Source organism: Kitasatospora sp. NBC_01560 (assembly GCF_045208415.1).
Classification (GTDB): domain Bacteria; phylum Actinomycetota; class Actinomycetes; order Streptomycetales; family Streptomycetaceae; genus Kitasatospora.
This window is the reverse complement of the sequence record NZ_CP109364.1, coordinates 3372031-3602716: the sequence shown is the minus strand read 5'-3', so window position 1 is coordinate 3602716 and position 230686 is coordinate 3372031. Positions and strand designations below refer to the sequence as shown.

Annotated in this window: 177 protein-coding genes, 10 tRNA genes, 3 rRNA genes and 3 pseudogenes (1 of these 193 cut by a window edge); 116 read left to right on the top strand and 77 right to left on the bottom strand. The window is 73.1% G+C overall.

The features are described 5' to 3' along the window. Nucleotides 1-215, top strand: partial view of a DUF4097 family beta strand repeat-containing protein gene (locus tag OH807_RS15440; RefSeq protein WP_406198835.1) — the 3' portion only. Its footprint begins 622 nt before the window's first position; 215 of the gene's 837 nt are visible here — the last part of the coding sequence; the start codon falls outside the window, past its left edge; it ends in the stop codon at nt 213-215. Between the two features lie 300 nt (nt 216-515). On the opposite strand, the gene OH807_RS15435 is transcribed toward OH807_RS15440, so the two are convergent. The 3 genes from OH807_RS15435 to OH807_RS15425 all read right to left on the bottom strand — a co-directional run bounded on the left by OH807_RS15435 (nt 516) and on the right by OH807_RS15425 (nt 2495). Then, on the bottom strand, nt 516-1025 hold the full coding sequence (locus OH807_RS15435; RefSeq protein WP_406198832.1) for a class I SAM-dependent methyltransferase: 510 nt from the start codon (nt 1023-1025) through the stop codon (nt 516-518). Between the two features lie 98 nt (nt 1026-1123). Beyond that, nucleotides 1124-1552, bottom strand: a complete 429-nt coding sequence (locus OH807_RS15430) for a hypothetical protein (protein WP_406198830.1) — start codon at nt 1550-1552, stop codon at nt 1124-1126. Between the two features lie 172 nt (nt 1553-1724). Then, entirely contained in the window at nt 1725-2495 is a 771-nt protein-coding gene (locus OH807_RS15425) for a CDP-alcohol phosphatidyltransferase family protein (RefSeq protein ID WP_406198827.1), read from the bottom strand. 93 nt (nt 2496-2588) lie between these two features. On the opposite strand from OH807_RS15425, the gene OH807_RS15420 reads away from it, so the two are divergent. Next, nucleotides 2589-3005: a GNAT family N-acetyltransferase gene (locus OH807_RS15420; RefSeq protein WP_406198825.1), complete on the top strand. Its 417-nt coding sequence runs from the start codon at nt 2589-2591 to the stop codon at nt 3003-3005. A gap of 34 nt (nt 3006-3039) precedes the next feature. Here OH807_RS15420 and OH807_RS15415 read toward each other — a convergent pair whose 3' ends face one another. From OH807_RS15415 to OH807_RS15395, 5 genes are all read right to left on the bottom strand, one after another. After that, nucleotides 3040-3744, bottom strand: coding sequence for a YidC/Oxa1 family membrane protein insertase (locus OH807_RS15415; RefSeq protein ID WP_406198823.1), 705 nt, complete (start codon nt 3742-3744; stop codon nt 3040-3042). 108 nt (nt 3745-3852) lie between these two features. Continuing rightward, nucleotides 3853-4146 carry a DUF6412 domain-containing protein gene (locus OH807_RS15410; protein WP_406198821.1) on the bottom strand — a complete coding sequence of 98 codons (294 nt, stop codon included), beginning with the start codon at nt 4144-4146 and terminating at the stop codon, nt 3853-3855. 76 nt (nt 4147-4222) lie between these two features. Further along, entirely contained in the window at nt 4223-4690 is a 468-nt protein-coding gene (locus tag OH807_RS15405; RefSeq protein WP_406198819.1) for a hypothetical protein, read from the bottom strand. 53 nt (nt 4691-4743) lie between these two features. After that, nucleotides 4744-6213 carry a hypothetical protein gene (locus OH807_RS15400; protein WP_406198817.1) on the bottom strand — a complete coding sequence of 490 codons (1470 nt, stop codon included), beginning with the start codon at nt 6211-6213 and terminating at the stop codon, nt 4744-4746. A gap of 3 nt (nt 6214-6216) precedes the next feature. Continuing rightward, nucleotides 6217-6636 (bottom strand): WXG100 family type VII secretion target, encoded by a 420-nt coding sequence (locus OH807_RS15395; RefSeq protein WP_406198815.1) that lies wholly within the window; start codon nt 6634-6636, stop codon nt 6217-6219. A 133-nt stretch (nt 6637-6769) separates the two neighbouring features. On the opposite strand from OH807_RS15395, the gene OH807_RS15390 reads away from it, so the two are divergent. Both OH807_RS15390 and OH807_RS15385 read left to right on the top strand, forming a co-directional pair. Beyond that, nucleotides 6770-7054, top strand: coding sequence for a type II toxin-antitoxin system Phd/YefM family antitoxin (locus OH807_RS15390; RefSeq protein ID WP_406198813.1), 285 nt, complete (start codon nt 6770-6772; stop codon nt 7052-7054). Beyond that, nucleotides 7047-7469 (top strand): type II toxin-antitoxin system VapC family toxin, encoded by a 423-nt coding sequence (locus tag OH807_RS15385; RefSeq protein WP_406198811.1) that lies wholly within the window; start codon nt 7047-7049, stop codon nt 7467-7469. The genes OH807_RS15390 and OH807_RS15385 overlap by 8 nt, the downstream gene beginning before the upstream one ends. Before the next feature lie 113 nt (nt 7470-7582). Here OH807_RS15385 and OH807_RS15380 read toward each other — a convergent pair whose 3' ends face one another. Together OH807_RS15380 and OH807_RS15375 are read right to left on the bottom strand one after the other, a co-directional pair. Further along, entirely contained in the window at nt 7583-8680 is a 1098-nt protein-coding gene (locus tag OH807_RS15380; protein WP_406198808.1) for a Gfo/Idh/MocA family oxidoreductase, read from the bottom strand. A gap of 138 nt (nt 8681-8818) precedes the next feature. After that, the gene (locus OH807_RS15375; RefSeq protein ID WP_406198806.1) at nt 8819-9931 is read right to left on the bottom strand and encodes a lytic polysaccharide monooxygenase; all 1113 of its coding nucleotides are present in this window, start codon (nt 9929-9931) and stop codon (nt 8819-8821) included. Between the two features lie 485 nt (nt 9932-10416). On the opposite strand from OH807_RS15375, the gene OH807_RS15370 reads away from it, so the two are divergent. The 4 genes from OH807_RS15370 (at nt 10417) to OH807_RS15355 (ending at nt 14628) form a co-directional block, all read left to right on the top strand. Beyond that, nucleotides 10417-11196 (top strand): HAD-IIA family hydrolase, encoded by a 780-nt coding sequence (locus tag OH807_RS15370; protein ID WP_406198803.1) that lies wholly within the window; start codon nt 10417-10419, stop codon nt 11194-11196. Nucleotides 11197-11284: 88 nt separating this feature from the next. Then, a complete protein-coding gene (locus OH807_RS15365; protein ID WP_406198800.1) occupies nt 11285-12490 on the top strand; it encodes a low temperature requirement protein A in 1206 nt (401 codons plus the stop codon). Between the two features lie 121 nt (nt 12491-12611). Next, nucleotides 12612-13340, top strand: coding sequence for a uracil-DNA glycosylase (locus OH807_RS15360; protein ID WP_406198798.1), 729 nt, complete (start codon nt 12612-12614; stop codon nt 13338-13340). 175 nt (nt 13341-13515) lie between these two features. Next, nucleotides 13516-14628 carry a glycoside hydrolase family 6 protein gene (locus OH807_RS15355; protein WP_406210993.1) on the top strand — a complete coding sequence of 371 codons (1113 nt, stop codon included), beginning with the start codon at nt 13516-13518 and terminating at the stop codon, nt 14626-14628. 60 nt (nt 14629-14688) lie between these two features. On the opposite strand, the gene OH807_RS15350 is transcribed toward OH807_RS15355, so the two are convergent. From OH807_RS15350 to OH807_RS15335, 4 genes are all read right to left on the bottom strand, one after another. Continuing rightward, the gene (locus OH807_RS15350; RefSeq protein ID WP_406198795.1) at nt 14689-16620 is read right to left on the bottom strand and encodes a galactose oxidase-like domain-containing protein; all 1932 of its coding nucleotides are present in this window, start codon (nt 16618-16620) and stop codon (nt 14689-14691) included. 149 nt (nt 16621-16769) lie between these two features. Beyond that, complete coding sequence (locus tag OH807_RS15345) at nt 16770-18824, bottom strand: glycosyltransferase family 2 protein (protein WP_406198793.1); 2055 nt, start codon at nt 18822-18824, stop codon at nt 16770-16772. A 531-nt stretch (nt 18825-19355) separates the two neighbouring features. Then, nucleotides 19356-20135 carry a 3-oxoacid CoA-transferase subunit B gene (locus OH807_RS15340; protein WP_406198791.1) on the bottom strand — a complete coding sequence of 260 codons (780 nt, stop codon included), beginning with the start codon at nt 20133-20135 and terminating at the stop codon, nt 19356-19358. 5 nt (nt 20136-20140) lie between these two features. Continuing rightward, nucleotides 20141-20902, bottom strand: a complete 762-nt coding sequence (locus tag OH807_RS15335) for a CoA transferase subunit A (RefSeq protein WP_406198789.1) — start codon at nt 20900-20902, stop codon at nt 20141-20143. A 277-nt stretch (nt 20903-21179) separates the two neighbouring features. Between OH807_RS15335 and OH807_RS15330 the strand changes: the two genes are divergently transcribed. The 6 genes and pseudogenes from OH807_RS15330 (at nt 21180) to OH807_RS15305 (ending at nt 27444) form a co-directional block, all read left to right on the top strand. Next, nucleotides 21180-22496, top strand: a complete 1317-nt coding sequence (locus OH807_RS15330; protein ID WP_406198788.1) for a substrate-binding domain-containing protein — start codon at nt 21180-21182, stop codon at nt 22494-22496. A gap of 5 nt (nt 22497-22501) precedes the next feature. After that, on the top strand, nt 22502-23425 hold the full coding sequence (locus OH807_RS15325; protein ID WP_406198786.1) for an ABC transporter ATP-binding protein: 924 nt from the start codon (nt 22502-22504) through the stop codon (nt 23423-23425). 155 nt (nt 23426-23580) lie between these two features. Continuing rightward, nucleotides 23581-24270: pseudogene (locus OH807_RS15320) on the top strand (ABC transporter ATP-binding protein); the annotation flags it as partial. A gap of 149 nt (nt 24271-24419) precedes the next feature. Continuing rightward, a complete protein-coding gene (locus tag OH807_RS15315; protein ID WP_406198784.1) occupies nt 24420-25286 on the top strand; it encodes a branched-chain amino acid ABC transporter permease in 867 nt (288 codons plus the stop codon). A gap of 164 nt (nt 25287-25450) precedes the next feature. Then, entirely contained in the window at nt 25451-26545 is a 1095-nt protein-coding gene (locus tag OH807_RS15310) for a branched-chain amino acid ABC transporter permease (RefSeq protein ID WP_406198782.1), read from the top strand. After that, entirely contained in the window at nt 26542-27444 is a 903-nt protein-coding gene (locus tag OH807_RS15305) for an alpha/beta fold hydrolase (protein ID WP_406198780.1), read from the top strand. Before OH807_RS15310 ends, OH807_RS15305 begins: the two co-directional genes overlap by 4 nt. Before the next feature lie 148 nt (nt 27445-27592). Here the strand turns inward: OH807_RS15305 and OH807_RS15300 are convergent, their stop codons facing one another. Continuing rightward, entirely contained in the window at nt 27593-28876 is a 1284-nt protein-coding gene (locus OH807_RS15300; protein WP_406198778.1) for a hypothetical protein, read from the bottom strand. 515 nt (nt 28877-29391) lie between these two features. After that, nucleotides 29392-29991: a DedA family protein gene (locus OH807_RS15295; protein WP_406198776.1), complete on the bottom strand. Its 600-nt coding sequence runs from the start codon at nt 29989-29991 to the stop codon at nt 29392-29394. A 649-nt stretch (nt 29992-30640) separates the two neighbouring features. On the opposite strand from OH807_RS15295, the gene OH807_RS15290 reads away from it, so the two are divergent. Beyond that, a complete protein-coding gene (locus OH807_RS15290; protein WP_406198774.1) occupies nt 30641-31741 on the top strand; it encodes an LLM class flavin-dependent oxidoreductase in 1101 nt (366 codons plus the stop codon). Between the two features lie 68 nt (nt 31742-31809). Here the strand turns inward: OH807_RS15290 and OH807_RS15285 are convergent, their stop codons facing one another. Together OH807_RS15285 and OH807_RS15280 are read right to left on the bottom strand one after the other, a co-directional pair. Next, nucleotides 31810-33972, bottom strand: coding sequence for a putative bifunctional diguanylate cyclase/phosphodiesterase (locus tag OH807_RS15285; protein WP_406198771.1), 2163 nt, complete (start codon nt 33970-33972; stop codon nt 31810-31812). Nucleotides 33973-34632: 660 nt separating this feature from the next. After that, nucleotides 34633-35058 carry an OsmC family protein gene (locus tag OH807_RS15280; protein WP_406198769.1) on the bottom strand — a complete coding sequence of 142 codons (426 nt, stop codon included), beginning with the start codon at nt 35056-35058 and terminating at the stop codon, nt 34633-34635. A 295-nt stretch (nt 35059-35353) separates the two neighbouring features. On the opposite strand from OH807_RS15280, the gene OH807_RS15275 reads away from it, so the two are divergent. Together OH807_RS15275 and lepB are read left to right on the top strand one after the other, a co-directional pair. Continuing rightward, nucleotides 35354-35716 (top strand): chorismate mutase, encoded by a 363-nt coding sequence (locus OH807_RS15275; RefSeq protein ID WP_406198767.1) that lies wholly within the window; start codon nt 35354-35356, stop codon nt 35714-35716. 702 nt (nt 35717-36418) lie between these two features. Continuing rightward, nucleotides 36419-37027, top strand: coding sequence for a signal peptidase I (lepB, locus tag OH807_RS15270; protein ID WP_406198765.1), 609 nt, complete (start codon nt 36419-36421; stop codon nt 37025-37027). Between the two features lie 364 nt (nt 37028-37391). Here the strand turns inward: lepB and OH807_RS15265 are convergent, their stop codons facing one another. The 3 genes from OH807_RS15265 to OH807_RS15255 all read right to left on the bottom strand — a co-directional run bounded on the left by OH807_RS15265 (nt 37392) and on the right by OH807_RS15255 (nt 41470). Beyond that, nucleotides 37392-38426 carry an EamA family transporter gene (locus tag OH807_RS15265; protein WP_406198763.1) on the bottom strand — a complete coding sequence of 345 codons (1035 nt, stop codon included), beginning with the start codon at nt 38424-38426 and terminating at the stop codon, nt 37392-37394. Nucleotides 38427-38657: 231 nt separating this feature from the next. After that, complete coding sequence (locus tag OH807_RS15260) at nt 38658-41174, bottom strand: transglycosylase domain-containing protein (protein ID WP_406198761.1); 2517 nt, start codon at nt 41172-41174, stop codon at nt 38658-38660. Nucleotides 41175-41396: 222 nt separating this feature from the next. Then, nucleotides 41397-41470: transfer RNA gene (locus OH807_RS15255), tRNA-Lys, on the bottom strand. A 134-nt stretch (nt 41471-41604) separates the two neighbouring features. Between OH807_RS15255 and OH807_RS15250 the strand changes: the two genes are divergently transcribed. Next, nucleotides 41605-41841 carry a hypothetical protein gene (locus tag OH807_RS15250; RefSeq protein ID WP_406198759.1) on the top strand — a complete coding sequence of 79 codons (237 nt, stop codon included), beginning with the start codon at nt 41605-41607 and terminating at the stop codon, nt 41839-41841. After that, complete coding sequence (locus tag OH807_RS15245; protein WP_406198756.1) at nt 41838-42704, top strand: alpha/beta fold hydrolase; 867 nt, start codon at nt 41838-41840, stop codon at nt 42702-42704. The genes OH807_RS15250 and OH807_RS15245 overlap by 4 nt, the downstream gene beginning before the upstream one ends. A 147-nt stretch (nt 42705-42851) precedes the next feature. On the opposite strand, the gene OH807_RS15240 is transcribed toward OH807_RS15245, so the two are convergent. The 5 genes from OH807_RS15240 to OH807_RS15220 form a co-directional block, all read right to left on the bottom strand. Continuing rightward, nucleotides 42852-43529: a GPP34 family phosphoprotein gene (locus OH807_RS15240; protein ID WP_406198754.1), complete on the bottom strand. Its 678-nt coding sequence runs from the start codon at nt 43527-43529 to the stop codon at nt 42852-42854. A 130-nt stretch (nt 43530-43659) separates the two neighbouring features. Then, a tRNA-Lys gene (locus tag OH807_RS15235) sits at nt 43660-43733 on the bottom strand. 126 nt (nt 43734-43859) lie between these two features. Then, nucleotides 43860-45935, bottom strand: coding sequence for a dipeptide ABC transporter ATP-binding protein (locus OH807_RS15230; protein ID WP_406198752.1), 2076 nt, complete (start codon nt 45933-45935; stop codon nt 43860-43862). Continuing rightward, nucleotides 45932-46891 carry an ABC transporter permease gene (locus OH807_RS15225; RefSeq protein ID WP_406198749.1) on the bottom strand — a complete coding sequence of 320 codons (960 nt, stop codon included), beginning with the start codon at nt 46889-46891 and terminating at the stop codon, nt 45932-45934. The genes OH807_RS15230 and OH807_RS15225 overlap by 4 nt, the downstream gene beginning before the upstream one ends. 16 nt (nt 46892-46907) lie before the next feature. Further along, the gene (locus OH807_RS15220) at nt 46908-47891 is read right to left on the bottom strand and encodes an ABC transporter permease (protein WP_406198746.1); all 984 of its coding nucleotides are present in this window, start codon (nt 47889-47891) and stop codon (nt 46908-46910) included. Nucleotides 47892-48210: 319 nt separating this feature from the next. On the opposite strand from OH807_RS15220, the gene OH807_RS15215 reads away from it, so the two are divergent. Both OH807_RS15215 and OH807_RS15210 read left to right on the top strand, forming a co-directional pair. Further along, a complete protein-coding gene (locus OH807_RS15215) occupies nt 48211-49914 on the top strand; it encodes an ABC transporter family substrate-binding protein (protein WP_406198744.1) in 1704 nt (567 codons plus the stop codon). Nucleotides 49915-50462: 548 nt separating this feature from the next. Continuing rightward, the gene (locus tag OH807_RS15210; protein WP_406198741.1) at nt 50463-51659 is read left to right on the top strand and encodes a low temperature requirement protein A; all 1197 of its coding nucleotides are present in this window, start codon (nt 50463-50465) and stop codon (nt 51657-51659) included. A 140-nt stretch (nt 51660-51799) separates the two neighbouring features. Here OH807_RS15210 and OH807_RS15205 read toward each other — a convergent pair. After that, nucleotides 51800-52798: pseudogene (locus OH807_RS15205) on the bottom strand (LysR family transcriptional regulator); the annotation flags it as partial. 222 nt (nt 52799-53020) lie between these two features. On the opposite strand from OH807_RS15205, the gene snpA (OH807_RS15200) reads away from it, so the two are divergent. The 5 genes from snpA (OH807_RS15200) (at nt 53021) to OH807_RS15180 (ending at nt 58155) form a co-directional block, all read left to right on the top strand. Continuing rightward, entirely contained in the window at nt 53021-53674 is a 654-nt protein-coding gene (gene snpA / locus OH807_RS15200; RefSeq protein ID WP_406198738.1) for a snapalysin, read from the top strand. Nucleotides 53675-53831: 157 nt separating this feature from the next. Beyond that, nucleotides 53832-54458 (top strand): snapalysin, encoded by a 627-nt coding sequence (snpA, locus tag OH807_RS15195; protein WP_406198736.1) that lies wholly within the window; start codon nt 53832-53834, stop codon nt 54456-54458. A gap of 112 nt (nt 54459-54570) precedes the next feature. Further along, a complete protein-coding gene (locus OH807_RS15190; RefSeq protein WP_406198734.1) occupies nt 54571-55227 on the top strand; it encodes a pentapeptide repeat-containing protein in 657 nt (218 codons plus the stop codon). A gap of 260 nt (nt 55228-55487) precedes the next feature. Beyond that, a complete protein-coding gene (locus OH807_RS15185) occupies nt 55488-57569 on the top strand; it encodes a phosphocholine-specific phospholipase C (RefSeq protein WP_406198731.1) in 2082 nt (693 codons plus the stop codon). Between the two features lie 319 nt (nt 57570-57888). Further along, nucleotides 57889-58155 carry a hypothetical protein gene (locus OH807_RS15180; RefSeq protein WP_406198729.1) on the top strand — a complete coding sequence of 89 codons (267 nt, stop codon included), beginning with the start codon at nt 57889-57891 and terminating at the stop codon, nt 58153-58155. A 125-nt stretch (nt 58156-58280) separates the two neighbouring features. On the opposite strand, the gene OH807_RS15175 is transcribed toward OH807_RS15180, so the two are convergent. Further along, complete coding sequence (locus OH807_RS15175) at nt 58281-61586, bottom strand: S41 family peptidase (RefSeq protein WP_406198727.1); 3306 nt, start codon at nt 61584-61586, stop codon at nt 58281-58283. 136 nt (nt 61587-61722) lie between these two features. Here OH807_RS15175 and OH807_RS15170 point away from each other — a divergent pair, with 136 nt between their 5' ends. Continuing rightward, entirely contained in the window at nt 61723-63432 is a 1710-nt protein-coding gene (locus OH807_RS15170) for a chitinase (protein WP_406198724.1), read from the top strand. 177 nt (nt 63433-63609) lie between these two features. Further along, complete coding sequence (gene hemC, locus OH807_RS15165) at nt 63610-64545, top strand: hydroxymethylbilane synthase (protein ID WP_406198721.1); 936 nt, start codon at nt 63610-63612, stop codon at nt 64543-64545. A 103-nt stretch (nt 64546-64648) separates the two neighbouring features. On the opposite strand, the gene OH807_RS15160 is transcribed toward hemC, so the two are convergent. Further along, a tRNA-Lys gene (locus OH807_RS15160) sits at nt 64649-64722 on the bottom strand. 68 nt (nt 64723-64790) lie between these two features. Beyond that, on the bottom strand, nt 64791-65699 hold the full coding sequence (locus OH807_RS15155; RefSeq protein ID WP_406198719.1) for an NADP-dependent oxidoreductase: 909 nt from the start codon (nt 65697-65699) through the stop codon (nt 64791-64793). Nucleotides 65700-65940: 241 nt separating this feature from the next. Between OH807_RS15155 and OH807_RS15150 the strand changes: the two genes are divergently transcribed. Continuing rightward, nucleotides 65941-67524 carry a Na+/H+ antiporter gene (locus OH807_RS15150; protein WP_406198716.1) on the top strand — a complete coding sequence of 528 codons (1584 nt, stop codon included), beginning with the start codon at nt 65941-65943 and terminating at the stop codon, nt 67522-67524. A gap of 203 nt (nt 67525-67727) precedes the next feature. Next, the gene (gene pgi, locus OH807_RS15145) at nt 67728-69404 is read left to right on the top strand and encodes a glucose-6-phosphate isomerase (protein WP_406198713.1); all 1677 of its coding nucleotides are present in this window, start codon (nt 67728-67730) and stop codon (nt 69402-69404) included. Nucleotides 69405-69528: 124 nt separating this feature from the next. On the opposite strand, the gene OH807_RS15140 is transcribed toward pgi, so the two are convergent. From OH807_RS15140 to OH807_RS15115, 6 genes are all read right to left on the bottom strand, one after another. Beyond that, nucleotides 69529-69602, bottom strand: a tRNA-Lys gene (locus OH807_RS15140). Nucleotides 69603-69766: 164 nt separating this feature from the next. Continuing rightward, on the bottom strand, nt 69767-70318 hold the full coding sequence (locus tag OH807_RS15135) for a bifunctional DNA primase/polymerase (protein ID WP_406198711.1): 552 nt from the start codon (nt 70316-70318) through the stop codon (nt 69767-69769). Between the two features lie 269 nt (nt 70319-70587). Continuing rightward, the gene (locus tag OH807_RS15130; protein ID WP_406198708.1) at nt 70588-70995 is read right to left on the bottom strand and encodes a hypothetical protein; all 408 of its coding nucleotides are present in this window, start codon (nt 70993-70995) and stop codon (nt 70588-70590) included. Nucleotides 70996-71262: 267 nt separating this feature from the next. Next, complete coding sequence (locus OH807_RS15125; protein ID WP_406198706.1) at nt 71263-72624, bottom strand: AAA family ATPase; 1362 nt, start codon at nt 72622-72624, stop codon at nt 71263-71265. Next, nucleotides 72621-74309 (bottom strand): hypothetical protein, encoded by a 1689-nt coding sequence (locus OH807_RS15120; protein ID WP_406198703.1) that lies wholly within the window; start codon nt 74307-74309, stop codon nt 72621-72623. Before OH807_RS15120 ends, OH807_RS15125 begins: the two co-directional genes overlap by 4 nt. After that, nucleotides 74306-75568: a hypothetical protein gene (locus OH807_RS15115; protein WP_406198701.1), complete on the bottom strand. Its 1263-nt coding sequence runs from the start codon at nt 75566-75568 to the stop codon at nt 74306-74308. The genes OH807_RS15120 and OH807_RS15115 overlap by 4 nt, the downstream gene beginning before the upstream one ends. A gap of 342 nt (nt 75569-75910) precedes the next feature. Here OH807_RS15115 and OH807_RS15110 point away from each other — a divergent pair, with 342 nt between their 5' ends. Further along, nucleotides 75911-76561, top strand: coding sequence for a histidine phosphatase family protein (locus tag OH807_RS15110; protein WP_406198698.1), 651 nt, complete (start codon nt 75911-75913; stop codon nt 76559-76561). Nucleotides 76562-76657: 96 nt separating this feature from the next. On the opposite strand, the gene OH807_RS15105 is transcribed toward OH807_RS15110, so the two are convergent. Further along, the gene (locus tag OH807_RS15105; protein ID WP_406198696.1) at nt 76658-78388 is read right to left on the bottom strand and encodes a hypothetical protein; all 1731 of its coding nucleotides are present in this window, start codon (nt 78386-78388) and stop codon (nt 76658-76660) included. Between the two features lie 326 nt (nt 78389-78714). Between OH807_RS15105 and OH807_RS15100 the strand changes: the two genes are divergently transcribed. From OH807_RS15100 to OH807_RS15090, 3 genes are all read left to right on the top strand, one after another. Then, complete coding sequence (locus OH807_RS15100; RefSeq protein WP_406198693.1) at nt 78715-79239, top strand: hypothetical protein; 525 nt, start codon at nt 78715-78717, stop codon at nt 79237-79239. Nucleotides 79240-79430: 191 nt separating this feature from the next. Beyond that, entirely contained in the window at nt 79431-80369 is a 939-nt protein-coding gene (locus tag OH807_RS15095) for a spermidine synthase (RefSeq protein ID WP_406198690.1), read from the top strand. Between the two features lie 193 nt (nt 80370-80562). Further along, nucleotides 80563-81024, top strand: a complete 462-nt coding sequence (locus OH807_RS15090; RefSeq protein WP_406198688.1) for a GNAT family N-acetyltransferase — start codon at nt 80563-80565, stop codon at nt 81022-81024. Between the two features lie 44 nt (nt 81025-81068). Here OH807_RS15090 and OH807_RS15085 read toward each other — a convergent pair whose 3' ends face one another. The 6 genes and pseudogenes from OH807_RS15085 to OH807_RS15060 form a co-directional block, all read right to left on the bottom strand. Continuing rightward, nucleotides 81069-82043 (bottom strand): hypothetical protein, encoded by a 975-nt coding sequence (locus OH807_RS15085; RefSeq protein ID WP_406198686.1) that lies wholly within the window; start codon nt 82041-82043, stop codon nt 81069-81071. Between the two features lie 115 nt (nt 82044-82158). Further along, nucleotides 82159-82605, bottom strand: coding sequence for a DUF4442 domain-containing protein (locus tag OH807_RS15080; RefSeq protein ID WP_406198684.1), 447 nt, complete (start codon nt 82603-82605; stop codon nt 82159-82161). Between the two features lie 275 nt (nt 82606-82880). After that, nucleotides 82881-82956, bottom strand: a tRNA-His gene (locus OH807_RS15075). A 242-nt stretch (nt 82957-83198) separates the two neighbouring features. Next, nucleotides 83199-83801 (bottom strand): oligoribonuclease, encoded by a 603-nt coding sequence (gene orn / locus OH807_RS15070; RefSeq protein WP_406198682.1) that lies wholly within the window; start codon nt 83799-83801, stop codon nt 83199-83201. Between the two features lie 845 nt (nt 83802-84646). Beyond that, nucleotides 84647-85663 (bottom strand): annotated as a pseudogene (locus tag OH807_RS15065) (helix-turn-helix domain-containing protein); the annotation flags it as partial. 1878 nt (nt 85664-87541) lie between these two features. Continuing rightward, a complete protein-coding gene (locus OH807_RS15060) occupies nt 87542-88429 on the bottom strand; it encodes an HAD family hydrolase (RefSeq protein WP_406198680.1) in 888 nt (295 codons plus the stop codon). Between the two features lie 887 nt (nt 88430-89316). On the opposite strand from OH807_RS15060, the gene OH807_RS15055 reads away from it, so the two are divergent. Beyond that, complete coding sequence (locus OH807_RS15055) at nt 89317-89796, top strand: universal stress protein (RefSeq protein ID WP_406210991.1); 480 nt, start codon at nt 89317-89319, stop codon at nt 89794-89796. Nucleotides 89797-90017: 221 nt separating this feature from the next. On the opposite strand, the gene OH807_RS15050 is transcribed toward OH807_RS15055, so the two are convergent. The 4 genes from OH807_RS15050 to OH807_RS15035 all read right to left on the bottom strand — a co-directional run bounded on the left by OH807_RS15050 (nt 90018) and on the right by OH807_RS15035 (nt 96715). After that, nucleotides 90018-91208 carry an acyl-CoA dehydrogenase family protein gene (locus OH807_RS15050; protein WP_406198677.1) on the bottom strand — a complete coding sequence of 397 codons (1191 nt, stop codon included), beginning with the start codon at nt 91206-91208 and terminating at the stop codon, nt 90018-90020. A 287-nt stretch (nt 91209-91495) separates the two neighbouring features. Continuing rightward, nucleotides 91496-92482 carry a hydroxymethylglutaryl-CoA lyase gene (locus tag OH807_RS15045; RefSeq protein ID WP_406198675.1) on the bottom strand — a complete coding sequence of 329 codons (987 nt, stop codon included), beginning with the start codon at nt 92480-92482 and terminating at the stop codon, nt 91496-91498. Continuing rightward, nucleotides 92479-94812: a biotin carboxylase N-terminal domain-containing protein gene (locus tag OH807_RS15040; RefSeq protein ID WP_406198673.1), complete on the bottom strand. Its 2334-nt coding sequence runs from the start codon at nt 94810-94812 to the stop codon at nt 92479-92481. The genes OH807_RS15045 and OH807_RS15040 overlap by 4 nt, the downstream gene beginning before the upstream one ends. A 175-nt stretch (nt 94813-94987) precedes the next feature. Then, nucleotides 94988-96715: a carboxyl transferase domain-containing protein gene (locus OH807_RS15035; protein WP_406198671.1), complete on the bottom strand. Its 1728-nt coding sequence runs from the start codon at nt 96713-96715 to the stop codon at nt 94988-94990. Nucleotides 96716-96846: 131 nt separating this feature from the next. On the opposite strand from OH807_RS15035, the gene OH807_RS15030 reads away from it, so the two are divergent. After that, nucleotides 96847-97485 (top strand): TetR/AcrR family transcriptional regulator, encoded by a 639-nt coding sequence (locus tag OH807_RS15030; protein WP_406198669.1) that lies wholly within the window; start codon nt 96847-96849, stop codon nt 97483-97485. Between the two features lie 599 nt (nt 97486-98084). Next, nucleotides 98085-102002 (top strand): ABC transporter ATP-binding protein, encoded by a 3918-nt coding sequence (locus OH807_RS15025; protein WP_406210989.1) that lies wholly within the window; start codon nt 98085-98087, stop codon nt 102000-102002. Nucleotides 102003-102076: 74 nt separating this feature from the next. On the opposite strand, the gene OH807_RS15020 is transcribed toward OH807_RS15025, so the two are convergent. Then, nucleotides 102077-103039: an ATP-grasp domain-containing protein gene (locus tag OH807_RS15020; RefSeq protein ID WP_406198667.1), complete on the bottom strand. Its 963-nt coding sequence runs from the start codon at nt 103037-103039 to the stop codon at nt 102077-102079. Between the two features lie 169 nt (nt 103040-103208). Here OH807_RS15020 and OH807_RS15015 point away from each other — a divergent pair, with 169 nt between their 5' ends. After that, complete coding sequence (locus tag OH807_RS15015) at nt 103209-103745, top strand: NUDIX hydrolase (protein WP_406198664.1); 537 nt, start codon at nt 103209-103211, stop codon at nt 103743-103745. 78 nt (nt 103746-103823) lie between these two features. On the opposite strand, the gene OH807_RS15010 is transcribed toward OH807_RS15015, so the two are convergent. Continuing rightward, complete coding sequence (locus tag OH807_RS15010) at nt 103824-104984, bottom strand: hypothetical protein (RefSeq protein ID WP_406198662.1); 1161 nt, start codon at nt 104982-104984, stop codon at nt 103824-103826. Nucleotides 104985-105483: 499 nt separating this feature from the next. Between OH807_RS15010 and OH807_RS15005 the strand changes: the two genes are divergently transcribed. The 11 genes from OH807_RS15005 to OH807_RS14955 all read left to right on the top strand — a co-directional run bounded on the left by OH807_RS15005 (nt 105484) and on the right by OH807_RS14955 (nt 121101). Further along, a complete protein-coding gene (locus tag OH807_RS15005; protein ID WP_406198660.1) occupies nt 105484-107109 on the top strand; it encodes an APC family permease in 1626 nt (541 codons plus the stop codon). 251 nt (nt 107110-107360) lie between these two features. Then, a complete protein-coding gene (gene trpS, locus OH807_RS15000) occupies nt 107361-108455 on the top strand; it encodes a tryptophan--tRNA ligase (protein WP_406198658.1) in 1095 nt (364 codons plus the stop codon). A 141-nt stretch (nt 108456-108596) separates the two neighbouring features. Then, entirely contained in the window at nt 108597-109616 is a 1020-nt protein-coding gene (locus OH807_RS14995; protein ID WP_406198656.1) for an LD-carboxypeptidase, read from the top strand. Between the two features lie 32 nt (nt 109617-109648). Continuing rightward, nucleotides 109649-110401, top strand: coding sequence for a nucleoside/nucleotide kinase family protein (locus OH807_RS14990; RefSeq protein ID WP_406198655.1), 753 nt, complete (start codon nt 109649-109651; stop codon nt 110399-110401). A gap of 492 nt (nt 110402-110893) precedes the next feature. Beyond that, nucleotides 110894-112417, top strand: a 16S ribosomal RNA gene (locus OH807_RS14985). A 278-nt stretch (nt 112418-112695) separates the two neighbouring features. Next, nucleotides 112696-115818 (top strand): 23S ribosomal RNA (locus OH807_RS14980). Between the two features lie 85 nt (nt 115819-115903). Then, a 5S ribosomal RNA gene (gene rrf, locus OH807_RS14975) occupies nt 115904-116020 on the top strand. The 16S, 23S and 5S rRNA genes sit together here, the layout of an rRNA operon. A gap of 317 nt (nt 116021-116337) precedes the next feature. Then, the gene (locus tag OH807_RS14970; protein WP_406198653.1) at nt 116338-118974 is read left to right on the top strand and encodes an ATP-binding protein; all 2637 of its coding nucleotides are present in this window, start codon (nt 116338-116340) and stop codon (nt 118972-118974) included. 193 nt (nt 118975-119167) lie between these two features. Continuing rightward, nucleotides 119168-119848, top strand: a complete 681-nt coding sequence (locus OH807_RS14965; RefSeq protein ID WP_406198651.1) for a response regulator — start codon at nt 119168-119170, stop codon at nt 119846-119848. Nucleotides 119849-119947: 99 nt separating this feature from the next. Further along, nucleotides 119948-120355 carry an OB-fold nucleic acid binding domain-containing protein gene (locus OH807_RS14960; protein WP_406198649.1) on the top strand — a complete coding sequence of 136 codons (408 nt, stop codon included), beginning with the start codon at nt 119948-119950 and terminating at the stop codon, nt 120353-120355. A gap of 2 nt (nt 120356-120357) precedes the next feature. After that, nucleotides 120358-121101, top strand: a complete 744-nt coding sequence (locus OH807_RS14955; protein ID WP_406198647.1) for a DUF3159 domain-containing protein — start codon at nt 120358-120360, stop codon at nt 121099-121101. A gap of 79 nt (nt 121102-121180) precedes the next feature. Here the strand turns inward: OH807_RS14955 and OH807_RS14950 are convergent, their stop codons facing one another. After that, nucleotides 121181-121852, bottom strand: coding sequence for a potassium channel family protein (locus tag OH807_RS14950; protein WP_406198645.1), 672 nt, complete (start codon nt 121850-121852; stop codon nt 121181-121183). Continuing rightward, the gene (locus OH807_RS14945) at nt 121852-122520 is read right to left on the bottom strand and encodes a potassium channel family protein (RefSeq protein WP_406198643.1); all 669 of its coding nucleotides are present in this window, start codon (nt 122518-122520) and stop codon (nt 121852-121854) included. The genes OH807_RS14950 and OH807_RS14945 overlap by 1 nt, the downstream gene beginning before the upstream one ends. Nucleotides 122521-122755: 235 nt before the next feature. Between OH807_RS14945 and OH807_RS14940 the strand changes: the two genes are divergently transcribed. Beyond that, nucleotides 122756-124843, top strand: coding sequence for an APC family permease (locus tag OH807_RS14940; protein ID WP_406210988.1), 2088 nt, complete (start codon nt 122756-122758; stop codon nt 124841-124843). Between the two features lie 356 nt (nt 124844-125199). Continuing rightward, nucleotides 125200-126558, top strand: coding sequence for a class I SAM-dependent RNA methyltransferase (locus OH807_RS14935; RefSeq protein ID WP_406210986.1), 1359 nt, complete (start codon nt 125200-125202; stop codon nt 126556-126558). Between the two features lie 134 nt (nt 126559-126692). Here the strand turns inward: OH807_RS14935 and OH807_RS14930 are convergent, their stop codons facing one another. Next, entirely contained in the window at nt 126693-126887 is a 195-nt protein-coding gene (locus OH807_RS14930) for a hypothetical protein (RefSeq protein ID WP_406198640.1), read from the bottom strand. A gap of 256 nt (nt 126888-127143) precedes the next feature. On the opposite strand from OH807_RS14930, the gene OH807_RS14925 reads away from it, so the two are divergent. After that, nucleotides 127144-127380 carry a toxin-antitoxin system HicB family antitoxin gene (locus tag OH807_RS14925; protein WP_396323133.1) on the top strand — a complete coding sequence of 79 codons (237 nt, stop codon included), beginning with the start codon at nt 127144-127146 and terminating at the stop codon, nt 127378-127380. After that, the gene (locus OH807_RS14920) at nt 127377-127799 is read left to right on the top strand and encodes a fic family toxin-antitoxin system, toxin component (protein ID WP_406198638.1); all 423 of its coding nucleotides are present in this window, start codon (nt 127377-127379) and stop codon (nt 127797-127799) included. Before OH807_RS14925 ends, OH807_RS14920 begins: the two co-directional genes overlap by 4 nt. A 58-nt stretch (nt 127800-127857) precedes the next feature. Here the strand turns inward: OH807_RS14920 and OH807_RS14915 are convergent, their stop codons facing one another. Beyond that, on the bottom strand, nt 127858-128781 hold the full coding sequence (locus OH807_RS14915; RefSeq protein WP_406198636.1) for a GNAT family N-acetyltransferase: 924 nt from the start codon (nt 128779-128781) through the stop codon (nt 127858-127860). Between the two features lie 289 nt (nt 128782-129070). Between OH807_RS14915 and OH807_RS14910 the strand changes: the two genes are divergently transcribed. From OH807_RS14910 to OH807_RS14885, 6 genes are all read left to right on the top strand, one after another. After that, nucleotides 129071-130045, top strand: coding sequence for a RimK family alpha-L-glutamate ligase (locus OH807_RS14910; protein ID WP_406198634.1), 975 nt, complete (start codon nt 129071-129073; stop codon nt 130043-130045). Next, nucleotides 130042-130962 carry a RimK family alpha-L-glutamate ligase gene (locus OH807_RS14905; protein WP_406198632.1) on the top strand — a complete coding sequence of 307 codons (921 nt, stop codon included), beginning with the start codon at nt 130042-130044 and terminating at the stop codon, nt 130960-130962. Before OH807_RS14910 ends, OH807_RS14905 begins: the two co-directional genes overlap by 4 nt. A 51-nt stretch (nt 130963-131013) precedes the next feature. Further along, nucleotides 131014-131844, top strand: a complete 831-nt coding sequence (locus OH807_RS14900; RefSeq protein ID WP_406198630.1) for a putative RNA methyltransferase — start codon at nt 131014-131016, stop codon at nt 131842-131844. A gap of 155 nt (nt 131845-131999) precedes the next feature. Then, nucleotides 132000-133496, top strand: a complete 1497-nt coding sequence (locus OH807_RS14895) for an AAA family ATPase (protein WP_406198628.1) — start codon at nt 132000-132002, stop codon at nt 133494-133496. After that, nucleotides 133489-133905: a nucleotide pyrophosphohydrolase gene (locus OH807_RS14890; protein ID WP_406198626.1), complete on the top strand. Its 417-nt coding sequence runs from the start codon at nt 133489-133491 to the stop codon at nt 133903-133905. Before OH807_RS14895 ends, OH807_RS14890 begins: the two co-directional genes overlap by 8 nt. A gap of 166 nt (nt 133906-134071) precedes the next feature. Next, nucleotides 134072-134851, top strand: coding sequence for a DUF6099 family protein (locus OH807_RS14885; protein ID WP_406198623.1), 780 nt, complete (start codon nt 134072-134074; stop codon nt 134849-134851). Nucleotides 134852-135208: 357 nt separating this feature from the next. Here OH807_RS14885 and dapD read toward each other — a convergent pair whose 3' ends face one another. Then, the gene (gene dapD, locus OH807_RS14880) at nt 135209-136198 is read right to left on the bottom strand and encodes a 2,3,4,5-tetrahydropyridine-2,6-dicarboxylate N-succinyltransferase (protein WP_406198620.1); all 990 of its coding nucleotides are present in this window, start codon (nt 136196-136198) and stop codon (nt 135209-135211) included. Between the two features lie 171 nt (nt 136199-136369). Between dapD and OH807_RS14875 the strand changes: the two genes are divergently transcribed. From OH807_RS14875 to argF, 3 genes are all read left to right on the top strand, one after another. Further along, nucleotides 136370-138013, top strand: a complete 1644-nt coding sequence (locus OH807_RS14875; RefSeq protein WP_406198618.1) for a 3' terminal RNA ribose 2'-O-methyltransferase Hen1 — start codon at nt 136370-136372, stop codon at nt 138011-138013. Next, the gene (locus OH807_RS14870; protein WP_406198616.1) at nt 138010-140676 is read left to right on the top strand and encodes a polynucleotide kinase-phosphatase; all 2667 of its coding nucleotides are present in this window, start codon (nt 138010-138012) and stop codon (nt 140674-140676) included. Before OH807_RS14875 ends, OH807_RS14870 begins: the two co-directional genes overlap by 4 nt. Before the next feature lie 209 nt (nt 140677-140885). Continuing rightward, nucleotides 140886-141887: an ornithine carbamoyltransferase gene (gene argF / locus OH807_RS14865; RefSeq protein WP_406198614.1), complete on the top strand. Its 1002-nt coding sequence runs from the start codon at nt 140886-140888 to the stop codon at nt 141885-141887. 48 nt (nt 141888-141935) lie between these two features. Here the strand turns inward: argF and OH807_RS14860 are convergent, their stop codons facing one another. The 3 genes from OH807_RS14860 to OH807_RS14850 all read right to left on the bottom strand — a co-directional run bounded on the left by OH807_RS14860 (nt 141936) and on the right by OH807_RS14850 (nt 143706). Further along, nucleotides 141936-142586 (bottom strand): superoxide dismutase family protein, encoded by a 651-nt coding sequence (locus OH807_RS14860; protein WP_406198612.1) that lies wholly within the window; start codon nt 142584-142586, stop codon nt 141936-141938. 220 nt (nt 142587-142806) lie between these two features. Then, complete coding sequence (locus OH807_RS14855; RefSeq protein ID WP_406198610.1) at nt 142807-143220, bottom strand: type II toxin-antitoxin system VapC family toxin; 414 nt, start codon at nt 143218-143220, stop codon at nt 142807-142809. Nucleotides 143221-143355: 135 nt separating this feature from the next. Beyond that, nucleotides 143356-143706, bottom strand: coding sequence for a hypothetical protein (locus tag OH807_RS14850; RefSeq protein WP_406198607.1), 351 nt, complete (start codon nt 143704-143706; stop codon nt 143356-143358). A gap of 29 nt (nt 143707-143735) precedes the next feature. Here OH807_RS14850 and OH807_RS14845 point away from each other — a divergent pair, with 29 nt between their 5' ends. The 4 genes from OH807_RS14845 to OH807_RS14830 all read left to right on the top strand — a co-directional run bounded on the left by OH807_RS14845 (nt 143736) and on the right by OH807_RS14830 (nt 149393). Then, nucleotides 143736-144782, top strand: a complete 1047-nt coding sequence (locus OH807_RS14845) for a hypothetical protein (protein ID WP_406198605.1) — start codon at nt 143736-143738, stop codon at nt 144780-144782. Beyond that, nucleotides 144779-145021: a hypothetical protein gene (locus OH807_RS14840; protein ID WP_406198603.1), complete on the top strand. Its 243-nt coding sequence runs from the start codon at nt 144779-144781 to the stop codon at nt 145019-145021. Before OH807_RS14845 ends, OH807_RS14840 begins: the two co-directional genes overlap by 4 nt. Before the next feature lie 253 nt (nt 145022-145274). Next, nucleotides 145275-147920, top strand: a complete 2646-nt coding sequence (gene acnA / locus OH807_RS14835) for an aconitate hydratase AcnA (protein WP_406198601.1) — start codon at nt 145275-145277, stop codon at nt 147918-147920. Between the two features lie 165 nt (nt 147921-148085). Then, complete coding sequence (locus OH807_RS14830; protein WP_406198599.1) at nt 148086-149393, top strand: glycoside hydrolase family 18 protein; 1308 nt, start codon at nt 148086-148088, stop codon at nt 149391-149393. A gap of 72 nt (nt 149394-149465) precedes the next feature. Here the strand turns inward: OH807_RS14830 and pepN are convergent, their stop codons facing one another. Beyond that, nucleotides 149466-152039 (bottom strand): aminopeptidase N, encoded by a 2574-nt coding sequence (gene pepN, locus OH807_RS14825; RefSeq protein ID WP_406198597.1) that lies wholly within the window; start codon nt 152037-152039, stop codon nt 149466-149468. 220 nt (nt 152040-152259) lie between these two features. Here pepN and OH807_RS14820 point away from each other — a divergent pair, with 220 nt between their 5' ends. Continuing rightward, on the top strand, nt 152260-152892 hold the full coding sequence (locus tag OH807_RS14820; protein WP_406198594.1) for a DsbA family protein: 633 nt from the start codon (nt 152260-152262) through the stop codon (nt 152890-152892). A 182-nt stretch (nt 152893-153074) separates the two neighbouring features. Here the strand turns inward: OH807_RS14820 and OH807_RS14815 are convergent, their stop codons facing one another. Both OH807_RS14815 and OH807_RS14810 read right to left on the bottom strand, forming a co-directional pair. Beyond that, nucleotides 153075-154319 (bottom strand): acyltransferase family protein, encoded by a 1245-nt coding sequence (locus tag OH807_RS14815; RefSeq protein ID WP_406198591.1) that lies wholly within the window; start codon nt 154317-154319, stop codon nt 153075-153077. Nucleotides 154320-154460: 141 nt separating this feature from the next. Further along, nucleotides 154461-155870, bottom strand: coding sequence for an amino acid permease (locus OH807_RS14810; RefSeq protein WP_406198589.1), 1410 nt, complete (start codon nt 155868-155870; stop codon nt 154461-154463). Nucleotides 155871-156164: 294 nt separating this feature from the next. On the opposite strand from OH807_RS14810, the gene OH807_RS14805 reads away from it, so the two are divergent. The 4 genes from OH807_RS14805 (at nt 156165) to OH807_RS14790 (ending at nt 159674) form a co-directional block, all read left to right on the top strand. Beyond that, nucleotides 156165-156779, top strand: coding sequence for a biotin transporter BioY (locus tag OH807_RS14805; protein WP_406198588.1), 615 nt, complete (start codon nt 156165-156167; stop codon nt 156777-156779). Nucleotides 156780-156903: 124 nt separating this feature from the next. Beyond that, on the top strand, nt 156904-157392 hold the full coding sequence (locus tag OH807_RS14800) for a ribose-5-phosphate isomerase (protein ID WP_406198586.1): 489 nt from the start codon (nt 156904-156906) through the stop codon (nt 157390-157392). Nucleotides 157393-157784: 392 nt separating this feature from the next. Beyond that, complete coding sequence (locus OH807_RS14795; RefSeq protein ID WP_406198584.1) at nt 157785-158939, top strand: PP2C family protein-serine/threonine phosphatase; 1155 nt, start codon at nt 157785-157787, stop codon at nt 158937-158939. Nucleotides 158940-159479: 540 nt separating this feature from the next. Further along, nucleotides 159480-159674, top strand: a complete 195-nt coding sequence (locus tag OH807_RS14790) for a hypothetical protein (protein WP_406198582.1) — start codon at nt 159480-159482, stop codon at nt 159672-159674. Nucleotides 159675-159716: 42 nt separating this feature from the next. Here OH807_RS14790 and OH807_RS14785 read toward each other — a convergent pair whose 3' ends face one another. Then, a complete protein-coding gene (locus OH807_RS14785) occupies nt 159717-160511 on the bottom strand; it encodes a DUF6348 family protein (protein ID WP_406198579.1) in 795 nt (264 codons plus the stop codon). Nucleotides 160512-160724: 213 nt separating this feature from the next. Between OH807_RS14785 and OH807_RS14780 the strand changes: the two genes are divergently transcribed. Next, nucleotides 160725-161279, top strand: a complete 555-nt coding sequence (locus OH807_RS14780; RefSeq protein WP_406198577.1) for a hypothetical protein — start codon at nt 160725-160727, stop codon at nt 161277-161279. 71 nt (nt 161280-161350) lie between these two features. On the opposite strand, the gene OH807_RS14775 is transcribed toward OH807_RS14780, so the two are convergent. Next, a tRNA-Gly gene (locus OH807_RS14775) sits at nt 161351-161424 on the bottom strand. Between the two features lie 143 nt (nt 161425-161567). Between OH807_RS14775 and OH807_RS14770 the strand changes: the two genes are divergently transcribed. The 6 genes from OH807_RS14770 to clpX all read left to right on the top strand — a co-directional run bounded on the left by OH807_RS14770 (nt 161568) and on the right by clpX (nt 168040). Beyond that, nucleotides 161568-161641, top strand: a tRNA-Pro gene (locus OH807_RS14770). A gap of 120 nt (nt 161642-161761) precedes the next feature. After that, complete coding sequence (locus OH807_RS14765; protein ID WP_406198574.1) at nt 161762-163231, top strand: MDR family MFS transporter; 1470 nt, start codon at nt 161762-161764, stop codon at nt 163229-163231. A 256-nt stretch (nt 163232-163487) separates the two neighbouring features. Then, the gene (gene tig / locus OH807_RS14760) at nt 163488-164885 is read left to right on the top strand and encodes a trigger factor (RefSeq protein WP_406198572.1); all 1398 of its coding nucleotides are present in this window, start codon (nt 163488-163490) and stop codon (nt 164883-164885) included. A gap of 280 nt (nt 164886-165165) precedes the next feature. Next, entirely contained in the window at nt 165166-165780 is a 615-nt protein-coding gene (locus tag OH807_RS14755) for an ATP-dependent Clp protease proteolytic subunit (RefSeq protein ID WP_406210982.1), read from the top strand. Between the two features lie 58 nt (nt 165781-165838). Then, nucleotides 165839-166501: an ATP-dependent Clp protease proteolytic subunit gene (locus tag OH807_RS14750; RefSeq protein ID WP_406198570.1), complete on the top strand. Its 663-nt coding sequence runs from the start codon at nt 165839-165841 to the stop codon at nt 166499-166501. Between the two features lie 249 nt (nt 166502-166750). Beyond that, nucleotides 166751-168040 (top strand): ATP-dependent Clp protease ATP-binding subunit ClpX, encoded by a 1290-nt coding sequence (gene clpX, locus OH807_RS14745; protein ID WP_406198567.1) that lies wholly within the window; start codon nt 166751-166753, stop codon nt 168038-168040. 115 nt (nt 168041-168155) lie between these two features. On the opposite strand, the gene OH807_RS14740 is transcribed toward clpX, so the two are convergent. Then, nucleotides 168156-168962, bottom strand: a complete 807-nt coding sequence (locus OH807_RS14740; RefSeq protein ID WP_406198564.1) for a hypothetical protein — start codon at nt 168960-168962, stop codon at nt 168156-168158. Nucleotides 168963-169128: 166 nt separating this feature from the next. Further along, complete coding sequence (locus OH807_RS14735; protein ID WP_406198562.1) at nt 169129-170016, bottom strand: hypothetical protein; 888 nt, start codon at nt 170014-170016, stop codon at nt 169129-169131. A 191-nt stretch (nt 170017-170207) separates the two neighbouring features. Between OH807_RS14735 and OH807_RS14730 the strand changes: the two genes are divergently transcribed. Beyond that, the gene (locus tag OH807_RS14730) at nt 170208-172847 is read left to right on the top strand and encodes a valine--tRNA ligase (protein ID WP_406198559.1); all 2640 of its coding nucleotides are present in this window, start codon (nt 170208-170210) and stop codon (nt 172845-172847) included. Between the two features lie 264 nt (nt 172848-173111). Continuing rightward, entirely contained in the window at nt 173112-173639 is a 528-nt protein-coding gene (locus tag OH807_RS14725; RefSeq protein ID WP_406198557.1) for a hypothetical protein, read from the top strand. A 10-nt stretch (nt 173640-173649) separates the two neighbouring features. Here the strand turns inward: OH807_RS14725 and OH807_RS14720 are convergent, their stop codons facing one another. From OH807_RS14720 to OH807_RS14710, 3 genes are all read right to left on the bottom strand, one after another. Next, the gene (locus OH807_RS14720) at nt 173650-175197 is read right to left on the bottom strand and encodes a chitinase (protein WP_406198555.1); all 1548 of its coding nucleotides are present in this window, start codon (nt 175195-175197) and stop codon (nt 173650-173652) included. A 172-nt stretch (nt 175198-175369) separates the two neighbouring features. Beyond that, nucleotides 175370-176530, bottom strand: coding sequence for a non-hydrolyzing UDP-N-acetylglucosamine 2-epimerase (gene wecB / locus OH807_RS14715; protein ID WP_406198552.1), 1161 nt, complete (start codon nt 176528-176530; stop codon nt 175370-175372). Nucleotides 176531-176658: 128 nt separating this feature from the next. Further along, the gene (locus OH807_RS14710; RefSeq protein WP_406198549.1) at nt 176659-178104 is read right to left on the bottom strand and encodes a glycosyltransferase family 2 protein; all 1446 of its coding nucleotides are present in this window, start codon (nt 178102-178104) and stop codon (nt 176659-176661) included. A 195-nt stretch (nt 178105-178299) separates the two neighbouring features. On the opposite strand from OH807_RS14710, the gene OH807_RS14705 reads away from it, so the two are divergent. The 8 genes from OH807_RS14705 to rodA all read left to right on the top strand — a co-directional run bounded on the left by OH807_RS14705 (nt 178300) and on the right by rodA (nt 187150). Then, complete coding sequence (locus tag OH807_RS14705) at nt 178300-179691, top strand: bifunctional folylpolyglutamate synthase/dihydrofolate synthase (RefSeq protein ID WP_406198547.1); 1392 nt, start codon at nt 178300-178302, stop codon at nt 179689-179691. A 2-nt stretch (nt 179692-179693) separates the two neighbouring features. Next, a complete protein-coding gene (locus OH807_RS14700; RefSeq protein ID WP_406198544.1) occupies nt 179694-180041 on the top strand; it encodes a DUF4233 domain-containing protein in 348 nt (115 codons plus the stop codon). Nucleotides 180042-180212: 171 nt separating this feature from the next. Next, nucleotides 180213-180626 carry a nucleoside-diphosphate kinase gene (gene ndk / locus OH807_RS14695; protein WP_406198542.1) on the top strand — a complete coding sequence of 138 codons (414 nt, stop codon included), beginning with the start codon at nt 180213-180215 and terminating at the stop codon, nt 180624-180626. A 313-nt stretch (nt 180627-180939) separates the two neighbouring features. Beyond that, on the top strand, nt 180940-181965 hold the full coding sequence (locus tag OH807_RS14690; RefSeq protein ID WP_305067939.1) for a rod shape-determining protein: 1026 nt from the start codon (nt 180940-180942) through the stop codon (nt 181963-181965). A 92-nt stretch (nt 181966-182057) separates the two neighbouring features. Continuing rightward, nucleotides 182058-182990 carry a rod shape-determining protein MreC gene (gene mreC, locus OH807_RS14685; protein ID WP_406198540.1) on the top strand — a complete coding sequence of 311 codons (933 nt, stop codon included), beginning with the start codon at nt 182058-182060 and terminating at the stop codon, nt 182988-182990. 3 nt (nt 182991-182993) lie between these two features. Beyond that, the gene (gene mreD / locus OH807_RS14680) at nt 182994-183635 is read left to right on the top strand and encodes a rod shape-determining protein MreD (protein ID WP_406198539.1); all 642 of its coding nucleotides are present in this window, start codon (nt 182994-182996) and stop codon (nt 183633-183635) included. Between the two features lie 57 nt (nt 183636-183692). Continuing rightward, nucleotides 183693-185954 carry a penicillin-binding protein 2 gene (mrdA, locus tag OH807_RS14675; RefSeq protein ID WP_406198536.1) on the top strand — a complete coding sequence of 754 codons (2262 nt, stop codon included), beginning with the start codon at nt 183693-183695 and terminating at the stop codon, nt 185952-185954. Further along, entirely contained in the window at nt 185951-187150 is a 1200-nt protein-coding gene (rodA, locus tag OH807_RS14670) for a rod shape-determining protein RodA (protein WP_406198534.1), read from the top strand. The genes mrdA and rodA overlap by 4 nt, the downstream gene beginning before the upstream one ends. A 94-nt stretch (nt 187151-187244) precedes the next feature. Here rodA and OH807_RS14665 read toward each other — a convergent pair whose 3' ends face one another. Continuing rightward, the gene (locus tag OH807_RS14665) at nt 187245-188528 is read right to left on the bottom strand and encodes a M14 family zinc carboxypeptidase (protein ID WP_406198531.1); all 1284 of its coding nucleotides are present in this window, start codon (nt 188526-188528) and stop codon (nt 187245-187247) included. A 72-nt stretch (nt 188529-188600) separates the two neighbouring features. Further along, nucleotides 188601-188816 carry a hypothetical protein gene (locus OH807_RS14660; protein ID WP_406198529.1) on the bottom strand — a complete coding sequence of 72 codons (216 nt, stop codon included), beginning with the start codon at nt 188814-188816 and terminating at the stop codon, nt 188601-188603. A gap of 309 nt (nt 188817-189125) precedes the next feature. On the opposite strand from OH807_RS14660, the gene OH807_RS14655 reads away from it, so the two are divergent. The 6 genes from OH807_RS14655 to obgE all read left to right on the top strand — a co-directional run bounded on the left by OH807_RS14655 (nt 189126) and on the right by obgE (nt 198529). Further along, the gene (locus OH807_RS14655) at nt 189126-191051 is read left to right on the top strand and encodes a TIGR03960 family B12-binding radical SAM protein (protein ID WP_406198527.1); all 1926 of its coding nucleotides are present in this window, start codon (nt 189126-189128) and stop codon (nt 191049-191051) included. 234 nt (nt 191052-191285) lie between these two features. Beyond that, on the top strand, nt 191286-192086 hold the full coding sequence (locus OH807_RS14650) for a TIGR03936 family radical SAM-associated protein (protein WP_406198525.1): 801 nt from the start codon (nt 191286-191288) through the stop codon (nt 192084-192086). A gap of 395 nt (nt 192087-192481) precedes the next feature. Beyond that, a complete protein-coding gene (locus tag OH807_RS14645) occupies nt 192482-196141 on the top strand; it encodes a ribonuclease E/G (protein WP_406198524.1) in 3660 nt (1219 codons plus the stop codon). A 221-nt stretch (nt 196142-196362) separates the two neighbouring features. Continuing rightward, nucleotides 196363-196680 (top strand): 50S ribosomal protein L21, encoded by a 318-nt coding sequence (rplU, locus tag OH807_RS14640; RefSeq protein ID WP_406198522.1) that lies wholly within the window; start codon nt 196363-196365, stop codon nt 196678-196680. Between the two features lie 12 nt (nt 196681-196692). Further along, a complete protein-coding gene (gene rpmA / locus OH807_RS14635; protein ID WP_329487622.1) occupies nt 196693-196950 on the top strand; it encodes a 50S ribosomal protein L27 in 258 nt (85 codons plus the stop codon). Nucleotides 196951-197050: 100 nt separating this feature from the next. Beyond that, nucleotides 197051-198529: a GTPase ObgE gene (gene obgE, locus OH807_RS14630; RefSeq protein WP_406198519.1), complete on the top strand. Its 1479-nt coding sequence runs from the start codon at nt 197051-197053 to the stop codon at nt 198527-198529. A gap of 73 nt (nt 198530-198602) precedes the next feature. On the opposite strand, the gene OH807_RS14625 is transcribed toward obgE, so the two are convergent. Beyond that, on the bottom strand, nt 198603-199397 hold the full coding sequence (locus tag OH807_RS14625) for a hypothetical protein (RefSeq protein WP_406198517.1): 795 nt from the start codon (nt 199395-199397) through the stop codon (nt 198603-198605). A 307-nt stretch (nt 199398-199704) separates the two neighbouring features. Between OH807_RS14625 and proB the strand changes: the two genes are divergently transcribed. The 5 genes from proB (at nt 199705) to OH807_RS14600 (ending at nt 204832) form a co-directional block, all read left to right on the top strand. Then, a complete protein-coding gene (gene proB / locus OH807_RS14620; RefSeq protein ID WP_406198515.1) occupies nt 199705-200841 on the top strand; it encodes a glutamate 5-kinase in 1137 nt (378 codons plus the stop codon). Nucleotides 200842-200974: 133 nt separating this feature from the next. After that, complete coding sequence (locus OH807_RS14615; protein WP_406198512.1) at nt 200975-201502, top strand: hypothetical protein; 528 nt, start codon at nt 200975-200977, stop codon at nt 201500-201502. 161 nt (nt 201503-201663) lie between these two features. After that, complete coding sequence (locus OH807_RS14610; RefSeq protein WP_406198510.1) at nt 201664-202986, top strand: glutamate-5-semialdehyde dehydrogenase; 1323 nt, start codon at nt 201664-201666, stop codon at nt 202984-202986. Nucleotides 202987-203075: 89 nt separating this feature from the next. Beyond that, nucleotides 203076-203669: a hypothetical protein gene (locus OH807_RS14605; RefSeq protein ID WP_406198507.1), complete on the top strand. Its 594-nt coding sequence runs from the start codon at nt 203076-203078 to the stop codon at nt 203667-203669. Nucleotides 203670-203773: 104 nt separating this feature from the next. Further along, a complete protein-coding gene (locus tag OH807_RS14600; protein WP_406198504.1) occupies nt 203774-204832 on the top strand; it encodes a hypothetical protein in 1059 nt (352 codons plus the stop codon). Nucleotides 204833-204995: 163 nt separating this feature from the next. Here the strand turns inward: OH807_RS14600 and OH807_RS14595 are convergent, their stop codons facing one another. Further along, on the bottom strand, nt 204996-206108 hold the full coding sequence (locus OH807_RS14595) for a M48 family metallopeptidase (RefSeq protein ID WP_406198501.1): 1113 nt from the start codon (nt 206106-206108) through the stop codon (nt 204996-204998). A 270-nt stretch (nt 206109-206378) separates the two neighbouring features. On the opposite strand from OH807_RS14595, the gene OH807_RS14590 reads away from it, so the two are divergent. From OH807_RS14590 to OH807_RS14555, 8 genes are all read left to right on the top strand, one after another. Next, a complete protein-coding gene (locus OH807_RS14590) occupies nt 206379-206525 on the top strand; it encodes a hypothetical protein (RefSeq protein ID WP_406198499.1) in 147 nt (48 codons plus the stop codon). A gap of 219 nt (nt 206526-206744) precedes the next feature. Continuing rightward, complete coding sequence (locus tag OH807_RS14585) at nt 206745-206903, top strand: hypothetical protein (RefSeq protein ID WP_329487613.1); 159 nt, start codon at nt 206745-206747, stop codon at nt 206901-206903. 236 nt (nt 206904-207139) lie between these two features. Beyond that, on the top strand, nt 207140-207772 hold the full coding sequence (gene nadD, locus OH807_RS14580) for a nicotinate-nucleotide adenylyltransferase (protein WP_406198496.1): 633 nt from the start codon (nt 207140-207142) through the stop codon (nt 207770-207772). Between the two features lie 19 nt (nt 207773-207791). After that, nucleotides 207792-209732, top strand: coding sequence for a LytR C-terminal domain-containing protein (locus tag OH807_RS14575; protein ID WP_406198494.1), 1941 nt, complete (start codon nt 207792-207794; stop codon nt 209730-209732). Between the two features lie 248 nt (nt 209733-209980). Further along, the gene (rsfS, locus tag OH807_RS14570; RefSeq protein ID WP_406198492.1) at nt 209981-210451 is read left to right on the top strand and encodes a ribosome silencing factor; all 471 of its coding nucleotides are present in this window, start codon (nt 209981-209983) and stop codon (nt 210449-210451) included. Then, a complete protein-coding gene (locus OH807_RS14565) occupies nt 210448-211095 on the top strand; it encodes a histidine phosphatase family protein (protein WP_406210980.1) in 648 nt (215 codons plus the stop codon). Before rsfS ends, OH807_RS14565 begins: the two co-directional genes overlap by 4 nt. A 178-nt stretch (nt 211096-211273) precedes the next feature. Further along, nucleotides 211274-211346 (top strand) — tRNA-Ala (locus tag OH807_RS14560). 37 nt (nt 211347-211383) lie between these two features. Further along, a tRNA-Ala gene (locus OH807_RS14555) sits at nt 211384-211456 on the top strand. A gap of 160 nt (nt 211457-211616) precedes the next feature. On the opposite strand, the gene OH807_RS14550 is transcribed toward OH807_RS14555, so the two are convergent. Further along, nucleotides 211617-212642 carry a helix-turn-helix transcriptional regulator gene (locus tag OH807_RS14550; protein WP_406198491.1) on the bottom strand — a complete coding sequence of 342 codons (1026 nt, stop codon included), beginning with the start codon at nt 212640-212642 and terminating at the stop codon, nt 211617-211619. Nucleotides 212643-212743: 101 nt separating this feature from the next. On the opposite strand from OH807_RS14550, the gene OH807_RS14545 reads away from it, so the two are divergent. The 8 genes from OH807_RS14545 to OH807_RS14510 all read left to right on the top strand — a co-directional run bounded on the left by OH807_RS14545 (nt 212744) and on the right by OH807_RS14510 (nt 225506). Next, nucleotides 212744-214183, top strand: coding sequence for an MFS transporter (locus tag OH807_RS14545; protein ID WP_406198489.1), 1440 nt, complete (start codon nt 212744-212746; stop codon nt 214181-214183). 221 nt (nt 214184-214404) lie between these two features. Continuing rightward, nucleotides 214405-214477: transfer RNA gene (locus tag OH807_RS14540), tRNA-Ala, on the top strand. Between the two features lie 180 nt (nt 214478-214657). After that, nucleotides 214658-216079: a hypothetical protein gene (locus OH807_RS14535; protein WP_406198488.1), complete on the top strand. Its 1422-nt coding sequence runs from the start codon at nt 214658-214660 to the stop codon at nt 216077-216079. A gap of 276 nt (nt 216080-216355) precedes the next feature. Next, nucleotides 216356-219253: a leucine--tRNA ligase gene (gene leuS, locus OH807_RS14530; protein WP_406198487.1), complete on the top strand. Its 2898-nt coding sequence runs from the start codon at nt 216356-216358 to the stop codon at nt 219251-219253. Between the two features lie 364 nt (nt 219254-219617). After that, nucleotides 219618-220412 (top strand): hypothetical protein, encoded by a 795-nt coding sequence (locus OH807_RS14525; protein ID WP_406198485.1) that lies wholly within the window; start codon nt 219618-219620, stop codon nt 220410-220412. Nucleotides 220413-220603: 191 nt separating this feature from the next. After that, nucleotides 220604-221449: a DegV family protein gene (locus tag OH807_RS14520; RefSeq protein ID WP_406198484.1), complete on the top strand. Its 846-nt coding sequence runs from the start codon at nt 220604-220606 to the stop codon at nt 221447-221449. 172 nt (nt 221450-221621) lie between these two features. Further along, a complete protein-coding gene (locus OH807_RS14515) occupies nt 221622-222674 on the top strand; it encodes a helix-hairpin-helix domain-containing protein (protein ID WP_406198482.1) in 1053 nt (350 codons plus the stop codon). 285 nt (nt 222675-222959) lie between these two features. Beyond that, a complete protein-coding gene (locus OH807_RS14510; protein ID WP_406198480.1) occupies nt 222960-225506 on the top strand; it encodes a ComEC/Rec2 family competence protein in 2547 nt (848 codons plus the stop codon). 398 nt (nt 225507-225904) lie between these two features. On the opposite strand, the gene OH807_RS14505 is transcribed toward OH807_RS14510, so the two are convergent. Both OH807_RS14505 and OH807_RS14500 read right to left on the bottom strand, forming a co-directional pair. Continuing rightward, on the bottom strand, nt 225905-226684 hold the full coding sequence (locus tag OH807_RS14505; RefSeq protein ID WP_406198478.1) for an HAD hydrolase family protein: 780 nt from the start codon (nt 226682-226684) through the stop codon (nt 225905-225907). A 154-nt stretch (nt 226685-226838) separates the two neighbouring features. Next, nucleotides 226839-227132 carry a hypothetical protein gene (locus tag OH807_RS14500; RefSeq protein ID WP_406198476.1) on the bottom strand — a complete coding sequence of 98 codons (294 nt, stop codon included), beginning with the start codon at nt 227130-227132 and terminating at the stop codon, nt 226839-226841. A gap of 233 nt (nt 227133-227365) precedes the next feature. Between OH807_RS14500 and holA the strand changes: the two genes are divergently transcribed. Next, nucleotides 227366-228361 carry a DNA polymerase III subunit delta gene (gene holA, locus OH807_RS14495; protein ID WP_406198473.1) on the top strand — a complete coding sequence of 332 codons (996 nt, stop codon included), beginning with the start codon at nt 227366-227368 and terminating at the stop codon, nt 228359-228361. Nucleotides 228362-228455: 94 nt separating this feature from the next. Here holA and OH807_RS14490 read toward each other — a convergent pair whose 3' ends face one another. From OH807_RS14490 to OH807_RS14480, 3 genes are all read right to left on the bottom strand, one after another. Continuing rightward, the gene (locus OH807_RS14490; protein WP_406198472.1) at nt 228456-229325 is read right to left on the bottom strand and encodes a hypothetical protein; all 870 of its coding nucleotides are present in this window, start codon (nt 229323-229325) and stop codon (nt 228456-228458) included. A gap of 402 nt (nt 229326-229727) precedes the next feature. Further along, a complete protein-coding gene (gene rpsT / locus OH807_RS14485; RefSeq protein WP_329487599.1) occupies nt 229728-229994 on the bottom strand; it encodes a 30S ribosomal protein S20 in 267 nt (88 codons plus the stop codon). A 270-nt stretch (nt 229995-230264) separates the two neighbouring features. Beyond that, a complete protein-coding gene (locus OH807_RS14480; RefSeq protein WP_406198469.1) occupies nt 230265-230570 on the bottom strand; it encodes an antibiotic biosynthesis monooxygenase family protein in 306 nt (101 codons plus the stop codon). Nucleotides 230571-230686: the final 116 nt, after the last annotated feature.

The following is a 230686-nucleotide window of genomic DNA, read 5'->3' as shown; positions in this document are numbered from 1 at the left end:
GCGAGGTCGTCCGCGGGCGCGTCGTCCTGCAGACCGGCGTCGGCGAGTTGGAGGTCGGCATCCGTGAGGCGACGGCCGCCTGGCTCGACGTGCACACCAAGCTGGGCACCGTCCGCAACGCCCTCGGTGCCACGGACGGTCCCGGTGGGGCCGCCGAGACGGTCGAGGTCCGGGGCCGCACCCAGCTCGGCGACATCCTGATCCGGCGGTCCTGAAGCGATGTTCGTGAACCGGGTTCTTGCGCCGCTCTTCCTGATCCGGCTCCTCACACCGGTGTTCCTGATCGGCGGTCCCGATCGACCCCCGCAGAGTCCCTGATCCGCCGCAGCGTCCGCACCCGTCCGGAGCGCCCTGTCCTCGGGTGATGCTCGTGAGGGTCGGCTCAGGCCCGGGGCGCGATCTCCTGGAGGTCGTCGATGGTGCCGGACAACCCTGTGCAGGCTGCTGATGGGCACCGGTGGGTGCGGCGCCTTCTGCAGCATCGGGCACCGTTTGCGCCCCGGTGGATCGGCAGCTCACGCGAGGACCAGCAGGTCCATCCAGCTGACGGCCGGCTCCTCGGGAGCGGCCGCGGCGGCGGCGCGGAGGCGGGTCAGCCCGGCGGCGTACTCGATGTCGGTGAGCGCGCGGAGCTTGGAGTCGGCGTCACGGCGCAGCCCGTCGGCGAAGTCCCCGAGGGTCGGCGCGCTCTGCTGGGGGAGCGAGCGGAGGGAGACGCGGGCGAAGCCGGCGGCGGCGAAGGCGGCACAGACCCGGTCGACGCTCGGGTACCCGTCGATGCTCCGCGCGGTCTCGGGGAAGAAGCGGACACGGAGGTCCCGGTCACTGCGGCCGGGGAAGGTGTTGCGGATCAGCACCGGCGCGCCCGGCCGCAGGGCACGCCGCAGTTCGCGGGCGGCGGCCTCCAGGTCGGCGAGGTGGTGCAGGACGGAGCCGAGCCAGGCCGCGTCCGCGCAGGCGTCCGGCACGGGGAGCGCCTCGGCGGTTCCGGCGAGTACGTCGATGCCGGGCGAGGTGGGGATCAACGCCCAGTGAGTCGACGGATCTGCGGGTCGCGCCCTGTCCGGGACAGGGCGCGACCGCTCGGCTGAGTGCGAGGTGGTGGTCGAGCGGCGGTCTGCGGCTACCGGCTCATGTGCGGGCCGGACTTCCCGGTGAAGGGGAAGAGCGGATAGCCCTCGAAGCAACGCCCGTCGGGCTGGAAGTAGGGCCAGTCCATTCCCGCTCGGTACAGCGCCGTCAGGGCGACGGCCGCGAAGACCGGCGCCAGCCAGTTGACGGCCCGGCCACCCGGGAGCGGGTGTCTGCGCAGGAGGGCCATGAGAAGGACGAGAATGACGGTCATGGCCAGCCACACCGCCGGCATCGTGCCGAAGTTCAGGCCGATGTTGTTGCTGAAGTTGTTTCCGAGCGGGCAGTCGTTCCAGGCCCGAACCGTGAACCACGTGCCGACGATCACGCCGACGGTGGCCAGTGCGGGTGCGAGGAGGTATTGGCCGCAGCTGGCTCGGTCGGAGGCGGAATCCTGGCTTGGGTGATCCGACTTCTCCATGGTCCGTCCCCGGGTCCGGGGCGGCAGGGGAGCCGCCGCAGTCAGTCACGCCGGACTCGGTCCGGACGGTTCCGCTCCGCCGCCGAGTGTTCGGGCTCGGAGTGTCGGAAGGGTGGGCGGGTCCGTCCGGCCCCGGCCGCCCTGTCATCGGCGGCGTGAAGGAATCTGCTGCTCAGCGCAGGCGTGAGGAGGAGAGGATCGACGCCAGGTGGGCGACGACCATGCCCCAGGTGATCACCGCGATGGCGGCGAGGGCAATCCGGGTCGGGCCGATGTTCCCGACGGCGGCGTCCGCGACCGCCGTCGCCAGCAGCACCAGGGAGGCCTCGATGCCGTTGGTCACCCGGTGGATCTTGAACACGGAAGCGAGTCGCCGGGCCGTCGCGATGCCCTGCGAACGCGGCTGGGTCGACTCCTCGTCGGCCGGCAGCAGGCCGCTGCGGGCCCGCGCCACGTCCACCAGGTCCGTCGACGCCTTCAGTAGCACCACACCCAGCGCCGTCGCCAGCCCGACCGACACCCACAGCTCCGAGCCGCCGCGCGCCGCCCGCACCCCGGCCCCGATCATCAGCGCCGCGTCGGCCAGGTAGGCGCCGAGCCGGTCGACGTACACGCCCGCCGTGCTGAACTGACGCTTCCAGCGGGCCACCTCGCCGTCGACGCAGTCGAACAGCAGGAAGCCCTGGAACAGCAGCGCCGCCAGCACCGCACCCGTCAGCCCGGGGATCAGCAGAGCGGCCCCCGCGCCGACACCGCAGACCACCATCACCCAGGTCAGCGTGTTCGGCGAGACGGACGTCCGCACCAGCTGCCGCGTCGTCCGCAGCGAGATCGCCCGCATGTACAGGCGGCCCGCCCAGTGCTCGCCGTTGCGGCTCTGCAGCTTGGCCTGCGGCTGGCAGACCTCTCGGAGCTCGGCCAACGGCGGGGCAGCGACCTTCACGAATTCCTCCACCTGTCCGGCCGGACCAGAACGATCACCAAAGGCTACGACCTGCCTTGACCGGCGTCCGGGCCGGGGCTTCGATATCCGGATATGGAGATTCGCCGCGTCACCCGGGCCGCCGACGTCGCCGCCGCCGGACACCTCTTCGACAGCCCCCCGCTGCCGGAGGCCACCGCCCGCTTCCTCGCCGACGACCGGCACCACCTGTTGATCGCCTACGTCGACGACGTGCCGGCGGGCATGGTCACCGGGGTCGAGATGACCCACCCGGACAAGGGCACCGAGCTGTTCCTCTACGAGCTGGGCGTCGACGAGCCGTTCCGGGGCCGCGGCATCGGGCGGGCCCTGACGGCCGCGCTCGCGGAGCTGTCCCGCGAGCGCGGCTGCCACGGGCTGTGGACGGTGACCGAGGAGGAGAACACCGCCGCCCGCGCCACGTACCGCAGTGCGGGCGGCGAACCGGCGCCGGGCCAGGCGGTGTACGTCTGGGACTTCGAGGAGTCCTGACCGGCGTGCGCCGCCACCTGGCGGCACCGGGCCCTCAGACGAGTGCGGGCATCGCCGGCACCGGTGCACCGCGGTGCAGCCAGGCACGCTCGGCGGCGGACCAGGCGGACGTGGTCAGCAGGTAGACGGCGGCCGCCAGCGGCACCAGCGCGGCGAACAGCACCGTGCCGAACGACAGGTACGGCATGAACGCCAGCGCGGGCTGCGCGGCCTGCCCGGCCTGCTGCGGGGCGGCGGCCTGCGCCCGACGGGCCCGCCGGAAGTTGACGTACCCCACCGCGGCCAGCCCCGCGTAGAGGACGCCGAAGACCACCCACTGGGCCACGTCCTGCGCACCGCCCACGTGCAGGCCCAGCGGGACGCCGAACAGGGTGTGGCCGAGCAGGTCGTTCGGGGTGGTGAACAGCCGGTACATCACCGAGAAGAACGGGATCTGCACCAGCATCGGCAGGCACCCGGCGAACGGCGAGGCCTTCTCCTCCTTGTACAGCTCCGCCAGCGCGGCCTGGAGCTTCTCCGGCTTGCCCTTGTGCTTGCGGTTCAACTCGGAGACCTTCGGCGCGAGCCGCGCCCGGGCCTTCTCCCCGCGCGCCGCCGCCCGCGCCAGCGGGTGCAGGGCGAGCCGGACGCAGACGGTGAACAGGACGATCGCCAGGGTGGTCGGCACCAGCTGGGCGAGAGCGGCGACGACATCGTGAGCCAGGCCGACGGCCGGGTCGAGGACAGCGAAAAGGGACATGGTGAAGCGAGCCCTCCGGGGTCTCAGCGTCTCGTGACATGAGTGATCACACGAGTGATCGACGGAGGACGGCCGCGTTCAACGGCTCTGGGAAACAAGCAGATGGAACTACGCGGCCGCCGGGGCCGCTCCCGGCGCCCTGGGGCGTCGCTTGCCCCTGGCGTCCGGGTCACGCTGCGGAAGGAATGCCGTCCGGAACGCGCGTCTGCGCAGCGTCCCGTCCCGCACGGCGGCCGGTGCCCGCGCGCCGAGCAGCCGGGCGACGACCATCGTCCCCGCCACCGCCCCGGCCAGCAGCACCACCGCGGCGGCAGCAGCCACCGACGTCAGCGACCCGCCCTCGGCGAGCGCCTCCCCGGTCAGCACCCGGAGCAGCCCGAGCAGCATCGCGACGAATCCCACGGTGCGCTCCTCTCTGCTCTCCCCGGTGACCGGCATCAGCCGTTGACGACGATGGTACGGCCTCCGGGGCCCGGAGTCAGGGGGTGTTCATGGCGTACACCCACACCTGGGTGGATCCGTCCGCCGCGGGCGCGAGCCAGACGGTGGTGCTGACAGCCTCGTGCGCGGGGGGCCGCAACTCGAATTCGCCCTCACGCAGTGAGGACGAGGCGGCGGGGTCCGGCGCCCCGACGCGCCGAAGCCCCTCCAGTGCGACGTTCTGTACGGAGCTGGTCCCGGTCCACCGTTCGATCCCGAGCCCTGCCGCGAACCCGTCGACCTCGCCGGGCGGAAGTCGGAAGGAGAGGACGGCCGCATCGTCCTGCAGACCGTTCAGGTATCCCCAGCGGAGGTCGACGGCCGTGGCGGGCGTCCGGAGGCCGGCGAAATCCACGACCTGGGTCGATGCCACCCCGCTGTCCCAGGTGGCCGACGCCTGTTCGAATCGGGAGTACATGCGGATGGACAGCGCCAGCAGGGTGATGACCGCCACGGTCGTGCTCACGACGAGCCCGATGACCAAGCGGCGCCGCCGCGTCCCGCGTCGGGGCCGGGTGCTCACCGTGGCTGCCGTCCCGGGTCGGTGGCCGTGCCTTCTCGATCGGTGTGGCGCTCACCGGTTCCGGCGGGCGGCGTGGCGGAACCGTCACCGACGGATCGGCTCGACACTGTGCTGTTCCCCTTGATGTCGAACTCCCGAGCCATGCCGGTCTGGTGCAGCTTGGCCATGTCGCTGTCCGTGATGTTCGTGCCGGCGATGTCGGTCGACTTGCCCGGGTCCCAGTTGTACCGGTCCCAGACGTTGACCTGGTACTGCATGGAGACCACCGGTTCGCCGTTCGACCCGGGCTTCACCGTGACAAGGCCCGAGACGACGCAGGCTTGGCTCCCTATCGCGGTGAACCAGTTCGGCTGTGCGTCCTGGTCGAATGTGTAGTCGTTCTCCTGGGTCCGCGCGGTCTCCACCGGCACGGCCACCGGTGATCCCCCGGCCTTCCGATAGGCGTCCAGGGCTGTCTGTCGCCAGGCGGCGTCGTTCGTGGTCAGCAGTCCTTGCACGTGGCTACGGAACCTCGCGTCCTCTCGCAGCATGCGATCCACGTCGACGCCGACCGGCGTGCCGCTTCCGTCCAGGTAGTGCTGCATGTGCCGGGCCGCGTCCTCCCGGCCGGAGAAGGTACCGCCGAGGACCAGCCCTTCGGCCAGGGCGGCGATCCGCACTTCGTCGACGCCGGACGTTCGGGAGTTGAACGGCCCTGCCCCACTGTCCGGTGCCCTCCACCGGTACGTCGGGTCCAGCACACCCGCCTCGGCCAACTGTGCCGGTGCCATCTCCATGAGCTGCGCCCGGACTGCGGGATCGACGGTCGCCCACCAGGCCGGGACGGCGTTGCGGTCCTTCGGCATGCCGACCGCGCCCATGACGTCGGCCCGGGCGTCGGCGACGGCGGTGGTGCGGGTGGCGGGGTTCACCTCGTCCGGGTTGATCGTGCGCAGTGACGCGGCGGCCGTCGCGTCGGCCTCGGTGGCGGCGGCGACCGCCTTGCGCATGGTTTCGACGTGCTGCTGGACTTCGTCCCACGTCCGTTTCCGGTAGGCGATCGCGTCGGGGTCGTTGCGTTCCCCGGGCGGCAGGTCGGGCAGGGTGACCGTGCCGTCCTCGGCGACGGCCGCGCCGAGCGACTCGGTGTCGGTGATGGCCCGGAGGAGGTTCTGCCGGGCCTCGGCGAAGGCCGACCGGGCACGGCGCAGGGTGGCGGTGACGGCCAGCGCCTCGTAGTGGAAGGCGCTCAGTTCGTCGGCGAGCAGGCCGATCTCGCGGGTGGCCTCGTCCGCGGCGGCACCGGTCCAGGGCCGGTGCCCGGAGGGGGCGTACGGGTTCGGTCCGGCGCCGGTCAGTGGCCGGAGGATCCCGGACCGCACTTGCGTGGCGACCTGCTCGACGTGGCCGGACACGCTGTTCCAGGTGTCGCCGGCGCGGTCCATCGGTTCGACGCTGGTGTGGCGCAGCTGCGCGAAGGTCACCACGGTTCACTGCGCCTTGAACGGGGCCGCGGCGGAGCCGTCGGTGGCCCGGTAGCCGGCGGCGGTGGCGTCCAGGCGGTCGGCGGTCATGCCGAGCCGGTGGTCGAGGCTCGTCCAGCGGGCCTTCCACCAGGTGAGGACCTGGGACAGCGCGGTTCCCGTTCCCCAGCCGTCGGCGAGGGCCCCGACCGCGGCCGTGGTGTCGGTCTCGACGTGGCCGAGGGAGTACCTGAGCTCTCCCTGGAGGTGCCGGGCGGTGCCGGCGGCCTGCCGGAGCGCGTCCGGTTCGACGTGCAGTGCCGGGCCGGCCGCTGGTGTGCCCGACCACGGTCCCGTCCCCCCGACGGTGCCCGGAACGGCGGCCGACGGCGGGCCGTCCTGGCCGTAGAGCCACGGGTTCTGTTGGGCTTCGGTGCGGTCGGTCATCCAGGCCCCCCTGTGTGATGAGTCGATGGTCGGACGTTAACGCACCGTCCGTGCGGGCGTAGGGCGATTTGCCGATGTCGATGCCGATGTCGGCGCCGTAGCCAGCAGTGCTACACGGGGCTACCTTGGAAGGGTGAAGACGATTACCCAGCGGGAGTTCCGGAACAACTCCGCCGCGGTGATGGACGCGGTGGAGGCGGGCGAGACCTTCCACATCACCAGGAACGGGGTCGAGGTCGCCGAGCTGCGCCCGGTGGCGGGGCGGCGGCGGCTCACGGCGGAGGAGCTGGTGGCGCGGCACGTGAAGCTGCCGCGGGTCGACCACCAGCAGATGCGCAAGGAGGCCGAGGAGTACTTCGGGCCCGAGGAGCTGGTGGGGGACGAGGGCGACGACCCGTTCGAGCGGCGGCGTGGCTGAGCGGCGCAGGGCGTCCCGGCGGCGGCCGGCCGGGGTGCTGGACACCTGCGTCTACATCGATCTGGCGCTGCTCAACCCGACCGAGCTGCCGGCCGTCCCCGAGCTGACCGCGATCACCTTCGCCGAGCTGCAGCAGGGCGTCTCGATGGCCCGCGACCCGGCGAGCCGGGCCGCGCGGCTAGAGGTGCTGGGGGCCGCGATGGCGGACTTCGACCCGCTGCCGTTCGACGCGGCGGCCGCCGCCCGGTACGGGACGCTGGTCACGCTCACCATCGCCGCCGGGCGCCAGCCTCGCCCGCGCCGGATCGACCTGATGATCGCCGCCGTTGCCTCCGCCCACGGGCTGCCGCTGTACACGCGCAACGTCGCGGACTTCCGGGGGCTGGGCGCGGCCGTGGAGATCATCGGGATCTGAGCCGGGGCGGGCCCGCCCGTCCGCCCGCCCCGGTCCGCGCGCCCCGGTCCGCCCGGCCCGGTCCGCCCGGCCCGATACGCCCGCCCCCGGGCCGGGGACCGCAGGGACGGGGGTCAGCCGAGGTCGAGGCGGACGGTCGTCCCCGTGGCGGCGGAGGTGCGGGCGGCCTCCAGGACGGTGAGGGTGGCGACGGCGTCGTGCGGGTCGACCGGGGGCGGGGTGCCGGGGGTGGCCAGGGCGGCGGCGATCCCCGCGTAGTAGGCGGGGTAGTCGCCCGGGTCGGTGGGGATCGGGGTCGCGGACTCGTCGGTGCCCAGGGTGCCGTACTGGGCAGGCGTGTCGGCACCCCAGGGACGGGCGCCGCCCGGCCGCTGTCCGGCGCGGAGGTCGCCCTCCTGCGGGTCCATGCCGGACTTCACGTAGCCGGCGGCGTCGCCGAGCACCCGCAGCCGGGGGCCGACCAGCGGGGTGATGGCGCTGGTCCACAGGTGCGAGCGGGTGCCGGAGGTGTGGGTGAGGGCGAGGAAGGCGTCGTCGTCGACCACCGCGCCGTCCCGGCGGACGTCGATCTCGGCGTAGACCGTCTCGACCGGGCCGAACAGGGCGAGTGCCTGGTCGACGAGGTGGCTGCCCAGGTCGTACAGCGTGCCGCCGACCTCGGCCGGGTCCGCCAGCTCGCGCCAGCCGGCCTTGGGCTTGGGCCGGAACCGTTCGAACCGGGACTCGAAGCGGTGCACGCGCCCGAGTGCGCCCTCGCGGACCAGGCGGGCGGCGGTGAGGAAGTCGCCGTCCCAGCGGCGGTTCTGGAAGACGGAGAGCAGGACGCCGGCGGACTCGGCGAGCCGGCAGAGCTCCAGCGCATCGGCGGCGGTGGCGGCCAGTGGCTTGTCGACCACGGTGGGCAGCCCGGCGCGCAGCGCGGCCCGGGCGAGCGGCACGTGGGTGCGGTTGGGGGAGGCGATGACGACGAGGTCGAGCGCGTCGGCATCGGCGAGCAGCTGCTCAGGGGTGTCGACGGCGCGGGCGTCGGGGTGCTCCCGGTGCAGCTGGGCGCGGCGGTCGGGGTTGGCGGTGACCACTGCGTCCAGCCGGAGCCCGGGGGTGGTGGCGATCAGCGGGGCATGGAAGGCGGAGCCGGCCAGGCCGTAGCCGATCAGGCCGACGCGGAAGGGGCCGTCGTGGTGGCGGGGAGGGCGCGAGGAGGGGCTCATGCGCCCTACTCAATCACGCGGTGCCCGGTTGGCCCCGGTTTCGGTACTGCTGTGGTGACGGGTCAGCAGGGCGGCATTCGGGCCCGTCCGGTGGGGCGTGCCGGGGGCCCAGGGTGCCGTGCGCCCGGTGCCCCGGGGTCAGCGGGCGTGTGTGCCGCGGCTGCGGCTGCTGCGGCGCTGGCGGTGGAGGACGGCGACGGTCGCGCCGGCGAGCAGGAGGGCGGAGCCGACCGAGGCGAGGATGCCGAGCGAGCGGTCGGACCCGGTCTGGGCGAGACGGTCCGCGGCTGCGGGCGCGACGGTGGAGGGAATGGCGGCGGTGGCCGCGACCGGGGCAGTAGTGGCCGGAGCGGACGGGGGCGCGGTGGTGACGGCGGCCGTCGGGGCGGGGGTGGCTGCTGGGGCGGGGGTGGCTGCGCCGCCGTGGTCGTGTCCGGTGGGGTGGCCGGCCTGGCCCGGGTCGGCCGTCCCACCGGGCGCCGGTGCGGACGGGCCCGTGGGCGAGCCCGCGGACGAGCCGGTGGACGGGCCGGTGGACGGGCCGGTGGACGGGGCTGCGGGCGTCGACGTCGGTGCGCTGCCGCTCCCGTCGAAGACGACGTCCGAGCAGGAGTAGAACGCCTCCGGACTGTCCGAGCGCTGCCAGATCGCGTAGACCAGCTGGCGCCCGGTCCGCCCGGCCGGCACCCTGCCCGGCAGGACGTAGGAGCCGTCCACCAGCTGCGGGTCGGTGACCGTCAGGAAGGGCTGCGGTTCCAGGTTCGCCCAGGTCAGGGGCTTGGTGGGGGAGTAACTGCCATTGGTGATGAAGAGCTGGAACGTCCCCTTGTGCGGGGCGGTCGCGCGGTAGCGGAAGGTGAAGTCGGCGCCCGCGGTGAGGTTGGTGGCGGGCCAGTCGGCGCGCGGCAGGTCCAGGCCCTTGTACGTCTCGGAGCCGGCGCTGCACAGCTTGCCGTCCGGGATCAGCTCGCGGTGGCGCCCGGCGGCGTCGCCGATCCGCAGGCTCATCCAGTCGTACAGCGCCGCGGTGCCGCCGGCTGCCACGGCCGCCCGGCAGGCCGCCGACTTCGGCTGCTCGGCGCCCTCCAGGTAGCAGCCCTCGACCCGGCTGAGCGGGTTCTGCAGCGAACCGTGGGCGGCGGCCGGGGTGCTGCCGAGGCCGACGGTGAGGCCTGCGACGGTCAGGACGGCGAGGGTGGTGAGGGCGGCGGGGGCGCTGGGGGCGCTGGGGAGACGACGGCGCACGGGCATGGCGGGGGGACTCCTTCGAGGGAGTGCGGTGAGGGTGGTGCCGTTCACGCTAGCCGTGCGGTGCGGGCGTGCTGAGGGGCAATCAGTGCGGTTAGGGGCGTCTTAAGGAGCCGTTGAGACGGGTGTCGCGACGGTCCGGCGACGGTCCGGCGACGGTGCCGGGGCGGCGCGGGGGTGGTCCGGTGACGGTCCGACGGCGGGTCGGTGGTGGTCCGGGGGCGGCCGTGTCCCGCCCCACGGTCCGTGCCGGGCCTGCGTCCCGGTGGGCGGGACATGCTGCAGTCGACCTGGTGTGCGGATTAGGCTGTGTCCCGTTGGGGCAGCCAGCAGTACCCCCGGCGGTCCGGTGTCCCGAGGAGGGGCCGGCCGGTGGGAGGCGCAACGGTGACGGCGGTGCGCCGCAGATTTCGTACGACCATCGCAAGTCGTCGCAAGGGCGGGAGACGGCCCGGGCGACACGTCGCAAGACTTCGGGAGACACGCACGTGGCAGACCGCAAGCCCATCGAGTCCTGGCTGACCGACATGGACGGGGTCCTCATCCACGAGGGCACGCCGATCCCCGGCGCGGAGGAGTTCCTGCGTCGGCTGCGGGAGTCCGGCAAGCCGTTCCTGGTGCTGACCAACAACTCCATCTACACCCCGCGCGACCTCAGCGCCCGCCTGGCCGGCATGGGCCTGGAGGTGCCGGAGGAGTGCATCTGGACGTCGGCCCTGGCCACCGCGAAGTTCCTCAAGGGCCAGCGCCCGGGCGGCACCGCGTACGTGATCGGCGAGGCGGGCCTCACCACCGCGCTGTACCAGGCCGGCTACGTGCTGACCGACAACAACCCGGACTACGTCGTCCTCGGCGAGACCAGGACGTACAGCTTCGAGGCGCTCACCAAGGCGATCCGCCTGATCAACCAGGGTGCCCGCTTCATCTGCACCAACCCGGACGAGACCGGCCCCTCCACCGAGGGCGTGCTGCCGGCCACCGGTTCGGTCGCGGCGCTGATCACCAAGGCGACCGGCGTCGAGCCGTACTTCGTCGGCAAGCCCAACCCGCTGATGATGCGCGAGGCGCTGAACTCGGCCGGGGCCCACTCGGAGACCGCCGTCATGATCGGCGACCGGATGGACACCGACATCGTGGCGGGCATGGAGGCCGGGATGGAGACCATCCTGGTGCTCACCGGCCTCACCGCCGCCGCCGACGTGGAGCGGTTCCCGTACCGGCCGACCCGGGTGGTCAACTCGATCGCGGACCTCGTCGAGCTGATCTAGCCTCGGCGCAGCTGTACCGGGCCCCGCCCTGGCCGACGGCCGGGAGTGGGGCCCGTCTTCGTGCTCATCGCAGAAGGGGGCGGACGAGATGAGCAGTCCTGTCGGTGACGGGGCAGGAGCGGAGGAGAAGCGGGTCACCTGGGCCGAGCTCTACTTCGACCTGGTCTTCGTCTTCGCGATCACGCAGGTCTCCGGCCTGCTGCACCACCACCACGACCCGGGCGGCATCGCGCGGGCCCTGGTGGTCTTCGTGCCGGTCTACTGGTGCTGGGTCGGCACCACCGTGCAGGCCAACATCCGGGACGTGGACACCCCGCGGGACCGTCTCGGCATCCTCGCCGTCGGGCTGGCCGGCCTCTTCATGGCCCTGGCCGTGCCCGGCGCGTACGAGGGCCGGGGCGTGCTGCTCGGTGTCGGCTACTGGGCGGCCCGGGTGGTGCTGTTGCTGATGCTGATCCGCGTCCCGGGCGTCTGGCGCGGGCCCTACGGGGTGGGCGTGCTGGTCAGCGGGCCGCTGCTGGTGGCGGGCGGCCTGCTGCCGGAGGGCCCGCGGCTGGTGCTCTGGTCGCTCGCGGCGCTCTGCGACCTCTCCGGGCCGGTGCTGTTCCGCAGCCGGCTGGCCCGGGTGGCCTACCACCCGGCGCACATGCCGGAGCGGTTCGCGCTGTTCCTGCTGGTGGCGCTCGGCGAGTCGATCGTCGGGATCGGCGCCACGGCCGCCGGTGCCCGGCTCGACGCCGCCGAACTGGTCTCGGTGGCGGCGGCGTTCACCATCTCCGGCGGGCTCTGGTGGCAGTACTTCGTCTTCGCGGCGGATGCCATGCGGCACGCCGTCACCGTCGCGGACTCGCGCCGGGACGTGATCCGGCGGGTCTTCCAGTACGGGCACCTGGCGCTGGTGGCCGGGGTGATCGCGGTCGCGGTCGGCTTCGGCGAGACGGTCGCCGACCCGCGGCGGGCGCTGGGCGCGGGCTCGGTGGCACTGCTGTACGGCGGTTGCGGGCTCTATCTGCTGACCTTCGGCTACACCCGGTGGATGATGTTCCGCGCCGTGTCGACGACGCGGATCGTGGCGGCGGTGGTGGTGCTGGGGCTCGCCCCGGCGATGGTGCGGCTGCCGGCGATCGCGGTGCTGGTGGTGCCGGCGGTGCTGCTGGTGGCGCTGAACGTGGTCGAGCACCTGCGGGTGGGGCGCGCGGCGGCCGGGGCGGCGGCGCCGGTTCCGGCTCCGGCGGTCGAGACGGTTGTGGTGGGTTCTGTGGAGGCCGTCCCTGCTCCGGCTCCGGCGGAGTGAAGTGTCGGTGGGCCTGTGTAGCGTTCGGGGTGGAAAGAGGGCGTGCGGCGCAAGGGCCGCGGTGCGCCCGCGGGTCGGGGCGGTGCGGCGGTGAGCGGCCGTCCGGTGGGAGGTTGATGTCGTGACGGACACGGTCGAGGCGGGCGTGGGCGAGGTCGGAGAAACGGCCGGGCTGGAGCTGCCCGAGTCCTGGCACGAGGTGCTGGGTGCCGAGACGGAGAAGCCGTACTTCGCCGAGCTGGCGGCCTTCGTGGCGGGCGAGCGGGCGCAGCACCAGGTCTTCCCGCCGAGCGGGCAGGAGTTCTCCGCGCTGGAGGCCACCCCGTACGAGAAGGTCCGCGTGCTCGTCCTCGGCCAGGACCCGTACCACGACGACGGCCAGGCCCACGGCATGAGCTTCTCCGTGCTGCCTGGCACCAGGACGCCGCCGTCGCTGCGCAACATCTTCAAGGAGCTGGACGCCGACCTCGGCATCCCGGCCCCGGACAACGGCTACCTGATGCACTGGGCCGAGCAGGGTGTGCTGCTGCTCAACGCGGTGCTCACGGTGCGCGCGCACGAGGCGAACTCGCACAAGGCCAAGGGCTGGGAGAAGTTCACCGATGCGGTGATCAAGGCGGTGAGTGCGCGCGAGGAGCCGGTGGTCTTCGTGCTCTGGGGCAACTACGCGAAGAAGAAGCTGCCGCTGATCGACACCACCAAGCACGTGGTGGTCCAGGGCGCGCACCCGTCGCCGCTCTCCGCCAAGCTGTTCCTCGGCAGCCGCCCGTTCTCGCAGATCAACGAGGCGCTGGACGGCTTCGGCGTCGACGCGATCGACTGGCGGGTGCCGGACCTCAAGCAGGGCTGACCGGCCCGGCGGCGGGCCGACGCTTCGTCCGCCCGCCGCCGCCCGCCGTTCACCGGCCACGGCCGCCGGCCGGTACCCGGTGTGCGAAGCTGGGGCCTGACCAGGTCGCCGGACCAGGTCAGGGGAGGGGCGGCACGTGCGCCGGGTAGGGCGAGGAGTCGGGTTCCGGTTGGCCGTGGGGGCGGCAGCGCTGGGGCTGACGGCAGTCATGGCCGGCTGCAACGGCAGCGGGACGGCCGGGAGTTCGGGCAGCGGATCCGGTACGACGGCGGGTACGGCTGCGGCCGGATCGGGTGCGTCGCCGGGAGCGTCCGGTACGTCGGGCGGTACGGGGGGCGCGAGTGGCGCGGGTGGCGCGAGTGGTGCAGGCGGGGCGTCCGGGGGGACGGCCGGGGGCGGGCTCGCCCAGCTGCCCGGGCAGACCTTCTACGTCTCCGATCAGACCTCCGCCGCCCGGCAGTTCGTCGCCCTGCGCGACCAGGGCCGCACGGCCGAGGCCGATACCCTGCTGAAGATCGCCGCCCAGCCCTCCTCGCAGTGGCTCGGCGACCAGGCGGCCAGGGGCATCGCCGAGCAGGTGAGCCGCCGCGCCGCCGCCGCGGACCGCACACCGGTCTTCGTCGCGTACAACATCCCGCACCGCGACTGCGGCCAGTACTCGGCCGGCGGGGCGGCGGACGCCGAGGCCTACCGTTCCTGGATCACCGGGCTGGCCGAGGCCCTCGGCGACCGCAGGGCGTGGGTGGTCCTGGAGCCGGACGCCGTCGCCCACACCCTGGACACCTGCGGCGTGAAGGGCACGGCCGCGGCCGAACGGTACGGCCTGCTGGCCTTCGCCGTGCAGGAGTTGAAGAAGCGGCCCCAGGTGCGGGTCTACCTCGACGCGGGCAACCCCGGCTGGGCGCAGGACCCTTCGGCGATGGCGGAGGCCCTGCGCAAGTCCGGGGTCGCGGTGGCGGACGGCTTCGCCGTCAACGTCTCCAACTTCTACGGCACCGACCGGAACGCGGCGTACGGCGCCGAGCTCTCCGCCGCACTGGGCGGGAAGCACTTCGTGATCGACACCAGCCGGAACGGCAACGGCCCGCTGAGCAGCGAGGCCTGGTGCAACCCGGCCGGCCGCGCGCTCGGCGAGCCGCCCACCTCCGGGACGGGACGGGCCGGCGTCGACGCCTACCTGTGGATCAAGAACCCCGGCGAGTCCGACGGCGAGTGCGGCCGCGGCGAGCCCCGGGCGGGCGAGTTCTGGCTGTCGTACGCGCTCGGGCTCGCCCGCGGCGGCGCGTGACCGGCCGGGCCGGAGCTGTGCGGGCGCCGGGGACGGGGTCCGTCACGCGGTGACCTTGATTCACGCGGTGACCTTGATCCAGCGGGCGACGGACGGAGTGCCCGCGCTGTCCGTCACGAACAGCATGTACCAGCCCGGCGGGAGCAGGTCGGGATTGGCCGGCAGGGTGAGCGCCACGCCGCCGTCCGCGCGCGCACCCACGGTCAGGGCCACCGAGCGCTGCTCGACGTCGGTCGCGTGCGTCACCGAACTCGGCCGGATCACCTTGGCGGTGGCGATGCCGTCCGCCGCGGGGGACTTCACCGTGATGGTGGAGCCGAGCCGGGTCACCGCCGGGGCGTCCGTCAGCTGCGGGCGCGCGCCGTGGAACAGGTACGGCGGCGTGTAGATCTCGATCCGCTGCTCGAAGGTGCCCGGCTCGGTGTCGGCCTTGTCGGCGAAGAGCGGATCGGAGCCGAGCACCACCACCCGGCCGTCGGGCAGCAGCAACGCCTCGGAGTGGTAGTCGCGTCCGACGGTCGGCTCGGCGGCGGTGCTGAAGCTGTTCGTGTCGGGGTGGTAGACCTGCGCCTTCAGCAGGTCGCTGCGGTGCTTCCCCCGGTAGTCGCCGGAGCCGCCGGTGGTGAACACGGTGTCGTCCGGCAGGATCACGCTGTTGAGGTACCTCGTCCCGCCGGCCGGCAGGTCGGGGCCCGGGGTGAAGGCCGGCCGGGCGGCGGAGAGGTCGGCGATGTCCGTGCGGGCGGTGGAGAGCGGCGACTCGCCGACCCCGCCACCGCCCAGCACCATCACCTTCTGCGCCTGGGCGGGCGGCAGCAGCACGGAGGACGAGGTCTCGGTGAGGGTGGGGTCCCGAAGGCCCGGGACGGGGTGGAAGCTGTTGTCCCGCAAGTCCCAGAGGCCCGGCTCACGGCCCTTGTCGGCGGGGCCGTAGCCGGCGTTGGAGCCGGAGTAGAAGAGCTTGCCGGACGCGGTCAGGAAGATCGACGGGTAGGTGGGGAAGTACCGGTCGGGCGCCTTCGACCAGGTCTTGGCCGCCGGGTCGTAGATCTCGTTGTCGTTGCCGCTCAGGATCTGCCCTGTGTCGTCCAGGCCGGAGACGGTGACCACCCGCCCGTCGCCCAGCCCGGTCAGCGTCGGGTACCAGCGGGCGTACGCCATGTCGGTGACCTGCTCGTACAGTTCGGTGTCCGGGTTGAACTCGAAGGCGGCGCGGATGCCCTGGAAGTCCTGCTTCTCCAGGGTCAGGTGGTCGGCCGTGCCGTAGAGGTTGCGGGCGTCGGCGCCGCTCAGGCCCTTGATCGTGTACTGGGCGGGGGAGTTGTTCACGGACGCGCCGCCCTGGGCCACCGCCTCGACGAACACGTGCTGCTCGCCGGCACTGACGACCGTCCGGTCCCCGGCGCCGGTCTTCACCGCGGCCGGCACGGTCACCTCGGCGGTGGACGCGTACTCGCGGCCGTTCGGCCCGGTGAACACGGTGCCCTTGGGAAACGTCCTTGCCGCCTCCGGGTTCTCGTTGCGCACCCGCATGGTGCCGGCGGCCTTCTTCACCGCGCCGTCCAGCGCCTCGTAGCGCCGGGTACCGCCGGCCACCAGCAGCCGGCCGTCCGGCAGCGCGGTGTGGCCGCCGCAGAACATGTCCGCAGGGGTCGGGACCGGCTTGTAGGTGTTCTTCACCGGATCCCAGAGCAGGCTCTTGAAGCTGCCCGCGTCGAAGTTGCGCTGGTTGTTGCCGGAACCGGCGACGATCAGGATCTTCCCGGTGCGCAGCAGGCTCGCATGGATCGCGTTGATCCGGAACTCGGCGGGGAGGACGACGGTCTGCCAGTGGCCGTACGCGGCCTTGTACTCCGGGCGGCTGATCACGTACGCGTGGTACTGCTCGTTGGCGAAGCCGAGGACGGCGGGCGCGTTCATCCCGGCCACGGTCAGCGCGACCGTGCTGCCGAGGGCGAAGCGCCTGGTGCGTCCGGCGTTGCGGATCTTCACGGTGGTGGTCCCCTCCTGCGGTGCGGTGTTGCCTGCGGGTGCGGGTGCGGGTGCGGGTGCGGGTGCGGGTGCAGTGTTGGTGCGGTGCGGTGCGGTGCGGTGCGGCGTGTGGGTGTGGTGCTGCCTGCGGTTGGGTGCGGGGCGGCGGGTCAGCGGGTGGCGGTGGGGGCCGGGGTGGGGCCGGTGCGGTGTTGCGGTGGAACGGTCGGCGCTCCGGGTACCCCGTGGCCCGGCGTGGCGGCGGCGGTTGCCGTGGTTGCCGCTGTGGGCGTCGCTGTGGGCGTCGCTGTGGTCGTCGCCGTCGTCGTGGTGCCGGTGACGGAGAGGGTCGACGTCGGCCGGGCCCGCCGGCGCCGGACGGCGTCCGCGGCGAGCACGAGCATCGGCAGCAGGCTGAGCAGGAGCGCCAGGCAGGCCCAGGTCCGCATGGCGACGTGGTCGTACCCGGTGAAGAAGGAGGCGGCGACCGCGCCGCCGAAGACCAGCGCCCAGAACAGGTGGATCCGGAAGGTCCGCAACCGGTCGGCGCTGGCGGAGTCGCCCTTCGGGGTCACCACGAAGCGACTGCGGAGACGAAGCGCCGCTTGCAGAAACGATGCTGCATAGATGGGCCCGCAGAGCGCGGACATCACCATGCCCGCCACACCCGACGACCCGGCCGGCTCGTGCGGGCTCACGTTGTGCTTCCGGTTCCACGTGTAGAGCAGGACCTGCAGGGCGGCCGCGTCGCTGTACAGCATCATCCAGATCTCGGACGACACGTGGACGCCCGACGCCCCGAACCCCAGGTAGAGCACGCTGGACACCCCGCCGAGCAGCCAGGTCAGCGCCGCCATCGGGTAGAAGCAGAGCATCAGCGTGTAGTTCAGCAGCCGTCCGGGTGACAGCCGCCAGGCCGCTCGCCAGTACTGGCGGAGCAGTGTCTCGTAGGTGCCCCGGCTCCAGCGCAGTTGCTGGGAGAAGAAGTCGGTCCAGGACGACGGGCCCTCGCCGACCGCCAGCACGTCCGGCGTGTACACCGACCGCCAGCGCGCGCCGGTGGCCGGATTCCGGCGGGAGTGGAACTCCAGGCCCGTCGCCATGTCCTCCGTGATCGAGTCGGAGAGCCCGCCGATCGACTGCAGGGCGCTGATCCGGACGGCGTTGTTGGTGCCGACGAACATCGGTGCGCCGTAACGGTTCCCGGCCCGCTGGATCAGCGCGTGGAAGAGGAACTGCTGGCTCTCCGAGAGCTTGGTGACCGCCGACCCCGAACTGCGGTAGTTCCCGTACACCTGCGGCCCGACCACGAACGCCACGTCCGGATCGCGGAAGTAGCCGAGCATCCGCTCGCAGAACTCGGGCAGCGGGACGTGGTCGGTGTCCACCGAGACCCAGAAGTCGTAACCGCCGCCGTGGGCCTGCAGCCAGCTGTTGTAGTTGCCGTGCTTGGTCCGGGCGCGGAAGCGCCCCTCGGCCCGGTTCCACCCGTCGACGTCGCGGCGGCTGAAGTGCTGCACACCCAGATCGGCGCAGAGCGCGCGCATGGCAGGATCGTTTCCCTCGTCGAGCAGCCACACGTCGTACGGGCCGTCGTGCCGGACGGCCAGCGCGGCGGCGAGCGTGGTGCGCACCATCTCCGGCGGCTCCTTGCCCGGCACACAGGTGGTGAGGAAGGCGACCCGGGTGCCCGCCTCGGGCGTGACCGGCACGGGGTCGCGGGCGACCAGGGTTGCGTGGGTGTTGGAGACGACGTTGACCAGCCGGAACGCCTCGACCACCGCGATGATGCCGATCATCACCTTGTCGCCGATCAGCAGCCAGGCGTGCGTCTCGCCGGGGCGCACCGGCCAGTGGTCCGGCAGCAGCAGCCAGACCAGCAGCACCCCCTCCACCAGCGGAGCGGCGAGCAGCAGCAGCGCCGCCCTGATCCGGTGCGGCTCGCGGCGCAGCAGGCTTCGGTACTGGACGCGGTAGGGGTCGGCGGACGTCGCCGGCTCCCCGGGCGTGCCGGCCGGTCCGGCCAGACGGCTGAAGTGGGCGTAGTCGTACGGGGCTTCGGGGACGGCTATGGAACGCAGGTCGTCCGCGTGGGCCGAACGCAGGTCGTTCGCGTCGGCGGAACGCAGGCCCGGCGCTCCGGCGCCGGGGGCCCGGGTGTGTGCTTGCGCTTCGGCGAGTGTCCGGGCTTCGGTGTCCGGCCGGCGTGAGAACGGCTTGACCATGTGCGGCTCCCCCCGTGGGCCGGCCGTGCGTACCGGCCCGTTCGTCCGTGCTCCGACCGGGGGTGTACGACGCGAGGTGCCCGCGCCGCGTGTCGCGCGCGGGGATCGACCGCTCCCCCCGGAGCTTTGCTTTCGCAGCTTTCGAAGCAGAACACCGTCCGGTCGGCTGTGCCGTTTCCGGACGGTTTCCGGACTGTCAATCAGTAAAACGTATACGATCGATTGTGTTGCGCGGACCTGTCGCTGCCTCGAATGCCGGATCCCGGTGCGCTCTCCGGACTCCCTTCCGGGGGCGCGGGATCCTCGGCGACCCCAACTCTCCCGGGTCGCCGGTGTGATCGCAACCGATCCGGGAAATGATCATTGCACAAGCATGAAGATATGACCGTTCCCGGCCAATCACCCTGCAGCTGATGCTATTGAGTGGGATTCACGCGTCAGTCATTCGGCGCAAATCGAATGAATGCGCGAAAGCCGGACCGCCGCGCAGGGCAGTCCGGCTCTCCGGGCAGTCGCTCCACTCCGCTCAGCTCAGCCCATGGGCAGAAGGGCAGGCCCGGTCGCCGCCTGTACCTCGTCGACGCCCACGCCCAGAGCGGTCTCCACCAGGCGCAGCCCCAACGGGGTGACGTCGATGACCGCCAGGTCGGTGACGATGCGGTCGACCACCCGGCGGCCGGTGGCCGGGAGCGAGAGCTCCTCGACGATCTTCGGTGAGCCGTCCCTCGCGGTGTGCTCCATGACGACGATCAGCCGCCGGGCGCCGTGCACGAGATCCATCGCGCCGCCCATGCCCTTGACCATGCGGCCGGGGATCATCCAGTTGGCGAGATCGCCGCCGGCCGAGACCTGCATCGCCCCCAGCACCGAGACGTCGATGCGGCCCGCCCGGACCATGCCGAAGGAGAACGCCGAGTCGAAGTACGAGGCTCCGGCGGCGACCGTCACGGTCTCCTTGCCCGCATTGATCAGATCGGGATGCTCGCTCCCCTCCTCCGGGTACGGGCCGACGCCCAGGATGCCGTTCTCCGAATGCAGCACCACGTGCACGCCGGGCGGGAGGTGGCTGGGGATCAGGGTCGGCAGCCCGATGCCCAGGTTCACGTACTGCCCGTCCCGCAGCTCCCGGGCGGCCCGCGCGGCGAGCGCGTTCCTGGGGTCGAGGGCCGCGGCACGGCCGGTGGCGCCGACGCCTGTGCCGGCAGCCGTGCCGGTCGACGTGATGGGAGCGGCAGGCGTGGTGGGGGCGGTCGAGGTGGTGGGAGCGGCGGGCGTGGTGGGGGCGGGGGGCGTGGTGGGGATGGCGGGCATGGCAGTCAGGCCTCCTGGGCTGCGGCGAGAACGGTCCGGCGCTCGATGCGGCGGTCCGCGGGGTCGGCGGCGACGACCCGGTCGACGTACACGCCGGGCAGGTGGACGGCGTCCGGGCCGAGTGCCCCGGCCTCGACGATCCGGTCCGCCTCGACCACGGTGATCCGGCCGGCCGCCGCGCAGAGCGGGTTGAAGTTGCGGGCGGCGGCGTGGAAGACGCAGTTGCCGTGCCGGTCCGCCACCTCGGCGCGCACCAGCGCGAAGTCGGCGGTGATGGCCTCCTCCAGCAGGTAGCGGCGGCCACCGAACTCCCTCACCTCCTTCGGTGGGGAGGCCAGTGCCACCGAGCCGTCCGCCCCGTACCGCCAGGGGAGGCCGCCTTCCTCGACCTGGGTGCCGACCCCGGCCGGGGTGAAGAAGGCCGGGATGCCGGCGCCACCGGCCCGCAGCCGCTCGGCGAGCGTGCCCTGCGGCGTCAGCTCCACCTCCAGTTCGCCGGACAGGTACTGCCGGGCGAACTCCTTGTTCTCACCGACGTACGACGCCGTCATCCGGGCGATCCGCCCGGCCCGCAGCAGCAGGCCGAGGCCCCAGTCGTCCACCCCGCAGTTGTTGGACACGACGCGGAGACCGCCGGTGCCCGTTGCCGCCAGGGCGTCGATCAGGGTGCTGGGGATGCCGCAGAGGCCGAAGCCGCCGACGGCCAGCACGGCTCCGTCGGGAATGTCCCCGACCGCGTCGGCGGCGGAGTCCAGGACCTTGTCCAAGGGGTTCACCTCGTGAGGGGAGAGAGCGTCCGTTCTGCTGTTCCACCGTCACCGTGCAGGGCCCGCCCGTGCCATGGCGGCAGCCGCCACGCGGGCGGGCGAGCGCATGGCAGGCGGCCACATCGGCCGGGCGCCGCCCGGGTGCCGGCCCGGCGGTATGGGGAGCGCAGCCACATCGGAGCGGGCCGATACGTCACCCGGGCACATGTCGCCGCCTCCGGACCGCACCTACGGTTCCGGCATCCATCCCCCGAAGCACCCTCAGGAGTCGGTCACCATGCGCAGCTCGACAGCCCCCACCAGGACCTCTCCCGGTGCCCCCGCGGGCGCGGGCGTCGTCGCAGCCGCCGGCCGGGCCCGCACGTCAGCCGCCGGTCGGGCCCGCCGGCTCGCCGCGCTCGCGTCCTGCGTCCTCCTGGCGGCCGGCTGCGCCGCGGCGGGCACCGCGGGGACCGGTGCGGCGGGCGGTGGAGGCTCCGGGGCCGGCACCAAGAACCCGGTCAAGGTCGGCCTGGTCTATTCGAAGACCGGGCCGCTGGCCGCGTACGGCAAGCAGTACCTGGACGGCTTCAAGGCCGGCCTCGCCTACGCGACGAAGGGCACCGGCGCGGTCGACGGCCACCGGATCGAGTTCGAGGAGCAGGACGACGCGGGCGACCCGGCCAAGGCGGTGTCGGCCGCCAAGGACCTGATCGGCAAGGGCCACCGGATCCTGGCGGGCTCCACCGCGTCGGGCGTCGCCCTCCAGGTCGGTCCGATCGCCGCCCAGAACAAGGTGCTCTTCATCAGTGGCCCGGCAGCCGCCGACAAGGTCACCGGCCTGAACACGTACACCTTCCGCTCCGGGCGGCAGTCCTACCAGGACATCAGGACGGCAGCCTCGTTCATCGGCGACGCCAAGGGCAGGAAGGTCACCGTACTCGCGCAGGACAGCGCCTTCGGCCAGGCCAACGTGGCCGCGGTGAAGGCCGTGCTCGGCGCCCAGGGCGCCATCGTCGACGCGGTGCTCGCCCCGCCGAGCGCCACCGACCTGACCCCGTTCGCCACCCAGGCCAGGAACGCCAAGCCCGACCTGCTGTTCGTCGCCTGGGCCGGCGACACCTCGGCAGCCCTGTGGACGGCGCTGAGCCAGCAGGACGTGTTCGCCGACACCAAGGTCGTCACCGGCCTCGACCTCGCCGCCTCGTACCCGCTCTTCGGCCCGGCGGGGGAGAAGATCTCCTTCCTGAACCACTACTTCGCCGGTGCCGCCGGGACTTCGGTGGAGAAGGCCATGAACGAGGCCGTCACCGCAGGCGGCGGCAGCTCGGACATCTTCACCCCGGACGGCTTCACCGCCGCTCAGATGATCGTGCACGCGATCGAGGCCAACCACGGGTCGGCCGACGACACGTCGGCCCTGGTGAAGTCGCTGGAGGGGTGGAGCTTCGACGGGGTGAAGGGCCGGATCACGGTACGCGCCGAGGACCACGCCCTTCTCCAGCCGATGTTCCAGGTGAAGCTGACCGGCTCCGGTGCGGCGGCCAAGCCGTCCGTGGAGAAGGCGCTGACCGCGGACGAGGCGGCGCCCCCGGTCGCCCCGATGGCGGGCTGAGCCGGATGACCGGCCCCACCAGTCCCGCCGAGGACGGACCTCCGCGCGCTGCCGCCACCGCTGCCGCCACCGACGTCGCCGCGTCGCCGGTCGGTGCCGCAGCTTCGTCCACGTCGTCCGGCGCGGCCGCGGCGGCGGGCTCGATCGCCTCGGTCGTCGGAGCCGTACCGGTCGTCGAGGCCGTACCGGTGTTGCGACTCACCGGCCTGGGCTGGTCCGTGCGCGGTGTGCCGATCGTCGAGGATGTCTCCTTCTCGGTCGGGGAGGGCGAGTTCATCGCCTTCATCGGTCCCAATGGTGCGGGAAAGACCTCCCTCTTCAACCTGATCTCCGGTATCCACCCGGCGAGCCGGGGCACCCTCGAACTCGACGGCGCCGACATCACGGCCGAGGCCGTCCACGCCAGGGCGCGCCGCGGACTCGGCCGGACCTTTCAGACCTCCTCCCTCTGGCCGGGTATGACGGTGGCCGACCACGTTCGGCTGGCCGCGCAGGCGGCGGCCGGGCCGCAGGCCTCGTACCGGATCTGGCGCCGCGCCGACCGCTATCCGGGTCAGGTGGCCGAGACGCTTGAGCGCACCGAACTGGCGCACCGGGCCGACACATTGGCGAGCGCGCTCTCCCACGGTGAGAAGCGCAAGCTCGAACTCGCCGTCCTGCTGGTCTCTGACCCGCGGCTGATCCTGCTGGACGAGCCGATGGCCGGAGTGAGTGCGGAGGAGGTGCCGGCGCTGACCGAGCTGATCCGCTCGGTGCACCGCGACCTCGGCCGCACCGTACTGATGGTGGAGCACCACATGGACGTCCTGCTCGGCCTGGCGGACCGCCTCGCCGTGATGCATCACGGCACGCTGCTCGCACTGGACACTCCTGGGGCAGTGATGGCGGATGCCACCGTGCAACAGGCCTACCTGGGCGAGGCGCTGTGACCGACGCTGCGCTTCCCGGCCCTCTCCCTACTGCCTCCTCGGATGTCGCCGGATGTGATGGTCCGGTCGGTGCGGTCGGTGCGGTCGGTGCGGTCCTTGCTGCCGGTGCTGCCGGTCGCTCCGGAGCGCCGGTTTCCGGTGGCTCTCTCCTCTCGGTGCGCGGCCTGCGGGTGGTCGTGGACGGGCTGCACATCCTGCACGGGGTCGACTTCGATGTGGCGCCGACCGGTGTCACCGCGCTCCTGGGGCGCAACGGCGCCGGCAAGACCACCACGGTCAAGGCCGTGATGGGCCTGGTGCCGCGCACCGGCAGTGTCCTGTTCGCCGGTACCGAACTCTCCTCCCTCCGCACTCATCTGGTGGCCCGTCAGGGCATCGGCTACGCCCCGGAGGACCGCGGGATCTTTGCGGGCCTCACCGTCGCGGAGAACCTGCGTCTGGCCGAGCGGGACCGCGACGCGGAACCGGACTATCACCTCGTTCATGAGCTGTTTCCCGAACTCAAGCAGCGGGCTGCCCAGTTGGCCGGGACCCTCTCGGGAGGCCAGCAGCAGATGGTTGCCATCGGACGGACCCTGCTCAACCGGAATCGGCTGATCATCGCCGACGAACCCACCAAGGGGCTGGCGCCGAAGATCGTTGCCGAGGTGGCCGATGTGCTGGCCCGCGCGGCCGAGACCGTACCCGTTCTCCTGGTCGAGCAGAATCTCGCTCTCGTCCGCCGTCTGGCCGGCACCTGCGCCGTCCTCGCCGACGGCCGCACCGCGCACCGGGGCGACACCGCCGAGTTGTTGGCCGACGAGGAGGCCGCCCGTCGCCTGCTCGGTGTCGGCAGTCACCGACCGGGGACCGGGTCTGCGGCAGCAGGGTCCGCGACAGCCGGCGCTTCGGCAGCCGGCCCCGTGGCGGCCGGCTCCGCAGTCACCGGGACAGATCCGGTCGGCCGGGCGCCGGCCACCCCCGCTCCCGCTGTCACCCTGGAGGTGAACCCCTGATGGATACTGTTGTTCTCCTCGCGTGTACCGGACTCGGGCTGGGTGCGCTGTACTTCCTGGTGGCCTCCGGTCTCTCGTTGATCTTCGGTCTGATGGACGTGCTCAACTTCGCTCACGGCGCCCTGCTCTCCATCGGCGCCTATGCCACCTGGTGGGCCGGCGCCGAGGCCGGCTTCCCCTTCTGGCTGGCCGTGCCGTTCGGCACGGTGGTCGGGACGGCCGCCGCCGTCCTGCTGGAGTTCTTCCTGATCCGGCCGCTCTACAGCCGGCCGCGTGACCAGATCCTCGCCACGGTCGGCGTCGGCCTGGCCGTGCCCGCTCTCCTGATGGGCGTCTGGGGCGCGGACGCCCGGCCCTTCCCCCAGCCGGAGCTGCTCTCCGGCACTTGGCACGTGCTCGGTGCGACCGTCCCGGTCAACCGGTTCGTGCTGGTGGCTGCGGCCACCGTGCTGCTGCTCGCTCTTCGGTTGTTCCTCGCCCGAACCCGCTACGGGCTGATCGTCCGGGCCGGCGTCGAGGACCGGGCGATGGTCACGGCGCTCGGTGTCGACGTCCGCAAGGCGTTCACGCTCGTCTTCGCGATCGGTGGAGCCGCCGCCGCGCTCGGCGGCGCCCTCGGCGGCCTCTACTTCGGCTCGGTCCATCCCGGTCAGGGGACCAGCCTGCTCATCTTTGCCTTTGTCGTTGTCGTGATGGGCGGCATGGGCTCCGTCACCGGGGCCGCCGTGGCCTCGGTGTGCGTCGGCCTCGTCCAGCAGTTCGCCAACTACTACACCGCCGCAGGGCTCGGCGACCTCTCGGTCGTCGTCCTGCTGGCGGTACTCCTCCTCGTACGACCCCGCGGACTCACCGGGAGGCTCGCGTGAGCGCCAGGATCCCCAGCACGAGCACCGGTGGCACCGCGGCCGACCGTACTGCCGCCACTCCGGCAGGGGGGACTGACACCAGCCCTGCCGGGACACATTCTGTACAGACGAACGAGGCCGGCGCCATCCCTCGAACAGGTGAATCAATTACCGGGAGCTCGACAATGCTCCACCGAGCGCTACGCTGGTGGCCGATCGCTCTGCTGATCCTGCTCCTTGTCGCCCCATACAGTGCGCTTCCCGTCCCGGGACTGCTCGACGGCCCGCTCGGCAGCCCCGGAAGCCTCCAACTCATCGCCCTCTGCCTGCTCTACGGGGGCCTCGCCACCGGCTACGACCTGCTGCTCGGCCGTACCGGGCTGCTCTCCTTCGGCCACGCGCTCTACTTCGCGACCGGCCTCTACGCCACCGACCTCGCCATGCTGGAACTCCGGCTCCCCCTCGCCGCCGCCGCCTTCTTCGGGATCGCCTGTGCCGTCGCGCTGGCCCTTCTGCTCGGCTCGGTCAGCCTCCGCGTCACCGGCATCGGGTTCTCCATGGTCACCCTTGCCTTCGCGCAGGCCGGTTCGATCCTCGTCCAGCGGAACCCCGGCGGTGTCACGGGCGGCGAGGAGGGCCGCTCGGCACCGGCCGACCGGCTGCCCGCCGCCCTGCTGGGCATCGAGAACACCGCCAACCTCTACTGGATCGCCGTCGGCTACCTGGTGCTCACCCTGTTCGTGGTCCACTGGGCCGTCCGTTCCCCGGCCGGGCGGGTCTGGGAGGGCATCAAGGAGAACGAGCGCCGGGTCGAGGTGCTCGGACTCCGGCCCTACGGGTACAAGTTGATCGCCTTCGTCCTCGCCGGAGCGCTCGCCGCGGTGGGTGGTGTGGTCCACCTGCTGCTGACCGGCGGTGCCACCCCGCAGGCGGCCGGCTCCGACGCGACGCTCTCGCTGCTGGTCATGGTCGTACTCGGCGGGTCCGGTACGCGCTGGGGCCCGTTGCTCGGCGGCGTCCTCTACACCTGGGCCGGCCACCGGCTCGGCGATCTCGCGAACTCGGAGGCCGTCGCCGGCCTGCCCGCGATCCTGCGCGTCCCGCTCTCCCAGCCGCTGTTCCTGCTGGGCGGCCTCTTCGTGGCGGTCGTTTACCTGTTGCCCGGAGGGCTGACCGGACTGCCTGCCCGGATCCGCGCCGCCCGTTCCATCCGCTCGGCCCGGGCCGCCGGTCGCACCGGCGTCCCCCGTGCCCGTCCTACCGGAGGTAGTCCCGCGTGAGCCGGCCACTTCAGCCCGAGCAGTTGACCGTCCCCGTACCCGGCGGCGAGCTGGCGGTGCTCCGCTGGCCCGCCGGCGTGGCCGGAGCGCCGACCATTGTGGCGGTGCACGGCATCACCGCCAACGGCCTTGCCTGGTTCGAGGTCGCCCGCCGGCTCGTCGGCCGGGCCACGCTGCTCGCGCCCGACCTCCGCGGACGCGGGGCCAGTCGCGGTCTGGGCGGGCCGTACGGCCTGGCCCGGCACGCCGACGACGTGGCCGCCCTGATCACCGCGCTCGACCTCGGCCCGACGGTGCTCGTCGGGCATTCCATGGGCGCCTGGGTCACGACCCTGACGGCCGTGCGGCACCCCGGACTTGTCAGTCGGGTGGTGCTGGTCGACGGTGCCGTTACCTTCCCACTGCCGCCGGGGGTCCGGGAGGACGACGCCCTGGCCGCCGTGCTCGGCCCGGCCCTGGCGAGGCTGTCGACGACGTTCCCGGACCGGGCCGCCTACCGGGCCTTCTGGCAGCAGCACCCGGCCTTCCGCGCCGACTGGTCGGACGAGATCGACGTGTACACCCAGCGCGACCTGATCGGCGCCGAGCCCGAACTGCGCTCCTCCTGCGTGCTGGAGGCCGTGCGGATCGACGGCGCACAGGTCCTGCTGGACCAGGACGCCGCCGCCGCGGTGCACCGGCTGCCCTGCCGGGGTGACCTGCTCTGGGCGGAGCGCGGTCTGCTCGACGAACCGCAGGCCCTCTACGACGACAAGCGGATCGCGGCGGCCGGGCTGGATCCGGCCAAGGTGGCGGCGGTACTGGTGCCGGACACCAACCACTACTCGATCCTCTGGGGCCGGGCCGGCACGGAGGCTGTGGTGCAGCGCCTGCTCGACCCCGATCCCGCCGCCCGCTAGAGCTCCCCGGGCGGAGTCGGCCGGCCGTCGACGGGTCCCGCCGCCAGGGCCCTGTCGAACGGGGCAGGCCGACGAAGTGGGGCGGCCCCACTTCGTCGGCCTGTCGCAGCCCCGCCGACGGCGGGCGCCGCTCCCGGTCGCGGTCGGGTCAGCCGGCGGCGCCGAGGAAGGACTCCCACCCACCGGCGGGCGCCTGCCCGACGTTCAGGGTGCGCAGCTTGCGCAGGGTGGACTGGTCCTGGATCTCCAGCCATTCGACCAGCTGCCGGAACGAGACCAGCCGGACGTCCGGCTTGCCCGCGATGGTCTTGAGGGTCTCCTCGACGGCATCCATGTAGATGCCGCCGTTCCACTGCTCGAAGTGGTTGCCGATGAAGAACGGCGCGCGGTTGCCGTTGTAGGCACGGTCGAACCCGGCCAGGTAGGAGTCCCGGGCCTGGGTGCGCCAGTCGTTGTACTTGGCAGGGTCGCCCTTGGTGCTGCCGGCCGACTGGTTGGCCAGGATGTTGTAGTCCATCGAGAGCACCTGGAAGGTGTGCCCGGGGAACGGGATGCTCTGCAGCGGGAAGTCCCAGACCTTGCCGTCCTGCACCTTCTGCGGCCAGATCTGCTGGCCGCCCGAGGAGCTGGCGTCGTACTTCCAGCCCAGCTTGGCGGCGGTCGGCAGCAGGGTCTTCTGTCCTTCGAGGCACGGAGTGCGCCCGCCGATGAGCTCCTTCTTGTAGTCGAAGGGGAGCGGGTCGACGTCGGTGAAGCCGGTGTTGGTCCGCCACTGGGTGACGAACGATATCGCCTGGTCGATCTCGCTCTGCCAGTCCTCGGGGGTCCACTTGTTGACGCCGTTGCCGTCCGGCCGGCTCGAACAGAAGTGCCCGTTGAAGTGGGTGCCGATCTCGTGGCCGGCCAGCCAGGCCTGGCTGATCAGCTTCAGCGTGCTCTTGACCGCGCCGTCGGACAGGAACGGGATGTCGGAGGCGCCGACCGAGTGCTTCGGCGGGTGGTACAGCTCGGACTTGCCCTTCGGGAGGGTGTAGATCCCGGAGAGGAAGAAGGTCATCGAGGCCTTGTGCTCCTCGGCCAGCTTGAGGAAGCGGGGGAACTGGTTGTCGTCCGTCCCGCCGGCGCCGTCCCAGGAGAACACCACGAACTGCGGCGGCCGCTCGCCGGGCTTGAGCTTCTCCGCCTTGGGCTGGTTCGGCTGGGGACCGGTGTCCGCGTTCGAGCCGTCACCGATCGGGGTGCCCTTGGTCGCGCCCTGACTCGGGCTGCCGCTGCCCGTCTGCCCGCCGGCCGTACTGCTTCCGCCCGGCCCCGGGGCGGAACTCGACCCCGGACCCGACCCCGATCCGCCGCTGGAGCACGCCGTCACCGCGCCGAGAGCCACAGTCGCGGCGGTGGCACTGAGCATGGTCCTGCGCGAGATGTTGGTCATGGTCTCCCCTGGGTGCCGCTGGCCGGATGGGTGACGGTCTCCGTGGGCCGTACCGGTCAAATCGGGCAAATGTATGATTATTCCGCCGCAAGCATGCCATGGGGACCCAGGGGTCACCAAGGTGCCGAGGCTTGTCATCAGTCAATACGCAGAATGCGTTCCCGGGGGCTGCGGAGATCAGCCTTCTGTTGCCGTCCTGTGACGCTCGGCGGCGCCTCCGGGTGTCCTGTGGCCGGTTCGGCGGCGCGCTCGACAGACTCGTCGGCGGCGGGCGGGTACCCCCGCGGCGGTGGATGAACTCCCGGGTGCCGTGCGGCCGATCGCCTTTCCGTGGCCGCCCCTGGCGTCACTGTGCCGCCGGCTCAGGGGCCTGCTCCAGCTCAGACCCTGGGCCTCGGCGGTGGTGCCGGCACGGCTGCGCGCGCCTGTGTCCGTTCCGGCGGTTGTGCCCGCGGTTGTGCCCACAGCTGCGCCTGTGCCCGCGCCCGTGCCGGCGGTGCTTCCGGGGGCGGGCGTCAGATGGTGGCGAGCCTGCGGTTGCGGCGGACGACGCGCGCGATGGCGGTGCTGATCGCGGTCGCGGCGGTGCACGAGACGGCCAGGCTCAGCCAGGCGGTGTCGAACCAGTGGCTGTTGAGCCAGCCCAGCGTCACGATGTAGGCGGCCCAGATCAGTGCGGCCAGCGCGGACCAGCGGAGGAACCGGCGCGGCTGGGCCGCGGGAGAGTGTCCGATCGCCAGGTCGATGACGGTCCGCCCGGCCGGAACGAACCGGGCGATCACCACCATCGCGGCCGCCGCCCCGGTGGTTCGGCCGTCCAGCGCCTGTTGCACCCGGGTCACGCTGGCCGCGAGCTTCGGGCGGTGTTCGAGCCGCCGCTGCACCGAAGGGGCCCCGCGCCTGGCGAGCTGGAGCAGCAGGAGGTCACCGAGGAAGGAGGCCACGGCAACGCCGAGCCCGAGCAGCACCGGGGCGCCGTCTATCTGCGCCGTCTTGAGCACGGCCAGGATGACCAGGGTCCCGCTGGGGATGAAAGGGAGGAAGGCGTCGCCGAGTACGGCGAAGAGCGCCAAGGCGCAGATCCATGAGGATCCGACCACCGCTGCGATGTCCATGTGTCCTACTCCCTCCAGGCTGCCCGGGGGAGCAGATGGCTGCAGGGGACAACGCTAGCGCCTCGACTTTTCATGCCATGAAGCACCCCGCCTGTGCTGCGCCTCACACAAAGGCGCGAGAAGGCGCGAGCCCCTGGGGCGGGGTGCCGCTCCAGGGGCTCGCGGGGATCGAACGGCGCTGGTCCAGCCCGACGACCTTGCTGATGAGGGCGGATCCGGTTGGATGATCCGCTCCGGTAACAAGCCTGCCGGACGCCGCCGGTCGATCGCGAGTCCTGCGGCTGGCGACTTCCCGCGCTGGCGTGAAGTCGCCACGCGTGTTCGCCTGCTGGCTCTGCGTCAGCCGAACGGTCGGTAGGCGGCAGGTCCGGCCGCCCCTGGCCCGGCCCGTCTTCCCCGTCCGCCCTGTCCGCCCTGTCCGCCCTGTCCGTCCCATTCGCCCCGTGCGAGCAGCGGGCGCTGGGCACCGGGCGCCGCGGGTGGGCCCGGGTGGCAGGAGACAGCGGTCAGGAATCGGGAACACCGGGCCCGACCGTGTGGTTGACCCCCCTCGGCAGCAGCGACCGCCGGCCAAGGAGGCGGTCGCTCCCCGGCGGCCACGAACACGCCTGCCGGGACGGCCATCAGGACAGCCAGGAGGGCGGACGGTATGACCACCGAGGACCAGCAGGAGCGCGGACCGGAGCCGCAGACCGGGGCGGCGATCCGGGGCACCGTCCGCGGCACGGCGCCGGCGCCGCTCTCCATCCTGGACCTGGCGAGCGTCGGCGTCGGCTACACCCCGAGCGAGGCGCTCGCCGCGACCACGGAGCTCGCCCGCAGCGCGGAGGAGTGGGGCTACCACCGCTTCTGGGTCGCCGAGCACCACGGAATGCCCGGTGTCGCCAGTTCTACGCCCGCCGTCCTGCTGGCCCACCTCGGAGCCCACACCAGGACGCTGCGGCTCGGCTCGGGCGGCGTCATGCTGCCCAACCACGCCCCGCTGGCGATCGCCGAACAGTTCGGGCTCCTGGAGGCGCTGCACCCCGGCCGGATCGACCTCGGGCTGGGCCGCGCCCCCGGCACCGACCCGGCCACCGCCCGGGCCCTGCGCCGCGGCCTCGCCGAAGGGGCCGACGACTTCCCGCAGCAGCTCGCCGAGCTGACCCACTTCCTCGACGGCGACTTCCCGGACGGCCACTCCTTCGCCCGGCTCACCGCCGTTCCCAAGGGGGACGGACGGCCGCCGATCTGGCTGCTCGGCTCGTCCGGCTTCAGCGCCCAGCTGGCAGGCCGGCTCGGCCTGCCGTTCGCGTTCGCACACCACTTCAGCAGCGTCAACACCGTCCCGGCGCTCGACCTCTACCGCTCGTCCTTCCGCGCCTCGGCCGTGCTCGACGAGCCGTACGCGCTGATCGGGGTGAGTGCGGTCGCAGCCGACGACGAGGCGTCCGCCCGCAGGCTGGCCCGCACGGTCGCGCTCGGCATGCTCAGGCTGCGCCGCGGGAACCCGGGCCCGATCCCCACCCCCGAGGAGGCCGAGTCCTACCCCTACAGCCCGCTGGAGGCGGACTTCGTCGACGACCTGCTGGGCAACGTCGTCCTGGGTTCGCCCGGCGAGGTGGCCGACGGCCTGGAGTCGCTGCGCAAGCGGACCGGCGTGGACGAGCTGATGGTCACCTCGCACATCCACGGCCACGAGGCCCGGCACCGCTCCTACGAGCTGATCGCCCGCGCGTACGGCCTGACCGGGCAGCCCGCCGCGACCTGAGCCGTTCCACGGCAGCCCGCCCCTCGCCCCGCCCGTACGTACGGCCCCTCGTACCGTCCGGGCGGGCGCTACGGCCGGACCGCTCCGGGGCGCTTGCCCGGGGTGAGGCGGTTCTCCCGGAGTATGGCCGCGACGCGCTCGGCCTCGCCGGGCCGGGCGAAGTACCAGCCCTGGGCGGTGTCGCAGCCGGTGAGCCGCAGCCGTTCGGCCTGCGCCGCGCTCTCGATCCCCTCGGCGGTGACGGTCAGGCCGAGGGTGTGTGCCAGCTGCACCATCGCTCCGACGATCTGCTCGTCGGCGTCGCTCCGCCGGGAGCCGAACGAGGAGAGCTCGGCCCGGTCCGTGGGGGCCGGATCACGGAAGCCCTCGATGAAGGTGCCGTCCAGCTTCAGGACGTGCACCGGCAGGCGGGAGAGGTAGGCCAGGTTGGAGTAGCCGGTGCCGAAGTCGTCGATCGCGATCCGGACGCCCATGTCGGCGAGCGCCTGGAGGGCCTGCAACGGTCGCCCGCCGGGCCCGAGCAGTGCGCTCTCGGTGATCTCCAGCTGCAACAGCCGGGCCGGCAGGCCGGTGCTGTCGAGCGCCTGGGCCACGTCGGCGACCACGTCGGAGTCCCAGATCTGGCGGGCCGCCAGATTGACGCTCACGAAGGTCTCCGTCCCGGGGAACTCGGTGAGCCAGCGCTTCGCCTGACGGCAGGACTCCTCCAGCACCCACTTGCCGAGCGGCACGATCGCGCCGGACTCCTCGGCGAGTGGGATGAAGCGGTCCGGCGAGAGCGTCCCGTACCGGGGGTGGCGCCAGCGGACCAGGGCCTCCGCGCCGTGCACCGCCCCGTCCGCGAGGCCGACGAGGGGCTGGTACTCGATGGTGAACTCGCCGCGTTCCAGGGCCGGTCGGAGTGCGGTGGCGAGCAGTTGGCGGGTCAGCTGGTGGGCGCCCCGGTCCGGGTCGTAGAGGGTCCAGCGGGCCCGGCCGTCCGCCTTGGACCAGTAGAGGGTGGCGTCCGCGTCCTTGACCAGGTCGGTCGGCGTGGTCTCGTGCACGGAGCGTTCGACGACGCCGACGCTCGCGGTGACCACCAGCCGGTGCCCGGCCACGTCGAACGGCTGCTCCAGCGCTTCGAGGAGGCGGGCGGCCAGCTCGGTCAGCTGGCCGCTGCCCTGACTGTCGGTCACCAGGACGGCGAACTCGTCGCCGCCCATCCGGGCCACCAGATGGGTGCTGTGCCCGGAGAACCCGCGCCGCAGGCGGGTGGCGACGGCGATCAGCAACTGGTCGCCGATGTGGTGGCCGAGGGTCTCGTTGATCGCGGCGAAACCGTCGAGGTCGAGGTAGCAGACGCCTACCCGGCGGCCGTCCGCCGCGCCCGGACCCGCCGCGCCTGGACCCGCCGTGGTCGGGCCCGTCACGGCCGCGTTGTTGGTCGAGCTGCCGACCGGGCCGCCGACCGAGTCGCCGACCGGGCCGGTCCCTGCGCCGACCGCGGTCGCGCCTTCCGTTGTGCCTTCCCCCGGGCCGGCCGGGGCGGCCGGGCCGGTGGCCGTCAGGCAGGCGGCGTCGAGCCGTTCGAAGAAGAAGGTCCGGTTGGGCAGCCGGGTCAGCGGGTCGTGCAGGGCCTGGTACTCCAGGCGGTCGCCGAGCCGGCGCTGCTCGGTGATGTCCTCGACCATCGCGAGTGTGTAGAGCGGGCTGCCCGAGCCGTCCCGGATCAGCGTGATGGTCACCTTGCTCCACACCGTGCGGCCCGCGCGGTGCCGGAGCTGCTTCTCCACCCTGAGGCGCTCGCGTTCGCCGCGGACCAGCGCGGGGAACAGCCGCTCCGGCATGCCCTCCGGGTCGATGACCTCGTGGATGTGAGTGCGCACCAGCTCACCGACCCCGCAGCCGACGAGGGCGGCGAAGGCGGGGTTGACCTCGATGATCCGGTCCTCGGGGTCGATCAGGGCCATGCCGATGCCGGCGTCGCAGAAGGCGGCGCGGAACCGCGACTCGCTCGCGCTCAGTGCGGCCAGCAGCCGGTCGGTCCCCGCGGGCGGCAGGTCGGCCCGGTCGGGGGGCTCGTGCGGGCCGTTGGCGAGGGGGGCCGAGCAGGTCGGGCAGAGGATGACCCCGGCCTCGGCCCCTGCCTCGACGTCAGGCCCGTTGGTGACGCCGTGCGTCGTGCCGTTCGCCACGCCCCTCGCCGCGCGGAGGACGGTGCCGCGGCCGTCACCCGGCGCGGCAGCCACGGCCGGGCCGTGGGCGGCTTCAGTGCTGGGGCCACCGAGGAGAGGGGCGCCGCCGACAGGAATGCCGGTGCCGGAAACGCCGCCGGTGGGGCTGCCGTTGGTGGAACGGACGCTCGGCGGCCGGAGGTGGCGGTGGTGGTGCGACTCCTCGTGCCGCACGCCTGGGTGGTGTGCGTCGGCCCCCTCGTTCTGGCCCGGCACGGCATGCTCCCGTCCGCTGCTGACGCTTGACGCTCAAGGCTGGTCCGGCCGGTCACCCGGAACTGCGGCGGCCGGCGCGCGCACGCTGTCGAGGTCCGCGCAGTCCGGTGCGGAGTGCTCACGATGGAGCGCTCGGGTGGGAGCTGCGTGAAGAACAGGGCGCTGCGGCCGATCATAGGACGCGGCGGCAACGCGCGGTAACCGCCGCCAGGGTGATTCACCCGCTTTCGCGCCATGTGTGCCGGTACGTGCAGACGCCCCCGGTGCACATCACATGATGTGCACCGGGGGCGTGTGCTTCCCGTGTGCGCCGTTGAGCGCCGGTCGAGCGCCGGGAATGCGCGCATCGCAGCTACGCGCGCTGCCTCGCCGGCGCCCGTCCGGAGTCACCCGGGGGATCTCCCTGGGAACACCGGAGGGCACCCGGCTCCCTCGGAGCCGTCGCGGCCCGGCGGGGTGTCAGGCCAGCTTGGCCGTCAGGGTGATGGTCGTGCCGGTCAGGGCCTGGCTGACCGGGCAGTTCGCCTTGGCGTCCTCGGCGGCCTTCACGAAACCGGCCTCGTCGAGGCCGGGCACGCTGCCGATGACGGTCAGGTGGATGCCGGTGATGCCGGTGCCGGGCTGGAAGGTGACATCGGCCTGGGTGTCGAGCTTCGCGGGCGGGTTGCCGGCGCCGGCCAGGCCGTGCGAGAGAGCCATCGAGAAGCACGCGGAGTGCGCGGCGGCGATGAGCTCCTCGGGGCTGGTCTTGCCGTTCGGCTCCTCGGAGCGGGCCGGCCAGGAGACCGGGTACTCGCCGATGCCGGACGACGCGAAGGTCACCTGGCCCTTGCCGTCGAGCAGGTTGCCTTCCCAAGCCGTGTGCGCGGTGCGGGTGGTTGCCACGATCGGTACCTCCAGTACTGAGGAACTGCTGATTCGTCACGTCCGGTCATGCCGCCGCCCAGCCTACGGGGCGGCCCGGGGGCGGCCACAAGTAGCGCCGCGCCGTGCCGGGGCCGGAATGCAGCAGCATCGGGAGGCTCCGGCGCCGAGGTGTCCGTCCGCCCGTCCGGATCGTGGACGGATACGCCAAATGGTGCGGACCCGCGCCGGGGGCCCTGTTAGATTTGCCCGGGCCTGATCCCCGGCCTTCGGACGGCCGGGTGCCCACCCACCAGAGAGCCGCGGAGCCGCCCCGATGACGGATCACCCCACGACCCCCGATGCCGGACTGTACGGGGGGATCGACGATGCCGTGCGGGCCGAGCTGACCAGTCTGCGCGAGAGCATCGACAACATCGATGCCGCGGTGGTCCACATGCTGGCCGAGCGGTTCAAGGCGACCCAGCGGGTCGGCCGGCTGAAGGCCGAACACAAGCTGCCCCCGGCGGACCCGGCGCGTGAGCGCGACCAGATCAGCCGGCTGCGTGAGCTGGCCGCCGGCGCGCACCTGGACCCGGTGTTCGCGGAGAGTTTCCTCAACTTCATCATCGCCGAGGTCATCCGCCACCACGAGAAGATCGCCAGCGACGCGGGGACGGGCCAGGGCGCCACCGGCTGACGGCCGGCCGTCGCGGCACGACCCGTCCGCCTCCGTCCGCCTTCTACGGACCCCGCAGGCCCCGCAGGCCCCGCGGACCCCGTCGGCACACCCGTGCCACCCGCGGCACCCGCGCCACCCGTGCGCCCAACGGCCTGCGCCCACCGCCTGCGCCCACCCGCCTGTGGGCCGCCGGCCCACCTGTGGGCACGCCCGTCGTGCGAGGCGTCCGGGGTTCGGCACCCGTCCCGTCCGGCGCGGAGGCCGTCGTGGGGCTGTCCCGTGGGCGGGTTTCCTGAGATGCTCCGCAACCCTGCCCCGTCGGGCGGTGTTGTCTGGCGCGGGTAAATGCCCGATTTCGCGAGGCTTCCCGGTTGGCGTAGCGTGCAGGTTTCCCCCAGCCGGAGAGGTGGAGCAGCGACGATGGCGGTGAACCTGCCCGATACGCACAGCGATGCCGGGACCCCTCCGGCCCCGGCTGCCGGCCATGGTGGTGCCGGCAACGGCGACGGTGGTGCGGGCGGCCCCGGCAGTGCGGGCGCGCCCGGGATCCCCGGAGCCCCGGGCGGCCGCGCCGCGGCCCGGCGGGCGCGGACGGGCAAGGCGGCCCGGGCATCAAGGGCGGCATCGAGGGCGGCATCGAGGACCGCCTCGAAGACCACGGGCTCCACGGCCCGGCGGGCGGGGCGTCGTCACCGGCCGTGGTGGATCGAGATCCCCGCGATGGCGGCGGTCGGCCTGGTGGTCGCGCTGCTGATCAAGACCTGCCTGTTCCAGGTCTTCACCATCCCCTCCGGGTCGATGGAGAACACCCTGCGGATCGGCGACCGCGTCGGCGTGAACAAGTTCGCGCCGCTCACCGGCTGGGAGCCGAAGGCCGGTGAGCCGATCGTGTTCAAGGACCCGGGGAACTGGCTGCCGCCGCAACCGGTCGACGGCAACCCGGTCACCCGGGCGCTGAGCTCGGCACTCGCCTTCGTCGGTCTCGTCCCGCCGAAGGACGACAACTACCTCGTCAAGCGGGTCATCGCGACGGGCGGCGAGACCGTGCAGTGCTCCGGCACCACGCTCACCGTCAACGGTGCGACGGTGAACGAGCCCTACCTCCACCCCGGCGACAACTCCTGCGCCGGGCTGGACTTCGGCCCGGTGACGGTGCCCCAGGGCTACGTCTGGGTGGAGGGCGACCACCGGAGCGACTCCGCCGACTCCCGGTACCACCAGCGCGGGCCGGGCGCCGGCGCGGTGCCGGTCGAGAACGTGGTCGGCCCGGTGTCGGCCGTGGTGTGGCCGCTCAATCACCTCGACTGGTTCGGCTGGGTCGGCCACTGACCCGAAGCCTGTGGCAGCAGGCTCCGGGGCCGGCAGCCGGCCGGGGCCCGGCAGGTGCGGGTGGAGGCCCGCCCGTCGCGGCCCCGGCCCGCCGGTCCGTCCGGAGCGGGCTTCAGGATCGTGCGGCCGGCTGCTCCCCGGCGTCGGCGTCCCGCTCCGCACGGTTGCCCGGCCGGGCAGGCCGGTCGCCCAGGGCGACGGGGCCCGCGGACCGGGCGTCCCGGCCCCGGTGGTCCGACCTCCCGTCGCCCGAGGCCGTCGCCCCGGCAACCCCGCCGGCAACCCCAGCAACCCCGCCGCCAACCCCAGCAACCCCGCCGGCAACCCCAGCAACCCCGCCGCCAACCCCGGCAGCGGCGGATCGCTACGTGCCGGTGCTCGTCCGCGCCGTGGACGCCTCCACCAACGGGGCTCCCGCCCGATCGGCGCCCGCCCCCGGAGCCCCCGCCGGCTCCGTGACCTCGCCCGCGCCCGCAGGCTTGCTCGCCTGGGCGGCGAAGGCACCGGTCAGGACGAGCAGACCGCCGGCCACCTGCGGCACGCCCAGGTGCTCGCCGAGCAGGAACCAGGCCAGGACGGTGGCGACGACCGCCTCCAGGTTGGCCACCACTCCGGCGACCGGCGGCGACAGGTGCCGGACCGCGATCACACCGGTCAGGTAGGCGAGCACGGTCGCGATCAGGATCATCCATGCGGCCGGGAGGAGGGCGGGCACCGCGTGCCCGTTCATCACGACGTCGCCGCTGAGGACGCTCCAGTCGGCGTTCCAGGGGCGGGTGAACGCCGTGAGCAGGACCGCGCCGATGAGCAGGCCGTAGGCGCTGACGGCGATCGGGTCGACCGGGCGGTCGCCCCGGCTGCCGGCGTCGGCCAGGACGAAGTAGCCGACCTGGCAGCAGGCCGCCCCGAGGGCGAACAGGACACCCAGGGCATCGAAACTCAGGCCGTTCCAGACCTCCACCACGCAGGCGAGGCCGGCCACCGCCGCGCCCGCGCCGACGGCCGCGCCGCGGCTGATCGGCTTGCGCTGGACGAACTTCACGTAGCCGAGCAGCAGCGGCGGGCCGAGGTACTCGATGAGCAGGGCGACGCCGACCGGGATGCGCGAGATCGCCGCGAAGTAGCAGGCCTGGACGCCGGCCACGGCGAGCAGGCCGAAGCCGAGGAGCAGCCCGGGACGCCGGAGCACCGCGTCGCGGTGGCGGTAGGCGAGCGGGAGCAGGACGACGGCAGCGCCGGCGACCCGGAGCCAGACCACGTGCAGGGGGGAGATCCCCGCCTCGATCAGGGGCTTGGCGGCCGTTCCGGAGCCGCCGAAGGCGAAGGCGGAGACCAGCGCGAGGGTGAGGCCGAGGGTTCTGCCGGGGGAGGAGCCGAGCAGGGGCTTTGAGCTGTACACCGAGGCATTGTGACAGTCATGTCATCGTTTCGGTAAGGCGCCATTCCGTCATTTGGTCCTGCCCCCAACTGTGCGCAACGTCCAGTGCACGGAGACCGCAGCCGGCACCCCGAACGACGACGGGCGGGCGGCCGAAGCCACCCGCCCGTCCCGCGCCGGATCACCACCCTCCGACGGGTCTGCTACCTGCTACCTGCTGCCCACGACCGACCGGGCCCGACCGGCCACCGACTACTGCGCCGCGCCGGCCGCCGCCGGGACCCCGGAGCCCGAGCCGGAGCCCGTCCCCGAACCGGCTCCGCTCCCGCCCGTCCCGCCCGACGGCTGGGGAGCGGTGGTCGGGGCCGTGGTCGGCCCCGTGGTGGGTGCGGTGGTCGGGGCCGGCGTCCGGGTCGGCCGGCCGGTCGGCCGGGTGGTAGGCGGCGAGGTGGGCTGCTGGGTGGGGGCGGTGGTTGCGCCGCCGTTCCCGCCTCCCGTGCCGCCCTGCCCGCCGGACGTCCCGGAGCCCTGGCCGCCGGACGACCCGCCGGAGCCGCCCGCTGCGCCCGGCGAGGCGCCGGAGCCCGGGCCGGTACTCGGCGAGGCCGGGGCCGGGGCCGAGGGGGTGCCGGACGGGGTCGACGAGCCGTCCGTCCCGCCCGACGACGAGCCGCTGTCCGACCAGGAGCCGTCCTTGCCCGAGGGCGAGGCGAAGTCGGTGACCGGTACGCCCTTCAGGGCCGCCTTCATGTAGCCGGTCCAGATCTGCGCGGGGTACTGGCCGCCGGCCGCGCCGTCGATCCCGCCGGTACCGCTCAGGCTGACCTGGGCGCCACTGGCCGGGTCCTGGCCGAACAGGGCGACGGAGGTCACCAGCTCGGGGGTGTAGCCGACGAACCAGACCGACTTCTGGTCGTCCGTCGTCCCGGTCTTTCCGGCCACCGGCCGGCCGAGCGCCTTCGCGCGCCAGCCGGTGCCGCCCGGGTCGCTGACCACGCCCTGCAGCATCGCGGTCACCTCGCGCGCGGTCTCCTCGCTGACCGCCTGGGTGGCCTTGTGGGCCGGCAGCGGGAGTGCCTCGCCCTCGCGGTCCACCGACTGCACCAGCCACGGGGTGATCTGCTTGCCGCCGTTGTCCAGCGTGGCGTACACGCCGGCCATGTCGAGCACGCTCGGGGTGGCCGCGCCGAGCGGGATGGACGGCACCGGGTCGAGGCCGGGCGTGCCGCCGGGCAGGCCGAGCGCGATGCCGGTGTCCCGGACCTTCTGCAGCCCGGTGTCCTGGGCGAGCTGGGCGAAGACCGAGTTCACCGACCAGTCGGTGGCCTGCTGGAGGGTGACCTGGCCGTAGCTCTTGTCGCCCTCGTTCGGCGGCGCGTAGGGGGTGCCCTTCCCGCCGCGGACCTTGCGGCCACTGGTGCCGTCGTAGACGGTGCGCGGGGTGACGGTCTGGCCGGACTGCGTCCTGGCGTCGTTCTCCAGCGCCGCCGCCAGGGCGATCGCCTTGAACGTGGAGCCGGCCTGGTAGTCCCGCCGGGTCGCGTTGTCGATGTAGTGCTTCGTGTAGTCGACCCCGCCGTACAGGGCGACCACGGCACCGGTCTTCGGGTCGACGGAGACGGCGCCGGCCTGGGCGGCCGCGTCCTTCTTCCGCTTGTCCGGGTTCAGGGTGTCGTGCAGCTGGGCCTGGACCGAGTCCTGGAGGGCCTGCTGGCGCGTCGGGTCGACGGTCAGCTTGATCGTGTAGCCGCCCTTGGCCAGCTCGGACTCGCTGATGATCTGGTTGCCGGTGAGGTACTCGGTGGCCGCGTTGACCAGGTAGCCGGCCTGGCCGGAGAGGCCGAGCTGGGCCTGCGGGTCCCTGACCTCGGGGAAGGTGGTGGCGGTCCGCTCCTCGGCGGAGAGCCAGCCCTCCTTCACCATGCCGTCCAGGACGTAGTTCCAGCGGTTCACCGCGTTCTGCTTGCCGGCGGGGGTCGCGGTGGCGACGTCGTAGGCGCTCGGGGCGTTCAGCAGGGCGGCCAGGTAGGCGCCCTGGGCGGGGTTGAGACCGGACGCGTCGACGCCGAAGTACTGCTGGGCAGCGGCCTGGATGCCATAGGCGCCGCGCCCGTAGTAGGAGGTGTTGAGGTAGCCGGAGAGCACGTCGTCCTTGGACTGGGTGGCGTCCACCTTGATGGCGATGAAGAGCTCCTTCACCTTGCGGGTGATGGACTGCTTCTGGCTGAGGTAGGTGTTCTTCACGTACTGCTGGGTGATCGTGGAGCCGCCCTGGGTGCCCTCGCCCTTGGCGGTGTTGACGGCGGCGCGGACCAGACCGGTCACGTTGACGGCGCCCTCGTGGTAGAAATTGCGGTCCTCGGCGGCCAGCGCGGCGTGCTGGGCGGCGGGGGAGACCTTGTCGAGGGGGACGTTCTGCCGGTTGGTCTGACCGGTCCGGGCGATCACCGAGCCGTCCTGGTAGAGCCAGGTGTTGCTCTGCGCGGTCGCGGCGGCGTGCGCGTCCGGCACCTTCACCAGGGTGATGCCGAGCGCGAAGAGGCCGATGCCGAGCAGTACCGCGGTGACGAACCCGAGCAGGGTCATCCGCCAGGTCGGGATCAGCCGGCGCCAGCCGGTGCGCTTCGGGCGGCGGGCCTTCCGGCCGCCACCCGTACCGCCGGTGCTGCCGGTGCCGTCGGCCGGGTACGCCGGGGGCCGCTTGAGGCGCTTCACCGGGCGCAGTCGGACGGACGGCGTGCGGCGGCCGCTCTGGGGATTCTGGGACAAGGCGCGGCCTTTCCTGCGGGCGGACCGGGCCGGCCTGCACGGCGGGGACATCGGAGGTGGGGGACCTTTGTCCCATTTCCGGTTTACAGCCCAGGACGTACCGAATGGGTCGGTTGGCTCCGTCGAAGCGGCAAGCGAGACCGACATCACACGCAAAACGGACGCCGAAGGGCAAAAAAATCGGAGAGCCCCTCGCTGATGCGAGAGGCTCCCCAATGTCTGTGCGCCGCCAGGGACTCGAACCCCGGACCCGCTGATTAAGAGTCAGCTGCTCTAACCAACTGAGCTAGCGGCGCCTGCTGACCTGGAGAACAATACACGGTCCGGCGGGGTGTCTCGAACCGGTTCGGACGGCGGCCGTGCCGGCCTCGGTGACGATGCCCGTTTCCGCCCGGTTGGGGTGGAGTTTGCCGCCGGTTAGGGTGGAATCGTGCCCAGCCCCCACCCCGGCCGGCCGAAAGCCCGGCCCGTCGTCGCCGCCCTGCTGATGCTCAGCGCGGTGGCGTACACGGCCTGGGTGCTGGAGGTCGCGGTCTGGCTGGCCGTCCTGGCCCTGGGCCTGCTCCGGGGCCGCCCGGCACCGCCGGCACCGAGCCGGGCCCGGAGCCGGGCCGGGCGGAACAGCGACGAACACGACCGGGCCGGACGGCAGGGGGTGGGGCCGTGACGGCCTCCGCCGCCAGGTTCCTGCGGATCGGCGGTACGCCCCTGCACGTGCGGACCGAGGGCACGGGTCCGGTCTGCCTGCTCACCGGCGGGCTCGGCAGCAGCTGGTTCGACTGGGACCTGGTGGTGCCGTTCCTCGCCCCCTACCGCACCGTGGTCCGCTTCGACCGGCCCGGCTACGGGCTGAGCGCACCGGCGCCCGCCACCCGGACCGGCGGTCCGACGCTGACGGACGAGGCGGAGCGCATCCGGGCCGTGCTGGACGCGCTCGGGCTGCGCGAGCCGTGCACGGTGGCGGGCCATTCGCTGGCCGGGTTCCACGTGGAAGCCTTCGCCCGGCTCCATCCGAACCGGACGGCAGGGCTGGTCCTGCTGGACGGGAGCAGCGAGCCCGCCCCGCGTCCGCTCCCGGCGCCCGCGCTCCGGGACGCGGCGGCCCGGGCGGCGGCCGGCGCGGCCACGGCCCTGGCGGTGCCGTACCTCCTCGGCCCCGCTGTGCGGCGGCTGGTCGCGCGGGCCTCCACCGTCCGCCGGGAGGACCTCGCCCCGGCGCCGCTGGTGCGGCACTGCTACCGGACCGGACGCGGCCTGCGCGCCCTGCTCCGCGAGAACACGGCCTACCTCGACCAGGCCGCCGACCTGGCCGGGCTGCGCCGCGCCGCACCGCTGCCGGACGGGCTCCCGGTGACGGTGCTCGCCGCCGACGACGGCTGCCGGACCAGCCGCACCGAGGACTGGCTCGGCCGCCAGCAGAGCCTCGCCGCGCTGCTCGGGGCCGACTTCCGGACCACTGCGCCGGCCGGGCACCTGGTGATGTTCGACCGCCCGGACGCGGTGGCCTCGGCGGTCCTGGACACCCGCTGAGACGGCCGGCACCGGAGGGCACCCGGCTCACCGGCCGGCACCGAGCGCCACCGGCCGGCACCCGCCCCACCGGCCGGCACCGAGCGCCACTGACCGGCACCCGCCCCACCGGCCGGCACCGACGACGGCCGTCGCCCGCCGGTGGGCTCAGCCCGCGGTGGCCGACGAGTCCGCGTCGACGGCCCGTCGTACCGCCCGGGCGACCGGCAGCTCCCGGACCAGCAGCCGCACGGCGCGCCGGGTCGCGGCGCCGGCCGGGCCCGGGTAGACGCGCCGGTCCAGCCGCCCGGCCCCGATCAGCCCGGCCAGCTGCCGGTCCCGCTCGTCCGCCGCCGACCGGCCGTCCGCCGGTGCACCGGCGCCCCCGGCCTCGCGGGCGAGGGTGGCGGCCACCCGGGCGGCGATCTCCTGGCCGATGCCCGGCCGCGTCGCGACGTGGCGCCGGTAGGGCAGGCCGAGGAAGCGGCGCTGTTCGACGGTGACGAACCCGTCCGCGGCCAGCCGGGCCAGGAAGGGGGCCGATCCGGGCCTGCGCGGGACCTGCCGGATCGCGCGGTCCAGGCTGAACCCGTTGCGGCGCTTGCCCGCGTCCTCCAGCCGGGCGAGCACACCGGCGGCGACCTCGTCCTGGCCGCCCAGCGGCCGGTAGCCGGTGATCCGCCGTTCCTCGACGGTGATCGCGCCGTCGAGCAGCAGCTCGACGACGACCCCGCCGGCGAGGACCCGGTGGTAGGTGGCGGCCGGGACGCGGAGCCGGCCGTCCACCGGATCGGCGCAGAGCAGCAGGAGTTCCTCGGGAATCGGGCGGCGGTCGGACGGCGTCATCGGGCGGCTCCCTCCGGGCGTCGGCGGCGGGCGGGGCCGCTTCTCCTGGAACGTACCGGTGGCGGGGCCGGTGCGTCCCGGAAACGCCTCAGGCCGCCCACCGAAGTGGACGGCCTGAGACCTTGCCATGTGCGCCGCCAGGGACTCGAACCCCGGACCCGCTGATTAAGAGTCAGCTGCTCTAACCAACTGAGCTAGCGGCGCCTGCTGACCTGGAGAACATTACACGGGGCCGGGCCGATCCGCCGAATCGCCACCGGTCGGCCACGTTCCGTGGCCGGTCGGTGGGGAGAGCGGCCGGGCCGCTCTCCCCACCGACCGCCCCGCGTCCTACTCCGGGAAGTGGCAGGCCGCCCGGTGGTCCACGCCCGCCGCGGGAGCCGCCAGGGGCGGCGCCTCGGTCTCGCAGCGGGTGCGGGCCTCGGCGTCGAGCCCGGCGTGGACGAGGCAGCGGGTGCGGAACGGGCAGCCGGTGCGGCGCGCGGTGGGCGAGGGCGGGTCCCCGGGCAGCAGGATGCGGCTGCGGGCCCGTTCGGCGGCCGGGTCCGGGAGCGGGACGGCGGAGAGCAGGGCGCGGGTGTAGGGGTGGCGCGGGCGGTCGAAGACGGCGGAGACCTCGCCGTCCTCGACGGTGCGCCCGAGGTACATCACGCTCACCCGGTCGGCGAGGTGCCGGATCACCGAGAGGTCGTGCGAGACGAAGAGGTAGGAGAGGCCGAGCTCCGCCTTGAGCGCCTGGAGCAGGTTGAGCACGCCGGCCTGGATGGAGACGTCCAGTGCGGAGACGGGCTCGTCGAGCACGAGCAGCTTCGGGCGGACGGCGAGCGCCCGGGCGATCGAGATCCGCTGCCGCTGCCCGCCGGAGAACTGGTGCGGGTAGCGGACGGCGTGCGCCGGGTCGAGGCCGACCTGCCGGAGCAGTTCGGGCACCCGGCGGGAGATCTCCTCGCGGGCGGTGCGCTGGGCGCGCAGCGGCTCGGCGACGATGTCGCCGACCGGCATCCGCGGGTCGAGGCTGGCCATCGGGTCCTGGAAGACGATCTGCAGTTCGGCGCGGAGCCGGTGCGCGCCGGCCCGGGAGAGCCCGGCGGCGTCCTGCCCGAGGACGTCGATCCGGCCGGCTTCGGGGGCGGCGAGCCGCAGCAGCTCGAACAGGGTGGTCGACTTGCCGGAGCCGGACTCGCCGACCAGGCCGAGCGTCTCGCCCTGCCGGATGTCCAGCTCGACGCCGTCCACGGCGTAGACCTCGCCCACCCGGCGCTTGAAGACGGTGCCCTTGAGCAGGGGGAACGTCTTGGTCAGGCCGGTGACGGAGAGGACGGGCGGGCGGTCCTGCCGGGCGCCAGCCGCCGGGGCGGGCGGCGGCACCACCGGCACCGGGTACACCTCGGCCGGTGCGGGCCTGCGCTCGGCGAGCTCGCCCGCCCGGACGCAGGCCGCGAGGTGGTCGTCGGGGCCGTCCAGCCCGGGTTCGGCCGTCCGGCAGCGGTCCTCGGCCAGCGGGCAGCGGGCGGCGAACGGGCACCCGGTGGGCAGTTCGGCCATCGGCGCGGGGCTGCCGGGGATCGGGACCAGCGGGCCGCCCCGGGTGTCCAGCCGCGGCACCGCGCCGATCAGCCCGAGGGTGTACGGGTGGCGGGGGGCGGCGAACAGCTCGTCCACGCCGGCCGTCTCGACCACCCGGCCCGCGTACATCACGGCGACCCGGTCGGCCATCCCGGCGATGACGCCGAGGTCGTGGCTGACCAGGACGAGTGCGGCGCCGGTCTCCCGCTGGGCGGTCCGCAGCACGTCGAGCACCTGGGCCTGGATGGTGACGTCCAGGGCGGTGGTGGGCTCGTCGGCGAGCAGGATGTCGGGGTCGTTGGCGATGGCCATGGCGATCATCGCGCGCTGGCGCATGCCGCCGGAGAACTCGTGCGGGAAACTGTCCAGCGCGCGCTCGGGCGCGGGGATGCCGACCAGGTCGAGGAGTTCGGCGGCGCGCCGGCGGGCGGCGGGCTTGTCGAGGGGCTGGTGGATCCGGAGCGCCTCGACGATCTGGTCGCCGATCCGGTAGACGGGGGTGAACGCGGAGAGCGGGTCCTGGAAGACCATGGCGACCCGGCGGCCGCGGACGGCGGCGAGCTCCCGGCCCGGCAGGCCGACCAGCTCCCGGCCGTCCAGTTCGACGGAGCCGTGGACGCGCGCCGTCCCGGGCAGCAGGCCGAGCACGGCCAGCGCGGTCACGGACTTCCCGGAGCCGGACTCGCCGACGATGCCGAGGGTCTCGCCGCGGCTCAGGGTGAGGTCGACGCCGCGGACGGCGGGGACGGCGGTGCCGCGGGGCCCGGCGAAGTCGACCCGCAGGTCGCGGACGTTCAGCAGCGGGGCGGTGGCCTGCGGGGTTTCGGCCGTGGTGGTCACTTGCTACCGCGCTTTCTGCGCCGGGTGCGGGCCGCGTCGGCGGTCGGGTCGAGGGCGTCGCGCAGCCCGTCGCCGATCAGGTTGACGGCCAGGACGAAGAGGACGAGCAGCCCGGCGGCGAAGTAGAACAGCCAGGGGAAGGTCGGGGCGTCGAAGGTGCCGGCGGCGAGCAGTGTGCCGAGCGAGACGTCGGGGGCCTTGACGCCGAAACCGAAGTAGGAGAGCGCGGTCTCGCTCATCACGGCGCCGCCGACGGCGATGGTGGCGTCGATGATGAGGAAGGAGGCGACGTTCGGCAGGATGTGCCGGGTGATGATCCGCACCGGCCGGACGCCCATGAACCGTGCGGCGCGGACGAATTCGCGCTCGCGCAGCGAGATGGTCATCGAGCGGACCACCCGGGCGGTGATCATCCAGTTGAAGAGGGCGAGCAGCAGGACGAAGGCGAGCCAGCCCGCGCCCTTCAGCCGGGGCGAGACGATGGTGATGATCAGGAAGCTGGGGAAGACCAGCATGAGGTCGACCCCGAACATCAGCACCCGGTCGGTCCAGCCGCCGAAGTAGCCGGCGCAGGCCCCGAAGAGGGAGGCCAGCACGGTCGAGAAGAGCGCCACCAGCAGGCCGATGACCAACGACTTCTGCAGTCCGCGGACGGTCTGCGCGAAGACGTCCTGGCCGACCCCGTTGGTGCCGAACCAGTGGGTGCCGGAGGGGGGTTGGCGCAGTGCGCCGTAGTCGGGAGTGGCGTAGTCCCAGGGGGTGAGGTACTGGCCGCCGAAGGCGAGGGCGAACAGCAGCAGGACGATCACGGCGCCGGCGACGGCGCCGCGGGCGGCGAGCAGCCGGGTGAGGACGATCCGGCCCCGGCCGGTCGCCCCGGTGCCGGCCGCGGCCGGGGTGGTGGCGGGCGGGGGCTCGGGGGTGGGCGCGGAGGGCTCCGCGACGACGGCGGTCACTGGTGGTCTCCTCCGGTCAGGACCGCACGCGCGGATCGAGGGCGGCGTGCAGGGTGTCGGCCAGGAAGCCGGAGGCGAGCACCATGACGGCGGCGAACAGGTTGACGGCGACGACGGAGTTGACGTCCTGTTCGTTGATGGACTGGATGAACCACTCGCCCATGCCGTGCCAGCCGAAGATGGTCTCGGTGAAGGCCGCGCCGGTGAAGATGCCGAGGAAGCTGTAGGCGAACATCGTCGACATCGGGATGACGGCGGTCCGCAGGCCGTGCTTGACGAGCGCGCGGCCCCGGGTGAGGCCCTTGGCCTCGGCGGTCCGCAGGTAGTCGGAGCCGAGCACGTCGAGCATGGTGCCGCGCTGGTAGCGGCTGTAGGTGGCGAGGCCGCCGAGCGCCAGCGAGAGGGTCGGCAGCAGCAGGTGCAGCGCCCAGTCGCCGAGGTGGGCGCCGAGGCCGCCGGTCAGCCCGGGGGTCTCGTACCCGGTGAACGGGACGACCTCGTGGCCGGCGACGTCCTTGGCGGCGATGGCGCCGTTCTTGAGGACGAGCGCCACCAGGAAGACCGGGGTGGAGAGCATCAGGAAGGAGAAGACGGTCAGCAGCCGGTCCGATATTCGGTACTGGCGGACGGCGCTCCAGGCGCCGGCGGCGACGCCGAGGACCATGCCGAGCAGGCTGCCGATCAGCAGCAGCCGCAGCGACACCCAGATCCGGCGGCCGAAGTCGTCCAGCACGGGGGTGTCGTGGATGGTGCGGCCGAGGTCGCCGTGGAGCAGCAGACCACCGGCCCAGTGGCCGAACCGCTCGACGACCGGGGTGTGGTCGTTCAGGTTGAGCTCGGTGAGCTGCCGTTCGACCGAGGCGGCGGCCGGTCGCGGCACCTTGGCCTCGAAGTAGGTGCGCGGCTGGAGGGCGGCGGCCGAGAGCGCGTACGCCAGGAAAACGGCGGCGACCAGCAGCACGGCGTAGTAGGCGAGCCGCGTCGCCAGGTAGCGGAGCATCAGCGGCCGCCCGGGGTGGGGGCGGGGCCGACGCGTCTGGTGGGCATCGGTGTGGGTGGCCTTCGGTCGGTGGCCCGGGTCGGGCCGGTGAGGGAAAGGTGCAGGTCACGAGTGTTGCACCGGCGCGCGGCCGGGGTGTTGCGGCAGTGTTGCGGCCTGTTTCGGTTGGATCAGGTGTGCACTCCTCCCCCTGGTACTCGTGGTGATCGGCTGTTACTTTCCTTCCGCCGGCACCGACTTGGCTGCCCACGCTCAAGCCTCGCCACACCTTGCGACGCTCAACTCTCACCACTCGTCGTTCTCACCGGGGGGAACCCTCATGGACGCTTCCAGCACGCCCGCCCGCCACTTCGGCCGGGCCGCCGCACTCGCCCTCGCCGTCGCGCTCGCGGCCACCGCGTGCACCTCGGGCGGCGGCTCGGCCGACAACGTGGCCAAGAGCGAGCCGCCGAGACAGGGGGCGGTCGACATCAACGCGAAGTCGCCGGACCAGCTGCGCGACGGCGGCGAGGTGCGGTTCCCGCTGTACCAGTGGATCACCCAGTGGAACCCGTACCAGGTGGACGGCCGGTACGGCGACGCGGTCGAGATCATGCGGGTGCTGGAGCCGGAGCTCTTCACGACGGACGAGAGCGGCACCTTCAAGCCGGTCACCGACTACCTGCTGGAGGCCAAGGTCACCTCGACCTCCCCGCAGGTGGTCACCTACAAGCTCAACCCGAAGGCCAAGTGGTCGGACGGGAAGGCCCTCGGCTACCAGGACTTCAAGGCCGACTGGGAGGCCAGCAACGGCAAGAAGGACGGCTACAACATCGCCGACTCCTCGGGCTACGAGCTGATCTCCGACGTCGCCCAGGGCGCCGACCCGAGCGAGGTCAAGGTGACCTTCTCGGAGCCGTACGCGGACTGGCAGAACCTCTTCCGCCCGCTGATCCCGGCGGCCGGGATCGCCACCGCGGACGACTTCAACAAGAACTGGGTGGACAAGATCCCGATCACCGCCGGCGCGCTGAAGATCGGCACGGCGGACAAGACGGCGCAGACCATCACGCTCGTCCCGGACCCGGCCTGGTGGGGCACCAAGCCCAAGCTGGACAAGATCACCTTCCGGGTGATGTCGCAGTCGGCGACCACGCAGGCCTTCCTCAACAACGAGATCGACTACGCCACGGCGGGCACCGCCACGGCGTACGGGCAGCTCAAGGACGCCAAGGACACGGTGATCCGGACGGCCAGCCCGTGGGACGAGGTGCACATCTCGTTCGGCGGCGGCGGTGCGCTGGCGGACCAGAAGGTGCGCCAGGCGCTCGGCAAGGCGCTGGACCGCTCCGCGCTGATCAAGATCGCCAACAACGGTGTTCCGGTCGAGTTCAAGCCGCTCGGCAACCACATCTTCATGCCCAATCAGACCGGCTACCAGGACAACTCCGGCGAGTGGGCCAAGTTCGACCTGGCCGCCGCGAAGAAGGCGCTGGACGACGCGGGCTGGAAGGAGGCCGGCAGCGGCCAGCCGCGGACCAAGGACGGCCAGCCGCTGACCCTGCACTTCGTGCTCAACGACGCCACCCCGCAGGCCCAGCTCGACCTCGCCACCGCCGCCCAGGCGATGTGGCTGGCGGCCGGCGTGAAGGTCGAGCTCGACAAGGTCCCGAGCAACGACTTCTTCACCAAGTACGTCAACCAGGGCAAGTTCGACATCGCCAGCTGGCGCAACACCGACTCGTTCCCGCTCTCCAGCAGCCTGACCAACTTCCGCCTGCCGCAGGGCGAGAACGTCTTCGGGAACTTCTCCAAGCTCGGCACGCCCGAGATCGACGAGCTGCTCAAGAAGGCGGCCGGCACCATCGACCCGGTGGAGGCGGCGAAGCTGTACAACCAGGCGGACGCGCGGATCTGGGAGCTCGGCCACACCGTGGAGCTCTACCAGCGGCCGACCGTGGTGGCCGCCCGCAAGGGGCTCGCCAACTACGGCGCGTTCGGCCTGGCCGGCGTCGACTACGCCAAGGTGGGCTGGGAGAAGTAGGCCCGGCTGCGGCTGCTCCGGCTGCGGCGGCGGCAGTGATCGCGGCGGCGCATGCGGCCGCGGTCGGCGCGGCGGCACGGCAGGCGCTGGCGAGCAGCGCGGTGATCACGAGGCCGGTGGTGCGGACGCGCGGGGGACGGTTCTGCCGCCCCCGCTCTCCTGCCACCGGTCTTGACCTTCCGCGTTGCCCGCAGGCCGCCCGTGTCGTGGGGTCCCCTCCGGACCCGTCCGCTTCCAACCGGGGAAGAATCTAGCGGGGCCGGCGAGGCCGTCGGGCGGTACGGCGCGGGCGCGCCCGGAAACCCGCCGAGCTGTCACCCGGTTCGCGCACCCGGGCGTCAACTCTCGCTGACGGCACGGAAAATCGGGCGAAAGTGACACTCGGGACGCGGTCGCCGGCCCGCCTCCCGGCGCGGTTCCGGCGGGCGGGCGACGGTGCCCAGGGCCCCCGTACGGCGGTCGCGCCGGTGCGTGCGCCGGGCCCGGGCCGCTGCCAGGATGCGGCGGGACGGCGCAGCCCGCCCGTCCCGGAGCCCGGAGACCCGACCATGAGCAGCGAATCCGCCGCAGTCCCCCGCCCGCACCACCCCGATCCCGACCGGCTTCCGGTGCGCCGGATGACCCCGCGCAGCCGGGACGAGCCGCACCGGGTGGCCACCCCGCTGGAGCTCTTCTTCGACCTCTGCTTCGTGGTCGCCGTCGGCCAGGCCGGCCGGGAGCTCGCCCACGACCTGGCCGACGGCCACTACGGCGCGGGCCTGACCGGGTACGTCTTCGCGTTCTTCGCGATCTGGTGGGCGTGGATGAACTTCACCTGGTTCGCCTCCGCCTACGACTGCGACGACGTCCCGTACCGGGTCACCACGCTGGTGCAGATCGCCGGCGTGCTGATCCTGGCGGCCGGTGTGCCGCGGATGTTCGCCGATCAGGACCTCGTGCTCTCGGTGGTCGGGTACGTGGTGATGCGGCTCGCCATGGTCACCCAGTGGCTGCGCGCGGCGGCCAGCGAGGAGGGGCAGGCGCGCACCGTCGCACTGCGCTACGCGGCCGGGATCACGGTCTGTCAGATCGCCTGGGTCGTGATGCTGGCGCTGCCGCACGATGTCCGTCCGTACCTGATCCCGCTCGGCATCCTGGCGGAGCTGTCCGTGCCGGTGATCGCCGAGCTGCGGGTCCGGACGCCCTGGCACCCGCACCACATCGCCGAGCGGTACGGACTGTTCACCCTGATCGTGCTCGGCGAGACGGTGGCGGCGGCCACCGTGGCGGTGCAGTCGGCGGCGGACGAGCACGAGGGCCTGGCCCGGCTGCTGCCGGTCGCCGGCGGCGGGCTGCTGATCTGCTTCGCGGCCTGGTGGATCTACTTCGCGCGGTCGGTCCACGACCACCTGCGCTCCAACCGGCAGGCGTTCCTCTGGGGCTACGGCCACTACCTGGTGTACGGCTCGGCGGCGGCGATCGGTGCCGGGCTGGAGGTGGCGGTCGAGTCGGCCGTGCACAAGGCGCACATCTCCGAGACCGCCGCCACCGCGACGGTGACCGTGCCCACCGCGATCTACCTGTTCACGGTCTGGCTGCTGCACGCCCGGCACGTCAAGACCGGGGTCGAGCAGGCGCTGCTGCCGGCCGCCTCGGTGGCGGTGCTGGCGTGCACGGCGGCCGGCGGCTCCGGTGTCCTGGCGGCGGGTCTGGTGAGCGCGCTGACGGTCGCGGTCGGCGTGGTTCTGCACGCCCGGACGGCCTGACCGGCCTGACCGGCCCGGCGGTCGGAGCCGTCCCGGCGGTCCGGGCCGTCCGGCGGGCCCGCCTCTGGGGTCCACGGCTCCCGGGAGTGCCCGCCCCGGGGCTCCGGCTCCGCGCCGGGGGAGTGGCAGAGCAGCTGGTGGAGGGCGTGGTCGTGCCGGGCGAGCCAGGCCCGGTAGGCCGGGTTGACCCGGGCCAGGTCCAGGTAGGCGGCGCGCAGCTCCCCGTACAGCGCGTCCAGTGCGGGCGGGCTGAGCGCGCGCGGCCGCCAGGCGAGCAGGAGCCGGACGGCCAGCGGATCGCCGTGCACCGGCCGGACGACCGTGCCGGGCCCGGGGGCGGCGGTCGGCTGGCACGGGCGGACGGCCTCGCCGGAGGCGACCAGCTCGGCGGCGGTCGCGTTGTCGCGCACCTGCACCACCCGGGGGTTGAGCCCGGCCTCGCTGAACACCCGGCGCATCGCCGCGTACTCGTGGTCGGCGGTCGGGTCGACCATCCAGGTGTCCTCGGCGAGGTCGGCGAGGTGGACGACCGGCCGGGCCGCGGCCGGGTGGCCGGCCGCGAGCGCGACGAACTGCGGCTCCCGGGCCATCAGCACCCGGTGCTCGGCGTCCGGCGGCACCCGCAGCGGGAAGCCCTCGCTCTCGTGCACGAAGGCCACGTCCAGCTGGTCGGCGGCGACCATCCGCAGCAGGGCGTTGGCGGAGATGTCGATGTGGATGGTGGTGTCCGTCTCGGGCAGCCGGTCGTGCACGCGGCGCAGCCAGGCCGCCACCGCCCGGCTGCCGACGCTGCCGATCCGCAGCCGGCGGGCGCGTTCACCGGCGGCCTCCCGGGCCTCCTGGCGGGCGGCCGCGACCAGGGCGGCCATCCCGGCGATCACGGGCCGGGCCCGGGACAGCACCGAGTGGCCGAGCGCGGTGGGCCGGCTGCCGGTCTGCTCGCGGGTGAACAGGGTGCCGCCGACGGCCCGTTCGATGCGGTGCAGCTGGGTGGTGAGGGAGGGCTGGGTCATGCCGAGTTGCAGCGCAGCCTTGCGGAGGCTGCCGGTGTCGGCTATCGCGCACAGCACCCGGAGGTGTCTCACGTCGAGCTCCACAACGGGAGCATAACGGGCGAATGGGTGTGACGCCAGGGACATGACAGATCGTCGGACGGCCGGTCCGCCCACCGCCGGCCGTCCGGCCCCCTCCGACCGGCCGGCCGGGCCCCGCCGACCGGAGGGGATTGCCCGGGGCTATCACCGGTTGACATCATCCGCCGGGCCGCCGTCCTGACCGAAGCTCTGGGGCAGCAGGAAACCATCCGGTGCCCCGCGGCAGGCCCCCACCGGCCGCGGCATTCGCATAATCGGAGCCCCCACATGAACCGCATCTCGCGGACGCTCTCCGCTGCCCTCGGGCTCGCCCTCGCCGCCGGCGTCGCGGCCCTGCCGACGGCCGCCACCGCCGCACCCGTCGGCGGTACCGCCGCCGCGCAGCACTACACCGCCGCGGCGCCGGCCCAGAAGGGTGCCGGCAAGGCCGACAACCAGGCCTTCTTCGAGGCCGTGATGAAGTCGGCGCGGGCCAAGCAGGCGGCCACGCCGTACCTCAAGGCGGTCGTGGTGACGTACGACGCCGGCAACGCGCCGTCCTTCTCCTCCGAGATAGCCCAGTCCGCCCAGATCTGGAACGGCTCGGTCGCCAACGTCCGGCTGCAGGCCGGGTCCAACGCCGACTTCTCGTACTACGAGGGCGACGACCCGAGCAACGGCTCCTACGCCAGCACCGACGGCCACGGCTCCGGCTACATCTTCCTCGACTACACCCAGAACCAGCAGTACAACTCGACCCGGGTCACCGCCCACGAGACCGGCCACGTGCTGGGCCTGCCGGACCACTACTCCGGCCCGTGCAGCGAGCTGATGTCCGGCGGCGGCCCCGGCCCCTCCTGCACCAACCCGTACCCGAACTCCGCCGAGCGGCGCCGGGTCAACTCCCTCTGGCAGTACGGGCTGGCCGCCACCGCGCGCTGACCCCCGCCACCCCCGAGGACCGCACCACCCGTTCCACCTGCACCACCCGTTCCAACTGAACCACCCGCACCACCTGTGTCATTCGAGTCACCCGTTCACCCGTTCACCGCGGCCCACCCCCAGAGCGGCCGCGGCACCCGCGAACAGGAGCCCCCACATGAACCGCATCTCCCGCACGTTCTCCGCGGCCGTCGGCCTGGCCCTCGCGGCCGGTCTGGCCGCCCTGCCCACCACCGCCGCCGCCGCGCCGGTCCAGGGCTACACGCCCTCCGCGTCGGCGTCCAGCTACGCCGGTTCGGCCACCGAGGACGCGAACAACCAGGCGTTCTACGAGGCCGTGATGAAGTCGGCCCGCGCCAAGCAGGCCGCCACGCCGTACCTCAAGGCGGTCGTGGTCACGTACGACGCGAGCAGCGCCCCGACCTTCCGCAACCAGATAGCCCAGAGCGCCCAGATCTGGAACGGCTCGGTCGCCAACGTGCAGCTCCGGTCGGGCTCCGGCGCGGACTTCCGCTACTACGAGGGCAACGACTCGCGCGGTTCCTACGCCAGCACCGACGGTCACGGCTCCGGCTACATCTTCCTGGACTACCAGCAGAACCGGCAGTACAACTCGACCCGGGTCACCGCCCACGAGACCGGCCACGTGCTGGGCCTGCCGGACCACTACTCCGGCCCGTGCAGCGAGCTGATGTCGGGCGGCGGCCCCGGCACCTCCTGCACCAACCCCTACCCGAACAGCGCCGAGCGCAGCCGGGTCAACTCGCTCTGGGCCCGCGGCTGATCCAGCCCCTCCGCCAGGGAGGCCCGGCCGCTCACCCCGAGCGGCCGGGCCTTGTCGGTGCCACGTGCGAGCATGCGGGCGAGAACCGTCCACCGATCGCGAGGTGCCCGCCGTGCCGCTCTCCGTCCCCGACCGTCTGGCCGACCTGCCGTACGCCCACCTGTTGAGCCCGCACAGCGGCCCGCTGCGCAGCGACGGGCGCTACGACACCGTGCACTTCGACGGCGGGGAGTACACCGACCAGTCGGCCGGCGGCGCGGGCTTCCTGGAGTGCGCGTTCACCGGCGTCGCGTTCAGCGGGGTCAGGCTCCGCCAGGCCAGGTTCAACGAGGTCTGGGCGCAGGCCGGCCGCTGGGTGGGCTGCGACCTCAGCGAGAGCGAGTGGCAGGACAGCGCGTTCACCGGCGGCGTGCTGGCCGGCGTCGCCGCCCACGGCTCGGCGCTGCGCCGCACGGTCTTCCGCGGCTGCAAGCTGGAGGCGGTGAACCTGCGCGCCGCCGTCCTGCGCGACGTGGTCTTCGAGGACTGCCTGCTGCGCGACGTGGACTTCGGCGACGCCAAGCTGACCGACGTCTCCTTCCCCGGCTCCACCCTGGAGGAGGTCCGGCTGCGCGGTGCCAAGCTCACCAGGACGGACCTGCGCGGCGCCGTCCGGCTCGGCCTGCCCGACGGCCACCTGGGGCTCAGGGGGGCACTCATCAGCTCCACCCAACTCCTCGAACTGGCACCGCAGTTCGCCCACGCGCTGGGGATCACGGTGAAGGACTGAGGCCGGCGGCCGGGCGGCCCCGCACGCCGCCCGGGCGCCCGGCCCGCCCCGGGGTCCGTGCCCCGCACCCGTGTCCGCGGAGTGGCGGCGGCCCGCCCCGCCGTTCAGGCGGGCGTCACCGGGCGACGACGGGACGAACAGTCCACCAACCCTGCTGCGGCCCTCTGGTGGGCGGCTCCGGGGCGGGTGGATGATGCTGCGCGATCGATGAGCCCCAACTTGTGTGCACAACATCGCCAGCGAAGGGACGGGCCGGGCTGATGGCCGAGCTGAGTCGTAGGAAGTTCGTCGCACTGTCGGGAGCCGCTGCGGCGGGTCTGGCCGTGGCCGGGACCACCGGTGCGGGGGCCGCGGCGCCGGGTGCGCCGGCCGCCGCGCCCACCGGAGCGCTCTCGCAGACCGGCACCATCGCGGACGCGCGCCACATCGTCGTCCTCATGCAGGAGAACCGCAGCTTCGACCACTACTTCGGCATGCTGCGCGGCGTCCGCGGCTTCGCCGACCGCAGCGCGATCCAGATCGCCGGCGGGTACAGCGTCTTCAACCAGCCCAACGGCCTGCTGAGCCGCCAGTACCCGTGGCAGTTCAGCGCGACCAAGCCGGCCGGCGGTGCCGACCCGGAGCGTCTGGCGCAGTGCAACGGCGACCTCGCCCACGGCTGGTCCGACCAGCACAAGGCGTGGAACGGCGGCAAGATGGACTCCTGGGTCGCCGCCAAGGGCAATGTCCGCCCGCTCGGCTACCTCACCCGCCAGGACATCCCGTTCCACTACGCGCTCGCCGAGAACTGGACCGTCTGCGACGCCTACTTCTGTTCCGTCCTGAGCGCCACCGGCCCCAACCGCACCTACCACTGGTCCGGCCAGATCGACCCGGCCGGCGCCGCGGGCGGCCCCGCGTACGACGGCGGTGACGAGAAGGGCCTGCGCTGGCAGACCTACGCCGAGGCGCTGGAGAACGCCGGCGTGAGCTGGAAGCTGTACCAGAACGCGGCCGACAACTACGGAGACAACGCGCTGGCCTACTTCACCCAGTTCAGCTCGGCCCCGGCCGGCAGCCCGCTCGCCGTCAAGGGCATGGGCTCCGTCCCGAAGGTGACCGGGAAGACCCCCGAGGACATCGTCGCGGCGCTCAAGGCCGACGTGCTGAACGGCACCCTCCCGCAGGTCTCCTGGATCGTCCCCAACCAGGAGGTCTCCGAGCACCCGTACGCCACCCCGGCCGACGGCGCGAACTTCGTCCACAACGTGATCGACGCGCTGGCCGCCAGCCCGGACGTCTTCAACTCCACCGTCCTGTTCCTCAACTACGACGAGAACGACGGCTTCTTCGACCACGTCCCGCCGCCCACCGCCCCGGCCGGCACGCCGGGCGAGTTCTACGGCGGCACCAACATCGGCCTCGGCTTCCGCGTCCCGATGATCGCCGTCTCGCCGTGGACCCGCGGCGGCTGGGTCAACTCCGAGGTCTTCGACCACACCTCGGTGCTGCGCTTCATGGAGAAGTGGACGGCCGCCATCGGCAAGCCGGCCACCTGCCCCAACATCAGCGACTGGCGCCGGCGGGTCTGCGGTGACCTCACCGGTCTCTTCGACTTCGCCAACCCGGTCTACGGCCTGCCGGCGCTGCCCGACACCGCGAGTGCGGTCGTCGGCATGTCGAGCTGCGGCCCGCTGCCCAACCCGGCCCCGGTCGACAACAAGCTGCCCGTGCAGGAGCCCGGCACCCGGCCGGCCCGCGCGGTGCCGTACCAGCCGAACGCCAACCTGGACCACCTGGAGTTCGGCTCCGGCGGGGTGATGAAGGTCTGGCTGAAGATGGCCAACGAGGGGGCGGTCGCCCAGAAGTCGGCGCACTTCGCGGCCTACGCCAACGCCTACCGCAGCGGCGGTCCCTGGCAGTACACCGTCGACCCGGGCGGCAACCAGAGCGACTTCTTCAACTGCGGCACCAGCTACGGGAACGGCCAGTACGACCTGTCGGTGGTCGGCCCCAACCGCTTCCTGCGCCGGTTCAAGGGCGATGCCACCAAGGCGGGCAAGAACGCGGCCGTCACTGCCTCGTACGCGGTCGAACCGGGCACCGGCAAGCCGGCGGTCTACTTCAAGCTCGCCAACGCCGGCACCACCGCGCTGACCTTCACCATCGCGTCGAACAACTACCGCACCGACGGCCCCTGGACGTACCAGGTGCCGGCCGGCGGCAACGTCAGCGACTACTTCAACGCGGTGGCGTACAACAACGGCTGGTACGACTTCACCGTCACGGTGGACGCCGACGCCACCTGGTCGCAGCGGTTCACCGGCCACCTGGAGACCGGCGCGCCGAGCATCAGCGGCTGAGCCCGGCCCGCCGCCGCTACCGGCCCCGGGGGAACCACGGATCACGGACCTCCCGGGGCCCGTACGGCGTCAGCCACCGCGGCGCCAGCGCGTCCAGCCGCTGCCCGGGCTCCGGGCCGCGCACCGTCGCGGGGAGCCACGTCTCCGGCGCCGTCCGGCCGCCCCCGGGGCAGCGCGCCGCGGCTCCGCCCGGCGGGGGCCGCCCACCACGGCCCTTCGGGTGCCTCCGGCCGGGACGAAGGGCCCTGTCCTGCGGATGCGCCCGCCGGGCACCGGTGTGAGAGTGGGGGCAGCCCGGTATTCGTCCGGAGGAGGAGTCATGGGCATCTTCGACAGGTTCCGCCACAAGGCGCACGACGCCACCGGGGACGCCAAGTCCTCCCTCGGCGGGAGCCACGAGCAGGACACCACCGCGATGACGGACGCCGCCCAGCGTGCCGCCCTCGCGCACGACGAGGCCGCGGACGCGTTCACCCCCGAGGTCGAGAAGGCCCGCGAGGCGCAGGATTCCCTGCGGCTCGGCGACCGGGAGGCCGAGGAGCGGGCGCGGGAGGACATGACGGCCGAGGGCGATCCCTGGGACTGACCCCGCCCGGAGCGGCCGGAACGGCACCACGAGGGGGCGCACCCGTCACGTGACGGGCGCGCCCCCTCGTGCGTGTCCGCCCACCGCCAGGTGCGGTTGCGCCGGCCGTCCCGCCCGCGTCCCGCTCACGCCCGCGGCGGCAGCGGCGGGCGCCGCAGGTCCGGGCGCGGTGTGTCCTCCGGCGGCGGGACGGCGGCCGGGGCGTCCTCCAGCAGGTCCAGCGCCAGCCGCACCGCCGTGACCAGCTCGACGTGCCGCCCGCGGGCCCAGTCCTGCGGGGTGCGCAGCACGTGCACGTCCGGCTCCACCCCGCGGTTCTCCACCGACCAGCCGAGTCCGCCGGTGAACCAGGAGGCGTTCTTCGGCACCGAGATCTGCGTCCCGTCGCCGAGGGTGTGCCGCCCGGTCATGCCGACCACCCCGCCCCACGTCCGGTTGCCGACCACCGGGCCCAGCCCGAGCAGTTTGATCGCGGTGATGATGACGTCGCCGTCCGAGCTGGTGGCCTCGTCGGCGAGCGCCACCACCGGTCCGCGCGGCGCGTCCCGGGGCCAGCGCACCGGTTGCCGGCCGCGGCTGAAGTCCCAGGCCAGCACCCGCCGGGTGAGCTTCTCCAGGACGAGTTCGGAGACGTTCCCGCCGGCGTTCCCGCGGACGTCGAGCACCAGCGCGGGCTTGTCCAGCTCGCGCCGCACGTCCCGGTTGAACTGCGCCCAGCCGGAGCCGCCGAGGTCCGGGATGTGCAGGTAGCCGCACCGGCCGTCGCTGAACTCCCGGACCAGGTGGCGGCGTTTGGCCACCCAGTCCTGGTAGCGGATCGGCCGCTCGTCGGTCAGCGGCGTCACGGCGAGCCGGCGGACCGGGCCGTCGGGGCCGCTGCGCAGGGTCAGCTCGACGGTGGTGCCGCCGGTGCCGGCCAGCAGCGGCCCCGGGCCGCGGACCTCGTCCAGCGGCCGCCCGGCCACCGCCAGCAGCTCGTCGCCGTCGTGCACGCCCTGGGCGGCGAGCGGGGCGCGGGCGCGGGGGTCGGAGGACTCGCCGGGCAGGATGCGGTCGAGCAGCCACCGCCCGTCCGGCGCGCGGTGCGCGTTGGCGCCGAGCAGCCCGAGCGGCTGCTGCACCAGCGAGGGCCCCTCGCCGCGCCGGGAGGGCGTGACGTAGGCGTGCGAGGTGCCGAGCTCGCCGAGGAGCTCGCGCAGCAGGTCGGCGAAGTCGTCCGGGCCGGCGACGCGCTCCAGCAGCGGTCGGTACTGCTCGACGAGCGCGGGCCAGTCCAGGCCGGACATCCCGGCGTCCCAGAACTGGTCCCGGACGATCCGGGCCGCCTCGTCGTACGCCTGGCGCCACTCGGCGGCCGGGTGCACGGTGTGGGTGATCCGCCGCAGGTCCACGGAGGTGGCCGCGGAGGGCGCGGTGACCGGGACGATCCGCAGGGTGCCGGACGAGTAGACGGCCACCGAGCCGCCGTCGCCGGAGACGGCGTAACCGTCCAGCTTGTCGGCCAGCGTGCTGCGGCTGCCCCGGGCGAGGTCGAAGTACTCCAGTGAGGGGCGGCCGGAGGTGTCGTCCGGGTTGGTGAAGGTCTGGCCGAGGGTCCCGGAGATCGGCCAGCGCAGCCAGACCAGCCCGCCGCGGACGGCGTCGGTGGCCGAGTACTTGGAGGCGATCACCGGGAACTGCTGCAGGCGCTCGCCGATGCCCTCCGGGTCGAGGTGCACGGTGCCGTCACCGCCGCCGTCCTCGCGCGGGCCGGTGTCCTCGGCCGGCGCGGCGAACGGGGACGGGGTGTCCGCGGCGAGCGGGACGAGGTAGGGGCGGCAGCCGAGCGGGAAGGAGAGGTCGCCGGTGTGCACGTCGTGGACCGGGTCGAAGCCGCGCCAGGAGAGGAAGGCCAGGTAGCGGCCGTCCCGGGTGAACACCGGCTGCTCGTCCTCGAACCGGCCGTCGGTGACCTCGGTGACCGGCCCGGGCGCGTCGGTGCCGGTGAGCCGGATCCGGCGCAGGGACCGCCCGGCCACCGGCTGGGACCACGCGATCCAGCGCGAGTCGGGGGAGAACCGGGCGCCGGAGACCGGGCCGTGCTCGGAGGCGGCCAGTTCGCGGACGGTCCCGTCGGCGGTGGAGACCAGCAGCAGCCGGCCGTCGGAGGCGGCGGCGGCGAGCCGGGTGCCGTCGGGGGCGGCGGTCAGCTCCAGGACGCGGCCGAGCCCGCCGGCGGCGAGCAGCCGGTGCCCGTGCTGCGCCGGGGCCTGCTCGTGCCCGGGCAGCGGGACGATCTCGACGGCGTCCTCGCCCTCGGCGTCGGTGATCCAGGCGGCCTCGCCGGTGAGGCCGAGGACGACCGGCAGCCGGGTGCGCACGCCGGGGGTGTCGGCGAGTGCCCGGGCGGGGCCGTCGCGGTGGGTCAGCCAGTACTGGCTGCCGCGCACCGTGATCACGCCGGCGCGGCCGGTCCGGTCGCAGGCGAGGTCCTTGACGTGCGAGGCGGCGCTCACCTGGTAGGGCCGCCGGCCGGCCCGGGCGCCGCCGAGCGGGACGTCCAGCCGGCGCGGGGCGGGGGCGTCCAGGCTGTCCAGCAGCCAGAGGTCGCCGGCGTGCTGGTAGACGATCCGGGTGCCGTCGGTGGCGGCCTCGCGGGCGTAGTAGGAGGCGTGGTCGGTGTGCCGGCGCAGGTCGCTGCCGTCGGGGCGGCAGGAGTAGAGGTTGCCGATGCCCTGGTGGTCGGAGAGGAAGGCGATCCGGTCGCCCTCGGCGCAGCTGACCGGCATGGGGGAGGCGAGGTGCCCGCGGTGGCCCTCCAGCACCCGTTCGCCGTCCACCCAGAGCCGCCCGGTGGCCCCGCCCCGGTAGCGCTTCCAGGCGGCGGGCTCGTGCGGCGCGGAGCCGGTGAGCAGCACCGTGTGCGTCCGGCTCACCTGTGCGTCGCCGACCGGGCCCCAGGGCATCCGGTGCCCGGGCGAGCCGTCCGGCGGCAGGGCGTGCGCCCAGGTGTAGTGGCCGAAGGGCTCGTGGTAGGAGGTGACGGCGAGCAGTTCGCCGTCCGGCAGCCAGCCGCGCAGCCGGGTGTCCTGGCTGCCCCAGTGGCTGAGCCGGACGGCCTCGCCGCCGTCCACGGGCGCCGTCCAGACCTCCGGGGTCAGGCTCTGCCAGCCGGTCCAGCCCAGGGTGCGGCCGTCGGGGGAGAGCCGGGGGTGGCTGACCCGGGTGCGGTCGCAGCTGACCCGCCAGGCGCGGCCGACGCCGCCGTCCTGGTCGAGCGGGGCGACCCAGACGTCGTCCTCGGCGGTGAACGCCAGCAGGCCCCCGCGCAGGTGGGGGTGGCGGAGGTAGCCGGGCGACGTCACCCCTCCATGGTTCGACGGGGTGTCACGCCCGGCAACCGGACGCCGCGGCCGGGCCGGCTCCGGGAGCGTCCGACCGGTCTGGACCATTGACACCACACCGGCGAATCCACTTCAGTGGTCTAGTCCAACAAGGGTGCGCGGTCGGGCCGAACCCCCCACTGGCACGACCTTCGCCGTGCCCTCGGACACCCCCACGATCCGCGCCCCCGCAGGAGTCCCCCGCATGCGCAGAACACCCGTACCCGCACCCGCCGCGCCCGGCCGCCGCCGCCCGCGGGCGGTGCTGGCCGCCGGCACCGCCTCGGCCGTCGCCGCCGCCACCATGGTCGGCCTGACCCTGGGTCTGGCCCCCACCGCCTCGGCCGGGGAGTTCCTGGTCAACGGCGGTTTCGAGAGCGGCGCCCTGAACCCCTGGAGCTGCACCGGCGGCACCGGCAGCGTCGTCACCGGCCAGTCCCACGGCGGCAGTTACGCCCTCGCCGGGGCCGCCTCGGCGAGCGACACCGCCCAGTGCACCCAGACCGTCACCGTCGCGCCCAACACCACGTACACACTCAGCTCCTGGGTGAAGGGCTCGTACGTCTACCTCGGTGTGAACGGCGGCACCAGCACCTGGACGCCCGGCACCGGCGGCGCCTACCAGAAGCTCAGCGTCAGCTTCACCACCGCCGCCACCCAGACCAGCGCCACCGTCTACACCCACGGCTGGTACGGGCAGGGCACCTACTACGCGGACGACCTCTCGCTGGACGGCCCGGGCGCGCCCTCGCCGACCCCCACGCCGACCGCCACCACCGCCTCGCCCACCGCCACGGCCTCCCCGACGGCGACCGCGACCCCGACCGCCACACCGACGGTCACGCCCACGGTCACCGCCACGCCGACCGACACCGCCTCGCCGACCGCGCCGCCGCCCGGGGGCCACTCCCTGGTCGGCTACCTGCACGCCAGCTTCGCCAACGGCGCCGGCTACACCCGGATGGCCGACGTCCCGGACTCCTGGGACTTCATCAACCTCTCCTTCGGCGAGCCGACCTCCGTCACCTCCGGTGACATCCGGTTCAACCGCTGCCCGGCCACCGAGTGCCCGACCGTCGAGTCCGACACCGACTTCAAGGCCGCCATCGCCGCCAAGCGGGCCAAGGGCAAGAAGGTGCTGATCTCGATCGGCGGCCAGAACGGCCAGGTCCAGCTCACCACCACGGCCGCCCGCGACACCTTCGTCAGCTCGGTCTCGGCGATCATCGACAAGTGGGGCCTGGACGGCCTCGACATCGACTTCGAGGGCCACTCGCTCTCCCTGCAGACCGGCGACACCGACTTCAAGAACCCGACCAGCCCGGTCGTGGTCAACCTGATCTCCGCGCTGAAGACGCTCAAGGCCAAGTACGGCCCGAACTTCGTCCTGACCATGGCGCCGGAGACCTTCTTCGTCCAGCTCGGCTACCAGTACTACGGTTCCGGCCCCTGGGGCGGCCAGGACCCGCGCGCCGGCGCCTACCTGCCGGTGATCTACGCCCTGCGCGACGACCTCACCCTGCTGCACGTCCAGGACTACAACTCCGGCTCCATCATGGGCCTGGACAACCAGTACCACTCGATGGGCGGCGCCGACTTCCACGTCGCGATGACCGACATGCTGCTCAAGGGCTTCCCGGTGGCGGGCAACACCGCCAACACGTTCCCGGCCCTGCCGGCCAACAAGCTCGCCATCGGCATGCCGGCCACCACCAACGCGGGCAACGGCTACGTGGCGCCCGCCGAGGTCAACAAGGCCCTCGACTGCCTCACCAAGCTCGCCAACTGCGGCAGCTACGTCCCCAGGGCCGGCGCCCAGCCGAACCTGCGCGGGCTGATGACCTGGTCCGTCAACTGGGACCAGTTCGGCGGCCGGGAGTTCTCCAAGAACTTCGACGGGTACTTCCACCGCTGACCGATCCCTGCGGGCGCCGGACGGTCTCCTCCCCACCGTCCGGCGCGCCCGCAGTCGTTCCTGTGGCCCAGTCCCCGCGGCGCCGCCGTCGCCGGAAGCCGGGCGCCGGGCGGCGGTGCTTGGCGCGCCGCCGCCCGGCATGCCGGATCGCGGCGGCTGACGGCCTATCATCGCCGCATGCCGACGCCAGAGTTGATCCGCATCGTGTCCCGCTCCTCGCCCATGGCGCTCGCCCAGGTCGAGCGAGTCCGGGCGGAACTCGCCGCCCTGCACCCGCAGGTGCGGACGGAGGTGGTCCCGGTGACCACCTCCGGGGACCGCTGGATGGGCGACCTCGCCCGGCTCGGCGGCAAGGGCGCCTTCACCAAGGAGGTGGACGCGGCCCTGCTGGCCGGCGAGGCGGACCTCGCCGTGCACTGCCTCAAGGACGTCCCGGCCGACCGCCCGCTGCCGGCCGGCACGGTCTTCGCCGCCCACCTGCGCCGCGACGACATCCGCGACGCCCTCGTCGACCCCGCCGGCCGCACCCTCGACGAGCTGCCGGCCGGCGCCCGGATCGGCACCTCCTCCGTCCGGCGCCGGGCCCAGCTCGCCGCCTCCCACCCGCACCTGGCGTGCGTGCCGATGCGCGGCAACGCCAACAGCCGGCTGGCCAAGCTGGCGGCCGGCGAGGCCGACGCCCTGCTGCTCGCGGTCTCCGGGCTGGAGCGGATCGGCGAGCAGGCGCGGATCAGTGAGATCCTCACGCCGGAGGCGATGTGCCCGCCGATCGGCGCCGGCATCCTCGCGCTGCAGTGCCGCGAGGACGACGCCGCCACCATCGAGGTGGTCACCGGCCTCGGCGACCGGCCGACCTGGCGCGAGGCGAGTGCCGAGCGGATGTTCCTGCACGTCCTCCAGGGTCACTGCAACTCGCCGATCGCCGGCTATGCCAAGGCCGAGCCGGACGGCCGGCTCTCGCTGCGCGGGCGGGTCTTCTCCCCGGACGGCAAGCAGGTCCTGGACGCCCACGAGTGGGCCGGCTCGCTCACCCCGGAGGACCTCGGCACCGCGACCGCGCTGGCCCTCAAGCGGCAGGGCGCGTCCGAGCTGATCGCCGCCGTCCCGCACTGACGCGGCGGGGCGCCCGGTGCGCGGGCGCCCCGCGCGTCCGCGCTCCCGGGAGCGGAAACGCCGGAAGGCCCCCTGCTCTCGCAAGGGGCCTTCCGGCTGTCGGTGCGCCGCCAGGGACTCGAACCCCGGACCCGCTGATTAAGAGTCAGCTGCTCTAACCAACTGAGCTAGCGGCGCCTGCTGACCTGGAGAACATTACCTGGTCAGCGGCCGAAACTCACAATCGGGCCCGGGTGCCCCGGCCGTCACGGGGTGAGGACCACCTTGCCGCGGACGTGGCCGCCGCCGACCAGCCGGTGCGCGTCCGCGGCCCGCTCCAGCGGGAAGGTCTCGGCGACCTCCAGGCGGAGCCCGCCCGACTCCCAGAGCCCGACCAGCTCGGCCAGGCGCTCGGCCGTCCGCGGGCCGCGCAGCGCGCGCAGGCCGAGCCGCCCGGCGGTGGCGTAGTCGACGATGGTGCCGATCCGGTCCCGGTCGGCGACCAGGCCGAGGGAGGCCTCCAGGGCGCCGCGTCCGGCCGCGTCGAAGGCGGCGTCCACGCCCTGCGGCGCCACCGCCCGGACCCGGTCCGCCAGCCCCTCGCCGTACGTGACCGGGATCGCCCCGAGCTCGCGCAGGTAGTCGTGGTTGCGCTCGCTCGCGGTACCGATCACGGTGGCGCCCCAGGCCCGGGCCAGCTGGACGGCGATCGTGCCGACCCCGCCCGAGGCGCCGTGCACCAGGACGGTCTCGCCCCGGCCGACCTTCAGCTCGGTGAGCGCGACGTGCGCGGTCTGGCCGGAGGCGGAGAGCGACCCCGCCTGCTCCCAGGGCATCCCGGCCGGCTTGGCGACCAGCTGGGAGGCGGGCACCGTGACGTACTCCGCGTGGCTGTGCAGTACCCGGAAGCCCAGCACCTCGTCACCGACCTGCCGGCCGGAGCTGCCCTCCCCGAGCTGGTCGACCACCCCGGCGAACTCGTTGCCCGGGACGGCCGGCAGCTCGACGGTGACCCCCGGCGGCGCCCAGCCCTCCCGGACGGCCAGGTCGGCGGGCTGCACCCCGGTCGCGTAGACCCGGACCCGTACCTCGCCCGGTCCCGCGGTGGGGGTGGGCAGTTCGGTCACGCGCAGTACCTCGGGGCCGCCGAACTCGGGAACGGTGACTGCCTTCATGGGAGGAGCTCCTGCCTGTCTGCCGGTCGTCGCGCTGTCCCGTCGATCATCGAATGTGAAGTCCGCTTGAAGTCAACCCCCGTCGGGCGTGTCGGGGCAGTTGGGCGCATTGTCAGATTTATCCTGAGCGGCGGCCCCGGCCGCGCCCTCCGGGCCGCCCGTGCGGCCCGTCCGCCGCCCGTCCGTTCGCCGGTTCGCCCGCCCGTCCGCCGCCCGTTCGTTCGCCGAGAGGAACCTCCCCGTGGGTCAGCTGCCGCTGCTCTTCCTGGTGCTGCTCGCCTCCGTGGTGACCATGCCGCTCGCGAGCCGGACCGGCGTGCCGCAGCCGGTCCTGATGACCCTGCTCGGCATCGTCATGGCGCTGGTGCCGCAGATCCCCGACATCGCGATCGACCCCGAGCTGATCCTCCCGCTCGTCCTCCCGCCGCTGATCTTCGCCGTCGCCCGGCGCTCCTCCGTCCGCTACTTCAAGGCGAACATCCGCTCCATCCTGCTGCTCGCCGTCGCCCTGGTGGTGGTCACCACGGCCGCGGTGGCCGGGGCCGTGCACTGGCTGCTGCCCGCCCTGCCGGTGGCCGCCGCCATCGCGGTCGGCGCCCTCGTCTCCCCGCCCGACCCGGTCGCCGCCGTCGCGGTGGCCGGCAGCGTCGGCCTGCCGCGCCGGCTGGTGGCGATCCTGGAGAGCGAGGGCCTCTTCAACGACGTCACCGCGATCGTGATCTACTCGCTGGCCATCGACGCGGTGGTCGGTGGCGACTTCTCGGCCGGCCACGCGGTGCTCCGCTTCGTCCTCTCGGCCGTCCTCGCCGTGGTCATCGGCGTCGCGCTCGGCTGGGTCAACACCAAGCTCGCCGACCTCCTGGAGGACCCCACCCAGCAGGTCGCGCTCAACCTGCTGGTCCCGTTCGCCGCCTACAGCCTCGCCGAGGAGATCCACGGCTCCGGCGTGCTCGCCGTGGTGGTCTGCGGGCTCTACCTGGCCGAGCGGGCCGCCGACGCCGACGCCGTGGCCTACCGGCTGGTCGGCAACGCCTTCTGGGAGATCGTCGAGATCCTGATCACCGGCGTCGCCTTCGGCCTGATCGGCCTGGAGCTGGCCACCGTCCTCAAGGAGGCCGGCAACGGCTGGACCGGCATGCTCGGCGACGCGGCCGTGGTGATCGCCGTCGTCGTGGTGGTCCGGCTGCTCTGGCTGCTGCCGGCCGGCTGGCTCTCCCGGCGGCTGCGCTCCGGCGACGAGGAGGACACCCCGATCAGCTGGCGGGAGAGCGTGGTGCTCTGGTGGTCCGGGATGCGCGGGGTGGCGACCGTCGCCCTGGCACTGGCCATCCCGCTCACCGTCGACTCCGGCGCGGCCTTCCCCGAGCGCGGCCGGCTGGTCTTCGTCGCCTTCAGCGTCGTCCTCTTCACCCTCCTGGTCCAGGGCCTCACGCTGCCCTGGCTCGCCAAGACGCTGCACCTGGACATCGACCAGGACCGGCACGAGCAGCAGGTGCGCCAGCTCTGGTGGCGGGCCGCCAAGGCCGGGCTGGAACGGCTCGGCGAGCTGGAGGAGGAGGACAACCTGCCCGCCGAGGTCGCCGACCGGCTGCGGGACCGTCAGCACGACCGGCTGGCCCGGCTCTGCCCGGAGAAGTACGCCGAGGAGGAGGCCGCCGAGGCGAAGCTGCGGCTCACCCAGTGGCGCGCCGCGCACAGCGTCGAGCAGGAGATGATCGCCGCCTCCCGGCGCGAGATGCTGACCGCGCGCAGCGAGTTCGGCGCCGACCCCGAGCTGGTCGACCAGGTGCTGCGCGGGCTCGACCTGCGCTCCGAACGGAAGTGACGAGGCGTCCGGCGGCGGCTCCCGGCGGCGCCGGCCGAGCGTCGACGAACGGAATGTGCGGGAGCGGGTCCGACGTTGCATAGGCTGACCCCGGGCAGGCCGTCAACGGAGTCGGCGCACCGCCAGTACCCGCACGACCTCGCGAACACCCTCCCGCCTGGCCCTGCCGGTATCTGCACCCAGATGAATCGAGGAGCCAACCGATGTCGGAGACCCGTGCCGACGCCCGTACCCCGCTGAGCCGCACCCCGCTGGACCGCACCCCGCAGTGGGCCGCCCTCGGCAAGCACCGGGCCGCCCTCGGCGAGACGCACCTGCGCGAGCTGTTCGCCGCCGACCCGGAGCGCGGCCGCCGCTACACCCTCCAGGTCGGCGACCTGTACGTGGACTACGCCAAGCAGCTGGTCACGGACGAGACGCTGACCCTGCTGCGCGAGCTCGCCGCCGCCACCGGCGTCGCCGAGCTGCGTGACGCCATGTTCCGCGGCGACAGGATCAACACCACCGAGCAGCGCGCCGTGCTGCACACCGCGCTGCGCGCCCCGCGCGACGCCGTCGTCGAGGTCGACGGCGAGAACGTGGTGCCGGCGGTGCACGCCGTGCTGGACAAGATGGCCGCCTTCTCCGAGCAGGTCCGCAGCGGGGAGTGGCGCGGCCACACCGGCAAGCGGATCCGTGCCGTCGTCAACATCGGCATCGGCGGCTCCGACCTCGGCCCGGCCATGGCCTACGAGGTGCTGCGCTCCTTCGCCGACCGCGAGCTGGAGGTCCGCTTCGTCTCCAACGTCGACGGCGCCGACCTGCACGAGGCCGTCCGCGACCTCGACCCGGCCGAGACGCTGTTCATCGTCGCGTCCAAGACCTTCACCACGATCGAGACCATCACCAACGCGGTCTCGGCCCGGACGTGGCTGCTCGCGGGCCTGGGCGCCGGCACCGAAGCGGTGGCCAAGCACTTCGTCGCCCTCTCCACCAACGCCGAGGGCGTCGCGGAGTTCGGCATCGACACCGCCAACATGTTCGAGTTCTGGGACTGGGTGGGCGGCCGCTACTCGTACGACTCGGCGATCGGCCTCTCGCTGATGATCGCCATCGGCCCGGACGCCTTCCGCGAGATGCTTGACGGCTTCCACCTCGTCGACGAGCACTTCCGCACCGCCCCCGCCGAGGAGAACGTGCCGCTGCTGCTGGGCCTGCTCGGGGTCTGGTACGGCGCCTTCTTCGACGCCCAGGCGCACGCGGTGCTGCCGTACTCGCACTACCTGTCGAAGTTCACCGCCTACCTCCAGCAGCTGGACATGGAGTCCAACGGCAAGTCGGTGGACCGCGACGGCAACCCGGTGGGGTGGCAGACCGGCCCGGTGGTCTGGGGCACCCCCGGCACCAACGGCCAGCACGCCTACTACCAGCTGCTGCACCAGGGGACGAAGGTCATCCCGGCGGACTTCATCGGCTTCGCCGAGCCGGTCGCCGACCTGCCGCCCGCCCTGGTCGCCCAGCACGACCTGCTGCTCGCCAACTTCTTCGCCCAGACCCAGGCGCTGGCCTTCGGCAAGACCCCGGAGGAGGTGGCGGCGGAGGGCGTGCCGGCCGAGCTCGTCCCGCACAAGACCTTCCACGGCAACCACCCGACCACCACCGTGCTGGCCGCCGCGCTGACGCCGTCGGTGCTCGGCCAGCTGGTCGCGCTCTACGAGCACAAGGTGTTCGTGCAGGGCGCGATCTGGAACATCGACTCCTTCGACCAGTGGGGCGTCGAGCTCGGCAAGGTGCTCGCCAAGCGGATCGAGCCGGTGCTGCTGACCGGTGACGGCACCGACGCGCTGGACAGCTCCACGGCGGAGCTGGTCGCCCGCTACCGCTCGCTGCGCGGGCGCTGAGGCCCCGGCTGTCCGGTCGGGTCGCCCGCCACGGCGGGTGGCCCGACCGCGCGGCCCGGCCGCCTTCCTGTCCTGGAAACGCCGGAAGGCCCCTTGCTCTCGCAAGGGGCCTTCCGGCTGTCGGTGCGCCGCCAGGGACTCGAACCCCGGACCCGCTGATTAAGAGTCAGCTGCTCTAACCAACTGAGCTAGCGGCGCCTGCTGACAGAGAAAACTGTAGCAGCGGGGCCCGGCCCGGCCAAAATCGAATACCTGAGGCCCCCGGCCCGCGCCGGGGGCGTCGGCGCGGCCGCCCGGCCCCCGGCTTCGTACCCGGCCCGGCGCCTTGTTGGCTGCGGGGCCGGGCCCGTCCGGCCGGGAGGTCAGCCGGTCGGCAGGGCCACCGGCTCGCTCCGCTCGACCGGCTCCCGGACCGCCCGGACGCACGCCCAGAGCACCACCGAGGCGCCCGGCAGCCACGGCTCCCGGCTGTCCGGGGCGACGATCCAGCGCCCGGCGCCCAGCCCCGGGGAGTCCGGGCTGTTCACCATCCGCTGCACCGGGGGAACGGTCACGGCGTCGCCGCGGCCGTGGCAGAGCAGCGGCGGGACGTCGCGGGCCCACTCCTCCCAGGCCAGCAGGCGGCGCAGCCGCGCCGCCGTGCCGGGCTGGACGAAGAGCAGGGTGCGCCCCCGGTAGACGGCGACCGGACCGCAGCCCGGCCCGGAGGTCCACAACTCGTCCAGCACCCGGCGGCCGAACAGCGACGGCATGCTGATCACGTCGAAGGTGCGCCCGCAGGGCAGCACCGAGGGTGCCCACGGGCGTGACTCCCAGAGGGCGCGCATACTGCGCGGGTACTCACTGGCGGAGGCCAGCCAGGCCTCCCCGGCCACGGTGACGTACTCCACCGACTGATACGTCCAGATGTCCACGGACAGCAGCCTGCGGTGTCCGGAGCGTGGCCGGGAGGGAAAGACCTGTTTGCCGGACAGCGGAACGGGGAGCGGCGTACCCTGCCGCGGCGCATATGCCAATGGCGAGATCGGTGGTGCGGCGGGGTGGCCCGGGACGGGTGTTCCGGGTGGGGCGGTCGGTCGGGGCAGGTCGGGGCCGGCTGGGGCAGGTCGGGCCGGGTCGGGCCGGGACAGGCCGGGGCGCCGGGGCTGCGGGGGGTGGAGGTGCGCGGGCCGGTCGGGCCCGGTCAGCCGTCGTGGCGGCGGGGCTGGATCAGGCTGCGGCCGTACTCGATCATCTTGGCCGCGTAGTCCGCGGTCCAGTCCGCCCGTTCCGCGATCTCGGTGTCCGAGAGCGCGTCGAACCGTCGGGTGTCCGCCAGCTGCGCGGCGGCCACCGCCTGGAAGTCCGTGGCCCGCTCGGCGGCAGCGCGGAAGGCCAGCGCCAGCTCGGTGGAGCGGCGCAGCAGCTCCGCCGGGTCGTCGATCGACTCCAGGTCGAAGAAGCGCTCGGACTCCGGCTCGGCGGCCTGGGGTTCGAACAGCAGCTGAACGGGGCGCCGCCGCTGGGCGGGCGCCTCACCGGCGCCTGCGCCCCGACCGGCCGCCGCGGTCGAACCGCTCGGATCGGACGCCTGGGCGTGGGAGTCGGGCATGGACGGACACCTCCGGGTGCTCGATGGGGGCGGACGACGGCCGCCGGGGAACGGCGCCGCCCGGTCGTGACCGCCGTCCATTGTCTCGCGGCGGTAGCCGGTAACGGAACGGTGCGAGCCCGGGCGCTATTCCCGTGCTGCGCGCCGGGGGCGTGATCCCGGCGCCGCCGGGTGCCGGACGCCGCACGGAGGGCTCCGCATCACCGTCCGTCACGGGCTCTCACCCGTGGTCGCGGCGGCGGCCCCGACCGGCGCCGGCGGCCCGGGTCAGAGCCGGACGCGGTGCCCGGCGAGGTGGTGCAGCACCTGGTGATTGGCCTCCCAGCCGTCGGGGAACTTGACCGAGACGCCCAACTGCACCGGCTCGGTGGACGGATGCTCGTCCAGCAGATCGGCGATGCCGGCCCGGGCCACCACGATGCAGGCGTGCCGGTGCCGGGAGGCGAGCACGCAGAGCCGGCCCGTCTCCAGGTGGAAGGCGGTCGCGTCCGGCCGGCCGGAGAGCGGGTGCAGCACCACCGTGACGTCGTACTCGCGGCCCTGCAGCCGGTTGGCGGTGTCCACCGTCACGGCCGGTCCGGCCGTCGGATCGACCGGGACGCCGGCCTTGACCAGCGCGGCGCGGACGGCCGCCGCCTGGTCCCGGTGGGCCGTGCCGACGGCGATCCGGCCCGCGGTGAGCGGCGTCGAGCCCTGCTCGGAGTGGGCCGTCAGCCGGCGGTCGAGCAGCCGGCGGACGATGGCGGCGACCGCCGCCACGGCCTGCGGATCGGTCCGCACGGTGTGCCGGGCGGGTAGCTCCAGCAGCGCCCAGCCGTGCTCGGCCGCCCGGTCGACGGCCGCGTCCAGCGCCGTGCCGTTCGGCCGGACCGCGGCGGTGAGCCGGCGGTCGTCCGGCCCGGTGCCGGAGCGGAACGGCGTGTACGGGTAGAACGCGGCGGAGATCAGCGGTGCCGCGGTGGCCGGCAGCCGCCAGGAGACCGGCAGCCGGTGCGGCTCGATCTGCGGGTTGTGTGCGAGCAGCGTCACCACCGCGCTGCTCGACGGGTCGTACGACAGGCCCGCCCACTGCTCGGTGCCGACCACCGTGAACGGGTCCAGCTGGCCCGGGTCGCCGACGAACAGGGCCCGCTCGAACAGCCGGGCCACGGCGAGCAGTGCGTCCGACCGCATCTGGTAGGCCTCGTCGACGATCGCGTGCCGCCACGGCGCCTCGGCCTTCACCCACTGCCACTTCGCGGCGGTCGAGATCACCACGTCCTGCTCGGCGAGCTCGGCCACCTTGCTGGAGGGGGTGACGTTGGCGTGCCGCAGCACCTCGGGGCCCGGCCGGGAGTCCGCGGCGTGCAGCCGGCCGATCGTCAGGTCCGGTGCCTTCTCGGCCAGCCGGTCGACCAGGTCGTCCACCTGGCCGTTGGTCTGGGCGACGATCATCAGGCGCTCGCCGGCGGCGACCAGCTCCCGGGCGGCCCGCACCACCAGGGTGGACTTGCCGGCTCCGGGCGGGGAGTCCACCACCACGCCGCGCGGGGCGCCCGGCGCGGGGCGGACGGTGGCCTCCAGGATCCGCGCCACCGCCGCGTCGGCAGCCGCGCCGGGGGCCTGCTCACTGCTCGTCTGCTGGGTCACTCCCACTCCTCGAAGGCTGCGGATCCGGCGGTGGAGGCGGTGGCAGAGGCGGTGGAGGCGGCGGGCGTGGACAGGGACAGCGCCGGGGGCGGGGCCGCCGCCGCGCCGGGCGGGCCGCCGTGCGTCCACGGGGTGTCGTCCGGATCCGGCAGCGGAGCGGACTGGCGGACGGTCAACTCGAAGAGCGTGAAGGTGATCCGCTCGCCCGGCTCGGGCAGGCTGCCCGGTTCGGGCTCCTTCTTCCGCCCCATGCCGGAGAGCAGCCGCAGCGTGACGGTGCCGTCGTCCGGGTCGACGGCGGCGATCTCCGCCTTCTGCGGGCCGGGCGTCTCCCCGGTCGCCGAACGGGCGGGCTCCCGCACGCGGTACGCCTCCCGGCCGAGGTCGGCGTGCGGACGGTCGCTCGTCCGGACCGTCACCAGCGGGCGCGGCTTGGGGGAGCGGCCCGTGGTGTCGTAGTCCGGCACCACCTCCGTCACCACGCCGGAGAACGCCTCGCCGGACAGCCGGTGCTCGGCCATCGCGAGCGGGTCGTCCAGCGCCTCCTGGACGTCCAGCCGGGCCTGTTCGCGCTCGCGCTGGGCGAGCTTGCGGGCCGCCGTCACGGCGTCGTCCTGCCGGGGCTGCGGCGGCTCCCCGGCCGTCAGCCGGTCCCGGTGGCCGGTGTAGGACCAGCGGTCGCCCGTCCAGCGCTCCTCCAGGTGCCCGGCCGGCGGCAGGGCGCGCAGCAGGTCCAGGCCGGTCCAGACGTCGTGCCAGGCGGGCAGCATGACCTGCCGCAGCACCGTCCGGAGCTGCTCGACGGCGGTGCGGACGGCGGCCCGGGCCGGCCCGGCGGCACCGCCGTCCGGGCCCTCGGCGCTGTGCAGCAGGGCCGCGGCCGCGGCGTCGTACCGGGCGATCGCCGGGCCGAGCACCAGGTCGTCGAAGCGCGGGTCGGTGGCCGGGCCGGCCGGCGGGTGGAGCAGCTGGCCGCGGTCGTCCCGGGCGGACTCGGCCAGTTCGGCCGCCCCGGCGCCCGAGAGGCCGGGCGGTGGGAGGTGCCAGGCGAGCCGGGCACCCAGGTGCTGGTCCTCCAGGTGGCTCTGGCCGGTCGCCCAGTGCCGGGAGAGCAGGCCGGTCATCGGGAGCAGCATGCTGCTCCCGGGCACCTGGGCCCGGTCGGTGAGGTGGGTCAGCCAGCGGCCCAGCAGCGGCACCCGGGCCGGCGCCGGGTACGGGCCCGGCTCGGCGTCCTCGATGGTGCGGCGGAACCGGGTGGAGCGCCCGATCAGCGCGAGGTGGTGCACACCCGCGCTGTTCGGCACCAGCAGCTGCGGCGCGTCGGTGCACAGCTCGCGGAAGACCTGCGTCTTCTCCCCGGTCTCCTGGTCCTTCTCGGAGCCCTCGATCTGCTCCACCTCGGTGCCGAAGGACTCCAGGTAGGGCAGCAGGTCGGCGGCCAGCTCGGCGAGGAAGTCGAAGCGCAGGGTGCGGTTGAGCGGCTGCGGGACGATGTGCAGCCGCGGCGCCGACCGGTCGGTGCCGAGCAGCACGGCCAGTGGCGCGCCCGCCTCGCCCGCGGCGGTCAGCGGGACGAGCACCATCGGGCGCTCGGAGAGGTGCCGGTGGCGGACGGTGGCCAGCGGCTCGGCCCGCCCGCTGCGGACGGCCTCCAGCCGGGCGAGGGTGCCGAGCAGGCTCATTCGGCACCCCCCGGGCCGGCCGCCACCGGGGCGCGGCCGAGCGCCTCGGCGCGGAGCGCGGCGGCGTACGCCAGCCGGGCGGCGGCCTCGTCGGTGTCGGCGCCGTGGTGGTGGTCGGCGCCGGCGGTGAAGCTGTCGTCGGCCCCGGTGCCCTTCTCGGCCGCGGCCAGCGCCCCGGTCACCGTCCGGATGCTGCCGAGCTCGCCGCGCACACCCCGGCCGAGCTGCTCGACCCGGTCGTCGCACCGGGCCCGCGCACGGCAGTGGAAGCCCAGCTCGCAGGTGGAGAGGCAGTCCGGGCTGTAGGCGGCGGGCACCGCCTCGACCGAGGCGGTCAGCTCCTCGGCGGACCGCGGCGGCCGGCCGTCGGCGGAGGGTTCGAGGTCGAAGCCGACACCCGGCGGCAGCGCGTCCAGCAGCCGGCCGATGCCGGTCATCCGGCTCAGCTGGCGGCGGGTGGTGGCCAGCTCGCGGCGGACGTCCACCGCGACGGCCGTCGGCCGGTTCCCGAAGTCCTTCGGGCAGACCAGCAGCACGCTCAGCCACGGGCTGCCCGGGAGCCGCTGCTCGGCGTACGGGTCCTGCTCCACCGGCCGGCCTGCCAGCGCGGCGGCCGTCTCCTGGAGCGCCAGCACGTAGACGGCCGCCTGGCGGGCGGCGGCGCCGACCTTGGCCGGATCCGCGCTGCCGTCCAGCACCGGGAAGGACTTGATCTCGACCACGATGCACCGCCCGTCGTGCACCACGACGGCGTCCGGCTCCAGGTAGGCGGTGCTGCCGGCGACACCGAGCCGCAGCAGCGGGTGGTCCAGCAGGGTCCAGGCGGTGGGATCGGCGGCGGCCTCGGCCAGCGCGGCCGCCGTCCGCTCGGCCCGGACCGCCGGGCCGGAGCTGCGCAGCAGGTCGGGCACCGCGAGCGGGGCCCCGTCCTCCGACGGGAGCCCGAGGTGGTGGCGGAGCGGCTCCAGCAGAGCCGCGTAGCCGTCCTGCTTCAGCCGGGACTCGAAGATCACGCCGCGCGCGAGGGCGAACGGGGACTGCCCGAACGGCGCGGGGCGGCCGAGGCGGGCGGCCAGGGCCGTTTTGTCGACCCCCGCGGCGTCGAGCACGGCGCGGCGGTGGCAGCCCGGATTGGCGGCGAGCGCGGCGAGGGAGCGGGCGTTCAGGCTGCGCTGCGGCGCCGGACCGCGCAGCTCGGCGAGCCGCTGGGCGAGCGGCTCAAAGTGCCCGCTGGGCGGGACGTTCGTCGAGACGTTCATGGTGCGGCCCAGTGTCGCATCCGGGTCCGACAATCCGGCCCGGCCCGGCCAACGGCGGCCATCCACGGCGATTCCGGGCGCTACCGGGACGCTGCCGGGGCTTGTCGCGAGGTGGCGCCGGTGCGGGTTGCAGGAGCACCGGCGGTGGCAGCTGCGGGCGGGTGCGGGCGGGTCGGGCGGGTTGAGCGAGGGGGCTGCCGGTGGCGAGCCGGCGGGAGTGCCGCGGGACGGCCCGGCGTCGGGGCCCTGGATCGTGAGCCGTACGCAGGTGGGGGATCATGGAGTCACGGTGCTCAATGGTGAGACCGGCCGTTGCCACCGCCCCGCTGCGAGGAGCCACCCATGCCCGCCCGAATCGTCCTGGTCCGCCACGGCGAGACCGAGTGGTCGGCCACCGGCCGACACACCGGCCGGACCGACATCCCGCTCACCGAGGAGGGCCGCGCGATGGCCCGGGCGCTCGGCGCCCGTCTCGCCAAGGCCCCCTGGAACGGCCTGCCGGACGCCCTCGTCTTCACCAGCCCGCTCGGGCGGGCCAAGGAGACCTGCGCCCTGGCCGGCCTCGGTGACCGCGCCGAGGACCGCCCCGAACTGCTGGAGTGGGACTACGGCCAGTACGAGGGCCGGACCGGGACGGACATCAGGGCCACCGACCACCCCGGCTGGTTGATCTGGCGCGACGGCGTGCCCGGCGGCGAGAAGCTCTCCGACGTGGCCGCCCGGGTGGACGCCTTCCTCGCCGAACTCAACGACGAGCACGGGGTGCCCGAGGCGGACACCACCGTGATGCACGGCGCCGACCGTGACGTGGTGCTCTTCGCCCACGGCCACCTGCTGCGCATCCTGACCGCCCGCTGGCTCGGTCTGCCGCCCGAGTACGCCCAGCGGTTCAAGCTCGGCACGGCCGCGCTCTGCGTGCTCTCGTGGGAGTACGGCGCCCCGGCGGTCGAGGTCTGGAACGACCTCGGCCACCTGGAGGGCCTGCAGCACTGACCGCGTTCCCGCGGAGCCGGGCGGGGCGTCGCCGCTCCGCCCGGCTCCGCGGGCCGGGTCATGGAGGCCCCCCGTCGGGCCCCGGTGGCTTTGGGCTCAGGCGGCTGCCGCCAGGTCGTAGTCGGTCAGGAACCGGCCGACCTCGGGGACGGCGCGGTGCGGTCGCAGGCGCTCGGCCGTGTGCGCGAGCATGCTCCTGATCCGCGCCGAACGGACCTCGCCGAACAGCGCCACGGCGGCGGTGCCGTGGTGGGCCGCGCCGGCCAAGTCCCCCCGGCCGAGGCGGTCGTGCGCCAGCTCGGCGGTGTACAGCACGCGATTGCGCACGAACTGCGGCTCCTGGAGCCTTATGGCCAGGCCGGCCTGCTCGCTGGCCCGGTCCCACTCGCCGAGGGCGGACCAGCACTGCGACTGAAGCCCGGCGATCTCGGCCTCGCCGAAGAAGGACATCCACTCCGGGTCCGCCTCGGAGGGACCGCGGTCGAACAGCGTGTACGCCCGGGAGAGCGCCCGCACGCAGGCGGGGCGGTCCTGGAGCAGGGCCCAGCCCCCGGCCTCGCGCATGGCCAGCAGGGCGAGCAGCCGGTCGGAGTCCAGATACCGGGCGGCGACCTGCCCGGCCTGGGCCGCGCGCAGCGCCTCACGGGGCCGGCCGGCGTCCCGGGCCAGGAAGGCGCTGTTGCAGAAGACGTGGGCCTCCAGCGCGGGATCGCCCGCCATCCGGGCGGTGGCGAGCGCCTCGGCGTACAGCGAGCGGGCCTCCGCCAGCCGGTTCGAGTCGTGCGCCAACCAGCCGACCGAGATGGCCAGTTCGCCGGCGCCGGTCTGGAGTCTTCGCTCGGTCTCGGTGCTGTAGTCGCCCTCGTTGAGCAGCACGTAGGCGGTGCGCAGCGACTGCCCGGCCCGCTCGAACAGCGCGTCGGCCCCGTGGGCGTCGTCGGCCATCCGAATCTCCCGGACGGCCTGCTCGACGCCGAGCACCTCGGCCGCACCGACCTTGCGGGCCGGCGGGACCGGACCGGGCCGGCCGGGCACCGGAGTGGAGCCGGGGGCGAAGCCGGGCTCGGGCCCGAAGTGCGGGTCGAAGCCGGGAGCGGGTTCGAAGGCGGGGCCGGCCTCGAAGGCGGGGCTGCGGCCGGACAGGGCCGGGAGGCTGCCGAAACGGCCCGCGCCCGGCCCGGGCTGGGCCGGGATGAAGGCGCCGGCGGCCGGCCCCCCGGCGCCGGCCGCGGCCGGGAGGGGGCGGGTGACGGCGGCATCGGCCGGCGGGTCGATGCCGATCACGGTGGCCAGCGCGGCGGAGCCGCCGGCCAGGAACGTACGGCGACGCACGTCGTCGTTCTCCTCGTCGAGATGGTGCGGTCCGGCGGGCCCCCGGGGAGGCGCCGCGGGCCTCGGCAGCAGGCGCCCGTCCGGTACGGGTGGTTCCGCGTACGGCGAGGCAGCGTACGGGAGTTGGGTGGAGAGCGGCGGGCGCGGGGCGGGCAGGGGCGGGAACTGCTGGTGGAGCGGGAGTGGCGGGGAGCCCCCGCCGCCGTCCGCCGAGCGGCGGCGGACGGCGGCGCGGGGGGAGAAGCCGAGGTCGGTCAGCGAGCGCCCCGGCCACATGTGCCGGAACACCCGCTCGTACGCGTAGTTGGGGCAGCGGATCTCGCCGGACTCGACCCGGCCGACGTAGCGGGCATCGCAGGACACGTGCTCCCCGATCTCGCGCGCGGCCCGGCGCACGGCCATGGCGAACTCGCCCGGCGAGCGGTCGCCGCGCAGCGCGCGCATCACGGTGTTGGGTGACGGGCGGTTCGGCTCGGCCGGTGGGGTGGCTGCCATGGTGCGCTCCGTGGTGGGTGCGGGTGGGCCCGGTGGGGCCGGATGGACCACCGGGCACGCCACCGACAGTACCGGGAGTCACCGAGCGGCCACAGCGTGTTTGTGGCTGATGTGCTGACAAACATCGCCAAAACGGGCACTGTTGCCGAGATCCGCCATGAAATGCCATGCCTTGCTGTAAGGCGCCCCGTGGCCTCGGGAGTGCCCTCGGCGTTGTCCTGGTACCTGGAAGCCCCGGCCGCCACCCGGCCCGCCGTCCGCAGCGGCGGCCCCCCACCCCCGGGCGGCGGTGCTTCCGACCGGACGAGGTGACAGGAGGGCCCGCGATGGCCACCGGAGTACCGCAGTACCACCGTCTGGTCGGCGGAGGAGTACTCGCCGCCGCCGCTCCCGCCCTGCTGCCCGAGCCGGCCGACGACCGCGGACCGGGCCGCGGTCCGGTCGAGGGCGGCCGGACGTTGTGGGGCGGCGGCAGCGGATCGCTCCGCCGTCTCGGCGGGGAGGGCGACGGAGTGATCGTCACCGGGTGCGACACGGTGACGGTCGCGCTGCGGCACGGTCTGGAGGCGGTCGACATCCTGCGGCTGCGCCGGGCCTGTGGCGCGGTGCTGCAGAGCCGGAACGGCAGCACCGTCTCCTTCCTCGTCCCCGCGGGCACCGCGGAGACGTGGCACTTGCCCGGCAGCTCCTGTACGGCGGGCGCCCTGGTGCTGCCCGCCACCGATCCGCGATGGGTGATGCCGCCGGTCGGCGCCGACTGCACCGCCCGTCCCACCGACGCCTGGGTCCTGCGCTCGGCGCTCTGCGAGGCCGCCTGCACCCTGACCGCCGGCGGTCTCGGTCCGTTCTGACCCCTGTCCGCGCGCCCCTTGCCCGTCCTTCGGTCTTCTCTCCGTTCTCTTCTCTCTCTCGCCCCTCCTGTCCGAGCCCGTTCGAGCCCGTCCGCCCCTGACCGGTGGCCCCGCCCTCCTCCCGCCCTCCTCCGGCCCCCACCCGCCCCCACCTGCACCGAGCTGCGGAGTTCTCCGCCGGCCCGGCGATAATGGCCGCTATGGGACGAAGCAGCAGAGCCGGCCGCAGCACGGACAAGGGCCGTACGGCGGCCGAGCCGCAGTCGGCGGCCACCGGCCCCGGCGGCCGGACGCATGCCCAGGGCCCGCTCACCCGTCCCGTCGACTCCGGGCTCGCCGAACTCCGCCCCGACCGGGACCGTCCCGCCGCCTGGTCCTTGCTGATCGACGGCGCGCCGCAGTCCATGGTCGACCTCGCCGATCCGACGCACCTGGGCTTCGAGTACCAGCGCCGGCTGGGCCACCTGATCGACCTGGTCGCCCCGCCCGGTCGTCCGCTCACCGTCCTGCACCTCGGCGGCGGCGCCCTGACGCTGGCCCGCTACGTCGCGGCCACCCGGCCCCGGTCCCGCCAGCAGGTCGCCGAGATCGACACCGCACTCACCGAATTCGTCCGTGCCGAGCTCCCGTTGGACCGTGGCTGGCAGATCAAGGTGCGCGGCTCGGACGCCCGCAGCGTTCTCGAACGGACCCCCGAGGGCACGGTCGACCTGGTGATCACCGACGTCTTCTCGGCCGCCCGCGTCCCGGCGCACTGCACAACCGTCGAGTTCACCACGCTGGCGGCCAGGGCGCTGGCCCCCGGCGGCTGGTACGCGGTGAACATCGCCGACGGCTCGGCCCTGCCGTTCGCCCGCTCCCAGATCGCCACGCTCGGCGCGGTGTTCCCCGAGCTCTGCCTGGTCGCCGACCCGGCCGTGCTGCGCGGGAAGCGCTTCGGAAACCTGATCCTGGCCGCCGCCCACACCCCGTTCCCGCTGGCCGAGCTGAGCCGCAAGGTGGCCACCGATGCCGCTCTCGGCCGGGTCGAACACGGGCGTGCCCTGGCCGACTTCGCCGCCGGTGCCGCCCCGGCCACGGACGCCACTGCGGCACCCTCCCCGACCCCGCCGTCGACGGTCTTCCTGTAGCGGCACCGGTCGGGGCTGCGGACGGCCACTGTCCGGTGGCGGCTGCTGTTCGGTGGCGGCCGCGGCCCGGTGGTGCCGGTCCTTCGGACGCTCGGGCGCCCGCAATTCCCTTGCCGGTCCGGAGCCGTGCTGCCGACAATGAGGCGCGACCGTCCGGACACCGGACGGCCGGGCCGAAGGGGAGAAGCGCGTCATGCGGATCAGACCGGCCCGGCCGGACGAGGCGGAGCCGCTCAGCTCCCTCGCCCTGCGGTCCAAGGGGCACTGGGGTTACGACGAGGCGTTCCTGGCGGCCTGCCGGGAGGAACTGACTCTGGACGCCGCCGGGATCGAGCGCGGGCGGACGGCCGTCGCCGAGGACGGCGACCGGGTGCTGGGCTTCGTCACACTCGTCGGGGTGCCCCCGCAGGGCGAGTTGGGCATGCTCTTCGTCGAGCCCGATGCCATCGGCCGGGGCGTCGGCCGTCTCCTCGTCGAGGACCTCCGGGGCCGGGCGGCGGCGCTCGGCTTCCGTCGGCTCACCATCGACGCGGATCCGAACGCGGAACCGTTCTACCTGGCGATGGGCGCGAAGCGGATCGGCTCGGCCCCGTCCGAATCGATCCCCGGCCGCGAACTGCCGCTGCTCGCACTGGACATCGCCGCGACGGGTTGAGGGTCGGGGCAGCGCTGCGGTTCCGGCGGGCGGCTCCGGTGGGCTCAGTGGCCGCGCGGCAGACCCCGGTGCTTGCACATCGCCGCGCCGGTGAGCAGCAGCCCGGCCGCGATCGGCGCGAGGACTGCCGTTCCGGTGCCCGCGAGGCCGTGGCCCGCCGGGGCGGTGGCGAGCGTGGCACCGGCCGGCGCAAGGGCCTCCTGCGGTGCGGCGGTGCCCGGCCCGGTGGCCCGGGTTCCCCTGCTGCCGGCACCGGTCGGTGCCGGGTTCTCCGGCCGGCCGTCGGCGCTGTCGCGGGCCGGTGGCGGCGCGGCGGGGCCACGCTGCGCGGCGGTCGACGAGGCGGGCCGCGCGGCGGTTCCGGAGCGGCCGGCCACCGGGGTGCCCTCGGTGTCCGCGTCCCGGGAGGCCCGCGCCGAGGCGGTGGTGGCCTGTGCGGGCGCGGGGCCGAGGAGTCCGGAGGCGATGGCGAAGGCGTCCGGGACGGCGGCCCGTTGGCCGGGCAGCGGCAGGCCGCCGGCCCTGATCCGGTCCTGCAGGACGTCGCCCGGCGGTGCGGTCGCGGCGTCCAGCCCCCCGGCCACGGGGGCGGTTGCGCCGGCGAGTTCGCCGAGCAACTCCGGGGACGCGGCCTGGCCGGGTGCGCTTCGGGCGGTCGCGGCCTGCTCCGGCGTCCCCCGGCCGGGGGAGTGCGGCTTGTCGGCGGCTCCGGCCGGGCCCGGTGCGGTAGTGCCGGAGCCGTCCTCCCGGCCGTCACGGGGGAGGTGTCCGGCTGACTCCCCGTCGGGGTTCTGCCCGCCGTTCAGTACCCGCCCGACCGTGCGGCTCACCGGTTCCGGCAGGGGCTCGGCGGCTGCCGCGTACGCACCGGGCGCCCCCAGGCCCCAGAGCTGTGCGAGCAGCGCCCCGCCCGCCGCGACGGCACGCGGGCCGGGCAACCGGCGGTCACCCGTGCGCCGTGCACCGCCGACGGCGCGTCGGGCGGGGGCCGGGGCGTTGGTCGCGTGATTGGCTCGCACGTGAGGAGAGAACGAGCGGACGGGCCGTGAGGTCACGGGCGTCGTCACGGACAGTCATCATCGCGGCCGTGGTGCCGTCGGCCCCCGGCCTCGGGGGCCGACCGCCACCGGGTGCTCAGGAGTTGGGGCGCAGGGTCCAGATGACGGTCATGACGCCGGTCACGGCACCGTCGGCGCGGGTGATCTCGACGGTGACCGGGAACTCCGGGCGCTCGCCCTTGTCCAGTTCGGCGACGATGTCGGCGGCCGGGCGGCCCAGTACGGCCGTGGCGGTGACGGTGCCCATCGCGAGCTTCTTGTACGCGATCTCGGCGCTGACCGCGAGCGGCACCGCGCGCGAGAGCTGGTCGCTGAAGGCGCCGAGCACGATGCAGCCGCTCGCGGACTCGGCGAGCGTGAACATCGCGCCGGCGTGCGGGCCGCCGACGTGGTTGTGGTACTCGGGCTGGTCGGGCAGGCGGAGTACGGCGCGCTCGGGCGTCGTCTCCAGGTACTCCAGCTTGAGGGTGCGTGCCATCGGCACGGTCGAGTCGAGGAGCTGGCCGATCGAAGGTGTGGTCATGGCAGCAATGTTACTGGCAGGTAGCTTGTTGGGGCAGGTCTCTCGGCAGATCTCTTCTCCCGGAGGCGGGTCAGTACCGGGGAGTGCGGGTGGGCCCGGGGCGTGTTCGGGTGGGGCCGGAGGCGCCGAAGCCGTCGGAGTGTGAGGCGGCACACGCGAGGGGCAGCGCGTACGAACACGAGAAGGGCGACGGTGCGCGCGCGGGGACGCGGCGGCGGGCGGGCGCCAAAACGCCTGAGGGGCCGATCTCTTGAAGAGATCGGCCCCTCAGGCTCTGGGGTGAGTGACGGGACTTGAACCCGCGGCCACCTGGACCACAACCAGGTGCTCTACCAACTGAGCTACACCCACCATCTGTCCGGCTCGTTCCCGCTTTCGCGTTCCCGTTCCGACAGAAAGAACTCTACAGGATCCGAGAGGGTGCTCGCGCCAGGGTTTCGCTCACGCACCCGCGGGCGTTCCGGCGGGCCCTCGACGGGCCGGCCGGCTGTCCCGGTCGGTCGGTCGGACCGGCCGGGACAGGTGGGAGGGCACGACCCGGCGGGACGGTCGGACGGCGGGGCCCGGGCAGGTCCGCCGGGCGCACCGCCGGGTCAGTCCGTCGGTGCCTGGTACTTCTCGGCGATCGCTCGCGCGGTGTCGGTGTCCGGTCCGGGCTGCGCGACGAACACCGCCTCGCGGTAGTACCGCAGTTCGTCGATGCTCTCGCGGATGTCGGCGAGCGCCCGGTGGTTGCCGCCCTTCTGCGGGCTGTTGTAGTACGCCCTCGGGTACCAGCGGCGGGCCAGCTCCTTGATCGAGGAGACGTCCACGATCCGGTAGTGCAGGTGGCCCTCCAGGGCGGGCATGTCCCGGGCCAGGAAACCGCGGTCGGTCGCGATCGAGTTCCCGCAGAGCGGCGTCCGCCCGGCCTCCGGTGCGTACTCGCGGACGTACGCGAGGACCAGCGCCTCGGCCTCGGCCAGCGTGACGCCGTGCTCCAGCTCGTCGAGCAGGCCGGAGGAGGTGTGCATGGTGCGCACCACCTCGGGCATGTTCGCCAACGCCTCGGCGGGCGGGCGGATGATGACGTCCACACCCTCGCCGAGCACGTTCAGCTCGGAGTCCGTCACCAGCGCCGCGACCTCGACCAGGGCGTCCCGGTCGAGGTCGAGGCCTGTCATTTCACAGTCGATCCATACCAAACGGTCATTCACGTCACTCACCCTACGGCGCGATCACGCGCCGCGGGCACCGGAGGAGTCGCACGCGGCGCCGGGGCCGGGGCCTCGGGGCCGTGCTCGTCCTGCTCGTGACCGTCCGACCCGTGCGCGTCCCGGGCCCGATCGGGCTGGCCGACCGGGTGAGCGGGGTGCGCCTGGTGACCGTCCCGCGCGGTCCGCTGGTCGCGCGGCTCCCGAGCTGCGTCCGGATCGGTGGCACGCCCGCCCTGCGGCCGGACCTGCGGAGCGCGGCCCTGCCGGGACCGGGCGTCCGGAGTCCCGGGCGCCGCCGGCTGCGGCAGCCGGCCGGCCGCCCCGCCGTGGCCACGACCGCCCGCGCCGACGCCGGCGGCACCGCCGCCGGCCGCGCCGGAATCGTCCGACGGCCGTTCGGCCGCACTGCGGTGCCCCTGGCCCTGCCCGCGCGCACCCGGCTGGGGCTGCCCGTCCTCGGCGGCGGCGTGCTCCGCCGTGCGGGGCGGCCGCCCCGCACCCGGGCCGGCCTGGCTCGGTACCAGCGGCGGCCGGGCCGGGCCCCGCCCCGCACCCGGCTGCCCGGGGTGCGGCTGGTGCGGGTACGGCTGCGCGGCGCGGGCGTGGTACCCCGGCGCGGACGGCTGGCCGTGCTGGCCGGGGTGGCCGGGCATCCCGGGGCCTCCGCCCGCGAGCGGGTGCGAGGACTGCTGACCGTGCTGCCCGCCCGGTCCGTGCTGTCCCTGCTGGCCGAGGAGCGCCCCGCCCGCGGCGGCAGCGGCATGGGCCGCGGCCGACTGCGGTGCGGCGCCGGTCAGCCGGAGGTCGCCCGGGTGCGTCGGGGCCGGCGTCGGGGAGACGGTCCCCGGACGGCGGGCCCGGTAGCTGGTCCGGTACGCGGCCGGCGAGACCCCGAGCTGACGGCGGAAGTGCCCGCGCAGCGCCACCGGCGACCGGAAGCCGCAGCGGCGGGCGACGTCGTCCACCGAAAGCTCCGAGGTCTCCAGCAGCCGCTGGGCCTGCAGCACCCGCTGGGTGATCAGCCACTGCAGCGGGGCGCTGCCGGTGAGGGTCCGGAACCGCCGGTCGAAGGTGCGCCGGCTCATGTAGGCGCGCGCCGCCAGCACCTCGACGTCGAACTGCTGGTTGAGGTTCTCCAGCGCCCAGGTGACCACCTCGGCCAGCGGGTCGTTGCCGATCTCTTCAGGTAAAGACTGATCGATGTACTGGGCCTGTCCGCCGCCGCTGCGCCGGCTGGGCACCACCAGACGGCGGGCCAGGGCGTTGGCCGCCTCGGCGCCGTGGTCGCTGCGCACCACGTGCAGGCAGAGGTCGATCCCGGCGGCCGTGCCGGCCGAGGTCAGCACGTCGCCGTCGTCGACGAAGAGCTCGCGCGGGTCGACGTGGACCCGGGGGTAGCGCTTGGCGAGCGTCGGCGCGTACATCCAGTGCGTGGTCGCGGGCCGGCCGTCCAGCAGACCGGCGGCCGCGAGCACGAACGCACCGGTGCAGAGGCCGATGATCCGCGCACCTTCGTGGTGGGCCTTGCGCAGGGCGGTGATCGCCTCGACCGGCGGCGGCTGGGAGATGGAGCGCCAGGCCGGCACCACGATCGTGCCCGCCCGGGCGAGCGCCTCCAGGCCGTACGGCGCGGAGAGCGTCAGGCCCCCGGTGGTGGCGAGCGGCCCCTCCTCCCCGGCGCAGACCAGCAGCCGGTAGCGCGGGACCCCGGCGTCCTGGCGGTCGACGCCGAAGACGGAGAGCGGGATCGAGCTCTCGAAGATCGGTGCGCCGCCGAAGATCAGCACGGCGACGGTCTCCCGCCGGCGCCGGCCGGACAGCTTCCGTGGCGCGGCTGCCATCACGGCGGTCGAGGAGCCCATCGGACCGGACCCGCCGACGCTGCCGTGGCCGGCCGGGCCGTGGCCGCCGGCGCCCGGGCCGAGCGGACCGGGCGGGAGGCCGGCGCCGTTCAGGCCGCCCGACGTGAGGGCGGTGGAGGCTGGGCCCGGGGCCGTGCCGCCGGCGAACGCCGGGAAGCCGGCGTCCTGCCCGAGCTGCTGGCCGTGCTGGCTGTGGGACTGGCCGTGCTGGCCGTGGTGCGGGCTCTGGGCGGGTCCGTGGAGGATCCCGTGGCCGGAGCCGAGGATCTGGCCGAGCCCCGCAGGGCCGGATTGGCCGGGAACCGACGGGCCGGCGTGGCCTCCCGCGCCGCTGCCCTGACCGGCCGCCGGGCTGACGGACGGCCGGCTGACGGACCGTCCGCCGAACTCACCCGCCGCCGGGAAGGCCGGGGCGCCGGCTGCACCCGGTGCCGACGGGGCGGCTGGGGCTGCAGTGGCAGCAGAGGGGTACGAGGAGTACGGCGCGGCGCCGGAGATGCCGGAGGGGCGGGGGTTGGCAGCGATGGCCGGGGCGCCGGTGGCTCTCGGGGAACGACCCGCGATACCGGCTGCGGCCCGGCCGCTGTCAGGACCCGCGTCGCTCCTGCTCACCCTGCTCAAGGCGCTCAAGCCCCCTCGGTGGTGTGGTGTGGTGGTGCGGCACTGCTAGCCAAGATCGAATCTATCGGGTGGACCGTTGCCGTTGTGACAAGTTCACCATCCGACGCTATGTCGACATGGCAATTTGGCGTGATGCATTCGATCACGAAGCGTGGCACCCGTCGACCCTTCTGGGAAGGGGGCCGGTGCAACGGTGGCTGGTTGTCGCGGGACTGGTCCTGGGACGTCCGGCTCCGACGTACCCGGCCGGCTGGTCTGGGCTGCGGCTTTGCCCAAGCGCAGGGGAGCTGCACGAGATTGACCGAAAATCGGCGGTGCACGGGAGGGCGCACGCCGGCTGAACCGTGCGCCTCCCTGACTCCATCCGGCCAGTGCCGGGGCGGCAGGGCGATGATCGGCGGCCGGCGGAGCCGTCCTGCGGCGAAGAGCATCCGCCGGCTCGAACAGGCCACTGGCCTGCCGTCGTTCCGGCCCGCCCGCGAGTGGGTGTGCGCTCGGCGACGGTCGGCCGGCGCCGGTCGGCCGGTGCCCGTTCCGCCCGCAGTCCGGATGCCGCCCGCCCGACTGTTTTTTCGCGACGTCACGGCGAAGCCGTACCGATCGGGGGCGAACTGACGCGCATTCTGCAGCTGCTCCACCGTCCGGGGCGGACAGGCAGGCTCGGCCGACCTCTTCGGGCTGTGGGGGAGGGGTGGGTGGAGGCTGCGCCGGCGGGTCGCGCGGAACCGGGCGAACTGCGCGGTCCGGGCGGACACGATCCGGCAGCCATGGCCCGGCGGAGGTGGCGCGGCAGGCACGACCTGACGGGCTTTCCGGCTCCGGGCGCCGATCGTGCGGGCAAGGACCGGCGCCGGCCGCTTCGGTGGCATGCGCGTCGCGCCGGGGTGTGCGGTGGCGCGAGCGGGCGTGCCAGGGCTGCCTGTTGCGGGACGGCCGTGTTCGGCACCGTGGGCGCGCTGGCCGGACGCGCGCCGAGGCGCCTCCTGGAGCTCGGCGGACCTCGTCGGCCCGGCCGTTCCGGCCGCTGTTCTCTCGACGGCATGCGGCCGCCGACTCCCGGTTCCGGATCGTGAGCCGAGTCGGGGGAGTGGCCCGCTGCCGGGAGCGGGGCCGTGCCGACGGACCGGCTGCCGGCTCGGCCGCAAACCCGCCGGAACGGTTTTGGACACCAACTTCCTTCACGGGGAGCGAATCGGCGTCACCCGATTCGGCCCTGGGAACAGGCGCATACCGGCCGCCAGGGGCGGACGGCGGGAACTATGCGCCGAACCGTGCGCCGGGTAGCGCCGCCACCGTACGGCCGCCCGGCAGCGGGTGCTCCCCGGGCAGGATCCGGTCGCCCGCCACCGGGCGCTCGCCCGCCACCGAGTGGTCTCCCGCCGCCGCGCGGTCCCGGGACGGCCGGGGGCTCCCCGGTGCCGCACCCGTCGTGCGGCGACGGGCCGCCCCGCCGGCCCGGAGTCCTGATCCGGCCCCGGGCGCGCTGCGGGCGGACAGCACCTGGCCGATGGCCTCCGGCAGGCCGGCCGCCTTCAGCGTCGGCCGGTAGCCCGGCTCGGCCCACGGCCGGCCGTGGTGCAGCCAGACGCTGCGCAGTCCCGTCAGTTCCGCACCCGCGATGTCGGCGGGGGCGTGGTCCCCGATCATCCAGGTGTCCGCGGTCCAGTCGCCGGTGGGAGCGATGCCGCAGCGCTGTGCGGCGATCTCGAAGATCAGCGGGTCGGGCTTGATGCAGTCGGCCTCCTCCGAGATCACCCAGCCGTCGACCATCGGGCCGAGCCCGGTCCGGCGGATCTTCTCCAACTGGGGGCGGGTGTTTCCGTTGCTGACGATGCCGAGCGTCCAGCCCGCGGCCCGCGCCGCCCGCAGGGCGTCGATGTGCCGGGTGGGGCAGTGGATGTGGGAGTTGATGCCGCGTCGGTAGTGCGCGAGCAGGAAGTCGAGGGAGTCGTCCAACCCGTAGCGGCGCTGGGCGGCGGACAGTACGGTGCTGCGCGGCACGTAGCCGCCGCCGTCGATGGTGGCGAGCCAGTCGAGGTCGCCGGGCGGCAGTTCGCGTTCGGCGAGAAAATCCTGAGCCCAGGCCCGGAAAGCGGCGTCCCTGGGGAGCAGCGTGTTGTCGAGGTCGAGCAGGAGCAGGGGCATGCCGAGCATGGTGTCAGCGGGTGCGCCTATGCATCTGGCAAATGCCAGACGCCGTCGCGAACCCGTGCCTATTGGCTGAAACGGGTGCCGGAGCCCGTTGGGTGTCGTCGCTCCGGGGGCAGCGCCCGGGGGTCGGCGGCGACGGATCGTTGTCGATCAATGACAGTCCGGTCACGGTGTTCCGGGGGCCTGTTGCGTCGCCCGGTTCGCTCAGTCAAGCTCCAGGGAACCTCCTTTGCCGGAGGGGGCGCGATCGTTCGCAGACGGGGGCGCGCAGCAAACGGCGGGCGCATCCTCCGTTTGCGGGAACAAAGGCGTTCGGAGACCTCACCGCTGGGCTGAGCCTCCCGCCCGTCGTACTCTGAAAGGAATAGGTCACACACGGTGGTGCGCGGCGCAGACCGACGTCGTCCCGTAGGCGGCCCCGCTGCCCGGGCAGCGTTGTCCTCTTCTGTCGGCCCATCTCCTTCGAAGAGCCTTGAGCCATGGCTGGTTTTGAGTCCTCCCGACCGGTTCCACCGGACGCCGTCCGCAGCGCGGGCGCAGCGGGCCGGCGGAGCGTCGGCGCACACGGAGGCGGCGGAGATTTCGGGGGAGAACCGGTTGCCGTGGACGCTCGGGCCCTTTCCCGGATCCTTCGCGCGTTCGCGCGTCGCGGCCGCTCCGGCCTGCCCCGGCCGAGCGAGGAGCAGCCGGAGCAGCAGGCCCGGCACCAGCAGCTGGATCAGCAGCAGGATCAGGGTCAGGACCAGCAACAAGACCAGCGGCAGGACCGGGACCAGCACCGGGATCGCCGCCGCAGCCGGGAGCAGCATCGTGACGGCCGTGCGGAGCCGACCGTGACGGGCCGCCTGGGTCCGGGTGCCGAGCGCCCGGGGAACGCCGGGCTGCCCAGTGCCGCGGGAGAACCGGCGCCGCAGGATTCGGCCGCCCAGGCCTGCGATCCGGCGTTCCAGCACGGTGTGGTGGTGGGGTTCGACGGCTCACTGTCGAGTGAGCGTGCCCTCGCCTACGCGGTGGGCATGGCTCGTCGCTCGCAGTGCGGCCTGGTGATCGTCCATGTCGCCAATCGCCTGCCCGCGACGGTCTGGGCCGGCTGTGAGCCTCCTGTCTTCGTCGATCTCCCGGACCATCGGACCGAGGTCCTCGGCCTGGAACTCGCCTGTGCGGACTTCCTGGCCGGTGTTCCGTGGATTCTGGTCGAGCGCGGCGGTGACATCTGCCACGAGATCGAGGAGGTCGGTCGCGAGTACGCGGCCGACGCCATCGTGGTGGGCAGCACGCACGGCCTGCTCGGCAAGATCTTCGGTTCGGTCTCCGGTCGGCTGGCCCGGCGTGCCAACCGCCCGGTGATCGTCATTCCCTGACGGCAGATCAGGTCGACGGGCGGGTCGTTCCGGCTGCCCCCGATTCCTCGGGTCGCTCCGGTTTCGTGGAGTGCCCCAACTCCCCCGGTGCTCCTGGTTCTCCGGCCGTCCCGTCGACTGCCGGGCCCGGCTCCGGTGAGCCCGGGTGCGGGCCCACCGGTCGGTCGACGAGCGGTCGGAGAACCAGGAGGACGGGGTCTCCTCGCGGTCGGGGCGGGGCTTCAGGAGCCGATGCCGAGCTCCCGGGCGATGAGCATGCGCTGGACCTCCGAGGTGCCCTCCCCGATTTCGAGGATCTTGCAGTCGCGCCAGAAGCGGGCGACCGGGAATTCGTTCATGAAGCCGTACCCGCCGTGGATCTGGGTCGCTTCGCGGGCGTTGTCGACGGCCGCCTCGGACGAGTACAGCTTGGCGATCGCGGCCTCCTTCTTGAACGGTTCGGCGTGCAGCAGCCGGGAGGCGGCGTCCCGCCAGGCGAGGCGGGAGGTGTGCGCGCGCATCTCCATGTCGGCGAGCTTGAACTGGATGGCCTGGTTGGAGCCGATCAGCCGGCCGAAGGCCCGGCGCGTCCCGGCGTAGGAGACGGACTGGTCGACGCACCCCTGGGCCAGGCCGGTGGCCAGGGCTGCGATCGCGATGCGGCCCTCGTCGAGGATCCGCAGGAACTGGGCGTAGCCGCGGCCGCGCTCGCCCAGCAGGTTGGCCGCGGGAACGCGGCAGTCGGTAAAGGACAGTTCGCGGGTGTCGGATGCGTTCCATCCGACCTTCGAGTACTTCTTCGACACCTGGAACCCCGGGGTTCCGGTGGGCACGATGATGGAGGAGATTTCGCGCCGGGGCGAGGAGGATTCGCCTTCTTCACTCGAACGAGCGATCGGTTCGGTGAGCGCGGTGACCGTGACCAGGCCGGTGATGTCGGTGCCGGAGTTGGTGATGAAGCACTTGGTGCCGTTGATGACCCACTCGTCGGTGGCCTCGTCGTACCGGGCCGTGGTGCGGGTCGCGCCGGCGTCGGAGCCGCCCTCGGGCTCGGTCAGGCCGAAGGCCCCGAGCAGTTCGCCGGAGGTCAGCCGGGGCAGCCACTCGCGCTTCTGCTCCTCCGTCCCGAAGCGGTAGATCGGCATCGCGCCGAGCGAGACCGCGGCCTCCAGGGTGATCGCGACCGAGGAGTCGACCCGGGCGAGCTCCTCCAGGGCGAGGCAGAGCGCGAAGTAGTCGCCGCCCATGCCGCCGTACTCCTCGGAGAACGGCAGGCCGAACAGGCCCATCCGCCCCATCTCCCGGACGATCTCGTAGGGGAACTCGCCCTGCTCGTAGAACTCGCCGATCTTCGGCGCGACCACGTCCTGGGCGAACTCGGCTACGGTGCGCCGGAGTTCCTCGTACTCGCTGTTCAGCCGGTGATCGAGCATGGTGATCCTCCAGTGGCCCGGCCGGGGTGGCCGCGGGCGTGATCGGGATGATCGTGTGCCGATCGGACGGTGTGACCGGCACACGGGGTGTGGGGTGGGACGGGGTGGCGCACGGAACGGAAGGTGCGCCCGGGGGTGCCGACCGGACCGGAGTCCGGGCGGCACCGGGGCGCCGGGGGGTGTCGAAGGGCAGCGCGGGAGTCGTGGGGACGGCGCGGGGGCCGTCCGGAGTGCCGGAGCGCGGGCAGGTGCCGGACGCCGGGCGGAGCCGCCGGGCGCCGGCGGGGTCAGCCCCCGTCCGCGCCGAGCAGCGCCTGGACGGTGCGGGACGGGCTGGGGCGGCCGAGCTGTCCGGCCATCCAGCCGCTCGTGGTGACGAGTGCGCGCAGGTCGACCCCGGTCCGGATGCCGAGGCCGTGCAGCATCCAGACCAGGTCCTCGGTGGCCAGGTTGCCCGTGGCGCTCTTGGCGTAGGGGCAGCCGCCCAGTCCGCCCGCCGAGGCGTCGACCGTGGTGACGCCGCTGCGCAGCGCGGCCAGCGTGTTGCTGAGGGCCTGGCCGTAGGTGTCGTGGAAGTGCACCGCGAGCGCGCCGACCGGTACGCCGGCCGCCGTGAAGGCGTCCAGGAGCGCGGTGACCTGGCCCGGGGTGGCCACGCCGATGGTGTCGCCGAGGCTCAGCTCGGTGCAGCCCATCTCCAGCAGCCGGACGCCGAAGCCGACCACCTGCTCGGCCGGGACGGCACCCTCCCACGGGTCGCCGAAGCACATCGAGAGGTAGCCGCGCACCCGGACCCCGGCGGCGGTGGCCCGTTCGACCACCGGCCGGAACATCGCCATCGCCTCGTCCGCCGAGCGGTTGAGGTTGCGGCGGGCGAAGGTCTCCGTCGCGCTGGCGAACACGGCGATGTCGGTGGCGTGGTGGGCGAGCGCGCGGTCCAGCCCGCGCTCGTTGGGCACCAGCACCGGGAGCCGCAGGCCGGGGTGACGCTCCGGCAACTCGGCGAGCCGCGGGACGAGCTCCTCCGCGTCGGCGAGCTGGGGCACCCACTTCGGGTGGACGAAGCTCGTCGCCTCGACGGTGCGCAGCCCGGTGGCCGCGAGCCTGGCGATGAACTCGGCCTTGACGCCGACCGGGACGAGGGCGCCCTCGTTCTGCAGTCCGTCGCGCGGTCCGACCTCGTGGATCCGGACCTCCTCGGGCAGGCCCGGGGCGCGGACGGCGTCGGGCAGGCCCAGGTCGAGCGCGTCGGGCTCGTGCGCGGGGGTGGTCATGACCGCACCGCGGCGGCTTCGCCGTCCACCCGGTCGGCGGGGCCGTCCGCGTCGTCCTCGGCCGGGGCGACCACGACCAGCAGCTCCTCCATGGCCACGGTGGCCCCGGCGGTGGCCCGCAGCTCGCTCACGGTGCCGTCGTGCGGGGCGGCGATCACGTGTTCCATCTTCATGGCCTCCAGGACGAGCAGGGGTTGGCCCCGGCGGACCTGCTCGCCGACCGAGGTCTTCACGACGGTGACGGTGCCGGGCATCGGGGCGGTCAGGGCGCCGTGGTGGGCGCCGCCGCCGGCCGTGCTCGCACCGGCGGCGTCGTACGCGTGCAGCGGCCAGGCGTCGCCGTCGATGCCGAGCCAGGTGACCCGCGCGGCGGCCGGGCCGGCGTCGTCGGTGGTCAGGGCGAAGGTCGTCTGCAGGCCGTCGACGGTGAGGCGCAGGCGGTTGCCGGTCCGCACGGCCCGGGCGCGGTGGGCCGGTCCGGAGCCCAGCCGGATGTCCACCTCGGGGGTGAAGCCCGGGGGAATGTCAGTGGCCTCGGCTACGTTGCTCGCAGTGACCGGACGGACGCTCAGGGCGACCGGATCCTGGCCGGGGGTCCGGAGGCGGTGGGTGGTCCAGGCTGCGTCGCCGCCGAGGCGCCAGCCGGAGGGAAGGGAGAAGGGGTCGGTCCAGCCGTCGCCGTCGGCGCCGGGTGCGAGGTCGAGGTGTTCGGAGAGTGCGGCCGCGTAGTAGAGGAGGTGGGCGGGGGTGGGAGCTTCCACGGGCCGCGGGCCGGCCGGTTCTGCGGTGTCCGAGGTGGTGGAGGAGGCGGGGGTGCCAGGGGCGCCCGGAGTACCCGAAGGGTCCGAGGCGTCGGCGGCCGGGGAGGTGGTGCCGGAGGCGGGGGAGTAGGGCGAGGCCAGGAGGGCGGGCTGCTGCTGCGCGGTCTGTTCGACCAGGCCGGTGTCGAGTCGGCCGGCGGCGACCTCGGGGTGTGCGAGCAGTCGCCGCAGGAAGCCGGTGTTGGTGGTCACGCCGAGGATCCGGGTGTCGGCCAGCGCGGCCCGGAGCCGGCGCAGCGCGGTCGGGCGGTCGGGCCCGTACGCGATGACCTTGGCGAGCATGGGGTCGTAGGCGCTGGTGATGACGGTGCCCGCGGTGACGCCGGAGTCCACCCGGATGCCTTCGCCCTGCGGCTCGTCCAGGACCAGGATGCGCCCCCCGGTGGGCAGGAAGTCCCGTTCCGGGTCCTCGGCGCAGATGCGGGCCTCGATGGCGTGGCCCAGGAAGGAGATGTCCGGCTGGGAGAAGGTGAGGTGCTCGCCCGCGGCGATCCGGACCTGCCACTCGACCAGGTCGAGCCGGCCGGTGGTGCCGTCCGGGGCGTTGACGGCGACGGCGAGTTCGGTGACGGGGTGCTCCACCTGGAGGCGGGTGTTCATCTCCATGAAGAAGAAGTCCCGCACCCCCTCGGTGGAGGCGGAGTCCGGGTCGATGCCGGGGACGATGAACTCCACGGTGCCGGCCCCGGTGTAGCCGCAGGACTCCGCGGCGCGGACGGCCGCGGCGCCCATCGCGGCACGGGTTTCGGCGTTCAGCAGGACGGAGGGTGCCTCTTCGATCAGTTTCTGGTGGCGGCGCTGCAGGCTGCACTCGCGCTCACCGAGGTGGACGGTGGTGCCGTGGGCGTCGGCCAGCACCTGGACCTCGATGTGGCGGGGGCGGTCGACCCAGCGCTCCAGCAGCAGCGTGTCGTCGCCGAAGGCGGTCCGGGCGACCCGTCGTGCGGCGGCGATCTCGGTCGGCAGCTCGGCGGGGTCGCGCACCAGGCGCATGCCCTTGCCGCCGCCGCCGGCGGAGGGCTTGAGCAGCACCGGGTAGCCGATCTCGTCGGCGGCCGCGACGAGCGCCTCGTCGCTGGGCGCGGTCACCCGGCTGCCGGGGACGACCGGGACGCCGGCGGCCCGGACGGCCTCCTTGGCGTTGATCTTGTCGCCCATCAGCTCGACCGCGGAAGGAGGAGGACCGATGAAGACGAGGCCCGCGTCGGCGCAGGCGCGGGCGAAGGCGGCGTTCTCTGCGAGGAAGCCGTAGCCGGGGTGGACGGCCTGGGCGCCGGTCCGGCGGGCGGCCGCGAGGATCTGGTCGGTGCGCAGGTAGGTCTCGGCGGCGGAGCTGTCGCTGCGGTCGGCCGGTCCGAGCCGGACCGCGACGTCGGCCTCGCGGACGTGGGGTGCGTCGGCGTCCGCGTCGCTGTGGACGGCGACGGAGCGCACGCCGAGCCGCCGCAGGGTGCGGATCACCCGGACGGCGATCTCGCCGCGGTTGGCGACCAGAACTGTGTCGAACATGGGAGGCGTTCCTCCGGGTCGAGTGGAGCCGTACGAAGGAGGTGGTGAGAGAAAGGGGACGGCGGCAGCCGGACGGGTGGCCGGGCCGGCACGCCGGCCAGGGCCGGGCGCGAGCCGGGCGCGGGCCAGGACCGGGCCGGGACCTGAGCCGGGCGCGGTCGCGCCCGGCCCGGGGTCACATCCGGAAGACGCCGAACGGGCCGGGCGGCGGGAGCGGGGCGTTGGCGCAGGCGGTGAGGGCCAGCCCGACGACGGTGCGGGTGTCCATCGGGTCGATCACCCCGTCGTCCCAGAGCCGCGCGGTGGCGTAGTAGGCGTTGCCCTGGCGGTCGTACTGCTCGCGGACGGGGCGCTTGAACTCCTCCTCCGCCGCGGTCGGCCACTCCTCGCCGTGCGCCTCCAGCTGGTCGCGACGCACGGTGGCCAGCACGGACGCGGCCTGCTCCCCGCCCATCACGGAGATCTTGGCGCCCGGCCACATCCAGAGGAAGCGCGGCGAGTAGGCCCGGCCGCACATCGAGTAGTTGCCGGCGCCGTACGAGCCGCCGACCACCACCGTCAGCTTCGGGACGCGGGTGCAGGCGACGGCGTTGACCATCTTGGCGCCGTGCTTGGCGATGCCGCCCGACTCGTACTGCCGGCCGACCATGAACCCGGTGATGTTCTGGAGGAAGAGGAGGGGGATGCCCCGCTGGTCGCACAGCTCGATGAAGTGGGCGCCCTTGAGGGCGGACTCCGAGAACAGCACGCCGTTGTTGGCGACGATCCCCACCGGGTGGCCGTGGATCCGGGCGAACCCGGTCACCAGGGTCGCGCCGTACTCGGCCTTGAACTCGGAGAACCGGCTGCCGTCGACCAGTCGGGCGATCACCTCGCGCACGTCGTACGGCGTGCGCGGGTCGACCGGGACGGCCCCGTACAGGCCGGCCGGGTCGACGGCGGGGGGCTCGGCCGGGGTGAGCGGCCACGGCCGGGCCGCGCGCGGCCCGAGCCCGGCCACGATGGTGCGGACGATGGAGAGCGCGTGGGCGTCGTCCTCGGCCAGGTGGTCCGTCACGCCGGAGGTGCGGGAGTGGAGGTCGCCGCCGCCCAGCTCCTCGGCGGTGACCACCTCGCCGGTGGCCGCCTTCACCAGCGGCGGGCCGCCGAGGAAGATCGTGCCCTGGTTCCGGACGATGACGGCCTGGTCGCTCATCGCCGGGACGTACGCGCCGCCCGCCGTGCAGGAGCCGAGCACGGCGGCGATCTGCGGGATGCCCGCGGCCGAGAGCCGGGCCTGGTTGTAGAAGATCCGCCCGAAGTGGTCGCGGTCGGGGAAGACCTCGTCCTGCATCGGGAGGAAGGCGCCGCCGGAGTCCACCAGGTAGATGCAGGGGAGGCGGTTCTCCAGCGCGACCTCCTGGGCGCGCAGGTGCTTCTTCACCGTCATCGGGTAGTAGGTGCCGCCCTTGACGGTGGCGTCGTTGGCGACGACGACCACCTCGCGCCCGGCGACCCGGCCGATGCCGGCGATCACGCCGGCTGCCGGTGCGGCGCCGTCGTACATCCCGTCGGCCGCCAGCGGTGCCAGTTCGAGGAACGGGGAGGCGGGATCGAGCAGGGTGTCGACGCGATCGCGCGGGAGCAGCTTGCCCCGGGAGGTGTGCCGGGCGCGGGCCTTGGCCCCGCCGCCGAGGGCGGCCGCGCCGAGCTTCTCGCGCAGCTCGGCGACGAGGGCGCGGTGCGCCTCGGCGTTGGCCTTGTAGGCCTCCGAGCCCGGGTCGACCGAGGTACCGAGCCGGGGGGCGGGCGCTGCCGCTCCCGGGGCGACGGATCCGGCCGTACCGCCCGGTCCGGTCGCGGAGCCGGGCGCCGCGTTGCCGTTGACAGCACCGGCGGGTACGCCGGCGGTGGAGATGACCATCCCAAGAGCTCCCTTGCCCTCGGCAGGAGGTGGCCGCAGAGCCGGAAAAGCCCGCGACCCCCACGTTAATGAGCGTTAACTCGTGCCGCCCAGGTTAACGGTCGATAACCCCACTGTCTACGATGGGCAGCATGCCGAACGTCCCAGCCACCTCAGCGCTCCCACGCCGCGACCAGATCCGCAAGGAGGCCGCCCGGCTCTTCGCCGCCCGCGGATTCCTGGGTGTGGGGGTCGACGAGATCGGCAAGGCGGTCGGGATCAGCGGCCCCGGGCTCTACCGGCACTTCGCCGGCAAGGACGCGATGCTCGCCGACCTGCTCATCGGCATCAGCGAGCGCCTCCTGGAGGAGGGCCGCCGCCGGGCCGGCGGCGGCGACGGTGCGGCCGATGCGCTGGACGCGCTGATCAGCGGGCACGTCGACTTCGCCCTCGACGACCGGGACCTGATCACGCTGCACGACCGCGAGCTGCTGAACCTCAAGGAGGAGGACCGGCGGACGGTCCGCCGGCTCCAGCGCGGCTACGTCGAACTCTGGGTCGACGTGCTCCGCCGGGCCTACCCGCCACTGGCCGAGCCCGCCGCCGAGCCGGTCGCCCGGGCCACCGTGCACGCCGTCTTCGGACTGATCAACTCGACGCCGCACAGCCACGGCCCGAGCCCGGCCCAGGACGACCGGGTCGCCCTCGAACGCGACGGCATGGCGGCCCTGCTGCACAGCCTCGCGCACGGTGCGTTCTCCGCTGCGGCCCGCGCCGCCGCCCGGGGCTGAACCGCCCGGACGTCCCCCGGTGGCGCGTCGACGCCCGCCGGTTCAACGCCCCGCCGCCGGGCGTGCCCGCACCGCGGGAGCGCCGGGAGCGTGGACGCCGCCGGGCGTCCGGAGAGTCCGGAGCCTGCGACCGCCGGACCGCCGGGCCACTGGACCGTGGCCTAGGACCAAAGGCGGGCCGCCCGTTGCGCCGGTGGGAGGTGGGCGTTCGGCCCGTCGTCGTCCACTCTGGTAGGAGAGCGGGGTCGCCGGCCGGTGGGGAATCATCGCAGGCCGCAGGCTGTTGGCCCCTCAGCCGGGTCGGGTGCCCGGCGTGCTCTGGCCGGATAAACCATGGCGGCCGCCCGACTGAATGGTTAGCATCCCTAAATATGCCTGAGACTCACGGATCTACGGTGGAGCTTTCGCCGGACGGACCCCCGAACGGTAGCCGGGGCGCCGACGGCGGGCGGGGCGGCACGAGCGCGCCGAACGGCGCCGACGGCAGTCGGAGCGCCCGGGACGGAACCGAGGGCGGCAGCCCCGACGGAACCCCCGAGGGAACGGGCGGAACCCCGGGCAGCACGCCGGCCCCCGGCGACGGGGGCGGCTCGGGCTGGCTGCGGCGCCTGATCGGTTACTGCGCTCGCTCGCGGCGCAGCCTGCTGCTCGCGTTCGGGGCGTCGCTCGTCGGCATGGCCGTCACCTCGTTGGTCCCGCTGGTCACCAAGCTGATCATCGACGACGTGATCACCGCGCACACCCGTTCCCTGACCCCTTGGGCCGTGGCGCTGCTGCTCGCGGCCGCACTGGTGTTCGTCTGCACCCAGGTGCGCCGCTACTACGGCGGACAGCTCGCGCTCGACGTCCAGCACGATCTGCGCAGCGACCTCTTCCGCTCGCTCGGCCGGCTCGACGGGCACCGGCAGGACCGTCTGGACACCGGCCAGGTGGTCGGCCGGGCCACCTCCGACCTCCAGCTGATCAACGGCCTGCTCTCGATGCTGCCGATGATGACCGGCTACCTGCTGATGTTCGTCATGTCGCTGGCCGTGATGCTCTGGCTCTCGCCGCCGCTCACGCTGGTGGCGCTGGTCATGGGCCCGGCGCTCTGGTGGGTCTCGGTGCTCAGCCGCAAGCGGCTGTTCCCGTCCACCTGGGCGGCGCAGCAGGAGGCGGCCGCCGTCGCCGGGGTCGTGGACGGGGCGATCGGCGGCGTCCGGGTGGTCAAGGGCTTCGGCCAGGAGGCCCAGGAGCTGGACAAGCTGGAGGTGGCCTCGCGTCGCCTCTTCGCGGCCAGGCTGCGGTCGATCCGGCTCAACAGCCGCTACAACCCGGCGATGCAGGCGATTCCGGCGCTGGCCCAGGTCGCCGTGCTGGCGTTCGGCGGCTGGCTGGCGGTCGACGGTCAGGTCTCGCTCGGCACCTTCGTCGCCTTCTCCACCTACGTGGCGCAGATGACCGGTCCGGTCCGGATGCTGACCATGGTGATCACGGTGGGCCAGCAGGCCCGCGCGGGCGTGGAGCGGGTGCTCCAGCTGATCGACGAACGCCCGCTGGTGCAGGAGCGCCCGGACGCGGTCGCGCTCGACCTCACCGCGTCGCACCTCACCGCGTCGCACCTCAACGAGTCGACCACGGGCGTCGGGCCCGACAGGGCCGGACGCGAGGGGCCCGCGAACGCCGGCGGCTCCGTTTCCGACCGCATGGTGGGTCCGCGCCCGGCGGCCGTGGCGCTGGAGTTCGACCAGGTCGAGTTCCGTTACGACCCGGAGCACCCGGCGCCCGTCCTGCACGGGCTCAGCCTGAAGCTGGCGCCCGGCGAGACGCTGGCCCTGGTCGGGGCCTCCGGTTCGGGCAAGTCGACGGTGGCGCAGCTGGTCCCGCGGTTCTACGACCCGGCGGCCGGAGCCGTCCGCCTCTACGGCCACGACCTGCGCGACCTCACGCTCGACTCGGTCCGGGCGGCCGTCGGCATCGTCCCCGAGGAGAGCTTCCTGTTCTCCGAGACGGTCCGCACCAACATCGCGTACGGGCGGCCCGATGCCACCGACGAGCAGATCGTGGCGGCCGCGCGCGCGGCCCAGGCGGACGAGTTCGTCCGGGAGCTGCCCGACGGCTACGAGACCAAGGTCGGCGAGCAGGGCCTGACCCTCTCCGGTGGTCAGCGCCAGCGGATCGCGCTGGCCCGGGCGATCCTCACCGACCCGGGCATCCTGTTGCTCGACGACGCGACGTCGGCGGTCGACCCGCAGGTCGAGGCGGAGATCCACGACGCCCTGCGCTCGGTGATGAGCGGCCGCACCACGCTGCTGATCGCCCACCGTCGCTCCACCCTCCAGCTGGCCGACCGGATCGCCGTCCTGGACCACGGCCGGCTGCTGGACATCGGAACGCACGAGGAGCTCGACGGCCGATGTCCCCAGTACCGGGTCCTGATCTCCGATCCCGAGGCCGGCAAGGCCCACCCCGCAGACGCAGCCGCAGACGCAGCGCTCACCCCGGCGACGCCCGAGGCCACCTCCCCCGAGAGCACCTCCCCCGAGAGCGCCGCCTCCGAGAGCGCCGCCTTCCAGCCCGCCGCCGCCTCCCCACAGCCCCTCCCCACGCTGCCGACCCCGGCCCTGGCCAAGGCGGCCCGCACCGCCGATCCGGCGCTGCTGGAGAAGGTCGCCGCGCTCCCGCCGGCCGCCGACGCCCCGGCGGTCTCCCGAGCCGCCGCCGAGGCGGGTGACCCGGACTTCACCCTCCGCCGTCTGCTGCGCCCCTTCCGCGGTCCCCTCGCCCTCGCCCTGCTGCTGGTCGCCGTGGACGCGGGTGCGGGCCTGGTGCTGCCGATCCTGATCCGGCACGGCATCGACGACGGTGTGAGCAAGGCGCTGATGTCGGGCGTGGCGGTCGCCGCGCTGACCGCGCTGGTGGTGGTCGTGCTGGACTGGCTGGTGCAGGGTGCCGAGAACCGGGTCAGCGGCCGCACCGGCGAGCGGGTGCTCTACACGCTCCGCCTCAAGATCTTCGCGCACCTCAACCGGCTCGGCCTGGACTACTACGAGCGCGAGCTGTCCGGCCGGATCATGACCAGGATGACCACGGACCTGGACTCGCTCACGTCCTTCCTGCAGACCGGTGTGGTCACGGCCGTGGTCAGCGTGCTGACCTTCTTCGGCATCTTCGCCGCGCTGCTGATCATCGACGCGGGCCTGGCCCTGGTGGTCTTCGCCGTGCTGCCGCTGCTGGTGGTGGCGACGCTGGTGTTCCGCAAGAAGTCCAAGGCGCAGTACGAGATCTCGCGGGACTTGATCAGCACGGTCAACGCCGACCTCCAGGAGAACGTCGCGGGCATGCGGATCGTCCAGGCCTTCCGCCGGCTGGACGCCAACACCGACCGCTTCGTCGCCCGGGGCATGGCCTACCGGGAGGCCCGGGTCCGGGCGCAGTTCTACATCTCCCTCTACTTCCCGTTCGTGCAGTTCCTCTCCAGCGTCGCGGCTGCGCTGGTGCTGATCGTCGGCGCCTCCCGGGTCGACTCGGGGACGCTTACCGTCGGTGCGCTGGTCGCCTACCTGCTCTACATCGACCTCTTCTTCGCCCCGGTGAACCAGCTCTCCCAGGTGTTCGACGGCTACCAGCAGGCCGCGGTGGGCCTGGGCCGGATCCGCGAGCTGCTGCGCACGCCGACCGCCACTGCCGAGGCGGCCGACCCGGTGCCGGTGCGGGGCGGGCTCCGCGGCGAGATCGACTTCGAGGGTGTCGGCTTCGCCTACAACGGCGGCGCCGACGGGGCCCCCGACGTCCTCACCGGGGTGGATCTGCACATCCCCGCGGGCCAGACGGTGGCGCTGGTGGGCGAGACCGGCGCCGGCAAGTCCACGCTGGTCAAGCTGGTGGCGCGGTTCTACGACGCCACGTCCGGCACGGTCCGGGTGGACGGTGTCGACCTGACCCGGTACGACCTGGCGCAGTACCGCCACCGGCTCGGCGTGGTGCCGCAGGAGGCGTACCTGTTCGCGGGCACGGTGCGCGAGGCGATCGCCTACGGGCGGCCCTCGGCCTCGGCGGACGAGGTGGAGGCGGCGGCCCGGTCGGTCGGCGCGCACGACATGATCGTCCGGCTGTCGGGCGGTTACGACCACGAGGTCGCCGGCCGGGGGCGGAACCTTTCGGCAGGGCAGCGGCAGCTGATCGCACTGGCCCGGGCCGAACTGGTCGACCCGGACATCCTGCTGCTGGACGAGGCCACCGCCGCGCTCGACCTGGCCACCGAGGCGGCCGTCAACCACGCGGCGGACCGGGTCAGCGGCGGCCGCACCACGCTGGTCATCGCGCACCGCCTGACCACGGCGGAACGCGCCGACCGGGTGATCGTCCTGGACCACGGCAAGGTGGTCGAGGACGGTACGCACACCGAACTCCTCGCCCGCGGCGGCGTATACGCGCGGCTCTGGCAGGCGTTCATCGCCGACGGCCACCCCGCAGCCGCAGCCGCAGCCGGAGCCGCAACCGTTTCCGTCCCCGCGGCCGTACCGGTGACGGGCTAGGTCCGGCGCCGTCCCGGGCAGACCCGGGGGCGGGCGCCCGGCCGCCCGGGTCCGCGCCCGCGGGCGCGGACCGGTCAGGCCGCGATCAGTGAGGTGAGCAGCCCGGAGACGTCGATGCCGCGGGGCAGTTCGCTGACCTGGCCGTCGCCCACCTCCACCACCCGCCAGCCGGAGCCGTCGGCCCGGCTGGCGAGGTCGGTGGTGACGAAGCGACAGCCGAGCCGCCGGACCAGCGGCCTGACCACGCTGAGGTCCGGTTCGCAGGCCTGGCCCGGAGTGTCCGGGTGCGGACCGACCAGCACGGGCTCGCCGTCCAGCCACCAGACCCGGGCCTCCGCCGCCCGCTCCCCGGTCCCGCCGTTCCCCGGCCGCCCACCCGGTACCTGCGCCGCGCCCGCGTCCGGCAGCCCCGCCGGTGCGAGCCCGCCGGGCGCGAACTCCTCGAACCGCCGCAGCACCACACCGCCGGCCAGGAACTCGCCCTGCAGTTCGACGAAGCGCCCGACGACCTGTCCGACCGACGCCAGGTCGGACAACTCGGGGACGTAACAGGCCTCGTTCCACTCGTGCTTGCGGGACTTCACGTAGTCCTTGACGATCGCCGGCCCCCGCCCGCCGAGCTGTTCGACCGCGGCCGCCAGCTGTTCGGGCCCGGGGCGGGCCGTCGCGGGGGGCAGTGGAATCCAGCTGCTCGGCGGCGTGGCGCCCTCGAACACGCCGTACCAGCCGGGGAGTTCGTGTGCGGCGGCGTAGCCGGCCGGGGTGGTCAGCAGGGTGGCGCCCCGTTCGGCCAGAGCCCGGCCGAAGTCGGCGTAGCGGGCGGAGGGGATCATCCAACCCCGGTACCAGAGCGGGCCGCAGCCCCTCGGCACCCGCCGGACGGCTTCCGCGGCGTCCCCGGCGAGCAGCGCGTCATGGTCGACGAGGTGCTGCTCACCGCCCAGCTCCCGCAGTGTGCGGGCCTCCCAGGCGAAGTGCGGGTCGGGCCGCTTCGGGTTGAGCGGGTCGGCCGGGAAGAGGATCGCGGGTGCGGGCATGGGGGCCAGGGTACGGCCGGCGGCCGGTCGTGCTGCGGCCAACACTCCTGCCGCCCGCGGACGGTGTCGCAGGCCCGGGCCCCGGGCACCGGGTGCCCGGGCGCTACCGCGCCGCCCGGGCAGGGCCGGTCCGCTCGACGGTCCGGGACGGCCCTGCGAGAGTGACCCGATGCGAAATCTGCTGCGGCGCGCGAGACGGACCCCCAGGCAGGCGGCCCGGACGGTGGTGATGGACGCGAACGGCAGCGTCTTCCTGCTGCGTTCGGACAACAGCGAGGTCGGCGTGCACTGGACGATGCCCGGCGGTGGCATCGAGCGTGGCGAGACGGCGTGGACCGGAGCCCGCCGCGAGCTCTGGGAGGAGACCGGCTGGACGGATCTCGAACCCGGCCCGCTGCTCTGCACCTGGGAGCACGACTTCGTCTGGCACGGCACGCCCGTCCGCCAGCACGAGCACATCTACCTGACCAGCGGGCCGCACCGGGGCCCGGTCGGCGATGTCAGCGCGGTGCACGCCGCCGACCGGATCCTCGACTGGCGCTGGTGGACCCCGGAGGACCTCGCCGACGAGGAGGCCGACGCCCTCTGGCCGCCCCGGCTCCCGGAGTTGCTGACGCAGGCCCGGGCCGGCTGGCTCACCGAGCGACGCGAACCGGTGCCGGTCCACCTCGGTCACATCCCGAACGGCCCGTCGGCGAGGCGCTGATGCCTTGACGCCCCGATGAGGCCTTGTCGCCTTGTCACCTTGAAGCCCTGATGCTCGGGGCCCGCCGGTCGCGCGGGACTACTGGCCGGGGGTCCGCCCGCCGCGGCGAGCGCCACGCTCGGCAGGGCCCACCTGCCAGCCGTGCAGGTTCAGCTCCCGGTCGTGGAGTGCGCCGGGGTTGATCAGTACCGACAGCTGCGCCTCGGCCAGCCGGTCGGGGCCGAGGCCGGTGGCGTGCAGCAGGTGCTCGGTCGGCACCGAGACGGCGATGGAGGGCCGCCAGGCGGGCAGCACCACCAGGACGGTGCCGCGGCCGACCCGTACCAGTTCGGCGGCCACCCGGACGGGCTGCCGCTCCTCGGGCCGGCCGACGGGCTCGGGGAGGTTGGGGCTGGCACCGATCAGGATGCCGAGCGGCGTCTCGGTCGCAGCCGGGGTCCCAACCTCGGCCCCGGCGCCGCTCCCGGCCGCGAACCGGGTCGAGGCCGGGAGGGGTGCCGGCGCGGTCGTGGCGCCCAGGGGCCCGGTCGTGGCGGACGGGCCGGTGGCGTCGGCAGGAGACGGATCCGACCTGGGTGGCGCCGCGGGGTGCGGCTGCACGCTTTCGGCCTGCTCGGCGGGGGCGGCCGCCTCGGGGTGCATGCGGCGCAGCCGCCGGGACGGTCCGGGCCGCTTGGAGCGGACGGTCCGGGGTACCTCCTCGGGCGTGGCCCGCAGGACGGGGATCGTCCGGTCCACCGGCTGCGGCACCGGCTGCTGGAGCCGTACGAACCCGCCGGAGCCGGTCCCCGCACCGACACCCGTACCCGCGCCCGTACCCGCGCCCGGTCCGGTGCCGCTGATGAGGAGGCCCCCGGTGCCCTCGGCCAGCAGCGCGTGGATCTCGGCCACCGGCCGGCGGCACGCGGCGGCGAGTTCGGTGAGCGAGCGGCCCTGCCCGTACGCCTCCCGCAGCCGTTCGGCCAGGCCGGCCCGGATCAGGGCGGCCGTCCGAGCGCCCTCGCCACTTCCGGTGCCGGCCCCGGGGGCGGTCTCGCCGTCCTGCCCGCCCCGCGGCCGCGGAACGGAATCGGCCCGTACGGCACCGGTCGTCCCGGAGTCGGCGGCGGTGATCGAGCAGCACGTGGCGGCCGCTGCGGATGACTCGGAGTCACCGTCCGCGGGCGGGGGCAGGTCGTCGGAGGGCGCGCCGGCTGACGGGTGGTCGGAAGCGGTCGCGGACTGGTCGAGCGTGGTCATCGGCACGGGCCCTTCGCGGTACGGTCCCGATGATCCTCCCGCACCCCGCGACCAGCTCCAAGCGGCTTTGCGATGGGTGTGGGCGACGACACCGTCCTCGCGTCCCCGTGGCCGCGTGCCCCGCCCCGCCGGTGCCCCGCCCCGCCGGTGCCCCGCCCCGCCGCTGTCCCGCTCCGCCGCGTCCTCGGGCGCCGGAGCTGCCGCGCGCTGTGAGGAGGCCACCCAGGCCGGGGGCGGCGCCACCGGCGAGGGTCCGGTCGGCGGAGTGGGGGCCGGGAGGGTCGACCGAGGGAGGGTCAGGGGAGGGTCAAAACGTCTCAACCCATGACATAAGGAATAAATCAACTCGCCATCGGCCCTTCAAAACAAAGGTACACGAGTTAACAAGCCATGAATCCATCGGCCATGAGCTCCAGCGAGCGAATGAATCGAAGCAAGTGGCTCAGATCACCAAGGGTTGGCCTACACAACCTTCGGTGTACCCACCTAGGGTGCGCTGGTGTTTGATCAGCAGCTCTCAGAGCACGGAAGCAGCGGCCGGGCAACGGCGCCCGCCGCTCCGCAGGGTGCCCCGGTCAGTGGTGCCAGTGGTGGAGCCCCCGACCAGGGGGCGGCGGGGGCAACGGGGGCGACGGGGGACAAGGGCCTACGGGGCAACTCGGTCGGCCTGCTGGGGAGCGTGGTCCTGGGCGTCTCCACGGTCGCCCCGGTCTACTGCCTGACCGCGACGCTGGGACCGACCGTCACCGCCGTCGGCGTCCAGATGCCCGCGGTCTTCCTGGCCGGCTTCCTGCCGATGCTGCTGGTGGCCTTCGCCTACAAGGAGCTGAACAAGGACTTCCCGGACTGCGGCACGTCCTTCACCTGGACGGTCAAGGCCTTCGGCCCCCGGGTCGGCTGGATGGCGGGCTGGGGTCTGACGGTCGCCACGATCATCGTGCTGTCCAACCTGGCCGGTGTGGCGACCGACTTCCTGTACCTGATGCTCGGCGAGATGACCGGCAGCAGCGGGGTCGCCGCGCTGAACGACAACCAAGCCGTCCACCTGCTCACCGTGGTCGCGCTGATCGCGGCCGCCACGGCGATGAGCTACCGGGGCATGACCGCCACCAAGTGGTTCCAGTACAGCCTGGTCGGCCTCCAGCTCGCGGTGCTGGTGCTCTTCGCGGTGATCGCGATCGCCAAGGCCGCCGCGGGGGACCTCCCGGAGTCGATCGGCTTCTCGGCCTCCTGGCTCAACCCGCTCCAGGTGAGTTCGTTCAGCGCGTTCACGGCCGGCCTGTCACTCTCGATCTTCATGTACTGGGGCTGGGACACCTGCCTCACCATGAACGAGGAGACCCTCGGCGGCGCCAGGACACCGGGCCGGGCCGCGATGACCTCCATGATCACCCTGGTCGGCTCGTACCTGCTGGTGGCCATCGCCTCCCAGATGTTCGCCGGCGTCGGCAGCACCGGCAACGGCCTCGGCAACCCGGAGACCTCCGACAACGTCTTCGCGGCCCTGGCCCGTCCGGTGCTCGGCTCGCCGTGGAGCGTCCTGCTCTTCCTGGCGGTCGTCGCCAGTGCCGCCGCCAGCCTGCAGACCACCTTCATCCCGGTGGCCCGCACCCTGCTCGCGATGAGCTCCTACCGGGCCGTACCGCCGCGCTTCGGCGCCGTCCACCCGCGGTTCCGCACCCCCGGCTACGCCACCGTCGCGGCCGGGACGGCCACCGCCGTCTTCTACGTCGGGATGAGCCTGATCAGCGAGGACGTCGTCCAGGACACCATCCTGGCGCTCGGTCTGATGATCTGCTTCTACTACGCGCTGACCGCCTTCGCCTGCGTCTGGTACTTCCGCCGCTCGCTCCGCAACAGCCTGCGCGACCTCGCCCTCAAGGGCATCGCCCCGCTGCTCGGCGGCGTGCTGCTCAGTGGCGTCTTCCTGCAGACCCTCACCGACGCGTGGGACCCGGCCTACGGCAGCGGTGCCGTCCTCGGCATCGGCTCGGTGTTCGTCATCGGCGTCGGCATCCTGCTGCTCGGCGTGGTGCTGATGACCTGGTACCGCGCCTACCGGCCGGAGTTCTTCCGCGGCGAGACGCTGCGCAAGGACACCCCCGCGCTGGTCGTCGAGGACTGACACCGCGCCCCACCCTGCTGCGCCCCACCGCGCCGCGCGTACCGGCCTCGGACCATGACCTGACACGGTCACGGACCGACGCTATCCTCGACCGCATGAAGCGCTTCGCAGGTCTCAGCTGGTGGCCGTCCTAGGACGGCCACCAGCCACGCCTGACCAGGGCCGTCCGGATGGACGGCCCTTTGCGTTCCCCGACGGGACGGGCCCGGACCCCGGACGGCATCACGACCGCCGCACCGAGGAGACACCCCGTGACCACGAACACCGCCCACGCCACCGCCGCTCTGTCCCCCGCCACCGCCGCTCCGGGGCCCGCCCCCGCCACCGGCCTGGACGAGCGGATCCGCCGGAACCCGGGCGCCCACCGGGTCCTCACCGGGGACCGCCCCACCGGCCCGCTCCACCTCGGCCACTACTTCGGCACCCTGCAGAACCGGGTCCGCCTGCAACGCCTCGGCGTCGAGATGTTCGTCGTCATCGCCGACTACCAGGTCATCACCGACCGCGACCTCGCCGACCGCCTCGCCGAGCACACCGAGAACCTCGTCCTCGACTACCTCGCCACCGGCCTGGACCCCGAGCGCGCCACGATCTTCACCCACAGCTCCGTCCCGGCCCTCAACCAGCTGATGCTGCCCTTCCTCAGCCTGGTCAGCGTCGCCGAGCTGAGCCGCAATCCCACCGTCAAGGACGAGATCGCCCACTCCAGCCAGTCCGCCGTGAACGGGCTGATGTTCACCTACCCCGTCCACCAGGCGGCCGACATCCTGTTCTGCCGCGCCGATGTCGTCCCGGTCGGCCAGGACCAGCTGCCTCACCTCGAAGTCGCCCGCACCGTCGCCCGCCGCTTCAACGACCGCTACCCGCGCCCGGACGGCTCCGGGCTCTTCCCCCGCCCGGAGCCGCTGCTGTCCGCGGCCCCGCTGCTGCTCGGCACCGACGGCGGCAAGATGAGCAAGAGCCGCGGCAACGCCGTCTCCCTCTCCGCCGACGAGGACACCACCGCCCGGCTGATCAAGGGCGCCAGGACGGACGCCGAGCGCCGGATCGGCTACGACCCGGTCGCCCGCCCCGAGGTCTCCAGCCTCGTCCTGCTCGCCGCGCTCTGCCAGGACCGCAGCCCGGAGACGGTCGCCGAGGAGATCGGCGACCGCGGCAGCGCCGCTCTCAAGCGCACGGTCACCGAAGCCGTCAACGAGCACCTCCGGCCGATCCGCACCCGCCGCGCCGAGCTCGCCGCCGACCGTGGCCACGTCCGGCAGGTCCTGCGCGCCGGGGCCGAGCGGGCCAACGCCGTCGCCGAGGCCACGCTCGCCGAGGTGAGGTCGGTGATGGGATCGGTCTGAGCTCCGCTGGGCATATCTTGTCTGGTCGCCCTCAACGTCGAGGCAGCCGCCGGACGCCCGGTCGGCAGCGCCGGCCGCGGCACGAGGGCACCAGGCAGGACCACCCCGCGTCGAACGACCTCCCCGGAAGGAACACCGGCCATGGATCAGCGCACTCCCGTGCCCACCCGAGGCCTGACCCGCCCTCCCCGCCTCCTCCCCGGGGACCGGATAGCCGTGGTCGCCACCAGCGGCCCGATCGACCCCGAGCGGCTCGCCGCCGGGTCCGCGATCCTGCGCTCCTGGGGGCTCGACGTCACCGTCGGCCCGCACGTCCTCGACGCCCACCCCGTGCTCGGCCACCTCGCCGGCACCGACGCCGACCGGGCCGCCGACCTCCAGGCCGCCTGGCTCGACCCCACCGTCGACGCCGTCATCTGCGCCCGCGGCGGCTACGGCGTGCACCGCATCCTCGACCTGCTCGACTGGGACGCCATGCGGGCCGTGCCGCCCAAGGTGCTGATCGGTTTCAGCGACGTCAGCTCCCTGCACGAGGCCTTCGCCCAGCGGCTCGGCGTCGCCACGCTCTACGGCCCGATGAGTGCGGCCTTCTCCTTCATCGAGGACGGCCCGACCGCCGAGCACCTGCGCCGCACCCTCTTCGACCCCGATGCCACCACCGTCCTGACCTCGCCCACCGCCGAGGCGCTCGTCCCCGGGCGGGCCCGCGGGACGACGGCGGGCGGCTGCCTCCACGTCATCACCGCGGAGCGGGGCACCCCGACGGCCCGGCCGTCGTTCGCGGGCACCGTCCTCGTCCTGGAGGACGTCAACGAACACCCCTACCAACTCGACCGGCTCGTGACCCAGCTGCTGCGCTCCGGGGCGCTCGACGGCGTGGCGGGCATCGCGCTCGGCTCCTGGGTCGGCTGCGGGCGGCCCGAGCAGGTCAAGGAGGTCATGCTCGACCGGCTCGGGCCCCTGGGCGTGCCCGTGCTCTGGGAGCTGGGCTTCGGCCACTGCCCGTCCACCCTCACCGTCCCGCTCGGCGTGCCCGTCCTGCTCGACGCCGATGCCGGGACGCTCACCCTGGAGGTGCCCGCCCTCTCCGAGCGGACCGCCTCCTCGACGTCCGGCCCGATCTCCGCGCCGACCTCCGCTCCGACCTCCGCGACGGACTGACCAGGGGCCGCGCCGGTCAGTAGGGTGCGCCCATGAACGAGGACACCCGCACCGCCCCCGACCTCGTGGCGCTCGCCCTCGGTCTCCTCCGGGGCCCGGGCAGCAGCACCCGCACGATCCTCGGACTTGCCGGCCCGCCCGGCGCCGGCAAGTCCACCCTGGCCAGGTACCTGGTCACCGAGGTCGAACGGTGCGAGGGCCCCGGCACCGCCGCCTACCTCCCGCTCGACGGCTTCCACCTCTCCGGGGCCCAGCTCGACCGTCTCGGTCTCGAACACCGCAAGGGCGCGCCGGCCACCTTCGACGCCCACGGCTACGTGGCCCTCCTGCAGAGGGTCTTGGCCGACCGCTTCCAGGACATCTACGTCCCCGACTTCGACCGCGAGCTCGACGAACCCGTCGCCGCCCGTCATGTCGTCGCCCCGCACACCCGCCTCGTCGTCACCGAGGGCAACTACCTCGCCGCCACCGAGCACCCCTGGCCCGACGCCCGGCGCCTGCTGCGCGAGCTCTGGTACGTCGAGACGGAGGACGCCGTCCGCGAGCAGCGACTGCTCGTCCGCCACCGCGCCGGCGGACGGGACGAGCGGGCGGCCCGACACCGGGTGACCAGCAACGATCACCCCAACGGTGAGTACGTGAAGGCCGGCCGTTCGCTCTGCACGCGGATCGTCCCGGGCACCGGTTTGCCCTCCGGCCCGGCCGGGCGTAGTGTTGACTGGTCGCTCGGCAGGGAGCACCGGACACGCATCGGCGCGGACGGTCCCGGGGCGGCCAATCCTTAGAAACACCACTTCCAGTTCGAACTGTGTTGCGCTTGCCTTTTCGGCGTCGCGGCTCGGGTCCTATTCGGCGTGCGCGTTTATATGGGTTGCGGTCGGATTCGCCTTTCGGGGCGGGGATCGGCTAGAGTTTGAAACGTCGGACGGGGCGTCAAGCCGCAGAAGACAGCAGCGAGTTGGATGAAGGAAGCGCCGGAAGCGGCACGGAAAACATCTGATAGGCTGGAAACACGAAAGAACGAAGCGCCCGGAGGGCCGGTGTGAAAGCCGCCTGAAGGAAGTGTCCGTTCCTTGAGAACTCAACAGCGTGCCAAAAGTCAACGCCAGATATGTTGACATCCCCGGCCTCGATCACTTGATCGGGGTTGGAGATTCCTTTTGAAGTAAAACACTAGCGAGGACGCAGTGCGCGGGGCCGCCCTATTCCGGTGGTTGCCGTGCCGCTCGACGCGAGTGCAGCTCGACCGCTTTTCATTAAGCACTGTCGAGAAGACATTCACGGAGAGTTTGATCCTGGCTCAGGACGAACGCTGGCGGCGTGCTTAACACATGCAAGTCGAACGGTGAAGCCCTTCGGGGTGGATCAGTGGCGAACGGGTGAGTAACACGTGGGCAATCTGCCCTGCACTCTGGGACAAGCCCTGGAAACGGGGTCTAATACCGGATATGACCACGGTCCGCATGGACTGTGGTGTAAAGCTCCGGCGGTGCAGGATGAGCCCGCGGCCTATCAGCTTGTTGGTGGGGTAATGGCCTACCAAGGCGACGACGGGTAGCCGGCCTGAGAGGGCGACCGGCCACACTGGGACTGAGACACGGCCCAGACTCCTACGGGAGGCAGCAGTGGGGAATATTGCACAATGGGCGAAAGCCTGATGCAGCGACGCCGCGTGAGGGATGACGGCCTTCGGGTTGTAAACCTCTTTCAGCAGGGAAGAAGCGCAAGTGACGGTACCTGCAGAAGAAGCACCGGCTAACTACGTGCCAGCAGCCGCGGTAATACGTAGGGTGCGAGCGTTGTCCGGAATTATTGGGCGTAAAGAGCTCGTAGGCGGCCTGTCGCGTCGGATGTGAAAGCCCGGGGCTTAACCCCGGGTCTGCATTCGATACGGGCAGGCTAGAGTGTGGTAGGGGAGATCGGAATTCCTGGTGTAGCGGTGAAATGCGCAGATATCAGGAGGAACACCGGTGGCGAAGGCGGATCTCTGGGCCATTACTGACGCTGAGGAGCGAAAGCGTGGGGAGCGAACAGGATTAGATACCCTGGTAGTCCACGCCGTAAACGTTGGGAACTAGGTGTTGGCGACATTCCACGTCGTCGGTGCCGCAGCTAACGCATTAAGTTCCCCGCCTGGGGAGTACGGCCGCAAGGCTAAAACTCAAAGGAATTGACGGGGGCCCGCACAAGCAGCGGAGCATGTGGCTTAATTCGACGCAACGCGAAGAACCTTACCAAGGCTTGACATATGCCGGAAACGGCCAGAGATGGTCGCCCCCTTGTGGTCGGTATACAGGTGGTGCATGGTTGTCGTCAGCTCGTGTCGTGAGATGTTGGGTTAAGTCCCGCAACGAGCGCAACCCTTGTTCTGTGTTGCCAGCATGCCTTTCGGGGTGATGGGGACTCACAGGAGACTGCCGGGGTCAACTCGGAGGAAGGTGGGGACGACGTCAAATCATCATGCCCCTTATGTCTTGGGCTGCACACGTGCTACAATGGTCGGTACAAAGGGCTGCGATGCCGCGAGGCGGAGCGAATCCCAAAAAGCCGGCCTCAGTTCGGATTGGGGTCTGCAACTCGACCCCATGAAGTTGGAGTTGCTAGTAATCGCAGATCAGCATGCTGCGGTGAATACGTTCCCGGGCCTTGTACACACCGCCCGTCACGTCACGAAAGTCGGTAACACCCGAAGCCGGTGGCCTAACCCGTAAGGGGAGGAGCCGTCGAAGGTGGGACCAGCGATTGGGACGAAGTCGTAACAAGGTAGCCGTACCGGAAGGTGCGGCTGGATCACCTCCTTTCTAAGGAGCACATGGCCGCTTGCAGGCGAATGTTCTGCACGGTCGCTCATGGGTGGAACGTTGACTATTCGGCACAGGAAGAGACTGGAAAGCAAGTACTGCTTCGGCGTGGAACGCTTTCTGGGATTGACTGTGTCGGGCACGTTGTTGGGTCCTGAGGGAACGGCCGTATGGTCGTTGCTTCAGTGATGCCGGTCTCATGCGAGGCGGTCTTCGGATCGTTGAGTGTGGGTGACTGGTCGTTGTTTGAGAACTGCACAGTGGACGCGAGCATCTGTGGCCAAGTTTTTAAGGGCGCACGGTGGATGCCTTGGCACCAGGAACCGATGAAGGACGTGGGAGGCCACGATAGTCCCCGGGGAGCCGTCAACCAGGCTTTGATCCGGGGGTTTCCGAATGGGGAAACCCGGCAGTCGTCATGGGCTGTCACCCATACCTGAACACATAGGGTATGTGGAGGGAACGCGGGGAAGTGAAACATCTCAGTACCCGCAGGAAGAGAAAACAACCGTGATTCCGGGAGTAGTGGCGAGCGAAACCGGATGAGGCTAAACCATCAGCGTGTGAGACCCGGCAGGGGTTGCGCTGGTGGGGTCGTGGGATTTTTCTTGATCGGTCTGCCGGCCGGTCGACGAGTCAGAAACCGTATGGGTAGTCGAAGGACATGCGAAAGGTCCGGCGTAGAGGGTAAGACCCCCGTAGACGAAATCTGTACGGCTCGTTTGAAGAACTCCCAAGTAGCACGGGGCCCGAGAAATCCCGTGTGAATCTGGCGGGACCACCCGCTAAGCCTAAATATTCCCTGGTGACCGATAGCGGATAGTACCGTGAGGGAATGGTGAAAAGTACCGCGGGAGCGGAGTGAAATAGTACCTGAAACCGTGTGCCTACAAGCCGTGGGAGCGTCGGACATGCAGCTTGCTGTGTGTCTCGTGACTGCGTGCCTTTTGAAGAATGAGCCTGCGAGTTTGCGGTGTGTAGCGAGGTTAACCCGTGTGGGGTAGCCGTAGCGAAAGCGAGTCCGAATAGGGCGTTTCAGTTGCATGCCCAAGACCCGAAGCGGAGTGATCTAGCCATGGGCAGGTTGAAGCGGAGGTAAGACTTCGTGGAGGACCGAACCCACCAGGGTTGAAAACCTGGGGGATGACCTGTGGTTAGGGGTGAAAGGCCAATCAAACTCCGTGATAGCTGGTTCTCCCCGAAATGCATTTAGGTGCAGCGTCACGTGTTTCTTGCCGGAGGTAGAGCACTGGATAGGCGATGGGCCTCACCGGGTTACTGACCTTAGCCAAACTCCGAATGCCGGTAAGTGAGAGCGTGGCAGTGAGACTGTGGGGGATAAGCTCCATGGTCGAGAGGGAAACAGCCCAGAACACCGACTAAGGTCCCTAAGCGTGTGCTAAGTGGGAAAGGATGTGGAGTCGCAGAGACAACCAGGAGGTTGGCTTAGAAGCAGCCACCCTTGAAAGAGTGCGTAATAGCTCACTGGTCAAGTGATTCCGCGCCGACAATGTAGCGGGGCTCAAGCACATCACCGAAGTCGTGTCATTGCAGCATATAGGGCCAACGCCTGCTGTGATGGGTAGGGGAGCGTCGTGTGCCGGGTGAAGCGGCGGTGGAAACCAGTCGTGGACGGTACACGAGTGAGAATGCAGGCATGAGTAGCGATACAAGAGTGAGAAACTCTTGCGCCGATTGACCAAGGGTTCCTGGGTCAAGCTGATCTGCCCAGGGTAAGTCGGGACCTAAGGCGAGGCCGACAGGCGTAGTCGATGGACAACGGGTTGATATTCCCGTACCCGCTTTGAAGCGCCAACGCTGAACCAGGTGATGCTAAGGCCGTGAAGCCGGCCCGGAGTCTTCGGACAAAGGGACGTGGTGGAGCCGCCGGACCAAGTCTGTATTAGGTGAGCGATGGGGTGACGCAGGAAGGTAGTCCAGCCCGGGCGGTGGTTGTCCCGGGGTAAGGGTGTAGGCCGAGTGATAGGCAAATCCGTCACTCATTGAGGCTGAGACCTGATGCCGAGCCGATTGTGGTGAAGTGGATGATCCTATGCTGTCGAGAAAAGCCTCTAGCGAGTTTCATGGCGGCCCGTACCCCAAACCGACTCAGGTGGTCAGGTAGAGAATACCGAGGCGTTCGGGTGAACTATGGTTAAGGAACTCGGCAAAATGCCCCCGTAACTTCGGGAGAAGGGGGGCCATTCCTGGTGGAGAGTCTTGCACTCCGAGCTGGGGGTGGCCGCAGAGACCAGCGAGAAGCGACTGTTTACTAAAAACACAGGTCCGTGCGAAGCCGTAAGGCGATGTATACGGACTGACGCCTGCCCGGTGCTGGAACGTTAAGGGGACCGGTTAGCTCTGATTCGTCGGGGCGAAGCTGAGAACTTAAGCGCCAGTAAACGGCGGTGGTAACTATAACCATCCTAAGGTAGCGAAATTCCTTGTCGGGTAAGTTCCGACCTGCACGAATGGCGTAACGACTTCTCGACTGTCTCAACCATAGGCCCGGTGAAATTGCATTACGAGTAAAGATGCTCGTTTCGCGCAGCAGGACGGAAAGACCCCGGGACCTTTACTATAGCTTGATATTGGTGTTCGGTTCGGCTTGTGTAGGATAGGTGGGAGACTTTGAAGCAGCAACGCCAGTTGTTGTGGAGTCGTCGTTGAAATACCACTCTGGTCGTGCTGGATGTCTAACCTGGGTCCGTGATCCGGATCAGGGACAGTGTCTGGTGGGTAGTTTAACTGGGGCGGTTGCCTCCTAAAGAGTAACGGAGGCGCCCAAAGGTTCCCTCAGCCTGGTTGGCAATCAGGTGTTGAGTGTAAGTGCACAAGGGAGCTTGACTGTGAGACTGACGGGTCGAGCAGGGACGAAAGTCGGGACTAGTGATCCGGCGGTGGCTTGTGGAAGCGCCGTCGCTCAACGGATAAAAGGTACCCCGGGGATAACAGGCTGATCTTCCCCAAGAGTCCATATCGACGGGATGGTTTGGCACCTCGATGTCGGCTCGTCGCATCCTGGGGCTGGAGTAGGTCCCAAGGGTTGGGCTGTTCGCCCATTAAAGCGGTACGCGAGCTGGGTTTAGAACGTCGTGAGACAGTTCGGTCCCTATCCGCTGTGCGCGTAGGAGTGTTGAGAAGGGCTGTCCCTAGTACGAGAGGACCGGGACGGACGAACCTCTGGTGTGCCAGTTGTCCTGCCAAGGGCATGGCTGGTTGGCTACGTTCGGGAGGGATAACCGCTGAAAGCATCTAAGCGGGAAGCCTGCTTCGAGATGAGCACTCCCACCTCCTTGAGAGGGTAAGGCTCCCAGTAGACGACTGGGTTGATAGGCCGGATATGGAAGCCCTGTAAGGGGTGGAGTTGACCGGTACTAATAGGCCGAGGGCTTGTCCTCAGTTGCTCGCGTCCACTGTGTTGTTCTGAAACAACGACCCCCATGACATGGCCTGTCGTGGGTGCGGTTGACAGTTTCATAGTGTTTCGGTGGTCATAGCGTGAGGGAAACGCCCGGTTACATTCCGAACCCGGAAGCTAAGCCTCACAGCGCCGATGGTACTGCAGGGGGGACCCTGTGGGAGAGTAGGACGCCGCCGAACAATCATTCCAGAAAGACCCCCTCCGGATTCCGGAGGGGGTCTTTCTGCATGTACGGGCACAGAACATGCCCGGATACAGGTAGGCAGATGGACAGAGAGCCCCGTCCGGGTCCCGGGCGGGGCTCTCTGCGTTCCCGGCCGGCCCCAGCAGCACCGACCTACCCACGTGCGGCCCCGCCGGCCCGTCAATATGCCGCTAAAACTCCCTGATCAGGGGCCCGATCGCTGGAGAATCACCCGTTACGCCGTAGTCTCCAAGGGAGGGGAACAGGTGTCCGGGGTGGTAGCCCGGGCGCTCCGGATCAAGAATGGTGCACATGGGACGCGGCAGGCTGCGGATCTACCTCGGGGCGGCTCCCGGGGTCGGCAAGACGTACGCCATGCTCGCCGAGGCGCACCGGCGGCTGGAGCGGGGCACCGACGTCGTCGTCGGGTTCGTCGAGGACCACGGGCGCCGGAACACCGCCGCACTGGTCGCCGGTCTTGAGGTCGTGCCGCGGCGGGAGATGACGCACCGGGGCGCGGTTTTCACCGAGATGGACCTGGAGGCGGTGCTCGCCCGGCGGCCGCAGGCGGTGCTGGTGGACGAGCTCGCCCACACCAACGTGCCCGGCTGCCGGAACGCCAAGCGCTGGCAGGACGTGGAGTCGCTGCTGGCGGCCGGCGTCGACGTGATCTCGACCGTGAACATCCAGCACCTGGAGTCGCTGGGCGACGTGGTGGAGGGCATCACGGGTGTCCGGCAGCGCGAGACCGTGCCGGACGAGGTGGTCCGGCGGGCCGACCAGATCGAACTGGTCGACATGGACCCGCAGGCGCTGCGGCGCCGGCTCGCGCACGGCAACGTCTACGCGCCGGAGAAGATCGACGCGGCCCTCGCCAACTACTTCCGCCCGGGCAACCTCACCGCGCTGCGCGAGCTGGCGCTGCTGTGGACGGCCGACCGGGTGGACGAGTACCTGCAGAAGTACCGGGCCGAGCAGGGCATCAAGGGCACCTGGCAGGCCCGTGAGCGGATCGTGGTCGGGCTGACCGGGGGGCCCGAGGGGGCGACGCTGATCCGCCGTGCCGCCCGGATCGCCGCCCGCGGTTCCGGCGGCGAGCTGCTGGCCGTCCACATCTCCCGCTCGGACGGCCTGGCCGGTTCGGAGTCGGGCTCCTCGCAGACGTTGATCGAGCAGCGGGCCCTGGTGGAGAACCTCGGCGGCTCGTTCCACGCCGTCCTCGCCGACGATCCGGCGGCCGGGCTGCTGGACTTCGCCCGCGGCGTCAACGCCACGCAGATCGTGCTGGGCACCAGCCGCCGGCCCGCGTGGCAGTACCTGTACGGTCCGGGTGTCGGCACCACCGTGACCCGGGCGTCCGGCGACATCGACGTGCACATCGTCACGCACGAGCACGCCGCCGCGGGCCTCGGCCGGGTGCCGATCCGCAAGGTCACCGATCTCGGTCGGACGCGTGCCGTGGCGGGCTGGCTGATCGGCCTCGGCGGGCCGCCGTTGCTGGCGCTGCTGCTGACCCACGTGGAGGGCCTCGGCCTCTCCACCGACATGCTGCTCTTCCTCTCGCTGACGGTCTGCGCTGCGCTGGTCGGCGGGCTCTTCCCGGCGATCGCCTCCGCGCTGGTCGGCTCCTCGGCGCTGAACTACTACTTCGCTCCGCCGATACACACCTTCACCATCGACGAGCCGCAGAACATCATGGCCGTCGCGATATTCACGGCCGTGGGCATCGCGGTGGCCTCCGTGGTGGACCTCGCGGCCCGGCGTACCCACCAGGCGGCGCGCAGTCAGACGGAGGCGCAGACCCTCAGCGCGCTGGCCGGCACCGTTCTGCGCGGCGCGCCGGGCGGGGACGGCGTGCTGACCGCGCTGCTGGAGCAGGTCCGGGAGACCTTCCAGCAGGAGTCCGCGGTGCTGCTGGAGCGGCCGGATCCGCTCGGCCCTTGGCACCCGGTGGCGGTGGCCGGGCCGCATCCGCCGGAGCGGCCCGAGACTGCGGACGTGGATGTGCCGGTGGGCGACACACTGGCCCTGGCGCTGCGGGGCCGGGTGCTCCCGGCGGAGGACCGCCGGCTGCTCGGCGCCTTCGCGGCGCAGGCGGCGGTGCTGCTGGAGCGCCGCCGGCTGGCGGGGGAGGCCGCGGCTGCCCGGCGGGAGGCCGAGGGCAACCGGATCCGTACCGCGCTGCTCGCCGCCGTCTCGCACGACCTGCGCACCCCGCTGGCCGGCATCAAGGCCTCGGTGAGCTCGTTGCGTTCGGCGGACGTGGAGTGGGACGAGGAGGACGAGGCCGAGCTGCTGGCCGGCATCGAGGCCGGGGCGGACCGGCTCGACCACCTGATCAACAATTTGCTCGACATGAGCCGGCTGCAGACCGGCACCGTCACTCCGCTGATCCAGGAGACCGATCTGGACGAGGTGGTGCCGTTCGCGCTCGGCGGCGTCCCGCCGGAGGCGGTCCGGTTGGACGTCCCGGAGAGCCTGCCGATGATCCGGGCCGACGGCGGGCTGTTGGAGCGCTCGCTCGCCAACCTGGTGGAGAACGCCGTCAAGTACAGCCCGCCGGGGGTGAAGGTGCTGGTCAAGGCGGATGCGCTGGTGCCGGTGGGCGGGCCCGGCCGGGTGGAGCTGCGGATCGTCGACCGCGGCCCGGGCGTGCCCGAGGACGCCAAGGAGCGGATCTTCGCACCGTTCCAGCGGTACGGGGACGCGCCGCGCGGCGCCGGGGTGGGTCTCGGCCTGGCGGTGGCGCGCGGCTTCGTCGAGGCGATGGACGGCACCGTCACCGCCGAGGACACCCCGGGCGGCGGCCTCACCATGGTGGTGACCCTGCCGGCCGTCGACCGGCCGCCCGAACGGGCGGACGTGTCCGGGCCGCCGGGGCCGCCCGGACGGCCGGAACTGCCCGAAGCGGCCGGCCGGCCGTCGCAGGTCGGGCCGTCCGCCGGGTGAGCGCCCGCCCGCCGGTCCGCCGCGGAAGGCCCCGCGGGCGGCCACACCACTCCCGGCCACACCACTCCCGGCCACACCACTCCCGGCCGCACTGCTCCCGACCGGGCCATTCCAGACCGGGCCACTTCCGACCGCGCCACTCCCGATCACATCCCGTCCGACTCTCCCGACTGCTGCGAAAGGCGGAGCCCGCATGACCCGGGTCCTCGTCGTGGACGACGAACCGCAGATCGTCCGCGCACTGGTGATCAACCTCAAGGCCCGTAAGTACGAGGTCGACGCGGCCCACGACGGCGCGAGCGCGCTGGAGCTGGCCGCCGCCCGCCACCCCGACGTGGTCGTCCTCGACCTGGGCCTGCCCGACATGGACGGCGTCGAGGTGATCAGGGGGCTGCGTGGCTGGACGCGGGTGCCGATCATCGTGCTCTCCGCCCGGCACGCCTCCGACGAGAAGGTGGAGGCGCTCGACGCGGGCGCGGACGACTACGTCACCAAGCCGTTCGGCATGGACGAGTTGCTCGCCCGGATGCGCGCCGCCGTCCGCCGGGCCGAACCGGTGGCCGGTGAGGACGACTCCCTGGTGGTCACCGACAGCTTCACCGTCGACCTCGCCGCCAAGAAGGTCAACCGGGACGGCACCGACGTCCGTCTCACCCCGACCGAGTGGCACCTCCTGGAGGTGCTGGTCCGCAACGCCGGGCGGCTGGTCAGCCAGACCCAGCTGCTGCAGGAGGTCTGGGGGCCGGCCTACCGGACGGAGACCAACTACCTGCGGGTCTACCTGGCCCAATTGCGGCGCAAGCTGGAGCGTGACCCTTCGCACCCGCGCCACTTCATCACCGAGCCGGGCATGGGCTACCGCTTCGAGAGCTGAGCCGCCGGGGACGCGGCCGGGCTCCGGACACCCCGTGCGGGTACCCGGCCGGGTCCGCGGCCTGCCGCGGGAGGCCGCGGAGCCGGTAGCCTTGCCGACATGAGTGGTGACATCAGCAGCGACCAGCCGCAGGGCCGCTTCCGCCGCATGCTCAGCCGGCTGACCTCCTCCGCGGAGGAGCTGCAGGCGGAGGAGTTGCGCCAGGAGAGCGCGGCGGAGTCGGGCTGCACTCCGATCGCCAGTTGCGGGGACCGTGAACTGGTCACCGTCGCCGGCACCCTGCGTACGGTGACGCTCCGCCCCCGGGCCGGTGTGCCCGCGCTGGAGGCGGAGCTCTTCGACGGCACCGAGGCACTGGACGTGGTCTGGCTCGGCCGCCGCTCCATCGCGGGCATAGAGCCCGGCCGCCGGCTCGTGGCCAGCGGCAGGATCTCCCACGCACGCGGGCGCCGCGTGCTGTTCAACCCCCGCTACGAACTGCGTCCGGTCGGACACGGGAGCGAGTGAGCGTGAGCAACCAGCCCGGCGGCGAGACCGCCGCCCAGCTCGGCCTGGTCGAGACCGCCCCCGGTGGCGAGGACGAGGCGGCCCGACAGGCGGCCGCCTCCAGGGAGGCCGCCGAGACGGTGATGCAGGCCTTCGGCGGCGTCCGCGGCATGATCGACATGACGCTGCCCGGCCTGGTCTTCATCGTCACCTACAACATCACCCACCAGGTACCGGCGGCCGCCTGGGCCGCGCTGGGCCTGAGCGGGCTGTTCGTGGTGGCGCGACTGGCCAAGCGCGAGACCGTCCAGCACGCCTTCAGCGGCGTGTTCGGGGTGGCCATCGGCGCCTGGATCTCGATGAAGACCGGCAAGGCGGAGAACTTCTACCTGCCCGGCCTGCTCTGGAACGTCGGGTACTGCATCGCCCTGGCCGTGTCGGCGCTGGTGCGCTGGCCGCTGATCGGCGTCATGCTCGGCCCGGTCACCGGTGAGCTGTTCACCTGGCGCAAGCAGAACCCGGGCCGGCTGGCGGCCTACACCAAGGCCACCTGGGCCTGGGTGCTGATCATGGGCATCAAGCCGGTGATCCTCTTCCCGCTGTACTTCACCCACAACGTCAACCTGCTCGGCTGGCTCAAGGTGGCGCTGGGCATCCCGCCGATGCTGCTGGCGATGTACGTCACCTGGCAGATCCTGCTGAAGGCGCCGCCGCCGATCAAGGCACAGCTGGACGACGAGGAGCCGGACGGCGCCGAACGGAAGTGAGCCGCACGGCCGGCCGTGCGGCAGGACGGGAGGGCCCGCACTCACCGAGTGCGGGCCCTCCCGCGTGTCGTCCCCGGGCCTACTGGGCGCCGGAGGAGGTCGAGAGCAGGTTCTCCAGCTCCTCCTCGCGCTCCTGCGCGGCCACGAAGAGCAGCTCGTCGCCGCCCTCCAGGGTGTCGTCCTTGCCCGGGGTGAGCACCCGGCCCTCGCGGATGATCGTCACCAGCGCGGTGTCCGGCGGCCACGGCACGTCGCCGACGCGGGTGCCGACCAGCTCGGTGTCGGCGGCGAGGGTCAGCTCGACCAGGTTGGCGTTGCCCTGGCTGAAGCGCATCAGCCGGACCAGGTCGCCGACGCTGACGGCCTCCTCGACCAGGGCGGACATCAGGCGCGGCGTCGAGACGGCGACGTCGACGCCCCAGGACTCGTTGAAGAGCCATTCGTTCTTGGGGTTGTTCACCCGGGCGACCACCCGCGGCACGCCGTACTCGGTCTTCGCGAGCAGCGAGACGACGAGGTTGACCTTGTCGTCGCCGGTCGCGGCGATCACCACGTGGCAGCGCTGCAGGGCGGCCTCGTCCAGGGAGGTGATCTCGCAGGCGTCGGCGAGCAGCCACTCCGCCATGGGCACCCGCTCCACCGAGATGGAGTTCGGGTTCTTGTCGATCAGCAGGACTTCGTGGCCGTTCTCCAGCAGCTCGCCCGCGATCGAGCGGCCGACGGCACCGGCCCCGGCAATGGCGACTCGCATCAGTGGCCTTCCTTCTCCGGGCCCTGCGCGAACGCGGCCTCGACGGCCGTCAGGTCGGCCCGGCGCAGCATCACGTGCACCAGGTCGCCCTCCTGCAGCACCATCTGGGGCGTGGGCAGCAGGCCCTCGCCGAGCCGGGTGACGAACGACACCCGGGCGCCGGAGGCCTCCTCCAGCGCGCTGATCCGGTGGCCGACCCAGGCCGGGTCGTAGGCGACCTCGGCGAGCTGGACGGTGCCGCTCGGGTCCTGCCAGAGCGGTTCGGCGCCGCTCGGCAGCAGCCGGCGCAGCATCTGGTCGGCCGTCCAGCGGACGGTGGCCACGGTCGGGATGCCCAGGCGCTGGTAGACCTCGGCGCGCCGCGGGTCGTAGATCCGGGCCGCGACGTTCTCGACGCCGAAGTTCTCCCGGGCCACCCGCGCGGCGATGATGTTGGAGTTGTCACCGCTGGAGACGGCGGCGAACGCGCCGGCCTCCTCGATGCCCGCCTCCTTCAGGGTGTCCTGGTCGAAGCCGACACCCGTGACCCGTCGCCCGTTGAATCCGGCGCCGAGCCGGCGGAAGGCCGTCGGGTCCTGATCGACGACGGCGACGGAGTGGCCCTGTTTCTCCAGTGCTCTTGCGAGGGCGGAGCCCACGCGGCCGCAGCCCATGATGACGATGTGCACCGGCGCTACCTCACCCGTCCCGTTGGGTTCTTGACCTGCGCAAACACCGTTCGTCATCCTTCCCCGCCCCGCCGTCCGGGGCGAGCGTTCTCGTGGTCGCGCGGCTCGACAACCTGAGTGTTGCCCGCCTGCTCGTATCCGACACGCTAGCCGGTCCACCGAACACAGTCGCGACGAAGGGGGGGCACGAGTCGGAGCTCGGGCGTAACAGCCCCTACGATTCCTTACCGTGCCTATGCCGACTGACCTTCCGAAACGCATCCTGATCGGGCGTGCGCTACGCAGCGACAAGCTGGGGGAGACGCTGCTCCCCAAGCGCATCGCGCTGCCCGTCTTCGCCTCGGACGCGCTCTCCTCGGTCGCGTACGCGCCCGAGGAGATCCTGCTGACGCTCTCCCTGGCGGGCGCCTCGGCCATCCATTTCTCCTGGCAGATCGGCGTCGTCGTCGCCGTCGTGATGCTCGCCGTGGTGGCCTCGTACCGGCAGAACGTCCACGCGTACCCGAGCGGTGGCGGCGACTACGAGGTCGCCACCGTCAACCACGGCCCGAACTCCGGCCTGGTGGTCGCGAGCGCGCTGATGGTGGACTACATCCTCACCGTGGCGGTCTCCACGACCTCGGGGGTGGCCAACGTGGTCTCCGCGGTGCCCTCGTTGCGCGGCCACGAGCTGACGTTGTCGGTGGTCGTGGTCATCGTGCTGATGGGCATCAACCTGCGCGGTGTGCGCGAGTCCGGCAGTGCCTTCGCCGTCCCGACGTACGCCTTCATGGTCGGCGTGATCGGCATGGTGGTCTACGGGGTGTTCCGCCACTTCGGCCTCGGCCAGGACATGCCCGCCGAGAGCTCCGGATTCCACCTCCAGGCCACCCCGGGCAACGACTCGCTGGCCGGCTTCGCGATGGTGTTCCTGCTGCTCAAGGCGTTCTCCTCGGGCTGTGCCGCGCTGACCGGCGTCGAGGCGATCTCCAACGGCGTGCCGGCCTTCCGGAAGCCGAAGAGCAAGAACGCCGCGACCACGCTGCTGATGATGGCCTCGATCGCCGTCGTGATGTTCATGGGGATCATCTGGCTGGCCCGGCTCACCGGTGTCCAGATGGCCGAGGACCCGGCCGAGCAGCTGGTCGGCGCGGGCAGCGGCTACCACCAGAAGACCGCGCTCGCCCAGATCAGCGAGGCCGTCTTCTCCAACTTCACGCCGGGCTTCTACTTCGTCGCCGCCGTCACCGGCCTGATCCTGGTGCTGGCCGCCAACACGGCGTTCAACGGGTTCCCGGTGCTGGGCTCGATCCTCGCGCAGGACCGCTACCTGCCGCGCCAGCTGCACACCCGCGGCGACCGGCTGGCCTTCTCCAACGGCATCATCCTGCTGGCGCTGGCCGCGGTGCTGTTCATCATCGCCTTCGACGCGGACCCGACCCGGCTGATCCAGCTGTACATCGTCGGCGTCTTCGTCTCGTTCAACATGAGCCAGTCCGGCATGATCCGGCACTGGACGAGGCTGCTGCGGACCGAGACCGACCCGGCCAAGCGCAGCCACATGCAGCGCAGCCGGGCGATCAACGCCTTCGGCCTGGTGATGACCATGGCCGTGCTGATCGTCGTCCTCGCGACCAAGATCAGCCACGCCTGGATCGCGATCGCCACCATGGTCGTGCTGTTCGTGATGATGAAGGCGATCCGCCGGCACTACGACCGGGTCTCCCACGAGCTGGTCGCCGCCGAGGAGCCGGACGACGTGGTGCTGCCCACCCGGGTGCACGCGATCGTGCTGGTCTCCAAGCTGCACAAGCCGGCCCTGCGGGCGCTCGCGTACGCGCGGCTGGCCCGTGCCCACACGCTGGAGGCGGTGACCGTCAACGTGGACCCGGCGGACACCGCGGCGCTGCGCAACGAGTGGGACGAACGCGGCATCGAGGTGCCGCTCAAGGTGCTGGACTCGCCGTTCCGCGAGATCACCGGGCCGGTCCTGGACTACGTGAAGAACCTGCGCCGCAACAGCCCGCGAGAGGTCGTCTCGGTCTACATCCCCGAGTACGTGGTCGGCCACTGGTACGAGCACCTGCTGCACAACCAGAGCGCGCTGCGCCTCAAGGGCCGGCTGCTGTTCAAGCCCGGGGTGATGGTGACCTCGGTGCCGTGGCAGCTGGAATCCTCCGAACGGCGCAAGTCGCAGAAGGCCTGGTCGGCGCCGGGTGCGGTCCGTCGTGGCGAGCCCCGGGCCCCGAAGGCCGTAAAGTCGAAGGTCTCCGCAACGCCGGACGCACCGTCCGGCGGTTCGGCCGCCGGCTCCGCTGACAGCAGCAAGGACTCCTCCCAGTGACCCGCAACACCCCGTCCCGCTCCCACGGCTCGTCCGGTTCGTCCGGCGGCTCCGGCAAGGGCGCCCGCAAGGGCGGCGCCGGCAAGCCCGGGCAGGTCGCCCGGCCGCGCTGGGGCAAGCCGCCCGTACGCCCGGCCGCGACCGACCGCGAGGGCTTCACCGCGCAGACCGCCCCGCTCGCGCCGGGGGAGCGCACTCCGGAGCCAGCCGAGCGTCCTGCGCGCCCGGAGCGCACTGAGCGTGCGCCGCGCGCCGAGCGCCCGGCCGCGGCCGGCTCGCGCGCCGCCGAGCCGCGCAAGGAGAAGGCCAAGGGGGCGGAGCGCCCGCGCAAGCAGGCCGTCCGGCCGCCGAAGGCCCTGCGCACCCGTGCGCCGCGCCCCGAGGCGGCCCCCAGGGGCCCCGGCGGCGACCCGCTGGTCGGTGAGCGGTACGAGGTCGAGATCGGCCCGGTCGCGCACGGTGGCGGGCACTGCGTGGCCCGGCACGAGGGCCGGGTGCTGTTCGTCCGGCACGCGCTGCCCGGCGAGAAGGTCGTCGCGCTGGTCACCGAGGGCACCACCAAGTCGCGCTTCCTGCGCGCGGACGCGGTGGAGATCCTGGAGCCCGCCAAGGACCGGATCGCCCCGCCGTGCCCGTTCTCCGGGCCCGGCAAGTGCGGCGGCTGCGACTGGCAGCACGTGACGCCCGGCGGGCAGCGCAAGCTCAAGGTGCAGGTGCTCACCGAGCAGCTGGCCAAGCTGGCCGGCCTCACCCCGGCCGAGGCCGGCTGGGACGGCAGCGTCGAGCCGGTCGGCGACAAGCTGCCGGCCGGCGAGGTGCCGGCCTGGCGCACCCGCGTGCAGTACGCGGTCGACCCGGAGACCGGCAAGGTCGGGCTCCGCAAGAACCGCTCGCACGACATCCAGGCGGTCGACCGCTGCCTGATCGCCGCCGAGGGCGTCACCGAGCTGGGCATCGAGTCCCGCGACTGGCCGGGCGTCGCCACCGTCGAGGTGATCGCCGCCGCCGGTTCCTCGGACCGCCAGGTGGTGCTGACCCCGGCGCCCGGCGCCCAGCTGCCGCTGGTCGAGCTGGACAAGCCGGTGTCGATCGCCCGGATCGACGAGCACGACAACATCCACAAGGTGCACGGCCGCTCCTTCGTCCGCGAGCGCGCGGCCGGCCGTACCTGGCGGGTCAGCAACGGCGGCTTCTGGCAGATCCACCCGGAGGCCCCGGACACCCTGGTCGACGCCGTCCTGAACGGCCTGGACCCGCAGTGGGGCGAGAGCGCGCTCGACCTGTACTGCGGTGTCGGCCTGTTCGCCGGCGCGCTGGCCGACCGGGTCGGCGAGGACGGCGCGGTGCTCGGCATCGAGTCGTCCAAGCAGGCGGTGGCCGACGCCCGGCACAACCTGGCCGTGCTGGACAACGTCCGGATCGAGTGCGACCGGGTCGAGACGCTGCTGCCGCGCACCGGCATCACCGCCACCGACCTGATCGTCCTCGACCCGCCGCGGGCCGGTGCCGGCCGCGAGACGGTCGCGCACCTGGCCGGCCTCTCGGCCCGCCGGATCGCCTACGTCGCCTGCGACCCGGCCGCGCTCGCGCGCGACCTCGCCTTCTTCCGCGAGGGCGGCTACCGCCCGGTGTCGCTGCGCGCCTTCGACCTGTTCCCGATGACCCACCACTTCGAGTGCGTGGCGATCCTGGAGCCGGTGGCCGAGGGCCACTGAGGCAGGTCGTTCCCCGTCGGGTGCCGGCGGTCCGCCGGCACCCCACGGGCTTCTCCCGGGACACCACGGTGCCCGGCCACGCAGCACTGCGCGTGGCCGGGCACCGTGTCGTTTCCCGCGGGCCCCGGCGGGCCTCAGGCTTCGCTCAGGTCGCCCTCGTCGCCCGCCGCCAGCACGATGCCGTGCTGGGCGGCGAGCCGGAGGAGCCCGGCGATGCGGCCCTCGTACGCCTGGACGCCGTCGGCGTCCCCGTCGGCCCGGGCGGCCGCGAGCTCCTCGCGGGCCCGGGCGAGCTGCTCGCGCAGCTCCTGGTCGAACATGGCTGTCATTGCCGGCCTCCACACCGGTCGGTGCCGCTCCAGGAATGATCGGGGCAGTTCGGATTCTCGGAAGGTGAAGAACTCTTCAAGTCTCGCTCCTCGGGGTTGCTGCGCGGGACTTCCGCGCCGGTTCCGGCGGGTGATCCGGGCGTCGGCCGATTGATGCGCGCGGCGCGCGGGCATGGCCATGGGGGCGGGAGCAGGGCGCGCGGAGGCCGGGCATGCGCCCTTGTTGTGCTAGCACTTCGGCGCTAGCTTGAAAGGTATGGGTAAGAAACAGCTGAACGTCCGGGTGGACGCCACCACCGCGGAGATGGCCCGGGAACGGGCGGAGCAGCAGGGGATCAGCATGAACCAGTACATCGAGCGCCTCGTCCAGCAGGACATGGGCGAGGCCGGCCGGGCGTTCGTCGACGCCGCGGCGCAGTTCATGAAGGAGTACGAGACGGCGTTCCTGGCCGAGTTCGGTGGCGCGGCCGACCTCCAGGACGTGCGCCGTTGAACCTGGAGGTCGACCTCTCGTGGCTGCTCATGACCGCGGAGCAGTACACGCCCGGTGACCCGCAGGTCACCGACTACGGATCGCTGCTCGCGGCGGTCTCCCGCCACCAGGCCGAGATCTTCGACATCGCCGTCTACCCCGAGCCGCAGGACCGCGCCGCCGCCCTGATGCACCAGCTGATCCGGGTGCCGGCCCTGGAGAAGACCAACGAACTGTTCGCCACCGCCGTCGCCTACGCCTACCTGGTGGCCAGCGGCTGCACGGTCGCGACCACCGCCCGCGAGGTGCGCAGCCTCGCCAGGGCCATCCGCGAGGGGCGGCTCGGCGTGGCCGGAGTCGCCGAGCGGCTGTCCGCGTGGGTGGTGGACGAGGCCGAGGGCGAGGGCGTCAGCGGTGAGGAGGACGAGGAGACGGACTGAGCCCGGCGGCCGGAGCCCCCGGCCGCACCGGGGCCTGCGAGGCCGGGCGCCGGAGCGGTCAGGCCCCGTCGGCGGCGCCCGTCCCGTCCGTCGCGGGTTCGGCGATCAGTGCCGTCGCGAACGGGCGGAAGCCGGCCCGGCGGTAGATCCGGGCGACGTCCTCGTCGGCGGCGGACAGGAACACCGTCCGCACGCCGTTGGCCCGCGCGTGCGCGACCAGCGCCGCCGTCACCGCGAGACCGAGGCCCTGCCGGCGGCCCGACGGCAGGGTGCCCACGCCGGCCACCTCGGTGACCGGCCCGACCGGGTTGTGCTGGCCCGCACAGAGCGCCGAACCGTCCCGGACGGCCGCGGCCAGGACCGTCCGCCCGGCGGTGATCCGCCCGGCGATCCGCGCGACCGTGCCGTCCGCCGCCGCCTTCTCGGCCGCCGCGGCCAGCTCGTCCGGACCGGCCGAGCCCAGCGCGGTGCCGGGCTCGCCGAACGCCAGGTGCGGGACGGCCACCGCGCTCGCGAGGTCCGGATCGTCGGCGCCCAGCACCCGCACCGACACCCCGGCGGGCAGCGTCGCCGCCGCGTCGTCCGCGGAGGCGGACGGCGCGGCGTCCGGGCCGAGCACCAGCAGCGGGTGCTCGTGCACCGTCAGACCGGCCTCCTCGACCGCCGCGCGCAGCTCCGGGGTCTGCTCGGCCACCCACTCGAAGGCCTCGGGCAGGCCCAGCTCGCGCTGGCGGGCCAGCACCCGGCGGACGTCCTCGGCAGTGGTGGCCGGACCGGTGTGGCCGAGCGCCGGGCGGGCGTAGTACGGCCAGCCCTGGCCCTCGTTGACGAACAGGCTCAGCGGCCCGAAGTCCTCGACGCGGGCCACGGTGCGCGGCACCGCGTCGTAGTAGCGCTCGATCTCGGCGAGGAGGGCGGGGTCGGCGGGGGGGCCGGCGGGCGCGGGGGCGGGGCGGCTGCGGTCAAGATCGTCAGAAGTCACGCCGTGCATCCTGGCAGGGGCGTCGTGCACCTGCCAGCCGTTTTCGCGGTCGAGCCGGCCCGCACCCGGTGCCGCGTACCGGTCCCGCAGTTGTGGCGTGGGCGAACGACGGGCCGGAAACCCCGGGGCGGATCGGTGAGCCCGGGCATTTCGGACCGATTGTTGCCGAATGCTTACAGGCCGGGAGATCTTGCGTGCGGGCGCCATGGCATTCTGGGGCCTTTACAACTCTGCCGGGCGGGAACGGCGGACGTCCGCGCTGGGAGAGGCGAGGGGGATGGACAGGCTCATGAGGCTCTGCTTTCTGGTCGAGGAGCACTACCGGCACGACGGCATGCCGCTCGACGTGGTGCGCCGGCTCACCGACTGGGGGCACCGGGTGGACGTGCTGCGCCCCGGCAACTCGCTGATGGCGATCTCCGAGTCCGTCCGGGCGGGCAGCCACGACGCCTGGGTGCTCAAGACCGTCTCCGGCGGACCGGGCCTGACCCTGCTCGAAGCGGCCGCCGCCGTCGGCCTCACCACCGTCAACGACGTCCGGTCCATCCGCGGGGTCCGCGACAAGGCACTGGCCGCCGTGATCGCGCGCACCCGCGGCCTGCCCGTCCCGGTCACCTACGCCGCGGCCCGGTGGGAGCGCCTCGCGGACATCCCCGCCTCCGAGTACCCGCTCGTGGTCAAGCCCGCCGACGGCAGCTCCGGACGGGCCGTGCGGCTCGTCCCCACCCCCGACCACCTGGTCGCACTCGGCCCCCAGCTGGCCGGCGAGGGCCTGCTGATCGCCCAGCCCTACGTGCCCAACTCCGGTACCGACCTCAAGGTGTACTGCGTCGACGGCGAGCTGTACGCGACCGAGCGGTGCTCGCCGCTGCACCCCGACCAGGGTGTGCGGGAGCGCCAGGTGCCGCTCCCCGCCGAGGTCGCGCGGATCGCCGCGCAGGTGGGGGAGGTGTTCGGGCTCGACCTCTACGGCGTGGACGTGCTGCTCGGCCCGGACGGGCCGGTGGTCGTCGACATCAACGACTTCCCCAGCTTCCGCCAGGTGCCGGACGCGGTCTCCCGGGTCGCGCGCGCCGTCCTGCGGCTGGCCCGCACCGGGACGGCGGTCTCGGCCCCGGCGCACGCGCTCGTCCACGAGCCGCCGGCACTGGTCCACGAGCCGGCCGGGCCGGTGCCGGACGCGGTGCGACTCCCGGCGCAGGGCGCGGCGGTGGGCCTCGGCGGGGCCGAGCTGGTCAACGGCGCCGTGGGCGGGGCGATATGAGGATCTGCCTGATCACCCCCAGGCCCGACCACCCGCTGCTCGCCGCCACCGCCGCGCTGCTCGCCGCCGACCACCGGGTCGAGACGCTCGACCCCGCCGGCGGCGGCGGCACCCCGCCCGCCGAACGGATCGGCCCCGGCCCGCTCGCCGACGTCTACCTCCTCAAGGCCCGCACCCCGCAGGCCCTCGCGCTCGCCCGCCACCTGGAGGAGCGCGGCGCCCCGGTGATCAACTCGGCCGCCGCGACCGAGTTCTGCCAGGACCGCTCCGCCATGGCCGAGCTCGCCAACCGGGCCGGGCTGCCGTTCGCCGCCACCTGCACCGCCGAGGACCTCGTCGACCTCGCCGAGGGACTGTGGGACAGCGACTACCCGGTGGTCGTCAAGAGCCGCCACAGCCGCCGCGGGGACCTGGTCGCCCGCGCCGACGGCCCCGACCGGCTGCTGGAGCTCGCCGCCCGGTGGCCCGACGAACCCGTGATCGCCCAGCCCTACGTCGCCAACACCGGCTGGGACCAGAAGATCTGGGTCGTCGACGGGCAGCTGTTCTGCGAGCGCCGCCGCTCCGAACTCGCGGTGGACGAGCAGCCCGCCGAAGGCCGGTTCGGCCCCGCCGACCTCCCCGCCGACCGCGCCGCGGCGGCCCTGCGGACCGGCGAGGTCTTCGGCCTCGACGTCTACGGCGTCGACCTGCTCGACGGGCCCGCCGAGCCCGTCGTCGTCGACATCAACGCCTTCCCCGGCATCCGCGGCCAGGCCGGGGCGCCCGAAGCGCTCGCCGCCCTCGCCCTGCGCACCGCCCGGGGCGCCCCGCCCCGCACACCGAGCCTCCCGTACCGGCCGCCCACCGTCTGCTGGTCCTGCGGGCCGGACCTCCCCGGTCAGCGGGATGCGCCGCCGCGCACCGCCGGTCGCTAGGCTTGCCCTTCCGGTCGGACCGCACGACCGGACGGCGAGAGAAGACGGACGTTGCTGCAGGACATCGAGCCCTACCTGGCCTGCCCGCACTGCGCGCAGGCGCTCACCCCGGACGGGCGCACCCTGCGCTGCCCCGGCGGGCACAGCTTCGACGTCGCCAAGCAGGGCTACGTCAGCCTGCTCGCCGGCGACGCCCACACCGGCACCGGTGACACCGCCGACATGGTCGCCGCCCGCAGCGACTTCCTCGCCGCCGGCCACTACCGCCCGATCGCCGACGCCCTCGCCGACGCCGCCGCGGCCACCGCGCCCGAAGGTCTCGTCGTCGACCTCGGCGCCGGCACCGGCCACTACCTCGCCCACGTCCTCGACGCCCTGCCCGGCCGGCCCGGCGCCGCGCTCGACATCTCCAAGTACGCCCTGCGCCGCGCCGCCAAGGCCCACCCCCGGATCGGCGCGGTCGTCTGCGACGCCTGGCGCCCGCTGCCGCTGCAGGACGCCACCGCCGGCCTCGTGCTGAACGTGTTCGCCCCGCGCAACGGCCCCGAGATCCGCCGGGTGCTGCGGCCCGGCGGCACGCTGCTGCTGGTCGCCCCCACCTCCCGGCACCTGCGCGAACTCGTCACCGGGCTCGGACTGCTCTCGGTCGACGAGGAGAAGCAGCGCCGGATCGACGAGAAGCTCGGCCCCCACCTCACCCCGGCCGGACAGCAGCAGGTCGACTTCACCCTGCGGCTCTCCGCCGCGGACGTCCGCACCGTCGTCGGCATGGGCCCGAGCGCCTGGCACACCGACCCGGAGCGGCTCGCGGCCCGGCTCGCCGACCTCCCCGACCCGGTCGAGGTCACCGCCTCCGTCACGGTCGCCGCCTACCGGCGCTGAGCCGGGCCGAGTTGGGCCGAGTTGGGCCGAGTGGCGCCGAGCCGGGCCGAGTGGCGCCGAGCGGTGTGTTCGCGCTCCCGGTGGGCCCGCCCCGTTGGGATGAATCTGCTGCGCAGGCACGTTTCTGCCGCCCGGGCGGCCGCTAACGTCGACGGGTGAACCGCGACGCCACCCGGCCCGCCGTGCCGGCCCGCCCCCGCCCGTGGACCTCGGACCCCGGCCGGCGGATCCCGGACCCCGCCCGGTGGGCCCCGGAGCCGGAGCGGCGGGTACCGGAGCCCGGGCGGCGAGCCCCGGACCAGGGGCCCGCCCCGGACCAGGGCCGGCCGGCCGCGCAGCGCCCCACCCTGGAGGAGCTGCGGCTCACCGCGTTCAAGTCCTACCGGCGGGCCACCCTGCCGCTGGCCCCCCTGACGGTGCTCCACGGACCGGCGGGCGTCGGCAAGTCCAACGCCCTCGACGCGCTCGCCGTCCTCTCCCGGCTCGCCCTCGGCGAGGAGATCACCGCCTCCCTCGACGGCCTCCCCGGCCGGCCCGGCCCCCTCGCGGCCCCGGTCCGCGGCGGCCTCGCCGGCTGCGTCCCGCACGGCCGCAACGCCCTCATCCTCGGCTGCACCGTCCGCTCCGCCGCCGGGCCGATCGGCCTCGAAGTCGTCATCCGCACCGACGGCCCGGTCCGGATCGCCCGCGAGCAGCTCACCCTCGACGGCCGGACCCTCGTCGAGACCGGCGAACAGGACCTCCGGCACCAGCGGACCAACGTCAGCTGGCACAACGACACCCGGCAGGGTGATATCCGGGCGCCCTTCCCCAACACCACCCTGATCACCGCGCAGCTGCCGCTGCGGGTCGCCGGCTCCTCGCCCGGCGAACGCCGGGTGCTCGCCGCGGCGGAACAGCTGCTCACGGCCCTGCGCGAGGTGTTCCCCGTCCACCCCGTGCCCACCCTGATGCGCGACTGGGCCCGCCCCGACCCGCAGGCCCGGCTGGTCAGCACCGCCGCCAACATCTCCGCCGTCATCGCCCGGCTCAGCACCGAGTGCGCCCGGCGCTTCGGCCAGCTGCTGCGCGTCGTCCAGTCCGCCGCCCCGCACCCGCTGCTCGGCCTCGACCTCGCCCGCCGTGGCACCGGCGCCGGCGAGCGCGTCCTCGCCGTCTTCGACGAGGGCGTCCTCGGCCGGACCGGCGCCGACCAGGCCTCCGACGGCATGCTGCGCCACCTCGCCTTCGCCGCGGTGCTGCTCACCGGCGCGGGCGTCCTGGACCTCGACGCGGCCGCCGAGGTGCCCTGGGCGCACCGGCAGCTCACCGTGCTCGCCGAGGATCTCGGCGCCGGGCTCGGCACCGACCAGGCCGCCTCGCTGCTCCGGCTCGCCCGCGACATGTCCGGGCGCAACCAGCTACGGCTCCTGGGCGCGCTCCAGGAGCCCGCCGCGGCCCGGGAGGCGTTCGGCGGAGCCGGCGAGCTGCCGGCGGGCGTCGCGCTGGTCGAGTGCCGGCGCGATCCCGGCTCCGGGCACACCGTGCTGCGCACCGAGACGGCCCGGGTACCGGCCCAGGGCGGGGCCCGGCCGGCCGGGCCGCCCGTCTCCCCGGCGGCCACCGGGGAGACGGGTGCCCGCACGCATGCGGTAGACCTGGAGGGTGAGTGAACGAGAGACGGACCAGGCCGGCCCGAGTCTGGAGGGCCTGCGGCAACGGCTGACGGCCTTCGCGGCGGCGCGCAGCTGGGAGCCCTTCCACACGCCGAAGAACCTGGCGGCGGCGCTGAGCGTGGAGGCCGGCGAGCTGCTGGAGATCTTCCAGTGGCTCACGCCCGAGCAGGCCGCCGCGGTGATGTCCGACCCGGACAGCGCGCACCGGGTGCGGGACGAGGTGGCCGACGTCCTCGCCTACCTGCTGCAGTTCTGCACGGCGGTCGGTGTCGACCCGCTGACCGCCCTGGACGCCAAGATCGACCGCAACGAGCGGCGCTTCCCGGTGCCCGGTGCGGAGGGCGGCGCGGACGGCGGTTCGGGCGTGGCTGCGGGGCCGGACGTCAATCGGGGAGTGACCGGGTAACCCCTGCGGGGGAAGGAAGTTGTCCACAGGCCCGGGTTTTCCACAGGCCCCGGGAAGGTGGCTGCGCCGATCCCTTTTCGCGCGCACGCTGTCGCCGTGACCAGGTGCCGGCACGGTCGGGCGACCGCGCCGGCACGGCGACAACGTGCGGAAGGAGCGGTGGCCGATGGAGGCACTGCGACTGATCAAGACGGCCCGGCACGCCCTGGCCGAGGCGAGGAACGTGCCGGACGTGCTGGCCGAGGCGCGGCAGGCCGCGCTGCTCACGGAGGCGGTCGGCGCCCGGCTCGCGGAGCTGGACGACGGTGAGCCGGCCGGTCTCGGGCAGCAGCTGGCGGAGGCCGGCAGCCATGCGGCCGGCTGCCTGGACCACGCGGCGGAGGAGTCGTCCGCCCTGTCGGGCCTGGGCTCCGGCGGGCGGGCCGGTCGGCTCACCGAGCTCGGCCCGCCCGCCCCGATGCTGGCCGGTCTCGGCGCGCTGCTGCGGGACGTCGGCGAGACGCTGGTCGTGCTGGCCTGCGGCGCCGACACCGAGAGCCTGTACTGGACGTGCATCGACGGGGTCGACGCGGCGGCCGACTGCCGGGATCTCGTGACCAGGCTGGCCGAGGCGGTCCAGCGGGCGGCCGGCGAGCCCGGGCGGGGGCCGGCGGAGCCCGCGGCGGCCGGCCCGCCGGCCCCGGCTCAGGTGTCGGAGGAGGAGAGGGCGGTCCTGGTGATCGGACTCGGTCCGCCGTCCGGCAGATCGGAGGCCCGGGGGCCGGGCGACTGCAGCGCCGCGAGGTCCGCGGACACCGAGGCGAGCAGTTCCTGCATCTGCTCCAGCAGGGTCTTCGGAAGGGTCGGCACCGCCGACGTGTCGGCAGTCGGTTGCTGCGGCCGGGCGGATGCCTCGGGCCAGGGTTCGGACATGGGCGGACCTCTTCGGATCGGCAGTGCGGTGTGAAGCGGGGGTGGTGGCCCGAGGGCCGCTACCGCCGCCGCTGCAACCAACGAACCGTCCACCGGCCGGTCACCGGGCACCACCCGATGCGGTCCAACTCCCGTCCGGGGTAAGCCTCCCGGGTGATCCGGGCTTGCCGTCGTCGAACCGGCTCGGCTAGGCCGGGCCGGGGGCGGGCCTGGGCGGGCTGCGCCGCTGCCGAACCGTGCCCCGCCGGCGGTCGGCAGCGGTCGGCGGAAGCAGTCGGCGGCAGCGGTCGGGGGCAGCAGCCGGGGGAAGGGGGCAGCGAAGGGGCCGGAGGACGCGGAAGGCCCCGGCGCCACAGGGGCGCCGGGGCCGGGACCTCGGAGAGGAGGGAGGTCAGTTGTGTGCGTGCAGCTCGGCGTTGAGGCCGCCCCAGGAGCCGGAGCGGGCGATGACCTCGACGGCGCCGGTCTGGGAGTTGCGGCGGAAGAGCAGGTTGTCCTGGCCGGACAGCTCCACGGCCTTCGCCACCTTGCCGTCCGGGGTGGTGACCCGGGTGCCGGCGGTGACGTAGAGGCCGGCCTCGACCACGCAGTCGTTGCCCAGCGAGATGCCGATGCCCGCGTTGGCGCCCAGCAGGCAGCGCTCGCCGACCGAGACGACCTGCTTGCCGCCACCCGACAGGGTGCCCATGATCGAGGCACCGCCGCCGATGTCGCTGTGGTCCCCGACCACGACACCCGCGCTGATCCGGCCCTCGACCATGGAGGTGCCCAGGGTGCCGGCGTTGAAGTTGACGAAGCCCTCGTGCATCACGGTGGTGCCGGTGGCGAGGTGGGCACCGAGCCGGACGCGGTCCGCGTGGGCGATGCGCACGCCCGACGGGGCGACGTAGTCGGTCATCCGCGGGAACTTGTCGATCCCGTAGACGGCGAGCTGGCCGCCCTGGGCGCGGACCGCCAGGCGGGCCTGCTCGACCTTGTCCACCTGGACGGGGCCGATGCTGGTCCACGCCACGTTGGCGAGCAGCCCGAAGACGCCGTCCAGGTTCTGGCCGTGCGGCTGGACCAGACGGTGGCTCAGCAGGTGCAGGCGCAGGTAGGCGTCGTGCGCGTCGATCGGCTTCTCGTCCAGCGAGGCGATCGTCGTGCGCACGGCGACCACCTCGACGCCGCGGCGCGCGTCGGTGCGCAGCGCCTCGGCCGCGCCGGCGCCGAGTTCGGCCTCGGCCTGTTCGGCGGTCAGCCGGACGGTGCCGGTCGGGCCGGGCTCGGCGGTCAGTGCGGGGGCGGGGTACCAGGTGTCCAGGACGGTGCCGTCGGCAGCGACGGTGGCCAGACCTGCGGCAACGGCGCCGCGTGCGAGGGAGGTGGGTTCTGCAGTCACACCGTGCACGTTAACGAATGCGGGCCCCCGGTGCCGAACACGCTCACCGTGCGGACAGGCCGACCGCTGCCCTCCGGTGGCGGCGCGCGGGCCCGCGGCGGGGCCGGTCCGCGGCCGGGCGCCCGCAAAACCCGGTGCCCGGGAGGCCACCACTCGGCAATACTCGGGCGGGTGTTCATGTCGATCTCCACCACCGCCACCGCCGACAGCCCGGCCACTGACCTGGGCTTTCTGCTGCACAAGCACCCGGACAGGGTGCAGCGCTTCTCGACGTCGCACGGCGAGGCCCACGTCTTCTATCCGGAGGCCGGCGAGGACGCCTGCACGGCCGCGCTGCTGCTCGACGTCGACCCGATCGCGTTGGTCCGCAAGGGCCGGGGCAAGGGTCGCGGCGGCTCGCCCGACTTCGCGCTCGCCCAGTACGTCAACGACCGCCCCTACGCCGCGTCCTCGCTGCTCGCGGTGGCGCTGCGGACGGTGTTCCGGACGGCGATGAAGGGCGTCTGCGAGGCACGCCCCGGGCTGGCGGAGCAGCCCCGGCCGTTGCGGATCGTGCTGCCCGCCGTGCCGGCCAACGGTGCCGGCGAGGGCGGCGGGGCGGGGATGGCGGGCCGGCTGTTCGAGCCGCTCGGCTGGCAGGTCGGAGCGGCGGCGATCCCCCTCGACGAGACGTTCCCCGAGTGGGGCGAGTCGCGCTACGTCCGGCTGGAGCTGTCGGCCACGGAGGTCCGCCTCGCGGACGCGCTCCAGCAGCTCTACGTGCTGCTGCCGGTGCTCGACGGCGCGAAGCACTACTGGGTCGCCCCGGACGAGGTCGACAAGCTGCTCGTGGCCGGTGAGGGCTGGCTGGCGGAGCACCCCGAGCAGGCCCTGATCGCGCGCCGCTACCTGTCCCGACGGTGGACGCTCACCCGGCGGGCGATGGAGCGGCTGGAGCTGGCCCGGCTGGCGGAGGCCGACGACCGCGAGGTCGAGGAGATCGACAACGCGGTCGACGACAGCACCGACAGCAGCGACAGCAGCGACGACGCCGGTGGCGCCGCCGACGTCACCGTCACCGACGCTGCCCGCACGGTCGTGGGGGAGCCCGCGGCGGAGAAGCCGGTCTCCCTGGCCGAGCAGCGCCGTGCGGCGATCCTGGCCGCGCTGCGCGAGGTCGGGGCGGCCCGGGTGGCCGACCTCGGCTGCGGGCAGGGCGAGCTGATCGGCGCGCTGCTCAAGGACACCGGGATCACCGAGGTCCTCGGCGTGGACGTGTCCGTACGGGCGCTGACCGTGGCCGCGCGCAAGCTGCGGCTGGAGCGGATGTCGGAGCGCCAGTCGGCCCGGGTCAAGCTGGTCCAGGGTGCGCTGACGTACACGGACACCCGGCTCACGGGCTTCGACGCGGCGGTGCTCTGCGAGGTGATCGAGCACCTGGACCTGCCCCGGCTGCCGGCGTTGGAGTACGCGGTGTTCGGCTCCGCCCGCCCGGCTGCCGTGGTGGTCACGACGCCCAACGCCGAGTACAACGTGCGCTGGGAGAGCCTGCCGGCCGGTCACGTCCGCCACGCCGACCACCGTTTCGAGTGGGGGCGGGCCGAGTTCCGCGCCTGGGCCGAGCGGGTCGCGGCGGCGTACGGCTACACCGTGGTGATCCGCCCGGTCGGCCCGGAGGACGAGGAGGTGGGGGCACCGACCCAGCTCGCCCTGTTCCGGATCGGCACCGCACCCGACCCCGGACCGGTCACCTCCGAACCGAGGACCGCAGAGACCACAGAGACCACAGAGACCACAGAGACCGCCACGACGCCCGAAGGGGGCGAGACCCGATGACCGACGACGCACAGTCCCCGAAGCTCACCACGGACGAGCCCTCCCCGGACGCCGGGACTCCTGACACCGGGACTCCTGACACCGGAGCCAGGCCCCGCCGGCTCCCGGTCACCGACGTCTCCCTCGTCGTCCTGATCGGCACCAGCGGCGCCGGCAAGTCCAGCTTCGCCCGTAAGCACTTCCTCCCCACCCAGGTGATCTCCTCCGACTTCTGCCGCGGCCTGGTGGCGGACGACGAGAACGACCAGTCGGCCTCCGCCGAGGCCTTCGACGTACTGCACTACATCGTCGGCAAGCGCCTCGCCGCCGGCCGGCTGACCGTCGTGGACGCCACCAACGTGCAGCAGGAGGCCCGGCGGCAGCTGATCCGGATCGCCCGCGAGCACGACGTGCTGCCGATCGCGATCGTCCTGGACGTCCCGCCGGGCATCTGCGCCGAGCGCAACCGGTCGCGTCCGGACCGGCAGCTGCCCGCGCACGTGGTCCCGCGCCAGAACCGCGAGCTGCGCCGCTCGCTGCGCGGCCTGGAGCGCGAGGGCTTCCGCAAGGTGCACGTCCTGCGCGGCGAGGCGGAGGTGACGGCCGCCGAGATCGTGCCGGAGAAGCGTTTCAACGACCTGCGCCACCTCACCGGGCCGTTCGACATCGTGGGCGACATCCACGGCTGCCGCTCCGAGCTGGAGACCCTGCTCACCCGCCTCGGTTACGTGCTGACCAGGGACGACGCCGGCCGCCCGGTGGACGCCGAGCACCCCGCGGGCCGCACCACCGTCTTCGTCGGCGACCTCGTCGACCGCGGCCCGGACACGCCGGGCGTGCTGCGCCTGGTGATGGGCATGGTGGCGGCCGGGCACGCGATCTGCGTGCCGGGCAACCACGAGAACAAGCTCGGCCGGGCGATGGACGGCAAGAAGGTCACCGCCTCGCACGGTCTCCAGGAGTCGCTGGACCAGCTGGCGGGGGAGTCGGAGGAGTTCCGCGCCGAGGTCCGGGCGTTCATGCGCGGTCTGGTCAGCCACTACCTGCTGGACGGCGGCGCCCTGGTGGTCTGCCACGCCGGTCTGCCGGAGAAGTACCACGGCCGGGCCTCCGGCCGGGTCCGCTCGCACGCGCTGTACGGGGACACCACCGGGGAGACCGACGAGTACGGCCTGCCGGTCCGTTACCCGTGGGCCGAGGAGTACCGCGGCCGGGCGCTGGTGGTCTACGGGCACACGCCGGTGCCGGCGGCGAGCTTCCTCAACAACACCATCTGCCTGGACACCGGCTGTGTCTTCGGCGGCAGCCTGACCGCGCTGCGTTACCCGGAGCGGGAGCTGGTGGGCGTCGAGGCCGAGCAGGAGTGGTACGCGCCGGTCCGCCCGCTGGCCACCGATGCGCCGGGAGCCCGTGAGGGCCGTCCGCTGGACCTCGCCGACGTGGCGGGCCGCCGGGTGGTGGAGACGGCGCTGCACGGCCGGGTCGCGGTGCGCGAGGAGAACGCGGCGGCCGCGCTGGAGGTGATGAGCCGGTTCGCGATCGACCCGCGGCTGCTCGCCTACCTGCCGCCGACCATGGCGCCCAGTGCGACCTCGCGCCGCCCCGGCTACCTGGAGCACCCGGAGGAGGCCTTCCTCGCCTACCGCGAGGACGGCGTCCGCGAGGTGATCTGCGAGGAGAAGCACATGGGCTCCCGCGCGGTGGTGCTGGTGGCCCGGGACGACGCGGCGCTGGAGCGCCGCTTCGGCCTGGCCGGGCCGGGGGCGGTCTGGACCCGCACCGGCCGGGCGTTCCTCGGGGACGACGCGCTCACGGCGGCCGTCCTGGGCCGGCTGCGGGCCGCGGCCGAGCGGTCCGGGCTCTTCGACGAACTGGACACCGGCTGGCTGCTGCTGGATGCCGAGCTGATGCCGTGGTCGCTGAAGGCCACCGAACTGCTGCGGCGCCAGTACGCGGCGGTCGGCGCGGCGGCGGGCGCGGCACTGCCGCAGGTGCTCGCCGCGCTGGAGCAGGCGGCCGGGCGCGGGCTCGACCTCGCCGGGGTGACGGCGCGCCAGCGGCAGCGGGCCGCCGACGCGGAGGCGTTCACCGTGGCGTACCGGCGGTACTGCTGGCCGACGGAGGGGCTGTCGGGCATCCGGCTGGCGCCGTTCCAGATCCTGGCCGCGGAGGGGGCGAACCTGGCGGTGCGCCCGCACGACGAGCACCTGGCCCTGATCGACCGGCTGGTCGGGGCGGACCACGAGGCCGAGCCGCAGGCGCCGGTCCTGCACCGCACCGGGCGGTTGCTGGTGGACACCGCGGACGAGGCGTCCGTCGCCGCCGGCGTCGCCTGGTGGGAGGAGCTGACCGGGGCCGGCGGCGAGGGCATGGTGGTCAAGCCGCTGGCGTCGACGGTCCGTGGCGGCGCGGGCGTGGGCCGGCCGGGCGGGCTGGTCCAGCCCGGCGTCAAGGTCCGTGGCCGCGAGTACCTGCGGATCATCTACGGCCCGGACTACACCGAGCACCTGGACGAGCTGCGCGGGCGGTTCCTGGGGCACAAGCGCTCACTGGCGCTGCGCGAGTACGCGCTCGGGATGGAGGCGCTGGACCGGCTGGCGGCCGGGGAGCCGCTGTGGCGGGTGCACGAGGCGGTGTTCGCGGTGCTCGCGCTGGAGTCGGAGCCGGTCGACCCCCGGCTCTGAGCCCGAACCCGGCCGGACCGGGGGCAGTGCGTGTCGGGCAGGGGCAGGGCCGGGGCACTGCGTGTCGGGCAGGGGCCCTGCGGCGTTTGCCGCAGGGCCCCGTACCGTTCTTGTTACCGCCAGGCAGCACGCCCGCCCTGCATAGAAATTCCGAGTATCGTATACAGTTGCCGCTTCCCGTTTCTGCCCCGTCACCCCAGGAGCCCGGCATGGCGTTCAATCTCCGGAACAGGCACTTCCTCAAGGAGCTCGACTTCACGCCCCAGGAGTTCCGCTTCCTGGTGGACCTCGCCGCCCAGCTCAAGGCGGCGAAGTACGCGGGCACCGAGCGCCCCCGGCTGCTCGGCAAGAACATCGCGCTGATCTTCGAGAAGACCTCCACCCGGACGCGCTGTGCCTTCGAGGTGGCCGCCCGCGACCAGGGTGCCACCACCACCTACCTGGACCCTTCCGGCTCGCAGATCGGCCACAAGGAGTCGGTCAAGGACACCGCGCGGGTGCTGGGCCGGATGTTCGACGGCATCGAGTACCGGGGCCACGGCCAGGCGGTCGTCGAGGAGCTGGCGGCGCACGCCGGCGTCCCGGTCTGGAACGGCCTCACCGACGAGTGGCACCCCACCCAGACGCTCGCCGACGTGCTGACCGTCCAGGAGAACACCGCCAAGCCGCTCACCGAGGTGGCCCTCGCCTACCTCGGTGACGCCCGCTCCAACATGGGCAACTCGCTGCTGGTGACCGGGGCCCTGCTCGGCATGGACATCCGGATCGTCGCACCCCGCGCGCTCTGGCCCGCCGAGGACGTGCAGAAGACGGCGCAGGAGCTCGCCGTGACGACCGGCGCCCGGATCACCCTCACCGAGGACGTCGACGCGGGCGTGGCCGGCGCCGACTTCCTCTACACCGACGTGTGGGTCTCGATGGGCGAGCCCAAGGAGGTCTGGGCCGAGCGGATCGCGCTGCTCAAGCCGTACCAGGTGTCGATGGACACCGTCCGGGCCACCGGCAACCCGGTCGTCCGGTTCCTGCACTGCCTGCCGGCCTTCCACGACCTCGGCACGGTGGTCGGCCGGCAGATGTTCGAGGCGACCGGGATGGCCGAGCTGGAGTGCACCGACGAGCTGTTCGAGTCCGAGTACTCCGTCGTGTTCGACCAGGCGGAGAACCGCCTGCACACCATCAAGGCCGTCCTGGTCGCCACCCTGGGGTCCTGAAGGTCGTTCCGGGAGGCCCCGGTGGGCCGGGCCCGCTCCTCCCGGGCCTCACCGCTCCAGCTTCACGCAGGCGGCCCGGTCGCCCGCGGCGTGCGCGCCGGCCGGGCTGCCGGCGTGCAGCACCAGCGAGCGGGCCTCGCCCGGCCGCGGCTGCCAGGCCACGGCGGCGGCCGCGCTGCCGTCGCCCCGGTGGTCGGTGCGCAGCGTGAGCCGCAGCTCGTTGCGGTCGTTGGCGTAGGCGGGGTCGGCCGAGGGGCGGACCGGGTCCACGGCGTCCTGGTAGTGCGGGCCGGAGGTGGCCGGGTCGGCTCCGCAGGAGCCGGTGTGCAGGTGCACCGGGAACTCGTGGTCGGGCGCGAGCCCGGCCCCCGTGAGCGTCAGCACGGTCCGTCCGGGCCGGGTCCGGTCGACCACCACCCGGACGTGCGAGCCGTACGGCACCAGGTCCGGTGCGTGGCTGATCGCGGTCGGCGGGACGAAGGCGGTGGCCGGGTCGAAGTCGGCCTCGACGACCGAGACCGGAGAGTCGGCCGAGACCGGAGGGTCGGCCGGAGCCTGGGAGCCGGCCGGGGCCGGCGCGGAGACCGGGAACGGCCCGCGCGGGGAGTCGGCCGGGGTCGGCGGGCCGGCCGGGCCGGGCGCGGCGGCGGTGGCCAGCAGGGCGAACGGGAGCAGGGCGGCGGCGAACGGAGCGGACATCGGCGGACCTTCCGGAGGCGGTGCGGCGGACGCACTGCTCAACGGCCTCCGCCCCCCGCCGGACACCCCCGGAGTCTCCCGGGCACCCCCGGCCCCCGCCGGACGCTCCCCGGGCACCCCGGGCACCCCGGGCACCCCGGGCACCCCGGGCACCCCGGGCACCCCGGGCACCCCGGGCACCCCGGGCACCGGCCTCGCGCCGGACGCGGCGGGAGCGCGCCTACGCCGGGCGGGGTGCGGCCCCGATGCCCCGGATCTCGCAGCGCGGACCGCTCGCCCGCATCAGCCGCAGGTCCGCCGTGACGAGTGGCGCCCCGAACCGTTCGGCGACGGCGACGTACGCGGCGTCGTCCGGCGTGAGGTTGTCCTTCAGCTCCCAGATCCGGTCGAGCAGTTCCACCACCTCGACCTTGCGGATCGCCAGCCCGGGCAGCCGGGCGGCGAGTTCGCCGACCCGTTCGGCGGTCAGCTCCTTGGCCAGGTAGAGGCCGCGCAGCGACTGCATCACCTCGATGACGATGTGCTCGGGGGCCACCCACTCGCCGCCCGCCTCCAGTGCGGCCCGGGCCGCCACGCCGCGCTCGCCCTCGTCGGCCAGTGCGAGCACCAGCGCGGACGCGTCCACCACGATCATCAGTCGGCTCCCGGCCTGTCCCAGTCTGTTCCGGCGTGTCGGATCACCGGCCACCGTACCCGGCGGGTGGACGGGCCCGCCCGCGCGAAGGGCCCCGCCGGGCTGCCGGCCCGGGCCGGCAGCTCAGCCGGCGGCTCAGCGGGCGAAGGCCAGCAGCCCCGCCAGCACCGAGGCCGCGTTGGCCGTCCCGGCGGCGGCCCAGGGCAGCGGTTCGCCCAGGCGCAGCCCGGTGAGCGGGCGCAGCAGCGCCGCCTCGACCGCGCAGACCGTGATCTCGCCGACCGCGAACGCGGTCCAGTACGCTGCGGCGGACCCGCCGGCGCACCTGCTCAGTGACCACCAGAGCAACGGGTGCGTCGCCAGGTTGACCAGGACGGCGGCTGTCGCCGCCCGGGCCGGGCGGATGCCGCCGGCCCGGGTGAGGGCGGCGGTGTAGAGCGGTGTCTCGACCAGCAGGGTGAGGGCGAGGGCCGGGGGATAGGGCACGGCGGGATCGTGCCACGGGGAGGGGGAGCGTGGCCATCGCCACCGTGGAAGGGGCGGCCGTCCGGTCGTCCGCCGGTCCGGCCGTCCGGCTGGGGGCCGCGCCGTCGGCCGGGTTCGTGCTGGCGGCGGCCCTGGCGCTGGTGCTCGCACTGCGGGTGCCGGCCGGGCTGGCGGTGGTCGGCCTGGCCGCGTTCGGGGTGCTGCACAACGTGCTGGAGCTGCGCTACGTGGCGGGCCGCTTCGCGGCCGTGCTGGCGGGGCCGCTGCTCCGGCTGCTGCTGGTCCTGGTGACCGGCATCGTGTGCTGCCGGCTGGTGCCGCCCTCGCTGGTGCCGCACCCGGTGGCGCAGCGGGCGGAGATCCTGCTGGCGTACGGGCTGCTGGCCGCCGCCTGCTGGTCGGGGCTGCGCCGCCGTCCGCTGCTGCTGGCGGGGAGCGGGGCGGTGCTGGCGGTGGCCGCGTCGGCCTCGCTGGCGTTCCCGGCGTACCACTTCGTGGTGCTGGCGCACCTGCACAACGTGGTGCCGCTGCTGTTCCTCTGGGAGTGGTCGCGGCGGCTGGTGCGCGGCCGGGCGGTCTTCCTGGGGCTGCAGTGCGGCTGGGTGCTGCTGGTGCCGGCCCTGCTGCTGGCCGGGGTGCTGGACGGCTGGCTGGCGCCGGGGACGGGTCTGACGGCGAAGCTGGCGGTGACGTACACCCCGCCGACGTGGCTGACGCCGGGGGTGGGGCTGCGCTTCCTGGCGGTGTTCGCCTTCCTCCAGTCGATGCACTACGTGGTCTGGGTGTGGTTCCTGCCGCGGTACGCGCCGGACGCGACCGGCGTCTTCGAGCGGCGGCTGCCGGCGCTGCGCGGCGGTCGGGCCTGGCTGCTGGGGGCGGTGGCGGGGGGCCTGCTGGCGGTGCTGTTCGCGGCGGACTACGCCCAGGGCCGGACGCTGTACGCGGCGCTGGCCAGCTACCACGCCTACCTGGAGTTCCCCGTCCTGTTGATGCTCGTCCTCGGCCTGGGGGAGGCCCGGACCGTTCCACCGCTTCCGACGCCCACCGATCCGCCGCTCACCAAGGAGTCCCCATGATGACCGTCCTGCCGTCCCTGCACTCGCTGTCCTCCCCCCACGCCCTGCCGCCCCTGCCGCCGTTGCCGCCGGCGTCCGCCGTCCTGACGTCCGCCGGCCCGCTGGCGGACGTCGCGCCCGAGCCGGGCGGTTCCGGGGGGTCGCTGGTGGTGGTGCTGCTGGTGGCCGCCGCGGTGGTGGCGGGGGCGGTCTGGCTGATCCGGCTGGAGCGGAAGAAGCGCGGTCCCGACGGGCGGTGAGGGGCTCCCCGACGCGCGCTCCGGCGGTCCCGCACGGTAGACAGGGGGAGGGGCATGCCTGCGGTGGTGTCCGCGGCGCCATGCACTATGGTTTATCTCGACATCGAGATAACTGCCCCTTACTATATATCTCGACATCAAGATACTTGCCGAGAGGCGCTCACCGGCGGTGCGGGCAAGGTAAGCCTAAGTAAGGCTGACCTTACCACCGTGGCGGCCGGATACCGCACGAAGCACCTAGAAGGAGTCAGTCGTGTCCGCGAACAGCTTCGACGCCCGCAGCTCGCTGCAGGTGGGCGACGAGTCGTACGAGATCTTCAAGCTCTCCGCCGTCGAGGGTTCCGAGCGGCTGCCGTACAGCCTCAAGGTGCTGCTGGAGAACCTGCTCCGCACCGAGGACGGCGCCAACATCACCGCCGACCACATCCGCGCCCTGGGCAACTGGGACGCCACGGCGCAGCCGAGCCAGGAGATCCAGTTCACGCCCGCCCGCGTGATCATGCAGGACTTCACCGGCGTGCCCTGCGTGGTCGACCTCGCCACCATGCGCGAGGCCGTCAAGGAGCTCGGCGGCGACCCGGCCAAGATCAACCCGCTGGCCCCGGCCGAGCTGGTCATCGACCACTCCGTCATCGCCGACAAGTTCGGCACCCCGGACGCCTTCGTCCAGAACGTCGAGATCGAGTACGGCCGCAACAAGGAGCGCTACCAGTTCCTGCGCTGGGGCCAGACCGCGTTCGACGAGTTCAAGGTCGTCCCGCCGGGCACCGGCATCGTCCACCAGGTCAACATCGAGCACCTGGCCCGCACGGTCATGGTCCGCAACGGCCAGGCCTACCCGGACACCTGCGTCGGCACCGACTCGCACACCACCATGGTCAACGGCCTGGGCGTGCTGGGCTGGGGCGTCGGCGGCATCGAGGCCGAGGCCGCGATGCTCGGCCAGCCGGTCTCCATGCTGATCCCGCGCGTGGTCGGCTTCAAGCTCAACGGCCAGCTGCCGGCCGGCACCACCGCCACCGACCTGGTGCTCACCATCACCGAGATGCTGCGCAAGCACGGTGTGGTCGGCAAGTTCGTCGAGTTCTACGGCGAGGGCGTCACCGCGATCCCGCTGGCGAACCGCGCCACCATCGGCAACATGTCGCCGGAGTTCGGCTCGACCTGTGCGATCTTCCCGATCGACGGCGAGACCATCAACTACCTGAAGCTCACCGGCCGCAGCGAGCAGCAGCTCGCCCTGGTCGAGGCGTACGCCAAGGAGCAGGGCCTCTGGCACGACGCGGCCGTCGAGCCGGTCTACTCCGAGTACCTGGAGCTGGACGTCTCCACCGTCGTCCCGTCGATCTCCGGCCCGAAGCGCCCGCAGGACCGCGTGATCCTGGCCGAGGCCGCCGAGCGGTTCGCCGAGGCGCTGCCGACCTACTCGGCCGAGGCCTCGAAGCCGACCGCGGTGACCGCCCCCGACGGTTCGAGCTACGAGATCGACAACGGCGCGGTCGTGATCGCCTCGATCACCTCCTGCACCAACACCTCCAACCCCTCCGTCATGCTGGGCGCCGCCCTGCTGGCGAAGAAGGCCGTGGAGCGTGGCCTGACGGTCAAGCCGTGGGTCAAGACCACCCTGGCCCCCGGGTCCAAGGTCGTCATGGACTACTACGAGAAGGCCGGCCTGCTCCCGTACATGGAGAAGCTGGGCTTCAACCTGGTCGGCTACGGCTGCGTCACCTGCATCGGCAACTCGGGCCCGCTGCCCGAGGAGGTCTCGGCCGCGGTGAACGAGGCCGACCTGGCCGTCGTCTCGGTGCTCTCCGGCAACCGCAACTTCGAGGGCCGGATCAACCCCGACGTCAAGATGAACTACCTGGCCTCCCCGCCGCTGGTGGTCGCCTACGCCCTCGCCGGCAACATGAACGTCGACATCACCAAGGACGCGCTGGGCCAGGACGCCGACGGCAACGACGTCTTCCTCGCCGACATCTGGCCGTCCGAGCAGGAGGTCGCCGACACCGTCGCCGGCTCCATCGACGAGGCCATGTTCGAAAAGGGCTACCAGGACGTCTTCGCCGGCGACCACCGCTGGCAGTCGCTGCCCGTCCCGACCGGCAACACCTTCGAGTGGGACGCCGAGTCCACCTACGTCCGCAAGCCCCCGTACTTCGAGGGCATGGCCAAGACCCCGAGCCCGGTGACCGACATCGCCGGTGCCCGCGTCCTGGCCAAGCTGGGCGACTCGGTCACCACCGACCACATCTCCCCGGCCGGCAACATCAAGCCGGGCACCCCGGCGGCGCAGTACCTGACCGCCAACGGTGTGGAGAAGCGCGACTTCAACTCGTACGGCTCGCGCCGTGGCAACCACGAGGTGATGATCCGCGGCACCTTCGCCAACATCCGCCTGCGCAACCAGATCGCGCCGGGCACCGAGGGCGGCTACACCCGCGACTTCACCCAGGCCGACGCGCCGGTGTCGTTCATCTACGACGCCTCGCAGAACTACCAGGCCGCCGGCACCCCGCTGGTCGTCCTGGCCGGCAAGGAGTACGGCTCCGGCTCGTCCCGCGACTGGGCCGCCAAGGGCACCGCGCTGCTCGGCGTGAAGGCCGTCATCGCCGAGTCCTACGAGCGCATCCACCGCTCGAACCTGATCGGCATGGGCGTCCTCCCGCTGCAGTTCCCGGAGGGCGAGAACGCCGAGTCCCTCGGCCTGACCGGCGAGGAGACCTTCTCCTTCACCGGCGTGACCGAGCTCAACGAGGGCCGCACCCCGAAGACCGTCAAGGTCAAGGCCGGGGACAAGGAGTTCGACGCGGTCGTCCGCATCGACACCCCCGGTGAGGCGGACTACTACCGCAACGGCGGCATCCTGCAGTACGTGCTGCGCAGCCTGATCGGCTAGTCGCAGCGGCCGGTCAAGCGGCTGCAAACATCAGGTCAACAGGAGGCCGGATCGCGTTCGCGCGGTCCGGCCTCTTGTATGTCCCGATCAAATGGACTAAACCTCTGTTTCAGCTTGGTCCAGACCATTTGACGCTGACTCAGAGAAAGCCGCAGGTCTTCTCCCATGCGCATGCTCAGTCGCACCGCCGCCCTCATCGCCGCCGCCACGGTGGCCGCCGCCCTCGCGGCCCCCACGGCCCAGGCCCACGACCGTGACCACGGCCCGAAGCTGAAGGGGCAGCGGGTCGGCTACTTCACCCAGTGGGGCGCCGACAGCTCCGCGAAGCGGGTGCAGGAGTCCGGCCAGGCCGGGAAGCTCACCGTCATCAACTACGCCTTCGGCAACGTCTCCGCCGAGGGCACCTGCTTCGAGAGCAACGAGGCCGGCCAGGGCGACGCCCTGAACGACTACCAGCGCCCGTTCTCCGCCGCCGAGTCGGTGGACGGTGTCGCCGACCGCGCCGACCAGAAGCTCAAGGGCCACTTCAACCAGCTGCGCAAGCTCAAGGCCGAGAACCCGCAGCTGAAGACGGTGATCTCGCTCGGCGGGTGGAGCTGGTCCAAGTACTTCTCGGACGCCGCCGCCACCGACGAGTCCCGCAAGAAGTTCGTCTCCTCCTGCCTCGACCTGTACATCAAGGGCAACCTGCCGCAGCTCGGCACCGCCGAGGGCGGCAAGGGCGTGGCCGCCGGCGTCTTCGACGGCATCGACCTCGACTGGGAGTACCCCGGCGGCGGCGGTGACGGCGGCAACGTCGTGCGCCCCGAGGACGGCCACAACTTCACCCTGCTGGTGCAGGAGTTCCGCCGTCAGCTGGACCAGCTCAGCGGCCGCAAGGGCCCGCACTACCTGCTGACCGCGGCCGTGGCCGCCAACGAGACCGTCGCCGCGCGGCTGGAGCTGCCCAGGCTCTCGCGCTCCATCGACTGGCTCAACCTGATGACCTACGACCTGCACGGCCCCTGGGAGGGCACCGGCCCGGCCAACCACCAGGCCAACCTCTACTCCGACCCGACCGACCCGGAGCCGCGGCAGCGCAGTGCCGACAAGGCGGTCGACTTCTACGCCGAGCACGGCCTGCCGGGCGAGCAGATCGTCCTCGGCGTGCCGTTCTACGGCCACGGCTGGACCGGCGTGCAGGCCGGGAAGCGCGGCGGCCTGTACCAGCCGGCCACCGCGGCGACCCCCGACTACACCTACAACCAGATCGCCGCCCTGCCGGGCAAGGTCTACACCGACCGCGACCACGGCGCGAGCTGGAAGTACGACGGCACCAACTTCTACAGCTACGACAACGCCGAGGTGCTCACCCAGAAGGCCCGCTACACCCGCTGGAACGACCTGGGCGGCGTGATGGTCTGGTCGCTGGACGGCGACGACGCGCAGGGCAGCGGGATCGCCGCCCTGGACCGCGGCCTCCAGCGCGGCTGACCGGGGAACGGCCGGGGCCCCGCCGCGATCGCTCGCGGCGGGGCCCCCGTGGTGCTGCGGTGCCGCGGGGGCTCAGGCGCGGTCGCAGGCCTGCGCCCGCAGCGCCCGGGCCAGGTCGTCCCGGCGCTCCAGCACCAGCCGGCGCAGCGCGGGCGCCGCGCCCGGGTGGCCGGTCAGCCAGGCGTCCGTCTCGGCCAGCGTCGCCTCGCTGATCTGTGCGTGCGGGAAGAAGCCGCCGACGATCCGCATCGCGATCTCGATGCTCCGCTCGGACCAGATCCGCTCCAGCAGCTTGAAGTACGGCGCCGCGTACAGCGAGGTGAGGTCGCGGTGCGCGGGCAGCGCGAAGCCCGCGATGTTGGCCTCGACCAGGGCGTTGGGCAGCTCCTCCGAGTCCACCACGGCCGACCAGGCGGCGGCCTTCGCCTCGGGCGTCGGCCGGGCCGCCAGGCACAGCGTGTACTGGCGCTTGCCGCCCGCGGTGTTGTCGGCCTTCAGCTCCCCGGCCAGCTCGTCGTCGGCGGCCTGGCCGGCCGCGGACAGCGCCAGCCAGAGCGCCCAGCGCAGCTCCTGGTCCACGTCCAGGCCGTCGATCCGGGCGGTGCCGGCCAGCAGGCCGCGGACCAGGCCGAGGTGCTCGGAGCCGTTGGCGGTCTGCGCCAGGAAACGCGCCCAGGCCAGCTGGTGGTCGCTGCCGGGAGCGGCGGCGCGCAGCTCGCGCAGCGCGCCGTCGGCCAGCAGCCGGCCGCCCTCGCCGCGCCAGGCCGGGTCCGCGTAGAGGTCGACGGCGCCCTTGGCCTGGGTGTGCAGCGACTGCAGCACGCCGATGTTGGCCTCCTGCCCGGCGAAGCGCAGCACCAGGTCCACGTAGTCGCGGGCCGGCATCAGGCCGTCGCGGGTGAGGTTCCAGACGGCGGACCAGGAGAGCGCCCGGGCCAGGTCGTCGCCGATGTCGCCGAGGCCGGCGCGCAGGGTCTCCAGCGACTCGGCGTCGAAGCGGATCTTGCAGTACGTCAGGTCGTCGTCGTTGAGCAGCACCAGTGCGGGCCGCGGGCGGCCGGCCGCCGCGGCGACGACGGTGCGGGCACCGGTCACGTCCAGTTCGATCCGGTCGGTGCGCACCAGCGAGCCGTCGTCGCCGCGGTCGTAGAGGCCGACCGCGATCCGGTGCGGGCGCAGGGTGGTGCCGTTGCCCGCGTCCTGGAGGACGGCGAGCTCGGTGATCCGGCCGGCGGCGTCGACGGTGACCTCGGGGGTCAGCGAGTTGACGCCGGAGGTCTGCAGCCAGGCGGCGGCCCAGGAGGTGAGGTCGCGGCCGCTGGTCTCCTCCAGGACGTCCAGCAGGTCCTTGAGCTCGGTGTTGCCGAAGGCGTGCCGCTGGAAGTACCGGCGGGCGCCCTCGAAGAAGGCCTCCGCGCCGACGTACGCCACCAGCTGCTTGAGCACCGAGGCGCCCTTGGCGTAGGTGATGCCGTCGAAGTTGAGCTTGGCGTCCTCCAGGTCCCGGATGTCCGCGGTGATCGGGTGCGTGGTCGGGAACTGGTCCTGCCGGTAGGCCCAGGCCTTGCGCTGGTTGGCGAAGGTGATCCAGGCGGAGGAGTACCGGGTGCGGGCGCCGATCAGCGCGTAGGAGCCCATGAAGTCGGCGAAGGACTCCTTCAGCCAGAGGTCGTCCCACCAGCGCATGGTGACGAGGTCGCCGAACCACATGTGCGCCATCTCGTGCAGGATGACGTTGGCCCGGCCCTCGTACGCGGCGTCGGTGACCTTCGAGCGGAAGACGAACTCCTCGCGGAAGGTGACGCAGCCCGGGTTCTCCATCGCGCCGATGTTGTACTCGGGGACGAACGCCTGGTCGTACTTGCCGAACGGGTACGGGTAGTCGAACTCCTCGTGGAAGAAGTCCAGCCCGAGCTTGGTCACGCCGAGGATCTCGTCCGCGTCGAAGTACGGCGCGAGCGACTTGCGGCACAGCGCGGAGAGCGGGATCTCCAGCACGGTGCCGTCGGCGAGCGTGCGGCTGTAGTGGTCGCGGACCACGTGGTACGGCCCGGCCACGACGGCGGTGAGGTAGGTGGAGATCGGCCGGGTCGGCGCGAACTGCCAGGTGCGGGCGTCGCCCTCGTCGGTGACCTCGGTGTGCACCGCGTTGGACCGGACGTCCCAGGCCGCCGGGGCGGTCACGGTGAAGGTGAACGGCGCCTTCAGGTCGGGCTGCTCGAAGGTGGCGAACACCCGGCGGGCGTCGGCCGGCTCGTAGTGGGTGTAGAGGTAGGTCTCGCCGTCGACCGGGTCGGTGAACCGGTGCAGGCCCTCGCCGGTGCGGCTGTACGCGCAGTCGGCGTCGATCACCAGCACGTTCTCCGCGGCGAGGCCGTCGACGTGCACCCGGGCGCCGTCGAAGGCGGTGGCCGGGTCGAGCGTGCGGCCGTTCAGGGTGACCGCGCGGACGCCGGACGCCAGCAGGTCGAGGAAGGTCGCGGCGCCCGGTTCGGTGCAGCGGAACGCCACGGTGGTGGTGGAGCGGAAGGTCGCGGCCGCCGGGTCGGGGGCCGAGGTCACGTCCAGCCGGACCTGGTAGCTGTCCACGGCCAGGATGCTGGCCCGCTGCTGGGCTTCGTCGCGGCTCAGGTTCTTGCCCGGCACGGCGGTACTCCTTTGTCCGGCTCGCACGGTGGTGCGCTCTTCGCTGGTCGGATCGGTGCTGCGCGTTGTGGTGCTGCGGGGGCATCCTTTCACGCCCCCTGCGCCGGTACCATTGCACAATTCGCGCCGCGAGCCCGGAATCAGCGGCACCGGGTGGGTGTTGACGTCGGGGAAGCCCCGGACAGGGGCCGCCGCACTCTCCCGACGAAGGACGACAGCCGTGACGACTGCCGCTGAGCGCAAGACCGCCGATTTCTGGTTCGATCCGGCCTGTCCGTGGGCCTGGATGACGTCGCGCTGGCTGATCGAGGTCCAGGCGCTGCGCCCGGTGGACGTCAGCTGGCACGTGATGAGCCTGTCGGTGCTGAACGAGCACCGTGACCTGCCGCAGGACTACCGCACCCTGCTGGACAACGCCTGGAGCGCCGTCCGGGTCTGCATCGCCGCCGCGGAGCAGCACGGCGACGAGGTGCTCGGCCGGCTCTACACCGAGCTGGGCACGCGCTTCCACAACCAGGGCCTGCCGCAGAACCGCGAGACGATCGAGGCGGCGCTCGTCGCGGCGGGCCTGCCGGCCGAGCTGGCCGCCGCGGGCGAGACGGACGCGAACGACGAGGCCCTGCGTGCCTCGCACAAGGAGGGCATCACCCTGGTCGGCGAGGACGTCGGCACCCCGGTGATCGCCGTCGAGGGCGCCGACGGCGAGCGGGTCGCGTTCTTCGGCCCGGTGGTCACCCCGACTCCGCGCGGCGAGGCCGCCGCCCGCCTCTGGGACGGCACGCTGCTGGTCGCCTCCACCCCGGGCTTCTACGAGATCAAGCGGACCCGTACGGCGGGCCCCTCCTTCGAGTAGGCACCCGTACGGCACCGCACACGGCACCGCGCGCGGAGTCGCGTTCGGTGCCGCACACGGCACAGGGCCCGGTACCTGGCTCGGGATCTCACGGTCCTCGCGACACTCACGATCTGTGGGAGTTGCGAGGACCTTGGAACCCAAGGGCGGTACCGGGCCCTGCCATGTCCGACCGGGGAGCGTCAGACGAGGGAGCGTTCCGCCTCCGTCGCCCCGTGCGGGGGCCGCGCGGGCGGCACGGCGTCCATGGCCGGGCCGGCCGGAGCCGGAGCCGCCGGCGGCGCGGCACGAGCGGGCTCGGCGGCGCGCAGCTGGTCGATGCTCGTGATCATGCCCCGCTTGAGCAGCGGGGTCAGCGGCCGCTCGATCAGCCGGTGGATCAGCCAGGCGGCGACCAGCATGCCGGCGGTGACGTAGCCGACCGCGGCCCAGGGCTTGGTGCCGTGGTCGTAGAGGGCCCGCAGGGCCGTCCAGCCCATCGTCTCGTGCACGAGGTAGAGCGGGTAGGTGAGGGAGCCGGCGAAGGTGAGCCAGCGCCACTGGATCCGCGAGGTCCAGCCCAGCGCCACCACGATCATCACCAGGTACGACAGCGTGACCATCAGCAGGGCGGGCCAGACGTGCAGGCTCGGCCTGCCGAGGATGGAGCTGACGGTGTGCTGGTGGTTGATCGTGAAGAGGATCGAGAGGATCCAGCTGATGCCCACGATGCCGAGCAGCATCAGGTTGGGCCCGTACCGGTAGACCAGGTAGAGCGCCAGACCAGCGACGAAGAACGAGGACACGTCGGACATCGCGAAGAATTCCAGCACCGGCCAGTGGGTGCTGGTGGAGACGATGCCCGCGACCGTCCAGATCGAGCAGAACGCGACGATCCGGCGGTAGGTCACGCCCTGCCAGACCACGATGGCGAAGAGCAGGTAGAACCGCAGCTCGTACCAGAGGGTCCAGTAGACGGCGTCCACGTTGTCGATCCCCAGGCCCATGTGGAACATCGTCAGGTTGGCGAGGACCTGCTCCGGCTTGAGAGGGTGCCGCACGATTGGCCAGAGCGCCACGACGGCCGTGCTGAGCAGGATGGCGAACCAGTACGCGGGGTACAGCCGGATGACCCGGGAGCGGACGAAGTCGCCCACGGGGCGGCCCCAGCTGCTCATGCAGATGACGAAGCCGCTGATCACGAAGAACAGGCAGATGCCGGTCCAGGTGTAGGCCCCGAGTGCGGAGGCGCGGTGGAAGACCTGCTCGGGCGGCTTGCCCCAGGCGCCGTCGGTGGGGGTGAAACCGCCGCCGTAGCCGACATAGTGGTGGAAGACCACCAGGAGTGCGGCAAATATCCGCAAACCGTCGAGTACTGCCAGCCGGTTGGTTCGGCCGGTTGTGCGGGCATCGGCACTGCCCGGTTTGCGGCGGGAGAAAATCGTCACGGCAGAAGATAGCCTGCGTACCGATGTCCTCCCAAGGCCGCGCCGGTTGCTGTGGCGCGGATCATGCCGCCGACGAACGACGAGCCGCCGCTCGCGGGGGTGCGAGCGGCGGCCCGGGGGTGTGATCCGGCCGACGGTGCGTCAGTGGGCGGCGTCCCGGCGCTGCTTGACCAGGCCGGCGGCGACGAGCAGGGCGACCAGGACCCCGGCCGCGTACAGCTGCTCGCGGTTGCCCTCGGTGGTGGTCATCAGCCCGAGGATGCCGAGCACGGCGGCCATCGCGATCCAGGTCAGGTACGGGTAGCCCCACATCCGGACGGTGAGCAGCTCGGGCGTCTCGCGCTCCAGCCGGCGGCGCATCTTCAGCTGGACGACGCAGATGAAGAACCAGACCACCAGGATCGCGACGCCGGTGGTGTTCATCAGCCAGGTGAAGACGGTGTCGGGCCAGAACTTGCCGGCCAGCACCGCGCCGAAGCCGAACAGGCAGGAGGCGAGCACGGCGATCCGGGGCACCCCGCTGCTGACCTTGGCCAGCGCCTTGGGGCCCTGCCCGCGGGAGACCAGCGAGTACGCCATCCGGGAGGAGCCGTAGATGTTGGCGTTCATCGCGGAGAGCAGGGCGATCAGCACCACGGCCTCCATGATGGTGCCGGCCCCGGGCACGCCCAGGTGCTGCAGGACCGTCACGTACGGGCCGTTCTCGACGACCGACGGGTCCTTCCAGGAGACCAGCGTGACGACCAGCGCCATCGAGCCGATGTAGAAGATCGCGATCCGCCAGACCGCGGTGCGCACCGCGTTGGCGACGTTCTTCTTGGGGTCGTCGGACTCGGCGGCGGCGATGGTCACGGTCTCCAGGCCGCCGTAGGCGAAGACCGAGGCGAGCAGGCCGACGATCAGCCCGCTGACGCCGTTGGGCAGGAAGCCGCCCTGACCGGTGAGGTTGCTCGTCCCCGGGGCGCCGTCTCCGAGCACCCCGGCCACGCCGAGCCCGCCGAGGACGAGGAAGGCGACGATCGCGGCGACCTTGATGGCGGCGAACCAGAACTCGAACTCGCCGAAGTTCTTCACCGCGGTCAGGTTGCTGGCGCAGAAGAAGACCATGAAGAGGCCGACCCAGACCCAGGCGGAGACGCCGGGGATCCAGCCGTTCACGATCTTTCCGGCGGCGGTGGCCTCGGCGGCGACGCCGCAGCAGAGCATCACCCAGTACATCCAGCCGGCGGTGATCCCGGCCCAGGTGCCGATCTCCTTCTCGGCGTGCACCGAGAAGGAGCCGGAGGCCGGACGGGCGGCGGACATCTCGCCGAGCATCCGCATGATCAGCATGACCAGCAGGCCGGAGAGGGTGAACGCCAGGATGATCGCCGGGCCGGCCGCCGCGATGCCCGCCCCCGAGCCGACGAAGAGGCCGGCGCCGATGACGCCGCCGAGCGCGATCATCGAGAGGTGGCGCTGCTTGAGGCCGTGCGAGAGCTGTCGGCCGCCTGCCGCGGTGTCGGTGGCGGAGGTCGTCCCGGGCGCCGGGGGCGCGGAGGTACGGGCCATGGGGAGGGGATCCAGACTGTTCGGATTGCGGTGCGAGTTGCCCAATATCCGGTGGCGTGACCGGCCATGCCAAGAATGACGGGTCCGGGCCCACGATGCGGACCGGATCGTGACGGAGAATGGCCGGAACCGTCACGGTCCGTCGTGTTCGGTGGGTCGGTTCCGACAAGGACGACCTCCGGGGCTTTGTCAGGTTCCCCGTCGGTGCGGCCGGCGATCACCGCGTAGGTTCACAGGTGTTCACTCACCTGATCATCAGCCTGATCCTCAAGAGGAAGCCGGGAGGAAGCCCCGATGGCCACCGCCAGCGCCCCCACCGCCAGCACCCCGACCATGCGCCGCACCGTCCTCGCCGACCTGCTGCCCGCCGCGTCCACCCGGATCGGCGCCCAGGCCCGCGACCTCGCGCTGGTGGCCGGCGGCGCGGCCTTCACCGGCCTGGCCGCCCAGCTGTCGGTGAACGTCCCCGGCTCGCCGGTGCCGGTCACCGGCCAGACCTTCGCCGCCCTGCTCGTCGGCACCGCGCTCGGCACCCGCCGCGGCGTCGCCTCGCTCGCCCTCTACCTGCTGGCCGGCATGGCGGGCCTGCCCTGGTTCGCCGCGGGCGCCTCCGGCTGGTCGATGCCCTCGCTCGGCTACGTGCTCGGCTTCGTCCTCGCGGCCGGCCTGACCGGCGCGCTGGCCCGCCGCGGCGCCGACCGCAGCCCGGTGAACACCGCCGTCGCGATGGTCCTCGGCAGCCTGGCCATCTACGCCGTCGGCGTCCCCTACCTCGCCTTCGCGCTGGACGTCCCGCTCGCCCGCGCCGCCGAGCTGGGCCTCTACCCGTACCTGGTCGGCGACGCCCTGAAGGCGGTCCTCGCGGCCGGCGCCCTGCCGCTCGTCTGGAAGCTCCTCGGCCGCCGCTGAGCACGGCCACCGAGCACCACCACCGAGCACCACCGAGCACCACCGCGGCCCCGGCGGGCCGCCCCGGCCCGCCCGGTCTCGCCCCCTGCGCACCCCCGGTGGGCGCGCATGCCACACTCGTGCCATGCGCGTCTACCTGGGCTCCGACCATGCCGGATACGAACTGAAGAACCACCTCGTGGAGTGGCTGAAGGGGGCGGGTCACGAGCCCGTCGACTGCGGGCCGCACATCTACGACGCCCTCGACGACTACCCGCCGTTCTGCCTCCGCGCCGCCGAGCGCACCGCCGCCGACCCGGAGGCGCTGGGCATCGTGATCGGTGGTTCGGGCAACGGCGAGGCGATCGCCGCCAACAAGGTCAAGGGCGTGCGCGCCGCGCTGGCCTGGAGCGAGCAGACCGCCGCGCTCGGCCGCGAGCACAACAACGCCAACGTGATCTCCGTCGGCGGCCGGATGCACACCGAGGAGGAGGCCACGAAGTTCGTGGAGATCTTCCTCGCCACCCCGTACAGCGGCGACGAGCGGCACACCCGCCGGATCACCATGCTGAGCGAGTACGAGACCACCGGCGAGCTCCCGCCGGTCCCGGCCCACCACCCGCAGCAGGGCTGATCCACCCGTCCCACCCACCCTCCCGACGGCCGGCCGCGCTCCCGCAGCGCCGCCGGCCGTTCGCGTCCGTCGGGCGTGCGCGAACCTGTGTGATCGGCCACAGCGGCGCCGGGCCCGCCCGGCGCGCCAACAGGCCCGCGCGCGGGGCGCATGCGCCGCCCGCTTGGTTCGTACGCCCGCCCCCCGCACGCCTCCTGACGCAGCGGTCGGCGCCCGGCGCGATCGGCCGAAACGCGCTGACGCGCCCGCGCCACGACGGCACCGCCGTCGGCCGAGCCGTCGACGCCGGGCCGTGCCGGTGGATATGGTCGGTCCCCATGGCTGGCAGACCGCCGGGCACACCGCCCCAGACGACTGCGACGAGGCCCGGCGCCGCCACGGTGCCCGACCCCGTGACGGCCCGGTTGGGCAAGAGGCTCCGCCGGGTCCGCCGAAGGCTGCGCACGGCCGGAGTGGACTACTTCCGCGGCGGCGCCGCCGACTGGCCGGTGCTCTGCGCGCTCGCCATGCTCGTCCCGCTGCTGATCCTGCTCAACATCTGGCTCCCCGCCTGGGCCCCGCCCACCTCGCTGGTGCTGCCGATCCTGGCCGCCGCGCTGCTGCTGCGCCCGGGCAGCCTGGTGGTGCTGTACGCACTGGCCGCGCTCGGCCTCTCCGCCGAGTCCGTGATCCACACCGGTCAGCGGGTCGCCAGTGCCGACCCGGACGCCTACACGTACGGCGTGACCCCGGGCGCCGCCCTGGTGGTCGGCGCGGCCGGCGTCGGCGGCCTGCTGCTGGCCCAGTTCCGCAGCCGCGTCGGCGTCCCCTGGTGGGGCGGCTCCACGATGCTCTTCGACCTCCGCGAGCGGCTGCGGGTGCAGAGCCGCGTCCCGAAGCTGCCGGACGGCTGGCACGCCGACATGGCGCTGCGCCCGGCCGGCGGGCAGTCCTTCTCCGGCGACTTCGTCGTCGCCGCCCGCACCGGCCCCGGCCAGCGGGTGCTGGAGGTGGTCCTCGCGGACGTCTCCGGCAAGGGCATGGACGCGGGCTCCCGGGCCCTGCTGCTCTCCGGCGCCTTCGGCGGCCTGCTCGGCTCGCTGCCCGCCCACGAGTTCCTGCCCGCCGCCAACGGCTACCTGCTCCGGCAGTCCTGGGAGGAGGGCTTCGCGACCGCCGTGCACCTCGTCCTCGACCTGGACACCGGTGAGTACGAGCTGCTCTCGGCCGGCCACCTGCCCGGCATGCAGCGGCTGGCCGGGGCCGGGCGCTGGGAGATGAAGGAGGCCGAGGAGGGCGCGGCGCTCGGCATCTACGACGGCGCCGAGTTCGTCGGCGTGCGCGGGCGGCTGAACCGCGGCGACGTCCTGCTGCTCTGCACCGACGGCATGGTCGAGGCGCCCGGCCGGGACCTCTCGGAGGGCATGGACCGGCTGATGGGCGAGGCCGACCGGCTGGCCCCCGGCTCGGGCCCCGGGGCCGGGGCCGGTGCGGCCTCCCGGCTGATCGAGACGGTCGCCCGGGACATCAACGACGACCGTGCCGTCCTGCTGCTCTGGCGCGACTGAACCCGGACCGCCCGCCGCCGCCGTCGGCCGGTTCGCCGGCGTCCCACCTGCCGGACCGTCACCGGCTACCGCCGGGCACATGCCGGGGGCAGTGGCTGTCAAGCCCGGGAGCTGATCTTCGGCCATTTCCGACGGGCCGTCACCGTTGCGGACCTGCCCGTTCCGCTCCCGCCCGCCGGGCGTTTCCCGGCCGCTCAGCGCCGCCCCGCCGACGATTCGTCGGATTGTCTCGGCTATCGTCTCGGTCGGCGGAAACTCGTCTCGCATCGCAGGATATCGGCGTTCGGCAGACAGTCAGACCTTTACGCAATCGGCACGGTCGACCACACTGAGTCCGGGCGGGACTGGTCAGGATTCGGGGGATGGGGGCGTCACGTGCGGCACGACGGACAGCGTGCGGCCGTACCGGGCTCTCCCTCCGGTGGCAAGGTGCCGGACGAACTGCCGTTCCGCCTCGGGACCGTCGGACAGGCCGGGGTCCGGCTCCACAGGGGCTGCCAGCCGATGGCACCCCGCTACGAAACGAGGAAGTGAGTCCGGGTGGCACTCTCCGTCTCCGCGCTGGTCCTGTTCGGCATCGTCTGCTTCATCTTCATCCGCAACAAGCAGTTGAAGCCCGGACACTTCATCCTGGCCGCACTGTTCGGCTTCATGCTCAACCAGAGCACGGCCGCCAAGCCGATCCAGGACTTCCTGAGCCAGATCGCCAAGAGCATCTCCAACATCGCCAGCTGACCCGCGGTCAGCGGCGGATGCGGCGGGGGGCGGCCGTCCGGGTCACCGGCCGGCCCGTCTGGCCTGCCGCCAGCGTCCGAACAGCCCGCGGGCCCGCGCCGCCGCCGGGGCCGCCGCCGTGCGGACCGCCGCGGGCGCAGCGGCGCCCGTCGGCGCGACCGGCCGCACCGCCGGCTGCCGGGCCGTCAGCAGCACGAACAGCCGTGCCCAGCAGAGCCGTTCGCCGCGCGGCCAGTCCAGCGCGCCCAGTGCCGCCGAGGCGGCCTCCGACACCTCGCCGTTGATCCGGACCTCGGCGACGTCGTCCCCCGCCTTGCCGCCCAGGAACAGCTTGACCCCGACCGGCCCGGGCCCGGTCAGCTCCGGCAGCAGCGCGGGCGCCAGTGCGGGCAGCACCCGGTGCTCCGCGAGCCAGCCGGCCAGCCGCTCGTTGCCGAAGCCGAAGACCGCCGCGGGCCCCTGGACGGTGTGCCAGCCCGGCAGCTCCGGGGGGTCGGCGTGGTCGCCGTGCGCGCCCCGGCCCTCGGCCAGCTCCACCAGCGCCGACGCGGTGGTGGTCGCCCACATCCGCACGGCGTTGGCGAGCTTCTCCTCCTCGGTCTTGCCGAGCCCGGCCGCGCAGTCCCAGACCACCGGCGCGTCGGCCCGGCCCAGGTGCAGCACGTAACCCAGGTCGACGTGGCCGGCGCCGTCGTCGCCCGGGTGCTCGCGGACGGCGACCGCCGTCGTCCCCGGGCCGCGCACCACCTCGCCGTCGACCGTGAACACCTGGCCGAGCCGCGCCATCTCCCGGACCACGCAGCGCTGTATGACGGCCAGTCGGTCCTGGGGACGCACGGGTACTCCTCCATCTCGGGCTCGCAGCCGCCTCGGCCTCGCAGCGTTCTCGAACTGCGCTCGAACGCCGCCGAGGCTATCGGCCCGGAGCCCCGCCGGGAAACCGCGGCGACGCACCCGCCCGCCCGGTGAGCCGGCCGGCTCCGGTCGCGGGAATGACCCTTATGCACCATTTTGGGTAGCGGTAACCGTAGGCACCGCCTGGAGAACCGCATGCCCCGCACCGACCTGACGCCCCCTCCGCCGCTGCTCGCCCCGGGCGGCTCCGGCCTGGTGGCCGAGATCGAGGCGTACCTCGCCTCGCTGCCCGGCCCGGCGGGCCCGCCGGCCGTGCTCCGGCCCGCCCCGCCCCACGTCTGCCCGCTCGGCTCCACCGTCCGGGCCTGGCACGCCGGCTTCCCGCTCGCCTCGGCCACCCTGCTCGACCGGGTGCTGCGCCGCCCGGCCCGCCCGGTGCCGGTGACCGCCGCCGACCACCTGCGGCTCGCCTCCCGGTACATCGGGGCCGCCGGCTGGCTCCAGGGGGCGATGTGGGACGCGGCCGGCCGGGTCTGCCTGCTCGGCGCCCAGGCCGCCGTCCTGGCCCACGGCTACGGCACCCCGGCCACCGTCCGCACCGCCCGGGTGCAGCTGATGGAGGTGCTGCACGCCACCGGGCGCCCGGCGAGCTCCCCGGACGAGTACAACGACCGCCCGACCACCCGGGAGGGCGACGTCCACCAGCTGCTCGACCGGGCCGCCGCCCGCGCCGGGCGGCTCGGCCTCTGAGCGCCTGACGGCCGGTCGGGAACGCGAACGGCCCCGGAGGGACGGTGACCGTCTTTCCGGGGCCGGGCAGTTGGAGCGGGCGACGAGAATCGAACTCGCGTGACTAGTTTGGAAGACTAGGGCTCTACCATTGAGCTACGCCCGCGTGAGCCTCCGGCCGTTGCCGGACGGAAGGTCGGGAACAGCGTACCTGGTCCGGTCCGCTGCGTGCACACCGGATTCGTTCCGGGGCCTCCGACATGTCGCCGAACCGGCGGGGCCCGGCGTGTACGCTTCCTCTCGGCACCACGGGGTGTGGCGCAGTTTGGTAGCGCGTCCGCTTTGGGAGCGGAAGGCCGTCGGTTCGAATCCGGTCACCCCGACAGTGCGGCAGGGTCTCGTCCTCGGCGGGGCCCTGTTGGCGTCGGAGGGGGCTGTTGGCGTCGGGGCCCCCGGTCCGGCATGGTGGGTGGTTGATTTTTCACCCAAAGCTGGAGCCCCGGATGAGCCCGATGAGGATGAACCCCAAGATCGCGGTCGGAGTCGTCTTCGTCGCCTCCCTGTTCATGTCGATCATGGACACCACGATCGTCAACGTGGCGCTGCCCGCGATCGGCCGCCAGTTCGGCACCGACCCGGCCGGCGTCGGCGTGATCAACGTCGGTTACCTGGTCAGCCTGGCCGTCTTCGTCCCGCTCTCCGGCTGGCTCGGGGACCGCTACGGCACCCGCCGGGTCTTCCTCGTCGCGCTCACCCTCTTCACCGTCGCCTCACTGCTCTGCGGTGCGGCCGGTTCGATGACCACGCTCACCCTCTACCGGATCTTCCAGGGCGCGGCCGGCGGCCTGCTCACCCCGGTCGGGATGACCATGCTCTTCCGGGCCTTCCCGCAGGAGGAGCGGATGCGGGCCACCCGGATCCTGATGCTGCCCACCGCCGTGGCCCCCGCCGCCGGTCCGGTGCTCGGCGGCTGGCTGGTGGACGGCTGGTCCTGGCACTGGGTCTTCATCGTCAACGTGCCGGTCGGCATCGCCGCCCTGGTCTTCGGCCTGTTCTTCCTGCCCGACTACCGCGCCGAGCGGGCCGGCCGCTTCGACGGGGCCGGCTTCGTGCTCTCCGCGGCCGGCTTCGGCGCGGCGATGTACGCGCTCTCCGAGGGCGCGTCGGAGGGCTGGGGGAGCGCGCGGATCCTGGCATCGGCGCTCGTCGGCCTGCTCGCGCTGGCGGCTCTGGTCGTGGTCGAGCTGCGCCGCCCCGAGCCGATGCTCGACCTGCGGCTGTTCCGGGACCGCATCTTCCGCACCACCAACCTGCTCTCGCTCTTCTCCGGTGCCGCCTTCCTCGGCATGCTCTACCTCTTCCCGCTGCTGATGCAGGACGCGCTCGGCATGGACGCCCTGCACAGCGGCCTGATGGTGTTCCCCGAGGCGCTCGGCGTGATGCTCGCCTCCCAGGTGGCGGGCCGGATCTACCCGCGGATCGGCCCGCGCCGGATCCTGGTCGCCGGCGCCACGGTGGTGGCCTGCTGCCTCGCCCTGATGGCCACGATCGGGCCGGAGAGCAACCTGTGGGCGGTGCGCGCCCTGATGTTCGTCACCGGCTACGCGATGTCGCACGTCTTCATGCCCTCGCAGACCGCCGCCTTCGCGACCATCACCCCGCGCGACACCGGCGCCGCCTCCACCCTCTACAACGCGCAGCGCCAGCTCGGCTCGGCGCTCGGCGTCGCCGTCCTCGGCACCGTGCTGACCGCGGTCGGGGCGTTCACCACGGACGCCTCGGGTACGCCCGTGGCGAACCTCACCGCCTACCGGGCGGCCTTCCTCACCGCCGCCGCCCTCGCCCTCGTGGCGGCCGCGATCGCCTTGCTGGTACGGGATTCCGACGCCGCCGCCACCATGCGGGCGGTACCGGGCAGGGGTACCGGGGAGAAGGCCGGACAAGCGGCTCCGGAGCCCGCCGCGAGGGGCTGAGGGGCCCCCGGGGGCGGCGCCCTGGCGTCCGCCTTTCGTGGTACCGGTAGGATGGGGCGCTGGCGGTAGTCCCTGTGGCGTACACCCAGGTCAACCGCACGAGGGCGAGGAGTCACGCTCACCGTCCACCCCCCACGGGAGATGCAGCTCCAACCGCCCATCGCCCGTCTCGCCCGACCCGCCCGTTCCGGCCCCCGGCCGGCGCCACTGGGGAGGGCGGAGACAACCTGACCGCAAGCCCATAGGAGACCAAACCGTGAAGAGCGCCGTCGAGACTCTGAACCCGACCCGGGTTCGACTCACCGTCGAGGTGCCCTTCGAGGAGCTCAAGCCCAGCCTCGACGCGGCGTACAAGAAGATCAACCAGCAGGTCTCGGTCCCGGGCTTCCGCAAGGGCAAGATCCCGAACCGGGTCATCGACCAGCGTTTCGGTCGTGGCGCCGTGCTGGAGGAGGCCGTCAACGACGCCCTCCCGCGCTTCTACACGCAGGCCGTCGACGAGGGCAAGATCGAGGTCCTCGGCCAGCCCGACATCACCAACATCGAAGGTGTCGAGAAGATCGCCGACGGCGGTGACCTGAAGTTCACCGCAGAGGTCGACGTCCGCCCGGAGATCACCCTCCCGGACTTCTCGGCCATCGAGGTCACCGTCGACCCGATCGTCGTCACCGACGAGGACGTCGACAAGTCCCTGGAGCAGCTGCGCGAGCGCTTCTCCTCGGTCAAGGACGTCGAGCGCGCCGCGGCCGCCGGCGACATCGTGGTCGTCGACCTCGAGGCCAAGGTCGACGGCGAGGTGCCGGAGGACGGCACCGCCGCCGGCGTCAGCTACGAGATCGGCTCGGGCCGTCTGATCGACGGCATCGACGACGCCGTCGTCGGCCTGGAGGCCGGTGGCACCGCGACCTTCAGCACCGAGCTCAAGGGCGGCACCCAGGCCGGCAAGACCTCCGAGGTCACCGTCACGGTGTCGGCCGTCCAGGAGAAGGAGCTGCCCGAGCTGGACGACGAGTTCGCCCAGCTGGCCAGTGAGTTCGACACCCTGGAGGACCTGCGCGCCGACTCCCGCAAGCGCCTTGAGCGCATGAAGGAGTACGACCAGGCCACCCAGGCCCAGGAGAAGGTCCTCGACGCGCTGCTCGGCCTGGTCGAGATCGAGTTCCCGGAGAAGCTCCTCAAGGACGAGATCGAGACCCGCAAGCACAACCTCGAGCACCACCAGCTGGAGCCGATGGGCCTCGACCTCGCGACCTACCTGGAGACCCAGGGCAAGTCGGAGGAGGAGTTCCTGGCGGAGACCGCGGAGCAGGCGAAGAAGGGCATCAAGACCCAGTTCGTCCTGGACCAGATCGTCGCCGACGAGGAGCTGGGTGTTAACCAGGAGGAGCTCACCGAGCACCTCATCCGCCGCGCCTCCGGCTCGGGCCTGACCCCGGACCAGTTCGCGCAGCAGGTCGTCCAGGGTGGCCAGGTGCCGCTGCTGGTCGGCGAGGTCGCCCGTGGCAAGGCGCTGGCCACCGTGGTCGAGGCCGCCAAGGTCGTCGACACCGAGGGCAACGAGATCAACTTCGACGACGACGAGGCCGACGAGTCGGCCGAGACCGTCGAGGCCCCGGCCGCCGAGGCCGAGGCCGAGGAGAAGACCGAGGCCTGATCGCCCCGGTCGCCCTGACGCAGCAGCGGGCCCGGACACCGTTCCCACGGTGTCCGGGCCCGCTGTGTTCCCGGCCCGGCCGCCGCGCGCCCGCCGGGAACCCTGCGCTCACAGCGAACAGTTCTGCGTGAGGGATTCTGCGGCCCGGCCTGCGCGTTAGGGTCCATGGACAGCAACAATCACACCGTGATACCCGGAAGCTGTGCGACATCGTGACGGCCGTGGAGCGACCGTCCAAATCGACTGAGCAGGTGGCTAAGTGACGTTCCCGCAGATGCAGATGGGCCCGATGGCGCCGCACGCCGCCTCTGGTGACGTGCTCGGCGGCCTGGGTGACCAGGTCTACAACCGGCTGCTCAACGAGCGGATCATCTTCCTCGGCCAGCAGGTGGACGACGACATCGCCAACAAGATCACCGCCCAGCTGCTCCTGCTGGCCGCTGACCCGGACAAGGACATCTTCCTCTACATCAACTCTCCGGGCGGCTCGATCTCGGCCGGCATGGCGATCTACGACACCATGCAGTACATCAAGAACGACGTCGTCACGATCGCGATGGGCATGGCCGCCTCGATGGGCCAGTTCCTGCTGACCGCCGGTGCCAAGGGCAAGCGTTTCTCGCTGCCGAACGCCAACATCCTGATGCACCAGCCGTCCGCCGGGCTGGGCGGCTCGGCCACCGACATCCGCATCCAGGCCGAGCAGCTGCTCCGCACCAAGAAGCGGATGTCCGAGCTGATCGCGTTCCACAGCGGCCAGTCCTTCGAGCAGATCACCGCCGACTCCGACCGCGACCGCTGGTTCCAGCCGGAGGAGGCCCTGGAGTACGGCCTGATCGACGCGATCATGCACAGCGCCGCGGACGTCCCGGGCGGCGGCGGCACGGGCGCCTGACCCTCGGCCCGGCTCCCACGAGACCACAGCCCCATCGCTCCGGAGGACCAGAATCCCCATGAACATCCCCAGCCTGTCCAGCGCCAAGGCACGCGTCGAGGACATGCGCGCCGAGGGTCGCTACATCGTCCCGCGCTTCGTCGAGCGCACCTCGCAGGGCATCCGTGAGTACGACCCGTACGCCAAGCTGTTCGAGGAGCGCATCATCTTCCTCGGCTCGCAGGTGGACGACGTCTCCGCGAACGACATCATGGCCCAGCTGCTCTGCCTGGAGTCCATGGACCCGGACCGCGAGATCCAGATGTACATCAACTCGCCCGGCGGCTCGTTCACGGCCCTGACGGCCATCTACGACACCATGCAGTACGTGAAGCCGGACATCACCACCGTCTGCATGGGCCAGGCCGCCTCCGCGGCCGCCGTGCTGCTCGCGGCCGGCACCCCCGGCAAGCGGATGGCGCTGCCGAACGCCCGCATCCTGATCCACCAGCCGTACACCGAGACCGGCCGCGGTCAGGTCTCCGACCTGGAGATCCAGGCCCGGGAGATCTTCCGGATGCGCGAGCAGCTGGAGGAGATGCTCTCCAAGCACTCGAACAAGACCGTCGAGCAGGTGCGCGACGACATCGAGCGCGACAAGATCCTCACGGCCGAGGAGGCCGTCGAGTACGGTCTCGTCGACCTGGTCATCTCCACCCGCAAGGCGTCGCTGACCTCCTGAGGTCGGTACCGCCGGGGGCGGGGCGCGGCGTCGGTCGCCCGCCCCGCCCCCGGCACACCGGCGGCTCCGGCGTCGGCATCTGTTCGGTATCAATTCGCCCAGGGCGTAGGGCAGACCCGGCGAAGAGGACGGAATCAGGGGCGCGGCAGAGTACCGTCGGACAGCGAGACCGATCGCCGTCGGCGTTGACGGTCCACAGCACCAGGCCCCGGAACCCCCGCGGGGCCCCTGGCGAAGGGGAAGCACCTCGTGGCACGCATCGGAGACGGTGGCGACCTGCTCAAGTGCTCGTTCTGCGGCAAGTCGCAGAAGCAGGTGAAGAAGCTGATCGCCGGCCCAGGCGTGTACATCTGCGACGAGTGCATCGACCTGTGCAACGAGATCATCGAGGAGGAGCTCGCCGAGACCTCCGAGGTGCGCTTCGAGGAGCTCCCGAAGCCCCGCGAGATCTACGAGTTCCTCGACCAGTACGTGGTCGGCCAGGACCTCGCCAAGAAGGCGCTGTCGGTGGCGGTGTACAACCACTACAAGCGCGTCCAGGCCGGTGAGGCCGGCCGCAGCGGCGGCAACGGCCGCGAGGACGCCATCGAGCTGGCGAAGTCCAACATCCTGCTGCTCGGCCCGACCGGCTCCGGCAAGACGCTGCTCGCGCAGACGCTGGCCCGGATGCTGAACGTCCCGTTCGCCATCGCCGACGCCACCGCGCTGACCGAGGCCGGGTACGTCGGCGAGGACGTCGAGAACATCCTGCTGAAGCTGATCCAGGCGGCCGACTACGACGTCAAGAAGGCCGAGACGGGGATCATCTACATCGACGAGATCGACAAGGTCGCGCGCAAGAGCGAGAACCCGTCGATCACGCGCGACGTCTCCGGCGAGGGCGTCCAGCAGGCGCTGCTGAAGATCCTGGAGGGTACCACCGCCTCGGTGCCGCCGCAGGGCGGGCGCAAGCACCCGCACCAGGAGTTCATCCAGATCGACACCACCAACGTGCTGTTCATCGTGGGCGGTGCGTTCGCCGGCCTGGAGCGGATCATCGAGGGCCGCGCGGGTGCCAAGGGCATCGGCTTCGGCGCCAACATCCGCTCCAAGCGGGAGATCGACTCCAGCGACCACTTCCGTCAGGTGATGCCGGAGGACCTCGTCAAGTTCGGCATGATCCCGGAGTTCATCGGCCGTCTCCCGGTGATCACCAGCGTGCACAACCTGGACCGCGAGGCGCTGCTGCAGATCCTCACCGAGCCGAAGAACGCGCTCGTCAAGCAGTACCGCAAGCTCTTCGAACTCGACGGTGTGGAGCTGGAGTTCTCCCGCGACGCACTGGAGGCCATCGCCGACCAGGCGATTCTGCGCGGCACCGGCGCGCGCGGCCTGCGGGCCATCATGGAGGAGGTGCTGATGTCCGTGATGTACGAGGTCCCCTCGCGTCAGGACGTCGCCCGCGTGGTGGTCACCGGGGACGTCGTCTCCAAGCACGCCATTCCGACCCTCGTCCCGCGCGACATGATCAAGCGCGAGCGGCGCGAGAAGAGCGCCTGACCGCAGCTCCCGGTCCGGGCCGACGCCGGGACGGAGCGCACGGCCGAAGGGCCCCCGGAGACCGCTGAGGTCTCCGGGGGCCCTTCGTCGTTCGTCGTGCCGCGGGGTACCGGGCCTACTTCGGGACCTCGGCGACCGCGCGCAGGTCACGGGCGTCGGCGGCGAGCGCGTCCAGGTCCGGCGCCTTGCCGTCCTCGGGCGCCTTCATCAGCAGGATCAGGCTGCTGTTGTCGGCCCACGCGCAGATGCCCAGGTCGGTGCCCTCCTGGGTGGCCTTCGCGCACTCCATGGTGCCGCCTTTGGGGCCGGCGTCGACCGCGTGCCGGTTGGTGACGGTCGGGCCGCCGGAGGTGAAGCCCTTGAACATGGCGTCCAGCTCCTGCTTGGGCAGCAGCACCTTGCCGTAGCCGCCGACCACGATGAGCTGCGGGTCCTGGGCGGAGTCCTGGTACACCGCGCTCACCCCGGTGGGGTTCCAGGAGCCGTCGCCCTTGCCGAACTCGGAGGTGATCTCCTCCTCCATCTTCCGGGCGATCTCGTTGTCGTCGTCCTTGCTGAGGTCCTTGAACGTGGCCGGCAGCACGACCTTCTGGGTGCCCGCGTTGGAGGTCACGTCGAAGACGAAGTACGCGACGGCGCCGCCGATCAGCGCCAGCACACCGGCGAGGACGCCGAGCAGGATCCAGAGCGTCTTGCGGGACTTGCGCGGCGGCGCCGGGGCGTACGCGCCGTACCCGCCGTAGCCCGGGGCGCCGGGCTGGGCGCCCGGCGGCGGGGCCTGCGGCGGCACGCCGGCGTAACCCGGGGCACCGGCCGGCGGCGGGGGAGTGGCGCCGTACCCGGGCGGCAGGGGTGGCACGGGTGCGCCGTACGGCTGGCCGGCGGGCGGCGGCGGGGTGCCGTAGGGGTTCTGGTCGGTCACGATGGCCCTTTCCGGGGAGAGCAGGGGACGGCGGACGTGGTGCACTCCCACCCGGGGCCGGGTGGCAGACGGGACGGCCGGCGCGCCGGCATTGCGGCGGGCCGGTGGTGCGGTGACGCGGTGGTCCGGTGGCGCGGCAGGCCGTCGGTGAGGTGCGCGCGGCGGACTACTTGGCGGTGACCATGGCGGAGCGGATCGCCCGGGTCTTCTCGGCGGCCTGGGCCGGGGTGAGCTGCGTCGGAGCGGCGCCGGTGAGGCTGGTCTTGAAGAAGGAGACCCGCGCGGTGGTCGACTTGTCGGCCCAGATGCAGACGGTGGACTGGGTCTTGCCCCCGAGCACGCCGAAGACGCCGCAGGAGAGCTTGGCCGAGGAGTTGTTGCTGTCCTGTGCCGGGAAGTCGGTCAGCGGCGTGGTCCAGTTGCCGCCGTCGGCGGGCTTCTTGGAGTCGTCGATGATCTGGCCCGGGTCGTTGAGCTTCCCGTAGACGCCGACCACGCTGATCGTGTCCATCGGGTCCGCGGCCTTGGCGTAGCTGGCGACCAGCACGTTGAGGTCGCTGCCGAACTTGGCGGTGTCGCCCTTGCTCGGGTCGGCGGCCTGCTCCTTCGCCGACTTCTGGGTGTAGCCGTCCGGCAGCGACTGCGCCGCGGTGATCCTGTACGTGCCGCCGCTGTCGCCGCCGACCAGCTTGTAGGCGGCGAAGCCGCCGCCACCGAGCACCAGCGCGCCGATCACCAGGCCGATCACCAGCCCGGCCCTGCCCTTGCGCGGCGGCGGTGCCACCGGGTAGCCCGGCTGGCCGTACGGGGCCTGCTGCGGCGGCACGCCGTACGGCGGCTGCGGGGCCCCGTACTGCGGCTGCGGCGCGCCGTACTGCGGTGCCGGGGCGCCCTGCTGCGGCGGGTAACCGTACTGGGGCTGGGGCTGGGGCGCGCCGTAGGGCGGCTGGGCCCCGTAGGGCGGCTGCGGCTGCGGCGGCGCGCCGTACGGGGGCGGTGCCCCGTAGGGCTGCTGCGGCTGACCCTGCGGATACTGCTGACCCTGGCCGTACATCTGCCTCTGTGCTCCCCCGCCGCACCCGCGGCCTGTCGTCCCTCTGGATTCGTCCGTGTCCGCACGATGGACCGGACGAGTGTGCGGGCACGCTATCGCACCGGGCCGACGGCCGTCCGGAGCGGGCACGCGCCGCCCGCGGACCGAAAGCGGTTCGTAACCCATGCCCGCGGTTACGTAAACTGTGTGTCGTGACCGACACGACGAACCAGCGCCCCGCGAGCACTCACGCCGGGGACGACGCAGCCACCCTTCCGACGACCTACGCCCCGGCGGAGGTAGAGGGCGAGCTGTACGAGCGCTGGGAGGAGCGCGGTTACTTCACGGCCGACGCCAAGAGCGACAAGCCCCCGTACACCATCGTCATCCCGCCGCCGAACGTCACCGGTGCGCTGCACCTGGGCCACGCGTTCCAGCACACGCTGATGGACGCGCTGACCCGCCGCAAGCGCATGCAGGGCTACGAGGCGCTCTGGCTGCCCGGCATGGACCACGCCGGCATCGCCACCCAGAACAAGGTGGAGCAGCAGCTCGCCGAGTCCGGCCTCTCCCGCCACGACCTGGGCCGGGAGGCCTTCGTCGAGAAGGTCTGGGAGTGGAAGGAGAACTACGGCGGCCGGATCCTCGGCCAGATGCGCCGCCTCGGCGACGGCGTGGACTGGTCGCGCGAGCGCTTCACCATGGACGAGGGCCTCTCCCAGGCCGTCCAGACCATCTTCAAGCGCCTCTTCGACGACGGCCTGATCTACCGGGCCGAGCGCATCATCAACTGGTGCCCGCGCTGTCTCACCGCGCTGTCCGACATCGAGGTGGAGCACGAGGAGGTCCCCGGCGAGCTGGTCTCGATCCGCTACGGGGACGGCGACGACTCGATCGTCGTCGCGACCACCCGGGCCGAGACGATGCTGGGCGACACCGCGGTCGCCGTCCACCCGGAGGACGAGCGGTACAGGCACCTGGTCGGCCGGACCATCAAGCTGCCGCTGACCGACCGGGAGATCCCGGTCGTCGCCGACGAGCACGTCGACCCGGAGTTCGGCACCGGCGCCGTCAAGGTGACCCCGGCCCACGACCCGAACGACTTCGCGATCGGCCAGCGCCACAACCTGCCCAACCTGAGCGTGATGGACGAGCGCGGTGCGATCACCGTGCACGGCCCGTTCCTCGGCCTGGACCGGCTGGAGGCCCGCTCGGCCGTCGTCGGCGCGCTGCGCGAGCAGGGCCGGATCGTCGCCGAGAAGCGCCCGTACATGCACGCCGTCGGCCACTGCTCGCGCTGCCACACGGTGGTCGAGCCGCGGCTGTCGCTGCAGTGGTGGGTCAAGGTCGCCCCGCTGGCCCAGGCGGCCGGCGACGCCGTCCGCGACGGCCAGGTGGAGATCCACCCGAAGGAGCTGGAGCGCCGCTACTTCGACTGGGTCGACAACATGTACGACTGGTGCATCTCGCGCCAGCTCTGGTGGGGCCACCGGATCCCGGTCTGGTACGGCCCGGAGGGCGAGGTCGTCTGCGTCGGACCGGACGAGCAGCCGCCGACCGGCGAGGGCTGGCACCAGGACCCGGACGTCCTGGACACCTGGTTCTCCTCCGGCCTCTGGCCCTTCTCGACCCTCGGCTGGCCGGAGAAGACTCCGGACCTGGAGAAGTTCTACTCCACCGACGTCCTGCTCACCGGCCACGACATCATCTTCTTCTGGGTCGCCCGGATGATGATGTTCGGCCTCTACGCGATGGACGGTCAGGCGCCGTTCAAGACCGTCGCGCTGACCGGCCTGGTCCGTGACGAGTTCGGCAAGAAGATGTCGAAGTCGTCCGGCACCGCCGTCGACCCGCTGGACTGGATGGACGCCTACGGCGCCGACGCCGTCCGCTTCACGCTGGCCCGCGGCGCCAACCCGGGCGCCGACGTGCCGATCGGCGAGGACTGGGTCAAGGGCTCCCGGAACTTCTGCAACAAGATCTGGAACGCCACCCGCTTCGCGCTGATGAACGGCGCCACCGTCCAGGGCCCGCTGCCCGCGCCGGAGGAGCTGACCGCCGCCGACCGCTGGATCCTGTCCCGGCTGAACGCGACCGTCGCCGAGGTGGACGGGCTGTACGAGGACTACGAGTTCGCCAAGGTCTCGGACACGCTCTTCCACTTCGCGTGGGACGAGGTCTTCGACTGGTACGTCGAGCTGTCGAAGACCACCCTCGCCAAGGGCGGCGCGCAGGCCGACGCCGCGCGCCGGGTCCTCGGCGAGGTCCTGGACGTGACGCTGCGGCTGCTGCACCCGGTGGTCCCGTTCGTCACGGACGCGCTGTGGACGGCGCTCACCGGGGGCGAGTCCCTGGTCGTCGCCGAGTGGCCGAAGGACAGCGGCTACCGGGACGCCGGCGCCGAGTCGGAGATCGCGCTGCTGCAGCAGACGGTCACCGAGGTCCGCCGGTTCCGCAACGACCAGAACCTGCGGGACACCCAGAAGGTCCCGGCGCAGCTGGAGCTGGCCGGCACCCCGCTGGTGGCGCACGAGGCGGCGATCCGCTCGCTGCTGCGCCTGACCGTCCCGGAGGAGGGCTTCACGGCCACCGCCTCGCTGCCGGTGGCCGGCGCCACGGTCTCGCTGGACCTCTCCGGCACCATCGACGTCGCGGCCGAGCGCAAGCGCCTGGCCAAGGACCTCGCGGCCGCCGAGAAGGAGAAGACCCAGACCACGGCCAAGCTCGGCAACGAGGCGTTCCTCGCCAAGGCGCCGGACGACGTGGTCGCCAAGATCCGGGGCCGTCAGGAGGCCGCCGAGGCCGACATCGCCCGGATCACCGCCCAGCTCGCGGCGCTGCCGCAGGGCTGACGGACCGCCGCCCACCGAGGGGCCGCATCCCGCCGACGCGGGGTGCGGCCCCTCGGCCTTTTCCCGGGCGCGGCCATTCCTGCTCCCAATAGCTCAATGGCGTTGCTCCCTTCCGGCGAATATTCATCCTGGATCGGGTGAGGTCTTATTCCGCCCGAATTCATTCCGGTCTTGCCCGCGCGGGTTCGCGGAAGTCAGCAGGTCGGATGTGTACGGTGTGCAGGAGTTCCGCCGAATCGACGGCACCGAACGGGAGGGCACGGCGTGGTGGCGACCAGGGAGTTGGCCGACGAACTGCCTGCTGAGGCGGTCGAGGGGGTCAAGGCCAGAGCGGCGACCCTGCTGCTCGCGTTCCGGCACGGGAACCAGCTCGCGTTCGACGAGGAGCTGGACCGGATCCTCGCCGAGCACGCGCACCGCGAGGTCACCACCCTGCTCACCTGGATCGCCGCCGAGGCGGTCCGCAAGGCGTACGCGCCGGAGGTCGGCGACCGGGTGCTGCGGGCGATGGCCCGGCGGGCGCCCGCCGACACCGGTGCGGTGGAGGTGGACGAGGAGACCGCGGACGCGGCCCGGCTGATCGAGGCGGTGGCCGGCGGCCGGGTCACCGAGGTCCGCGGGCTGGTGGCGGCCACCGCCGACACCACCTTCCTGGTCGGCGGCCTGCTCCAGGGCGTCGCGATGATGCTGCCGTTCCTGCCCGACGGCGAGCTGGCCGAGATCGCCGCGGAGCTGCGCCGCCGGCACTCCGGCCCGTGCCCCGAGATCCCCGAGGCCCGGGCCGGAGTCTGAGCACGGACGGTTACGGCATCGCGTGCAGGTGCGGGCCGACGGTGCCGGCGATCCCGCCGCCCGCCTTGGCGTCGTGGTTGGTCGACCAGGTCATCGCCCCGCCGATGCCGGGCCACTTGGTGTCCGGCTTGAAGCTGCCGCAGTTGGTGCCGGCGGCCAGGCAGTCCAGGGCGCTGTTGACCACCGCCGGGCTGACGTAACCGCCGCCCGCCGCGCTGGTGGAGGCGGGCACCCCGAGCCCGACCTGGTCGGGCCGCAGCCCGCCCTTGAGCTGGATGCAGGCCAGTGCGGTGAGGAAGTTGACGCTGCCCTGGGAGTAGACCTGCCCGTCGCAGCCGAGCATCGCACCGGAGTTGTAGTACTGCATGTTGACGATGGTGAGGATGTCCTTCACGTTCAGCGCCAGCTTGAAGTACTCCATCCCGGTCGACTGCATGTCGATGGTCTGCGGCGCCATGGTGAGGACGAAGCCCTTACCGGCCTTCGCCGCCAGGCTGTGGAGGGCCTGGCCCATGTAGGTGGCGCTGACGCCGTTCTCCAGGTCGATGTCGATGCCGTCGAATCCGTAGGTCTGCATCAGCGTCCAGGCGGTGTTGGCGAAGGTCGTCGCCGAGGCGGAGCTGTTGACGGCGACGGTGCCGTTCTGGCCCCCGACCGAGATGATCACCTTCTTGCCGGCGGCCTTCTTCGCCGCGATGTCGGCCTTGAACTGGGCCTCGGTGTAGCCGCCGAGCCGCGAGGAGAGCGCCGGGTCCAGGGTGAAGCTCAGGCCGCCGGGCGTGCTGGTGGCGTCCGCGAAGGAGACCGCGATGATGTCGTACGCGGCCGGGACGTCGCTGATCCGTTGCACGGTGGAGCCGTTGTCGAAGTTCTGCCAGTAGCCGGTGAGCAGGTGCTTGGGCAGCCCGGGCCGGTCGGTCGGCGTGTCGGTGGGCGTGGGGGTGACCGTCGGCGTGGTCGTCGGCGTGGCCGTCGGCGACGGGGTGCCGGTCGGGGTCGGGGTGGTGGCGGTCGGGGAGGGCTGGGGGTCGCCGGGCCCGATCAGGGAGACGTCGTCGGCCAGGAAGGCCGGCTGCCCGTACCAGCCGTGCAGGTAGACGGTGACGCTGGTGGTGGCCGCGCCGGTGGTGAAGGTGGTGCTCAGCCTGGACCAGCCGGTCCCCCCGGGCGTCCAGGTGCTCGGGTCGGTGCCGCCGGTGCCGCGGGCGCCGAGGTAGACGTACGAGCCCTGGACCCAGCTGCTCAGCGTGTACGTCGAGGAGGGCTTCACGGTGACGGTCCGGGTGCACTCGCCGGTCGTGCTGCCGCTCGGGGTGGAGCGCAGCGAGAACGAGCCGGAGTGGGCGGTGGGCGTCTCGGGCGCGGCCGAGGAACACGTCCAGCCGCCGAGGTGGTTGCCGTCCTCGAAGCCGCCGTTGGTGATCAGCTCGACGTCGGTGGCGGCGGCCGCTCCGGTGCCGGTGGCGAGTGCCAGTCCGCTCAGGCCGAGGGTGATCGCGGTGGCCGCGGCCAGCAGCGTGTGGACGGCGCGCGGGCGCGCGTGTCGGGCAGGTGGCATGACTCCATCTCCTGTGGGGGGAGGCCGTCGGCTCGCGTGGGGGCGGGCCGTCCGGGTGTCGATGGTGCGCGTACGGGAGCTACCGACAACTCAAGTCCCTGTCGGGGGAGGAGACTTGCCTCACAAGGTGGAGTAGACCAATCCGGCTGTCAAGAGGGCCTGGTGGGAGAGCTCACGCCGCGGCCGCGAGCGGGCCCTCGGCCAGCTGCGCCGTCAGCCGGGCGATCCGGGCCGAGGCGAGGCCGTCCCCGTACGGGCTCGGGGTGGCCGCCAGGGCGGCGAGCCGCTCGGGGGAGTCGGCCAGCCAGCTGCGCGCCAGTGCGCCCAGCTCCTCGCCGGGCTGCACCAGGGCGGCGAAGCCGGCGTCCACCGCCTCGGGGCGCTCGGTGGAACGGCGGACGACCAGCAGTGGGCGGCCGAGCACGGTGCACTCCTCCTGCACTCCGCCGGAGTCGGAGACCAGCAGGGCGGCGTGCCGGGCCAGCCCGAGGAACTCGGCGTAGCCGACCGGCCCGGTGACGGCGATCCGCGCCAGCAGTGCGTCCAGCCCGAACCGCTCGACGGCGGCCCGGGTGCGTGGGTGCATCGGGAACAGCACCGGGGTGCCGGCCCGCGCGATCCGGTCCAGCTCGGCGAGGACGGCGCCGAGCGCCGCGGCGGTGTCGGTGTTCTCCGGGCGGTGCACCGTGGCCAGCACGTAGCCGTCCGCGGCGAGCCCGTGCCGGGCGAGCAGGGCGGCCCGGTCGGTGTCCTCGGGCAGCTGCCGGCGGACCACCTCGACCACGGTGTTGCCGGTGACGGTGATCCGCTGCTCGTCCAGCGACTCGGCGCGCAGGTTGGCCGCGTTCTCCCCGGTGGCGGCGCAGAGCAGGTCGGCGAGGTGGTCGACCATCACCCGGTTGTGCTCCTCGGGCATCGCCCGGTCGAAGCTGCGCAGCCCGGCCTCGACGTGCACCAGCGGGATCTCCCGGGCGTTGGCGGCGAGTGCGCCGGCCAGGGTGGCGTTGGTGTCGCCCTGGACGACCACGGCGGCGGGCCGGTCCTCGGCGAAGGCGGCGTCCAGCTGGCCGAGGGACTGGGCGATCTGGCCGGCCCGGGGGCGGCCGCCGACGCCGGTCAGCAGCTCGGGGCGGGGCAGGCCGAGGTCGCGCAGGAAGCGCCCGGACATCGCCTCGTCCCAGTGCTGGCCGGTGTGCACCAGCCGGGTGGCATCGCCGAGTTCGTGGATCAGCGGGGCGAGCTTGACGAGCTCGGGGCGGGTGCCGAGGACGACGGCGACGCTGGCCGGGGCGAGCGGGCGGACGGCGGGCCGCGGGGGCGGGCACATGGTCATGGGGGTGCTCCGGGAGGTGTCGGGGGGTTCGGGTCGGGCCGCGCGGCGGGGCAGGGCCGCGCGGGTGGGGGCCGGGCCGCGCCGGCGGGGCCGGGCTCCGAGGGCGGGGCCGGGCTTCGAGGGCGAGGTCAGCCTTCGAGGGCGGTGGGGGCGCCGACGGCGACCCTCTCGGCGTTGCGTCTGGTCTTGGCCCAGCCGTTGCGGCCGAGCAGCAGCCGGACGGCGGCCCGGGTGGCGACCACGAACAGGTGGTAGGCGTAGAGCCAGAGCAGGACGCCCCAGAGCAGCCCGGCCGGCCGGCTCCGGCCGGGGTGCGCCAGTCGGCGGTAGGCGAAGCCCCAGAGCACCATCGGCAGCGTCGCGACCACGAAGGCGACGGCCATGTACGGCCCGAACCGGAGCTGGAAGTCGGCGGTCTCCTCGGGGAAGAGCGCCAGCCCGGTCGCGGTGATCGCGAGCGAGACCGGGGTCAGCAGCACCAGCAGCACGCAGACCACCGGCTGGAGGAAGGTGTACAGCACCTCGGCCTTGCCGGACGCCCGGTAGTGCGGCGAGCGCAGTACCCGGCCGGTGTAGCGCAGGCACTGCATGTTGCCCTGCGCCCACCGGGTGCGCTGGGTGAGGAAGCGCCGCAGCGAGACCAGCCCCTCCTGGGACACCTGCGCCTCGGTGACGTGCGTCAGCCGCCAGCCGGCCAGTCGCAGTTCGAGCCCGGACTCGTAGTCCTCCAGCAGTGCCCGCTCCGGCCAGGGGCGGCCCTCGCGGCCCTCCTCGGCGGTCAGCGAGTCGAGCGCGGAGAGCCGGACGAACTGGCCGTTGCCGCCGAGGCCCACGCTGCCGGTACGCCGGCGCAGCAGCTGCATGCCGGTGTTGCTGACCCGGAACTCGATGTCCTGCATCCGCACCAGGGCGCGGGCCCGCGCGTTGGCGAGCCGCCCGCGGCCGGGCAGCGGGAGCTCGTCGTCGGCGTTGCGCATGCGGACGCCGATCTGCACGGCGCCGGTGTCCGGGCGGCCCATCGCCCGGTCGGTGCAGACCGCCTCCAGCGTGCCGTCGTCCAGCCGGCCGTCCGCGTCGACGATGCCGAGGACGACGCGGGAGCGGTCGGCCGCGGCCGGGAGTGCGGCGGAGATCTCCCGGTAGGCGGCGTTGAGCGCGGCCCCCTTGCCGATCCGGGCGTGCGGGCGGCGCCGTTGGACGAGGTGGATCCGGTCGTCGTGCGCGGCGGCGGCGAGCACCAGGGTGCGGGTGGCGTCCTCGCTGTCGTCGTCGACCACCCAGAGGTGGGCCGCGGGCGCGACGGCCCGCAGCCCGGCGAGGGTCTGCGCGACGACGGCCTCCTCGTCGCGGCAGGGGATCACCAGGTGCCACTGGAAGGCGGCCGGGTCGCCGGGGTCGGCCGGCCGGTCGTGCCGGAAGGCGTGCCGGGAGCCGGCCCAGTACAGCAGGAAGCGGCCGAAGACGAGGACCATGTAGGCGAGCAGTGCCAGCGAGACCAGCCCGGCGAGCTGGACGAGCCCGCTCCGGTGGGCCTCGGCGTAACCGTGCAGGACGTCGGGCAGGGCGTCGGGCATGGCGGCGCACTCCTAGCAATCGATGGCGATTTGTCTCCATGTGGCGCGAATCGATGCTTCATTGCGGTCTGATGTCGCCAAATCGATAGTAAACGCGGAAAACGGCCAACCCGGGGCAAAGTGGTGGTTCTCACCCGGCGGCCGCTTCGGGGCGCCCAGTGGGGAGCGCGCCGCGCGGCTCCGTAGACTGTGGTCGTGAGCGACAAGGCCGACCCGAACCCGTACACCCTCCGCCCCGCCGACGACGCGCCGGGCGATCCGCTGCGCGAGGTCGAGCTGGAGCTCTCCGAGCGCTGGCCGGAGAACAAGCTGGAACCCTCGCTCGACCGGATCGAGGCGCTGATGGACATCCTGGGCCAGCCCCAGCGGTCCTTCCCCTCCATCCACATCACCGGCACCAACGGCAAGACCTCCACCGCGCGGATGGTCGAGCAGCTCCTCAACACCTTCGAGCTGCGCACCGGCCGCTACACCAGCCCGCACGTGGAGAGCGTCACCGAGCGGATCAGCCTGGACGGCGCCCCGATCAGCCCCGAGCGGTTCGTCGAGGTCTACCGCGACATCGAGCCGTACGTGCGGATGGTCGACGCCCAGCAGCCCGTCCCGATGTCCTTCTTCGAGGTGCTGACCGGCATGGCCTACGCCGCCTTCGCCGACGCCCCGGTGGACGCCGGCGTGATCGAGGTCGGCATGGGCGGCTCCTGGGACGCCACCAACGTCATCGACGCCGCCGTCGCCGTGATCGCCCCGATCTCGCTCGACCACACCGACAAGCTCGGCGACACCACCGGCCAGATCGCCGTCGAGAAGTCCGGGATCATCAAGGCCGGCGCGGTGGCGGTGGTCGCCCAGCAGCAGCTGGACGCCGCCCAGAACATCCTGAAGCGCGCCGTCGAGGTGGACGCCACGGTGGCCCGCGAGGGCATGGAGTTCGGCGTGATCCGCCGTGAGATCGCCATCGGCGGCCAGCTGATGACGCTGCGCGGGCTCGGCGGCAAGGACTACGAGGACGTCTTCATCCCGCTGCACGGTGCCCACCAGGCGCAGAACGCCGCACTGGCGCTGGCCGCGGTCGAGGCCTTCTTCGGCGTCGGCGGCGCGCGCGGCGGCCAGCTGGACGTCGACAAGGTCCGCCAGGCCTTCTCCGGCGTCGCCTCGCCGGGCCGGCTGGAGGTCGTCCGCCGCAGCCCGACGATCCTCCTGGACGCCGCCCACAACCCGGACGGCGCCCAGGCCACCGTCGCCGCGCTCGGCGAGTCCTTCGGCTTCACCCGCCTGGTCGGCGTGATCGGCACCAGCGGCGACAAGGACGTGGCCGGCGTGCTGGAGGCCTTCGAGCCGATCCTGGCCGAGGTCGTCATCACCCAGAACTCGACCCACCGGGCCATGGACGTGGACTCGCTGGCCGCACTGGCCGTCGACATCTTCGGCGAGGACCGGGTCCAGGTCGAGCCCCGGCTCGACGACGCCATCGCCGCCGCCGTCACCCTCGCCGAGGAGGAGGGCGACCTCGGCGGCGCCGGCGTCCTCATCACCGGCTCGGTCATCACGGTGGGCGAGGCCCGCCTGCTCCTCGGGAGGAAGTGACGATGCGGACGCTCTGCTCCTCGACCCTGATCGGTGAGGCCCTGCTCGCGATGTTCGCCGGCCTGGTGGCGATGCGGCTCTCCGACGTCCCCACCGGCACGGTCTGGACCGTCACCGGCATCGCCATGGCACTCTGCGTGCTGCTCTGCGGCATGATCACCCGCCCCGGCGCGGTGGCGGTCGGCTGGGCGCTGCAGCTCGGCCTGATCGCCAGCGGCTTCATCCTGCCGACCATGTTCGCCCTCGGCGTGGTCTTCGCCGGCCTCTGGTGGTGCTCGGTGCACTACGGCCGCAAGATCGACGAGTTCAAGGCCGCCCGCGCCGCCGGGCCGGCACCCGCCGCGGCCTAGCAGCCCGGATCCTGCCGGACCGGCGCCCGGCCCCGGGCGCCCGGCAGGGTCCGGGGCGGGCCCCCGGGGTCCGTCGGCGGCCCGCCTGCTCACGCAAGGTAACCTCTGCCGTAGTCGCACTCCGCGCACCCGACCGAGTGCATGCCGAACCGATTCCCCAGGAGAAGCACCGTGTCCCAGCGCACTCTCGTCCTGCTCAAGCCCGACGCCGTCAAGCGCGGCCTGGCCGGCGAGATCATCAGCCGCATCGAGCGCAAGGCCGGCTGGCAGCTCACCGCCGTCGAGCTGCGCACCTTCGACCGGGCGACGCTGGAGCAGCACTACGCGGAGCACGTCGGCCGCCCGTTCTACGAGCCGCTGCTGGAGTTCATGACCTCCGGCCCGTCGATCGCGCTGATCGTCGAGGGCGAGGAGGTCGTCCCCGGCATCCGGATGCTGGCCGGTGCGACCAACCCGCTGGAGGCCGGCGCCGGCACCATCCGCGGCGACTACGCGACCATCACCCGCGAGAACCTGATCCACGCCTCCGACTCCGCGGAGTCCGCCGAGCGCGAGATCAAGATCTTCTTCCCCGCGCACGCCTGACGCCTCCGGGGTCCGGGACCTTCGGGTGCCCCGGTCGGGACCATTGGCCCGGCCGGGGCATTCTTATCGTGAAATAGGGAACTGGGAGTGCCGACACGGCGTCCCAATGCCCGGAGAAGCGATCACGCTCCGGACAATGGACGGTATGCCCCACGTCGACGTCCGTACTGGCCGGCGTGACTACGATGGACGCGACTCAAGGGCCCGGTACGGCTGGTCAGCTGGCCTTTGCCCAAGCCGTGGGCGCGCGCTTTCGTCCACCCCCGCAATGACTCCGAGCCCGGGAAGGCACCTACACCCCATGGCAACCAACCTGTCGTTCATCGGCCGCGACCTGGCGATCGACCTCGGAACCGCCAACACGCTGGTGTACGTCAGGGGCAAGGGGATCGTGCTCAACGAGCCGTCCGTGGTCGCGGTCAACACCAACACCGGCGGCATCCTGGCGGTCGGCGCCGAGGCCAAGAAGATGATCGGCCGCACCCCGGGCAACATCGTCGCCATCCGCCCGCTCAAGGACGGCGTGATCGCCGACTTCGAGATCACCGAGCGGATGCTCCGCTACTTCATCCTCAAGATCCACCGCCGCCGCTACCTCGCCCGCCCCCGGGTCGTCGTCTGCGTGCCCTCCGGCATCACCGGAGTCGAGCGCCGCGCCGTCATCGAGGCCTCCTCGCAGGCCGGCGCGCGCCAGGTGCACATCATCGAGGAGCCGATGGCCGCCGCGATCGGCGCCGGCCTGCCCGTCCACGAGGCCACCGGCAACATGGTGGTCGACATCGGCGGCGGCACCACCGAGGTCGCCGTGATCTCGCTGGGCGGCATCGTCACCGCGCAGTCCATCCGGGTCGCCGGGGACGAGCTGGACAACGCCATCGTCCAGCACATCAAGAAGGAGTACTCGCTTCTCCTGGGCGAGCGCAGCGCCGAGCAGATCAAGATGAGCATCGGCTCCGCCTTCGCCCTGGAGGGCGAGAAGGACGAGCACGCCGAGATCCGCGGCCGCGACCTGGTCAGCGGCCTGCCCAAGACCGTCGTCATCTCCGCCGCCGAGGTCCGCGAGGCGATCGACGAGCCGGTCAACTCGATCATCGACGCCGTCAAGACCACCCTCGACCAGTGCCCGCCCGAGCTGGCCGGCGACGTCATGGACCGGGGCATCGTGCTCACCGGCGGCGGCGCCCTGCTGCGCGGACTGGACGAGCGGCTGCGCCGCGAGACCGGCATGCCGATCCACATCGCCGAGAACCCGCTCGACTCGGTCGCGCTCGGCTCCGGAAAGTGCGTCGAGGAGTTCGAGGCCCTCCAGCAGGTACTCGACGCCCAGCCGCGCCGTTAGCACCACAGACCGGACAGTCACACTGGAACGGCCCCCGCCCGGGCCCCACAGCCCGGGTGGGCGGCCAGGTACGAAGGGGCAGTACCAGCACCGTGAGGGACACACGAGAGAGCCGGCTGCTGCTCATCCTGCTGGTGGCCGTCGCCTTCGCACTGATCACCGTGGACATCAAGGGCGGTGAGAGCTCCCCGCTCGGCGGTGCCCGGCGGGCCGCCGCCGGCGCACTCGGCCCGGTCGAGCGCGGCGCCGCCACCGTGGTCGACCCGGTGGCCGACACCGTCCGCGCCTTCCGCGACGCCGCCACCCACAGCGGCCGCACCGACCAGCTGGCCCGGGAGAACACCGAGCTGCGCCAGAAGCTCGCCTCCTCCGACGCGGCCGGCGGGCGCACCAAGCAGCTGGACGACCTGCTGCGCACCGCCGGCGCCGGCGGCTACACCGTCAAGGCCGCCCAGGTCATCGCGATCGGCCCGGCGCAGGGCTTCTCCTGGACCATCACCATCGACGCCGGCAGCGACGACGGCCTCACCCGGGACATGACGGTCATCAACGGCCAGGGCCTGGTCGGCCGGATCACCACCGTCGCCCCGACCACCTGCACCGTGCTGCTCGCCTCCGACCCCGGCTTCAGCGCCGGCGCCCGGCTGGAGGGCACCGGCGAGATCGGCTTCGCCTCCGGCGGCGGCACCAGCGCCATGAAGGTCTCCCTGCTGAACGGCAAGGCCCAGGTGAAGGAGGGCGACCGGCTGGTCACCTTCGGCTCGCAGAGCGGCCGCCCGTTCGTGCCCGGCGTCCCGGTCGGCAAGGTGGTCCAGGTCGAGGCCAACCCCGGCCAGCTCACCAAGACCGTCCTGGTCGAGCCCTTCGTCCAGTTCACCCGGCTCGACCTGGTCGGCGTGGTGGTGGTACCGCCGCGCACCGACCCGCGCGACGCCGTCCTGCCGCCCGCGCCCGCCGCGCAGGGCCAGGCCCCCGCGGCACCGGCCGCCGCCGCACCGCCCGCCAAGCCCTCCGGGGGGAACTGAGCCATGCGCCTCGCCCGCGTCCCCGTCACCGCCGTCCTGGTCCTGCTCGGCCTGCTCCTTCAGGTCAGCGTCTTCGGCCGGCTCCAACTCCCGGGCGCCACCCCGGACATACTGCTGCTCGTGGTGGTCGGCCTGGCCATGGTCTACGGCCCGACCGGCGGCTGCCTGGTCGGCTTCGCGGCCGGCCTGCTGGCCGACCTCGCGCCGCCCTCGGACCACGCGATCGGCCGCTACGCGCTGGTGCTCTGCCTGATGGGCTACGCCGCCGGGCTGCTCCGCCCGGACCACGGCCGGCAGCGTTCGGTCTCCACCGCACTGCTGGTGGTGGCGGTCGCCGCGATCGCCTCCACCCTGCTGTACGCGATGGTCGGCGCCCTGGTCGGCGACACCGCCGCCCGCCACGTCGGCCTCGGCAGCCTGGTGGCGACGGCGCTGCTCTACGACCTGCTGCTGGCGCCCTTCGTGGTGCCCGCGGTGATGCTGATCGGCCGCCGGTTCGGGAAGGACCCGGTGGCCGCCGCCACCGGGGACGACGAGGGCGGCCCGGGGCTCGGCACGCTGGCCCGCTACCGCACCACCCGTGAGGCGTCCTCCGGGCCGACCTACAAGAAGCGGCGCTCGCTCGGCTTCGCCAAGCGGCCGTGACCCCGGCCCGTTGATGCCCGTGAATACCGGAACCCCGCACTCTGGAGCGCACGCGACGTGAGCAACATCCCCGAGACCGGCCGTACCCGGCGGGTGACGATCCGTCTGGTGGTGCTGCAGATCCTGGTGCTCTCGCTGCTCGCCACCCTCGGCGGGCGGCTCTGGTACCTGCAGATCCGCAACGCCAAGGAGTACACCGCCAAGGCGACCGGGAACCACGTCCGCGAGGTGGTCGAGCCCGCGGTGCGCGGCGAGATCCTGGACGCCTCCGGCCGGATCCTGGCCGGCAACGAGACCAAGCTGGTCGTCTCCGTCAGCCGGACGTCCCTGCTGCAGCAGAAGGACGGCGGCAAGGCGGTGCTCGGCCGCCTCGCCGACGTCCTCGGCATGCCGGTGAAGGACGTCCAGGAGAAGGTCCGGCTCTGCGACGCCAAGACCCCGCAGCCCTGCTGGAACGGCTCGCCCTACCAGCCGATCCCGGTCACCAAGGAGGCGACCACCCAGCAGGCGCTGCAGATGATGGAGCGCCGCGAGGACTTCCCCGGGGTGACCGCCCAGCCCACCGCCGTGCGCCATTACACCGGCGTCGAGGGCGCCAACATGGCCCAGGTGCTCGGCTACCTCTCCCCGGTGACGGACGAGGAGGTCTCCAAGACCGCCGCCAAGGCCGGGCTGGACCGCTACCTGCCGGCCGACCAGATCGGCCGGGCCGGGCTGGAATCGGTGTACGACCGCGACCTCCGCGGCACCGCCGGCATCACCAAGCTGGAGGTGGACAACCTCGGCCGGGTGATCGGCACCGCCGGCACGGTCGCGCCGCAGACCGGCAACAACCTGGTGACCAGCATCGACGCCCGGGTGCAGAAGGTCGTCGAGGACAATCTGGCGCAGGCGATGAACGACGCCCGCAACACCTTCGACAAGGTGACCAACCGCAACTACGAGGCCGACTCCGGCGCCGCCGTGGTGATGGACGTGCACACCGGGCGGATCGTCGCCATGGCCAGCGCCCCGACCTACGACCCGAACCTCTGGCAGGGCGGCATCGCGGGCAAGGACTACCAGGCGCTGACCAGCAAGGAGTCCAACTTCCCGCTGCTGAACCGGGCCATACAGGGTCAGTCCGCGCCCGGCTCGACCTTCAAGGTCATCTCCACCACCGCCGCCGTGCAGGCCGGCTACTCGCTGGACGGGCACTACCCGTGCCCGAAGAGCATGACCATCGGCGGCCGTGAGTTCAAGAACTTCGAGAGCGAGAGCTTCGGCGACATCTCGCTGGAGAAGGCGCTGGAGATCTCCTGCGACACCGTCTTCTACGGTCTGGCCTACGACCAGTGGATGAAGGACGGCGGCATCAAGCCGAAGAAGGACACGGCGGACTGGTTCTACAAGACCGCCCACCAGTTCGGCCTCGGCGCCAAGACCGGCATCGACCTGCCCAGCGAGGTCACCGGCCGGGTGCCGGACCGGCAGTGGAAGCAGTCCTTCTTCGACAACAACAAGGACGCCTGGTGCAAGCAGGCGGAGAAGGGCGGCACCACCTTCTCCGACCAGATCGCCCGCGAGAACTGCGTCGACGGCTACCAGATGCGCGCCGGTGACTCGGTCAACTTCGCGATCGGCCAGGGCGACACGCTCGTCACCCCGATCCAGATGGCCCGGATCTACTCGGCGCTCGCCAACGGCGGCACCTTCTACCGGCCGACCGTCGCCAAGGCGGTGATGAGCCCGAGCGGGGATCTCGTCCGCGAGATCGCCCCGCACGAGGACGGCAAGTTCCCCGGCGACCAGAAGCTGCTGAGCTACATCGACCAGGCCACCGCGGGCGTCGTCACCGGCGGCACCGCCGCCTGGAAGTTCACCGGCGCCGGGTGGCCGCAGGGCAAGATCGAGCTGCACGCCAAGACCGGCACCGCCGAGGTCGAGGGCAAGCAGACCACCTCGTGGCTGACCACCTACAGCGACGACTACGCGGTCGTGATGACGATAAGCCAGGGCGGCACCGGCTCCGGCGGTTCCGGCGACGCGATCCGCCGCATCTACCAGTCGCTGTACGGCGTCGACGACAAGGGCAACGTCGACGGCGGGAAGGCGCTGCTGCCCAAGCCGCAGGCCGAGCTGCCGAAGTTCAACGCGGACGGCACCGCGATCATCAAGCCCGCCGCGTACGCCCCGGCGGAGCTCGGCGACCCCGGGGTGACCGGCGCCTCGCCGCGGGTCTTCCTGGACCCGGCGCAGCCGTCCGGCCCGGTGACCCTGCTCACCGCGGCGGACGCCGCGCTCGAACCCACCCGCGGCACCGGAAGGAGCCGGGCATGAGCTCCTACGGGTCGTACCGGCAGCTGCGGCTCGCCCCGCAGCGCGGCGGGGTGTCCAAGGCCCTCGCCAAGGACTCCCCGATCTGGCGGATCGACTGGATACTGCTGCTGGCCGCGCTGGTGCTGTCGCTGGGCAGCTCGCTGCTGGTCTGGTCGGCCACCCGCGGGCGGGACTCGCTCACCCACGGCGATCCGCAGTACTTCCTGTTCCGGCACCTCACCAACGTGCTGATCGGGATGGTGCTGTGCGCAGTGGTGATAGCGATAGGGAGCCGCCGGTTCCGCACGGTGGTGCCGTTCCTGTACGTCGGCGTGATCCTGCTGCTGGCGGCCACGCTGAGCCCGCTCGGTTCGACCATCAACGGCCAGCACTCCTGGATCCAGCTCGGTGGCGGCTTCTCCGTCCAGCCGGCCGAGTTCGCGAAGCTGGCGATCGTGCTGGCGATGGCCGTCGTGCTGGCCGACCAGGTGGACGCGGGGGAGCGGGAGTTCCCCTCGCACCGGGCGGTGTTCCGCGGGCTGGTCTGGGCGACGCTGCCGATGGCGGTCGTGATGCTGATGCCGGACGCCGGCTCGGTGATGGTGATGGCCGTCATCGTGCTCGGCATCCTGCTGGCCTCCGGCGCGGCCAACCGCTGGGTGATGGGCCTGATCCTGGCCGGGGTCGGCGGCTGCGTGGCGATCTGGAAGCTCGGCGTGCTGAGCAAGTACCAGATCGACCGCTTCGCGGCCTTCGCCAACCCGGCGCTCGACCCGTCCGGCGTCGGCTACAACACCGCGCAGGCCCGGATCGCGATCGGCTCGGGCGGGCTGACCGGCAAGGGGCTGTTCCACGGCACCCAGACCACCGGGCAGTTCGTGCCGGAGCAGCAGACCGACTTCGTCTTCACGGTGGCCGGCGAGGAGCTGGGCTTCCTCGGGGCGATGGCGATCATCGTGCTGCTCGGCGTGGTGCTCTGGCGGGGCTGCCGGGTCGCCCGGCACGCGACCGACCTGTACGGCACCGTCGTGGCCGCCGGAGTGGTCGCCTGGTTCGCCTTCCAGGGCTTCGAGAACATCGGGATGTGCCTGGGCATCATGCCGGTGGCCGGCATCCCGCTGCCCTTCGTCTCCTACGGCGGATCGTCGATGTTCGCCACCTGGGTGGCGATCGGGCTGCTGCAGGCGGTGCAGAGCCAACGGCCGATAGCGGCCTGAGCGCGGTGACCGGGGCCGGCCCGGGGGAGCTCCCCCGGACCGGCCCCGTCGTGTGCCCGGCCCCGCCGGCCGCATCGGACCGCCGCCGGCGGCGCTACCCGAGCACGCAGTCGGCGGCGGCCAGGACCGCCCGCGCCTGGTGCGCCACCTGGGCCTCCACCGGCACCCAGCGGGCGCCGAGCCGGTCCAGCCCGGCCAGGCCCGCCGCCACGATGGCGCCGGCCCGCGCCCGGGCCGCCTCGACCGCCGGACCACCCGTGTCGGAGAGCAGCCGGAGCAGCATCGACGCGATCCGCAGCGGCAGCCGCTCCGCCACGATCTGCGCCGTGGTCACCCGGGAGACCGAGAGCGGGGCGGCACACCAGCCGGTGCGCAGCTCCTCCACCAGCAGCGGGCAGACCCGGAGGTTGAAGTCCACCGCACGCAGCAGCGGCCCGTACGCCGCACCCGCGTGCGCCGGGGCCAGCGGCAGCAGCGCGGCCAGCGCCTCGACCCGGGAGCCCAGCGTGGCCGCGGCGGCCCCCACCGCCGCCCGGACCTCCGGGTGCGGCCGCGCGTCGCGGACGGCGTCGACGGCCCACATCGGCACCTCCAGCACGGCCGTCACCCCGCCGTGCCGGCCGGCGTACGACCAGGTGGAGAGCTCGGGCCGGTCCGGCAGCACCTGGGAGCCCGCGCCCGGCGCCGGCATCACGTACGTGCCGGGCGCCGGACTGTCCCAGCCCACCGCATCGTAGGAATCGATGTCCAACGGGATGCCGCCGCGGGCCACCGAGCGGGCGAAACGCTCGGCCAGAGCAGGGACCGGCCGCGTCAGCTGGACGAACGCCCCGCCGAAGTCCACCCCGTGCAGCGAGCACTGGAGCACCGGCCGCAGCTCGTCGATCAGACCGGTCAGCACCAGGCTCTCCGGCAGCGGCGGGCCGCCGCCGTCCCCGGGCGGCAGCAGCTCCGGCTGCTCGTCGAACGCGGGCCGGAAGAAGTGCTCGTAGTGCCGCGCGGCGGACAGCGGGCCCGCCAGCCAGCCGTCATTGAGGGCGGCACCGTCCGGATCCAGGCAGAACAGCACGTGCCAGGCCACGCCGGGGCGCGGCGGCAGCTCCAGCACCCGCTCGGCCAGCCGCACCGCGGAGGCCACCCCCACCGGCTCGTTCGGGTGCGGGCCGCCGACCACCAGGACGGTGCGCTCGCCCTCGTCGACGGAGAGCAGGACCAACGGGCGCCCGGCCCGGGACGAGCCCACCTCGCGCAGCCGGCAGCGACCGGGGAACCGCTCGCCGAGGCGCCGGGCGGCGGCCACGGCCTGCGCCACCGTGGGGTACCGGTCCGGGCGGTGGGACGCTGCGGCGCTGCGCACCCGTCGGCCGGTGTCGGTCATGGTTCTCCTCGCCGTGGTGCTGCCGCGCGGCCGCCGGCGCCGCAGCCGGGGGCCGTTCGCCGCGGGCGCTGGTCAGTTGCCGGTGGAGCCGCCGCCGGTGATCCCCTTCTTCGGCGGCCGGCGCACGAGGACCGCGGCGCGCGCCCCGGCCCTCGTCCGGTCGCCCCCGCTGGGCCCGGCCGCTGCCGTCGCTGCTGCCTCGGCCGTCTCGGCCGTCTCGGCCGCATCGGCCGTCTTGACCGTCTCGGCCGCCTCGACCGGGAGGGCGCCGGCGGTGCTGTCGCGCATGGCCAACTCCCTTTTATCGACGGATTTCAGGGCGCTACCGGGCAGGCCTTGCCAGTACCGCACGCAGCATCCGGCCATGTCAATGGCCACTACCGCGGAGCCGTCGGGCGGTGGTCACGCGCCGGATGCGGGTCGCCCGGGGCCGGCCCCGGCCCCCGCCGCCCGGTCGGGCCGGACGGCGGCTTCGAGGCAGCCGCCGCGATTCGGCTACCCTTGAGGGTCACCCCCTCCCAAGACGTCGCCCGCCTCCCCGACCGGGGCCGGTGCGCGCGACACCTCTCAACTCAACGTCGTAAGGGTTCCTAGTACATGACTGTCGAATCGGTCTTCCCACGCCTGGAGGCCCTCCTCCCGCACGTCCAGAAGCCGATCCAGTACGTCGGCGGCGAGCTGAACTCGACCGTCAAGGACTGGGACGCCTGCGACGTCCGTTGGGCGCTGATGTACCCCGACGCCTACGAGGTGGGCCTGCCCAACCAGGGCGTCATGATCCTCTACGAGGTGCTCAACGAGCGCGAGGGCGTGCTGGCCGAGCGGACGTACAGCGTCTGGCCGGACCTCGAAGCGCTGATGCGCGAGCACGACGTCCCGCAGTTCACCGTCGACGCGCACCGCCCGGTGAAGGCCTTCGACGTCTTCGGGCTCTCCTTCTCCACCGAGCTCGGCTACACCAACATGCTGGCCGCGCTCGACCTCGCCGGCATCCCGCTGAACGCCGCCGACCGCACCGAGGACGACCCGATCGTGCTCGCCGGCGGCCACGCCGCGTTCAACCCCGAGCCGATCGCGGACTTCATCGACTGCGCGGTGGTCGGCGACGGCGAGCAGGCCGTGCTCGACATCACCGAGCTGATCCGCGGCTGGAAGGCCGAGGGCCGCCCGGGCGGGCGCGAGGAGATCCTGCTGCGCCTGGCCCGCACCGGCGGCGTGTACGTCCCCAGGTTCTACGACGTGGAGTACCTCGCCGACGGCCGGATCGGCCGCGTCGTGCCCAACGCGCCCGGCGTGCCGTGGCGGGTCTCCAAGCACACCGTGATGGACCTCGACGAGTGGCCCTACCCCAAGCAGCCGCTCGTCCCGCTCGCCGAGACCGTGCACGAGCGGATGTCCGTCGAGATCTTCCGCGGCTGCACCCGCGGCTGCCGCTTCTGCCAGGCCGGCATGATCACGCGCCCCGTGCGGGAGCGAAGCATCACCGGCATCGGCGAGATGGTCGAGCGCGGCCTGAAGGCCACCGGCTTCGAGGAGGTCGGCCTGCTCTCGCTGTCCAGCGCCGACCACACCGAGATCGGTGACATCGCCAAGGGCCTGGCCGACCGCTACAGCGAGGACAAGGTCGGCCTGTCCCTGCCGTCCACCCGCGTCGACGCCTTCAACATCGACCTCGCCAACGAGCTGAGCCGCAACGGCCGCCGCTCGGGCCTCACCTTCGCCCCCGAGGGCGGCAGCGAGCGCATGCGCAAGGTGATCAACAAGATGGTGTCGGAGGAGGACCTCATCCGCACCGTCTCCACCGCCTACGGCAACGGCTGGCGCCAGGTGAAGCTGTACTTCATGTGCGGCCTGCCCACCGAGACCGACGAGGACGTGCTCCAGATCGGCCAGATGGCGAAGAACGTCATCCAGAAGGGCCGCGAGGTCACCGGCCAGAACGACATCCGCTGCACCGTCTCCATCGGCGGGTTCGTGCCCAAGCCGCACACCCCGTTCCAGTGGGCCCCGCAGCTGTCCGCCGAGGACACCGACGCCCGCCTGGCCAAGCTGCGCGACTCCATCCGCGGCGACCGCAAGTACGGCAAGAACATCGGCTACCGCTACCACGACGGCAAGCCCGGCATCGTCGAGGGCCTGCTCTCCCGCGGTGACCGCCGGATCGGCGCCGTCATCCGGGCGGTCTACGACGACGGCGGCCGTTTCGACGGCTGGCGCGAGCACTTCTCCTACGACCGCTGGATGGCCTCGGCCGAGAAGGGCCTGGCCGGCACCGGCGTCGACGTCGACTGGTACACCACCCGCGAGCGCACCTACGAGGAGGTGCTGCCCTGGGACCACCTGGACAGCGGCCTCGACAAGGACTGGCTCTGGGAGGACTGGCAGGACGCCCTGGAGGAGGTCGAGGTCGACGACTGCCGCTGGACGCCGTGCTTCGACTGCGGCGTGTGTCCTCAGATGGACACCCAGATCCAGATCGGCCCCACCGGGCAGAAGTTGCTGCCGCTGACGGTCGTCAAGTAGCCGGACCCGTGGTGGCGCCCCCGTCGGAGGAATCCGGCGGGGGCGTCGTCGTCGGTGGCCCGGGGTGGGGGTGCGGACCGGGGGCGGAGCGGGGCGGGCGTGCGGGCGCGTACCCTTTGAGGTGACAGAGTCCGGACAGTGGCGGAAAAGCGTCGCGCCGGACGGGGACAACTGACTAAGGACTGAGCGACCCTGGCACGCCGTACGCCCGACGGTCCGCCGCCCGCACCGACGGTGCAGCGGATTCGTCTCCGCTACACCAAGCGCGGCCGGCTCCGCTTCACCAGCCACCGCGACTTCCAGCGCGCCTTCGAGCGCGCCCTGCGCCGCTCGGCCGTTCCGATGGCCTACTCCGCGGGCTTCACCCCCCACCCGAAGGTGTCGTACGCCAACGCCGCCCCGACCGGGGTGGCGAGCGAGGCGGAGTACCTGGAGATCGGGCTCGCCGCGGTCCGCGACCCGGAGGAGCTGCGTGCGCAGCTCGACGAGTCGCTGCCGGACGGCCTGGACATCATCGACGCGGTCGAGGTCCGGACGCCGAACTTCGTGGAGCGCCTGGAGGCCTCCGCGTGGCAGGTCCGGCTGGACGGTGTCACCCGGGAGGAGGCGGCCTCCGCGATCGCCTCGTTCCTTGCCGAGGAGCGGGTCGAGGTCGAACGCCTGACCAAGAACGGCGTGCGGGTCTTCGACGCGCGCGGCGCCGTGGCGGCGCTGGAGCTCCTCCCGTCGCAGGTCGACGGCGGTACGGACACAGAAGGCGAAGGGGCCCGCGATGTTCGGACGGGCCGTCCCTGTGCGATACTGCGCCTGGTAGTACGACACGCCACACCCGCCGTACGACCCGACGACGTATTGTCCGGTCTCCGTGCGACGGCCGACCTGGCGCCGCCGGTCCCCGCAGAGGTGACCAGGCTGGCGCAGGGGCCGCTCGACGAGGAGACCGGCACGGTGACCGACCCGCTGGCGCTCGACCGCGCCGCGGCCCCGGCCGTCCCTCTGACGGCCGCCGAGCCGCGCGCAACCGCGTCCGCCTAGCGGGCGGAGGCCCGGCCCAGTGCCTCACTGGACCGGTGGTCCTCCAGGCCCCCGCGGCTCCCCAGGGGAGCGAGCGTCGTCGAAGCACAGGCCGGCCTCTTGCGGCCCGCCGACCCGGATGGTCGGTGGGCCCGAGGACCCCGTCCGGGAGCCACCCGGGGTTGGGGGACGGCGAAGCTTGGAAAACCTCAGAAGACTGGTCAGACCAGAAGACTTTCGACACCCCGCCGTGTGCGGGGCGCCGAGCGAGACTACGAGCCCCTGTGCGGCCTCGCGTCCGCACGGTGGCACTGGGAAAGGATCCGGCCCGGGCATCCGTCGTGATGCCGGTCGGCCACCGGTGCCCCGCCGTGCCCGGATACGGAGCCCGGGGGCCTGACGGGAGATCCACCCGCATGCTCGATAACACCGATCCGCAGCAGTCTGCGGCAGCGGAACAGAACGAATCCGGCGCCGTCGGCGGTGAGGGCACGTCCGCCGCGCCGCCGCGCCGCCGCCGCCGTGCGGTGTCCCGCCCGGCGGGCACCCCGCAGGGAGCGGCCGCCGAGGCCGCCGAGACGGTCGTCCCGGCCGATGCGCCGGCCGCCGAGGCGCCCGCCGTCGAGGCCGCGCCCGTGGAGGCCGAGCCGGCGGCGGAGAAGCCCGTCCGGGCCCGCCGCACCCGCAAGCGTGCCGAGGCCCCCGCCGGGGCCCCGGAGGCCACCGAGATCGTCGTCACCGGGCCGCCGGCCGATGCGCCGGCCGCCGAGGCGCCCGCCGTCGAGGCCGCGCCCGTGGAGGCCGAGCCGGCGGCGGAGAAGCCCGTCCGGGCCCGCCGCGCCCGCAAGCGTGCCGAGGCACCGGTCAGCACCCCCGCCGAGCAGCCGGCCGCGGAGGCCGCGCCCGTCGTCGAGGCCGTCGTCGAGGCCGCCCCGGTCGTCGAGGCGCCCGCCGCGGAGGCCGCGCCCGCCGAGGAGGCGCCGGCCCGCCGTCCGCGCCGCCGCCGCGTGGTCGAGGCCGCGCCGGTCGTCGAGGCCGCTCCGGTCGAGGAGCCGGTGGCCGAGGAGGAGCCGGTCGCCGAGGCCGAGGCCGTCGTGCCCGAGCCGGCCGCCGAGCCGCCCGCTCCGGCCCCCGTCGCCGAGGCCGAGCCGACCCACCGGGTGCGCCGCCGCGCGGTCCGCCCGTCCACCGCGATCTTCCAGGCCCCGGTCTTCCAGGAGCCCGCCCCCTACGTCGCCCCGGCCGGCCAGGCTGCCGCGCAGCCGGCCGCCGAGGCCGCTCCGGCCCAGGCTCCGGCCCAGGTCAAGGCTGCGGCCCCGGTCAAGGCTGCGGCCGCGGAGCCGGTCGCGGCCCCGGTCGTGGCGCGTGACGAGGAGGACGAGTACGAGTACAGCGGCGTCGGCCGCCGTCGGCGGACCCGCACCCAGGTGCGGGTGCAGACGCCGTCCCGCCGCAAGGCCGCCGCCGAGGCGCCGGCCAAGGCACCCGCCAAGGCGCCGGCCAAGGCGCCCGTGAAGGCCCAGGCCGTCGTCGAGGCACCGGTGGCCGAGACCCCGGCCCCGGCCGTCGTCGAGGCGCCCGTGGCCACCGGCCCGGAGGTCGAGGACGAGTGGGAGGACGGTCGTCCGTCCCGCCGCCGCCGCCGGGGCGGCCGTCGCCGCCGTCGCGGTGAGGCCGAGGAGTTCGAGACCGAGGCCGTCGAGGCCGAGCAGTCCGTCGAGGAGCCGGCCGCGGCCGTCGCCGACGACGAGGAGGACGAGGACGACGACCTGTCGGCCGGCCTGGCCTCCTCCCGTCGCCGTCGCCGCCGTCGCCGCCGCAGCGGTGAGGCCGGCGCCACCGAGGCCCCCGAGACCACCGAGGACGGCGTCCGCACGGTCGTGAAGGTGCGCGAGCCGCGTCGCCGTTCCACCGAGCCGTCCTTCGACCCGGACGAGGTGCAGTCCATCAAGGGCTCCACCCGTCTGGAGGCGAAGAAGCAGCGCCGCCGCGAGGGCCGCGAGCTGGGCCGCCGCCGGGTGCCGATCATCACCGAGGCCGAGTTCCTGGCCCGCCGCGAGTCGGTCGAGCGCGTCATGGTGGTGCGTCAGAACGGCCAGCGCACCCAGATCGGCGTCCTTGAGGACGGCGTGCTGGTCGAGCACTACGTCAACAAGGAGCAGGCCACCTCGTACGTCGGCAACGTCTACCTGGGCAAGGTCCAGAACGTGCTGCCGTCGATGGAGGCCGCCTTCGTCGACATCGGCAAGGGCCGTAACGCGGTGCTCTACGCCGGTGAGGTCAACTTCGGCGCGCTGGGCGGCCACGGCGGCCCGCGCCGGATCGAGTCGGTGCTGAAGTCCGGCCAGTCCGTGCTGGTGCAGGTCTCCAAGGACCCGATCGGCCACAAGGGCGCCCGCCTGACCAGCCAGATCTCGCTGCCCGGCCGCTACCTGGTGTACGTGCCCGAGGGCTCGATGACCGGCATCTCCCGCAAGCTGCCGGAGAACGAGCGCGCCCGCCTGAAGCAGATCCTGAAGAAGATCGTCCCGGACGACGCGGGCGTCATCGTGCGCACCGCCGCCGAGGGCGCCTCCGAGGAGGAGCTGACCCGCGACGTCCAGCGCCTCCAGCAGCAGTGGGAGGAGATCCAGAAGAAGGCCGCGACCGGCAACGCCCCCGCGCTGCTGTACGGCGAGCCGGACATGACCGTCCGGGTCGTCCGCGACATCTTCAACGAGGACTTCACCAAGGTCATCGTCTCGGGCAACGAGGCGTGGAACACCATCCACGACTACGTGTCCAACGTCGCGCCGGACCTCGCCGAGCGGCTCCAGCGGTGGACCTCCGAGGTGGACGTGTTCGCCACCTACCGGATCGACGAGCAGCTGATGAAGGCGCTGGACCGCAAGGTCTGGCTGCCCAGCGGTGGTTCGCTGGTGATCGACCGCACCGAGGCGATGATCGTCATCGACGTCAACACCGGCAAGTTCGTCGGTCAGGGCGGCAACCTCGAAGAGACCGTCACCCGGAACAACATCGAGGCGGCCGAGGAGATCGTGCGCCAGCTGCGGCTGCGCGACCTCGGCGGCATCATCGTGATCGACTTCATCGACATGGTGCTGGAGTCCAACCGGGACCTGGTGCTGCGCCGCCTGCTGGAGTGCCTGGGCCGGGACCGGACCAAGCACCAGGTGGCCGAGGTCACCTCGCTCGGGCTGGTCCAGATGACCCGCAAGCGGGTCGGCCAGGGCCTGCTGGAGTCCTTCTCCGAGCCGTGCGTGCACTGCAACGGCCGCGGCGTGATCGTGCACATGGAGCAGCCGAGCTCCCACGTCCACAGCGGTGGCGGCCAGGCCGTCGCGGCGGGCGAGGCGGCCGCGGGCACCGGCAAGCGCCGGCGCCGGGGCAAGGGCGGTGCGGCCCACGACGAGTCGGCGACTGCCGAGACGGCCGCGGAGGTCTTCGAGGAGATCGCCGAGGACCTCGGGCACGACGAGCACGAGGAGATCGACGGCCAGCTGGCGATCGAGGTGCCGGTGGCCGAGGCCGCCGCCGCCGCGGTGATCGTCGAGCCGGTCGCCGAGCCGGTGGCCGAGGAGCCGGCCCAGCCGAGCCTGGTCGAGATCCCGGCCGCCCCGGCGGCGCCGGCCGGCCGTACCCGCCGCCGTGCGGTGCGCAAGGCGACGGCTCCGGCGGGTGCGCCCGCCGAGGCGGAGATCGTGGTGCTGCAGGCCCGGGCCGACGCGGCGCTGGAGGCGGCCCTGACGGCCGCCGAGACGCCCGTCGAGCCGGTGGCCGAGCCGGTGGCCGAGGCGCCCGTCGAGGAGCCCGTGGAGGCGCCGGCCGAGGCCGTCGCCGCCGAGCCGGCTGCCGAGGCACCTGCCGAGGAGCCCGCCGCGACCGAGGAGCCCGCCGACGAGGCGCCGGCGCCGAAGAAGCGGGCCGCTCGCAAGACCACCGCGAAGAAGACGGCCGCCAAGAAGACCACGGCGGCGGCCGTGAAGAAGACCACCGCCCGCAAGACCGCCACCAAGCGGACGAGCGCGGCGGCCAAGAAGGCCGCGGCCGCCGAGGGTGATTCGGCAGCCGAGTAGTGCCCGTGGCCCGGGGCGGGCGACCACTCGCCCCGGGCCCGTACGGTCCGGTTTGCCCCGAGGGGTGCCCGTCCGTATTCTTGACCTTCGGCGTGTCTACGCCTTGCTCCCGAGCAACATCACCTCCCGCATCTCGTCAGAGCTGCCGGGGGAGGCCCCTGTGTCCGTACCCAGGTGGCTGGCATCAGGAGCTCCGACCGAGTTAGGAAATGGGGTACCGCATGTACGCGATCGTTCGCGCAGGCGGCCGCCAGCACAAGGTCGCCATCGGCGACGTGCTGGAGATTGACCGTATCGAGGCCAAGCCGGGTGACTCGGTGGAGCTCTCCACCATCCTGGTCGTCGACGGTGACGATGTCACCTCCGACCCGTGGGTGCTGGCCGGTGTGAAGGCTCACGCCGAGGTGGTCGACCAGACCAAGGGCGACAAGATCGTCATCCTGCGCTACAAGAACAAGACCGGCTACCGTCGTCGCCAGGGTCACCGCCAGCGCCACACCGCTGTGCGCATCACGAGCATCGACTCCGTCAGCAAGTAAGGGGATAGCGAGATGGCACACAAGAAGGGCGCAAGCTCTACCCGGAACGGCCGTGACTCGAACGCCCAGCGCCTCGGCGTGAAGCGCTTCGGCGGCCAGGTCGTCTCCGCCGGCGAGATCATCGTCCGCCAGCGTGGCACCCACTTCCACCCGGGCGCCAACGTCGGCCGTGGTGGCGACGACACCCTGTTCGCGCTGTCCGCCGGTGCGGTGCAGTTCGGCACCCGTCGCGGCCGCAAGGTCGTCAACATCGTGGCTGTCGAGGCCTGAGTCCGACAAGACTCACAATGAGGGGTGGGCCGGAATGATCCGGTCCACCCTTCGTGCTTTACCGCAGGTACGCAGACTTCTTCTTACTGGAGGCACCCCCATGACCACCTTCGTGGACCGCGTCGAGCTTCACGTCGCCGCGGGTAACGGGGGCCACGGCTGCGCCTCCGTGCACCGGGAGAAGTTCAAGCCGCTCGGCGGTCCGGACGGCGGCAACGGCGGTGAGGGCGGCAGCGTCATCCTCACCGTGGACGCGCAGATCACCACCCTGCTGGAGTACCACCACTCGCCGAAACGCAAGGCGACCAACGGCAAGCCCGGCGCGGGCGGCCACCGCACCGGTGCCGACGGCCACGATCTTGAGCTGCTGGTGCCGGACGGCACCGTGGTGATGGACAAGCAGGGCAACGTGCTCGCCGACCTGGTCGGCCACGGGACGAGCTTCATCGCCGCCGCCGGCGGCCGTGGCGGCCTCGGCAACTCGGCGCTGTCCTCGTCCCGCCGCAAGGCGCCCGGCTTCGCCCTGCTCGGCGAGCCCGGTGACGCCCGCGACATCGTGATGGAGCTCAAGTCCGTCGCCGACGTGGCCCTGGTGGGCTACCCGAGCGCCGGCAAGTCCTCGCTGATCTCGGTGCTCTCGGCCGCCAAGCCGAAGATCGCGGACTACCCGTTCACCACCCTGATCCCGAACCTGGGCGTGGTCACCGCCGGGGACACCGTCTACACCGTCGCCGACGTCCCCGGCCTGATCCCGGGCGCCAGCCAGGGCCGCGGCCTGGGCCTGGAGTTCCTGCGCCACGTCGAGCGCTGTTCGGTGCTGGTGCACGTGCTGGACTGCGCGACGCTGGAGCCGGGCCGTGACCCGCTCACCGACCTGGAGACCATCGAGGCCGAGCTCTCCGAGTACGGCGGCCTCGACAACCGCCCGCGGCTGGTCGCGCTGAACAAGATCGACGTGCCGGACGGCCAGGACATCGCCGACCTCACCCGGGCGTCGCTGGAGGAGCGCGGCTACCGCGTCTTCGAGGTGTCCGCCGCCTCCCGCAAGGGCCTGCGCGAGCTGAGCTTCGCGATGGCGCAGATCGTCTCCGAGGCCCGGGCGGCCAAGCCCCTTGAGGAGCCGACCCGGATCGTGCTGCGGCCGAAGGCCGTGGACGACGAGGGCTTCACCATCTCCGAGGAGGACGGCGCCTACCGCATCCGGGGCACGAAGCCGGAGCGCTGGGTCCGCCAGACCGACTTCACCAACGACGAGGCCGTCGGCTACCTGGCCGACCGGCTGGCCCGCCTCGGCGTCGAGGACAAGCTCTGGAAGGTCGGCGCCCACGAGGGCGACACCGTCATCATCGGCGCGGAGGAGAACGCGGTCGTCTTCGACTGGGAGCCGACCATGGCCGCCGGCGCCGAGATGCTCGGCCGCCGTGGTGAGGACCACCGCCTGGAGAGCCCGCGCCCGGCGGTCGACCGCCGCCGCGAGAAGCTGAAGGGCCGCGACGCGGCCGAGGACGAGTTCCTCGCCTTCGAGGCGCTCTCCAGCGGCCGTCCGGCGGCCATCGAGGGCGACGACGACGAGGACTGATCGCGAACCGCCGCGGCCCCCGCCACCTTTCGAGGTGGCGGGGGCCGCGGCGTTTTCCGGATACGGCGAAACGTTACTTCGACCAGGAGGCCTGGTACTTGGTGCGGTCGACGTTCTCCGTGTAGGCGACCAGGGCCGCCGGCGCCTTGCCGGGGAGGCTCACGACGTCACAGCCCTTGACCTCCATGCCCTTGGCCACGCCCTGGTACGTGGGCGGGGCGCACTTGGGGAGCGGCTTCGCGGAGTTGCCCGCGAAGGAGCCCTGCTTGCCCTCCTGGTCGAACACCAGGAACTTGGAGTTCGGTGCGGTGAAGGAGAGCTTCTTGTCGCCGAGGTTCTTGATGGTGTAGCTGAGGTACACCAGGGTGCGGCCCTCCAGGCCGGCGGTGCTGACGCCGGCGGCCTTGAGGTCCTCGACGGAACCCGTCTCGTAGCCGGTGACGGTGATCTCCAGCTTGGTGTTCATGTCCGAGGTCTTGTCGATGAACTCGACGGTGGCCGGCTGGCCGACCTTGACCGAGGTGGTGGCCTTCGGCAGGCCGGCTGCCGCACCACCGGCCGCCGCACCACCCGCGGCCGCACCGCCGGCCGCGCCGGTCGCACCCGCGGACGGCGCGCTGCCCGCCCCGGCCGCACCACCCGCGGCCGCCGGGGAGGTGGCGGTACCGCCGGCCCCGCCCGTGGCGGCACCACCGGTGGCCGCGCCGCCCGTGGCGGCACCGCCGGCCGCCGCGGCACCGGCCGGCGTGGTCGCGGCCGCATCGCCACCCGCGGAGGGATCGGCGTTGTCCGGGCCGCAGGCGGCGAGCGAGAGTGCGGTGGCCGCCGCCAGTGCGGCGACGGTGAGCTTCATGCTGTTCGAACGCATCTGTGCGCTAACTCCTGGGCACGCGCCCGCGAAACCGTTGCCGGCATGCCCGTGCGGTGCTGCCCGATCCAAGAAGGGTTGGAGACATGGGTACAGCGGGCAAGAAGCCGTCCCCCGATCTGGCTTTCGGTCAGGGACCATACCAGTCGGCCGGATTGCCGGACGCCCTGTGGCAGGCCCGTGACCAGGCCGGGTCCAGCCGGTGAAATGCCCTGCGGGGGCGGTACGCCGATCGCGTAGATTGCGGGGGTGACGACCGGGCCCCGGCCCGTCGTACCCGTACCACACCGGAAGGGCGTACAGCGAGATGACCGAGGACGCACTGCGCGAGGAGGTGCTGACCGCCCGGCGGATCGTCGTCAAGGTCGGCTCCTCCTCACTCACCACGGCGGCCGGCGGCCTGGACGCCGACCGGGTCGACGCCCTGGTCGACGCGATCGCCAAGGTCCGCAGCCGCCCGGACGCCCCCGAGGTCGTCCTGGTCTCCTCCGGTGCCATCGCCGCCGGCCTCGCCCCGCTCGGCCTCGACCGGCGGCCCAAGGACCTCGCCCGCCAGCAGGCCGCCGCCAGCGTCGGCCAGGGCCTGCTGGTCGCGCGCTACACCGCCTCCTTCGCCCGGTACGGCATCCGGGTCGGCCAGGTGCTGCTGACCGCCGAGGACGCCAGCCGCCGGGTGCACTACCGCAACGCCTACCGGACCCTCGACCAGCTGCTGGCGATGGGCGCGATGCCGGTCGTCAACGAGAACGACACCGTCGCCACCGCCGAAATCAAGTTCGGTGACAACGACCGGCTGGCCGCCCTGGTCGCCCACCTCGTCCGGGCCGACCTGCTCGTGCTGCTCTCCGACGTGGACGGCCTCTACAACGGCGACCCGAGCCGCCCGGACACCCGCCGGATCGCGCAGGTGGCCGGCCCGCAGGACCTCGACGGCATCGAGATCGGCAGCGCGGGCAAGGCCGGCGTCGGCACCGGCGGCATGGTCACCAAGGTCGAGGCGGCCCGGATCGCGACCGGGGCGGGCATCCCGGTGGTGCTCACCGCCGCCAGCCAGGCCGCCGACGCGCTGGCCGGCCGCCCCACCGGCACGCTGTTCCTGCGCACCGGCAGCCGCTCCTCCGACCGGCTGCTCTGGCTGGCCCACGCCAGCAGCCCGCGCGGCGCCCTGCACCTGGACGAGGGTGCGGTCGAGGCGGTGGTCTCCGGAGGCGCCTCACTGCTGCCCGCCGGGGTCACCAAGGTGGACGGCGAGTTCACCGCGGGTGATCCGGTGGACCTTCTTGCCGAAAACGGCCACATCGTGGCGCGCGGACTGGTCAACTTTGATGCGAGGGAGTTGCCCCGCCTGCTCGGCCGGTCCACCCGAGACCTGGCCCAGGAGTTCGGCGCCGCGTACGAGCGGGAGGTCGTCCACCGCGACGACCTGGTCGTCCTGCGCGGCTGACCGCCCGCACGCGGCACGGGCGGATCCGCCCGGAGTGCACGCCCGGCCACGGGCGGGGAGGGGCGCAGCCCGTACGTGCCGGGCCGGGGCCGGCGGGGACGACGACACGACATCGCCGAACAGGAGGCCGCCGGTGGAACGCAGGCGCGAGGCAGCGCTGACCGGACGAACGGCGGGCCGGCGGCTGACCAGCATCGACGGCGGGCGCGAGGACAGCGGCCCAGCCGATCCGGCCGGTCCGCCGCAGCACGGGCCCGGCGCGGTACGCAACAACCGGCCGGACCGGCAGGAAGCGGGCGAGCCGCCCACGGTGCCCGAGCAGGCCCGGCTCTGGCACGTGGTGCTGAGCGTGTCCGGGCCGGTCACCCCGCTGCCGGAGCTGCGGGCCGGGCTGGAGCGGCTGGCCCACGACCACTCGTTCTTCCTGACCGCCCGCTACGCGGCCGACCACGCCGAGATCCGCTACTGGGAGCAGGCCCGCGACCTGCACGACGCGGCGGCGATAGCGCTGCGGCTGTGGGGCGAGCACAAGGCGACCGCGAAGCTGCCGCCGTGGGAGATCGTCGGCCTGGAGGTCGTCGACCGGGCGACGTACCACAAGCGGGTAGCCGAGGGCTTCGGCGATCCGCCGCCGCAGCTGGGCGGCGTGCACCCGTACTGACAGCGGGAACGGCGGGAACGGCGGCGGGGCGCGCGCCGCGCAGTGTCGGGCGGCCCGCCCGGTGGGGCGTGCGGTCGGGTGCCCGGCGGCCCGCCCGGTGGGGCGTCTCACCGGGCGAAATACCCGGCCTCCGGCGTTCCGGCAGTCGCTACCCTTGGCGCATGACCAGCGACCTCGCCACCGCCGACAGCCCCGTCCTCGCCGTAGCGCGCCGAGCCCGGGAGGCCGCCGCCGAGCTCGCCCCGCTGCCGCGCCGGGCGAAGGACGCCGCGCTGCTGGCGATCGCGGACGCCCTGGTGGCCCGCAGCGCCGAGATCACCGCCGCCAACGCCGAGGACGTCGCCCGGGCCCGCGAGGCCGGCACCGCCGAGTCGGTGATCGACCGGCTGAGCCTCGACGACGCGCGGATCGCCGCGATCGCCTCGGACGTCCGTGACGTGGTCGGCCTGCCCGACCCGGTCGGCGAGGTGGTCCGCGGCTACACGCTGCCCAACGGCCTGGACGTCCGGCAGGTCCGGGTGCCGCTCGGCGTCGTCGGCATCATCTACGAGGCCCGCCCGAACGTCACCGTGGACGCCGCCGCGCTCTGCCTGAAGTCCGGCAACGCGGTGCTGCTGCGCGGTTCGGCCTCCGCCTACCGCTCCAACACCGCGCTGGTCGCCGTGCTGCGCGACGCCGTGGCCGCGGCGGGCCTGCCCGCCGACGTGATCCAGCTGGTGCCGGGCGAGAGCCGGGACTCCGTCCAGGAGCTGATGCGCGCCCGCGGCCTGGTGGACGTGCTGATCCCGCGCGGCGGCGCCTCGCTGATCCGCGCGGTGGTCGAGGGCTCGACCGTCCCGGTGATCGAGACCGGCACCGGCAACTGCCACGTCTACGTGGACGCCCGGGCCGACCTGGCGATGGCCGTCGGCATCCTGCTGAACTCCAAGGCCCAGCGGGTCAGCGTCTGCAACTCCGCCGAGACCCTGCTGGTCCACCAGGACATCGCGGACGCCTTCCTGCCGCCGGCACTCGCGGCGCTCGCCGGGGCCGGGGTGACGGTGCACGGCGACGACGCGGTGCTCAAGGCCGCGGAGGGCTCGCCGGCCACCGTGGTGCCGGCCACCGAGGAGGACTGGGAGACCGAGTACCTCTCCTACGACCTGGCCGCCGCCGTGGTGCCCTCGCTGGAGGCCGCCGTCGCGCACATCCGCCGCTGGTCCTCCGGCCACACCGAGGCGATCGTCACCACTTCGCAGGCAGCCGCCCGCCGGTTCACCCAGCTGGTCGATGCCACCACGGTGGCTGTCAACGCCTCGACCAGGTTCACCGACGGCGGTGAGTTCGGCTTCGGCGCCGAGATCGGCATCTCGACCCAGAAGCTGCACGCCCGGGGTCCGATGGGCCTGCCCGAGCTGACCAGCACCAAGTACATCGTCACTGGTGACGGGCACGTCCGGGGCGAGGCGACGCAGACCGTGGGCGGTGCGGCCGACGCCGGCTGAGCCGCCCGGCGGCGGTCCGCGTCACACGTGTGACGGACCAACTGCGAGGAGCCACAGACAAAACGCCCGCCCGGTAATACGCTGAATCCGTGGCTGAGGATGTGGGGGGCTTGCCGTACCCCGACGGCGCCGACCACGGTGGTGCGGACGACGAGTTCGCCACCGTGGTCTTCGATGAGGCCTTCGTCCGTTCCGCCGCCGTGCACGAGCCGACGGCCAAGGAGCGGCAGCTCGCCGCTGCCGAGGCCCGGTTCGAACCGGACGCGACGGTGACGGGCTGGGGCTATGACGTCCCGATCGGTGACGGGCTCCCGCTGGAGCTGCGGTCGTACCCGAGCGGGCTGGACGACGACCGCCTCTACCCCGACCCGTGGTCGGGCCCCGGCCGGGCGGCCGGGCGCCGGACCCGCCGGTGGGGCCGCTCCGGCGGCTTCGACCCGGTGCGGGCGCCGCGCGGGCGCCACGTCGCCCAGCAGCGCTGGCACCGGCCGGTGGCCTGGGTGCTGGCCCTGATCATGGGCGTGAGCCTGGTCGCGGTGGCGGTCGCGGCGGTCTACCAGGGCGTGGGCGGAGCCGGCGGTGGTACGCCCCGGCGGCCCGAGTCCGGCAGCAGCAGTGTGGGGGCCGATCCGGCGCCCGCACCGGCCGAGCCGTCCCTCGTGGTCACCGCGCCGGCGGGCTGATCCGCTGGGGGTGGTGCGCCCCGGGGCGGGCGGTCGCGGTGCGTCCCCGGGAATGTGCGTCCGTGCCCTCGTGGCGGGGCCCGGATCCGCCTTACCCTGGTCTCATGGGTGACCCGCGAGAGCCTCCGGAGGGTACGCCCGACGGTGGTTCCGGAAACGATGACGAATACCGGTCCGTCGTCTTCGACGAATCCTTCGTCCGGGCTGCCCGGATCCAGGAGCTGTCCGCCCGGGAGCGGCTGGCCGGCTCGTTCGGCCGGGCGACCCGCCAGCGGGTGCGGCTCGGTCCGCTGGGCACCGTGCCGCGGCAGGCGCTCGCACTGCTGCTGCTGATCCTGCTGGCCTTCGGGGCCGCCGTGTACTTCGGCATCAGCTCGCCGAACCGGCAGGCCATCCGTCCGGAGGGCAGCCAACTGACCGTCAGCCTGGTGGCGTTGAGCCCGGCTTCGGCGGTCCGGCCGGTCACCGACCCGGCCGCCCCGTTCGCCGCGCTGCCGGCCGGCTACGGTGACGGCGCGATCGGCCTCGGCACGCCCACCGGAGCGGCCACCGAGCACTTCAGCAGGGTCGAGGTGACCAAGGCGCTGGACACCGTCCAGCGGTACCTGGTGGCCTCCTCGCTGGATCCGGCGACCCTCGTCCAGGGCGCCACCGCCGAGGTGCGGGCCTTCGTGACACCCGGCGAGCAGGCCCAGTTCGATGCGAGCGTGGCCCAGCCGGTCGACGATCGCCACCACGCGCTGACCGGCTGGCTGGTCCGCTTCGACCCGGCGCAGGTCGCGCTGGCGGCCGACAGCGTGAAGGTGGCCGGTGCGATGCGGATCGACGAGGCCGACGGCGGAACGCTGCAGGTCACCACCGACCACACCTTCGTCTACGCGCTGAAGCAGGCCGGGGCGGCGAGCGGCGCCCCGGTGACGCTGGAGACCGTGCGCCGGCAGCTGACCTTCCAGTTCGACCGGGTCGACCTGGCCTCCGCCCAGCTGCGGCTGGTGGACTCGGTGCTGCAGGCCGGACCGGTGCCGTGCGCCGGCTCGCTGGCCGCCGCCGTCCAGCCGGTCCTGGCCGGGGCGGACGCCGCGACGGCACCCGCACCGACGGCGGTCGACCCGGGCAACCACGCCCGGCCGGCCTGGCAGGTCTGCGGGGTGCTGGCGGGCTGAGCCCGTCCGGGGCACCTGCCGCCGCCCCGGGGCCGTCCTGACCCGTGCGTGCGTCCGTCGGTGCCGCGGCCCGGTGCGCCCCGGGAGCGCCGACGGCCCCCGGCGGGTGCCGGGGGCCGTCGCACGGGCGGGGCCGGGCGGGGCCGGCTCCTGTCGAACGGGATCAGTCCGCGTCGCGGGACCCGGAGCCGTTGCCGTTGCCGTTGCCCGAGGCGGTGCCGTTGCCGTTGCCCGAGCTGCCGGAGCCGTTGGTGCGGCCGGCGCCGGTGAAGGTGTCGCGCAGCTTGCCGCCGACCGTGGCCGCACCGCCGGCGACGTCCCGGATCAGGCCCATCAGCGGGTCCTTGCTCTCCTTCACCGAGGTCGTGTAGTGGTCGGCGGCGGCCTTCCACTGGTCGCCCACGGAGGTCTCGGCGTCGTCGGTGCGACGCGGGTAGGCACCGGCCAGGACCGAGCGGTACTCGTCGCTCTCCGCCCACTTCTTCAGCTGCGCGACCCGCACCACCGCGAACGGGTGGCTCTGCGGCAGCACCTGGAGCAGCTTGAGCACGCCGTCGCGGAGGTCCCCCGCCTTCTCGTACTCCGCGGCCTGCTCCAGGAACGCGTCGACGTTCATCTCGGCCAGGTTGTGGCCGCCGGCGAGCTTCATCAGGGCCCGCATGGACGCCTGGAGGTCCTGCCCGGCGAGCAGTCCGGCGCGGTCGCTGGAGAGCTCGGCCTTGCGGAACCACTCCTTGAGCGCGGTGACGATCGCCATGATGGCCAGGTTGCCCAGCGGCACCCAGGCGATCCGGGCGGCGATGTTGGTGAGGACCAGCAGCATCGTCCGGTAGACGGCGTGGCCGGACATCGCGTGCCCGACCTCGTGGCCGATGACGGAACGCAGCTCCTCCTCGTCCAGCAGCTCGACCAGGCCGCTGGTGACCACGATGACCGGCGTGTCGATGCCGATGCAGTACGCGTTGACCGTCGGGTCCTGGCTGACGTAGAGCTCCGGGACCTTGTCGAGGTCCAGCACGTACGCGGCGTCGCGCACCATGTTGTACAGCTCGGGGAACTGCCGCTCGGAGGTCTTCACGGCGGTGGCCAGGAACATCAGCCGGATCGAGCGCTCGGAGACGAGGCCGGCGAGCTTCTTCAGCACGTCGTCGAAGCCGGTCAGCTTGCGCAGCGCGACCAGCGCCGAGCGGTCCGCCGGGTGCTCCCAGGCCCGGGTGGAGATCTCCGGGAAGCGCTGGCGGCGCCGGCTGGGGGCCTTCGCGGTGGTGTCGGTCATGGTGTGGGTACCCTCCTGGTCGACGGCGGCCCCGGCCGGTGGCCGGCCCCCGCTGGTGTTCGCCTGCAACGACTGCCTGTGCAACGTCCGTGCCCGCGTACTCGTCCCCGGGCCCCTGCGGCGGCGGCGCGGACGCGACCCGAGGGGGCGGCGCGGACGCACCCCGAGGGGGCGGTGGGCGGCGCGGATGTGAGGCCGGTCTACCCTGAATGTCCTGGAAAGCCGAGACCAGACCTGGCCGCGGTACCGAGCAGTCCGAGGAGCCCGCAGATGTCCACCGACGCCCTTGTCAGCCTGGCCGGCCCGATCTCCACGGAGAACGGTCCGGGGCTCTTCCTGCGGATCATCGTGGTCGCCTCGTTCGTCGGCGTGGGTCTGCTGGCCTGGGTCCTGCTGCGGGCCGGCCGCAACAGCTGAGCCCGTACCGACCGGCCCCCCGTGACCGCCCCTGCGGCGTTCGGCACCTCGCTCGCTCCCGTTCGGCACCCCCTCGCTCCGACCGGTCCGGCTCACGCCGGATCAGACGCAGTGGGCCGCCGAGCGGTTGCGGTGTAACCCCCCGTACGATGACGGGTGGGCCCTCACCGGCCCGTACACCCCCTGGTCCGTCATCCGAGCCGAGAAGGTCCGCCGACCATGAGCACTGCCGCCGCACTTCCCGTCCTGAACCTGCTCGCCTCCGAGGGTGAGGGGGGCAACCACGACAGCCTCAACCCGTACCTGACGGGTGGCGCCGCGCTGTTCATCCTGCTGCTGCTGCTCTACGTGACCACCCGCTTCAACCGGGACCGCTGAGCCGGGCTCCGAGGCTGCTCGGGGAGCGTCCGGCAGCCGCGCCGGCCGCTCCCCCACGCATGTCCGGGGCCGGCCCCGGGCCCGGGGCCCGCGCCGTACGCACCCGGGTTCCGCGAGGTCTGCACCGGGGGACCGCGAGGTCTGCACGGTGGTTCCGCGAGGTCTGCACCGGGCGCCCGCAGGCCCGCACCCGGGCGTTCCCGCACCGTAACGGGCGTCGCGTAAGGTGTGGCGGCATGGGAGAGCAGGCCGGGAGTTCCGGCGGACCGGCACCGGTGAAGAAGCGCCTCGGCGTCATGGGCGGCACCTTCGACCCGATCCACCACGGACACCTGGTCGCCGCCAGCGAGGTGGCGAGCGCGTTCCACCTGGACGAGGTGGTCTTCGTGCCGACCGGGCAGCCCTGGCAGAAGACCGACCGGCACGTCACGCCGGCCGAGGACCGCTACCTGATGACGGTCATCGCCACCGCGGAGAACCCGCAGTTCTCGGTCAGCCGGATCGACATCGACCGCAAGGGCCCGACCTACACCGTCGACACCCTGCGCGACCTGCGCGCCCTGCACCCGGACGCCGACCTCTTCTTCATCACCGGCGCCGACGCGCTCGCCCAGATCCTCTCCTGGCGGGACTCCGAGGAACTCTTCTCGCTCGCCCACTTCATCGGCTGCACCCGGCCGGGGCACACTCTTTCGGACGCCGGACTCCCGGTGGGCGGGGTCTCCCTGGTGGAGGTCCCCGCGCTGGCCATCTCGTCCACGGACTGCCGCAACCGGGTCGCCAAGGGCGAGCCGGTCTGGTACCTCGTCCCGGACGGCGTGGTCCGCTACATCGACAAGCGGGCGCTCTACGCGCCGAACCGGACCTGATCCCCGGAAGGGCCGACGGATGAGCGAGCGCAGGGGACCGCAGGACGACTGGTCCACCGGGCAGTACCCGCAGCACGGGCAGCAGCCGGGTCAGCAGTACGACCAGTACGACCAGTACGGGCAGCCGGTGCAGGGCGGTTACGAGCAGCCGTACGAGCAGCCGTACGAGCAGCCGTACGAGCAGTACGGGCAGTACGACCAGTACGGACAGCCGGTGCAGCAGCCGTACGGGCAGGACGGCTACGGCGCCCACCAGGGCCAGGGCCAGGGTCAGGGGCACACCCAGGGCCAGGTGCAGGAGCAGTACCAGCAGGGCTACCGGCCGTACGAGCAGCCGCAGCCGGGCGGTTACGAGCAGCCGTACGAGCAGCAGCAGTACGACCACTACGGCCAGCCCCTCCCGCAGGCGTACCAGCAGCCGGGCGGCTACGGCGATGGCCGGGGCCAGGGACATACCCAGGGCCAGGTGCAGGAGCAGTACCAGCAGGGCTACCGGCCGTACGAGGAGCCGCAGCAGTACGCCACCGCCCCGCAGCCGGTGGTCACCGGCCCCGAGGCCGAGCCGGCGGCCCCGGCCCCGGCCCCGCCGCGCCCGCGCGCGCCCCGGCCGGCCGCCGCCGAGCCGCCGGTCCGCCCCGAGCCGCCGTCCGAGCAGGTCGGCGGGGGCCGCACGGCCCGGGCCGGCGCCGGTGCCGGCAAGGCGCCCAAGGACTCCTACACCACCGGTGAGTTCACCTTCGTCGACGAGGAGGCGGAGGAGACCGAGGACGTCATCGACTGGCTGAAGTTCGCCGAGTCCCGCAGCGAGGTGCGCGCCGAACGCCGCCGCAGGCTGCGCAGCCGGCTGATCGCCGCCGGCGCGGTGCTGGCCGTCGCGGCCGCCGGCACCGGCGGCTACCTCTGGTTCACCGGCGGGGACAAGCCGAACGCGGCGGCCGCGGCCGGCCCGCGCCAGGTCAACGTGGTGCACCTGCGCGACCTCCAGGGCAAGGTCTCCAGCGCGCTGCTGGTCAACGACGCCGCCGGGCACAAGGGCACCGTGCTGCTGCTGCCAGACACCCTCCGGCTGCCCGGTCCGGCCGACCCGCCGGTCACCACCGTCGGCCAGGCGATGGACGCCATCGGCCCGTCGGCCACCCGGGACGGTCTGACCACCGTGCTGGGAGCCCCGGTGGCGGGCACCTGGCGGCTGGACACCCCCTACCTCGAACTGCTCGTCGCCCAGCTCGGCGGCGTCCGGGTCGACACCAACGCCGAGACCCACGAAGGCGGCAAGCCGGACGGCAAGCTGCTCGCCGCGGCCGGCAAGAACACCCTGCTGAGCGGAAAGGCGGCGGTCGGCTACGCGACGCTGCAGGCGGCGGGCGAGAACCGGGACGCCCAGCTGGCCCGGTTCGGCCAGGTGATGGACGCGGTGGTGCGCACCATGCCGACCGAGTTCAAGGACGCCAAGGACGACGTGCACCGCATGAACGCGGTGCTCGACCCGTCGCTGCCGGAGGACGCGCTGGCCGGCGTGCTCGTCCAGTTGGCCCAGCAGGCCAAGGAGAGCCACCTCGGCACCACCGCGCTGACCGTCAAGCCGGACGGCTCGCTGGACGAGGCGACCGCCGGCAAGCAGGTCAAGGACGTGCTGGGCGGCACCGTGAAGGCCGCCGCCGCCGGCGACACCCCGGCCCGGGTCGCCATCCAGGACGCCACCGGCAACGACCAGTCGGCGGCCGCCGCGCAGGTCCAGGTGGTCAACGCGGGCCTGACGTTCATCCCCGGCGGGGCCAAGGCGACGCCCCAGGCGACCAGTGAGATCCGCTACACCGACGACGCCCGGCAGGCCGCGGCGAAGTCCCTCGCGCTCAGCCTCAACCTGCCGGAGACGGCGGCGAAGAAGGTCACCGACGCGCAGAACGCCGACCTGCTGGTCGTCCTCGGCAAGGACTACCAGCCGCCGAAGGCCCAGTAGCGGGCTGCGGAGCCGCAGGGCGGCCGCAGGCGGGCTGCGGGCGGCTGCGGTGGGCGCGGGGCCGCGGTGGACGGCTGTGGCGGCCGGCTGTCGCGGACGGCGACGAGGTGGCGGCAGGGCCGCGACACGGCGGCAGGGTGGCGGTCCCGGAAAACGGTTCCGGGGCCGCCCGGGCGGCGTGAGATCCTGGAAGGCGATGCCCGGCCACGGCCGGGCTCGCCCCCAAGCCGACGAGCCGGAAGAACATCGTGACCGCCACCGAGCACAGCCAGGAACTCATCAACGTCGCCGCCCAGGCGGCGGCCGACAAGCTGGCGCACAACATCATTGCGTTCGACGTCAGCGAGGTGCTGTCGATCACCGACGCCTTCCTGATCGCCTCCGCGAACAACGACCGCCAGGTCAAGTCGATCGCCGAGGAGATCGAGGACCAGCTGCGCGAGCAGCTGGACATCAAGCCGGTGCGCCGCGAGGGCGAGCGCGACGGCCGCTGGATCCTGCTCGACTACCTGGACATCGTCGTGCACGTCCAGCACGCGGAGGAGCGCTCCTTCTACTCGCTGGACCGCCTCTGGAAGGACTGCCCCGAGCTGCCGCTGCCGGCCGACGCGCTCGCCTCGCGCAACCGCCCCGACGCGCACACCGACGAGGCCGGCAACGCCATCACCCCGGCCGAGGTCGCCCCGGCCGACAACTTCGGCGCCGAGGACTACAGCTGAGCCGGGACGCGCGGGGTCCGCGCATCGTCTTCTGGCGGCACGGCCAGACCTCCTGGAACCTCGAATCGCGGTTCCAGGGCACCACGGACATCGAGCTGACCGGCCAGGGCGTCCTGCAGGCCCAGCGGGCGGCCCGGCTGCTCTCCGGCCTGCGGCCCGACCTGCTGATCTCCTCGGACCTCCAGCGCGCCCGGCGCACCGCCGACGAACTGGCCAGGATCACCGGTCTGGACGTGCAGCACCACGAGGGGCTCCGGGAGACGTACGCCGGCACCTGGCAGGGCCTCACCAACGCCGAGATCCGCGCGCGCTTCCCCGAGGAGTACGCGGCCTGGGCGCAGGGCGAGCCGGTCCGCCGCGGCGGGGGCGAACTCTCCACCGAGGTGGCCGAGCGCTCCGTGCCGGTGGTGCTCGAAGCCGTCGAGAAACTTCCGGAGAACGGCACCCTGGTGGTGGTCAGCCACGGCGGGACCATCCGCACCATGCTCGGACAGCTGCTCGGCCTGGATCCCGCGCTCTGGGAGTGCTTCGGCGGCCTGTCGAACTGCTGCTGGTCCGTCCTGGGCCGGGGCGCGCGCGGCTGGCGCCTGCTGGAGCACAACGCCGGCACCCTGCCCCAGCCGGTGATCGGCGACGACACCTGAGCCGCGCCGGACGGCGGCCCGGGCAGCGCCGGACGGCGCCTCCCGAGCGGTGCCGGCCGGCGGCGGCCGAGTGGTCCACGGGGTGGATTTCGCAGTTCCGGGCCTGACCAGTTAGAGTTTTGCTCGTTCGCACGGAGGGAACGCGGCCCGGAAGGGAAGCGGGAAATCCGGTGAGTGCGGGGCTGTAGCTCAGTTGGTAGAGCGCTTGCATGGCATGCAAGAGGTCCGGGGTTCAATTCCCCGTAGCTCCACTCCGCACCTGCGGTCCGCGAGGACCGTGCGTGTCGCGGGGCTGTAGCTCAGTTGGTAGAGCGCTTGCATGGCATGCAAGAGGTCCGGGGTTCAATTCCCCGTAGCTCCACAGACCGCGAGAAGGCCGTCACCCACCGGGTGGCGGCCTTCCGGCGTTTCGGTCCTCCGGCGTTTCGGTCCTCCGGCGTTTCGGTGCTCCGGCCTTCCGGCGGGTGGCGCCCTCCGGCGGTGGCGTACCCGTGCTGCGGGCGGCCGGGGGCGCCGTACCGTCAGGCCCCGGCGCCGTACTCGTGGCAGGGGTTCAGCCAGCCACCCGGCGGCAGCGTGGCGAGCTCCTCGATCCGCGCGCGGTCCTCCGGGCCCTCCGGCACGTAGACCACCACGTACGTCTCGGGCACCCCGGGCATCGTCAGGTACGAGGCGTTCAGCCGCAGCGCCCCGACCTTCGGGTGCCTGAACACCCGCAGCCACGTCACCGGCGGCGCCACCTCCTGGCGCTCCCACAGCTCCCGGAACAGCTCGCTGCGCGCCGACAGCTTCTGGACGTGCTCCTCCCAGGCCGGCTCGCCCACGTGCTTGCCGTACGCGGAACGCAGCACCGCGACCATCCGCGGCAGCGCCTCGTCCCGGTTCAGGAAGGGGTTGCAGCACGGCGGCGCGAGCAGGGTGCACCAGATGCTGTTGAACTGCCCGCTGTCCGTCCTCATCCGGTTGGTGCCGAACAGCGACTCGTACGGCCGGTTGTACAGCAGCACGTCGAACCGGGTGTTGGAGACCGCGGCCGGCAGCGGCGCCAGCGCGTCGAGGATGACCTGGGTGGACGGGTCCAGCACCGGGGGGTCGGGCTGCGCCGCCAGTGCGGCGGAGGACACCCCGGCGAGCCGGAACAGGTGCTCGCGCTCCGTGCCGTCCAGCCGCAGCGCCCGGGCCACCGCCAGCAGCACCTGCTCGCTGGCGTTGATCGGCCGCCCCTGCTCCAGCCACGTGTACCAGGTGACCCCGACCCCGGCGAGCTGCGCCACCTCCTCGCGGCGCAACCCCGGAGTGCGGCGGCGCAGCCCCGGCGGCAGGCCGACGTCCTCCGGGGTCACCCGGGCCCGGCAGGCCTTCAGGAACCTGGCCAGCTCGGTCCGGCGGCGGTCCCTGTGGTCCCTGCGGTCCTTTCGGTCCGCGGGGGTCGTGAGGTCCATGTCCGCCTTGAGGCCCGTGTGATTGTCGGGGTCCTTGAGGGCCGGGTGGTTCTTGCGGCGCGCCGGGGTGCGGGCGGTGTGGCCGATGTCGTCCAGGACGGTCATCACGCCATCGTGCCGCAGACCCCGGACCGCAAACAGGTGCTGCCGGTACCAGGATCACCAGGCTCTAACCACCAGTACCGGGCAGCGGCGAGGCTGGACGCATGACGGACCTTCAGACCCGGCCCGCCGCGGTCGGCAGCGGTACCCCGACCCGGGCGGTACGACCCGGACTGCTCCTCGCCCTCGTTCTCTGCGGCCAGTTCATGGCCATCCTCGACGTCTCGATCGTCAACGTCGCCGTCCCGACCATCCGCACCGACCTGCACGCCTCCGGCGCCGCACTCCAGATGGTCATCGCCGGCTACACCATCGCCTACGCGGTGCTGCTGATCACCGGCGCCCGGCTGGGCGCCCGCCACGGCTACAGCCGGCTGTTCCAGGCCGGCCTGGCCGCCTTCACCGCCGCTTCGCTGGCCTGCGGCCTCGCCCCGGCCACCGGCTGGCTGATCGCCTTCCGGCTGCTCCAGGGTGCCGGCTCGGCGCTGATGGTGCCCCAGGTGATGAGCCTGCTGCAGCGGACCTTCACCGGCACGGCCCGGACCCGCGCACTCGGGCTCTACTCGGGCGTGCTGGCCGGCGGCATGGCGATCGGCCAGGTGCTCGGCGGGGTGCTGGTCGACGCCGACCTGTTCGGGACGGGCTGGCGCCCGGTCTTCCTGGTCAACGTGCCGATCGGCCTGGCCCTGCTGGCCGCCGGCGCCCGGCTATTGCCGCGCCTGCCCGGCGACCGGGACCGCGGCTTCGACCTGCCGGGCCTGGTGGTGCTCGGCGCGGCCCTGGGCCTGCTGGTGGTGCCGCTGGTGCTCGGCCACGAACTGGGCTGGCCCGTCTGGGGCTGGGCGATGCTCGCCGCCAGCGCGGTGCTGTTCGGCCTGTTCGTGGTGGTGGAGCGGCGGATCGCCCGGCGCGGCGGCAGCCCGCTGATCTCCGGCCGCGTCCTGGCGGCGCCCGGGCTGCGTCCGGCGGCCGGCGCGATCTTCATGATCATGGCGGCCTTCGCGGGATTCCTGTTCGCCTTCGCCCTGCACCAGCAGGCCGGCCTCGGACACGACGCCCTGCGGGCCGGCCTCTGCTCGGCCCCGGTCGCGATCGGCTTCGGCCTCTCCAGCCTGCGCTGGCACCGGCTGCCCGGCCGGCTGCACGGCGTCCTGCCGCTGCTGGCCGCCGCCCTGCTCGCCCCCGGCTACCTGTCGCTCGGCGTGCTGCTGGGCGACGGTGCGGAGATCGGCACGATGGCGCTGGTGCTGATGACGGTGCTCGGGCTGATCGCGGGCTGCTCGTACTCGCCGCTGTTCGCCCGGGCGCTGGCCGGGGTGGCCCAGGCCGATGCGGCGGACGCCAGCGGGGTGATGGTGACGGTCGTCCAGTTCGGCCAGGTGGTCGGGGTGGCGGTGCTCGGCTCGGTCTTCCTCGGTGCCACCGACCTCCCGTCGACGGCCCGCGACTCCGGGCACGCGCTGCTGGTGACCACGGTCGTGATCGCCGGGGCCATCGCGGTCGCCGCGGTCTTCGCCGCCCGTGCCCGGCGCTCGGCCGGGTAGCGGCCCGGGCGCCGGGCCGGCGGGGGGCGGTGCGGCGCGCGGGGCGCAGGGGCGGGGCGACGGGGCCCGGGGGTGGGGGTGCGCGTGGGGCGGTGAGCCGTGCTTGGCCGCTGCCGGAGGTACCTCCGGTAACGGATTCGTGGAGCACCCCTTCGAGCGTGTAAAGTAGTCGATGTCGCCGAGGGAAACCGAAGGAAACCTCCGGTGACAACGCAGGTCGAGGGGCTGTAGCTCAGTTGGTAGAGCGCTTGCATGGCATGCAAGAGGTCCGGGGTTCAATTCCCCGTAGCTCCACAGGAATCGAAGGCCGTCTCCCGTACAGGGAGGCGGCCTTCGGCGTTTCCGTGGTTCGTGGTTCGTGTGTCGCGGGTTGCCGGGTTGCCGGGTCGGTGGCCGGAGCGGTGGCCGGTGTCGGGCGGCCCGTTTTCGGGAAGCGCTCGGCAGCCGCCCCCGGCCGGCCGCTACCGTCGTGCCATGGCCGATCTGGAGCGCAGACGAAACGAGGAGCTGGCCCGGATACTGCACCAGCTGGGCTGGAACCCGGAGCGCCTCGCCCGCGAAGTGAACCTCACCCTCCCGCCCGGCCTGGCGATCAGCTCCACCGCCCCGTACAAGTGGCGCGACCGGGGCATGGTGCCGCGCAGCCCGCACGACCAGGCCGTCTGCGAGGTGCTCGGCCGCACCCTCGGCATCGCCGTCACCTACGAGCAGCTGTGGGGCCGGATGGGCGGCAACCGGGGCGCCAAGATCCTCTCGCCGCACCTGCTCACCGACGCGTGGACGGCCGACACCGCGCAGACCGCGCTGCGCGAGGCCGCCACCGACGCCGGTCCGGTCCGCCTCACCGACCTGTTCCGCGGCGCCGACCTCGACGGGGCCGCCCGGCGGCTGGCCACCCCGCCGCCGGCGGTCGGCGGTGGCGAGGGCGCGTTGCGGATCGACCCCGGCCTGGTCGGCGACCTCCGGCTCTCCCACCGGAGCAAGCTGCGCCTGGAGCGCGCCTGTGGCGGCGGGCTGGTGCTCGGCGCGGCCCGCGCCGAACTGGCCCTGGTCGCGAAGCTGTTGGAGCTCGGTGAGTACGACGAGCAGCTCGGCCGCGCGCTCTACGGCACGGCCGCCCGGTTCGCCCGGCTGGCCGGCTGGGCCGCGTACGACCTCGGCCACGAGGCGGCCGCCCAGCGGGCCTTCGTGGCCGCGCTGCGGGCCGCGCACGTCAGCGGGGACCGGCGGCTCGGCGTGGGCGTGGTCGGCTCCCTGGTGGTGCTGGCCACCCAGAGCGCCGGCGGGCGGGGGCTGGACGCGGTCGGCGCGCTCGTCGGGGCGCTGGAGGCGGCCGGGGACGCACTCGGCCCGGCCGACCGGGCGCTCCAGCTCGGGCGGATCGCCCGGGCGTACGGACGGCGGGGTGAGCCCGACCTCGTGCGGGCGGCGGCCGAGCGGGCCTTCGCGGAGCTGGGCGCGGTCGGGGAGCCGGGCGCGGCCGGGGCGGTCGGGGCGGTCGGGGAACCGGGCGAGGCCGGGGAGCCGGGCGTCGTCGGGGAGGCGGGGCAGGCGGGGCAGGTGGTGGCGCAGGCGGAGCCCGCCGGGGCGGGGGAGGCGTGGGCGGACCTCGCGGGCATGGTGGGGGAGGGGTACCTGTTTCTCGGCGACCACCGGCAGGCCCGTCCGCTGCTCGCGCGGGCGGTCGCCGGTCTCGGCCCCGGCCGGGCCCGGGCCAGGGCCCTGCTGATGGTCCGGCTGGCCGACTCCCAGTGCCGCGCCGGCCGTCACCGGGAGGCCGCCGCCACCGCCGACCGGGCCCGGGCGCTGGCCGCCGGCATGCAGTCCGAGCGGGTCGCCCGGGCACTGCGCGACTTCGACGCGGCCTCCCGCGCGGTATTGCCGGGAGAGGCCTGATGCCCTTGCGGTACCCTGAGCCCATGCGAACCGTGCGCCTGCTCCTTAGCCGGCCGCGCTGACCAGGACCGGCCCCGCTCTCGGGCGGCTGTCGGAGTCGGCGTGGCACCCCCTCCTGCGAGGGGCTTTTTTGTTTTCCACCGCCTTTCCGCAACCGCCCGGCCGCTCCGGCCGCCCCCGGCCGTCCGCAGCCGGGACCCGTTCGGTCACCTGCCCGGTCACCTGTCCGGTCACCGGCCCGGTTCGCCAACTGACATCGATGGAGCCCGAAGGACCATGAGCGAGACGACCCCTGCTTCCGGCGCGGCCGAGGCCGCAACCGAGCCGTTCCGGTACAGCGCCAACCTGGCGGCGGAGATCGAGTCCCGCTGGCAGGACATCTGGGAGAAGGAGGGGACCTTCCAGGCCCCCAACCCGGTCGGTGACCTGGCCGATCCGGCCGCCGGCGACGTCGCCGCGAGGCCGCACAGCTTCATCATGGACATGTTCCCGTACCCCTCGGGCGCGGGCCTGCACGTCGGCCACCCGCTGGGCTACATCGCCACCGACGTCTACGCCCGCTACCAGCGGATGACCGGCCACAACGTGCTGCACACGCTGGGCTACGACGCCTTCGGCCTGCCCGCCGAGCAGCACGCCGTCGCCACCGGCCAGCACCCGCGGATCACCACCGAGGCGGCCATGGTCAACATGCGCCGCCAGCTGCGCCGCCTGGGCCTGGGCCACGACCCGCGTCGCTCGATCGCCACGATCGACCCGGAGTACTACCGCTGGACCCAGTGGATCTTCCTGCAGATCTTCAACTCCTGGTTCGACCAGGAGGCCGGCAAGGCCCGTCCGATCACCGAGCTGATCGCCCAGTTCGAGTCCGGCACCCGCGCGACCCCCGACGGCCGTGCCTGGGAGTCGCTGACCGCCGCCGAGCGTGACGAGGCGCTGGGCGAGTACCGGCTGGCCTACGCCAAGGAGGTGCCGGTCAACTGGTGCCCCGGCCTGGGCACCGTGCTGGCCAACGAGGAGGTCACCGCGGACGGCCGCTCCGAGCGCGGCAACTTCCCGGTGTTCAAGTCCAACCTGCGCCAGTGGATGATGCGGATCACCGCCTACTCGGACCGGCTGATCTCCGATCTGGACATGCTGGACTGGCCCGAGGCCATCAAGCTGCAGCAGCGCAACTGGATCGGCCGCTCCGAGGGCGCCCGGGTCGACTTCGCGGTCGGCTCCGACGAGAAGATCACCGTCTTCACCACCCGCCCCGACACCCTGTTCGGCGCCACCTACATGGTGCTGGCCCCCGAGCACGGCCTGGTCGACTCGATCGTCCCCGCCGCCTGGCCCGCCGGCACCAAGGAGGAGTGGACCGGCGGTGCCGCCACCCCCGCCGAGGCCGTCGCCGCCTACCGGGCCACCGCCGCCGCCAAGTCGGACGTCGAGCGCCAGGTCGAGGCCAAGGTCAAGACCGGCGTCTTCACCGGCGCCCACGCGGTCAACCCGGTCAGCGGCGAGCCCGTCCCGGTCTTCATCGCCGACTACGTGCTGATGGGCTACGGCACCGGCGCCATCATGGCCGTCCCCGCCCACGACCACCGCGACTTCGCCTTCGCGCGCGCCTTCGGCCTGCCGATGCGCTGCGTCGTCCGGCCGACCGACGGCCGCAGCGCCGACCCGGCGCAGTGGGACGACGCGTTCGACACCTACGACTCGGTGATCGTCAACTCGGCGCACGACGCGGGCACCCCGGACGGCATCTCGCTGGACGGCCTGGGCGTCGTCGACGCCAAGGCCGCCGTCACCGCCTGGCTGAGCGAGCACGGCATCGGCGAGGGCACCGTCAACTACCGCCTGCGCGACTGGCTGTTCAGCCGCCAGCGGTACTGGGGCGAGCCCTTCCCGATCGTCTACGACGAGGACGGCGTGATGCACGCGCTGCCCGAGTCGATGCTGCCGGTCGAGGTCCCCGAGGTGGAGGACTACTCGCCGCACACCTACGACCCGTTCGACTCCACCTCCTCGCCGAAGACCCCGCTGTCGCGCAACGAGGCCTGGGTCAACGTCGAGCTGGACCTGGGCGACGGCCCGAAGACCTACCGCCGCGAGACCAACACCATGCCCAACTGGGCCGGTTCGTGCTGGTACGAGCTGCGCTACATCGACCCGACCAACGGCTCGCGCGTCGTCGACCCCGCCAACGAGAAGTACTGGCTGGGCCCGACCGAGCAGAAGCCGGCCGGCGGCGCCGACCTGTACGTCGGCGGTGCCGAGCACGCCGTGCTGCACCTGCTGTACGCCCGGTTCTGGCACAAGGTGCTGCACGACCTGGGCCACGTCGCCTCGGTCGAGCCGTTCCACAAGCTGTTCAACCAGGGCATGATCACCGCGGACGTCTACCGTGACGAGCGGGGCTTCCCGGTGCCCGCCACCGAGGTCGAGGAGCGCGACGGCGGCTACGTCTGGCAGGGCGAGCCGGTCAAGCGCGAGGCCGGCAAGATGGGCAAGTCCCTGAAGAACGCCGTCGCCCCCGACGAGATCGCCGACGAGTACGGCGCCGACACGCTGCGCCTGTACGAGATGTCGATGGGCCCGCTGGACGTCTCCCGCCCCTGGGACACCCGCGCGGTGGTCGGCTCGTACCGCTTCCTGCAGCGGCTGTGGCGCAACGTCGTCTCGGAGTCGACCGGCGAGCTGGTCGTCACGGACGAGGAGCCCGACGAGGCGACGCTGCGCGCGCTGCACAAGGCCGTCGACGGCATCCGCGGCGACATGGCCGGGCTGCGCTTCAACACGGCCGTCGCCAAGGCGATCGAGCTGAACAACTTCCTGGTGAAGCGCGGTTCCACGCCGCGCGCGGTGGCCGAGCAGCTGGTGCTGATCGTCGCCCCGCTGGCCCCGCACATCGCCGAGGAGCTGTGGCGCCGGCTGGGCCACGGCGAGTCGCTGGCGCACACCGACTACCCGGTGGCCGACCCGGCGTACGTCGTGGACGAGACGGTGACCTGCGTCGTGCAGATCAAGGGCAAGGTCAAGGCCCGGCTGGAGGTCGCGCCGTCGATCTCCGACGCCGAGCTGGAGGCGCTGGCGCTGGCCGACCCGGCGGTCGTCGCCGCGATCGGGGACGCGCCGGTGCGCAAGGTGATCGCGCGGGCGCCGAAGCTGGTGAACATCGTCACCGGCTGACACGGCTGACGGCTGAGTGCCGGTAGGCGCCGGAAGTCACGGTGCCGGAGCGTACGGGCGGGCGTCCTTCGGGGCGCCCGCCCTGCTTCGTACGCCCTGTTTCGTACGCCCTCCTCGTACGCCCTCCTTCGGACGGGAGTGGTGGGTGTACCGGGCGGGCCGCCGGATGGCGGGCCGGGCGGGCCGGGTGGGCTGCGGGCCGGGCTTCTTCTGGGGGAGATCCCCGATCTGTCCCTGATCTCGGCGGCGGAGCCCCTTTTGCCCTGCCCCCGGGAGCGGTCCGGCCGTTACGGTGGAACTGTCGGTGGTTCGGTCCGCGTTGGGGCCGGTAGGGGCTGGTTCGGCTGGCGGAAGGTGGCTCGTGATGGACGTGCTCGGCGTGATGGTCGGCCTGGCCCTGCTCTTCGGGATCGCGATGGTGGCGCTGGTCGTCGTCGGCGTCGTCAAGGCGGCGCGGTCGGTCGGCGAGAAGATGGAGCGCCACGAGGCCAATGCCCGGCGCGCTGTGGAGAACGCCGCGCTCAAGGCGAAGACCTTCACCAAGCCCGGCCCGCAGGGTCAGATCTCGGCCGTCCGGCTCCGGCTGCGGACCTCGCTCGACGGCACCCGCCAGGTCCTGGAGAGCGGGCTGGCCCAGGACGGCCAGCTCGGCGAGTCGCTCGCCCTGCTGCGGCGGCTGGACGCCCACGCGACGGAACTGGACGGCGAGCTGCGGATCCTGGAGCGCGAGCCGGACGCCGGGCGGATCGCCGCCAAGCTGCCCGAACTGCGCGAGCGGGCCGAGCGGATCACCCACTCCGCCGAAACCATGCGCTGGGCCGCCCAGGACCGCATGCACCGCTTCGCGGACGACGAGCTGAGCCGGCTCAGCCAGGAGTGCGAGAGCGAGGCCGGGGCGCTCAGGCACTGGGACGCGTCGGGGAACGCCGTCCCGGGGGGTGCCGGGCCCGCCGCCGGGGCCTTCAACGGGGCCTCGGGAGCTTCGGGTGCGCCCGGGGCCGCCTCGGGTGCGGCGGCCGGCCGGGAGCACGCGCAGCGGGCCGGGCTGACCGACGGGAAGGGGCGGCCGAGCGCCGAGGAGCTGCTGGGCCTGGCCGATCCGCTGGTGCGGCTGGCGGACCGGCTGCGGAAGCCGTCGACCGGATCGTCCGCGGGCTGACCGACCGGCTGCGTCCGCCGTCCGGTGCATCCGGTACATCCGCTAGGTCGGTCCGGGGTCGGTTCGGGGTCGGTCCGCGGCCGGTCCGTTCGGCCGGTCCCGGTGGGGTGGGCGTACGGAGCGTACGGACCCCGTGGCCGCCCCGGTTCGGGCGCTGTCATCCACGGCGGGTGCGGGGTAACCTCCGCCTCATGCCCGCCGACCTCGCGCTTGTCACCGACTCCACGGCCTATTTGCCACAGGAGACCCTCGACCGCCACGGCATCACCGTGGTCCCGCTGAGCGTCGCGGTCGGTGACACGGTGTTCGCCGAGGGCCTGGAGATCTCCCCCAAGGATGTGGCCGAGGCGCTTCGGGGCAAGGAGCGGGTGACCACCTCGCGGCCCAACCCCGAGACCTTCGCCGCCGCCTACCGGGCGGCCGCCGACGCGGGCGCCCGGGAGATCGTCTCGGTGCACATCTCCGGTGAGCTGTCCGGCACGGTCGAGGCGGCCCGGCTCGCGGCGGGCGAGGCGCCCGTCCCGGTGCACGTGGTGGACAGCCGGCTGGTCGGTATGGCCCTCGGGTACGGCGTCCTGGCGGCGGCCGAGGCGATCGCGGCGGGTCGGGAGGCGGCCGAGGCGGCCGCGGCGGCCACCCGGCGGACCGGGCTGACCAGCGGATTCTTCTACGTGGACACGCTTGAGTACCTGCGGCGCGGCGGCCGGATCGGCGCGGCGCGGGCGCTGCTCGGGTCGGCCCTGGCGGTGAAGCCGCTGCTGCACCTGGACGGCGGGCGGATCGAACCGCTGGAGAAGGTGCGGACGGCGTCCCGGGCGATCGCCCGGCTGGAGGAGATCGCGGTCGAGCGGGCGGCGGAGCTGGAGGTGGACGTCACCGTTCACCACCTTGCGGCGGAGGAGCGGGCCGAGCCGCTCGCGGAGCGGCTGCGGCGGCGGATCCCCGGGCTGCGGGAGCTCTACGTGGGTGAGGTCGGCGCGGTGATCGGTGCGCACGTCGGGCCCGGACTGCTGGCGGTGGTGGTCTCACCGCGGTGAGGCGCGGCCGCCCGAGCCGGCGCTCCGGGTGACCGGTCCGGGTGACCGGTGGTCAACTTCGATGTGCTCGAATCCCTCGTACGGGTGACCTGATTTATCCACAACCCCCGGGTTTTCCACAGGGTTTAGCTGAATCTCCCCGCCGCGCCCGGCGGCTCCTACCATGCTCGGCATGACGAGCCTGAAGTTCGGCGCGACGAGGCGCCAGGAGATCAGCGACACTGCCCGCCTGCGCATGGCGGTCCTGCTGCCGGCCGGGGCCGGACCGGCCGACGGGCCAGTCGAAGGGCCGGTCGAAGGGCCGGTTGGGGGAGCGGCGGAGGGAGCGGTCGGCCCGGCTGAGGGTCTGGCCGACGGGGCCGCCGGTGCGGACGGGCCTTCGACCACCGGTGGGTCGGCCCGGCCGGTGCGCCGACCGTCGCCCGGACCACTCGCCGAGGCGGCTCGACCGGAGCTGCCGTTCGGCACGGTGGTGGGTGACGACGAGACCGGTGACAGCGTGGTGCGCGCGCAGCCGGTCCGGTCCGGACTCCGGTTCGGACCGGCGGTGATGCTCGACCGGCGGGCGGTCCTGGGGCTGGTCGTCCTGCTGCTGCTCGCGGTCGGCTACGGCGTGCAGCACTTCTGGCTGGCCCGGCCGCGGCCGGTCGAGGTGCCCGCGGTGGCAGGCGCCCCCGTGGAGCCGGGAGTGAGCGGCCCGGCGCCGTCGGAGCCCGGCGCCGGCCCCGGGCCCCCGGGCGCGGGCGGTGCAAGTGGCGCCGGCACCGCGAGTGGACCGGAGGCGAGCCCCGTGGTGGTGGTCGACATCGGCGGCCGGGTGCACTCGCCCGGCGTCCACACCCTGCCCGGCGGCTCCCGGGTGGCGGACGCGCTCCGGGTGGCGGGTGGCCCGCTGCCCGAGACCGATACCAAGAACCTCAACCTGGCCAGGGTGCTGGCGGACGGCGAGCAGATCCTGGTCGGCGAGTCCGCCGCGCCGCCGGTGGGCGGGGCAGGCACCGGCGCCGGCCCGGCCGCGGCGTCTGCACCGAGACAACCGGTCAGTCTGAACCACGCCACCCTCGAACAGCTCGACACTCTCCCGGGCGTCGGCCCGACGCTCGCCCAGCGCATCCTTGCGTTCCGCGTCTCCCACGGATCGTTCCGCGCGCTGGACCAGCTCCGGCAGGTGAGCGGCATCGGCGAGCGGACGTACGCGGAGATCAAACCGATGCTCACACTCTGACCGGTGGCCGATCGCCGGTCGCCGGTGAGCCGTCGGCCACCGGCCCGGACCGTCAACCACGTGGTACAGAGCCTGACTTGTGCCGCCCTGCCCGCTGCTCCGGCCCGCCGATTCGCTGTTGCCCTGCTGTCCCACTGCCCCCGTTGCCTCACTGCCGCGTAGACCTCACTGAAGGGAGGTGCCGTCATCGCCGCCACCGCCGTCCCCGCCACTCGTCCGTCCTCAAGTCCGCCGCCCACCGGGGATCTTCGGCTCCTCCTCCCTGCTCTCGCCGCGTGGGTCGTCATGGCGGCCGTTCTCGGTCCGGCCGCGGGGCACGCCCTCCTGCTGCTCACAGTGGCGGGTGCGGCCGTGCTCGTCGCCGTCCTCCTGCTCGTCCGCCCGGGCGTGCGCCGTCGCCGCGGCAGCGCTGTGACGGTTGCCGCGGTACTGCTGACCGGTGCGGCGGCCACCGCCGTGACACTGCTGCACACTTCCGACCTCCGCCGGGGCCCGCTGCCGGCGCTGACCCAGGTCGCGGGGCCCGCCCCCGAGGTGGGCGTCGAGCTGACGGTCACCGCGGACCCGCGTACCCGGACTTCCCGGACCAGGGGGACGGCTGCGGGGCAGGCCGTCCTCACCGTGGAGGCCGTGGTGGACCGGATCACCGTGACGGCCGGCCCCGGATCCGGTCCGGGCGCCGGGGCGACCGGCACGCGGACCCCGGTGACGGTCCTGGTGCGCGGGCCGGACATCGACCGGTGGCAGGGGCTTCTCCCGTCGGCCAGGGTGGCCGTGGAGGCCGACGTCCGTCCGGCGGGGGAGGGACACGACGACTCGGCCGCGCTGCTGATCGCGCACGGGCCGCCCCGGGAGCTGGCGCCCGCGAGCCTGCCGCAACGCGTCGCCGGCCGGCTCCGGGCAGGTCTGAGGTCGGCAAGCGACGGGCTCCCGCCGGACGCGCGCGGGCTGCTGCCGGGCCTGGTCGTCGGGGACACCTCCCGTCTGCCCGGCGATCTCCTGGAAGCGTTCCGGGCCACCGACATGGCCCATCTGGTCGCGGTGAGCGGCGCCAACCTGGCGATCGTCCTCGGTGTTCTGCTCGGCGCACCCGGGCAGGCCGGTACGGCCGAACGGCGCGGCCTGGCAGCCTTGTTCGGGCTGTCGCTGCGCACCACCGCGTTCGTCGGGGCGGCGGTCACCCTGGCCTTCGTCACCGTCTCCCGCCCGGAACCCAGCGTCCTGCGGGCGGCCGGCACGGGGCTCATCGGCCTGCTGGCCCTGGCCACCGGGCGCCCGCGCCAGGCGGTGCCGGCGCTCTCCGGCACCGTCCTGATCCTGGTCCTCCTCGATCCCCGGCTGGCACGCTCCTTCGGCTTCCTGCTCTCGGTGCTGGCCACCACCGGTCTGCTGGTCCTCGGCCCGCACTGGGCCCGGGCGCTGAAGGCCCGCGGCTGGCCGAACCACCTGGCGGGCGCACTAGGGGCGACGGCCGCGGCGCAGGCGCTCTGCGCCCCGGTGACGGTGGTGCTGTCCGGGCACATCAGCCTGGTCGCCGTCCCGTGCAACCTGCTGGCCGAACTCGCGGTGGCCCCGGCGACGCTGCTCGGCTGCGCGGTGCTGGTACTGGAGCCGCTCTTCCCGGCCCCGGCCCGGATGTTCGCGGAGGTGGCGGGCCTCCCGGTCGGCTGGCTGGCCGCTGTGGCCCGGCACGGTGCCGAACTGCCGGGCGGCCGGCTGTCCTGGCCCGGCGGACCGCTCGGCACGGTGACGCTCGCCCTGGCCACTGTCGCGGTGTGCTGGACGGTTCCGCTGCTGCTGCCGCGCAGTGGTGGGGCCACCGGCTCCCGCAGGGGCGGTGCCTGGATCAGACCCCTGGTGGCGGGCTTCCTCCTCCTGGTTCTGCTGGCCGTGCTGCTGCGGCCGCCGGTGCTCGCACGGCTGGCGACCGGCTGGCCACCCGAGGGCTGGCGGTTGGTCATGTGCGACGTGGGCCAGGGCGACATGGTGGTGATGCCCGTGCTCCCGGAGGGTGGTGGCCGGCCGGACAGCGCGGTGGTGGTCGACGCCGGACCGGATCCGCAGGCGGCGGACCGCTGTCTGCGCGATCTGGGGATCACCCGGGTGCCGTTGCTGGTGGTGACGCATTTCCACGCGGATCACGTGGAGGGTGTGCCGGGGGTGTTGCGCGGGCGAGCGGTGGGCGCGATCGAGGGGACGACGGTGGACGACCCGCCCGGTGAGGCGGCCCGGGTGTCCGGGTGGGCGGCGGCAGCAGGGGTCCCGCTGCTGCGGGCCCGCCGGGGTGAGCGGCGGGAGGCCGGAGGTGGACTCTCCTGGCAGGTGGTCTGGCCGGAGGCCCGGCTTCCCGTGGAGGCGTCCGGTGCCAACAACGCGAGCGTCGCGCTGCTGGTGACGCTCGCGGGAGGGCTGCGGCTGGCGCTGCTGGGAGATCTCGAACCGCCGGCCCAGTCGGCACTGCTGGAGAGGTGGGGAGGTGGCGTCAGGGTGGACGTGCTGAAGGTGGCCCATCACGGTTCGGCGCACCAGGACTGGGCGTTGACCGCGGCGTTGGGCCCACGACTGGCGCTGATCTCCTGCGGGGAGGGCAATCCGTACGGTCATCCGTCGGCGCGGACGGTGGATCACCTGCGCTCTCTCGGCGCCACGGTGCTGCGTACGGACCGGACCGGGGACATCGCCGTGATCGGCGACACCCCGGCCCGGCTTGCCGCAGCGGTGCACCCGCATGTCCCCCAGCATCTCGCCGGCCGGCCGGCTAGGCAGCTGCCCGGCCCTCGTGCCGTCGACCCGGTCCACTCGCCCGGCGCCCCGCGCGCCCCGCCGATCTGAGCAGCGCCCCGCTCACCTGTTCTCTCTCCCCGGTGGGGAGGAGGGGAAGGGGAGGGAGGGCGAGGGGGAGGGGCGGGGGGCGGGGCGGGGCCCGGGGGGAGAGATCGGACTTCGGACCGGCCGCACCCCGTGTCCGTGTCGGTCGCCCGGGCAGGATTGCCCGGGCGACCGCGGCTCGCCGGTCCTGCTCCGGCGGCACGCCCGGGGCGATCCTGGCAGCGGTGAGCAGGTCGAGGGCGGGCACCCGGCCGGCGGGGCCCGCCGGCCGGGGGAGGAGGCTGCCGCGATGTGCGGGCCGCTCGGGCCGCTCGGGCCGGGGGCCGGGGGCCGTGGTCGGACGGGCCGTGGCCCGGGGCCATCGGTGACGACCGGCCGGCGGTGCAGGCCCGTCGGTGGTTCTACGGCTGGACGGCGGCCTCGGTCGCCCGGGCCAGCATGGTGATCTCGGCGGCGACGGCCTGAGGGTCGGCCGCGACGGTGACCTGGGCGATGCCGTCCAGGCCCGGGTGCGCGCCGACGCGTACCGCTCGCTCCGCGTTCCGCAGGAGGTCGAAGTCGTTGATGTCGTTGCCGAAGGCCACGTACTCGTCGATCCCGATCGACGTCAGGGCTTCCCACTTGTTTGTCGCGCCCGGGGCGAAGTCGATGATCGCCTCGTCGAGGTGGTGGTTGACCGTCAGTCCGAGCCCGCGGCCGACCTCGGCGAGGGCAGCCATGTCCGACGCACCGACGACGAGGAACTTCACGACCTCGGGAAGCTCGGCGAGGCTCACCCCGGTTGCGAGTTCGCCCTGGTCGACGCGGCTCCGGATCGGGTGGTCGGCCGGTCCGGTGTAGGCGTAGTCCCAGGGCCCGTCGGCGAGGTAGGCGGCCTCGTACTGCCCGACCGCCGCCATCAGGTCGCCGAGCTCGGCGGGACCGAACGCGGCCCGGGCCCGGACCTGGCCGGCGACCGAGACGAGGCTCCCGTTCCCGCCGATCAGCGTCGCGGAGGGGAAGGCGCCGTCGAGGACCGGCAGGAGGTCCCGCACGGGCCGGGCGGACGCGAACACCAGGTGGTGGCCGACGCGTTCGCACTCGCCGATCGCGGCGAGGATCCGGTCGTCGATCGTCCGCCCGTCGAAGCAGAGCGTGCCGTCGATGTCGAAAACCGCCGTGCGGGCGCGAAGGTTGAACATCGTCGGATTGTATCCAGCGGCCCGTCAGGAACGAGGTCGAGGACCAACCGCCGGGGGCCGGATCCGTGGCGATCCGGCCCGGCGCGCGGGATGTGCGGGGCGTGCGGGAGATGGGGGAGGTGCAGGGGGCAGGAGGAGCAGGGGGTGCGCCCGGTCAGCCCTGTTCGCGCCAGCCTTCGGCCTCGGCAGCGAGCGCGTCGAGCGCGCTCAGGAGGCCGGGTGTCCAGCCGGTCTCCGGGGGCTCGACGACGACGAGCCATTGGGCGTCCTCGGCGTCGTCCTCGCCGGCGAGGGAGTCCCGGACGATTTCGAGCTCGCCGAGGTCGGGGTGGTTGGCGCTGAGTTCCTCGGCGGTCTCCTCGGCGGCGTCGCGGTCGGGCAGGACGAGGAGCTGCCGGGCGGCAGGGTCGAAGGCGTCCGGGTGGTTGGTGGTGGGGTCGTCGCTCACCCCTCCATTCTCCCGGCGCTGCCTGAGCGGTCGGCGCCCACCCCCCGCTGCCCGCCCGCCCGGTCGCTTCCCCCTGCACGTAAGGGCAGCACCGCGCCGTCCCGCACCGGCCGGTTCCGTCCCGGAGCCCGCCCAGCCCGCAGCCCGCAGCCCGCAGCCCGCAGCCCGCAGCCCGGAGCCCACGGTCCGGGACGGGCCGGGGCTGTCCGTGGCGCGTGGGATGCTGGTAGGCGATGGCCAGGAAGAGTGCACCCGACGACCTGCTCGCCCCGCTGACCCTCGCGGTCGGCCAGGAGGAGCTGCTGCTCGACCGTGCGGTCGCCCAGGTGGTGGCGGCGGCGAAGGCGGCGGACCCGGACACCGACGTGCGGGACCTCGCGCCCGGGAGCCTCCAGCCCGGCAGCCTGGCCGAGCTGACCACGCCCTCGCTGTTCGCCGAGCGCAAGGTGATCGTGGTCCGGGCCGCGCAGGATCTCGGCGCCGACTCCGTCAAGGAGGTCAAGGCGTACATCGAGTCGCCGGTCGAGGAAGTGATCATGGTCCTGGTCCATGCGGGCGGGGCCAAGGGCAAGGGCCTGCTGGATGCCGGCCGGAAGGCCGGCGGCCGCGAGGTCGCGTGCGCGAAGCTGACCAAGGCGTCGGAGCGGCTGGCCTTCGTGAAGGGCGAGTTCCGCACCCTCGGCCGCTCGGCGACCCCGGAGGCGTGCCAGTCGCTGCTGGATTCGCTCGGCAGTGACCTGCGCGAGCTCGCGGCCGCGTGCAGCCAGCTCACCTCGGACGTCGAGGGCGCCATCGACGACACCGTGGTGGCCCGTTACTACAGCGGCCGGGCGGAGGCGACCGGCTTCGAGGTGGCGGACCTGGCGGTCACCGGCCGGGCCGCCGAGGCGCTGGAGCGGCTCCGCTGGGCGCTGGCCGTGGGCCAGCCGCCGACCGGGATCACCTACGCGCTGGCGTCCGGGGTCCGCAGCATCGGCCGGCTGGCGACCGCCGGGCGGAACATGCGCCCGGCCGACCTCGCGCGCGAGCTCGGCATGCCGCCGTGGAAGGTCGATCGGGTCCGCCAGCAGATGCGCGGCTGGACGGGCGACGGTGTGGCCGCCGCCCTGACCGCGATCGCGCAGGCGGACGCGGCGGTCAAGGGCGGTTCCGACGATCCGGCGTTCGCGCTGGAGCGGGCCGTGGTCGCCGTCGCGAAGGCCTCCCGCGCGGGCTCGCGCCCCTACTGAGCGGATCGAGCGGAGCAGATCGGGCAGCAAGCGCCGGGCCGCAGCCGGTCGCCGGCCCCGACGACCCTCGGCCGGAGCTGCGCCCCGACCTCGGCTACGTGCCGCCGATCGCCTTGAGGATGTCCCGGGTGTCGTCCAGCATGGCCCGCCGGACGCTGTCGCGGTCCAGCGTGTAGTTCTTGCCGTCCTGGTAGTTGTCCGTCCAGTAGAGCGAGAACGTCATGCCGCCGTCCCGGACCTGCAGGTAGTAGTTGATGTCGTGGTAGGTCCGGTCCGAGCTGGTCGGCTCGTCGCCGTAGGCGTAGTAGGCCTCCTGGCCGAGGTTCGGCACGTCGGTGATCTCGTACTTCTGCTGCTGGAGGTAGTCCCGGGTGGCGGTGTACTCGGGTGCGGGGTCGACGGCCTTGTGCAGCTCGACGCGGATGTCGAGGGTGGCGTAGTCCGGGGTGTCGTTGCCGCTGACGGTGCGCTTCATCAGGGCGTAGCAGCGCATGGTGTCCATCGAGCTGTTCCGGCCGGTGTGTTCCAGCGGGTAGTTGTCCACCATCTTGTACTTCTGCCGGAACGCGGCGAGCTTGCCCGTCGCGCAGATCTTGTCGATGGCGTGGTACCCGTGGAGGTCCTGAGCGGTCGGGTGGTTCTTCACCAGACTGGGTACGAGGGCCACGGCGCCGGACCAGACGACCGAGGCCAGGAGGGCGCCCACGAATGCCCAGACGGTGTTCCGGCGCAGGTTCCCGCCGCGGCGGCCGGAACCGCCGGGCCCGCCCGCCGGCCCGCTGCCGCCTGCGCCGCCGCCCGGGGCCGGAGGCAGTCCGGGGGCGGTGGACGGCAGCCCCGGGGAGCTGGGCAGCCCGGGCGGCGGGCCGAACCCCGGTGCGCCGCCCGGGGGCTGCTGCTGGTGCGGAAAGCCGGTGAACCCCGGTCCGCTCTGCGGCGGTGGTGGTGGCGGTGGCGTCGCCATGGCTGGTTCCCCCCTGAGCCTTCGATGTGCCTCGACGGGCCTCGGCCGACCGTCGACCGCGACCCGCCCCGTGGAACGCGACAGTCGGTCAAGCCGGTCCGGCCGAGCACCGACCATCGAGCACCGGCTGCCGACCGCCGGACGCGACCGCCCGGCCGGTGCCTCGACGGGGGGCGTGATCCCCGGTCTGCCGTGACCGACCATAGCGGGCCGGCCACACAACGCAACAGGCGCCGCAGCAGCCTCCGGAAAGGAGGGCCGCTGCGGCGCCTGTCGTACTGCTGTGCACCGCACCCGCGTGGCGAACGCAGGCCGCGTACGGTGCGAGTCTTGTCTCGCCTCGGGTGACCGGGTAGAGGGCCGGTGCGTCCCGAGGGGGTGGGGCCGGGGGCCCCGGGGGCGTCAGGCCTGGACGGCGTTGACGCGCTTGGTGATGGCCGACTTCTTGTTGGCGGCCTGGTTGGCGTGGATGACGCCCTTGCTCACGGCCTTGTCCAGCGCCTTGGAGGCGGCGCGGGCCAGCACGGTGGCCTTCTCGGTCTCGCCGGCGGCAGCGGCCTCACGGGCCTTGCGCAGAGCGGTCTTCAGCGAGGACTTGACGGCCTTGTTGCGCAGGCGCGCCTTCTCGTTGGTCTTGTTGCGCTTGATCTGGGACTTGATGTTCGCCACGAAGGAGCCTCAGTCTTGTGTGTAAACGGTTCTGGGGTCCCCCCGGCCGAAGGCTGGGGGAGGTCTGCACCGCGCGGCCGTCGGACCTGCTGAGAGGGCATGCCGACGCCAGGTGCAGCGCCCCACGTTACCAGGGGTCCACCACGCACCCCAAACCGGCCCGGAGCAGCACGGCCGGGCCCGGGCGCCCGGGCGCGCCGCCGACCCGAGGGGGATTCCGCCGGGCCCGACGGCCCGGCCCAGGGGCCGTCTCCTCGGCGCTTCCGGGCCCTAGGCGCGCAGGAGGGGCTCGCCGTAGTGCTCGACCTCGGGGAACGGTGCGTAGAAGTGGTGCAGCAGCTCCCGCCACTGCTGGTACTCGGCGGAGCGGCGGAACCCCTCGGTGTGGTCCTCCAGCCGCTCCCACTCCACCTGGAGGAGGAACCGCGAGCCGCGTCCCTCGTCGAGGCAGCGGCGCAGTTCCAGGGAGCGGAACCCGGGCCGGCCGGCGATCAGCGGCCGGGCCTGCGTGAAGGCGGCGAGGAACGCCTCCTCCCGGCCGGGCAGGACGTCGAGCAGGGCGCTTTCGAGGATCATGCGACCGCATGCTGCCGTACCGGCTCTCCGGCGGCCGCTACCGGGGGCGGCGGTCGGGGCGGCAACGGGGGCAACCCACCGGCGCCCCGGTGGAGACGCGACGGAGACGCGGCGGC

Excerpts from the sequence above, each read along its gene's own strand:
- OH807_RS15430 (WP_406198830.1), bottom strand. The coding sequence starts at position 1,552 with ATGGAGAAGTCGGATCACCCAAGCCAGGATTCCGCCTCCGACCGAGCC.
- OH807_RS15420 (WP_406198825.1), top strand. The coding sequence starts at position 2,589 with ATGGAGATTCGCCGCGTCACCCGGGCCGCCGACGTCGCCGCCGCCGGA.
- OH807_RS15415 (WP_406198823.1), bottom strand. The coding sequence starts at position 3,744 with ATGTCCCTTTTCGCTGTCCTCGACCCGGCCGTCGGCCTGGCTCACGAT.
- OH807_RS15395 (WP_406198815.1), bottom strand. The coding sequence starts at position 6,636 with ATGACCGACCGCACCGAAGCCCAACAGAACCCGTGGCTCTACGGCCAG.
- OH807_RS15380 (WP_406198808.1), bottom strand. The coding sequence starts at position 8,680 with ATGAGCCCCTCCTCGCGCCCTCCCCGCCACCACGACGGCCCCTTCCGC.
- OH807_RS15375 (WP_406198806.1), bottom strand. The coding sequence starts at position 9,931 with ATGCCCGTGCGCCGTCGTCTCCCCAGCGCCCCCAGCGCCCCCGCCGCC.
- OH807_RS15365 (WP_406198800.1), top strand. The coding sequence starts at position 11,285 with ATGAGCAGTCCTGTCGGTGACGGGGCAGGAGCGGAGGAGAAGCGGGTC.
- OH807_RS15345 (WP_406198793.1), bottom strand. The coding sequence starts at position 18,824 with ATGGTCAAGCCGTTCTCACGCCGGCCGGACACCGAAGCCCGGACACTC.
- OH807_RS15340 (WP_406198791.1), bottom strand. The coding sequence starts at position 20,135 with ATGCCCGCCATCCCCACCACGCCCCCCGCCCCCACCACGCCCGCCGCT.
- OH807_RS15330 (WP_406198788.1), top strand. The coding sequence starts at position 21,180 with ATGCGCAGCTCGACAGCCCCCACCAGGACCTCTCCCGGTGCCCCCGCG.
- OH807_RS15325 (WP_406198786.1), top strand. The coding sequence starts at position 22,502 with ATGACCGGCCCCACCAGTCCCGCCGAGGACGGACCTCCGCGCGCTGCC.
- OH807_RS15315 (WP_406198784.1), top strand. The coding sequence starts at position 24,420 with ATGGATACTGTTGTTCTCCTCGCGTGTACCGGACTCGGGCTGGGTGCG.
- OH807_RS15310 (WP_406198782.1), top strand. The coding sequence starts at position 25,451 with ATGCTCCACCGAGCGCTACGCTGGTGGCCGATCGCTCTGCTGATCCTG.
- OH807_RS15300 (WP_406198778.1), bottom strand. The coding sequence starts at position 28,876 with ATGACCAACATCTCGCGCAGGACCATGCTCAGTGCCACCGCCGCGACT.
- OH807_RS15295 (WP_406198776.1), bottom strand. The coding sequence starts at position 29,991 with ATGGACATCGCAGCGGTGGTCGGATCCTCATGGATCTGCGCCTTGGCG.
- OH807_RS15290 (WP_406198774.1), top strand. The coding sequence starts at position 30,641 with ATGACCACCGAGGACCAGCAGGAGCGCGGACCGGAGCCGCAGACCGGG.
- OH807_RS15275 (WP_406198767.1), top strand. The coding sequence starts at position 35,354 with ATGACGGATCACCCCACGACCCCCGATGCCGGACTGTACGGGGGGATC.
- lepB (WP_406198765.1), top strand. The coding sequence starts at position 36,419 with ATGGCGGCGGTCGGCCTGGTGGTCGCGCTGCTGATCAAGACCTGCCTG.
- OH807_RS15240 (WP_406198754.1), bottom strand. The coding sequence starts at position 43,529 with ATGACGCCGTCCGACCGCCGCCCGATTCCCGAGGAACTCCTGCTGCTC.
- OH807_RS15220 (WP_406198746.1), bottom strand. The coding sequence starts at position 47,891 with ATGCTCCGCTACCTGGCGACGCGGCTCGCCTACTACGCCGTGCTGCTG.
- OH807_RS15215 (WP_406198744.1), top strand. The coding sequence starts at position 48,211 with ATGGACGCTTCCAGCACGCCCGCCCGCCACTTCGGCCGGGCCGCCGCA.
- OH807_RS15210 (WP_406198741.1), top strand. The coding sequence starts at position 50,463 with ATGAGCAGCGAATCCGCCGCAGTCCCCCGCCCGCACCACCCCGATCCC.
- snpA (WP_406198738.1), top strand. The coding sequence starts at position 53,021 with ATGAACCGCATCTCGCGGACGCTCTCCGCTGCCCTCGGGCTCGCCCTC.
- snpA (WP_406198736.1), top strand. The coding sequence starts at position 53,832 with ATGAACCGCATCTCCCGCACGTTCTCCGCGGCCGTCGGCCTGGCCCTC.
- OH807_RS15185 (WP_406198731.1), top strand. The coding sequence starts at position 55,488 with ATGGCCGAGCTGAGTCGTAGGAAGTTCGTCGCACTGTCGGGAGCCGCT.
- OH807_RS15180 (WP_406198729.1), top strand. The coding sequence starts at position 57,889 with ATGGGCATCTTCGACAGGTTCCGCCACAAGGCGCACGACGCCACCGGG.
- OH807_RS15175 (WP_406198727.1), bottom strand. The coding sequence starts at position 61,586 with ATGGTCCAGACCGGTCGGACGCTCCCGGAGCCGGCCCGGCCGCGGCGT.
- OH807_RS15170 (WP_406198724.1), top strand. The coding sequence starts at position 61,723 with ATGCGCAGAACACCCGTACCCGCACCCGCCGCGCCCGGCCGCCGCCGC.
- hemC (WP_406198721.1), top strand. The coding sequence starts at position 63,610 with ATGCCGACGCCAGAGTTGATCCGCATCGTGTCCCGCTCCTCGCCCATG.
- OH807_RS15155 (WP_406198719.1), bottom strand. The coding sequence starts at position 65,699 with ATGAAGGCAGTCACCGTTCCCGAGTTCGGCGGCCCCGAGGTACTGCGC.
- pgi (WP_406198713.1), top strand. The coding sequence starts at position 67,728 with ATGTCGGAGACCCGTGCCGACGCCCGTACCCCGCTGAGCCGCACCCCG.
- OH807_RS15130 (WP_406198708.1), bottom strand. The coding sequence starts at position 70,995 with ATGCCCGACTCCCACGCCCAGGCGTCCGATCCGAGCGGTTCGACCGCG.
- OH807_RS15120 (WP_406198703.1), bottom strand. The coding sequence starts at position 74,309 with ATGAGCCTGCTCGGCACCCTCGCCCGGCTGGAGGCCGTCCGCAGCGGG.
- OH807_RS15115 (WP_406198701.1), bottom strand. The coding sequence starts at position 75,568 with ATGAACGTCTCGACGAACGTCCCGCCCAGCGGGCACTTTGAGCCGCTC.
- OH807_RS15110 (WP_406198698.1), top strand. The coding sequence starts at position 75,911 with ATGCCCGCCCGAATCGTCCTGGTCCGCCACGGCGAGACCGAGTGGTCG.
- OH807_RS15105 (WP_406198696.1), bottom strand. The coding sequence starts at position 78,388 with ATGGCAGCCACCCCACCGGCCGAGCCGAACCGCCCGTCACCCAACACC.
- OH807_RS15100 (WP_406198693.1), top strand. The coding sequence starts at position 78,715 with ATGGCCACCGGAGTACCGCAGTACCACCGTCTGGTCGGCGGAGGAGTA.
- OH807_RS15095 (WP_406198690.1), top strand. The coding sequence starts at position 79,431 with ATGGCCGCTATGGGACGAAGCAGCAGAGCCGGCCGCAGCACGGACAAG.
- OH807_RS15090 (WP_406198688.1), top strand. The coding sequence starts at position 80,563 with ATGCGGATCAGACCGGCCCGGCCGGACGAGGCGGAGCCGCTCAGCTCC.
- OH807_RS15080 (WP_406198684.1), bottom strand. The coding sequence starts at position 82,605 with ATGACCACACCTTCGATCGGCCAGCTCCTCGACTCGACCGTGCCGATG.
- OH807_RS15060 (WP_406198680.1), bottom strand. The coding sequence starts at position 88,429 with ATGCCCCTGCTCCTGCTCGACCTCGACAACACGCTGCTCCCCAGGGAC.
- OH807_RS15050 (WP_406198677.1), bottom strand. The coding sequence starts at position 91,208 with ATGCTCGATCACCGGCTGAACAGCGAGTACGAGGAACTCCGGCGCACC.
- OH807_RS15045 (WP_406198675.1), bottom strand. The coding sequence starts at position 92,482 with ATGACCACCCCCGCGCACGAGCCCGACGCGCTCGACCTGGGCCTGCCC.
- OH807_RS15040 (WP_406198673.1), bottom strand. The coding sequence starts at position 94,812 with ATGTTCGACACAGTTCTGGTCGCCAACCGCGGCGAGATCGCCGTCCGG.
- OH807_RS15035 (WP_406198671.1), bottom strand. The coding sequence starts at position 96,715 with ATGGTCATCTCCACCGCCGGCGTACCCGCCGGTGCTGTCAACGGCAAC.
- OH807_RS15030 (WP_406198669.1), top strand. The coding sequence starts at position 96,847 with ATGCCGAACGTCCCAGCCACCTCAGCGCTCCCACGCCGCGACCAGATC.
- OH807_RS15020 (WP_406198667.1), bottom strand. The coding sequence starts at position 103,039 with ATGCCCGCACCCGCGATCCTCTTCCCGGCCGACCCGCTCAACCCGAAG.
- OH807_RS15015 (WP_406198664.1), top strand. The coding sequence starts at position 103,209 with ATGCGAAATCTGCTGCGGCGCGCGAGACGGACCCCCAGGCAGGCGGCC.
- OH807_RS15010 (WP_406198662.1), bottom strand. The coding sequence starts at position 104,984 with ATGACCACGCTCGACCAGTCCGCGACCGCTTCCGACCACCCGTCAGCC.
- OH807_RS14995 (WP_406198656.1), top strand. The coding sequence starts at position 108,597 with ATGGATCAGCGCACTCCCGTGCCCACCCGAGGCCTGACCCGCCCTCCC.
- OH807_RS14990 (WP_406198655.1), top strand. The coding sequence starts at position 109,649 with ATGAACGAGGACACCCGCACCGCCCCCGACCTCGTGGCGCTCGCCCTC.
- OH807_RS14970 (WP_406198653.1), top strand. The coding sequence starts at position 116,338 with ATGGGACGCGGCAGGCTGCGGATCTACCTCGGGGCGGCTCCCGGGGTC.
- OH807_RS14965 (WP_406198651.1), top strand. The coding sequence starts at position 119,168 with ATGACCCGGGTCCTCGTCGTGGACGACGAACCGCAGATCGTCCGCGCA.
- OH807_RS14960 (WP_406198649.1), top strand. The coding sequence starts at position 119,948 with ATGAGTGGTGACATCAGCAGCGACCAGCCGCAGGGCCGCTTCCGCCGC.
- OH807_RS14950 (WP_406198645.1), bottom strand. The coding sequence starts at position 121,852 with ATGCGAGTCGCCATTGCCGGGGCCGGTGCCGTCGGCCGCTCGATCGCG.
- OH807_RS14940 (WP_406210988.1), top strand. The coding sequence starts at position 122,756 with ATGCCGACTGACCTTCCGAAACGCATCCTGATCGGGCGTGCGCTACGC.
- OH807_RS14930 (WP_406198640.1), bottom strand. The coding sequence starts at position 126,887 with ATGACAGCCATGTTCGACCAGGAGCTGCGCGAGCAGCTCGCCCGGGCC.
- OH807_RS14925 (WP_396323133.1), top strand. The coding sequence starts at position 127,144 with ATGGGTAAGAAACAGCTGAACGTCCGGGTGGACGCCACCACCGCGGAG.
- OH807_RS14910 (WP_406198634.1), top strand. The coding sequence starts at position 129,071 with ATGAGGCTCTGCTTTCTGGTCGAGGAGCACTACCGGCACGACGGCATG.
- OH807_RS14905 (WP_406198632.1), top strand. The coding sequence starts at position 130,042 with ATGAGGATCTGCCTGATCACCCCCAGGCCCGACCACCCGCTGCTCGCC.
- OH807_RS14885 (WP_406198623.1), top strand. The coding sequence starts at position 134,072 with ATGGAGGCACTGCGACTGATCAAGACGGCCCGGCACGCCCTGGCCGAG.
- OH807_RS14870 (WP_406198616.1), top strand. The coding sequence starts at position 138,010 with ATGACCGACGACGCACAGTCCCCGAAGCTCACCACGGACGAGCCCTCC.
- argF (WP_406198614.1), top strand. The coding sequence starts at position 140,886 with ATGGCGTTCAATCTCCGGAACAGGCACTTCCTCAAGGAGCTCGACTTC.
- OH807_RS14860 (WP_406198612.1), bottom strand. The coding sequence starts at position 142,586 with ATGTCCGCTCCGTTCGCCGCCGCCCTGCTCCCGTTCGCCCTGCTGGCC.
- OH807_RS14855 (WP_406198610.1), bottom strand. The coding sequence starts at position 143,220 with ATGATCGTGGTGGACGCGTCCGCGCTGGTGCTCGCACTGGCCGACGAG.
- OH807_RS14840 (WP_406198603.1), top strand. The coding sequence starts at position 144,779 with ATGATGACCGTCCTGCCGTCCCTGCACTCGCTGTCCTCCCCCCACGCC.
- OH807_RS14830 (WP_406198599.1), top strand. The coding sequence starts at position 148,086 with ATGCGCATGCTCAGTCGCACCGCCGCCCTCATCGCCGCCGCCACGGTG.
- OH807_RS14810 (WP_406198589.1), bottom strand. The coding sequence starts at position 155,870 with ATGGCCCGTACCTCCGCGCCCCCGGCGCCCGGGACGACCTCCGCCACC.
- OH807_RS14805 (WP_406198588.1), top strand. The coding sequence starts at position 156,165 with ATGGCCACCGCCAGCGCCCCCACCGCCAGCACCCCGACCATGCGCCGC.
- OH807_RS14800 (WP_406198586.1), top strand. The coding sequence starts at position 156,904 with ATGCGCGTCTACCTGGGCTCCGACCATGCCGGATACGAACTGAAGAAC.
- OH807_RS14780 (WP_406198577.1), top strand. The coding sequence starts at position 160,725 with ATGCCCCGCACCGACCTGACGCCCCCTCCGCCGCTGCTCGCCCCGGGC.
- OH807_RS14765 (WP_406198574.1), top strand. The coding sequence starts at position 161,762 with ATGAGCCCGATGAGGATGAACCCCAAGATCGCGGTCGGAGTCGTCTTC.
- OH807_RS14755 (WP_406210982.1), top strand. The coding sequence starts at position 165,166 with ATGGGCCCGATGGCGCCGCACGCCGCCTCTGGTGACGTGCTCGGCGGC.
- OH807_RS14750 (WP_406198570.1), top strand. The coding sequence starts at position 165,839 with ATGAACATCCCCAGCCTGTCCAGCGCCAAGGCACGCGTCGAGGACATG.
- OH807_RS14735 (WP_406198562.1), bottom strand. The coding sequence starts at position 170,016 with ATGTACGGCCAGGGTCAGCAGTATCCGCAGGGTCAGCCGCAGCAGCCC.
- OH807_RS14720 (WP_406198555.1), bottom strand. The coding sequence starts at position 175,197 with ATGCCACCTGCCCGACACGCGCGCCCGCGCGCCGTCCACACGCTGCTG.
- wecB (WP_406198552.1), bottom strand. The coding sequence starts at position 176,530 with ATGACCATGTGCCCGCCCCCGCGGCCCGCCGTCCGCCCGCTCGCCCCG.
- OH807_RS14710 (WP_406198549.1), bottom strand. The coding sequence starts at position 178,104 with ATGCCCGACGCCCTGCCCGACGTCCTGCACGGTTACGCCGAGGCCCAC.
- OH807_RS14700 (WP_406198544.1), top strand. The coding sequence starts at position 179,694 with ATGCGGACGCTCTGCTCCTCGACCCTGATCGGTGAGGCCCTGCTCGCG.
- mreD (WP_406198539.1), top strand. The coding sequence starts at position 182,994 with ATGCGCCTCGCCCGCGTCCCCGTCACCGCCGTCCTGGTCCTGCTCGGC.
- rodA (WP_406198534.1), top strand. The coding sequence starts at position 185,951 with ATGAGCTCCTACGGGTCGTACCGGCAGCTGCGGCTCGCCCCGCAGCGC.
- OH807_RS14665 (WP_406198531.1), bottom strand. The coding sequence starts at position 188,528 with ATGACCGACACCGGCCGACGGGTGCGCAGCGCCGCAGCGTCCCACCGC.
- OH807_RS14660 (WP_406198529.1), bottom strand. The coding sequence starts at position 188,816 with ATGCGCGACAGCACCGCCGGCGCCCTCCCGGTCGAGGCGGCCGAGACG.
- OH807_RS14655 (WP_406198527.1), top strand. The coding sequence starts at position 189,126 with ATGACTGTCGAATCGGTCTTCCCACGCCTGGAGGCCCTCCTCCCGCAC.
- OH807_RS14645 (WP_406198524.1), top strand. The coding sequence starts at position 192,482 with ATGCTCGATAACACCGATCCGCAGCAGTCTGCGGCAGCGGAACAGAAC.
- rplU (WP_406198522.1), top strand. The coding sequence starts at position 196,363 with ATGTACGCGATCGTTCGCGCAGGCGGCCGCCAGCACAAGGTCGCCATC.
- rpmA (WP_329487622.1), top strand. The coding sequence starts at position 196,693 with ATGGCACACAAGAAGGGCGCAAGCTCTACCCGGAACGGCCGTGACTCG.
- obgE (WP_406198519.1), top strand. The coding sequence starts at position 197,051 with ATGACCACCTTCGTGGACCGCGTCGAGCTTCACGTCGCCGCGGGTAAC.
- OH807_RS14625 (WP_406198517.1), bottom strand. The coding sequence starts at position 199,397 with ATGCGTTCGAACAGCATGAAGCTCACCGTCGCCGCACTGGCGGCGGCC.
- proB (WP_406198515.1), top strand. The coding sequence starts at position 199,705 with ATGACCGAGGACGCACTGCGCGAGGAGGTGCTGACCGCCCGGCGGATC.
- OH807_RS14610 (WP_406198510.1), top strand. The coding sequence starts at position 201,664 with ATGACCAGCGACCTCGCCACCGCCGACAGCCCCGTCCTCGCCGTAGCG.
- OH807_RS14600 (WP_406198504.1), top strand. The coding sequence starts at position 203,774 with ATGGGTGACCCGCGAGAGCCTCCGGAGGGTACGCCCGACGGTGGTTCC.
- OH807_RS14595 (WP_406198501.1), bottom strand. The coding sequence starts at position 206,108 with ATGACCGACACCACCGCGAAGGCCCCCAGCCGGCGCCGCCAGCGCTTC.
- OH807_RS14590 (WP_406198499.1), top strand. The coding sequence starts at position 206,379 with ATGTCCACCGACGCCCTTGTCAGCCTGGCCGGCCCGATCTCCACGGAG.
- OH807_RS14585 (WP_329487613.1), top strand. The coding sequence starts at position 206,745 with ATGAGCACTGCCGCCGCACTTCCCGTCCTGAACCTGCTCGCCTCCGAG.
- nadD (WP_406198496.1), top strand. The coding sequence starts at position 207,140 with ATGGGAGAGCAGGCCGGGAGTTCCGGCGGACCGGCACCGGTGAAGAAG.
- OH807_RS14575 (WP_406198494.1), top strand. The coding sequence starts at position 207,792 with ATGAGCGAGCGCAGGGGACCGCAGGACGACTGGTCCACCGGGCAGTAC.
- OH807_RS14550 (WP_406198491.1), bottom strand. The coding sequence starts at position 212,642 with ATGACCGTCCTGGACGACATCGGCCACACCGCCCGCACCCCGGCGCGC.
- OH807_RS14545 (WP_406198489.1), top strand. The coding sequence starts at position 212,744 with ATGACGGACCTTCAGACCCGGCCCGCCGCGGTCGGCAGCGGTACCCCG.
- OH807_RS14535 (WP_406198488.1), top strand. The coding sequence starts at position 214,658 with ATGGCCGATCTGGAGCGCAGACGAAACGAGGAGCTGGCCCGGATACTG.
- leuS (WP_406198487.1), top strand. The coding sequence starts at position 216,356 with ATGAGCGAGACGACCCCTGCTTCCGGCGCGGCCGAGGCCGCAACCGAG.
- OH807_RS14525 (WP_406198485.1), top strand. The coding sequence starts at position 219,618 with ATGGACGTGCTCGGCGTGATGGTCGGCCTGGCCCTGCTCTTCGGGATC.
- OH807_RS14520 (WP_406198484.1), top strand. The coding sequence starts at position 220,604 with ATGCCCGCCGACCTCGCGCTTGTCACCGACTCCACGGCCTATTTGCCA.
- OH807_RS14515 (WP_406198482.1), top strand. The coding sequence starts at position 221,622 with ATGACGAGCCTGAAGTTCGGCGCGACGAGGCGCCAGGAGATCAGCGAC.
- OH807_RS14510 (WP_406198480.1), top strand. The coding sequence starts at position 222,960 with ATGGCGGCCGTTCTCGGTCCGGCCGCGGGGCACGCCCTCCTGCTGCTC.
- OH807_RS14505 (WP_406198478.1), bottom strand. The coding sequence starts at position 226,684 with ATGTTCAACCTTCGCGCCCGCACGGCGGTTTTCGACATCGACGGCACG.
- holA (WP_406198473.1), top strand. The coding sequence starts at position 227,366 with ATGGCCAGGAAGAGTGCACCCGACGACCTGCTCGCCCCGCTGACCCTC.
- OH807_RS14490 (WP_406198472.1), bottom strand. The coding sequence starts at position 229,325 with ATGGCGACGCCACCGCCACCACCACCGCCGCAGAGCGGACCGGGGTTC.
- OH807_RS14480 (WP_406198469.1), bottom strand. The coding sequence starts at position 230,570 with ATGATCCTCGAAAGCGCCCTGCTCGACGTCCTGCCCGGCCGGGAGGAG.